The 226,452-nt window shown below is 71.9% G+C and carries 200 protein-coding genes and 6 pseudogenes (1 of these 206 running past the window's edge); 109 read left to right on the top strand and 97 right to left on the bottom strand.

The features are described 5' to 3' along the window. Positions 1–745: the 3' portion of a Cmx/CmrA family chloramphenicol efflux MFS transporter gene (locus HEK131_RS14875; RefSeq protein ID WP_244335629.1), read on the top strand. The gene continues 470 nt to the left of window position 1, outside the view; 745 of the gene's 1,215 nt are visible here — the last part of the coding sequence; the start codon falls outside the window, past its left edge; the stop codon is at positions 743–745. A 93-nt stretch (positions 746–838) separates the two neighbouring features. Here HEK131_RS14875 and HEK131_RS30140 read toward each other — a convergent pair whose 3' ends face one another. Next, positions 839–3,172 carry a hypothetical protein gene (locus HEK131_RS30140; protein ID WP_279614253.1) on the bottom strand — a complete coding sequence of 778 codons (2,334 nt, stop codon included), beginning with the start codon at positions 3,170–3,172 and terminating at the stop codon, positions 839–841. Between the two features lie 243 nt (positions 3,173–3,415). Here HEK131_RS30140 and HEK131_RS14865 point away from each other — a divergent pair, with 243 nt between their 5' ends. Next, entirely contained in the window at positions 3,416–4,363 is a 948-nt protein-coding gene (locus HEK131_RS14865) for a hypothetical protein (protein WP_244335627.1), read from the top strand. A 100-nt stretch (positions 4,364–4,463) separates the two neighbouring features. Here the strand turns inward: HEK131_RS14865 and HEK131_RS14860 are convergent, their stop codons facing one another. The 17 genes and pseudogenes from HEK131_RS14860 to HEK131_RS14780 all read right to left on the bottom strand — a co-directional run bounded on the left by HEK131_RS14860 (position 4,464) and on the right by HEK131_RS14780 (position 25,223). After that, on the bottom strand, positions 4,464–5,504 hold the full coding sequence (locus tag HEK131_RS14860) for a sugar phosphate isomerase/epimerase family protein (protein ID WP_244335625.1): 1,041 nt from the start codon (positions 5,502–5,504) through the stop codon (positions 4,464–4,466). A gap of 88 nt (positions 5,505–5,592) precedes the next feature. Then, positions 5,593–7,008 carry a nucleotide pyrophosphatase/phosphodiesterase family protein gene (locus tag HEK131_RS14855; RefSeq protein WP_244335623.1) on the bottom strand — a complete coding sequence of 472 codons (1,416 nt, stop codon included), beginning with the start codon at positions 7,006–7,008 and terminating at the stop codon, positions 5,593–5,595. Then, positions 7,005–8,174, bottom strand: coding sequence for a metabolite traffic protein EboE (gene eboE, locus HEK131_RS14850; protein ID WP_244335621.1), 1,170 nt, complete (start codon positions 8,172–8,174; stop codon positions 7,005–7,007). Before eboE ends, HEK131_RS14855 begins: the two co-directional genes overlap by 4 nt. A gap of 3 nt (positions 8,175–8,177) precedes the next feature. Next, positions 8,178–9,065, bottom strand: a complete 888-nt coding sequence (locus tag HEK131_RS14845) for a TatD family hydrolase (protein WP_244335618.1) — start codon at positions 9,063–9,065, stop codon at positions 8,178–8,180. Next, positions 9,065–9,754: an EboA domain-containing protein gene (locus tag HEK131_RS14840; protein WP_244335616.1), complete on the bottom strand. Its 690-nt coding sequence runs from the start codon at positions 9,752–9,754 to the stop codon at positions 9,065–9,067. Before HEK131_RS14840 ends, HEK131_RS14845 begins: the two co-directional genes overlap by 1 nt. Beyond that, positions 9,751–10,671 carry a sugar phosphate isomerase/epimerase family protein gene (locus HEK131_RS14835; protein ID WP_244335614.1) on the bottom strand — a complete coding sequence of 307 codons (921 nt, stop codon included), beginning with the start codon at positions 10,669–10,671 and terminating at the stop codon, positions 9,751–9,753. Before HEK131_RS14835 ends, HEK131_RS14840 begins: the two co-directional genes overlap by 4 nt. Continuing rightward, positions 10,668–11,681, bottom strand: a complete 1,014-nt coding sequence (locus HEK131_RS14830; protein ID WP_244452022.1) for an SCO3242 family prenyltransferase — start codon at positions 11,679–11,681, stop codon at positions 10,668–10,670. Before HEK131_RS14830 ends, HEK131_RS14835 begins: the two co-directional genes overlap by 4 nt. Further along, a pseudogene (locus tag HEK131_RS14825) lies at positions 11,661–12,821 on the bottom strand (inositol-3-phosphate synthase); the annotation flags it as partial. The pseudogene HEK131_RS14825 and the gene HEK131_RS14830, both read right to left, overlap by 21 nt. A 162-nt stretch (positions 12,822–12,983) precedes the next feature. After that, positions 12,984–14,318 carry a ThuA domain-containing protein gene (locus HEK131_RS14820; RefSeq protein ID WP_244335612.1) on the bottom strand — a complete coding sequence of 445 codons (1,335 nt, stop codon included), beginning with the start codon at positions 14,316–14,318 and terminating at the stop codon, positions 12,984–12,986. A gap of 14 nt (positions 14,319–14,332) precedes the next feature. Continuing rightward, positions 14,333–16,816, bottom strand: a complete 2,484-nt coding sequence (locus tag HEK131_RS14815) for a PQQ-dependent sugar dehydrogenase (protein WP_244335610.1) — start codon at positions 16,814–16,816, stop codon at positions 14,333–14,335. A 75-nt stretch (positions 16,817–16,891) separates the two neighbouring features. Continuing rightward, positions 16,892–17,890, bottom strand: coding sequence for a sugar phosphate isomerase/epimerase family protein (locus tag HEK131_RS14810; protein ID WP_244335606.1), 999 nt, complete (start codon positions 17,888–17,890; stop codon positions 16,892–16,894). A gap of 13 nt (positions 17,891–17,903) precedes the next feature. Continuing rightward, positions 17,904–19,109, bottom strand: a complete 1,206-nt coding sequence (locus HEK131_RS14805; protein ID WP_244335604.1) for a Gfo/Idh/MocA family protein — start codon at positions 19,107–19,109, stop codon at positions 17,904–17,906. 50 nt (positions 19,110–19,159) lie between these two features. Then, complete coding sequence (locus HEK131_RS14800; RefSeq protein WP_244335601.1) at positions 19,160–20,212, bottom strand: substrate-binding domain-containing protein; 1,053 nt, start codon at positions 20,210–20,212, stop codon at positions 19,160–19,162. Positions 20,213–20,229: 17 nt separating this feature from the next. Beyond that, positions 20,230–21,249 carry an ABC transporter permease gene (locus HEK131_RS14795; protein WP_244335599.1) on the bottom strand — a complete coding sequence of 340 codons (1,020 nt, stop codon included), beginning with the start codon at positions 21,247–21,249 and terminating at the stop codon, positions 20,230–20,232. Beyond that, the gene (locus tag HEK131_RS14790; RefSeq protein ID WP_244335597.1) at positions 21,246–22,763 is read right to left on the bottom strand and encodes a sugar ABC transporter ATP-binding protein; all 1,518 of its coding nucleotides are present in this window, start codon (positions 22,761–22,763) and stop codon (positions 21,246–21,248) included. The genes HEK131_RS14795 and HEK131_RS14790 overlap by 4 nt, the downstream gene beginning before the upstream one ends. Before the next feature lie 151 nt (positions 22,764–22,914). Then, on the bottom strand, positions 22,915–24,096 hold the full coding sequence (locus HEK131_RS14785; RefSeq protein WP_244335595.1) for an ROK family transcriptional regulator: 1,182 nt from the start codon (positions 24,094–24,096) through the stop codon (positions 22,915–22,917). Between the two features lie 155 nt (positions 24,097–24,251). Then, positions 24,252–25,223 (bottom strand): multicopper oxidase domain-containing protein, encoded by a 972-nt coding sequence (locus tag HEK131_RS14780; RefSeq protein WP_217464756.1) that lies wholly within the window; start codon positions 25,221–25,223, stop codon positions 24,252–24,254. A gap of 200 nt (positions 25,224–25,423) precedes the next feature. On the opposite strand from HEK131_RS14780, the gene HEK131_RS14775 reads away from it, so the two are divergent. From HEK131_RS14775 to HEK131_RS14760, 4 genes are all read left to right on the top strand, one after another. Beyond that, the gene (locus HEK131_RS14775; protein ID WP_244335593.1) at positions 25,424–27,901 is read left to right on the top strand and encodes a ThuA domain-containing protein; all 2,478 of its coding nucleotides are present in this window, start codon (positions 25,424–25,426) and stop codon (positions 27,899–27,901) included. Positions 27,902–27,951: 50 nt separating this feature from the next. After that, complete coding sequence (locus tag HEK131_RS14770) at positions 27,952–30,093, top strand: OmpL47-type beta-barrel domain-containing protein (protein WP_244452021.1); 2,142 nt, start codon at positions 27,952–27,954, stop codon at positions 30,091–30,093. Between the two features lie 254 nt (positions 30,094–30,347). Then, complete coding sequence (locus HEK131_RS14765) at positions 30,348–31,775, top strand: alkaline phosphatase family protein (protein ID WP_244335590.1); 1,428 nt, start codon at positions 30,348–30,350, stop codon at positions 31,773–31,775. 106 nt (positions 31,776–31,881) lie between these two features. After that, a complete protein-coding gene (locus HEK131_RS14760) occupies positions 31,882–33,264 on the top strand; it encodes an MATE family efflux transporter (protein WP_244335588.1) in 1,383 nt (460 codons plus the stop codon). Positions 33,265–33,272: 8 nt separating this feature from the next. Here the strand turns inward: HEK131_RS14760 and HEK131_RS14755 are convergent, their stop codons facing one another. Further along, positions 33,273–34,181: an aminoglycoside phosphotransferase family protein gene (locus HEK131_RS14755; RefSeq protein ID WP_244335586.1), complete on the bottom strand. Its 909-nt coding sequence runs from the start codon at positions 34,179–34,181 to the stop codon at positions 33,273–33,275. An 82-nt stretch (positions 34,182–34,263) separates the two neighbouring features. Here HEK131_RS14755 and HEK131_RS14750 point away from each other — a divergent pair, with 82 nt between their 5' ends. The 4 genes from HEK131_RS14750 to HEK131_RS14735 all read left to right on the top strand — a co-directional run bounded on the left by HEK131_RS14750 (position 34,264) and on the right by HEK131_RS14735 (position 38,629). Next, entirely contained in the window at positions 34,264–35,052 is a 789-nt protein-coding gene (locus HEK131_RS14750; protein WP_244335584.1) for a L,D-transpeptidase family protein, read from the top strand. A 368-nt stretch (positions 35,053–35,420) separates the two neighbouring features. Further along, positions 35,421–37,148, top strand: coding sequence for an ATP-binding cassette domain-containing protein (locus HEK131_RS14745; RefSeq protein WP_244452020.1), 1,728 nt, complete (start codon positions 35,421–35,423; stop codon positions 37,146–37,148). A gap of 130 nt (positions 37,149–37,278) precedes the next feature. Next, positions 37,279–38,295, top strand: a complete 1,017-nt coding sequence (locus HEK131_RS14740) for a glutathione S-transferase family protein (RefSeq protein WP_244335581.1) — start codon at positions 37,279–37,281, stop codon at positions 38,293–38,295. A gap of 28 nt (positions 38,296–38,323) precedes the next feature. Beyond that, positions 38,324–38,629: a DUF4235 domain-containing protein gene (locus tag HEK131_RS14735; RefSeq protein ID WP_244335579.1), complete on the top strand. Its 306-nt coding sequence runs from the start codon at positions 38,324–38,326 to the stop codon at positions 38,627–38,629. A 65-nt stretch (positions 38,630–38,694) separates the two neighbouring features. Here HEK131_RS14735 and HEK131_RS14730 read toward each other — a convergent pair whose 3' ends face one another. Both HEK131_RS14730 and HEK131_RS14725 read right to left on the bottom strand, forming a co-directional pair. Beyond that, positions 38,695–39,087, bottom strand: a complete 393-nt coding sequence (locus tag HEK131_RS14730) for a VOC family protein (RefSeq protein ID WP_244335574.1) — start codon at positions 39,085–39,087, stop codon at positions 38,695–38,697. Between the two features lie 73 nt (positions 39,088–39,160). Next, positions 39,161–40,120: a Dyp-type peroxidase gene (locus HEK131_RS14725; protein WP_161149305.1), complete on the bottom strand. Its 960-nt coding sequence runs from the start codon at positions 40,118–40,120 to the stop codon at positions 39,161–39,163. Between the two features lie 324 nt (positions 40,121–40,444). Here HEK131_RS14725 and HEK131_RS14720 point away from each other — a divergent pair, with 324 nt between their 5' ends. The 7 genes from HEK131_RS14720 to HEK131_RS14690 all read left to right on the top strand — a co-directional run bounded on the left by HEK131_RS14720 (position 40,445) and on the right by HEK131_RS14690 (position 50,379). Then, a complete protein-coding gene (locus tag HEK131_RS14720) occupies positions 40,445–43,039 on the top strand; it encodes a Pls/PosA family non-ribosomal peptide synthetase (protein WP_244335570.1) in 2,595 nt (864 codons plus the stop codon). A gap of 11 nt (positions 43,040–43,050) precedes the next feature. After that, positions 43,051–46,275, top strand: coding sequence for a non-ribosomal peptide synthetase (locus HEK131_RS14715; protein ID WP_244335568.1), 3,225 nt, complete (start codon positions 43,051–43,053; stop codon positions 46,273–46,275). A gap of 44 nt (positions 46,276–46,319) precedes the next feature. Continuing rightward, positions 46,320–47,324 (top strand): TauD/TfdA family dioxygenase, encoded by a 1,005-nt coding sequence (locus HEK131_RS14710; protein WP_244335565.1) that lies wholly within the window; start codon positions 46,320–46,322, stop codon positions 47,322–47,324. Next, positions 47,321–48,391 (top strand): 2,3-diaminopropionate biosynthesis protein SbnB, encoded by a 1,071-nt coding sequence (sbnB, locus tag HEK131_RS14705; RefSeq protein ID WP_244335563.1) that lies wholly within the window; start codon positions 47,321–47,323, stop codon positions 48,389–48,391. Before HEK131_RS14710 ends, sbnB begins: the two co-directional genes overlap by 4 nt. Before the next feature lie 35 nt (positions 48,392–48,426). After that, positions 48,427–49,452, top strand: a complete 1,026-nt coding sequence (sbnA, locus tag HEK131_RS14700) for a 2,3-diaminopropionate biosynthesis protein SbnA (protein WP_217464745.1) — start codon at positions 48,427–48,429, stop codon at positions 49,450–49,452. A 130-nt stretch (positions 49,453–49,582) separates the two neighbouring features. Continuing rightward, the gene (locus HEK131_RS14695) at positions 49,583–49,999 is read left to right on the top strand and encodes a phage holin family protein (protein ID WP_244335561.1); all 417 of its coding nucleotides are present in this window, start codon (positions 49,583–49,585) and stop codon (positions 49,997–49,999) included. Further along, on the top strand, positions 49,996–50,379 hold the full coding sequence (locus tag HEK131_RS14690) for a DUF3618 domain-containing protein (RefSeq protein WP_217464747.1): 384 nt from the start codon (positions 49,996–49,998) through the stop codon (positions 50,377–50,379). The genes HEK131_RS14695 and HEK131_RS14690 overlap by 4 nt, the downstream gene beginning before the upstream one ends. A 76-nt stretch (positions 50,380–50,455) precedes the next feature. Here the strand turns inward: HEK131_RS14690 and HEK131_RS14685 are convergent, their stop codons facing one another. Next, complete coding sequence (locus HEK131_RS14685; protein WP_244335559.1) at positions 50,456–51,157, bottom strand: SDR family oxidoreductase; 702 nt, start codon at positions 51,155–51,157, stop codon at positions 50,456–50,458. Positions 51,158–51,265: 108 nt separating this feature from the next. Here HEK131_RS14685 and HEK131_RS14680 point away from each other — a divergent pair, with 108 nt between their 5' ends. Further along, positions 51,266–51,691, top strand: a complete 426-nt coding sequence (locus HEK131_RS14680) for an ATP-binding protein (RefSeq protein ID WP_217464749.1) — start codon at positions 51,266–51,268, stop codon at positions 51,689–51,691. Positions 51,692–51,698: 7 nt separating this feature from the next. Here the strand turns inward: HEK131_RS14680 and HEK131_RS14675 are convergent, their stop codons facing one another. From HEK131_RS14675 to HEK131_RS14665, 3 genes are all read right to left on the bottom strand, one after another. Beyond that, complete coding sequence (locus HEK131_RS14675) at positions 51,699–53,111, bottom strand: sugar porter family MFS transporter (RefSeq protein ID WP_244335557.1); 1,413 nt, start codon at positions 53,109–53,111, stop codon at positions 51,699–51,701. 81 nt (positions 53,112–53,192) lie between these two features. After that, positions 53,193–54,128 (bottom strand): GlxA family transcriptional regulator, encoded by a 936-nt coding sequence (locus tag HEK131_RS14670; protein WP_244335555.1) that lies wholly within the window; start codon positions 54,126–54,128, stop codon positions 53,193–53,195. Continuing rightward, a complete protein-coding gene (locus tag HEK131_RS14665) occupies positions 54,125–54,664 on the bottom strand; it encodes an isochorismatase family protein (RefSeq protein ID WP_244335548.1) in 540 nt (179 codons plus the stop codon). Before HEK131_RS14665 ends, HEK131_RS14670 begins: the two co-directional genes overlap by 4 nt. Before the next feature lie 445 nt (positions 54,665–55,109). Here HEK131_RS14665 and HEK131_RS14660 point away from each other — a divergent pair, with 445 nt between their 5' ends. After that, complete coding sequence (locus HEK131_RS14660) at positions 55,110–55,562, top strand: hypothetical protein (protein WP_217460636.1); 453 nt, start codon at positions 55,110–55,112, stop codon at positions 55,560–55,562. 66 nt (positions 55,563–55,628) lie between these two features. On the opposite strand, the gene HEK131_RS14655 is transcribed toward HEK131_RS14660, so the two are convergent. Beyond that, positions 55,629–56,840 (bottom strand): beta-1,3-glucanase family protein, encoded by a 1,212-nt coding sequence (locus tag HEK131_RS14655; protein WP_217460637.1) that lies wholly within the window; start codon positions 56,838–56,840, stop codon positions 55,629–55,631. Between the two features lie 96 nt (positions 56,841–56,936). Then, positions 56,937–57,806 (bottom strand): annotated as a pseudogene (locus HEK131_RS14650) (glycoside hydrolase family 16 protein); the annotation flags it as partial. A gap of 339 nt (positions 57,807–58,145) precedes the next feature. Between HEK131_RS14650 and HEK131_RS14645 the strand changes: the two are divergent. Both HEK131_RS14645 and HEK131_RS30135 read left to right on the top strand, forming a co-directional pair. Next, a pseudogene (locus tag HEK131_RS14645) lies at positions 58,146–58,229 on the top strand (hypothetical protein); the annotation flags it as partial. A 35-nt stretch (positions 58,230–58,264) separates the two neighbouring features. Continuing rightward, on the top strand, positions 58,265–58,393 hold the full coding sequence (locus HEK131_RS30135; protein ID WP_279614293.1) for a hypothetical protein: 129 nt from the start codon (positions 58,265–58,267) through the stop codon (positions 58,391–58,393). Between the two features lie 276 nt (positions 58,394–58,669). Here HEK131_RS30135 and HEK131_RS14640 read toward each other — a convergent pair whose 3' ends face one another. Both HEK131_RS14640 and HEK131_RS14635 read right to left on the bottom strand, forming a co-directional pair. Further along, positions 58,670–59,221, bottom strand: a complete 552-nt coding sequence (locus HEK131_RS14640; RefSeq protein WP_244335545.1) for a DUF3885 domain-containing protein — start codon at positions 59,219–59,221, stop codon at positions 58,670–58,672. Positions 59,222–59,438: 217 nt separating this feature from the next. Beyond that, the gene (locus HEK131_RS14635) at positions 59,439–60,944 is read right to left on the bottom strand and encodes an MFS transporter (protein WP_244452019.1); all 1,506 of its coding nucleotides are present in this window, start codon (positions 60,942–60,944) and stop codon (positions 59,439–59,441) included. A gap of 309 nt (positions 60,945–61,253) precedes the next feature. Here HEK131_RS14635 and mgrA (HEK131_RS14630) point away from each other — a divergent pair, with 309 nt between their 5' ends. The 6 genes from mgrA (HEK131_RS14630) (at position 61,254) to HEK131_RS14605 (ending at position 65,836) form a co-directional block, all read left to right on the top strand. Further along, on the top strand, positions 61,254–62,300 hold the full coding sequence (gene mgrA / locus HEK131_RS14630; RefSeq protein ID WP_217460639.1) for an L-glyceraldehyde 3-phosphate reductase: 1,047 nt from the start codon (positions 61,254–61,256) through the stop codon (positions 62,298–62,300). Between the two features lie 179 nt (positions 62,301–62,479). Next, positions 62,480–62,965 carry a cation:proton antiporter regulatory subunit gene (locus HEK131_RS14625; RefSeq protein ID WP_161148815.1) on the top strand — a complete coding sequence of 162 codons (486 nt, stop codon included), beginning with the start codon at positions 62,480–62,482 and terminating at the stop codon, positions 62,963–62,965. A 5-nt stretch (positions 62,966–62,970) separates the two neighbouring features. After that, positions 62,971–64,215, top strand: coding sequence for a cation:proton antiporter (locus tag HEK131_RS14620; RefSeq protein WP_244335543.1), 1,245 nt, complete (start codon positions 62,971–62,973; stop codon positions 64,213–64,215). A gap of 60 nt (positions 64,216–64,275) precedes the next feature. After that, positions 64,276–64,914, top strand: coding sequence for a DedA family protein (locus HEK131_RS14615; protein ID WP_244335541.1), 639 nt, complete (start codon positions 64,276–64,278; stop codon positions 64,912–64,914). A gap of 85 nt (positions 64,915–64,999) precedes the next feature. Then, positions 65,000–65,173 (top strand): CsbD family protein, encoded by a 174-nt coding sequence (locus tag HEK131_RS14610; RefSeq protein ID WP_161150671.1) that lies wholly within the window; start codon positions 65,000–65,002, stop codon positions 65,171–65,173. 243 nt (positions 65,174–65,416) lie between these two features. Further along, on the top strand, positions 65,417–65,836 hold the full coding sequence (locus tag HEK131_RS14605) for an ATP-binding protein (RefSeq protein WP_244335539.1): 420 nt from the start codon (positions 65,417–65,419) through the stop codon (positions 65,834–65,836). Here the strand turns inward: HEK131_RS14605 and HEK131_RS14600 are convergent. The 4 genes from HEK131_RS14600 to HEK131_RS14585 all read right to left on the bottom strand — a co-directional run bounded on the left by HEK131_RS14600 (position 65,833) and on the right by HEK131_RS14585 (position 69,446). Further along, positions 65,833–66,855 (bottom strand): MASE1 domain-containing protein, encoded by a 1,023-nt coding sequence (locus tag HEK131_RS14600; RefSeq protein WP_217460643.1) that lies wholly within the window; start codon positions 66,853–66,855, stop codon positions 65,833–65,835. The genes HEK131_RS14605 and HEK131_RS14600 overlap by 4 nt on opposite strands. A gap of 48 nt (positions 66,856–66,903) precedes the next feature. Continuing rightward, on the bottom strand, positions 66,904–67,761 hold the full coding sequence (locus HEK131_RS14595) for a PP2C family protein-serine/threonine phosphatase (protein WP_244335537.1): 858 nt from the start codon (positions 67,759–67,761) through the stop codon (positions 66,904–66,906). A 96-nt stretch (positions 67,762–67,857) separates the two neighbouring features. Continuing rightward, entirely contained in the window at positions 67,858–68,178 is a 321-nt protein-coding gene (locus HEK131_RS14590) for a hypothetical protein (protein ID WP_217460645.1), read from the bottom strand. Between the two features lie 59 nt (positions 68,179–68,237). Beyond that, the gene (locus HEK131_RS14585; protein ID WP_244335535.1) at positions 68,238–69,446 is read right to left on the bottom strand and encodes a hypothetical protein; all 1,209 of its coding nucleotides are present in this window, start codon (positions 69,444–69,446) and stop codon (positions 68,238–68,240) included. A gap of 172 nt (positions 69,447–69,618) precedes the next feature. On the opposite strand from HEK131_RS14585, the gene HEK131_RS14580 reads away from it, so the two are divergent. After that, positions 69,619–71,073, top strand: coding sequence for a glyceraldehyde-3-phosphate dehydrogenase (locus tag HEK131_RS14580; RefSeq protein ID WP_244335533.1), 1,455 nt, complete (start codon positions 69,619–69,621; stop codon positions 71,071–71,073). 226 nt (positions 71,074–71,299) lie between these two features. On the opposite strand, the gene HEK131_RS14575 is transcribed toward HEK131_RS14580, so the two are convergent. Next, entirely contained in the window at positions 71,300–72,181 is an 882-nt protein-coding gene (locus HEK131_RS14575) for an aldo/keto reductase (protein WP_244335528.1), read from the bottom strand. 436 nt (positions 72,182–72,617) lie between these two features. On the opposite strand from HEK131_RS14575, the gene HEK131_RS14570 reads away from it, so the two are divergent. Continuing rightward, complete coding sequence (locus HEK131_RS14570; protein WP_217460652.1) at positions 72,618–73,202, top strand: TetR/AcrR family transcriptional regulator; 585 nt, start codon at positions 72,618–72,620, stop codon at positions 73,200–73,202. Between the two features lie 15 nt (positions 73,203–73,217). Continuing rightward, on the top strand, positions 73,218–74,396 hold the full coding sequence (locus tag HEK131_RS14565; RefSeq protein ID WP_244335526.1) for a GDSL-type esterase/lipase family protein: 1,179 nt from the start codon (positions 73,218–73,220) through the stop codon (positions 74,394–74,396). Between the two features lie 3 nt (positions 74,397–74,399). On the opposite strand, the gene HEK131_RS14560 is transcribed toward HEK131_RS14565, so the two are convergent. After that, positions 74,400–75,032, bottom strand: a complete 633-nt coding sequence (locus HEK131_RS14560; protein WP_244335523.1) for a class F sortase — start codon at positions 75,030–75,032, stop codon at positions 74,400–74,402. 111 nt (positions 75,033–75,143) lie between these two features. Next, positions 75,144–75,707 carry a hypothetical protein gene (locus tag HEK131_RS14555; RefSeq protein WP_244335520.1) on the bottom strand — a complete coding sequence of 188 codons (564 nt, stop codon included), beginning with the start codon at positions 75,705–75,707 and terminating at the stop codon, positions 75,144–75,146. Positions 75,708–76,045: 338 nt separating this feature from the next. Here HEK131_RS14555 and HEK131_RS14550 point away from each other — a divergent pair, with 338 nt between their 5' ends. The 4 genes from HEK131_RS14550 (at position 76,046) to HEK131_RS14535 (ending at position 79,242) form a co-directional block, all read left to right on the top strand. After that, entirely contained in the window at positions 76,046–76,912 is an 867-nt protein-coding gene (locus HEK131_RS14550) for a fructosamine kinase family protein (protein WP_244335518.1), read from the top strand. Positions 76,913–77,124: 212 nt separating this feature from the next. After that, complete coding sequence (tgmA, locus tag HEK131_RS14545; RefSeq protein ID WP_161146926.1) at positions 77,125–77,316, top strand: putative ATP-grasp-modified RiPP; 192 nt, start codon at positions 77,125–77,127, stop codon at positions 77,314–77,316. A gap of 16 nt (positions 77,317–77,332) precedes the next feature. After that, positions 77,333–78,316, top strand: coding sequence for an ATP-grasp ribosomal peptide maturase (tgmB, locus tag HEK131_RS14540; RefSeq protein WP_244335516.1), 984 nt, complete (start codon positions 77,333–77,335; stop codon positions 78,314–78,316). A 35-nt stretch (positions 78,317–78,351) separates the two neighbouring features. Further along, entirely contained in the window at positions 78,352–79,242 is an 891-nt protein-coding gene (locus tag HEK131_RS14535) for a Gfo/Idh/MocA family protein (protein WP_217460658.1), read from the top strand. Here the strand turns inward: HEK131_RS14535 and HEK131_RS14530 are convergent. Continuing rightward, the gene (locus HEK131_RS14530) at positions 79,239–80,147 is read right to left on the bottom strand and encodes a GNAT family N-acetyltransferase (RefSeq protein WP_217460659.1); all 909 of its coding nucleotides are present in this window, start codon (positions 80,145–80,147) and stop codon (positions 79,239–79,241) included. The genes HEK131_RS14535 and HEK131_RS14530 overlap by 4 nt on opposite strands. 234 nt (positions 80,148–80,381) lie before the next feature. Between HEK131_RS14530 and HEK131_RS14525 the strand changes: the two genes are divergently transcribed. Next, complete coding sequence (locus HEK131_RS14525) at positions 80,382–81,488, top strand: PP2C family protein-serine/threonine phosphatase (RefSeq protein WP_244335512.1); 1,107 nt, start codon at positions 80,382–80,384, stop codon at positions 81,486–81,488. A 120-nt stretch (positions 81,489–81,608) separates the two neighbouring features. Continuing rightward, positions 81,609–82,841: a serine hydrolase domain-containing protein gene (locus HEK131_RS14520; RefSeq protein ID WP_244335510.1), complete on the top strand. Its 1,233-nt coding sequence runs from the start codon at positions 81,609–81,611 to the stop codon at positions 82,839–82,841. Positions 82,842–83,009: 168 nt separating this feature from the next. On the opposite strand, the gene HEK131_RS14515 is transcribed toward HEK131_RS14520, so the two are convergent. Further along, on the bottom strand, positions 83,010–84,506 hold the full coding sequence (locus HEK131_RS14515; RefSeq protein WP_244335508.1) for a helix-turn-helix domain-containing protein: 1,497 nt from the start codon (positions 84,504–84,506) through the stop codon (positions 83,010–83,012). 264 nt (positions 84,507–84,770) lie between these two features. On the opposite strand from HEK131_RS14515, the gene HEK131_RS14510 reads away from it, so the two are divergent. The 3 genes from HEK131_RS14510 to HEK131_RS14500 all read left to right on the top strand — a co-directional run bounded on the left by HEK131_RS14510 (position 84,771) and on the right by HEK131_RS14500 (position 87,497). Further along, the gene (locus HEK131_RS14510; protein ID WP_217460663.1) at positions 84,771–85,391 is read left to right on the top strand and encodes an L-threonylcarbamoyladenylate synthase; all 621 of its coding nucleotides are present in this window, start codon (positions 84,771–84,773) and stop codon (positions 85,389–85,391) included. A gap of 19 nt (positions 85,392–85,410) precedes the next feature. After that, positions 85,411–86,166: a dienelactone hydrolase family protein gene (locus HEK131_RS14505; RefSeq protein ID WP_244335506.1), complete on the top strand. Its 756-nt coding sequence runs from the start codon at positions 85,411–85,413 to the stop codon at positions 86,164–86,166. Between the two features lie 134 nt (positions 86,167–86,300). After that, positions 86,301–87,497, top strand: coding sequence for a glycoside hydrolase family 64 protein (locus HEK131_RS14500; protein WP_244335504.1), 1,197 nt, complete (start codon positions 86,301–86,303; stop codon positions 87,495–87,497). 67 nt (positions 87,498–87,564) lie between these two features. Here the strand turns inward: HEK131_RS14500 and HEK131_RS14495 are convergent, their stop codons facing one another. After that, positions 87,565–89,970, bottom strand: a complete 2,406-nt coding sequence (locus HEK131_RS14495; RefSeq protein ID WP_244335502.1) for a M4 family metallopeptidase — start codon at positions 89,968–89,970, stop codon at positions 87,565–87,567. Positions 89,971–90,337: 367 nt separating this feature from the next. On the opposite strand from HEK131_RS14495, the gene HEK131_RS14490 reads away from it, so the two are divergent. Both HEK131_RS14490 and HEK131_RS14485 read left to right on the top strand, forming a co-directional pair. Continuing rightward, entirely contained in the window at positions 90,338–91,501 is a 1,164-nt protein-coding gene (locus tag HEK131_RS14490) for a low temperature requirement protein A (protein WP_244335496.1), read from the top strand. A gap of 61 nt (positions 91,502–91,562) precedes the next feature. Further along, positions 91,563–92,606 carry an LLM class flavin-dependent oxidoreductase gene (locus tag HEK131_RS14485; RefSeq protein ID WP_244335494.1) on the top strand — a complete coding sequence of 348 codons (1,044 nt, stop codon included), beginning with the start codon at positions 91,563–91,565 and terminating at the stop codon, positions 92,604–92,606. A 4-nt stretch (positions 92,607–92,610) separates the two neighbouring features. On the opposite strand, the gene HEK131_RS14480 is transcribed toward HEK131_RS14485, so the two are convergent. The 3 genes from HEK131_RS14480 to HEK131_RS14470 all read right to left on the bottom strand — a co-directional run bounded on the left by HEK131_RS14480 (position 92,611) and on the right by HEK131_RS14470 (position 94,524). Then, positions 92,611–93,585, bottom strand: coding sequence for a TauD/TfdA dioxygenase family protein (locus HEK131_RS14480; protein ID WP_244335492.1), 975 nt, complete (start codon positions 93,583–93,585; stop codon positions 92,611–92,613). 106 nt (positions 93,586–93,691) lie between these two features. Further along, positions 93,692–94,153, bottom strand: a complete 462-nt coding sequence (locus HEK131_RS14475) for a peroxiredoxin (protein WP_244335486.1) — start codon at positions 94,151–94,153, stop codon at positions 93,692–93,694. After that, complete coding sequence (locus HEK131_RS14470; protein WP_217460670.1) at positions 94,150–94,524, bottom strand: DoxX family protein; 375 nt, start codon at positions 94,522–94,524, stop codon at positions 94,150–94,152. The genes HEK131_RS14475 and HEK131_RS14470 overlap by 4 nt, the downstream gene beginning before the upstream one ends. A 161-nt stretch (positions 94,525–94,685) precedes the next feature. On the opposite strand from HEK131_RS14470, the gene HEK131_RS14465 reads away from it, so the two are divergent. Both HEK131_RS14465 and HEK131_RS14460 read left to right on the top strand, forming a co-directional pair. Beyond that, complete coding sequence (locus tag HEK131_RS14465) at positions 94,686–95,636, top strand: ATP-dependent DNA ligase (RefSeq protein ID WP_244452018.1); 951 nt, start codon at positions 94,686–94,688, stop codon at positions 95,634–95,636. Positions 95,637–95,755: 119 nt separating this feature from the next. Beyond that, positions 95,756–96,532 carry an NPP1 family protein gene (locus HEK131_RS14460; protein ID WP_244335484.1) on the top strand — a complete coding sequence of 259 codons (777 nt, stop codon included), beginning with the start codon at positions 95,756–95,758 and terminating at the stop codon, positions 96,530–96,532. Positions 96,533–96,560: 28 nt separating this feature from the next. Here HEK131_RS14460 and HEK131_RS14455 read toward each other — a convergent pair whose 3' ends face one another. Next, positions 96,561–97,085, bottom strand: a complete 525-nt coding sequence (locus HEK131_RS14455; RefSeq protein ID WP_217460672.1) for a hypothetical protein — start codon at positions 97,083–97,085, stop codon at positions 96,561–96,563. 360 nt (positions 97,086–97,445) lie between these two features. Here HEK131_RS14455 and HEK131_RS14450 point away from each other — a divergent pair, with 360 nt between their 5' ends. Continuing rightward, positions 97,446–98,237 carry an RNA polymerase sigma factor SigF gene (locus HEK131_RS14450; protein WP_217460673.1) on the top strand — a complete coding sequence of 264 codons (792 nt, stop codon included), beginning with the start codon at positions 97,446–97,448 and terminating at the stop codon, positions 98,235–98,237. Between the two features lie 205 nt (positions 98,238–98,442). Beyond that, entirely contained in the window at positions 98,443–99,255 is an 813-nt protein-coding gene (locus HEK131_RS14445) for a VOC family protein (RefSeq protein ID WP_217460674.1), read from the top strand. A 54-nt stretch (positions 99,256–99,309) separates the two neighbouring features. Here the strand turns inward: HEK131_RS14445 and glgX are convergent, their stop codons facing one another. Both glgX and HEK131_RS14435 read right to left on the bottom strand, forming a co-directional pair. Beyond that, positions 99,310–101,427 (bottom strand): glycogen debranching protein GlgX, encoded by a 2,118-nt coding sequence (gene glgX, locus HEK131_RS14440; protein ID WP_374201399.1) that lies wholly within the window; start codon positions 101,425–101,427, stop codon positions 99,310–99,312. 23 nt (positions 101,428–101,450) lie between these two features. Continuing rightward, a complete protein-coding gene (locus HEK131_RS14435; protein ID WP_217460676.1) occupies positions 101,451–101,957 on the bottom strand; it encodes a pep a2 in 507 nt (168 codons plus the stop codon). 302 nt (positions 101,958–102,259) lie between these two features. On the opposite strand from HEK131_RS14435, the gene HEK131_RS14430 reads away from it, so the two are divergent. The 9 genes from HEK131_RS14430 (at position 102,260) to HEK131_RS14390 (ending at position 116,802) form a co-directional block, all read left to right on the top strand. Next, positions 102,260–102,559, top strand: coding sequence for a DUF5133 domain-containing protein (locus tag HEK131_RS14430; RefSeq protein WP_161148061.1), 300 nt, complete (start codon positions 102,260–102,262; stop codon positions 102,557–102,559). A 112-nt stretch (positions 102,560–102,671) separates the two neighbouring features. After that, positions 102,672–104,663, top strand: a complete 1,992-nt coding sequence (locus HEK131_RS14425; RefSeq protein WP_244335482.1) for an alpha-1,4-glucan--maltose-1-phosphate maltosyltransferase — start codon at positions 102,672–102,674, stop codon at positions 104,661–104,663. After that, a complete protein-coding gene (gene treS / locus HEK131_RS14420) occupies positions 104,660–106,378 on the top strand; it encodes a maltose alpha-D-glucosyltransferase (protein ID WP_244335480.1) in 1,719 nt (572 codons plus the stop codon). The genes HEK131_RS14425 and treS overlap by 4 nt, the downstream gene beginning before the upstream one ends. 31 nt (positions 106,379–106,409) lie before the next feature. Beyond that, entirely contained in the window at positions 106,410–107,774 is a 1,365-nt protein-coding gene (locus HEK131_RS14415) for a maltokinase N-terminal cap-like domain-containing protein (RefSeq protein ID WP_244335472.1), read from the top strand. Positions 107,775–107,777: 3 nt separating this feature from the next. Then, complete coding sequence (gene glgB, locus HEK131_RS14410) at positions 107,778–109,985, top strand: 1,4-alpha-glucan branching enzyme (protein WP_217464434.1); 2,208 nt, start codon at positions 107,778–107,780, stop codon at positions 109,983–109,985. Between the two features lie 255 nt (positions 109,986–110,240). After that, positions 110,241–112,145 (top strand): AMP-dependent synthetase/ligase, encoded by a 1,905-nt coding sequence (locus HEK131_RS14405; protein ID WP_217464433.1) that lies wholly within the window; start codon positions 110,241–110,243, stop codon positions 112,143–112,145. 144 nt (positions 112,146–112,289) lie between these two features. Next, complete coding sequence (locus HEK131_RS14400; protein ID WP_217464432.1) at positions 112,290–112,727, top strand: ATP-binding protein; 438 nt, start codon at positions 112,290–112,292, stop codon at positions 112,725–112,727. Positions 112,728–112,946: 219 nt separating this feature from the next. Continuing rightward, positions 112,947–114,341: an NAD(P)/FAD-dependent oxidoreductase gene (locus tag HEK131_RS14395; protein WP_244335470.1), complete on the top strand. Its 1,395-nt coding sequence runs from the start codon at positions 112,947–112,949 to the stop codon at positions 114,339–114,341. 205 nt (positions 114,342–114,546) lie between these two features. Continuing rightward, the gene (locus HEK131_RS14390) at positions 114,547–116,802 is read left to right on the top strand and encodes an FUSC family protein (protein WP_374201499.1); all 2,256 of its coding nucleotides are present in this window, start codon (positions 114,547–114,549) and stop codon (positions 116,800–116,802) included. A gap of 36 nt (positions 116,803–116,838) precedes the next feature. On the opposite strand, the gene HEK131_RS14385 is transcribed toward HEK131_RS14390, so the two are convergent. Together HEK131_RS14385 and HEK131_RS14380 are read right to left on the bottom strand one after the other, a co-directional pair. Next, positions 116,839–117,663, bottom strand: coding sequence for a SigB/SigF/SigG family RNA polymerase sigma factor (locus HEK131_RS14385; protein ID WP_244335468.1), 825 nt, complete (start codon positions 117,661–117,663; stop codon positions 116,839–116,841). A 51-nt stretch (positions 117,664–117,714) separates the two neighbouring features. Then, positions 117,715–118,152, bottom strand: coding sequence for an ATP-binding protein (locus HEK131_RS14380; RefSeq protein WP_217464430.1), 438 nt, complete (start codon positions 118,150–118,152; stop codon positions 117,715–117,717). Positions 118,153–118,305: 153 nt separating this feature from the next. Between HEK131_RS14380 and HEK131_RS14375 the strand changes: the two genes are divergently transcribed. Together HEK131_RS14375 and HEK131_RS14370 are read left to right on the top strand one after the other, a co-directional pair. Next, on the top strand, positions 118,306–118,572 hold the full coding sequence (locus HEK131_RS14375; protein ID WP_244335465.1) for a hypothetical protein: 267 nt from the start codon (positions 118,306–118,308) through the stop codon (positions 118,570–118,572). Positions 118,573–118,832: 260 nt separating this feature from the next. Further along, entirely contained in the window at positions 118,833–119,288 is a 456-nt protein-coding gene (locus tag HEK131_RS14370; protein ID WP_217464428.1) for a cyclic nucleotide-binding domain-containing protein, read from the top strand. Positions 119,289–119,307: 19 nt separating this feature from the next. Here the strand turns inward: HEK131_RS14370 and HEK131_RS14365 are convergent, their stop codons facing one another. Both HEK131_RS14365 and HEK131_RS14360 read right to left on the bottom strand, forming a co-directional pair. Further along, positions 119,308–120,621 (bottom strand): MFS transporter, encoded by a 1,314-nt coding sequence (locus HEK131_RS14365; protein ID WP_244335463.1) that lies wholly within the window; start codon positions 120,619–120,621, stop codon positions 119,308–119,310. Between the two features lie 107 nt (positions 120,622–120,728). After that, positions 120,729–121,346 (bottom strand): LysE/ArgO family amino acid transporter, encoded by a 618-nt coding sequence (locus tag HEK131_RS14360; protein ID WP_217464426.1) that lies wholly within the window; start codon positions 121,344–121,346, stop codon positions 120,729–120,731. A 66-nt stretch (positions 121,347–121,412) separates the two neighbouring features. On the opposite strand from HEK131_RS14360, the gene HEK131_RS14355 reads away from it, so the two are divergent. Further along, complete coding sequence (locus tag HEK131_RS14355; protein ID WP_217464425.1) at positions 121,413–122,297, top strand: LysR family transcriptional regulator ArgP; 885 nt, start codon at positions 121,413–121,415, stop codon at positions 122,295–122,297. Here HEK131_RS14355 and HEK131_RS14350 read toward each other — a convergent pair. Next, entirely contained in the window at positions 122,263–122,985 is a 723-nt protein-coding gene (locus HEK131_RS14350; protein WP_244335461.1) for a TetR/AcrR family transcriptional regulator, read from the bottom strand. The genes HEK131_RS14355 and HEK131_RS14350 overlap by 35 nt on opposite strands. Positions 122,986–123,117: 132 nt before the next feature. Between HEK131_RS14350 and HEK131_RS14345 the strand changes: the two genes are divergently transcribed. Continuing rightward, a complete protein-coding gene (locus tag HEK131_RS14345; protein ID WP_244335459.1) occupies positions 123,118–124,338 on the top strand; it encodes a saccharopine dehydrogenase family protein in 1,221 nt (406 codons plus the stop codon). 3 nt (positions 124,339–124,341) lie between these two features. Here the strand turns inward: HEK131_RS14345 and HEK131_RS14340 are convergent, their stop codons facing one another. The 3 genes from HEK131_RS14340 to HEK131_RS14330 all read right to left on the bottom strand — a co-directional run bounded on the left by HEK131_RS14340 (position 124,342) and on the right by HEK131_RS14330 (position 128,258). Next, a complete protein-coding gene (locus tag HEK131_RS14340) occupies positions 124,342–125,754 on the bottom strand; it encodes a M1 family metallopeptidase (RefSeq protein WP_217464422.1) in 1,413 nt (470 codons plus the stop codon). A gap of 189 nt (positions 125,755–125,943) precedes the next feature. Then, positions 125,944–127,617 carry an FAD-binding dehydrogenase gene (locus HEK131_RS14335; RefSeq protein ID WP_244452017.1) on the bottom strand — a complete coding sequence of 558 codons (1,674 nt, stop codon included), beginning with the start codon at positions 127,615–127,617 and terminating at the stop codon, positions 125,944–125,946. A 5-nt stretch (positions 127,618–127,622) separates the two neighbouring features. Continuing rightward, entirely contained in the window at positions 127,623–128,258 is a 636-nt protein-coding gene (locus tag HEK131_RS14330; protein WP_244335457.1) for a TetR/AcrR family transcriptional regulator, read from the bottom strand. 135 nt (positions 128,259–128,393) lie between these two features. Between HEK131_RS14330 and HEK131_RS14325 the strand changes: the two genes are divergently transcribed. Next, a complete protein-coding gene (locus HEK131_RS14325; protein ID WP_244335456.1) occupies positions 128,394–129,023 on the top strand; it encodes an alpha-ketoglutarate-dependent dioxygenase AlkB in 630 nt (209 codons plus the stop codon). A gap of 66 nt (positions 129,024–129,089) precedes the next feature. Beyond that, positions 129,090–129,836: an MBL fold metallo-hydrolase gene (locus tag HEK131_RS14320; protein WP_244335455.1), complete on the top strand. Its 747-nt coding sequence runs from the start codon at positions 129,090–129,092 to the stop codon at positions 129,834–129,836. Between the two features lie 13 nt (positions 129,837–129,849). Here HEK131_RS14320 and HEK131_RS14315 read toward each other — a convergent pair whose 3' ends face one another. Beyond that, positions 129,850–130,713 (bottom strand): universal stress protein, encoded by an 864-nt coding sequence (locus HEK131_RS14315; protein ID WP_244335453.1) that lies wholly within the window; start codon positions 130,711–130,713, stop codon positions 129,850–129,852. A 204-nt stretch (positions 130,714–130,917) separates the two neighbouring features. On the opposite strand from HEK131_RS14315, the gene HEK131_RS14310 reads away from it, so the two are divergent. The 3 genes from HEK131_RS14310 to HEK131_RS14300 are packed head-to-tail and all read left to right on the top strand — an operon-like array spanning position 130,918 to position 134,407. Then, complete coding sequence (locus tag HEK131_RS14310; RefSeq protein ID WP_244335451.1) at positions 130,918–132,594, top strand: FAD-dependent oxidoreductase; 1,677 nt, start codon at positions 130,918–130,920, stop codon at positions 132,592–132,594. After that, a complete protein-coding gene (locus HEK131_RS14305) occupies positions 132,591–134,060 on the top strand; it encodes an ATP-binding protein (RefSeq protein WP_217464416.1) in 1,470 nt (489 codons plus the stop codon). Before HEK131_RS14310 ends, HEK131_RS14305 begins: the two co-directional genes overlap by 4 nt. Further along, positions 134,057–134,407 carry a UBP-type zinc finger domain-containing protein gene (locus tag HEK131_RS14300; protein ID WP_217464415.1) on the top strand — a complete coding sequence of 117 codons (351 nt, stop codon included), beginning with the start codon at positions 134,057–134,059 and terminating at the stop codon, positions 134,405–134,407. The genes HEK131_RS14305 and HEK131_RS14300 overlap by 4 nt, the downstream gene beginning before the upstream one ends. 7 nt (positions 134,408–134,414) lie before the next feature. On the opposite strand, the gene HEK131_RS14295 is transcribed toward HEK131_RS14300, so the two are convergent. After that, complete coding sequence (locus HEK131_RS14295) at positions 134,415–135,623, bottom strand: SGNH/GDSL hydrolase family protein (protein WP_244335447.1); 1,209 nt, start codon at positions 135,621–135,623, stop codon at positions 134,415–134,417. A 145-nt stretch (positions 135,624–135,768) separates the two neighbouring features. Further along, positions 135,769–137,565, bottom strand: coding sequence for a M4 family metallopeptidase (locus HEK131_RS14290; RefSeq protein WP_244335445.1), 1,797 nt, complete (start codon positions 137,563–137,565; stop codon positions 135,769–135,771). 314 nt (positions 137,566–137,879) lie between these two features. Here HEK131_RS14290 and HEK131_RS14285 point away from each other — a divergent pair, with 314 nt between their 5' ends. From HEK131_RS14285 to HEK131_RS14260, 6 genes are all read left to right on the top strand, one after another. Continuing rightward, positions 137,880–139,091 (top strand): serine hydrolase domain-containing protein, encoded by a 1,212-nt coding sequence (locus HEK131_RS14285; protein WP_244335443.1) that lies wholly within the window; start codon positions 137,880–137,882, stop codon positions 139,089–139,091. Positions 139,092–139,163: 72 nt separating this feature from the next. Continuing rightward, positions 139,164–139,841, top strand: a complete 678-nt coding sequence (locus HEK131_RS14280; RefSeq protein WP_217464411.1) for an AIM24 family protein — start codon at positions 139,164–139,166, stop codon at positions 139,839–139,841. A 176-nt stretch (positions 139,842–140,017) separates the two neighbouring features. Continuing rightward, positions 140,018–141,058, top strand: coding sequence for a tetratricopeptide repeat protein (locus tag HEK131_RS14275; protein WP_244335441.1), 1,041 nt, complete (start codon positions 140,018–140,020; stop codon positions 141,056–141,058). Next, positions 141,055–142,056: a polyprenyl synthetase family protein gene (locus HEK131_RS14270; protein WP_244335439.1), complete on the top strand. Its 1,002-nt coding sequence runs from the start codon at positions 141,055–141,057 to the stop codon at positions 142,054–142,056. Before HEK131_RS14275 ends, HEK131_RS14270 begins: the two co-directional genes overlap by 4 nt. Positions 142,057–142,183: 127 nt before the next feature. Continuing rightward, a complete protein-coding gene (locus HEK131_RS14265; protein ID WP_244335437.1) occupies positions 142,184–143,218 on the top strand; it encodes a hypothetical protein in 1,035 nt (344 codons plus the stop codon). Positions 143,219–143,315: 97 nt separating this feature from the next. Then, on the top strand, positions 143,316–143,969 hold the full coding sequence (locus HEK131_RS14260) for a DUF2238 domain-containing protein (protein ID WP_244335435.1): 654 nt from the start codon (positions 143,316–143,318) through the stop codon (positions 143,967–143,969). Here HEK131_RS14260 and HEK131_RS14255 read toward each other — a convergent pair. Both HEK131_RS14255 and HEK131_RS14250 read right to left on the bottom strand, forming a co-directional pair. Beyond that, positions 143,966–144,460 carry a DUF6328 family protein gene (locus tag HEK131_RS14255; RefSeq protein WP_217464407.1) on the bottom strand — a complete coding sequence of 165 codons (495 nt, stop codon included), beginning with the start codon at positions 144,458–144,460 and terminating at the stop codon, positions 143,966–143,968. The two genes, HEK131_RS14260 and HEK131_RS14255, sit on opposite strands and share 4 nt — an antisense overlap. A gap of 64 nt (positions 144,461–144,524) precedes the next feature. Then, positions 144,525–145,409, bottom strand: a complete 885-nt coding sequence (locus HEK131_RS14250) for an SDR family oxidoreductase (protein ID WP_217464406.1) — start codon at positions 145,407–145,409, stop codon at positions 144,525–144,527. Positions 145,410–145,575: 166 nt separating this feature from the next. Here HEK131_RS14250 and HEK131_RS14245 point away from each other — a divergent pair, with 166 nt between their 5' ends. Further along, positions 145,576–146,460, top strand: coding sequence for a LysR family transcriptional regulator (locus tag HEK131_RS14245; RefSeq protein ID WP_244335432.1), 885 nt, complete (start codon positions 145,576–145,578; stop codon positions 146,458–146,460). 1 nt (position 146,461) lies between these two features. Here HEK131_RS14245 and HEK131_RS14240 read toward each other — a convergent pair whose 3' ends face one another. The 5 genes from HEK131_RS14240 to HEK131_RS14220 all read right to left on the bottom strand — a co-directional run bounded on the left by HEK131_RS14240 (position 146,462) and on the right by HEK131_RS14220 (position 151,457). After that, on the bottom strand, positions 146,462–147,034 hold the full coding sequence (locus HEK131_RS14240; protein ID WP_244335430.1) for a TetR family transcriptional regulator: 573 nt from the start codon (positions 147,032–147,034) through the stop codon (positions 146,462–146,464). Further along, complete coding sequence (locus tag HEK131_RS14235; protein WP_244335428.1) at positions 147,031–148,518, bottom strand: MFS transporter; 1,488 nt, start codon at positions 148,516–148,518, stop codon at positions 147,031–147,033. The genes HEK131_RS14240 and HEK131_RS14235 overlap by 4 nt, the downstream gene beginning before the upstream one ends. 109 nt (positions 148,519–148,627) lie before the next feature. Continuing rightward, positions 148,628–149,842 (bottom strand): FAD-dependent monooxygenase, encoded by a 1,215-nt coding sequence (locus HEK131_RS14230; RefSeq protein WP_244452016.1) that lies wholly within the window; start codon positions 149,840–149,842, stop codon positions 148,628–148,630. Between the two features lie 91 nt (positions 149,843–149,933). Next, the gene (locus HEK131_RS14225) at positions 149,934–150,629 is read right to left on the bottom strand and encodes a ribonuclease H family protein (protein ID WP_217464402.1); all 696 of its coding nucleotides are present in this window, start codon (positions 150,627–150,629) and stop codon (positions 149,934–149,936) included. Positions 150,630–150,662: 33 nt separating this feature from the next. Continuing rightward, positions 150,663–151,457: a VOC family protein gene (locus HEK131_RS14220; RefSeq protein ID WP_244335426.1), complete on the bottom strand. Its 795-nt coding sequence runs from the start codon at positions 151,455–151,457 to the stop codon at positions 150,663–150,665. Positions 151,458–151,591: 134 nt separating this feature from the next. Between HEK131_RS14220 and HEK131_RS14215 the strand changes: the two genes are divergently transcribed. After that, complete coding sequence (locus HEK131_RS14215; RefSeq protein ID WP_244335424.1) at positions 151,592–152,494, top strand: aminoglycoside phosphotransferase family protein; 903 nt, start codon at positions 151,592–151,594, stop codon at positions 152,492–152,494. A 17-nt stretch (positions 152,495–152,511) separates the two neighbouring features. On the opposite strand, the gene HEK131_RS14210 is transcribed toward HEK131_RS14215, so the two are convergent. Continuing rightward, complete coding sequence (locus HEK131_RS14210; RefSeq protein ID WP_244335422.1) at positions 152,512–152,994, bottom strand: VOC family protein; 483 nt, start codon at positions 152,992–152,994, stop codon at positions 152,512–152,514. A 289-nt stretch (positions 152,995–153,283) separates the two neighbouring features. On the opposite strand from HEK131_RS14210, the gene HEK131_RS14205 reads away from it, so the two are divergent. Further along, the gene (locus HEK131_RS14205; RefSeq protein WP_217464495.1) at positions 153,284–154,174 is read left to right on the top strand and encodes an RNA polymerase sigma factor SigF; all 891 of its coding nucleotides are present in this window, start codon (positions 153,284–153,286) and stop codon (positions 154,172–154,174) included. Between the two features lie 204 nt (positions 154,175–154,378). On the opposite strand, the gene HEK131_RS14200 is transcribed toward HEK131_RS14205, so the two are convergent. The 3 genes from HEK131_RS14200 to mgrA (HEK131_RS14190) all read right to left on the bottom strand — a co-directional run bounded on the left by HEK131_RS14200 (position 154,379) and on the right by mgrA (HEK131_RS14190) (position 156,815). Further along, positions 154,379–154,837 (bottom strand): ATP-binding protein, encoded by a 459-nt coding sequence (locus tag HEK131_RS14200; protein ID WP_161149007.1) that lies wholly within the window; start codon positions 154,835–154,837, stop codon positions 154,379–154,381. A 152-nt stretch (positions 154,838–154,989) separates the two neighbouring features. Further along, positions 154,990–155,400 carry a hypothetical protein gene (locus HEK131_RS14195; RefSeq protein WP_217464399.1) on the bottom strand — a complete coding sequence of 137 codons (411 nt, stop codon included), beginning with the start codon at positions 155,398–155,400 and terminating at the stop codon, positions 154,990–154,992. 422 nt (positions 155,401–155,822) lie between these two features. After that, a complete protein-coding gene (mgrA, locus tag HEK131_RS14190; protein ID WP_244335420.1) occupies positions 155,823–156,815 on the bottom strand; it encodes an L-glyceraldehyde 3-phosphate reductase in 993 nt (330 codons plus the stop codon). Positions 156,816–156,957: 142 nt separating this feature from the next. On the opposite strand from mgrA (HEK131_RS14190), the gene HEK131_RS14185 reads away from it, so the two are divergent. Next, complete coding sequence (locus tag HEK131_RS14185; protein ID WP_244335419.1) at positions 156,958–157,851, top strand: LysR family transcriptional regulator; 894 nt, start codon at positions 156,958–156,960, stop codon at positions 157,849–157,851. A gap of 45 nt (positions 157,852–157,896) precedes the next feature. After that, the gene (locus HEK131_RS14180; RefSeq protein WP_217464396.1) at positions 157,897–158,412 is read left to right on the top strand and encodes a mycothiol transferase; all 516 of its coding nucleotides are present in this window, start codon (positions 157,897–157,899) and stop codon (positions 158,410–158,412) included. On the opposite strand, the gene HEK131_RS14175 is transcribed toward HEK131_RS14180, so the two are convergent. The 3 genes from HEK131_RS14175 to HEK131_RS14165 all read right to left on the bottom strand — a co-directional run bounded on the left by HEK131_RS14175 (position 158,394) and on the right by HEK131_RS14165 (position 160,887). Next, positions 158,394–159,464 (bottom strand): adenosine deaminase, encoded by a 1,071-nt coding sequence (locus tag HEK131_RS14175; RefSeq protein WP_244335416.1) that lies wholly within the window; start codon positions 159,462–159,464, stop codon positions 158,394–158,396. The genes HEK131_RS14180 and HEK131_RS14175 overlap by 19 nt on opposite strands. A 34-nt stretch (positions 159,465–159,498) precedes the next feature. Next, positions 159,499–159,894 carry a VOC family protein gene (locus HEK131_RS14170; protein WP_217464394.1) on the bottom strand — a complete coding sequence of 132 codons (396 nt, stop codon included), beginning with the start codon at positions 159,892–159,894 and terminating at the stop codon, positions 159,499–159,501. 84 nt (positions 159,895–159,978) lie between these two features. Further along, positions 159,979–160,887 (bottom strand): aldo/keto reductase, encoded by a 909-nt coding sequence (locus tag HEK131_RS14165; protein WP_244335414.1) that lies wholly within the window; start codon positions 160,885–160,887, stop codon positions 159,979–159,981. 53 nt (positions 160,888–160,940) lie between these two features. Between HEK131_RS14165 and HEK131_RS14160 the strand changes: the two genes are divergently transcribed. Continuing rightward, positions 160,941–161,972: an acyl-CoA dehydrogenase family protein gene (locus HEK131_RS14160; protein WP_244335411.1), complete on the top strand. Its 1,032-nt coding sequence runs from the start codon at positions 160,941–160,943 to the stop codon at positions 161,970–161,972. A 78-nt stretch (positions 161,973–162,050) separates the two neighbouring features. Here the strand turns inward: HEK131_RS14160 and HEK131_RS14155 are convergent, their stop codons facing one another. Then, positions 162,051–162,218 (bottom strand): hypothetical protein, encoded by a 168-nt coding sequence (locus tag HEK131_RS14155; protein ID WP_217464391.1) that lies wholly within the window; start codon positions 162,216–162,218, stop codon positions 162,051–162,053. Positions 162,219–162,415: 197 nt separating this feature from the next. Here HEK131_RS14155 and HEK131_RS14150 point away from each other — a divergent pair, with 197 nt between their 5' ends. Then, the gene (locus HEK131_RS14150; RefSeq protein ID WP_244335408.1) at positions 162,416–164,002 is read left to right on the top strand and encodes an SDR family oxidoreductase; all 1,587 of its coding nucleotides are present in this window, start codon (positions 162,416–162,418) and stop codon (positions 164,000–164,002) included. A gap of 70 nt (positions 164,003–164,072) precedes the next feature. Then, a complete protein-coding gene (locus tag HEK131_RS14145) occupies positions 164,073–165,449 on the top strand; it encodes a cryptochrome/photolyase family protein (protein WP_244335406.1) in 1,377 nt (458 codons plus the stop codon). On the opposite strand, the gene HEK131_RS14140 is transcribed toward HEK131_RS14145, so the two are convergent. Then, positions 165,424–166,431 carry a MerR family transcriptional regulator gene (locus HEK131_RS14140; RefSeq protein WP_244335402.1) on the bottom strand — a complete coding sequence of 336 codons (1,008 nt, stop codon included), beginning with the start codon at positions 166,429–166,431 and terminating at the stop codon, positions 165,424–165,426. The two genes, HEK131_RS14145 and HEK131_RS14140, sit on opposite strands and share 26 nt — an antisense overlap. A gap of 102 nt (positions 166,432–166,533) precedes the next feature. Here HEK131_RS14140 and HEK131_RS14135 point away from each other — a divergent pair, with 102 nt between their 5' ends. From HEK131_RS14135 to HEK131_RS14125, 3 genes are all read left to right on the top strand, one after another. Further along, positions 166,534–167,157 (top strand): RNA polymerase sigma factor, encoded by a 624-nt coding sequence (locus HEK131_RS14135; RefSeq protein ID WP_217464387.1) that lies wholly within the window; start codon positions 166,534–166,536, stop codon positions 167,155–167,157. Between the two features lie 325 nt (positions 167,158–167,482). Then, positions 167,483–170,206 (top strand): glycoside hydrolase family 2 protein, encoded by a 2,724-nt coding sequence (locus HEK131_RS14130; RefSeq protein ID WP_244452015.1) that lies wholly within the window; start codon positions 167,483–167,485, stop codon positions 170,204–170,206. Positions 170,207–170,349: 143 nt separating this feature from the next. After that, on the top strand, positions 170,350–170,616 hold the full coding sequence (locus HEK131_RS14125; protein WP_217464386.1) for a GlsB/YeaQ/YmgE family stress response membrane protein: 267 nt from the start codon (positions 170,350–170,352) through the stop codon (positions 170,614–170,616). An 8-nt stretch (positions 170,617–170,624) separates the two neighbouring features. Here HEK131_RS14125 and HEK131_RS14120 read toward each other — a convergent pair whose 3' ends face one another. The 3 genes from HEK131_RS14120 to HEK131_RS14110 all read right to left on the bottom strand — a co-directional run bounded on the left by HEK131_RS14120 (position 170,625) and on the right by HEK131_RS14110 (position 173,274). Continuing rightward, positions 170,625–171,401, bottom strand: coding sequence for a GNAT family N-acetyltransferase (locus HEK131_RS14120; protein WP_244335400.1), 777 nt, complete (start codon positions 171,399–171,401; stop codon positions 170,625–170,627). A gap of 65 nt (positions 171,402–171,466) precedes the next feature. After that, positions 171,467–172,321: a GNAT family N-acetyltransferase gene (locus tag HEK131_RS14115; protein WP_244335398.1), complete on the bottom strand. Its 855-nt coding sequence runs from the start codon at positions 172,319–172,321 to the stop codon at positions 171,467–171,469. Between the two features lie 212 nt (positions 172,322–172,533). Then, complete coding sequence (locus HEK131_RS14110; RefSeq protein WP_432215629.1) at positions 172,534–173,274, bottom strand: chaplin; 741 nt, start codon at positions 173,272–173,274, stop codon at positions 172,534–172,536. Positions 173,275–173,610: 336 nt separating this feature from the next. On the opposite strand from HEK131_RS14110, the gene HEK131_RS14105 reads away from it, so the two are divergent. The 3 genes from HEK131_RS14105 (at position 173,611) to HEK131_RS14095 (ending at position 177,464) form a co-directional block, all read left to right on the top strand. Continuing rightward, positions 173,611–175,263, top strand: a complete 1,653-nt coding sequence (locus HEK131_RS14105; RefSeq protein ID WP_217464382.1) for an alpha/beta hydrolase — start codon at positions 173,611–173,613, stop codon at positions 175,261–175,263. A gap of 109 nt (positions 175,264–175,372) precedes the next feature. Continuing rightward, positions 175,373–175,897 carry a DUF4232 domain-containing protein gene (locus tag HEK131_RS14100; RefSeq protein ID WP_244335394.1) on the top strand — a complete coding sequence of 175 codons (525 nt, stop codon included), beginning with the start codon at positions 175,373–175,375 and terminating at the stop codon, positions 175,895–175,897. A 268-nt stretch (positions 175,898–176,165) separates the two neighbouring features. Next, the gene (locus HEK131_RS14095) at positions 176,166–177,464 is read left to right on the top strand and encodes a PP2C family protein-serine/threonine phosphatase (RefSeq protein WP_244335392.1); all 1,299 of its coding nucleotides are present in this window, start codon (positions 176,166–176,168) and stop codon (positions 177,462–177,464) included. A gap of 12 nt (positions 177,465–177,476) precedes the next feature. Here HEK131_RS14095 and HEK131_RS14090 read toward each other — a convergent pair whose 3' ends face one another. After that, positions 177,477–178,973 carry a DNA-binding protein NsdB gene (locus HEK131_RS14090; protein ID WP_244335389.1) on the bottom strand — a complete coding sequence of 499 codons (1,497 nt, stop codon included), beginning with the start codon at positions 178,971–178,973 and terminating at the stop codon, positions 177,477–177,479. A 310-nt stretch (positions 178,974–179,283) separates the two neighbouring features. Between HEK131_RS14090 and HEK131_RS14085 the strand changes: the two genes are divergently transcribed. Next, complete coding sequence (locus tag HEK131_RS14085; RefSeq protein WP_244335387.1) at positions 179,284–180,420, top strand: aminoglycoside phosphotransferase family protein; 1,137 nt, start codon at positions 179,284–179,286, stop codon at positions 180,418–180,420. Positions 180,421–180,683: 263 nt separating this feature from the next. Beyond that, the gene (locus tag HEK131_RS14080; protein WP_244335385.1) at positions 180,684–182,651 is read left to right on the top strand and encodes an N-acetylmuramoyl-L-alanine amidase; all 1,968 of its coding nucleotides are present in this window, start codon (positions 180,684–180,686) and stop codon (positions 182,649–182,651) included. Between the two features lie 9 nt (positions 182,652–182,660). On the opposite strand, the gene HEK131_RS14075 is transcribed toward HEK131_RS14080, so the two are convergent. The 3 genes from HEK131_RS14075 to HEK131_RS14065 form a co-directional block, all read right to left on the bottom strand. Beyond that, positions 182,661–183,158: a hypothetical protein gene (locus HEK131_RS14075; RefSeq protein ID WP_217464376.1), complete on the bottom strand. Its 498-nt coding sequence runs from the start codon at positions 183,156–183,158 to the stop codon at positions 182,661–182,663. A 70-nt stretch (positions 183,159–183,228) separates the two neighbouring features. After that, positions 183,229–184,131 carry a universal stress protein gene (locus HEK131_RS14070; RefSeq protein ID WP_244335383.1) on the bottom strand — a complete coding sequence of 301 codons (903 nt, stop codon included), beginning with the start codon at positions 184,129–184,131 and terminating at the stop codon, positions 183,229–183,231. 159 nt (positions 184,132–184,290) lie between these two features. Beyond that, positions 184,291–184,533: a DUF397 domain-containing protein gene (locus tag HEK131_RS14065; RefSeq protein WP_161150257.1), complete on the bottom strand. Its 243-nt coding sequence runs from the start codon at positions 184,531–184,533 to the stop codon at positions 184,291–184,293. Between the two features lie 237 nt (positions 184,534–184,770). On the opposite strand from HEK131_RS14065, the gene paaK reads away from it, so the two are divergent. Next, positions 184,771–186,066 carry a phenylacetate--CoA ligase PaaK gene (gene paaK, locus HEK131_RS14060; protein WP_244335381.1) on the top strand — a complete coding sequence of 432 codons (1,296 nt, stop codon included), beginning with the start codon at positions 184,771–184,773 and terminating at the stop codon, positions 186,064–186,066. Here paaK and HEK131_RS14055 read toward each other — a convergent pair. Both HEK131_RS14055 and HEK131_RS14050 read right to left on the bottom strand, forming a co-directional pair. Next, positions 186,063–187,556 carry an acyl-CoA synthetase gene (locus tag HEK131_RS14055; protein WP_244335378.1) on the bottom strand — a complete coding sequence of 498 codons (1,494 nt, stop codon included), beginning with the start codon at positions 187,554–187,556 and terminating at the stop codon, positions 186,063–186,065. The two genes, paaK and HEK131_RS14055, sit on opposite strands and share 4 nt — an antisense overlap. Before the next feature lie 52 nt (positions 187,557–187,608). Then, positions 187,609–189,168 (bottom strand): phytoene desaturase family protein, encoded by a 1,560-nt coding sequence (locus tag HEK131_RS14050; protein ID WP_244335376.1) that lies wholly within the window; start codon positions 189,166–189,168, stop codon positions 187,609–187,611. A 168-nt stretch (positions 189,169–189,336) separates the two neighbouring features. Here HEK131_RS14050 and HEK131_RS14045 point away from each other — a divergent pair, with 168 nt between their 5' ends. After that, entirely contained in the window at positions 189,337–190,590 is a 1,254-nt protein-coding gene (locus HEK131_RS14045; RefSeq protein ID WP_244335374.1) for a HEAT repeat domain-containing protein, read from the top strand. 94 nt (positions 190,591–190,684) lie between these two features. Here HEK131_RS14045 and HEK131_RS14040 read toward each other — a convergent pair whose 3' ends face one another. Further along, positions 190,685–191,218 carry a hypothetical protein gene (locus HEK131_RS14040; RefSeq protein ID WP_217464371.1) on the bottom strand — a complete coding sequence of 178 codons (534 nt, stop codon included), beginning with the start codon at positions 191,216–191,218 and terminating at the stop codon, positions 190,685–190,687. 146 nt (positions 191,219–191,364) lie between these two features. Then, a complete protein-coding gene (locus HEK131_RS14035) occupies positions 191,365–191,754 on the bottom strand; it encodes a ferredoxin (RefSeq protein ID WP_161147521.1) in 390 nt (129 codons plus the stop codon). A gap of 175 nt (positions 191,755–191,929) precedes the next feature. On the opposite strand from HEK131_RS14035, the gene HEK131_RS14030 reads away from it, so the two are divergent. Beyond that, positions 191,930–192,283 carry a DUF6479 family protein gene (locus tag HEK131_RS14030; RefSeq protein WP_244335372.1) on the top strand — a complete coding sequence of 118 codons (354 nt, stop codon included), beginning with the start codon at positions 191,930–191,932 and terminating at the stop codon, positions 192,281–192,283. Positions 192,284–192,322: 39 nt separating this feature from the next. Here HEK131_RS14030 and HEK131_RS14025 read toward each other — a convergent pair whose 3' ends face one another. Next, positions 192,323–192,772, bottom strand: coding sequence for an RpiB/LacA/LacB family sugar-phosphate isomerase (locus tag HEK131_RS14025; protein ID WP_217464369.1), 450 nt, complete (start codon positions 192,770–192,772; stop codon positions 192,323–192,325). Positions 192,773–193,211: 439 nt separating this feature from the next. Between HEK131_RS14025 and HEK131_RS14020 the strand changes: the two genes are divergently transcribed. Beyond that, the gene (locus tag HEK131_RS14020) at positions 193,212–193,697 is read left to right on the top strand and encodes a phospholipase (RefSeq protein WP_217464368.1); all 486 of its coding nucleotides are present in this window, start codon (positions 193,212–193,214) and stop codon (positions 193,695–193,697) included. A gap of 48 nt (positions 193,698–193,745) precedes the next feature. Here the strand turns inward: HEK131_RS14020 and HEK131_RS14015 are convergent, their stop codons facing one another. Beyond that, the gene (locus HEK131_RS14015) at positions 193,746–195,815 is read right to left on the bottom strand and encodes a SpoIIE family protein phosphatase (protein WP_217464367.1); all 2,070 of its coding nucleotides are present in this window, start codon (positions 195,813–195,815) and stop codon (positions 193,746–193,748) included. Positions 195,816–196,075: 260 nt separating this feature from the next. On the opposite strand from HEK131_RS14015, the gene HEK131_RS14010 reads away from it, so the two are divergent. Further along, positions 196,076–197,443, top strand: coding sequence for a DEAD/DEAH box helicase (locus HEK131_RS14010; protein WP_244335370.1), 1,368 nt, complete (start codon positions 196,076–196,078; stop codon positions 197,441–197,443). A 2-nt stretch (positions 197,444–197,445) separates the two neighbouring features. On the opposite strand, the gene HEK131_RS14005 is transcribed toward HEK131_RS14010, so the two are convergent. After that, positions 197,446–197,829, bottom strand: a complete 384-nt coding sequence (locus HEK131_RS14005) for an SRPBCC family protein (protein WP_244335367.1) — start codon at positions 197,827–197,829, stop codon at positions 197,446–197,448. 105 nt (positions 197,830–197,934) lie between these two features. Further along, positions 197,935–198,369 carry a CBS domain-containing protein gene (locus tag HEK131_RS14000; RefSeq protein ID WP_244335365.1) on the bottom strand — a complete coding sequence of 145 codons (435 nt, stop codon included), beginning with the start codon at positions 198,367–198,369 and terminating at the stop codon, positions 197,935–197,937. A gap of 134 nt (positions 198,370–198,503) precedes the next feature. Between HEK131_RS14000 and HEK131_RS13995 the strand changes: the two genes are divergently transcribed. Continuing rightward, positions 198,504–198,731, top strand: coding sequence for a DUF2945 domain-containing protein (locus HEK131_RS13995; RefSeq protein WP_217464363.1), 228 nt, complete (start codon positions 198,504–198,506; stop codon positions 198,729–198,731). A gap of 95 nt (positions 198,732–198,826) precedes the next feature. Continuing rightward, positions 198,827–199,261: a VOC family protein gene (locus HEK131_RS13990; protein ID WP_217464362.1), complete on the top strand. Its 435-nt coding sequence runs from the start codon at positions 198,827–198,829 to the stop codon at positions 199,259–199,261. A 19-nt stretch (positions 199,262–199,280) separates the two neighbouring features. On the opposite strand, the gene HEK131_RS13985 is transcribed toward HEK131_RS13990, so the two are convergent. Further along, positions 199,281–200,732: an aromatic amino acid ammonia-lyase gene (locus HEK131_RS13985; protein WP_244335363.1), complete on the bottom strand. Its 1,452-nt coding sequence runs from the start codon at positions 200,730–200,732 to the stop codon at positions 199,281–199,283. Between the two features lie 52 nt (positions 200,733–200,784). Here HEK131_RS13985 and HEK131_RS13980 point away from each other — a divergent pair, with 52 nt between their 5' ends. Both HEK131_RS13980 and HEK131_RS13975 read left to right on the top strand, forming a co-directional pair. Further along, positions 200,785–201,672, top strand: coding sequence for a MurR/RpiR family transcriptional regulator (locus tag HEK131_RS13980; RefSeq protein ID WP_244335361.1), 888 nt, complete (start codon positions 200,785–200,787; stop codon positions 201,670–201,672). Continuing rightward, complete coding sequence (locus tag HEK131_RS13975; RefSeq protein WP_217464359.1) at positions 201,638–203,008, top strand: MFS transporter; 1,371 nt, start codon at positions 201,638–201,640, stop codon at positions 203,006–203,008. The genes HEK131_RS13980 and HEK131_RS13975 overlap by 35 nt, the downstream gene beginning before the upstream one ends. A gap of 52 nt (positions 203,009–203,060) precedes the next feature. Here the strand turns inward: HEK131_RS13975 and HEK131_RS13970 are convergent, their stop codons facing one another. After that, positions 203,061–203,588 carry a peptidylprolyl isomerase gene (locus tag HEK131_RS13970; protein ID WP_217464358.1) on the bottom strand — a complete coding sequence of 176 codons (528 nt, stop codon included), beginning with the start codon at positions 203,586–203,588 and terminating at the stop codon, positions 203,061–203,063. A gap of 233 nt (positions 203,589–203,821) precedes the next feature. Between HEK131_RS13970 and HEK131_RS13965 the strand changes: the two genes are divergently transcribed. The 4 genes from HEK131_RS13965 (at position 203,822) to HEK131_RS13950 (ending at position 206,382) form a co-directional block, all read left to right on the top strand. Continuing rightward, on the top strand, positions 203,822–204,220 hold the full coding sequence (locus HEK131_RS13965) for a copper chaperone PCu(A)C (RefSeq protein WP_217464357.1): 399 nt from the start codon (positions 203,822–203,824) through the stop codon (positions 204,218–204,220). A 29-nt stretch (positions 204,221–204,249) separates the two neighbouring features. Next, positions 204,250–204,627 carry a hypothetical protein gene (locus HEK131_RS13960; RefSeq protein WP_244335359.1) on the top strand — a complete coding sequence of 126 codons (378 nt, stop codon included), beginning with the start codon at positions 204,250–204,252 and terminating at the stop codon, positions 204,625–204,627. A gap of 167 nt (positions 204,628–204,794) precedes the next feature. Continuing rightward, positions 204,795–205,955: an FUSC family protein gene (locus HEK131_RS13955; protein WP_244335357.1), complete on the top strand. Its 1,161-nt coding sequence runs from the start codon at positions 204,795–204,797 to the stop codon at positions 205,953–205,955. 73 nt (positions 205,956–206,028) lie between these two features. Next, positions 206,029–206,382 carry a VOC family protein gene (locus HEK131_RS13950; RefSeq protein ID WP_244335355.1) on the top strand — a complete coding sequence of 118 codons (354 nt, stop codon included), beginning with the start codon at positions 206,029–206,031 and terminating at the stop codon, positions 206,380–206,382. A 79-nt stretch (positions 206,383–206,461) separates the two neighbouring features. Here the strand turns inward: HEK131_RS13950 and HEK131_RS13945 are convergent, their stop codons facing one another. Continuing rightward, positions 206,462–207,451: a CU044_5270 family protein gene (locus tag HEK131_RS13945; protein ID WP_244335353.1), complete on the bottom strand. Its 990-nt coding sequence runs from the start codon at positions 207,449–207,451 to the stop codon at positions 206,462–206,464. Next, on the bottom strand, positions 207,444–207,989 hold the full coding sequence (locus tag HEK131_RS13940) for an RNA polymerase sigma factor (protein WP_244335351.1): 546 nt from the start codon (positions 207,987–207,989) through the stop codon (positions 207,444–207,446). The genes HEK131_RS13945 and HEK131_RS13940 overlap by 8 nt, the downstream gene beginning before the upstream one ends. Positions 207,990–208,172: 183 nt before the next feature. Between HEK131_RS13940 and HEK131_RS13935 the strand changes: the two genes are divergently transcribed. Next, positions 208,173–209,258 (top strand): serine hydrolase domain-containing protein, encoded by a 1,086-nt coding sequence (locus HEK131_RS13935; RefSeq protein WP_244335349.1) that lies wholly within the window; start codon positions 208,173–208,175, stop codon positions 209,256–209,258. Positions 209,259–209,412: 154 nt separating this feature from the next. Here the strand turns inward: HEK131_RS13935 and HEK131_RS13930 are convergent, their stop codons facing one another. Together HEK131_RS13930 and HEK131_RS13925 are read right to left on the bottom strand one after the other, a co-directional pair. Continuing rightward, complete coding sequence (locus tag HEK131_RS13930; protein ID WP_244335347.1) at positions 209,413–210,489, bottom strand: methyltransferase domain-containing protein; 1,077 nt, start codon at positions 210,487–210,489, stop codon at positions 209,413–209,415. 140 nt (positions 210,490–210,629) lie between these two features. After that, entirely contained in the window at positions 210,630–211,133 is a 504-nt protein-coding gene (locus tag HEK131_RS13925; protein WP_244335345.1) for a polyketide cyclase, read from the bottom strand. Between the two features lie 121 nt (positions 211,134–211,254). On the opposite strand from HEK131_RS13925, the gene HEK131_RS13920 reads away from it, so the two are divergent. From HEK131_RS13920 to HEK131_RS13905, 4 genes are all read left to right on the top strand, one after another. Continuing rightward, positions 211,255–211,821 (top strand): hypothetical protein, encoded by a 567-nt coding sequence (locus HEK131_RS13920; RefSeq protein WP_244335343.1) that lies wholly within the window; start codon positions 211,255–211,257, stop codon positions 211,819–211,821. Between the two features lie 189 nt (positions 211,822–212,010). Beyond that, entirely contained in the window at positions 212,011–215,175 is a 3,165-nt protein-coding gene (locus tag HEK131_RS13915; RefSeq protein WP_244335342.1) for a CHAT domain-containing tetratricopeptide repeat protein, read from the top strand. A 39-nt stretch (positions 215,176–215,214) separates the two neighbouring features. Beyond that, positions 215,215–215,661 (top strand): hypothetical protein, encoded by a 447-nt coding sequence (locus HEK131_RS13910; RefSeq protein ID WP_244335341.1) that lies wholly within the window; start codon positions 215,215–215,217, stop codon positions 215,659–215,661. Continuing rightward, positions 215,658–216,617 (top strand): hypothetical protein, encoded by a 960-nt coding sequence (locus tag HEK131_RS13905; protein ID WP_244335340.1) that lies wholly within the window; start codon positions 215,658–215,660, stop codon positions 216,615–216,617. Before HEK131_RS13910 ends, HEK131_RS13905 begins: the two co-directional genes overlap by 4 nt. A 26-nt stretch (positions 216,618–216,643) precedes the next feature. Here HEK131_RS13905 and HEK131_RS13900 read toward each other — a convergent pair whose 3' ends face one another. Further along, positions 216,644–216,796, bottom strand: coding sequence for a hypothetical protein (locus HEK131_RS13900; protein ID WP_244335339.1), 153 nt, complete (start codon positions 216,794–216,796; stop codon positions 216,644–216,646). Positions 216,797–217,552: 756 nt separating this feature from the next. On the opposite strand from HEK131_RS13900, the gene HEK131_RS13895 reads away from it, so the two are divergent. After that, entirely contained in the window at positions 217,553–218,929 is a 1,377-nt protein-coding gene (locus HEK131_RS13895; protein ID WP_244335337.1) for a S41 family peptidase, read from the top strand. A 308-nt stretch (positions 218,930–219,237) separates the two neighbouring features. Further along, positions 219,238–220,037, top strand: a pseudogene (locus tag HEK131_RS13890) (IS5 family transposase). An 8-nt stretch (positions 220,038–220,045) separates the two neighbouring features. Here HEK131_RS13890 and HEK131_RS13885 read toward each other — a convergent pair. Next, positions 220,046–220,879 (bottom strand): serine hydrolase domain-containing protein, encoded by an 834-nt coding sequence (locus HEK131_RS13885; RefSeq protein ID WP_244335335.1) that lies wholly within the window; start codon positions 220,877–220,879, stop codon positions 220,046–220,048. 952 nt (positions 220,880–221,831) lie between these two features. Here HEK131_RS13885 and HEK131_RS13880 point away from each other — a divergent pair. Then, a pseudogene (locus tag HEK131_RS13880) lies at positions 221,832–222,364 on the top strand (IS5 family transposase); the annotation flags it as partial. A gap of 201 nt (positions 222,365–222,565) precedes the next feature. Here the strand turns inward: HEK131_RS13880 and HEK131_RS13875 are convergent. Further along, the gene (locus HEK131_RS13875) at positions 222,566–223,324 is read right to left on the bottom strand and encodes a MerR family transcriptional regulator (protein ID WP_244335334.1); all 759 of its coding nucleotides are present in this window, start codon (positions 223,322–223,324) and stop codon (positions 222,566–222,568) included. 186 nt (positions 223,325–223,510) lie between these two features. Further along, a pseudogene (locus HEK131_RS30130) lies at positions 223,511–224,209 on the bottom strand (ATP-binding SpoIIE family protein phosphatase); the annotation flags it as partial. A 51-nt stretch (positions 224,210–224,260) separates the two neighbouring features. On the opposite strand from HEK131_RS30130, the gene HEK131_RS13860 reads away from it, so the two are divergent. The 3 genes from HEK131_RS13860 to HEK131_RS13850 all read left to right on the top strand — a co-directional run bounded on the left by HEK131_RS13860 (position 224,261) and on the right by HEK131_RS13850 (position 226,417). Beyond that, entirely contained in the window at positions 224,261–224,674 is a 414-nt protein-coding gene (locus HEK131_RS13860; RefSeq protein ID WP_244335332.1) for a hypothetical protein, read from the top strand. Positions 224,675–224,889: 215 nt separating this feature from the next. Continuing rightward, the gene (locus HEK131_RS13855) at positions 224,890–225,435 is read left to right on the top strand and encodes a DUF4352 domain-containing protein (protein ID WP_244335330.1); all 546 of its coding nucleotides are present in this window, start codon (positions 224,890–224,892) and stop codon (positions 225,433–225,435) included. Between the two features lie 202 nt (positions 225,436–225,637). Beyond that, the gene (locus tag HEK131_RS13850) at positions 225,638–226,417 is read left to right on the top strand and encodes a PIG-L deacetylase family protein (RefSeq protein ID WP_244335328.1); all 780 of its coding nucleotides are present in this window, start codon (positions 225,638–225,640) and stop codon (positions 226,415–226,417) included. Positions 226,418–226,452 lie beyond the last annotated feature (35 nt).

The raw sequence follows: 226,452 nt of genomic DNA, 5'->3' as shown, positions 1-226,452 counted from the left end.
GGCCACCTTCTGGGCCGTCGCCGCCCTCTGCCTGCCCGCGGCGCTCGGCATCCTGAAGGCGATCCCGGCGGGACGTGATGCGGACGGAGCGACCGGCAGCCCGGCCTTGCGCGCCGAGCTGGCCAGGCTCGCGAAGCCGCGGTTGATCGTGGTGATGCTGGTCGGCGCGCTGGTCAACGCGGCGACGTTCGGCAGCTTCACCTTCCTCGCGCCCGTCGTGACCGGCACCGCCGGGCTGGGCGAGTTGTGGATCTCGGTCGCTCTGGTGCTCTTCGGTGCCGGTTCCTTCGTGGGCGTCACCGTCGCCGGCCGTCTGTCCGACCAGCGTCCTGGCCTCGTCATCGCGGCCGGCGGGCCGCTGCTGCTCTTCGGCTGGCCGGCCCTGGCGGTGCTGGCCGACGAACCGGTCGCCCTGCTCACCCTCGTCCTCGTCCAGGGCGCGCTGTCGTTCGCACTCGGCAGCACACTGATCACGCGGGTCCTCTACGAGGCCGCGGGAGCCCCCACCATGGCCGGCTCGTACGCGACGGCGGCGCTCAACGTCGGCGCCGCCATCGGCCCCCTCGTCGCCGCGACCACTCTCGGCACCACGGCCGGGAACCTCGGGCCGCTCTGGGCGAGCGGACTCCTCGTCGCGGTCGCGCTGCTCGTCGCGTTCCCCCTCCGCACCACGGCCCTCGGCCGGCCGGAGCACCGAGGTGTTCCGGTGGCGCAGGCCGACGGCCCGTTGCACGACTCCCGGTAGTCCGGTGCGGCACGCCCGTCGTGCCGCGTGGGTGTGTGCGACGGCCCCCGCACACCGGTGGACCGGTGCGCGGGGGCCGTTCGTCCGTAGGGGTCAGTTCCCGGTACGCCTGCGCTTGGCGCGGACCAGGATCGTGCCGACCGCGAGGAGGGCGGCGGTGATTCCGGCGAGGGTCAGTGCCTGGGTGCCGGTGTCGGCCATGCTGCCGCCCTGGTCACCTCCGGTGGTGGGGGGCGGGTTGTGGCCCCCGTTTCCGGACGGGGCCGGTGCCGGGCTCCGGGTGGGGGCCGGGGTGCTCGGCGCGGCGGTGGGCTTGCCGGTCGGGCTGTGCGTCGGCGTGGGGGTGGGCGAGGGACCGGGGGTGCCGCCGCGGCGGCCGCTGTTGTCGCCGCCCATCACCGTGGTGCCGGTGGCCTGGTAGCCGAGGGCCTCGTTGCGCGAACCCTTCGTCACCGAGGGCAGGTTGGGCTTCTCGGCCACGAAGCGGGCCTTGCTCACCTTCTCCTGCGGCTGCTTGGTGAGGTCCACTCCGCCGACGGTGTAGACCCAGACCTGTCCGTCGACCGGGATCTCGTACTTGAAGTCGCCCTCCGTGTAGGAGCGCTTCATCTCCTGCCAGACGGTCTTCTTGTCCCAGTCGGCGTTCTTCCCGCGCAGCGGCCAGCGGGTGACCCGGTTGCTGTCGATGATCTTGTTGAAGGAACCGCCGAACGCCTTGGGGTCGGCCGTGACGGTCTGGCGGACGTACTCGGCGGCGATGCGGGCCTTGTAGACCCGGCGCAGATCGGCGTACTTGGGTGCCTCGTTGACCTGCTTCTGCACCACCGGCAGCAGGGTCTGCCGGTAGACGTCCATGTTGTGGGCGGTCTGCTCCTTGGTCAGGGTGCACGGCATGCCGCCGCCCGGACCGGGGGTGCTGTACTCCTGGGCGACCGTCTTGACCTCGAGCGGGGCGTCGAGGATGTAGGCGCCGTCCTTCTCGATACGGACCTGGGCCTTCATCGGGACGATCCAGTTGCGGGTGGAGCCCATGCAGGGCTTGCCGTCGACCCGCGTGATCCCGTCCCAGAACCGCTTCCCGGCGTCCGTCTTGGGGTCCTCGGCGCGGCCGAAGTCGCGCTTCATCTCCATGTCGGCCTCGAGCAGCACCCGCCCGGCGTCGGTCTTGTCGAACGGCGCCTTCATGATGGTGTCCGGGTCGTCTGGGTTGAGGTTGACCCAGAAGTGATCCGGGGTGAGGGCGAGCCAGGTGAAGAAGGCGTCCGAGATGAGCTGGGCGCGGTCCTTGCCGCCGTAGCCGGGCGCGGCTTCCTCGTCGGCGTTCTTGGCGCTGAAGGCGTAGGACAGGTTCCCGGTGTCGGTCTGCCCGATGTAGGAGATGTCCAGGGTGGAGAAGTCGACACCGCCGGGTGCCCGCAGGCTGTTGCCGGGCTGGCTGATCAGCCCCCGGGCCCGCTCGATCTGACGCCGGGCGTCCTCGGGGGTGGCAGCGGACCTGCGCGCCATGTCGGCGCCGGAACCGAAGGAGGGCCGGTTGGGGTCCGGCGTCATGAGCTGGGTGTCGCGGGGCGTGTACGTGCCGACGGTGAACCGCGGATTCGGTGTGGCGGCGTGCCGGTAGTACTTCACCTTGGCGGCGTCGTACTTCTGCACCGTCTTCGCGTCGGGCTCCTGCCCGTTGATGTAGACGACCTTCCAGCCCCGGCGCACGAGTTCGGCGTCGATCTTGAGCTGGCGGGCGTCGTAGCCGACACCGGACTTGATCTCGTAGACGGTGCGGGTGCGCTGGTTGACCGCGTCGAAGACCCGGCCGTCCTTCATCACGTCCTTGCCCAGGGCCCGTTCGAGCTCCTTGTGCAGGGTGGGGTTCAGGTCGCGGAGGTTCTTCTGGCAGATCCAGTCGACGCCGCCGAGGTCCAGGTACTTCACGACCTCGGACTCGAAGGCGTTGCCCCGCCTGTTGTTGCCTTCGTTGCGGGAGTAGACGTTGTTCAGCCACTCGTTGAAGGAGCCCGCGTACGGCTTGCTGCCGGCCTGCTTCTCCTTCCAGGTCGCCACCGCGTTCTCCGCGCTCCCCCAGGGATAGCTCTTGGGGCTGTCGCCCTCGGGGAGATCGATCAGGCCGGGATCGGTGAGTGCTTCGAAGCCCTTGGCGAGGTTGTCGTAGGAGTAGAAGCGGTCCTCGGCGTTCGGTGACTTCCACTGGTTCGGCCCGGCCGGCTTGTACCCGGGCAGTCTGTACGCGGGCGGCGGTGTCGGGCTGGTGCCGTACTTGTCCATGCAGCGGCCCAGCATCGGCTTCGGCGGCGCCGCGTCGGCGTCGCCGTGCAGGCCGGGCACCGGGCCGGCTGCCAGCAGGGTCGCGCCGAGCACGACGGCCGCGGCACGCGGCCAGGACCGGCCGCGTACCCGTATCGCAGAATCCATGGTGTGTCCCTCGAAAGGGGGCGCGGATACGAGCCCCTCCACGCACGCGGACAGCGGGCGCGAAAGGGCGATGAGAGGTCGAGCGGGCGGTGGCAGGCCCCCGTCGACGCCACCGTCCCGCCCGGCACCCTAGCCCTGGCGCACTGTCACGCACAGCGGCAGCACAGGCGTGTCGCACAACAACCACACCATCTTCAAGGGGAGTTGGCACCTGAAGCACTGCGCGGCCTAGGCTTTTCGGCCATGACCCCGACTCCCGCCTCCCCCACCCACGAAGAGCTCCTCGACCGGTGGCTGGACGACATGCAGGTCCTGGCGGCACGGCTCGAACAGGTGCACCTGCCCGACGACTTCCCCTTCGACTACACCCCCGCCTCCCTGCCCGCGCTGGAGGCGGCACTGCTCGAAGCGGGGTCCGACGGCGACTTCCACCGCGCCGTCCTCCCCTACCTGGGCGAGGTGCTCATGGACGTGTGCGGCGGCCGGTGGGACATCGACCCCGGAACCGGCGGCGCCGACGGCGACCCCGTCGTCCGCCCCGACCCCGCCCTCGGCCTGCCCGCCCTGTCCCTGACCACCCTCGTCGATGTCGCCCTCGCCGAGGAGTCCGGCGAGGTCTTCGCCCGCGAGTGCGGTGAGCTCGCCGACACCGTGACCGGGCTGCGCCGTAGCCGTCCGGACTGGCGGCCGGCCAAGGAACACTCGCCCCTGGACCCGATCGGGCCCCAGCCGGCTCCTCCACGGCTCCGGCACTGGCTCGCCGAGCGGGAGGCCGCGCACCGGGAATGGGCGCGGGGGACGACCGGGGCCGAGCATGCGGGCGAGGGCGGCGGGTGGGACTTCTCCCCCGCCGGCCTGGACAGGCTGGAGCGAGAGGTCCGTACCCGTTATCGCACTCTGGCCGATTTCGACGGGGACCGAGAGGGGCCGTTCCTCCAGAACGCCGCGTGGTACCTGGGACAGGTCATCTGCCTGCACCGCGACAGCACCTGGGTGTACTGGGAGACCGATCCCCAGGCCCCGCGCGGCAGCCACCACCACCCCGACAACCCGTGGTCCGGCATTCCCTTCACCCACCAGCCCCACCGGCGGCAGGCGCGCCCCTGCGATCCGCTCGACACACTGCGCGGGCTCGTCCGGTACGGAACGGGCTACCACCTGAGCCGGATCGTCGACGGCATCCCGGTCTAGCGGAGGCGGCAGAGCGGGCCCGCAGGCCGGGCGCCGGTCGGCCGGACCCGGTGGACACCGGGTCCGGCCTGCCTGTCGAGCGGGGGTTCGCCGTGACCGGTCAGCACTTCTCGCGCAGGGAGTGCAGGTACGCGCTGGAGCGCCGGGCGAACGAGAAGGAGTCCGTGGGGTTGTCGTGCTCGGTCTGCCAGTGGTGCGCCTGGCGTTGGCCGCGCAGGTGGGTCACGGTGGAGATGAAGCGCTGGTAGTCGATGTCGCCGTCGCCGACGTCCGTCATGCGGTAGCCGAACTCGTTCGTGGGGTCGCTCACGCCGTCCTTGACGTGGAAGAGGGGGTAGCGGTGAGGCTGGGCGAGGACGTAGTCCAGCGGGTCGAAGGGGGCCGGGGTGCCGTCGGGACGCTTGGAGAAGCGGAACTGGCCGGCGTAGGCCCAGTAGATGTCCATCTCCAGGTGGACGAGGTCGGGGTCGGTTTCCGCCAGCAGGACGTCGTAGAGGCGGACCTTGGGATTGTCGGCGGCGAAGGCGAACTCGTCGGAGTGGTTGTGCTGGTAGAACTTCATGCCCCGCGCCCTGGCCGCGGCGCCGTAGGCGTTGAACTCGTCCGCGGCGCGTTTCCAGGCGTCGACGGTCGAGCCGTAGCGGAACGGTCCTGAGGCCGTGCCGATGTGCTTGAGTCCGAGGGCCTGGGCGTCGTCCAGGACCCGGTCGAGGTTCTGGGCGAAGGTGTAAGCGCCGGGGTCGTCGGAGTAGTAGCCGACGTGGCTGCCGATCGGCGTCAGGCCGTGGTCCCGGGCCAGGCGCTTGAGGGCGGCCAGAGTGATGGGGCCGGCCGAGCCCTGGGTGTAGCCGGCGAACTCGATCTCGTCGTAGCCGTACTTCTCCAGTTCGGCGAAGACGGGGGCGAAGCCGAGCGTGCCGACCTTGTCGCGCAGGCTGTAGAGCTGGATGCCCAGGCGGCCGGGGGGCAGGACGGGGCGGCCCCGGCCGGTGGTGGCGGCCACCGGAGAGGTCGTCGCGGCCGAGGCGGGGCCGGAGGCGCCCAGCAGCGCGGCGGCCGTGGCGCCCGCGGCGACGCCCAGCATGCCCCTCCTGGTCAGGCGGTGGACCAGTTCGGGGTCATTGTGCGAGATGCGGCTCATGGGGGAACTCCAGGATGTGGGAGGGCGTTGTCAGTGGTGAGTGCTTCACTGGGAACCAGCCGCACAGGACAGGTGTGGTGAGGATTCGTCAGGTGAGGCCGGCCAGTCGGAGCAGGAGTGCTTTCACATCGGTGGCCGCGACACGGTCACCGATCGCACGGGGGGTGGAGCAGATGAGGAGCGGACCGTCGTCGTCGCTCGCGGGAAGGCGGCCGTGGCTGCCCCGAATAGGTGACGGGTCCAGCGGCACGACCGCCATCCGGTAGCGCAGGCCGAGCTTCTTGCGGGCCAGTGCCGTCGCCGCCCTGACCTTGACGTAGGGGTCGAGGGGGTCCATGAACAGTTCGACCGGGTCGTAGCCGGGTTTGCGGTGGATCTCCACGAGCTGTGCGAAGTCGGGCGCTCGGGCGTCGTCCAGCCAGTAGTAGTACGTGAACCAGGAGTCCGGCTCCGCCAGGGCGACGAGTTCACCCGAGCGCGGGTGGTCGAGGTGGTGGGCCTTCTTGCCCTCGTCGTCCAGGAGTTGGGCGAGGCCGGGCAGGCCGGCGAGGGCGGTCCGGGTGGCTTCGAGGTCTTCGGGGCGCCGCACGTAGACATGGGCGATCTGGTGGTCGGCGACCGCGAAGGCCCGCGATGCCATCGGGTCCAGGTACTCCATGCCGTCCTGCTCGTGCACTTCGAGCAGCCCGGCGCGGCGCAGGACCCGGTTGATGTCGACGGGACGGTCGACCCGCGTGATGCCGTACTCGGAGAGCACGACGACGGTACGGCCCTCGGCGCGGGCATCGTCGAGGAGCGGGGCGACGGCTGCGTCCAGGTCGGCGGCCGCGGTCAGGGAGCGCGGGTCGTCGGGTCCGTAGCGCTGCAGGTCGTAGTCGAGGTGAGGGAGGTAGCAGAGGGTCAGGTCGGGTCGGCGGGTGCGCTGGATGTGGCGGGTCGCCTCGATGATCCAGCGGCTGGAGGCGAGGCCCGCGCCCGGGCCCCAGAACTGGAAGAGGGGGAAGGTGCCGAACTTCGCGGTAAGTTCGTCGTGCAGCTCGGGTGGGCGGGTGTAGCAGTCGGGTTCCTTGCGGCCGTCGGCGTAGTAGACGGGGCGGGGGGTGACGGTGAAGTCGGTGTCGGCGCCCATGGCGTACCACCAGCAGATGTTGGCCACGGTGTAGCCGGGGTAGGCGCGGCGTGCGGCGTCCCAGAGTCTGTCCCCGGACACGAGGCCGTTGTGCTGGCGCCAGAGCAGGACGTCGCCCAGTTCGCGGAAGTACCAGCCGTTGCCGACGATGCCGTGCTCGGAAGGCATCGTGCCGGTGAGGAACGTGGACTGGGCCGCGCACGTCACGGCAGGCAGGACGGTGCCGAGGTGGGCGCTCGATCCCTGGCCCGCCAGGGATCGCAGACGGGGCATGTGCTCCAGGATGCGCGGGGTGAGACCGACGACATCCATGACGAGCAACGGCACGGGGCGGCCCGGTGCTGACTCGGGCGGCTCCGCCGGTCGGCCGGTCATGGCAGCTCCTTCAGGCCGAGGTCGGTGAGCAGGTCGCGGGCCAGGGCGAGTTCGGCGGCGATGCCGTCGGTGAGCTGGGCGCGGGTGCGTGGCCTCAGCTCGGCGGGGAGGGCGTGCCAGGTGTAGGTCTCGACCTCCAGGTGGCGGGTGAGCGGGTGCGGGCCACCGACGAGCCGGGTCAGTGCGGTGGCGAGGACGGGAAGGGTGGAGGTGAGGGGCGCGGCCGGGGCCGCGTGCAGGGGGACGTGGACGTGCGTGCGCCAGGGTGCGGTGTCGGGCAGGGTGCCGTCCTGGAGGGCGTCGCCGAGGTCGTCGGTGCCGTGGCGGCCGGTGGCGGTCAGGGTGCGGGTCTGGTGCAGGAACCGGGGCTCGGCGAACGCGGTGAGGGCCTCGCGGACGTCCGGGCGGTGGGGGTGCTCGGCGTGCAGGGCGGCGGAGAGCTGGGACTTGACGACGGGGACACCGGCGTCGGCGAGGGCGTCCAGGGCGGTGTGCGGATCTTCGAAGGAGGTGGCGAGGTGGCAGGTGTCGACGCAGATGCCGATGCGGGGGTGGGCGATGTCGGTGAGGGGGGTGAGGGCGTCCGCGGTGGTCTCGATGACGCAGCCGGGTTCGGGTTCGAGGCCGATGCGCAGGGAGCGGCCGGTCAGGTCCGCGAGGGCGTCGAGGCGCTCGCCGAGGGTGCGCAGCGCGGTGCGGGCCGTCTCCATGCGATCGGGCGAGGCGGTGGTGCGCCAGGCGAGCGGCAGGGTGGAGATGCTGCCCTCATGGATGTCGTCGGGCAGGAGGCCGGCGAGGATGCGGGCGAGGGCGGTGGTGTGGCGCAGCCGTTCCGGGTCGGCCCAGTCGGGTGTGTAGACGCGGTACTTGACCTGCTGGGAGCCGAAGCCCTCGTAGGGGAAGCCGTTGAGGGTGACGACCTCCAGGCCGCGCCGGTCGAGCTCGGTGCGCAGGGCGGTGAGGGCGCAGGGGTCGTTCTCCAGGGCGAGGGCGGCGTCCTTGGCGAGCCAGAGTCCGATGCCGAGGCGGTCACGGCCCAGGCGGCGGCGGACGGGTTCGCAGTGGTCGCGCAGTTGGGCGACGACGGCGTCGAGGGTCTCGGCGGGGTGGACGTTGGTGCAGTAGGCGAGGTGGACGAGGGAGCCGTCGGGGTGGCGGAAGCGCACGGGTCACTCCTGTCCGGCCGGCACGGCGTCGGGGGCGGTGTCCTTGGGGGCGCCACGGAGGATGGAGTTGCCCTCGTGGGTGGCGTCGGTCGCGGCGACGTCCAGCTCCAGCCGTCCGCTGAGGCCGTAGAAGGCGACGGGGTTGCGCCACAGGACGCGGTCGACGTCGTCCTCGGTGAAGCCCTCGGCCAGCATCAGGTCGGCCACCTTGCGGGTCTTGAGCGGGTCGCTTCTGCCCCAGTCGGCGGCGGAGTTGACCAGGACCTGTTCGGGGCCGTAGGCGCGCAGGACGGCGACCATGCGTTCCTCGTCCATCTTGGTGTCGGGGTAGACGGAGAAGCCGAGCCAGCAGCCGCTGTCCTTGGCCTCCTTGACGGTGGTCTCGTTGAGGTGGTCGAGCAGGACGCGTTCCGGGGAGAGGGCGGACTCCCGCACTGCGTCGAGGGTGCGGCGCAGGCCGGCGGCCTTGTCCCGGTGGGGGGTGTGGACGAGGGCGGGCAGGCCGTGGTCGGCGGCGAGCTGGAGCTGCGCGGCGAGCGCGGTGTCCTCGGCCGGGGTCATCGAGTCGTAGCCGATCTCACCTACGGCCACGACGCCGTCCTTGACGAGATAGCGGGGCAGTTCGTCCAGGACGGGGGTGCAGCGGGGGTCGTTGGCCTCCTTGGGGTTGAGGGCGATCGTGCAGTGGTGGGCGATGCCGTACTGGGCGGCGCGGAAGGGCTCCCAGCCCAGGAGGGAGTCGAAGTAGTCGAGGAAGGAGGCGGTGGAGGTGCGGGGCTGGCCGAGCCAGAAGGCGGGTTCGACCACGGCGCGGACACCTGCGTCGCGCATGGCCTCGTAGTCGTCGGTGGTGCGCGAGGTCATGTGGATGTGGGGGTCGAACAGGCGCATCAGGACTCCTTGCCGTGGGGGACGCCCTCAGGGGTGGTGTGCTGCGGGGCGGCGGGGTCGGTCAGGGCCAGGACGTGGTGCAGGTCCTCGGGGACGGGACGGCCCGCGGCGGTGCGTTCGGCGGCGAAGTCGGCCAGCATGCGGGCGAGTTCGGCGTCGCCGTGGGCGCGGTCGGCGAGCTGGGCGACCCGGGCGACGGGCACACCGGTGAACAGGCACTTCAGGATCGCGTGCCGCCACAGGTGCGGTTCCAGGTGGCGGGCGGTGTAGGGGCCGACGGCTGCTGCGAGGAGCCGGGTGTCGTTGGCGCGCAGGGCGTCCTCGACGAGGGGGAGGGCATCGGGGCCTGGGACGAGGCCGGGCAGGGCGTGCAGGACGGCGCGGCGTTCGTCGGCGGTGCCCCGGTGGTAGAGGCGAGCGAGGTCGGCCGGTGTGGGGCGGGCCGCGTGGAGGATGAGGACGCGGGCGGTGTCGGCGTGGGTGGAGCCGCAGCGGCGTCCCGCCTCGGCCAGGCGTAACTCCCATGCGGAGGCGGTGCCGTGGGGGCCGGTACGGACGGCTTCGGTCAGGGCGCGGTCCAGCCAGTCCCGGGCGGGGGGTGTGAGGAGGGACCGCAGGTCGTCCGGTGCCGGCGGACGCTCGTCGTGGGAAGCGCTGTCGGGTGCCGGACAGGGGTGGGGGTGGGTCATGCGGTGCTCCCTTCCATGGGTGCGAAGGGGGCCGCCGCCTTGAGGAAGGGCAGGGAGGTTTCGGCGAAGTGGGGGCCGGCGTGGGAGTGGCGGGGCAGTTCGACCACGGTGAGGCCCTGGTAGCCGGTGGAGGCCAGGGCCGCCAGGACGGCCGGGAAGTCGATGTCGCCGTCTCCGAGGGGCAGGTGTTCGTGCCGCCCGCGGCGCATGTCCTCGATCTGGACGTGACGCAGCCAGGGTGCGGCGGCGCGGACGCAGTCGGCGGGCGGAAGGGGTTCGAGGCACTGGCAGTGCCCGATGTCGAGGGTGAGACCGAGGTGGGTGGGGTCACCGAGGGCGCGGCGGAGGCGGTGGAAGTCGGCGAGGGTGGCGAGGAGATGGCCTGGTTCGGGTTCGACGGCGAGGGGGATGCCGGCGGCGGTGGCGGCATCCAGGACCGGGGTGAGCGTCTCGGTCAGCCGGGCCCAGGCCGTCTCCGTGTCCGCGCCGGGCGGGAGGGTGCCGCTGAAGCAGTGGACGGCGTGGGCACCGAGTTCGGAGGCGACCCGCACGGCCCGGATCAGCAGATCGGCGCGGCGGGCCCGGTCGGCGGGATCGGGGTCCAGGAGGGAGGGGCCGTGTTTGCGGCGCGGGTCGAGGACGTAGCGGGCTCCCGTCTCCACGGTGACCTCGAGACCGAGTGCGGCCAGTCGGCGGGCCACCTGCCGGGTGCGGGCGGTGAGGTCCGGGGCCAGCGGGTCGAGGTGCATGTGGTCGAGCGTCAGTCCCACGCCGTCGTAGCCGAGGTCGGCGAGCAGGGCGAGGGCGTCGTCCAGGCGGAGGTCGGCCAGGCCGTTGGTGCCGTAGCCGAAGCGGAGGGTGCCGGGGGCGGTCGGCACCTCGGGCCCGGTGGTGAGGGGGGCCGTGCTGGGCGTCATGTCACGCTCACCTTCTTCGCGAACCGTGCGGCCAGAGGGGACAGTGCCGCGGTGATCAGCGCGCTGACCGGGGCGCCGGAGCGGGCGCAGAGCGCGGCCTGGAGCGGGATGGTGGCGCGGATGCCGCCGCCGACGGCTTTCTGGGTGAGCGGGGGTGAGGGGTTGAGGGCCGCGTGGAAGTAGGGGCGGGCGGCGGTGGCGGCGTAGGCGAGCGCCCCGGCCACGCGCAGGGCATGGCCGGCGGTCAGGGTGGGAACGGTGGCGTCCGGCCCGGTCGGACTCTTGGTCCGGGTCAGGAGGTGGGTCAGGGCGCCGGTGGTGAGGAGCGCGGTCAGGGGGGTGAGAGGGGAGCCGCCCTGCGTCTCGTGGCGGGAGACCGTGGTGAGGGCGAGGGTGTGGGTGCCGAGGAGGGCGGCGGAGGAGAGCGCGGGCCGGACGCGGCCCGAGCCGGCGGCGGCGCCGAGCAGGAGGTCGAGCGAGCGGGCAGCCGCCATCGCGACGGGCCCCGCCGGGGTGCGTTTGAGGCCGAGGTCATACGCCCACACGGTCGCGGCCAGGGGTGCTGCGACGGCGAGCGCGGGGCGGCCGGCCCGTGCGGCGAGCGCCAGGCCGGTGGCGGTCAGGGCGCAGGCGGCGGTGAACGCGGCGGCCGGGCGGACACGGCCCGAGGGCAGAGGGCGGTGGGGGCGTTCGGCGGCGTCCTCGGCGCGGTCGGCCCAGTCGTTGAGGGCCATACCGGCCTCGTACAGGCAGAGGGAGGAGCCGATGGCGCACAGCGTGCGGGCGCCGGGGCGGCCGGGGACCGTGGCGGCGCCGGCCAGGACGTCCCCCGGGACGGTGAACAGGGCCGGCAGGCGCAGGAGTTCGGCCCAGGCGAAGGCCCGGCTTCCCTTGCTCCGGCTGGGGAGGCGGCCCGGGTGCGGGGGTTCGGATACAGCCGGGCGCTCTCCGCCGGTACCCCCTGCGGTCGGATCGGTCGCCGTGGCTCCCCCGGCACCGGACCCCGTCACCGCGCCTCCCCCCGCGTGGGCGTCGGTCGCGCGAAGGCGGGTGGCCAGGTCGGTGAGGGCCGTGTACTGCTCGCTCAGGGACGACGGTCCGTCGCCCAGCGGGTCCTTGAAGTAGAAGCCCAGCTCGCCCAGCGGGCCGGACAGGCCCGCCTCGCGGGCGCGGAGCGTCAGCCGGGCCAGGTCGAGCACCAGCGGGGCGGCCAGGGCCGAGTCGCAGCCCTGCCAGATGGTCTGCAGGATCATGCGGGTGCCGAGGAAGCCGTCGAAGGCGATGTGGTCCCAGGCGGTCTTCCAGTCACCGAGGGCGGGCACGTCGTCGATGTGCACCTGCCCCTCGACCGGCGTGCCGAGGGTGTCGGCCAGGACCCGTTCCTTGCCCGCGTTCTTGGCGGCGGCCGCGGCCGGGTCGGCCAGTGCGGCGCCGTCTCCGCCGCCGAGCAGGTTGGTGCCCGACCAGGCCCGTACCGCGAGGGCGCGCTGCGCGAACATCGGGCCGAGCACGGAACGCAGCAGGGTCTGGCCCGTCTTGCCGTCCCGGCCCGCGTACGGCAGTCCGCTCCGCGCCGCGGCGGCGGCCAGGGACGGGTGGTGGAGTCCGGTGGACGGGGTGAAGTTGACGTAGGGGCAGCCGGCGCGCAGGGCGGCCGCCGCGTAGAGGGAGCTGGGCGGGAGGGTGCCGCCGTCGGCGGCGGGCTCGGTGGAGGCCACGTTGACGACCACCGTCCCGGCCGGGGCGCGGCGGGCGGTGAAGTCGCGGATGTCGGCCGCGAACGCCTCGATCAGTTCCCGCTCGTCACGCTCGTCGTGCCGGAGCGGGCCGCCGGGAACGATCTCGCTGTCGGCGGCGGTGAGTTCGGCCGCGACGGCCGCGGGAAGGCCCGGTGGCAGGACACCGCCGGCCGCGAGTTCCTCGGCCCGTTTCGGCAGGGGGCAGTCGAGCGTGTCGTGGCCCCCGAAGACCAGCGACGACAGGCTTGGCAGGCCGCAGCCCGTGAAGAGGGCGGTCTCCGTGAGCATGCCGGTGGGCGGATGCAGGCCGGCGGACATCGCGGCGCAGCCCGCGACGACGGTGGTCGCCACCGAGCCTCGGGCGCCGATGAGCCACACCCCGGCGGGGCCTGAGGAAGGGGACGTAGACATGATCGGCCTCCTTGTGGGCGTACGGGACGGGCACCGGACGGCGGGCGGACCGGCCGTTTCCGGGCTGCGGTCGGGCGCGGCGGGCACCTGCGGCGCCGGTGGACCGCACGACACCCCGGAAGACGGCGGGCGGGAGTACGGCGTCTCCCGCCCGCCGCCGGTTCAGCGCCCGCTCACCGGCAGTTCCTTGATCCGGATGTCGCGGAAGGACACACGGTCGTCGGCACCGTGGTTCTGGATGCCGATGTGGCCGTCGCGCAGGCTGCGGGCCGGGTCGGTGTTCGTGAAGTCGTTGACCGGGACGCCGTTGAGCCAGATGCGCAGGCGTTCGCCCTCGACGCGGATCTCGTAGGTGTTCCACTCCCCCGGCGGGTTCAGCGCGCGGTCCCGTGCGGCCAGGTCGGCGGACTGGAAGCCGTACACGGAGCCGGTGGTCTTCTCCGGGACGTCGGTGGCGTCGATCTGGACCTCGTAGCCGTTGTCCACGGCCGACCAGGGGTCGTCCGAGGGCGGGAAGCCCACGAACACGCCCGAGTTGCCGTCCCCGGTGATCTTCCAGTCGAGCTTCAGGGAGTACGAGGAGAGGCCGGAGGCGGTGTTCCAGAGCAGGCCCATGCCGCCCGACGAGGTCAGTGTGCCGTCGTCGGCCAGGGTGAAGGAGCCCGGCCCCGCCTGCCGCCAGCCCTCCAGGGAGGCGGCGCTGCCGTCGAAGAGGGGCCGGTAGCCGCTCTCCGGGCGGCAGTCGGCCTGGACGGCGCCGGTCGCCCAGCGGAGGCCGCCCAGCAGGTGGGCGCGGAAGGCGGGGTCGGCGAAGGACTCCCTGGTGTGACCACCGCCGGTGTAGAAGGCGCGGCCGCCCTGGTACTCCTGGCACCAGGCGATCGGGTGGTCGCCGTTCATCGTGCCGCCGGAGTACGTGGACTCGTCCAGCGACGCCAGCACGTGGGCGCGTTCGCGGGGGTCGGAGCGGTAGTTGTACCACTCGTCGGTGCGCTCCCACCGGCCCGGCAGGCCGGCGGTGGCCGGGTGGGCGTGGTCCTCGACCACGACCGTGGCGGGCTGGATCGCCGGGTGCGAGGCGAAGTAGGCCCCGGCGAGACCGCCGTAGAACGGCCAGTCGTACTCGGTGTCGGCGGCCGCGTGGACGCCGACGTAGCCGCCGCCCTGGCGGATGTAGCCCTCGAAGGCGCGCTGCTGGGCGGGGTTCAGGACGTCGCCGGTGGTGGAGAGGAAGACGACGGCGTCGTAGCGGCGCAGGTTGCGGGTGGTGAAGGCGCCCGCGTCCTCGGTGGCGTCGACCGTGAGGCCGTCGGTGCCGCCGAGCTGTCGGACGGCCGCTACGCCGTCCGGGATGGAGTCGTGGCGGAAGCCGGCGGTCTTGGAGAAGACCAGGACCCGGCCGCTCTGCGCGGGGCGGGCGGCGGCGGGGCCGGTGACGCAGCCGAGCAGGAGCGCGGCTCCGACGGCGACGGTGGTGAGCAGGTGCGTGGTGCGCATGGGGTGCCCTCCGCTCAGCCGGTGGTGAAGGTGAAGTCGTCCACGTCGTAGAGGGCGCGGGTGCCGCCGCCCCTGAAGACCAGGTAGAGCGTGGTCGTGGCCTTGGGTGCGCCGGACAGGTTCGCGCTCACGTCCTGGAAGGTCTCCCAGCCGCCGGTCACCGGCACGGTGGCCTTGCCGAGGAGGGTGCCCGTGGCCGATCCGGCGCGGATCTCCAGGGTTCCGCCGAGGCCGCCGGAGGAGACGCGCGCGGTGATCTTCTTGGCGTTGCCCAGCGCGTAGGGGCTGAACGAGATCCAGTCGCCGGTGTGGATGTCGCCGACGGTCTTGCCGCCGTGGGCGGTGTCCTTGGACTGGAGGGTGACGCCCGCGGAGGCGGTGAAGTGCTCGGCCTGGCGGTGCCGGGGCTGGGTGACGTTCTGGTCGTGGGAGGTGAGCGGGGCCTGCCCGCCGCCTCCGGTGTCGGTGTACTCGGCGTCGAACACGCCGAAGATGTCCTCGTTCTCGTCGTGTCCGCCGTCCGCGCTGGTCTGGATGGTGCCCGAGCAGCCCTTGGCGGAGGTCAGCGGGTGGCCGTGGGTGTCGTGGCCGAGGATGAAGTGGACGGTGACCTTGGAGCAGTCGATGTTCTGGCCGTCCTCGGGGTCGGTGACCTTCACCGTGAACGGGACGGCGTCACCGAAGCTGAACAACTGTCCGTCCTGTGGCAGTTGGAGCGTCACCGTGGGGGCGGTGTTGCCGACGACGATGCGCACGGCGGCGCTGCCGGTGCGGCCGGAGGGGTCCTTGGCGGTCAGGGTCGCGGTGTAGGTGCCGTTCTGGCGGTAGGTGTGGGAGGGGTTGGCGGCGGTGGAGCTGGTGCCGTCGCCGAAGTCCCAGCGGTGGGTGAGGGTGTCGCCGTCCTGGTCGGTGGTGCCGGCCGAGGAGAAGCGGACCTTCAGCGCGGCCTGCCCGGACGTCTTGTCGGCGGCGGCCATGGCGACCGGCGAGTGGCCGTCGGTGGCGTTCTCGATCCGGTACAGGGCGGAGTTCTCGTCGCCGCCGAACCAGGCGGTGCCGTAGTCCAGGACGTACAGCGCGCCGTCGGGGCCGAAGGCCATGTCCATCACCTGGGTGCCGGTCCAGGGGAAGGCGTTGATCGACCGCACCGCGCCGTCGGCACCGGTGTCGATGCGCTTGATCCAGCGGCGGCCGAACTCACCGGCGAAGAAGTTGCCGTCGTACGCCTCGGGGAACTTCACCGGGGAGTCCAGCGCGGGGTCGTAGTGGTAGACGGGACCGCCCATCGGGGACTCGGAGCCGTCGCCGAACTCCGGTACGGACGCGCCGTCGTAGGGCAGCCAGGCCGACTGCGCCGGGGGGAGTTCGGTCAGGCCCGTGTTGTGGGGCGAGTCGTTCTTCGGGGCGGCGCAGTCGAAGGCGGCGCCGGAGGTCTTGGTGGCGAAGTCGTAGTCGACGTAGGCGTCGTTCTTGCCGGTGCAGTAGGGCCAGCCGAAGTTGCCTGGGCCGGTCACCCGGGCGAACTCCACCTGGCCGCCGGGGCCGCGGGCCGGGTCGGCGGTGCCGGCGTCGGGGCCGTAGTCGCCGACGTAGAGGACGCCCGTCTCGCGGTCGACGCTGAAGCGGAACGGGTTGCGGAAGCCCATCGCGTAGATCTCGGGGCGGGTCCTGGCGGTGCCGGGCGCGAAGAGGTTGCCGTCGGGGACGGCGTAGGAGCCGTCGGCGTTCACCTTGATCCGCAGGATCTTGCCGCGCAGGTCGTTGGTGTTGCCGGCGGTGCGCTGGGCGTCGAAGGCCGGGTTGCGGTCGGCCCGTTCGTCGATGGGGGTGAAGCCGTCGGACTGGAAGGGGTTGGAGTCGTCGCCGGTCGACAGGTAGAGGTTGCCGTCCTTGTCGAAGTCGATGTCCCCGCCGACGTGGCAGCAGATGCCGCGCGAGGTCGGCACCTCCAGGATCTTCTTCTCGCTGGCGGTGTCCAGGGTGCCGTCGGTCTTCAGGACGAAGCGGGAGAGCCGGTTCACGCCGTCGAACGGGGCGAAGTCGGCGGCGGTGCCGGTCTCGGGGGCGTCACCGGGCGGGGTGTCCATCGGTGGCGCGTAGTAGAGGTAGACGAACCGGTTGTCGGTGAAGTGCGGGTCCACCCCGACGCCTTGGAGGCCCTCCTCGTCGTGGGAGTACACGGCGAGTCTGCCCGCACTCCGGGTGGTGCCGGTGGCGTCGGTGAGGCGGAGTTCGCCGTCGCGTGCGGTGTGCAGGACCGAGCGGTCGGGCAGGACGGCGAGGCTCATGGGCTCACCGACCTCCGCCTCGCCTCGGGCGAGGGTGACCTGCTGGAAGTCCTCGGCGGCCGCCGTGTCTCCGCGGCCCGCGGCGGCCGCGTCGGGGGCGGTGAGGGCGGGAGTGGCGCCGATGAGCAGCGCTCCGCAGAACAGGGCCAGGGCCGTGCGCAGCCGTGGCGGCCGGGTGGGGGTACCGGTGGGGCGGTCGTTCCCGTGCACGAATGCCTCCAGAAGAAGCCAGTTGTACGGGGCGGGTGGGGGTGCGCCGGGGTGCGCCGTCACCCCGGCGAGGGGTCAGTGGCCGAACGCCGCGTCGAACGAGGCCGACGGCGGGTCGAAGTCGTACGCCTTCAGGCGGGTCAGTGCCTCGGGGGCGCCCTGGAGCCGGTCCATGCCGGCGTCCTCCCACTCGACGGAGACGGGGCCCTGGTAGCCGATCGAGGCCAGCATCCGGAACACGTCCTCCCAGGGGACGTCACCGTGCCCGGCCGAGACGAAGTCCCAGCCACGGCGCGGGTCGCCCCAGGGCAGGTGGGAGCCGAGCCGGCCGTTGCGGCCGTCCAGGCGTTTGCGGGCCTCCTTGCAGTCCACGTGGTAGATCCGGTCCCGGAAGTCCCACAGGAAGCCGACCGGGTCCAGGTCCTGCCACACGAAGTGGGAGGGGTCGAAGTTCAGGCCGAACGCGGGCCGGTGCCCGACGGCTTCGAGGGCGCGCCGTGTCGTCCAGTAGTCGTAGGCGATCTCGCTGGGGTGGACCTCGTGCGCGAACCGCACGCCCTCGGCGTCGAAGACGTCCAGGATCGGGTTCCAGCGCTCGGCGAAGTCCTCGTAGCCCCGCTCGATCATCGCTTCCGGAGCGGGCGGGAACATGGCGACGAGGTGCCAGATGGCGGAGCCGGTGAAGCCGACGACCGTGTCCACGCCGAAGGCGGCGGCCGCCCGGGCGGTGTCCGCGATCTCGGCGGCGGCCCGCTGCCGTACGCCCTCGGCGTCGCCGTCGCCCCAGATCCGGGCGGGCAGGATCGCCTGGTGGCGTTCGTCGATGATGGCGTCGCACACCGCCTGGCCGACCAGGTGGTTGGAGATCGCCCAGCACTTCAGGCCGTACTTGTCGAGCAGGGCGTGCCGGGATGCCACGTAGCCGGGATCGGCGAGCGCCTTGTCGACCTCGAAGTGATCCCCCCAGCAGGCGAGTTCGAGTCCGTCGTAACCGAAGTCACGTGCCAGGCGGCAGACTTCCTCCAGCGGGAGGTCGGCCCACTGGCCGGTGAACAGGGTGAAGGTACGCGGCATCGCTCGGGCCTCCTCAGAACGCGATCGGGGTGTAGACGGAGTTCTTCGCCGCGCTCTCCTCGACCGCGGCCAGCACGCGCTGCACCTCGAGCCCGTCGGCGAACGAGGGGACCGGCCTGCGGCCCTCGGCGATGGCGTGCACGAGGTCGCGGGCCTGGTGGACGAAGGTGTGCTCGTAGCCGAGGCCGTGACCCGGCGGCCACCAGGCGTCCAGGTAGGGGTGATCGGGCTCGGTCACCAGGATGCGGCGGAACCCGGCGTGCGCACCGGGTTCGGTGCCGTCGTGGAAGGAGAGCTCGTTGAGCCGCTCCAGGTCGAAGGTGAGGGAGCCCCGTTCCCCGTTCAGCTCGATGCGCAGGGCGTTCTTGCGCCCGGTGGCGTACCGCGTCGCCTCGAAGGAGGCCAGCGCCCCGGAGGTGAACCGGCCCGTGAACACGGCCGCGTCGTCCACGGTGACCTGCCCGGGACCGCCCGCGGGCAGGGGCCGCTCGCGTACGAAGGTCTCGGTGAGCGCGGACACCCCGGCGAGCCTCTCCCCCGCCAGGTACTGGGCCACGTCGATGACATGCGCCCCCAGGTCCCCGAGCGCGCCGGAGCCGGCCGCCTCCTTGCGCAGCCGCCAGGTCAGCGGGAACTCCGGGTCCACCAGCCAGTCCTGGAGATAGCTCACCCGCACGTGCCGCAGGGTCCCGAGCCGCCCCTCGGTGATCATGCGCCGGGCGAGCGCGATGGCGGGCACACGGCGGTAGTTGAAGCCGACCATGGCCAACTGGCCGTGTCGGTAGGCCTCTTCCGCCGCAGCCGTCATCGCCTCCGCCTCCTCGACGGTGTTGGCCAGCGGCTTCTCGCACAGCACGTGCTTGCCGGCCGCGAGAGCGGCGAGCGCGATCTCGGCATGGCTGTCACCGGGCGTGCAGATGTCGACGAGGTCGACGTCGTCGCGGGCGATCAGCGCACGCCAGTCGGTCTCGGTGCCGGCCCAGCCGTGGCGCTCGGCGGCGGCGCGCACGGCCGCGCCGTCCCGGCCGCACAGCACGGACAGGACCGGTTCGCGGGGCAGGTCGAAGACGCGGCCCGCCGTGCGCCAGCCCTGGGAGTGGGCGGCACCCATGAAGGCGTACCCGACCATCCCGATGCGCAACGGCGGCTTGCCCTCCAGGCCCGGACGGGTGCCGTCCGCGCCGGTCCCCTCCCCTGCGGAACTCTGCGGCTGTGCCATGCGGTGGGTCCTCTCCTCGTCCTCGTACGGGTGGTGGGGCAGAGGGCCCGTCACCGGAAGCCGGTGGGCATGTACCGGTCGACGTTGTCCTTGTCGACGACGGCGGAGTAGAGCGTGACGGAGGCCGGGATCTCGTACTCGGCCATGCCGCCGACCCCCTTGCCCTGGCCGAGGGCGCGGGCGAGGTCGATGGCGGAGGCGGACATGGTGGGCGGGTAGAGGACGGTCGCCTTCAGCACGCCGTCGTCCCGCTTGATGGCCTGGAACGCGGAGAGCGCCCCGGCGCCGCCGACCATGAGGAAACCGTCCCGGCCCGCCTGCTCCACGGCACGCAGCGCGCCCACGCCCTGGTCGTCGTCGTGGTTCCACAGCGCGTCGAACTTCCGCTGCGCCTGCAGGAGTTGCGCCATCTTGGCCTGGCCCGACTCGACGGTGAAGTCGGCTGCCTGGCGGGCCACCTTGCGGATGTTGGGGTAGTTCTTCAGGGCGTCGTCGAAGCCCTTGGTGCGCTGCTTGGTCAGCTCCAGGTTGTCCAGGCCGGCCAGTTCCACGACCCGGGCGTCCGGGGTGTCCTTGAGCTTCTCGCCGATGTAGTGGCCGGCGTTGAGGCCCATGCCGTAGTTGTCGCCGCCGATCCAGCAGCGGTACGCCTGCGGGGTGTTGAAGACCCGGTCGAGGTTGACGACCGGGATGCCGGCGCGCATCGCCTTCAGGCCGACCTGGGTGAGGGCCTTGCCGTCGGCGGGCAGGACCACCAGGACGTCGACCTTCTTGTTGATGAGGGTCTCGATCTGCCCGATCTGCGCGGCGGTGTCGTTGGAGCCCTCGGTGATCTCCAGGGTGACGTCCGAGTAGGTGCCGGCGCGGCGCTTGGCGTTCTCGTTGATGGCGTTGAGCCAGCCGTGGTCGGCCTGCGGACCGGCGAAGCCGATGGTGACGTGCTTGCCGGGCCTGTCGTCGGCGGGCTTGTCCCCGGCGGCGGTCTTCTCGTCCTTCGGCTCGTTGCTCGTGCAGCCGGCGAGGAAGGCCCCGGCGCCGACGGCGGCGGTCCCGAAGAGCAGTCCTCTGCGGCTGGTGCGGGGTGTCGGTGCGGTCGGTCGCATGGCGGTGAACCCTTTCCTCAGGTCGTGCTCGCGGAACGGCGCTGGACCAGCACGGCGGCGACGATGATCGCTCCCTTGGCGATCTGCTGGACGTCGCTCTGCAGGTTGTTCAGGGCGAAGATGTCGGTGATCGTGGTGAAGATCAGCACGCCCAGCACCGAGCCGGTGATCGTGCCCCGGCCGCCGCTGAGCAGGGTGCCGCCGATGATCGCGGCGGCGATGGCGTCGAGTTCGTAGAGGTTGCCGTTGGTGTTCTGGCCCGATCCGGCCAGGACGATGAGCAGGAACGCCGCGATGCCGCAGCACAGACCGGACAGCAGGTACAGGTAGAGGCGCTGGCGGCGTACGTCGATGCCGGCGAGCCGGGCCGCTTCCGCGTTCCCGCCGACCGCGACCGTGCGGCGGCCGAAGGTGGTGCGGTTCAGCACGAGCCAGCCGATGACGGTGACGACGGCGAAGACCAGGACCAGCGGCGGGATGCCGAGGACGTAGGCGTCGCGTTCGCCGAGACCGAGGACCGGATCGACGGTGACGATCTGTGTGCTGCCGTCGGTGATCTGCAGGGCGAGTCCGCGCGCCGAGGCGAGCATGGCCAGTGTGGCGATGAACGGGACCACCCGGCCGTAGGCGACGAGCAGGCCGTTGACCAGGCCGCAGCCCACGCCGACGGCGACCGCGGCGAAGAGGATGCCCGCGAACCCGTACTCCTGGGTGGCCACCGTGGTCGCCCACACCGAGGCGAGGGCGACGATCGCGCCGACGGAGAGGTCGATGCCGCCCGAGGTGATGACGAAGGTCATGCCGACGGTGACGACGCCGATCACGGACGCCTGGGTGAGGACGAGTTGGAGGTTGCGGGTGTCCAGGAACTCGTCCGGCTTGGTGATCCCGCCGATCACGACGAGGACGGCGAGGACCCCGAGCAGGGAGAGGGTGCGGACGTCGGCCCGGCCCGCCAGCCTGCGCCAGGCGGGGTTCGGGGCGGTCGCGGTCGCCTTGCCGCTGTCGTACCGGGGCGGGGAGACGGGTTGCGTCATGACGCCGGGCTTCCTTCCATGACGAGGTCGAGTACGCGGTGCTCGTCGAGTTCGCGGGCGGGCGCCTCGTGCACGACGTGGCCCTCCCGGAGCACCAGGACACGGTCGGCGAGGCCGAGCACCTCGGGCACCTCGCTGGAGACGAGCAGCACGGCGAGGCCCTCGTCGGCGAGGCGGCGCACCACGGCGTACAGCTCGGCGCGGGCGCCGACGTCGACGCCTCGGGTCGGTTCGTCGAGCAGCAGCACCCGGCAGCCGCGCAGCAGCCAGCGGGCCAGGACGGCCTTCTGCTGGTTGCCGCCGGAGAGGGTGCGCACGGGTACGGACGGGTTGTCCGGGCGCAGCGACAGTTCACGGGTCGCGGCTCGCGCCGCGCCCAGCTCGGCGCCCCGGTCGATCCAGCCCGCGCGTGCGAAGCGGGACAGGGAGGACACCGAGACGTTGCGGGTGACGGACTCCAGCATGAGCAGCGCCTGCGCCTTGCGTTCCTCGGGGGCCAGGCCGATCCCGGCGCGCACGGCGGCCCGTACGCTGCCGGGGCGGACCGGGCGGCCGACGACGAGGACGTGGCCTGCGTCGGGCTTGCGGGCGCCGTAGATCGTCTCCAGGATCTCGGAGCGGCCGGAGCCGACGAGTCCGGCGATCCCGACGATCTCGCCGGGCCGCACCACGAGGTCGAACGGGTCGAACTCGCCGCTGCGGGCGAGTCCCCGGACTTCCAGCACCGGTTCGCCTGCCGGGGGCAGGGCGGGGCGTCCGGGAAAGACGTACTCGACGTCGCGGCCCGTCATCAGGGTGACGACCTCGCGGGTCGGGGTGGTCTTCGCGGGCAGGCCGCGTGCCACCGCGCGGCCGTCCTTCAGGACGGTCACACGGTCGCCGATGCGGCGGATCTCCTCCAGCCGGTGGGAGATGTAGACGACGGCGACGCCCTCGGCGGTGAGTCCGGCGACCACCCGGAAGAGGTTGTCGACCTCGTCGGGGTCGAGCGCGGCGGACGGCTCGTCCATCACGATGAGCCGTACGTCATGGGACAGCGCCCGTGCCATGGAGACGATCTGCTGCTGGGCGGCGGACAACTCCCCCACCAGGCGGTTCGGTTGGATCTCAGGATGCCCGAGCCGTCGGAGCAGCGCGGCCGCGGCCGTACGGGCGGTGCGGCCCCGGACGACGAATCCCGCCACCGTGGGCTCGTGGCCCAGGTGGATGTTCTCGGCGACCGACAGGTGCTCCACCAGGTCGAGTTCCTGGTAGATGGTGGCGATGCCGAGCCGCATCGCGGCCATGGGCGAGCGGAGGGTGACCGGTTCGCCGCGCCAGTGGACGGACCCGGTGTCGGGCTGGTGGACGCCGGCCAGGACCTTGATGAGGGTGGACTTGCCCGCGCCGTTCTGGCCGAGCAGACAGTGGACCTCGCCCTCCTGCACGTCGAGGTCGACACCGTCGAGTGCCCGGACGCCGGGGAACGCCTTGGTGATGCCGGTCATGCTGAGCAGTGGTGGTTCCGGTGCCATGTGAGTTCCCCTCGGCGGGCGTGCGGGCCTGTTTCAGGGCGGTACGCCGACGGGTCGGGCGGACCGGGGCAGAGCAGAGCGGTGCGGTCGGTGCTTTTCTCGTCGTGCTGTTTCCTGCGTGCCGTCCGGCTGGTGGTGCCGGACGGCGTGGTCACGCGGGGGAGAACAGGTGGTCGCTGATGAGGCGGGCGGCGCCGATGACTCCGGCGTTCTGGCCCAGCTCGCCCAGCACGATGGGGAGGTTGCCGGTGGCCAACGGGAGCGACTGACGGTAGACCTGGGTGCGGATCGCGGCGAGCAGGGTGTGGCCGAGGCCGGTCACCCCGCCGCCGATCACCACGAGACCGGGGTTGAAGAAGCTGACCAGGCCCGCGATGACCTGGCCGGTGCGGGTGCCGCCCTCACGGATGAGGTCGAGCGAGACGGTGTCGCCGGCGGCGGCCGCGGCCGCGATGTCGACGGCGCTCAGGGTGCCGTTCGTCGTAAGGCGGGAGGCGAGTTCGGCCGAGAGTCCCTGGGTGGCCGCCTCCAGGGCGTCGCGGGCAAGTGCCGCCCCGCTGAAGTGGGCCTCCAGGCAGCCCCGGTTGCCGCAGGCGCAGGCGCGGCCGTCGGGTACGGCCTGGATGTGCCCGATGTCGCCCGCGCTGCCCGTGGCCCCCCGGTACACGGCACCGCCGACGACGATGCCGCAGCCGATGCCGGTGCCGATCTTGACGCAGAGGAAGTCGCCGACGGACCGGGCGACCCCGGCGTGCTGCTCCCCCAGCGCCATCAGATTGACGTCGTTGTCGACCATGACGGGGCAGCCGAGTTCCTGGCTGAGCGCCTCCCGCACGGGGAAGCCGTCCCAGCCGGGCATGATCGGCGGCGCGACCGGCACGCCCTCCGGGAAGCGGACGGGGCCCGGAACGCCGATGCCGGCGCCGTCGAACCCTTCCGCGAGCCCGGAGGACCGGAGTTTGCCCGCCATGGCCAGGACGTGCTCGAAGACCGCGACCGGGCCCTCGCGTACGTCCAGGGGCTCATTGACGTGGCCCAGCACTTCCAGTTCGGCGTTGGTGACGGCGACGTCGACCGAGGTGGCGCCGATGTCGATGCCGAGGAAGCGCAGGTTCGGGGCGAGCCGCAGATTGTGGGAGCGGCGCCCGCCGCGCGAGGCGGCGAGTCCGTCGGCCACGATCAGCCCCGTCTGCAGGAGCCGGTCCACCTCCACGGCCAGTTTGGACCGGGAGAGGTCGACCTGATCGCCCAGTTGTGCACGGGAGTTGGGTCCCTCGTCGCGCAACAGGCGCAGCAGCCGGGCCTGGTGGGCGTTGGCGGGTCGTGCCGTCATGCGTCTCACGAGTCCCTCCCCGCCTCGGTACCGGCCGTCCGTCGCGTTCTTTCGGGGGGAACGTAGCAGCGGCTGCCGGGGCTGGGAAGAAGTAGCGCGGGAATTCGTACCCACTTTCCCCACTCACAGGACAAAGGTCGGGGCGGACACGGACATCAGTGGGCGTGGTGCGCGGCGGTGTGGTGGCCGGTGTGGCCCGGCACGGTGCCGTCGGGCTTGGCCACCAGGAACAGGCCGGCCATCCCCATGTCGGAGTGGCTCTGCACGTGGCAGTGGTACATCCAGGCGCCCGCGCCGACGTGTTCGCCCGCGATGACCTGGAAGCCGAAGGAGTCCGCCGGTCCGGTGATCTTGTTGTCGACCACGCGACTGGGGTCGTCGGGGCCGGTCAGCAGGCCCGTGCGGTTGTCGGCCCAGCGGTGACCGTGCATGTGGAAGGTGTGGTAGTACTCGCCGTGCGTGATCATGATGATCTCGACGCGATCTCCCACCGTGGCCTCGAAGTCGGGGGTCTCCCCCGCCGTCCTGTTGTTGATCGTCATGTCGTTGAAGACGATCGTGAACTGCTTGTCCGGCAGAAGGTCGCCCTTGCGGCGTACGACGACCGGGCCGTACAGCCCCTTGCGGATGCCGCCGGTCCCGTGGTCGGTGCCCACGACGTGGTCGTGGTAGTGCCAGTAACCGGCGCTGCCCGCCTGCCAGGTGCCGTCCTTGCGGCGCCCCGGTGCGTGGGTGCGCCAGGTGTAGGTGCGGGTGCCGCCGGGTTCGACGTGGCTGCCGGTCATCCGGGTGCCGTCGTTGGCGATGTCGTAGTCGACGCCGTGGACGTGGAGGCTGGCGTCGGCGTCGGTCGCGTTCTCGAACTCGATGTGCAGGGTGTCGCCCTCGACCAGTTCGATGAGCGGGCCCGGCACGGTCGCCTTGCCCTTCTCCAGGCCGTACCCGAGCTGACCTCCCGGCAGTTTCTCGGCGTAGAGCTTGAGGTGGCGGACCTGGCCCCCGGCCGGGGCGGTGGGCGGCGACGGTTCCGCGGCGGAGGGGGCGGAGGCCACCGACAACGTCGCCGTCCCGGTGGCGGCGACCACGCTCCCGGCCAGCAGCCGTCGCCCGAAGGTCCTTCTGTCCAGAGCCATACCGGTCTCTCCAGTGCTGTGAGGAGACGGTCGGGGAGCGAGAGCCCCCTGGGGACGGCCACGGTAGAGCCGCACATCCCGTTTATCCACACCCAGGACAAAGTTGGTGAGATTCCGTCCATAGCTATTGGCGGGTCATCGAAAGGCGTCTAGCTTCTGGCGCTGTTGCTGAGACCACGGAGGGTGGGTGACCCATGCAGCGCGCACCACATCACCGGTCGAGATCCCGGCGGGCAGCGGCGGCGGCCCTGGCGGCCGGAGCCCTGGCGGCATCCCTGCTGAGCGGCGGCACCGCCGCCACGGCCAGTCCGTTCCCGGAACCGGAGGCGTCGGCGCTGCCGTCGCCGCCGGGCGGCAGACACGTCAAAGTGCTCGTCTTCCACGCCTCGGCCACCGAGGAGTCGCCGACCGTCGACGCGGGCATCGAGGCCGTCGAGGCGATCGGCCTGTCCGGTCCCGCCGACCAGCGCTTCAAGACCGTGGCCACGGACGACGCCTCGGTCTTCACCGATGACAAGCGGCTGGGCACCTTCAACGCCGTCGTCTTCCTGACCGGGGGCGGCGACGTCCTCGATCCCGAGCAGGAGGCCGGCCTGGAGGCGTATCTGGCGGCCGGGGGCGGCTTCCTCGGCATCCATGACGCGGCCAGGACGGAGCCGTACTCCGACTGGTTCACCGGCCTGATCGGCGCCCGGCCCGCGACCACGAGCCCGGCCTCAGTGCAGCGGGCCACCGTCGAGATCCCCGACCGGAGCCATCCGGCCACCAAGGACCTGCCGCTGGAGTGGAAGCGGCCCGACAAGTGGTTCAACTGGGCGAGCAACCCGACCGGCAAGGTGCACACCGTCGCCAAGGTCAGGGAGGCCAGCTACCAGCCGGGGGCCGGCGCCAACGGCGTGGACCACCCGGTCTCCTGGTGCCGGGACTACGCCGGCGGCCGGTCCTTCTACACGGGGATGGGCGGCACGGTGGAGTCGTTCGCGGAGACCGACTTCCGCGACCATCTCCGGGGTGCGCTGCTGTGGACGACCCGGCTCTCGCGCGCCGACTGCAAGGCGACCATCGACGCCAACTACTCGGCCGTACGCGTCACCCAGCCGAACCAGCCCGGCCAGCAGGACCAGATCGGCGAGCCGCACGGCATGGTCGTGGCGCCGGACGGGCGGGTGCTGTACATCGGCCGGGGCGGCGGCGTGAACGGCGCTCCCGTCGTCACCGACTGGAACAATCCCGACATCGGCAAGGGCATCGGCCAGATCCACGTCTACGACCCCGCGACGAAGAAGGTCACGCTCGCGGGAGCGCTGACCGTCTTCGGCAACAAGGGCGGCGGAGACGAACTGATCAAGGTCGAGGAGGGGTTGCTGGGCATCGAGCTGGACCCCGGCTTCGAGTCCAACGGCTGGGTGTACCTCCACTACACCCCGCACTCCGGCCTCGACCGTGACAAGCAGATCGCCGAACGCCGCGTCTCCCGCTTCACGTTGGACCGCGCGACGGACAAGCTCGACCTGGCCTCGGAGAAGGTCCTGCTGAAGTGGCCCGTACAGGTGCACAGTTGCTGTCACGCGGGTGGCGGGATGGCCTGGGACTCCAAGGGCAACCTGTACATCGCCACCGGTGACAACAACTCGTCCGGCTTCAGCGACGGTTACTCGGGCAACAATCCGCAGCCCAACTACAAGGGCCTGTCCTTCGCCGACGCCCGCCGCACCGCTGGCAACACCCACAACCTCAACGGCAAGATCCTGCGCATCCACCCGGAGCCGGACGGCACGTACACGCTGCCCGAGGGGAACCTCTTCACCGGCGAGGAGCAGGACGAGGGCGGCGGCAAGACCCGCGGCGAGATCTACGTGATGGGCGTACGGAACCCGGCGCGCATCTCCGTCGACAAGAAGACCGACATCCTCTACGCGGGCTGGGTCGGCCCCGACGCGGGCGCGCCGAGCACCACCTGGGGACCGGCGAAGTACGACACGTTCGCGGCGATCACCAAGGCGGGCAATCACGGCTGGCCGTTCTGCATGGGCAACAAGCAGCCCTACCGCGACCGCAACCTGCCGGACCCGACGAAGCCGCTGGGCTGGTACGACTGCGCCGCGCCGAAGAACGAGTCCCCGAACAACGACGGCCTGGTGAACCTGCCGCCCGTCACCGGCAACACCATCTGGTACTCCCCGCAAGGCGGCGCCCCCGACTTCCCGCGCAACGCCGCGGGCGTGCCCAGCTACAGGAACGAGGAGGCCACCTACCTGCTGCCGTGGCTCAAGGGCGGCGGCCAGGCCACGATGGACGGCCCGGTCTACCGCTACGACGCGGCGACGGCCGGCGCGAACGCGTGGCCCAGGTACTGGGACGGCAAGTGGTTCGTCGGTGACTTCTACGACGCGGACAACCCGCGCCACGCGGTGCTCACCGACCCGAAGACGGTCGGCAAGGGCGGGCTGCCCGTCACGGCGGAGTCGCTGAAGAAGATCATCCCGGTCGGGCAGGGCGGCATCCGCAATCTCATGGACTGGAAGTTCGCGCCCGACGGTTCGCTCTACGTCCTCGACTACGGCCGCGGCTTCTTCACCTCCGACTCCCAGTCCGCGCTGTGGCGTGTGACGTACAAGGGCGGCGAGGCCACCCCCGCCGCGAAGGATCTGGCCAGGAAGGCGGCACAGTGAGACATCGACCTCTGCGCCTGTACACCGCGCTGCTGGGCGCGCTGCTGCTGATGCTGGGGCTCACCTCGACGGCCGCCTACGGACGTGACGGTGACCGTGCGGCGGCCCAGACGCTGACGTGGACCGCGAGTTCACGCACCGACCAGTACGCCAGTTTCCCGACGACGGCGGTGGCCGGCCCGACCACGCTCGTGTTCGAGAACAGCGCCGCCACCGGCAACGACATCGGCATGCCGCACACGTTGACCTTCGACGTGTCGGACCCCGAGTACAACCACGACGTCCCGGTGAACATCCTGGCCAACCCCGGCGACGACAGCGGCGGCAAGCACACCGTCGACGTGACGCTGACGCCCGGCCGCTACCGCTTCTTCTGCAGCATCCCCGGTCACGGGCAGATGCAGGGCATCCTGACGGTGACCGAGCCGGGCGGCGAGGACACCACCGCGCCGACGGCCTCGGCCAAGGTCGAGGGGCAGAAGAACGCCGACGGGGCCTACGTCGGCTCGGCCACGGTGACGGTGTCCGCCTCGGACGACGCGTCCGGCGTGAAGTCGATCGAGTACGCGGTCGGCGAGGACGGCCCGTGGCAGGCGTACACCGCGCCTGTCGTCGTCGACCAGGTCGGATCGCACACCCTGCGCTACCGCGCCACCGACCAGGCGGGCAACGTGGCGGCCGCGAAGTCCGTGACCTTCGGCGTGGTCGCCCCGCCGACGGACGACACCACCGCGCCGGAGACCTCCGCGACGGTGAGCGGCGAGAAGGACGCCGAGGGCGACTACCTCACGATGGCGACCGTCACCGTCACCGCCTCCGACACCGGGTCGGGGGTCAACACCATCGAGTACGCGCTCGGCGCGGACGCAGCCTGGCAGCCGTACACCGCGCCGGTCATGGTGCACCAGGTGGGCCGGCACACCGTCCGCTACCGGGCGACCGACAAGGCGGGGAACGCGGCGGCCGCGAAGTCCGTGACCTTCACCGTCGTGGAGCCGCCCGCCGAGGACACGGCCGCGCCGGAGACCTCGGCCGTGGTGAGCGGCACCAAGAACTCCAACGGCGCGTACGTGACGAGCGCCAAGGTCACGGTCACCGCCTCGGACTCCGCGTCCGGGGTGGCCCGTGTCGAGTACTCGCTCGACGGGGGCCCGTACCTGGAGTACTCGTCCGCCGTCGTCGTGGACCGGCTCGGCTTCCACACGGTGGCGTACCGGGCGACGGACAAGGCGGGGAACACCTCCGCGGCCAAGTCCGTCACCTTCACCGTCGCGCAGGGCGGTGGCGTCCCGGCGCCCTCATGCCCCGAGTACGACGAGCGGCTGACGGTCATCGTGGGCACCGTCGACACGGGCGTGCCGAACCGGCTGACCCGCAGCCGGTGCACGATCAACGAACTGATCGAGGACGAGAAGGACTGGTCGTCGCAGGCCCTGTTCCTCAAGCACGTCGACAAGGTGCTCGACGGGCTCCTGACGGACGGCGTCATCGACCAGCGCGAGTTCACCAAGATCACCAAGGCCGCCAAGCAGTCGAAGATCGGCAAGCCCGGCCAGACGCAGGGCTACCGTGACCTGTTCGACGGCACGGAGGCTTCCCTGTCCAAGTGGGAGCAGGTCGGCGGCGGCCGGTTCGCCCTGACCGGCGACGGTGCCATCACCAGCAGTACGACGGTGGCGGGCATGGGCATGCTGTGGTTCCCGGAGCGCAAGTACGGCGACTTCTCGCTCAAGCTCCGGTTCCGCGACGACGCGCCGGGCACGGGCAACGCCAACGGCGGTGTCTTCATCCGGTTCCCGAACGTCCACGACCACCCCGAGGAGTCCCGCCCCGAGTGGGTCGCCATCAACTACGGGCACGAGATCCAGATCCTCGACAGCCCCACCGGCGACATGTACAAGACGGGCTCGGTCTACGGCTTCGACCGCGTGGGCCTGGGCGGCGCGGGGGTCACCCCGAAGGGCACCTGGAACGACTACGAGATCCGCGCGGAGGGCCAGCACTTCACGATCCTGCGCAACGGTGCCGTGATCAACGAGTTCGACAACGTCGGCGGCCAGGTCTTCACCCCGCCCCGCGCGGGTGACCCCGGCACCGACGGCCGGCGCTACGCGACGGGGTACATCGGGCTCCAGGTGCACAGCACGACGGACGTGATCTCGTACCGCGACATCCGCATCAAGGAGTTGTAGGCGACGGGAGAGCGAGGGCCCTCACCGCACCGGCGGTGGGGGCCTCTTCTCTGAACACCCGGCAACTCCCGTGCGGCGTAACGGCATTCACGGTAATGACCTGGTCAAGCCGTTCCCGCGCGTTGGCCACATGTTCACCGCCTTCCCCTGACGCGTCCCGCCAGGATGGGCGGAGAGTGATCGGCGGCCCGGCCTCTCGGCCGGGTCGACCGACACTCCGCAGGAGCGCGTCTCGCGCTCGAGAAGGGACAGCAATGGGCGAGTTGACCCGTCGTAGAGTCCTGGGGTCGGCCGCGGGTGCGCTGGGTGGCGCCGCGGCCTTGTCCCTGCTTCCGCCGAGCGTCCAGAAGGCCGTCGCCGCGGGGCCGCCCGCGGGCGGTTCGCCGCGCGACATCGAGCACGTCGTCCTGCTGATGCAGGAGAACCGGTCGTTCGACCACTACTTCGGCACCCTCTCCGGTGTCCGCGGCTTCGCCGACCCCCAGGCCCTTGAGCTGGACAGCGGACGCAGCGTCTTCTACCAGCCCGACGCGCAGAACCCCAAGGGCTACCTGCTGCCCTTCCACCTCGACACCCACTCCTCCAGCGCCCAGGCCATCCCGTCCACCAGCCATGCCTGGTCCGTGCAGCACCAGGCATGGAACGGCGGCAAGATGGACCAGTGGCTGCCCGCCCATCGCGCCGCCGACGGTGTCAACGGCCCGTACGTGATGGGCTACTACACGCGCGAGGACATCCCGTTCCAGTTCGCGCTCGCCGAGACCTTCACCGTCTGCGACAACTACTTCTGCTCGGTGTTCGGGCCGACCTGGCCCAACCGGCTGATGTGGATGACCGGTTCGCTCGACCCCGGCGGCACGCAGGGCGGCCCGGTCATCAAGAACTCGGCGCCCAAGCCGTACCAGTGGACCACCTACGCCGAGCGGCTCCAGGCGGCCGGGGTGAGCTGGAAGGTGTACCAGCAGGACGACGACTACGGCTGCAACATGCTGGAGCAGTTCGCCACGTTCAAGAACGCCGTCCCTGGCTCGGAGCTGTACGAGCGCGGGGTGCGCCCGCAGCCCGAGGGCACCTTCGAGGACGACGCGCGCAACGACCGCCTCCCGGCGGTGTCCTGGATCATGCCGACCAGCTTCCAGTCGGAGCACCCGGACTATCTCCCGGCGGCCGGCGCGGACTTCGTCGCCTCGAAGATCGAGGCCATCGCGTCCAACCCGAAGGTGTGGCGCAAGACCGCGTTCATCCTCAACTACGACGAGAACGACGGCCTGTTCGACCATGTACCGCCGCCGGTGCCGCCCGCCGGGACGCCGGACGAGTTCGTGCAGGGGTTGCCCATCGGGGGCGGCTTCCGGGTGCCGGCGATCGTGATCTCGCCCTGGACGGTGGGCGGCTGGGTCGCCACGGAAGCCTTCGACCACACCTCGGCGCTGCAGTTCCTGGAGCACGTCACCGGGGTGGAGGAGCCCAACATCAGCGACTGGCGCCGCAGCACCTTCGGCGACCTCACCAGCGCCTTCCGCTTCCGCTCGGCCCGCCCACGCCCGCCGCGCCTGCCGGACGACACGGCGGAGCAGCTCGAGAAGGCGAAGGAGGAGGTGGCCACACTTCCCAAGCCGACGCTACCGGGGGCGGACCAGACCTTCCCACGCCAGGAACACGGGAGGCGGCCGCACCTGTGAGGTCCGGCCTGAGAGGCCGGTGCCGCTCGTGGCACCGGCCCTGACTTCCCCTGGGAGTTGGCCACTTCCGCTGATCCGCCCCCTCCCCCGGTGTGATGATCGATCCGTGACCAAAGGACCCGGACCGGCCGAAAGCGTCGGGTGGAGAGGGATAGCGGCAGCAGCTCTCCCCCTCTACCTGGCGATGCTCGCCGCCTCGGCGGGGGCCCTGGTCGACACCGCGCTGCTCGGCAACCACTCCACCGCGACGCTCGCGGCGTTCGCCGTCGCCATGGCCGTGTTCAGCCCTGCGACGGCCACGGTGGCGGGCGCGCTGCGTGGCGTGATGCCGTTCGTCACGGCGTGCAGAGAGCAGCCTGAGCGGCTGCTGTCCGTGGTGCGCGGCGGGACGTGGCTGGCGGTCGTGGTCGGTTCCCTCGCGGCAGCGGCGGTCGCGGCGGTTCCGCTGATCGGGGAAGCCACCGGAGTACCCCGTGCCGCCCTCGACGAGCTGGGGATCTTCCCCGTCCTGCTGGCCGGCAGCGTTCTCGCCGTCGCGGTCGGCTCGTCGGCCACGTCCGTCCTGGTCGCGCTGGGCCACTCGAAGCTGGTGATGCGGGCCGGGTTCCTCGGCACCGCCGCGTCCGTCACGCTGTCGGTCCTCCTCGTGGGTGGACCGGGACCACTGCCGAGTCACGGGCTCACAGGGGCGGGCGTCGCCATGCTCACCTCCAGCGTGATCAGCGCGGTGGCCGCCCAACTGGCCCTCCGCCACGCCACCGTGCTGACCGGCAGCTCCCTTCGCCCGGGCAGGCCGGATGTGAAGCGGGTCTGGAAGCTGGGCGCCGTGGGGATTCCGCTGGCCGTCACGGTACTCGTCAAGTTCGCCGTCCTGGGCGTACTGACCTTCGCCGCGGCCCGGACCGGGACGGACAGCGCGGCGGTGCACAGCGTGGGCATCACGCTGGTCAATCTCGTCTTCACGGCCGCGGTGGCGGTCGGCCAGGCCACCGTCCCGCTGGTCTCCGACCATGCGGAGAAGCGTGACAGCGCGAGTGTCCGCCGCGGCGTCCGGGCCGGGACCGGGCTGGCACTGGCCGTGACCGGGGCCGTCGCGGGGGCGTTAATCGTCCTCAGCCGATGGGTCGTTCCGCTGTTCACCGCGGACGCCGAGGTGCGGCCACGGATCACGGACCTTCTGCCGCTGGTGCTGGCTGTGGTCGTCACCGACGCGCTGCAGGCGGTCGTCGGGTTCGGCCTCATCGGGCTCAAGCGGACGGTGCCGAGTTTCGTGTCGACCTTCCTCTGCTACGGAGTCCTGGCCGCCGTCGCCGTACCGGTCGCCCGCGCCAGGGGTCTGGCCGCCCTGTGGACGGCTCTCGCTCTCGCCAACTTCCTCCAGGCTGCCGGCAAGGCGTACTCCTTCCGCAGGCACAGCGCGTTCACCGAGGACGGCACCGTGCCGGACGGCGCCGCGCTCCGCTCTCGGCGCCCAGCGCCTCCGGGCTGACAGAGCGGTCAGAGCGACGCCGTGAGCCGCCGCAACGCCGCCTGTCCCGGTGGGCCCCACGTCGGCTTGCCTCCCGGGCGGCCCTGATCGCCCGCGTGGCCGATGTGGATGCCGGCGAGGGCACGGAGGACCGCCCAGCCCCGGGCACGGCGCAGGGTCGAGGGGTCCGGGGTGGGGTGGTAGGCGGTGTGGAAGCGGTCGAGGGCTCCGTCGGGCAGGAGGAGCCAGGCGGAGGCGAGGTCGAAGGCCGGGTCACCGGCGAAGAGGTCGCCGAAGTCGATGACGCCGGAGAAGGTGCCGTCGGTGGTGAGGATGTTGGCGGGGTGCAGGTCGCCGTGGAGCCAGAGGCGGGGGCCTGTCCATTCGGGCGCGGCGGCGTCCTCCCAGACCGCGCGGACGGCGTCCGGGTCGTGGACGAGTCCCGGTCCGGCGGCCGAGGCGAGCGCGCGGTCCAAGCCTTCGGCGGTGTCGGCCAGTCGGCCGCCGCGGTCCCTTCCCGTGGGCGCCTCGTCGGGGGCGGGGCGGTGAAAGGCGGTCAGGAAGGCGGCGAGGGTGTCGGCCGCCTCGGCGGGGCGGGTCGCGGGGGCGCGGTCGGCGGGCTCGCCCGGTACCCAGGTGGTGACGAGCCAGGGCCGGGGGAAGCGCGCGGTGGGCTCACCCAGGCGCTGCGGGACGGGGATCGGGAGGGGGAGGCCGGTCGCGAGGAGCGGCAGCCAGGTGTGTTCCTTGCGCAGCAGCGCGTCCGCCGACTCCGTCGCCCAGGGCATGCGGACGGCGAGGTCGTCGCCGAGCCGCCACACCTGGTTGTCCCAGCCGAGCGCTCCGAGCTTCAGGGGGCGGTCCGCCAGGTCGGGGTGCTGCTCGCGCAGCAGATCCCGGATCAGGTCCGCCGTGATGTCCGTCCCGGTGACTGTCATGGGGAGACACGGTAGCGGCACGCTTAGGCCGGATGCCGGTCCGGGATGCGCGCCCCGCGGGTCGCGCCACAGGATTTGGATCATGCGGAACTCCACTGACACTCCGTCCTGTCCCCGGTATGCGCGGCGCGGTGGTGCCCGGCATGCCATATCCGCGGCGGCCGTCTGCGGTGTCCTGCTCGCGGTGGCCACGTCCTGCGGGGACACCGACGGGCGGGCGCGCTCCGGCGGCGCCGCGGGCAACGGCAACCCCGCCGTGTCCGGCTCCTCCAGTCCGGCGACCGGCACCGGCGTCCCCGGCGTCGGGGCGCGGATGGGCGAGCAGATACCGTCCGCCACCCGGCAGCTCGTGGTCGTCTACGGCGACGACCGGGACTCCGCCGAGGGCCTCGCGGTGCTGTACGAGAAGCAGGGCGCCCAGTGGAAGCAGTCCGCGAGCTGGCCGTCGCACAACGGCCGCCGGGGCTGGACGACGGACCATCAGCTCGACGACGAGCGCAGTCCCGTCGGCGTCTTCAGCCTCACCGACGCCGGAGGCACGCTGCGCAGCCCGGGCAGCAAGCTGCCGTACTGGTACGACGACAACGCCTACGCCGCTTCGGTGAACCAGGACGACGAGGCCCACGCCCACGACTTCGACTACGTCATTGCCATCAACTACAACCGGCTCAAGGGCACCCCGCCCTATGACTGGAGCCGTCCCGAGGGCGTGGAGAAGGGCGGCGGCATCTGGCTGCACCTGGACCACGGTGACGGCACGTCGGCCTGCGTGACCGTTCCGGAGGCAGGCATGAAGACCCTGCTGCGCACCCTCGACCCCGCCGACCACCCGGTCGTGATCATGGGCGACCGCGAGCGCCTCAAGAGCTGAGCGGAACCCGTCCGTCACACGCGTATCGGCCGCGGCGATTCGGCCAGTGCCACGCGAGGGCCCGACGCGGTGAGTCCTGCGGCGCGTTTCCCGGTCTCCCGGAATCACGCCTCGCGATACGGACTCCGCTGCGGCCGAAACACGTGTGTTCGATATCCGTCTCCCTGTCGTTGACCCCGGTGCCGCATCGTCCACCGGATTCCGTCACGCAGGGAGACGCGCAGTTGAGCACATCGTCCCGTACCGTCCCACCGCCCGCCCCGGCGGAGATCACCTACTCCGGGCACTACTCCGTCAACCCGCTCGGCGAGGCCAGCTTCCGCGGCCTGTGCGCCCAACTCCCGCGTGTGCTGGGCCGGATCACGGCCATGGCGTGGGCCATCGACCGCCGTGCCGTCCTGCTGCTGCTCGCCTGCCAGGTGGCGACCGGTGTGGCGGCCGCCGTACTGCTGACCGCCACGGCCAGGGCCATGACCCCGCTCCTCGGTGCGGGCGCGATGGCGGACCGGCTGCGGGCGGCCCTGCCCGCGCTGCTCGTCGTCGCCTGCGCGAGCGCCACGGCCCGGACCGCGCTGGCCGTCGCCCGCTATGCCGAACGCCGCATCACTCCCCGGCTGACGACCGCCACGGACACCGCTCTGGTCGAGGCCGTCTGCCGGGTGGAGGCGGCCGCCTGTGCGGTGGACGGCTTCTCCGACCGGCAGGAAGCCGCCGAGATGGGCGTGACGCGTACGCAGGTCATGGTGATGGACGCCCAGCGCTTCGTGTCGGCCCTGATCAGGATGGTCACCGCGGGCGCGGTCGTCACCGTGCTCAACCCGCTGGTGCTGCCGCTGCTCCTGCTGGCCGTCGCCCCGGCCGCCGTCGGGGCCGTCCTGACCGCGCGGGTGGACTACGACATCCACTACGCCAACATCGCGGACCGCAACGTCCGGGGCATGACCCGCTGGTGGGCGACCACCCCGAAGTACGGCGACGAGGTCCGCGCCAACGGCATGACCGACTACCTCCTGTACTGGTACCGGGCCCTGTCCGAACGGGTGGACCGGCGCACCCTCGCCGCGGCCCCGAGGACACTGCGGATCGCGCTCCTCTCCTCCTTCGCCGGCGGTGTCTTCCTCACCGCGACCTGGGGGATGCTCGCCTGGCTGGCCGTCACCGGCCGGGTCGCGCCGCCCGTCGCCGCCACCGCCGTCGTCGCGGTGCAGACCACGCTGTCCGCGCTGTCCCAGCTCGTCGTGGAGGGCGCGGCCGTCTTCCACACGAGCCTCTACCTCGGTGACATGCAGGCGTTCTTCGACCACGCCGCCGAGCGCGCGCCGAGGCGGGGCGGCGCGGTCGTCCAGGCGCCGGTGGAGGAGATCCGGCTGGACGAGGTCAGCTACCGGTATCCGGGCAAGGACCGCCCGGCCGTGGACGGGGTCTCCCTGACGCTGCGGCGCGGCGAGATCCTCGCGGTCGTCGGTGTCAACGGCTCCGGCAAGAGCACCCTGACCAGGCTGATCACCGGCATCTACCTGGCGGACAAGGGCCGGGTGGTCTGGAACGGCACGGATCTCGCCGGCGCAGATCCGGCGACCGTCTGGGACAGCACCGGTCTGGTGCCGCAGATCTTCGCGCAGTGGCCGCTGCGGGTCCGGGAGAACGTCACCCTCGGCCAGCCCCGCAGCCATGACGACGGCCCGGTCCGGGACGCGGTCGAGGCGGTCGGCATGCGCGAGACCGTGGAGGAGCTGCCCGCCGGTCTGGACACCCTCCTCGCCCGCGAGATCTTCGGCGGCACCGAACTCTCCGGGGGCCAGTGGCAGCGGCTCGCCTGCTCCCGGGCGCTGTACCGCCGCCCGCCCCTGCTGATCCTGGACGAGCCCACGTCCCAGATGGACCCGCACGGCGAACACGCCATCTTCGAGCACATCAAGGCCATCTCCGCCGACCGGATCACGATCGTCATCACCCACCGCCTGGAGAACACCAGGATCGCCGACCGCGTCGTCGTCATGGACCGGGGCCGGATCACCGAGCAGGGCACGTACGACGACCTCGTCCACGCCGGGGGCACCTTCGCCGGCCTGCTGCGCCTGTCCCAGGACAGGTGAGAGCCGTGGCACGGGTCTCCCGGCGAAAAGGGGGAACGCGTCAGGCGGAACGGAAAGGGCCGCTCGCGCGGGAGCGGGCGGGCCCGGCGGGGACATCGCGCGGGTGAGTGCCGTGCGGCGAGGAGGCGACATGGGTGGCGACGGCAACAGTGCCTACGGCCACAAGAAGTTCAACCGGTCCAGGAGCCACTTCACGGACCGGATCACCGCCGACGGGCGCGACGGGTGGCCGGTGGAGTCCGGCCGTTACCGGCTGGTGGTCTCGCGGGCCTGTCCGTGGGCGAGCCGGGCGGTGATCTCGCGCCGTCTGCTGGGGCTGGAGCGGGCGCTGCCCATGGCGGTGACCGACCCGGTCCAGGACGACCGGAGCTGGCGGTTCACCCTGGACCCCGGCGGCCGGGACCCGGTGCTCGGCATCCGGTACCTCGCCGAGGCGTACGAGAAGCGGGAGCCGGGCGCGCCCGGCGGGGTGAGCGTGCCGGCGATCGTGGACGTGCCCAGCGGTGAGCTGGTCACCAACGACTACCAGCAGCTCACCCTGGACCTGGCCACCGAGTGGACGGCCCTGCACCGCGAGGGTGCGCCGGACCTGTATCCGGAGGGGCTGCGGGACGAGATCGACGAGGTGATGGCCGAGGTCTACAGGGACGTCAACAACGGGGTGTACCGCGCCGGGTTCGCCTCGGACCAGGAGCAGTACGACAAGGCGTGCGCCGGGGTGTTCCAGCGGCTGGAGGCGCTGGCCGAGCGGCTGGCGGGGCAGCGCTATCTGGTCGGGGACACGATCACCGAGGCGGACATCCGGCTGTTCACCACGCTGGTCCGCTTCGACCCGGTCTACCACGGCCACTTCAAGTGCAATCTGTGGAAGCTCACGGAGAACCCGGTGCTGTGGGCGTACGCGCGGGACCTGTTCCAGACGCCGGGCTTCGGGGACACGGTCGACTTCGACCACATCAAGCGGCACTACTACCAGGTGCACTCCGGGATCAATCCGACCGGCATCGTGCCGCTCGGCCCGGATCTCTCGGGCTGGCTGAGCCCGCACCACCGCGAGGAGTTGGGCGGCCGGCCGTTCGGCGAGGGGACGCCTCCGGGCCCGGTGACACCGCACGAGCGGGTGGGGCCGCGAGGTCTGCCTGCATGAGGGCGGCAGGACGAGGAAGAAGCGTGACATGGCGAAGAACAAGACCAAGAGGAAACTCTCGCTCACCTACAAGCCGGTCGGCTTCGTGATGAGCTGGGCCGGCGGTGCGCTGGCCGGACTGGCCTTCCGCAAGGCGTGGATGGCGATACGGCACGAGGAGGACGCGCCCGACGCCCTGGACCGGGACCGCGGCTGGGGCGAGGTACTGTTCGCGGCCGCCGTGCAGGGCGCGATCTTCGCGGTGGTCCGCAGCGCCGTGGACCGTACCGGGGCCAAGGCCATCGAGCGGTCGACGGGTGTCTGGCCGGTGGCCGAGAAGGGCGGCCGGGACTGAGCGCACGAGGACCGGGGGTGGCGGGCGCCGTGTCGGGCCGGCCACCCCCGGTCCTCGTCTCCGGCTCAGCCCTGCTTGGGCGCGGTGGGCGGGACGAGCCGCACTGTGAAGGAGTGGCCCGCCGGATCGGAGTAACCGCGCTCCTCGTGCGGGCCGACCGCGTCCCGGGTCTCGATGGGCCTGCCCCCGAGCGAGACGATCCGCCGCTCGGCGGCGTCCAGGTCGTCCACCATGAACTCGACATGGGCCTGGAGGGAGTTCTCCGGGCGGGGCCAGCTCGGGGGCGTGGCGTTCACATCACGGCGGAAGGCGATACGGAAGCCGTCCGCACCCCGCATCTGCACCAGGTTGGCGGAGGCGACGGTCTGCTCGCCGTCCAGGAACTCCTCGTAGAACGAGGCCAGTTTCTCCGGCTCGGCACAGTCGAGTACCACCACGCCCGCTTTGACCAGCGTCATGCTTCCTCCCAGAAAGTCGCCTCCCCTGCGACTGTCCCGGGCCGCCCGATTCAGTCGGCGGTCTTCGCGGGGATCAGTCCGCGAGGTCGACCAGGAACTTCCGGGCGGGACAGAAGAAGGTGACCCCGGTGACCGCCCGCGAGTAGTCGAGGATGCGGTCGTGCAGGGGCGGCGGGTCGCCGATGAACATGCGCTCCAGCATCTTCTCGGTGACCCACAGGTGGCGGGAGTAGCCGATGAAGTAGGTGCCGTACTCGCCCTTGCCGGGCGTGGCGAACGGCATGTTGTCGCGGAGGATGTCGTGCTCGCCCTCGGCGTCCTGGATGGTGCACAGGGTCTTGTGCGACTTCTGCCCCTCGGTCGCGTCGGGCAGCTCGATGTTGTCGAACTTGGTGCGCCCGATGACCTGTTCCTGCGTCTCGGTGGTCTGGGCCCGCCAGTCCTTGAGGTCGTGCAGGTACTTCTGGATGACCACGTAGCTCCCGCCCTCGTACGCCGGGTCCTCCTCGCCGACCAGGGTGGAGGCCGGCAGGGAGAGGCCGATCGGGTTGGCGGTGCCGTCCACGAATTCCAGGAGATCGCGGCCGTTGTAGTACCGGAATCCGGTGACGTCGTCCACGGCGGTCACGGAATCACCGAACGCCTCGAGGAGGATCTTCTCGAACTCGACGACGAGATCGACCGAATCCGCACGAATGTGGTAGAGGAGGTCACCCTCCGTGGCGACCGCGGTGTGCTGGGCGCCGCGGATCTCCTGGAAGGGCTTGAGTTCCTTCGGCAGCGGTTTGCGCGTCAGCGGTTCCCAGGCGTGGTGCGAGATACCGAGATTGCAGGTGAACACGCCGGTGTTCACCTGGATCTTGATGTCCTTGACCAGGTCCTCGATGCTCGCCACCACGGACCGCGCCTTGTCCATGGCTTCCTCGCCGCTGTTGATGGTCAGCACCAGGAAGGCGGCCGCCGCGGTCATCGGCGCGTCGATGTACTGCGGCTCGGTCTTCAGGGCGTGCTTGGCGGCGGCGGTCTGATCCATGGCCTCTCCCGGTGAGCGGCCTGCGGGGAAACGCAGGCAGGGCGGTGCGTAGCGGGGCGAATCCGGCCAGTCCAGCATCGGACACCGTACGGCGGTCCGCCACCGGCGTCGGAGCCGGAAGGTCGGCCATTCAGGTGATCCCTGAGGTGCCGTACGGCTGCGGCTGCCCAGAAATCACGGGCCCGCCGGGCATTTTCCGGCTCGCGGGGTGATCGATTCGAAGTGGCAGCCTGACGAAGGCGGGCCGAAACTGAAGCGGCAGTTCGTGATTCAGAGAAGAGCACGTGGCCGAGCAAGCGATCCAGACGATCTCCAGGAGATCACATGGTGGAACAGTCCTCGGACGTCCATATAGAAGGAACGGACGCGAAAACCGTCGTCGGCCGGCCCGGTCCGGTCCAGGCGGTGGTGGATACCGGAACGCGGCTGGCGGATGCGCTGGCCGACGTCATGGGCGTGGACAGCGTTGCGGCCGATGCGCACTTCTTCGACGGCCTCGGTGCCAACTCCCTGGTCATGGCGCAGTTCTGCGCACGGGTCCGGAAGCGGGAGGATCTGCCCTCCCCGTCCATGAAGGACATCTACCGGTACCCCACGATCAGCGCCCTCGCGGCCGCTCTCGCCGAATCCGCCCCCGCTTCCGCCGGCTCCCCGGACGCCCTGGCGCCCGCCGCTCCGGTGTCGCCGCCGGAACCGGTCACTCGCGCGAGCACGCTCGCGCACACCCTTTGCGGCACGGCACAGTTGCTGATCTTCCTGGGATATTCGCTGGTGGCCGGTTTCGTCACCGCGAGCGGTTATGAATGGGTGGCAGGCGGCTCGGGCGAGCTCGACGTATATCTGCGGTCCCTGGTCTTCGGCGGTATCGGATTCGTGGCGCTGTGCGCCTTCCCGGTCGTCGCCAAATGGGTGCTGGTGGGGCGCTGGAAGGCCGGTGAATTCCCGGTCTGGGGCCTTGCCTACCTGCGCTTCTGGGTCGTCAAGGCCCTGCTGCACGCCAATCCGATGATCCTCTTCATCGGCAATCCCCTGTACGTGCTGTATCTGCGGGCACTGGGCGCGCGGATCGGCAAGGGGGTCACGATCCTCTCCCACTCCGTCCCCGTCTGCACCGACCTGCTGACGATCGGCTCGGGCACGGTGATCCGCAAGGACACGTTCTTCCTCGGCTACCGGGCGCACGCCGGGCGTATCCAGACCGGCCGGATCAGCATCGGCCGGGACGTGTACATCGGGGAGAAGACCATCCTGGACATCGACACGTCGATGGGTGACGGCGCCCAGCTCGGGCACTCCTCGTCGATGCACCGCGGCCAGGCCGTCCCGGACGGCGAGCACTGGCACGGGTCCCCCGCGCAGCCGACCGATGTCGACTACCTGCGGGTCGCGCCGGCCCGGTGCGGCACCGCCCGCCGGGCCTGGTTCGGGCTCGCCTCGCTGCTCCAGTTGTTCCTGCTGTACATCCCGCTGGGCGTGGGTGGTCTGTACATGCTGTTCAACGCGGTGCCCGCGGTCCGCAGACGGCTCGACCCCGAGACGGCTCTGCCACTGCGGGAGCTGTTGACCGACGCGGTGGTCCTCTCCCTGGTGCTGTTCGTCGGCTTCATCGTCCTGGGCCTGATCCTCCTGCGCACCCTGCCGCGCCTGCTGAGCCTCGTGGTCCCGGCGGACCGGGTGTTCCCGCTCTACGGGTTCCGGTACGCGGTGCACCGGGCGACGGCGCGGACGACGAACATCAAGTTCTTCGCCTGGCTCTTCGGGGACAGCTCGTACATCGTGAACTACCTGCGCGGCATCGGGTACGACCTCTCCCACGTCGAGCAGACCGGGTCCAACTTCGGCACCGAGCTGCAGCACGAGACTCCGCTGCTGGTCTCGGTGGGCAGCGGCACGATGGTGGCCGACGGGCTCTCGGTGATCAACGCGGACTACTCGGCCACGTCGTTCCGGGTGTCGCGGGCGACGATCGGGGCGCGCAACTTCCTGGGCAACAACATCGCCTATCCCATCGGCGGCCGGACGGGCGAGAACTGCCTGCTGGCGACGAAGGTGATGGTGCCGCTCGACGGGGAGATCCGTGAGGGGGTCGGGCTGCTCGGTTCACCGAGCTTCGAGATCCCGAGGTCGGTGGAGCGCGACGCCCGGTTCGACGGCCTGCGGACCGGGGACGCGCTGAACCGGAGCCTCTCCGCGAAGAATCGTTTCAACCTGCGCTCGATGGCCTTCATGCTGTTCGTGCGCTGGCTGCACGTCCTCGCGCTCACGATCCTGGCCCTGGCCACCGTGGAGCTGTACGGCGTGCTCGGTCACGTCGTGATCGCCACCTACATGGCGCTGACCCTGGCCCTGACCACCCTCTACTACGTGCTGCTGGAGCGCTGCCTCACCCGCTTCCGCCGGCTGCGCCCCATGCTGTGCTCCATCTACGACCCCGCCTTCTGGGCGCAGGAGCGTCTGTGGAAGGTGCCGGACCGGCACCTGAACATCTTCAACGGAACCCCCTTCAAGGCCCTGGTCTGGCGCCTGATGGGTGTCCGCATCGGCCGCAGGGTGTTCGACGACGGCTGCTACATGACGGACCGCACGCTCGCCACCATCGGCGACGACTGCACCCTGAACGCCGGCAGCAAGGTCCAGTGCCACTCGCAGGAGGACGGCACGTTCAAGTCCGACGACACCACGCTCGGCGCCGGCTGCACCCTGGGCGTCGGCTCGCACGTGCACTACGGCGTGACGATGGGCGAGGGCGCGCGGCTGGCGCCCGACTCCTTCCTCATGAAGGGCGAGGAGGTCCCCGCGCACGCGCGCTGGGGCGGCAACCCCGCCGTGGAGATGCCGGAGGCCGTGGTGCGGCCCGTCGGTACCGGCCGCAGGACCCCACCGTCCGTGGACAGCGCCCCTGCGGCGTCCGTGAGTTGAGGGAGCATTCGATGGGAACGCGTGTGCAGGCGGACCGGGAGTTCTGGAGCGGTGTGCTCACCGCCGGTGGACTCACCGCGGTACCGCGGTGGGCCGAGGTGCCGGCGCCCGGTACGGCGGAGCACGAGGTGCCGGTGCCCCGGGCCGTGGGCGAACTGGCGCGACGGCTGGAAGTACCGGCCGACGCCGTGCTCCTGGCGGCGCACGCCAAGGTGCTGTCCGCCCTCTGCGGTGAGCAGGACGTGGTGACGGGGTACGCCGCCGACGGGGACGGCGAGCCCCTGCCGTGCCGCCTCGCCGTCTCCCCCGGCACCTGGCGCGAGCTGGTGTCGACGGCTCACCGCGCGGCGGCCGAGGTGATGGCGCACCGGGACGTCCCGCTGGACGGGCTGCGACGCGAACTGGGTCTCACTGAGCCGCCGTTCGAGGTGGTCTTCGGTCCCTTGAGCCCGCTGACCGGTGACCGTGTCCTGCACGTGCACGGCTCCGAGGACGGACGGCTGGTCCTGCGGTACCGGACCGACGTCCTGGACACCGCGAGCGCGGCCCGGATCGCGGGCTACCACGTGCGGGCCCTGGAGCTGATGGCGGCCGACCCGGACGCCGGGCACACGGCGGCGCGCCTGCTGTCGGCCGAGGAGCGGCACGAGCAGTTGGAGGGGCTCGCCGGTCCCGCGCGGGAGCTGCCGGACTTGCGGGCGCACGAACTGTTCGAGCGGCGCGTACGCGAGCACCCGGACGCGGTGGCGGCGGTGCACGGCGGCCGGCAGTGGACGTACGGCGAACTCGACCGCCGGGCCAACCGGCTGGCGCGGGCCCTGCTGGCACGCGGGCTGGAGCGCGAGGGCGTGGTGGCCGTGGTCACCGAGCGCGATCTCGACTGGCTGGCCGCGACGCTGGCCGTGTTCAAGGCGGGCGGCGTCTACCTGCCGATCGAGCCGCACTTCCCGCCCGGCCGCATCGCGGCCACCCTCTCGCGGGCCGGGTGCCGGCTGGTGCTGACCGAGTCGGGCAGTACCGACACACTCGACCAGGCGCTGGCCGACGTTCCCGGGGCCGAGAGGCTGCTCGTCGAGGACGCGTACGCCGAAGGCCACGCGGACGACGACCTCGGTGTGGCGGTGGACCCCGGTCAGCTCGCCTACATCTACTTCACCTCCGGCTCCACCGGCGAGCCGAAGGGGGCGATGTGCGAGCACGCGGGGATGCTCAACCATCTCTTCGCCAAGATCGACGACCTGGGTGTCGGCGAGGGCGGTGTGGTGGCGCAGACGGCACCGCAGTGCTTCGACATCTCGCTGTGGCAGTTGATCTCCGCGCTGCTGGTGGGCGGACGGACGCTGCTGGTGGAGCAGGACGTGCTCATGGACGTGGAGCGGTTCGCCGACACGCTCGTGGGCGGCCGGGTCGGGGTGACCCAGCTCGTGCCCTCGTATCTGGAGGTCCTGGTCTCCTACCTGGAGCGGCACCCGCGCGACTTCCCGGACCTGCGCTTCGTGTCCGTGACCGGTGAGGCGCTCAAACCGGAGCTGGTCCAGCGCTGGTTCGCCGTCCAGCCCGGCATCAAGCTGGTCAACGCCTATGGCCTGACCGAGACTTCGGACGACACCAACCACGAGATCATCGACGGGGTGTGCGACCGCGTCCTGCTGGGACGTGCCGTGAACAACGTGCGCGTCCTGGTCGTGGACGAGCGGCTGGAGCTGGTGCCGCTGGGCGCGCCGGGGCTGATCGCCTTCTCCGGGGTCTGTGTGGGCCGGGGCTACGTCAACGACCCCGAGCGGACCCGTGAGGCGTACCTGGAGGACCCCTACCGGCCGGGCGAGCGGCTCTACCTGGGCGGTGACTGGGGGCGCTGGCACGCCGGCGGCAAGCTGGAGTTCCTGGGGCGCCGGGACAACCAGGTCAAGATCCGGGGCTTCCGCATCGAGATCGGCGAGATCGAGAACACGCTGCTGCGGGTTCCGGGGGTGCGGGACGGCGCGGTGGTCGTGGCCGAACGAAGCGGACAGGGGCCTCAGTTGGTCGCCTTCTACGCCGGGCGCGAGTTGCCGGTGGAGGAACTGCGCGACGCGCTGGGCGCGGCTCTCCCGGCGTACATGGTCCCGGCGGCCTTCCACTGGCACCAGGCGCTGCCGCTGACGGCCAACGGCAAGACCGACCGCAAGGCGCTCACCGTGCTGGCCGGGCGGAGCGCGCCCGCGACCCCGGCCGACGGCGGGGACCGGGAGCCGCGTACCCCGGCCGAGCGGCGGCTGGCGGCCGCCTGGGCGGTGCTGCTGGGGGTGCCCGAGGAGCGGATCGGCCGCAGGGACCACTTCTTCGACTCCGGCGGCACCTCCCTGACGGCGGTGAAGCTGACGATCGCGCTCGACCGCGCGGTGTCCCTCAAAGACATCACCCGCAACCCGGTACTCGCCGACCTGGCGGCCCTCCTGGAGGGTGCGGCCGAGCAGAGCGGGGAGCTGCTCCAGCCGCTGGCGGAGGCGGACGGGACGCCGGAGTGCGCGCTCGTGTGCTTCCCGTACGCGGGCGGCAACGCGGTCAACTTCCAGCCGATGGCGAGCGCGTTGGCGGGCGGCGGGATGTCGGTGCTCGCGGTCGAGCTGCCCGGTCATGACCTCGCCGGACGGCAGGAAGCGTTCGGCTCGATCGCCGAGGTGGCGGAGCGGGTCGCGGCCGAGATCACCGCGCGTGGTCTGACCCGGGTCATGCTGTGGGGCCACTCGTCGGGCGCGGCGCCGGCCGTGGAGACGGCCCGCAGGCTCGCCGAGCGCGGGGTCGAGGTGACGCGGCTGTTCGTCGGCGCCCAACTGCTCGGCACGGCCGCCGAGCGACGGGCCGCCGCGGAGGCGCTGTCGGTCCGCGACGACGCCGAGATCGCCGCGCGGCTGGCCGAGGAGGGCGGCTACGTCGAACTGGCGGAGCTGACCGCGCGGCACTCCGAGCGCGTGGGAGCCGCCTACCGGCACGACTGCCTGTCCGCCCACCGGTACTTCCGCGACGCGCTGGAGAACCCGCCGGCGGCGCGGCTGTCGGCCCCGGTGTCGGTGGTGGTGGCTGCCGACGACCCGTACACGGCCGGGTACACCGGCTCCCACGGGGACTGGCTGCTGCTGGCCGACCACGTGGACCTGCACGAACTCCCCGACGGCGGGCACTACTTCCCGCGCCTGCGCCCCACCGAGGCGGCGAAGGCCGTGCTGGCCGCCGCCGAGCCGCTGGCCTCCTCCTGACCCCTGCCCCAGCCCGATGACGGGCGACCGAAAGGAAAACCGAGATGTCGACCTCATCCCTGGCAGCCCCGCTCGACGTGGAGCTGCGGCCGGGCAGACCGCCGGTGGCCCGTATCGACGCCCCGGCCGATGTACCGGGCTGGGCGGCCCAGTACCGCGACGTGCTGCGCGCCCAGGTCACCGAGCACGGCTCCCTGCTGGTCCGGGGCCTGGGGCTGCGCGACCCGGAGCAGGTCGGTGCCGTCTTCTCCCGGCTGACCGGCGGCCTGATGACGGAGCGGGAGTCCTTCGCACCGCGCGAGACCTTCGGTGCGGGGCTGTACGTCTCCACGACCTGGCCGGCCAACCAGCCCATGTGCATGCACCACGAGCTGAGTTACACGCAGGACCCGCCCACGCTGATGCTGTTCGCCTGCCTGACGGCGCCCGAGGACGGCGGGGCGACGGCGGTGGCCGACGCGGCGGAGGTGCTCCGGGAGCTGCCCCCCGAGGTGCGGACGCGCTTCGAGAAGGAGGGCTGGATGCTCACCCGGTCCTACAACGACGAGATCGGGGCGTCCCTGGAGGAGTCGTTCGGGACCGCCGACCGCGCCGGGGTCGAGAGCTACTGCCGGGCGCACGGCATCGACTTCGCCTGGCAGCCGGACGGTTCCCTGCGGACCACCCAGCGCCGCCCGGCCGTGGTCCGGCACCCCGTCACGGGTGAGGCGTGCTGGTTCAACCAGATCGCCTTCCTCAACGAGTGGACGCTCGCCCCGGAGGTGCGCGAGTACCTCGTGGACATCTACGGCGCGGACGGTCTGCCGTTCAACACCCGCTTCGGTGACGGCACTCCGATCGGGGAGGACGTCGTCGAGCTGCTCAACGCGACGTACGAGAAGCACACCAGGCGCGAGCCGTGGCAGGCCGGTGACCTGCTGCTCGTCGACAACGTCCGGACCGCGCACAGCAGGGAGCCCTACACCGGGGACAGGCAGGTGCTGGTCGGCATGGCCGATCCGCGCCGCCTGGCCGCCGGGGAGACGAACTCGGAGGCGAGCGAGCGATGACCGATCTGTTGCCCACCCCCGCACAGCCGGCCGCACCCGAGGCGGCTCCGTCGCCGTCGTTCGCGGTGATCTCCGGTGAGCAGGTGCACAAGGCTCTCGCCGGGCGCGAGAAGGAGATCGTGGAACTGGTCGAGGCGACCTACCGGTTGCACGGCGCCGGTGACTCGGTCAACCCGCCGTCCTACTTCCTGCGGTTCCCCGACCGGCCCAGCTCGCGGATCATCGCGCTGCCGGCGTCGATCGGCGGCTCCATGGGGGTCGACGGCGTCAAGTGGATCTCCAGCTTCCCGGACAACGTGCGCTCCGGGCTCCCCCGCGCCTCGGCGGTCCTGATCCTCAACGACCCCGAGACCGGCTACCCGTTCGCCTGTCTGGAGAGCTCCATCATCAGCGCGACCAGGACGGCGGCGTCCGCCGCGCTGGCCGCCGACTGGTTCAGCCGCTCCCGGCCGCGCCCGACCCGCGTCGGGTTCTTCGGCACCGGGCTGATCGCCCGCTACATCCACACCTTCCTCGCGGGCACCGGCTGGGAGTTCGAGACGGTCGGCGTGCACGACACGGCCGCGGACAGCGCCGCCGGGTTCCGCGACTACCTGCGGCAGAGCGGGACGAGCGCCGAGGTCACGGTGCACGACACCGCCGCGGACCTCATCCGCTCCAGCGACCTGGTCGTCTTCGCCACCGTCGCGGGAGCTCCCCACGTCACCGACGCCTCCCTGTTCTCCCACAACCCCCTGGTCCTGCACGTCTCACTGCGCGACCTGGCCCCGGAAGTCCTCATGGCATCGGCGAACTTCGTCGACGACGTGGAGCACTGCCTCAAGGCCGACACCTCGCCGCACCTGGTCGAACAGCGCACCGGGAACCGGGACTTCCTCAACGGCACGCTCTACGACGTGATGCTCGGCCGCTCCGCTCCACCGCCCGACCGGCCGATCGTCTTCTCGCCCTTCGGGCTGGGCGTCCTCGACCTCGCCGTCGGCAAGTACGTCCACGACGAGACGGCCAGGGCGGGAAACCTCGGCGTCATCGACAACTTCTTCCACGACCTGCGCCGGTACGGCTGACAGCGCTGCCCTTCCCCGGCACCAGGAGGCCCATCGTGCCCGTCATATCCGCTCCCCATGACTTCAACGAAGGCCATCTCTTCGTCGACCTCAAGTCGATCCTCGGATGTCCCCTCTACCTGAAGTGCGAGGGCTTCAACTTCGCCGGCTCCATCAAGCTGAAGGCCGCGAACGAGATGGTGGAGGGCGCCGAGCGGGAGGGCATCCTCAAGCCGGACTCCGTCATCGTCGAGTCCTCGTCCGGGAATCTCGGCGTGGCGCTCAGCATGATCGCCGCGAGCAAGGGCTACCAGTTCCTGTGCGTGACGGACTCGCGCTGCAACCTGTCGACCCGGCTGCTGATGGAGGCCCTCGGCAGCCAGGTGCACATCGTGGCCGACCTGGACGAGAACGGCGGGTTCCTGGGCACGCGGATCGAGTACGTCCGCTCGCTGTGCGCCTCCGACGACCGGTACGTGTGGCTCAGTCAGTACACCAACCCCGGCAACTGGCAGGCCCACTACCGCACGACCGCGCAGCAGATCGCCCGTCAGTTCCCCAGCCTGGACGTGCTGTTCGTCGGCACGGGCACCGCGGGGACGCTCATGGGGTGCGCCCGCTACTTCCGCGAATGGCACCGGCCGGTGCGGATCGTCGCGGTGGACAGCGTGGGCTCGGTCGCGTTCGGCGGGGAACCGGGCCGCCGGATGATCCCCGGCCTCGGCATGAGCATGCGGCCGCCGCTGCTCGACGAGTCCTACGTCGACGAGGTCATCCGGGTGGAGGAGGCGGAGACCATCCGCGCCTGCCACCGGATGGCCCGGCGGGGTTTCCTGTTCGGCGGGTCGACGGGCACGGTGGTCAGCGGCGCGGCGAACTGGCTGGCCCGCCACGACACCCGCGACCTGACGGCGGTGGCCATCGCGCCGGACCTCGGCGAGCGCTACCTCGACACCGTCTACCAGACGAACTGGCTGCAGGACCTGTTCGGCGACGAGATCCTCGACCCCACCGGCCCGGCCACCGCCTTCGAGACGGACGAGCCGGCACCCCGCGAGGCGGACCGCTGGCCACAGCCGTGACTCCTGACGCCCCGGCCTCGTCCATGTCGGTGCCCTCCGTGTGAGGGCCCTGTGGAACAGGGCCGGGGCAGGCGTCCCTCCGCGTATGCGGGGCATCCGGACTGCCGGATACGCAGGAGGGGTGATGGTCATGTTCGAACCCGACCGTGAACCGGCACTGGGCCGTGAGGAGCCGGTCGGTGAACTGGTGCAACGCGCCTCGCAGCAGCTCACCGAGCTGGTGCGGGGCGAACTCCGTCTTGCCCAGGCGGAGATGAAGGAGAAGGGCAAGCGCTACGGCAAGGGCGGCTCGCTGTTCGGAGGAGCCGGGCTCACCGGTTTCCTCACGCTCCAGGCCCTGGTGGCCACGGCGATCGCCGGCCTGGCCGTACCGCTTCCGGTCTGGGCCGCCGCGCTCATCGTCACCGGCGTCCTCGGCGCGGTCACGGCGGTCCTCGCCCTGACCGGCAAGAAGGAGGTCGGCATGGCCGCCCCGCCCGCTCCGGAGCAGACCATCGACAGTGTGAAGGCCGATGTGGCCGAGATCAAGGAGAGTGCCAAGCGATGACACAGCAGCCCTTCGAGGAGTCCGCCTCCGCGAGCCCGCAGGAGCTGCGGGAACAGGTCGAGCGGACCCGCCACGAGCTCGGGGAGACCGTGGAGGCGCTGACCGACAAGGCCGACGTCAAGGCGCGTGCCCAGCAGAAGGCGGCCGAGCTCAAGGTGCAGACCGCCGAGACCGCGCAGAAGCTGCGGGAGAAGCTGCCCGACCCGGTCAAGGACAAGGCCGCCACGGCGGCGACGCAGGTGCGGGCCAAGGCCGGGCAGGCCGAGCAGCTCTGGCAGGACCGCGCTCCCGAGCAGGTCCGCGACAAGCGGGGGCTCCTGGTCGCCGGTGCGGTCGCGGTGCTCGCGCTGACGCTGCTGAGCCGCCGGAAGCGGCGCTGACGCGTCCGCGGTGTGAAGCGGGCCCCGGCCGGGCGGAACTCTCCCGGCCAGGGCCCGTTTCGTCGCCCGCGGCGGGTCAGTTGGGCTGCCCCAGCGGCCGTACGACGACGGTGTTGACGTCGACCCCGGCCGGCTGCCGGATCGCCCAGACCACCGAGTCGGCGATCTGGCCGGCGGTCAGCAGCGGCCCCGGCGGCAGGCTGCCGTAGCCGTCCCAGAACGGGGTCTCCACCCGGCCGGGGGCGACCAGGGTCACGCCGATGCCGTACTCGGTGACCTGGCGCCGGGTGTTCTCGGCGAGGCCGGTGACGGCCCACTTGGTCGCCCCGTAGAGGTTGCCCGGGGTGTTCACGAACCCGGCGACGCTGCCGATGAGGACGATCCGGCCGCGGGTCTCCTTGAGCGCGTCGACGGAGGCCCGGACGAGGAGGGCCGGACCGAGGACGTTCGTCAGGACCATCTCGCTCCAGCCCGACGGGTCACCCTCGGCGACGGAGTCGTGCGTGGCGACACCGGCGTTGGCGATGACCGTGTCCAGCCGGCCGTACGTCTCGAGCGTGCGGTCCACGGCGTCCCGGACGTCGTCGTAGGAGGACGCGCTGCCGGGTACGGTCAGCAGTTCCCCGGGCTCGCCCACACTCTCGGCGAACTCCCGGAGCCGGTCCTTGCCGCGTCCGGTGACGGTGACCCGGTGGCCCGCGTCCAGCAGTTGCCGGGCGACGGCCGCGCCGATGCCGCTGCCGCCGCCCGTGATGAGCGCGACCGGAGAGTCGTTCATGGTCATCTCCCTCGATGTTCGTGGACACCGGTGACCCCATCACTTGGAGTGCTCACGAAGTCAACCGCCCGGGCGGGTGCCGGGCCGATCGCGGGGAAGGCGGATGTCATGAACGTGGACGGAACTTCTCCGGGTGAATCCTCTTTGCGAGCCGTGGGATGGGCGCGGTCGTTGCCCGTCAGCAGCGGGGTGAAGGCGGCGCGGGACTGGACGCGCGGGCATGTGGAGACGCTGGGCTGGGCGCGGAGCGCGCCGGAGACCGTGGACGCGGTACTGCTGACCGTGTCCGAGCTGGTCACCAACGCGCATGTCCACGCCCGGGCCACCGCGCAGCTCGTACTGACCTGGGACAGCGAGTGTCTGCATGTCACCGTGCACGACGCCTCGCCGGAGCTGCCCGAGCAGCGCCGGCCGACCAGCGGCTCCACCGGCGGCCGGGGCATGATCCTGGTGGACGCTCTGGCCGACAGTTGGGGGGCCTACCCGTGCCCGCGCGGCAAGGAGGTCACCGCCTGCTTCCGGCCGTCGCGTTGAGGGCCGCTCAGGAGCGGGCGAAGTCCTCCGGCTCGAACTCGTGGTCCTTCAGATGCTGTTCGATGTCCTCGAGGCTGTGGCCGGTGAGTTCCGGCATCTTCCACCACACGAACAGCCAGGCGGCGACGTTGAAGAAGGCGTAGATCCAGAACACCTGGCCCACGCCGAAGGCGCTGATCATGGTGAGCAGGGTGAGGGTGATCAGCAGGTTGGTGCTCCACAGGGTGGCCGACTGCACGCTGGTGGCGGCGGCACGCACCGACAGGGGGTAGATCTCGGACCCGGTGAGCCAGCCCATGAGCTGGAGACCGCCGGCGTTGAAGAACATGAAGGCCAGCAGACAGGCCACGATGGCCGGGATGTAGGCACGGGTGCCGTGGCCGGTGATGTAGAAGCCGCCGAGGACGAACAGGCTGACGGCCGCGCCGGGCACCATCACGAGAGTGAGCCTGCGGCGGCCGACCTTGTCCACGATCCACAGGCCGACGATCATCATCACCAGGTAGACCACACCGAGGGCGACGCTGACCCGGAGCGCGTCGGACCGGGAGAAGCCGTTGTCGGTGAGGATGGTCGGGGCGTAGTAGATGATCATCTCGATGCCGGAGAGCTGCGTGAAGACGGCGATGCCGCAGCCGACGACCAGCGCCGGACGCACCCACGCCTGCCGCAGCCCGCGCCAGCCCTGATGACTCCGGTCGGTGCGCTGCTGACGGCGGGCCAGGGCCGTGATCTCGTCCAGCTCGGAGCGGATGTCGTACCCCTCGGGGCGTACCTCCTTCAGCACCTCCTCCGCCCCCTCCACGTCGCCCTTGCGCAGGATCAGCCACCGGGGGCTCTCGGGCAGCCGCAACTGGCCCAGCAGCATCACCAGCGCCGGTGCGGCGGCCGCGCCGATCGACACCCGCCAGGACACCGCCTCGCTCGCGCCGACGATCGTGGCGATGACGATGCCGACGCCGATGGCGAGCTGGAAGCAGAGCACCAGCCGCCCCCGGATCGACTTGGGAGCCAGCTCGGCCACGTACATCGGCACCGTCTGGGTGGCGCCGCCGACCGCGAACCCCAGCAGTACGCGGGCGAGGGCCAGGCCGACGGCGGAGGGGGCGACCGCGCAGGTCAGACTGCCCGCGATGAACACACAGCAGATCAGCAGAATGGTGCGGTGCCGGCCGAAGCGCTCGCACAGGAGGCTGCAGCTCAGGGAGCCGATGACGGCGCCCAGCAGGATTCCGGCGGCGATGGACTCCTTCATGGTGTTCCCGATGTGGAACTCCTCGGAGATCTGGAGCAGCGCGCCGGAGATGATGCCCGTGTCGTAGCCGTACAGCAGGCCGCTGATCGCGGACACCACGGCCGCCATCAGCATGTGACCGTTCAGGCCCTTGGTGCGGGGCGCCTGGCCCGCGGCTTGCGTCATGGTTCCTCCGAGGCGACGTCGACCGTTCCCGCCGGTCGAAACCGTACGTCGCAAGGGGTCCCGCAGCCCGGACGGCTCGCTTCAGCGGGGCGATTCGGCCGAGTGGCCGGCCGCCTCCCGTCTGAGACGGCGGAGCATACGGGCGTCCTCGAAGCCGACCTCCCGGGCCGCGGACTCGGCGGTCGCGCCATGGCTGACGAGGTGTTCGGCGCGTTCGAGCCGGAGCGCCTGCTGGTAGCGCAGCGGGGTGAGGCCGCCGGTGGCCCTGGTGAACAGCCGGGTCAGGGTACGGGCGCTGACGCCGGCGTGGGCGGCGAGGCGGGCCAGGGGCAGCGGCTCGGCGTAGCGGGTGTCGATGAGGTCCTGGACCCGGTGGGTCGTGTCGTCAAGGTGGCCGCGGTGCCGGAGCATGGCGCTGGCCTGGGGTTCGCCGCCGTTGCGGCGGGCGTAGATCACCATCTCGCGCGCCACCTGGGCGGCGAGGGCGGGGCCGTGTCGTACGGCGAGCAGGTGCAGGGCGAGGTCGATGCCGCTGGCGATGCCGGCCGAGGTGACGACCCGGTCGTCGGTGGTGAACAGGACGTCCTTGACGACGGTCGCCTCCGGGTGGCGGGCGGCCAGTTCGTCCTGGAGCTGGTGGTGGGTGGTGCAGCGGCGGCCGTCGAGCAGCCCGGCGCGGCCGAGGGCCTCGGCTCCGGCGCACACGCTGGCGACGGTGCCGCCGCTGGCGTGGTGGGCGCGCAGCCGGTCGAGGGTGCCGGGGGTGAGCGCGGGGCCGGTGCGCAGGGTGCGGGCGCGCCAGCCGGGTACCACGACGAGGTCGTCGGGGCCGAGGTCGGGCCAGTGGGTGCGGGCGGTCAGCGGGAGTCCCTGGGCACTGAGGACCTGCGGCTGTCCGGCGACGTAGTCGAGGGCGTACGGCTGCCCGAGGTCCGCCGCGGTGGAGAAGACCTGGGCCGGTCCGGCCAGGTCGAGCAGGTGGACCCCGGGCAGCAGGACGAAGACGACGCGGGTCATGCCCGCGCTGGCGCCAGTTCGGCGACGGTGGCGATGCGGGCGAAGCGGTCGCGCAGTACGGCCTGGGTGCGTTCGATGACCGCCTCGGCGCTGAGGTCGCCGATCGGGTCGGTGGCGGTGGCGTCGGCGACGAAGACGACGTCGTACCCGAGGTCGCTGCCGAGCCGGGCGGTGGTCTCCACGCACTGCTCGGTGCGGATGCCGCACACCCACAGCTCCCCCACGCCCGCCTCGGTCAGCAGTTGCTGGAGGTTGGTGGTGGTGAACGCGTTGTGCGAGGTCTTGCGCAGCACCGGCTCGCCGGGCAGCGGCTGCTCCAGCTCCGCCAGCAGGCGGACGTGCCCCAGTTCCGGGTCGAACACGTCACCGCTGCCGGGCTCGGTGTGCAGCACCCAGACCACGAGGTCCCCCTGGTCCCGCGCGGTACGCACCAGCCGGTTCACCGGCTCGGCGATCTCCGGGTTGCTGATCCGCTCCCACAGCGGCCGGGCACGGAAGGACTCCTGGACATCGATGACGATCAGCGCTCTCTTCATGTCCCCCAGTCTGACCTGGCCGGACACCCGCCCGACAGACACGATCGGGGCCACGCCCGGAACGATCCGGTCAGCGGCACACCGGCAATTCCGCTTCCCTTCCCGCCGGGTCCGCCCTCGGGTCCGTCACGTCTCCTCCCCCGCGCCGACGGCGTCAACCGGTCAGCCGGGGAGGCCGGTTGTGAGGCACGGGAGGTGACAGGGGGGCGGGAGTCGTTCACCCGGATTTGCGGAGCAACTTCCGGGTTCACACTGCCGAAACGGTTCGAGGTGCAAAGACCCGCTCGCTCCTGTACACGTACGCCCCTGGTGGAACCCCCGGCGCACCAAATGACCTGATTAACCCTTCAAGGGCGGCTCGCGCCCTCGGCACGATGGATCAAGCCTCCGGGACTGCCGTCGTCCATGGCGACAGCCGGAGTGCGGGACCAGGGGGAATTTCAGCATGAGCTTGCGCAAAGTCCTTGCCGTGACGGCCGCCGCTGTCGCGCTGGCGGGGAGCCAGTTGCTGGCCGGCAGCGCGTCGGCCGCGCCGGCGGCCGGAGTCCAGGGCCAGGTCGACAGCTACCTGGCCGCCCACCCCGGCGAGAAGCAGACCGCCGCAGACAAGGCGACCATGCCCGGTGGCACGGTGACGTTCGCCGCTCCCCGCTCGGCCGCGATCAGCTGCGGCTCCGGGCACCTGTGCATCCAGGACGGGAACGGCAAGCTCTACGACTACTACTACTGCGGCTACTACGACTTCTACGGCATCGGGGACGGCTACTTCAACAACAACCAGTCCAGCGGCACCGTGGCCCGCTTCTACAACGAGAACGGCACCGAGCGGTGGAGCAGCCGGGCGCCGCAGAGCGGGACGGCGTCCTGGACACCGGTCTGGCACATCCGGCCCTGCTGACCGACCGGCAGACGGCACTGCTCCCCGCCTCGGGCCGAGACGGGGAGCAGTGCCGTACGGGGTGGGTCAGAACGACGTCAGCGTCAGGGTGAAGCCCGAGGGGGCCGTGTCCTGGATGAAGGAGGCGAAGTCGGCGACGTCGTCGAAGGCGAAGCCGTACGCCTTGCCGTCCTTGGTGGCCGTGTGGATGGCCTTGGAGTAGTGGTTGGTCAGCTCGCCCTGGTAGAAGGCGGCCGGGTCGGTGCTCGGCTGGGCCGTGTCGGTGAGCAGCGTCGAGCGGTTGAAGCCCGCGCCGAGGACGGCCGCCACGGGGCCGGTGGTGCCGTCGTTCGGGGCGGCGAGGTTGCCGTCGCAGAAGAGGACGTCACGGGTGGAGGGCTTGGCGAAGGACACCGAGGCCGGGCCGTCGAAGGTGAAGCGGTCGCCGCGGACCCGGCCGGTGAACGTGCCGGCGTTCGTGGTGATCTTCAGGTCCTTGCCGGTGAAGGTGGACCACACCTCGTCGATGTACGGGGCGAAGTAGTCCTTGGCGAACAGGCCCGCGTCCAGGCCGTGGCCGGGCGCGATGATCCGCTTGTCGTCCACGACGAGCTTGGAGAACTCCGCGACCTCCTTGACCGCGGCGAACGCGGCCGCGCGGCCGCCGTCGCGGATGCTGCCGGTCGTCTGGTCCTTCTCACCGGTGAGGCGGATGCTCATCGGGACGCTGAACATGTCGACCATCGTGGTGTTGCAGAACATGCCGGAGGCGTTGTACGTGAACTCCGCGCAGTCGTGCAGCACACCGAAGTTCGGGTCGGACTCCACCCAGCCGGCCGGGAACTGCAGGGCCGCGTTGCCGTTGCCGTCGGTGACGGCCTTCATCTTCAGCTTGTCGCCGAGCGAGACGTAGATACGGCCCGACATGAACGGCAGGGACAGCTTGGTCTCGCCGCTGCCCGCCAGCGGTATCGCGTAGTCGGTGAAGCCGTCGGCGCCGTTGTCGGAGACCGCGATGGGCGCGAGGGTGCCGTCCTGCTTGAGGCGGACCTGCTTGCCGTCGACGTTGCCGACCACGTAGACGTTCACGGACCCGTTGTCGAACGAGCCGCTGTTGTTGACGACGGTCACCGGAAGCGAACCCGACGCCGCGCGGGTCTTGTTGCCGCCGCTGTCACCCGGCTGGTCGGCGAGCGCGAAGGGGGCGATGGCGGCCGCCGCGGGGATGGCCACGGCCGCGCCGCCCAGGGCGAACATCAGCTTACGGCGGGTCAGGTTGCGCTGGTGACGAGGCGACATGCGGTGAACTCCTTGCAGTGGGGGACGCACCCGGCCGGAGCCGGGACAACACGGGAAGATGCGGGGGCGGGGTCAGGTCCCGCCCCCTGGGCCTCAGTTCTGGGCGGAGACGTGGACGTAGTCCACGGTCATCGTCTGCGGGAAGGACGTACCGGCGTCGGGGCTGCCGGGCCAGTCACCGCCGACCGCCAGGTTGAGGATGACGAAGAAGGGGTGGTCGTAGACCCACTTGTTGCCGCCCACGTCGGCCGGGGTGCGGGTCTGGTAGTTCTGGCCGTCGACCGACCAGGTGATGCCGGACGGGCTCCAGTCGACCGCGAAGGTGTGGAAGTCGTCGGCGAACGGCCTGCCGTCGGGGAGGTTGTACGCGGCTCCGAGGCCGCCCGCGCCGGAGTAACCGGGACCGTGGATGGTGCCGTGGACGGTGGCGGGCTCCTTGCCGACGTTCTCCATGATGTCGATCTCGCCGCTGCCCGGCCAGCCCGTGCTGCCGAGGTCGTCGCCCAGCATCCAGAAGGCGGGCCAGATGCCCTGGCCGCGCGGGATCTTGATGCGGGCCTCGAAGCGGCCGTACTTCTGCGTGAAGGTCTTCGCGGTGTTCAGCCGTGCGGAGGTGAACTGACAGGGCCCGTTCCAGCAGTTCAGGTTGGGGTCGGTGTTCTTGCGGGCGGTGATGACCAGATTGCCGTTGCCGTCGAGGGCGGCGTTGTCGGTGCTGTTCGTGTAGTACTGCAGCTCGTGGTTGCCGTTGCCTCCGCCGCCCGTCTCCAGGGTCCAGCGGGAGCTGTCGGGCGCGCTGCCCGCGGCGCCGTCGAAGTCGTCGGACCAACTGAGCGCCGCCGGGGCGGCGTCGGCGCGGTGGACGCCGAGTCCGGTGGTGTTGATGAGCACGCCCGCGGCGAGCGCGGCGGCGCTCCCGCAGACGAGACCGCGGACGGACCAGCGACGTAAACGATGACCAGCCATGACCAGAACACACCCTGTTCTCTGTGGGGGGGGGGACGTACGGGGCACGCCCTCGACCGTGGGGGAAGGGACGAGCGCCGAAGGAGCACACCGCACACACCGGACCTTGGGTCTGAGAGCGCTCTCACACGAACGGCGAGCACCTCCGGCAAGCCCCGACCATACGCCGCGCCCCCAGCGGCTCCAACCACCCCGACAACCCGTCAAAACGCCCATGAGCAGCGGGTATCTGAACAAACAACAGCCTCGTCCAGCGATGTTTAATCCTCGATTAACCTCCCCTTAAGTCCCGGCCGAGGGTGCTGGGCCTCCGGTGAGCGAGGAAGGATCGCGTACGTGATGAGCGGTGCACAGCGGGTGTCCGAGCGGGTGGTCGTCGTCGGTGCCGGAGTGGTGGGTGCATCGGTCGCGTGCCCTCTGACCCGGCCGGGCCATGACGACGTGGTGGTGCTCGACGCGTGGAGCTACGCGGCTCGACGGGACCGGCCCCCGGCTTCGTGGGACAGCTCAGCGCCAGTGCGGAGTTGAGCGCGCCGGCCCAGGACAGCGTCGCCCGGTACGGCGCGCTGCCCCGGCAGGTCGGCTAGCTGGAGGTGGCCACCGGCCCGGAACGGCTGGAGCGGGCGTACCACGACGTGGAGCACGGGGCCCGACTCGGGCTGGCGGCGCGCGTGCTGGGTCCGGCCGAGGCCGCCGGGCGATCACCCACGCGAGCGGCGTCGGCCGCCGGCTCACCACATGCCGCTGGACACCGGCGACCTCCTCGTGGACCCCGCCCGCCTGGCCCCGACCGCTTCGCGTGGGCCTTGGTCGCGATGTCCGCGGCCGCCGTCGCGAACCGGTCGGCCTCGGCGTCTGCCCCGTCAGAGACCCGACGGGTGACCGGAGAGCCAGTCGGCATGCCGGTCGCGCGTTCGATCCCGTTCCGCAGGCGTGGCGAGGAAGACGTCCGCGCCGCCGTCATAGGGGTGGTAAATGCGCCGCGCCTGAGTGTCGGTGACGAGGACTCCTCCTACCTTGTCGTCGGCGATGTCACGAAGCAGCTCGTCGAGGCAGCCGTGCCGCCAGGGCCGGAGGGCGGCGAAGAGGTGGCAGTAGGTGCGGAAATCCGGGTCGGGGTCGTCCTCCACCAGCAGGCTCTGCCAGTGGTCGGCGTCTGGGCGGGACGGCGGGACCTCGGCCTCGGTCGCCCAGACCGGGGTGATCACATAGACGTCCTCGCCGGCGAACAGCTCATCGAGGACGGTGTTGTACCGCTCAAGGACGACCGCGTATTCGCTCTCGCCCTCCGCGTACCGCTTCGACCCAGGCAGGCTGTGGAAGCGCACCCAGCGATCCCGGTACGGGTCGCGGAGCTTGTGACCGACCGGAGGGCAGTCGGGCCAGTGCCGCTGCCACAACTCGGTCAAGACCATCTGTGCGCCCCCGGACATCCGCCGCACCCGTCCTCTCATGTCAGCCCCCGCCGAGGACCATCATGTCCGGAACTCGCCCACCAGCGGCAACAGCCCCTGGATGAGGGCGTCGGGCAGCGGGTCGCCACGCTCCCGGTGTGCCGGACGACCCCTCTCCGCACGCCAAGACCCCCCGCGGCCACAAAGGCCACGAGGGGTCTCCCGGTGTCTCGGGGGTCTAGCCCCGGTCCGCCGCAGGGCGGTCCTTCGCCAGGGCGTACAGCTCCTTGGAGGTGGTGATCAGCTCACGCCGCTCCTCCTGGGAGCCGACCATCGGCTGGGAGCCGCGCAGGGGAACCTGGGCGCTCTCGGGGAGGAACTTCACCGTGATCAGACCGATGACGCCGGCCAGCATCAGGTAGTAAGCGGGCATCAGGTCGTCCCCGGTGATGTCCACCAGCGCGGCGGTCACCAGCGGGGTCGTACCACCGAAGGCGGCGACCGCGAAGTTGAAGCCGATGCCCATGGCCGCGTAGCGGACGGCGGTCGGGAACAGGGCCGGCAGCGTGGCCGCGCTCGGCGCGGCGAAGAAGGCCAGCAGGGTGGACAGGATCAGCACGCCGAGGATCGGCGCCCAGGTGCCCTCCGCCTTGATCAGCAGGAACGCCGGGATCGCCAGCACGATCATCGCGGCGGCGGCCCAGCCGTACAGCGGGCGCCTGCCGACGCGGTCGCTGAGCCGGCCGAGGAAGGTGATCAGGATGACGATCCACACCATGCCGATGAGTACCAGCACATCGGCCGAACTGCTCGACCGGTGCAGGGTCTCGGTCTGGTAGGTCGGCAGATACCCCGTGACCATGTAGTTGGTGACGTTGTACAGCAGCACCAGGCCCATGCAGATGAGCAGCGCGGCCCAGTGGTTCTTGATGATGTCCTTGAACTCACTGCCCGCCGACTCCTGCGCCAGGCTCTTCTCGTGCTCGTCCAGTTGCTGCTGGAAGGCCGGGGACTCCTCGAGTTTCAGCCGCATGTAGAGGCCGATCACACCGAGCGGGCCCGCGACCAGGAACGGGATACGCCAGCCCCAGGAGAGCATCTCGGCGTCCGACAGCAGCAGGTTCAGCACGGTGACCAGGGCGGAGCCGAGCGCGTAGCCGACGAAGGTGCCGAAGTCGAGCCAACTGGAGAGGAAGCCGCGCCGCCGGTCGGGTGAGTACTCGGCGACGAAGGTGGTCGCGCCGCCGTACTCTCCGCCGGTGGAGAAGCCCTGCACCATACGGGCGACCAGCAGCAGGATGGGTGCCGCGATGCCGATGGTGGAGTAGCCGGGGATCACGCCGATGGCGAAGGTGCCGATGGCCATCATGATCATGGTGGTGGCCAGTACCTTCTGCCGGCCGAGCCGGTCGCCGAGCGGTCCGAAGACCAGTCCGCCCAGCGGGCGCACCACGAAGGCGGCGGCGAAGGTGGCGAAGGACGAGATCACCTGGGCGCCCGGCGACGCGCCGGGGAAGAACACCTTGCCCAGGGTGGCGGCCAGATAGCTGTAGACACCGAAGTCGAACCACTCCATGCAGTTGCCGAGCGCCGACGCGCCGACGGCCCGCTTGAGCAGCGGGGATTCGACCACCTGGACGTCGTCCTTGCGGAAGGCGCCCCGATTGCGCCTCAGTCTGCTGGTCAGTTCCTCGCGGACCTGGTGGGGCAGGTCCGTCACGGCCTTGGATGCCTTCGCCTTCATGCCGGAGGGCCGCTCTCCGTCGGACAGAGCATCGCTCACTGCCGCTCCTTTCGCCGTCGGTTCACCGGATGCGCTCATTTCCGGCCGCACCGGGCATCAGCCCCGTGTCCCATCCTGCTGCCCAACACCCCACACGTCACACCGGCCACGTGCACATGGGCGAATGCCGAGGTCAGCGGCGGGGTGATTCAGAAACACGACAGCTCAATGCCATGACGGACGACGGTTGGACTTCGCCGTGCCGAGGGCGCAGGGTGGATCAGCCCCGTTTCCGGGGGCACCCCTACGGCATCACCCGGAGATCACCCGATGAACCACGTCGCGGACCCCGCTCGTTACGACGGCACCATGCGCTACCGGCGCACCGGCCGCTCGGGGCTCGACCTGCCCCTGCTATCGCTGGGCTACTGGCACAACTTCGGCGACGACCGGCCCTTCGAGAACCAGCGCGAGATCGCGCTGCGCGCCTTCGACCTGGGGATCACGCACCACGACCTGGCGAACAACTACGGCCCGCCGTACGGCTCGGCGGAGATCAACTTCGGCCGGCTGATGAAGCAGGACCTCGCGCCCTACCGGGACGAGCTGGTGGTCTCCACCAAGGCGGGCTGGGACATGTGGCCCGGCCCCTACGGCCAGGGCGGCGGCTCGCGCAAGTATGTGCTCGCCTCCCTGGACCAGTCGCTGAAGCGTATGGGCCTGGACTATGTGGACATCTTCTACTCCCACCGGCTGGACGCGAGCACGCCGCTGGAGGAGACGATGGGCGCGCTCGACACCGCCGTACGCCAGGGCAAGGCGCTCTACGTCGGCATCTCCTCCTACGACGCCGAGCGCACCCGGCAGGCCGCAGCCATCCTGCGCGAGCTGGGCACTCCGATGCTGATCCACCAGCCGTCGTACAACATGCTCAACCGCTGGATCGAGACCGAGGGCCTGCTGGACGTGGCCGAGGAGGAGGGGTTCGGCGTCATCGGCTTCACGGCGCTGGCCCAGGGCCTGCTGACCGGTCGCTACCTGGACGGCGTGCCGCAGGACTCGCGCGCGGCCGCGGGCAAGTCGTTCGACCAGTCCTGGCTGACCGAGGACATGCGCGGCCGGCTGCGCGCCCTGAACGACATCGCGGCCCGGCGCGGCCAGAGCCTGGCCCAGATGGCGCTGGCCTGGGCGCTGCGCGACGAGCGGGTGACCTCGCTGGTGATCGGCGCCTCGCGCACCGAGCAACTGGAGCAGAACGTCGCGGCCCTGGAGAACCTGGAGTTCAGCGCCGAGGAGCTGGCCGAGATCGACAAGTACGCCACGGACGGTGGGGTCGACCTCTGGCGCGACGCCCGGCAGGGCAACCTCGGCGGCTGACCAAGCGGTGGCGAACGGGGCATGGATGACGCTCCGTGACATGTACTGCTGAAAACACCTTAATAAGTCCGGCATAACCTCCCTGACCAGACAAAATCTCCGTGTGGCCATGCACCGTCAAGCTAGGGTGTCGGTAATGGTTGCACCAAGAAACAGTCAAAAGAGTCAGGGGGGTTGCCATGGGCACCGCACGCACGAGTAGGACGCCGTTGCCGGGCATCGGCGTCCGGTACGACCTCACCACCCGCGAACACCGCCGGCTGTCGGTGGTGGCCCACCGCGACGGTTCACGGACGCTGAGCGCCTACCGCGAGGACGACCCCGACGCGTGCGCACTGTCGGTGCAGTTGACCGGCGGCGAGGCGGACGCGCTCGCGGGGGCGCTCAAGCCGACGCACCAGAGCCCCAGCCTGCTCTCCACGACCGAGCTGGGCCTGGTGGCCGAACGCGTCTCGCTGTCCTCCACCTCGCACTGGAACGGACGGCTCCTCGGGGACACCCGGATGCGCACCGAGACCGGCGTGTCGATCGTGGCCGTGCTCCGCCGTGCCGACGCCATCCCCTCCCCCGGTCCGGGCTTCCGGCTCGCGGGCGGTGACACGCTCATCGTGATCGGCACCCGCGAGGGCGTCGACGCGGCCGCCGCCATCCTCGGCAGGGAGTGATCCGGATGCATTCCTCCGCGGTCTTCCTCATCGAGTTCGGCGCCATCATCCTGGCCCTCGGCCTGCTCGGCCGGCTCGCCGCCCGGCTCAGCTTCTCCCCCATCCCGCTGTATCTGCTCGCCGGTCTGGCCTTCGGCGAGGGCGGGCTGCTGCCGCTGGGAGCCAGCGAGGAGTTCGTGGCGATCGGCGCCGAGATCGGCGTGATCCTGCTGCTGCTCATGCTGGGCCTGGAGTACACCGCCGGTGACCTCGTCTCCAACCTGAAGACGCAGTACCCGGCCGGCCTGGTGGACTTCGCGCTCAACGCGGTGCCGGGCGCGGTGATGGCGCTGCTGCTGGGCTGGGGCCCCATCGCCGCCGTGGTGCTCGCGGGCATCACCTGGATCTCCTCCTCCGGCGTCATCGCCAAGGTCCTCGGCGACCTGGGCCGGATCGGCAACCGGGAGACCCCGGTGATCCTCAGCATCCTGGTGCTGGAGGACCTGTCGATGGCGGTCTACCTTCCCCTGGTCACCGCCCTGCTGGCCGGTACGGGCTTCGTCGCGGGCGGCATCACGCTCGCCATCGCGCTCGGCGTGGCCGGTCTGGTGCTGCTGCTGGCGGTGCGCTTCGGGCGGGTCATCTCCCGCTTCGTCTCCAGCGACGACCCGGAGAAGCTGCTGCTGGTGGTGCTGGGGCTGACCCTGCTGGTGGCCGGGCTCGCCCAGCAGCTCCAGGTATCGGCGGCCGTCGGCGCCTTCCTGGTGGGCATCGCGCTGTCCGGCGAGGTCGCCGAGGGCGCGCACAATCTGCTGGCGCCGCTGCGGGACCTGTTCGCGGCCGTGTTCTTCGTGTTCTTCGGCCTGCACACCGACCCGGCGAGCATCCCGCCGGTGCTGCTGCCGGCGCTGGCCCTGGCGGTCGTCACCGCGCTCACCAAGATCGCCACCGGCTACTGGGCGGCGCGGCGCGCGGGTGTCTCGGTGCGGGGCCGCTGGCGGGCCGGCGGCACACTGGTGGCGCGCGGCGAGTTCTCGGTGGTCATCGCCGGTCTCGCGGTCACCTCGGGCATCGAGCCCCGGCTGGGCCCGCTGGCCACGGCGTACGTGCTGATTCTGGTGGTCGTCGGGCCGCTGACCGCCCGCTACACCGACCAGGTCGCCATGGGGATCACCAAGTGGCGCCGCGCCCGCACCACGCCGGCCCTGCCCGCCGAGGAGCCGGCCGCCCCGGCGACGGTGCGCGACCAGGACGCGGTCGGCCGCCCCTGAGGCCGTCCTTACCGCAGGTCACGACGGGGGCGGGGGTGCGGCGCGGCGTACGGTGATGCCATGCCGCCTCCCCTGCCCGGCCCGCTGGCGCCGCTCGCCCCGCTGCTCGGCCAGTACGGCTACTGGGCCGTCGGCGCGGTCGTCTTCCTGGAGGACTTCGGGGTGCCCGCGCCGGGCGAGACGATCCTGCTGGCCGCCGGGGTCTACGCCGGTGCGGGCGAGCTCGACATCGTCGCCGTGGCGGCCATCGCGTTCGCGGCGGCGGTGATCGGCGACAACGTGGGATACGTGATCGGCCGCACCGGCGGCCGGGCGTTCGTGGAGCGCTGGGGCAAGTACATCCTGCTGACCCCGAAGCGCTTCGAGGCGGCGGAGGCGTTCTTCCAGCGGCACGGCGGCAAGATCGTCACGGTGGCGCGCTTCGTGGAGGGGCTGCGCCAGGCGAACGGGATCATCGCGGGCACCACGGGCATGGCCTGGCACCGCTTCCTCGCCTTCAACGCGCTCGGCGCGGCCCTGTGGGTGGGTCTGTGGTCGGCCCTGGCCTATCTCGCGGGCAGTCACATCACGACGGTGTACGACGAGATCGTCCGCTATCAGCGTTACGCGCTCATCGCCGCCGGATTGCTGGTCGCGGCCTTGATCGTCCGGCATGTGGTGCGGCGCAGGCGGGCACGCGGGACCGAAGCCGGTTCATGAATTTCGGCTTTTCCGGTTTGGGCGGCGGTCAGGGGGATATCCGGATGTCGACCACGCACCGATAACGTTGGGATGTGAATACCCCATGGCTGGTGACCAGAAGGGCAAGGCCAAGGCGGAGCAGCTCAAGGGCAAGGTCAAGGAGACCATGGGCAAGGCCGTCGGCAACGAGCAGATGGAGGCCGAGGGGCGCGCCGGAGGAGCGAAGGGCGATGCCCGCGAGGCCAAGGAAAAGGCCAAGGACGTCTTCAAACACTGAGTCGGTGCGTTTCCGTACCGGGCGGGCCCGCAAATCCATTTCGTGGATTTCCGGGCCCGCCGCTTTGTGCCGGGGATTTTTCGCGTACGCCCTCACGCGTCCGGGGGATTCACGAACCGGCGCCCCTTGATCGGCGCACCAGTGGGTAGCCGGTGCAGAGAAGGGACGATCCTCCGCGATCGCACGAAAGGGCCTGAACCGGCCACCACGGGAGAAGGGCGATTCCGCATGGACCTCCCCCTCATGGCAGACGCACCGACGCGGACCACCTCGGTTCCATCGCCTTACAGCCGTGACTGGGACGCCGACACCGCGTCCCTCCCCGATGCCCGGACCGCGGTCGCCGACCTGCTCTCACGGGTCCGCCCCACACCGGCCTCGCACACGGTGCAGGACGCCCAGTTGGTCGCCAGCGAGCTGGTCACCAACGCGCTCAAGCACGCGCCCGGGCCGTTCACCCTGCTTCTGGAGGTGGTGCCGGACCCGGCGGGGCTGCGGATCAGCGTCACGGACGCCTCGCCCGAGCCGCCCCGGCACCGGCCGCCGGACCCCGAGCGGGTGGGCGGCCACGGACTGCGTCTGGTGAACCTGCTCTGCGGCGCCCTGGAGGTCACTCCCCTGGGCCGGGGCAAGCGGGTGACCGCGACCGTCGCACTGGACTAACGGCCGGGCGGGCGCGCGTCGTCGCCCGGTCTCAGCAGGGGGTCGGCGTCCTCGGGCGCGGGGCGGGGCGGCGGGGCCTCGCCCGCGGTGAGGTGTTCCAGCACCTCGACCAGTTCCTCGCACGCCTGCTCCACCGAGCGCCGGGTGTGCCGCTGCTCGGTGATCACCGCGGACAGCAGCAGCGCGGTCAGCGCCATGGTGCCGTTGAAACCCTGGAGCTTGGCCATGATCTCGACGCGGCTCAGCCCGCGGAAGGCGCCGGTCCCGTCGTTGGCCGCGAGCGCGGCCAACACGGAGGTGGCCAGCGCGCAGAGCATGCTGCCGACCAGCTCGAAGCGCAGGGCGCCCCAGATGATCAGCGGGTACACCAGGAACAGCAGGCTGAAGTCGCTGAACACGGCGGGCGGAATGACGCAGGCGGCGACCAGCGCCAGCGCCGCGGCCTCCCACCGGCGCGGCGTGGGCAGGAATCCGCGGGCGTGGCTCAGCAGCAGCAGGAGCGGGGTGACGAGCAGGACGCCCATGGCGTCGCCCACCCACCAGGCGAGCCACACCGTCCAGAAGGTGTGCGCCGGCATCCGGTCGGTGACGACGAGGAGGGCGACGCCCAGGGTCGAGCTGATCAGCATGGCCCCCAGTGCACCCGGGAACACCAGGGCGAGCCCGTCGCGCAGCCGCCCGAGGTCGGTGCGGAACCCGGCCCGGCGCATCAAGATCACCGCGACCACCGGGGCCAGGGTGTTGCCGACGAGGTAGCCGAGCGAGTAGAGCACCGGCGTGTCCAGCGACAGGACGATGAAGTACGCGCCGAGGGTGACGCCGGGCCAGTACCGCACCCCGAGGATGAGCAGCGCGGCGACGGCGACTCCGGTCGGCGGCCAGATGGGGGTGACGACCGCGCCGTCGACGGTGAGCTTGCACAGCAGGCCGAGCCGACCGGCCGCGAAGTAGCAGACCGCGACGGCCAGGACCAGGGCGGCATGGCCGCCCGGCCGACGCGCTTCTGGGAAGGCCACCACCCGGCAACTCTCACACCGGTCGGGCGGCCGCGGCGAGGCGAACGGCGCCTATGGCCTAACGCGGGGCTGGGCGGGCGGTGGCGGGGTGTGCGGGCCGTCGTGGCCGACGACGAGGACGGCCGCGTCGTCGTCGTGGCCCACGTTGTCGGCGCCCTTGATCACGGCCGCGGCGAGCGCGTGCACCTTCAGGCCGGCGACGGCGGCGATGCCCGCGAGGCGGACCACCTGGGCGAGGCCGTCCTCGACGTGCAGCGAGGGGCCTTCCACCACGCCGTCGGTGAGCAGCACGAAGACGCCGCCGGTGGAGAGCCGGTGGCGGGTGACGCGGTACTCCATGCCGGGCTGGATGCCCAGGGGCGGGCCGCCCATGTCGTGGACGACGCCGGACTTGCCGTCGGCCGTGGCCCAGACGAACGGGATGTGCCCGGCCCGCGCGCTCTCCAGCACGCCCGTGACGGGGTCGAGCCGGAGGAAGGTGCAGGTGGCGAAGAGATCGCTGCCGAGGGTGAGCAGCAGGTCGTTGGTGCGGGCGAGGAGTTCGCCGGGTTCGCTGGTGACGGAGGCCAGCGCGCGCAGCGCGGCCCGGACCTGGCCCATGAAGGCGGCGGCCTCGATGTTGTGCCCCTGGACGTCGCCGATGGTCAGGCCGATCTTGCCGTCCGGCATGGCGAAGGCGTCGTACCAGTCGCCGCCGACGTTCAGGCCCTGGTTGGCGGGGGCGTAGCGCACCGCGAGATGGAGGCCGGGCCTGCTGGGCAGGTCGCGCGGGAGCATGCCCCGCTGGAGGGCGATGGCCAGCTCGACCTGGCTGCGCTGCTGTTCCGCGCGCTCACGCGCCTGGGCGGTGAGCGAGCCGAGTCTGGCCAGCAGCTCGTCACCTTCGTCCGTGGAGCGCTTGCGGAACATCGTTCACTTCCGGTGGGCGGTGAACCTGGCGGGCCGTTGTCCGGATTTTACCTTTTCCGGCGCATCCGGCGTCCTGAGCCGGCCCGCCATGGCCCGTCAGCGCACCTGGGAGTCGATGCCGGTGATCACGGCGGGCCCGAGCGGCGCGGTGTTCTCGTCCAGTCCGGCCGTCCGCAGGGCGTCGTCGGCGAGACGGCGGGCCTCCTGCTCGGCGTGCTTGTTGCTGTCGGCCTCCACGGTGAGGTGCAGGGTGAAGGTGCCGTCGTCGTTGACGTTGAGGGTGTCGAGGTCCTCGGCGCTGCCCAGGTCGGTGCCGTGCGGGTCGGCGGGCCGCAGGGCGCGGCCGAGCCGTGCGCGGGTGTCGGCCTCGATGTCCGCGGTGAAGGTGCCCGGCACGGTGATCACGTAGGTCGTCATGGTCGTCCTTTCCTCGAAGCCCCCGCCTACCCGCTTTCCCGGTCTTCGCACCGGTGCCTTCACAGCGGCGAGTGGACGAGCACCGTCACGTAGGCGCCGTACAGCACGGAGACGAGGGCCAGGGCGCCGCCGACGAGGAGGGCCGCGGCGGGGCGGGTGCGCCAGGTGCGGGTGAGGGCGAGGGCGGCCGGGATGAGGAGCGGGAAGGCCGGCAGCAGGAAGCGCGGCTTGGAGGAGAAGGAGCCCGAGCCGAAGATCACCAGCAGGACCAGGACGCCGGTGAAGACCACGAGGGCCAGTGGGGGTCGCTCCAGGCAGAGCAGCGCGAACAGCAGCAGGCCGACCAGGACGATGGCGAGGGCGACGGGATAGATGACCTGGCCGCCGTGGGCGAGGAGCGCGCGGACGAAGCGGGCGGCTCCGGCACCGAAGTCGACGCGGGAGCCCCAGGCGCCCTGTACCGCGAAGTAGCCGCCCGTCAGGTCGCCGGTGCACCGGCCGACCCAGAGGACGTAGCCGAGCCAGCCGAGCGGGGCGATCGCGGCGCCCGCCCACACGCCGGGGGTGACCTGTCCGCGCCGTAGCCAGATCTGCTGTGCGGCGGCTGCGATGACGGCGACGGCCACGGCGAAGCCGGTGGGCCGGGCGAGCCCCGCCGCCAGGGCGAGGGAGCCGGCCCAGAGCCAGCGGCTTCTGAGCACGCTGTACAGGGACCAGGCGGCCAGGGCCGCGAAGAGGGACTCGGTGTAGGCGATGGTCAGTTCCACCGCGTGCGGCAGCACGGCCCACAGCGCGACCAGGGCGGTGGCGGTGGCGCGGCCGTACAGGCGGTGGCCGATCAGGTAGACGCCGTACGCGGCGACGGCGGCGGCCGTCCAGGCGATCAGCATGGCCGCCGCCGCGAGGCTGAGCGGGAGGACGAGGGTGGTGGCGCGGACGAGCGCGGGATAGAGCGGGAAGAACGCCCAGTCGCTCTGCACTCCCCCGGTGGGGGTGATCCAGATGAGGCGGCCGTAGCCGTGGGCGGCGATGTTCAGGTACCAGCGCGAGTCCCAGGAGTGGGCGAGGCTGCGCACCAGGGGGCGGTCGGCCAGTGCGTTGGTGGCGATCACGGCGGCGATGCCCGCCGCGCGGACCGCGGCGAACAGCGCGAGGGCGAGGAGGGCACCGTGCGGTGCGCGGTGGCGGACCATCCGGGGCAGCGCGCGACGGCGCGGGGGACGGGCGGGGGCGGCCGCTCCGGGCCGGGGGGCGGAAGACGTGATCACGCTCCGACCATGGTCACGGAGCGTGTGCGGTGCAATGCGGGCGCAGGGTGTCGCGCGCTCTTCCACCCTGATTCAGGAACGACGCTTCGACGGACCCCCTGACAGGGGGCTCTGGTGATCAAAGTAGGGTGTGCCTACCATATGAGCGCCGCCTAGCTCGAAAGATAGATCTGTGACTGTCAATGACGACTCGTTCACGAACTGGAAGCACCGCGAGGAGATCGCGGAGTCGATGATCCCGATCATCGGGAAGCTGCACCGCGAGCGGGACGTGACCGTCCTGCTGCACAGCCGCTCCCTGGTGAACAAGTCGGTGGTCAGCATCCTCAAGACCCACCGCTTCGCCCGGCAGATCGCGGGCGCGGAGCTGTCGGTCACCGAGACGATGCCGTTCCTGAAGGCGCTGACCGCCCTCGACCTCGGCCCTTCCCAGATCGATCTCGGCATGCTGGCCGCCACCTACAAGGCCGACGACCGGGGACTGAGCGTCGCGGAGTTCACCGCCGAGGCGGTCGCCGGGGCCACGGGCGACGAGAAGATCGAGCGCCGCGAGCCGCGTGACGTCGTGCTCTACGGCTTCGGCCGCATCGGCCGGCTGGTCGCCCGGCTGCTGATCGAGAAGGCCGGGTCGGGCAACGGCCTGCGGCTGCGTGCCGTCGTCGTCCGCGGCGGTGGCGCCAAGTCCGCCGGTGACCTGGTCAAGCGGGCCTCGCTGCTGCGCCGCGACTCGATCCACGGCCAGTTCCAGGGCACCATCACGGTGGACGAGGACAACAGCACGATCATCGCCAACGGCAACGAGATCAAGGTGATCTACGCCGCCGACCCGTCGTCCGTGGACTACACCGAGTACGGCATCCACAACGCCATCCTCATCGACAACACCGGCAACTGGCGTGACCGCGCGGGCCTGTCGCAGCATCTGCGGCCCGGCATCGACAAGGTCGTCCTGACCGCGCCCGGCAAGGGCGACGTGCCGAACATCGTGCACGGCGTCAACCACGACACGATCAAGCCGGACGAGCAGATCCTGTCCTGCGCGTCCTGCACCACCAACGCGATCGTCCCGCCGCTGAAGGCGATGGACGACGAGTACGGGGTGCTGCGCGGCCACGTGGAGACGGTCCACTCGTTCACCAACGACCAGAACCTGCTGGACAATTACCACAAGGCCGAGCGCCGGGGCCGGTCCGCGCCGCTCAACATGGTGATCACCGAGACCGGTGCCGCGTCCGCCGTGTCGAAGGCGCTGCCGGACCTGAAGGCGCCGATCACCGGCAGCTCCATCCGGGTGCCGGTGCCGGACGTCTCGATCGCCATCCTCAACCTCCGGCTCGGCCGCGAGACCACCCGCGAAGAGGTGCACGACTACCTGCGCGAGGTGTCGCTGACCTCCCCGCTCAAGCGCCAGATCGACTTCACCACGGCGCCCGACGCGGTCTCCAGCGACTTCATAGGCTCCCGCAACGCCTCGATCGTCGACGGCGGCGCCCTGAAGGTCGACGGCGACAACGCGATCCTCTACCTCTGGTACGACAACGAGTTCGGCTACTCCTGCCAGGTCGTCCGCGTCGTCCAGCACGTCTCGGGCGTGGAATACCCCACGTACCCGGCGCCGGAGGTCTGACAGACCCGCTCGCCGCATCAGCACGTTCACCGAGGGCCGCCACCCGACCAGGGGTGGCGGCCCTCGGTTCCGGTCGTCGTCCATGTGTGGATTGAGGGGCGAGCCCCGAACGCGATGCTTCGCTCGTTCGACGGGCTCGCCGGTCGCTGCCGTGTTCTCGGTGCGGCGCGGGGTCTGGGTCTTGCTCTTACGAGCCAGGGCTGGGCGGCCGCCTGCTGAGGTGAAGTCAGGCTTCGGGGATGAGGATGTGCCCGTAGGCGGCGAGGGTGACGTTCTCCGGTTCGGGGCCGCCTCGGCGTCCGGACTCCAGGGCGTCGAGGGACTTCACCTCGTCCGCGTCGAGCGTGAAGTCGAAGACGTCGATGTTCTCGGCGATGCGGTGAGGCCTGGTCGACTTGGGGATCACCGAGCGGCCCTGCTGGATGCCCCAGCGGAGCAGCACCTGGGCGGGGCTCTTGCCGTGCACCCCGGCGATCGCGGTGACCGCCGGGTCGTCCAGGACGCTCTGGCGGCCCTCGCCCGTGTAGAAGGTGATGCCGCCGATGGGGGACCACGCCTGGTTGACGATGCCGTGCCGGTCGTCGAAGTCGAGGACCGCGCGCTGCTGGAAGTAGGGGTGGATCTCGAGCTGGTTGACGGCGGGGACGACGGTGGTGGCGTCGAGCAGAGCGGTCAGGTGGTCGACCATGAAGTTGCTGACGCCGATGGCACGGACCTTGCCCTCGGCGAGGAGCTTCTCCAGGGCGCGGTAGGCGGCGAGGGTCTTGTCGAAGTCCGCCGGGAGGGCCTGGTGCAGGATGAGCAGGTCGATCTGGTCGAGGCCGAGCTTGGCGGCGCTCTTGTCGAAGCTGCGCAGGGTCTCGTCGTAGCCGTAGTCGCTGATCCAGGTCTTCGTCTCGACGAAGATCTCCTCGCGGGGGACCGCGGACTCGCGGATGGCCTGGCCGACTTCACGTTCGTTGCCGTACACGGCGGCCGTGTCGATGTGCCGGTAGCCGAGGTCGAGTGCGGCCGTGACGGCGCCCCGTGTCTCGTCCGGTGGCGTCTGGAAGACACCGAGCCCCAGGGCCGGCATCGGGACGCCGTTGTTGAGGGTGAGGGTCTGCATCACAGAGACCTTTCGGTGCGACGTGAGGACTTTCAGGACTTAATGAGGGTATGTGCCGCGATGTCGGTCGGGTAGATGGCATCAACGCGCCCTCCTTCAGCGGTATCTGTGTGAGCCCCGGCCACCCGCACAGGCCGGCACGGCGATGGCCTCCGGGTCACTCACGGCCGTACCAGCACCTTCAGTGCTCCAGGTCGAGCAGTGCCCTGCGCACCCTCGCGGCCCGCCGGTCGAATCGGGTGCCGCGGCGACCTGGACCGGTCTCGCTGTCTCGCTGTCTCGCTGTGCGACCGACTCGGTGAACAAGTGACCGACCGCGCTCCGGTCGGCGGCCGTCCGCGTGTCCGGACCACCGTCGCTGGCTACATCTGACCGTCATTTGCCTAAACCCTTTAGGCAAATACATAATCGGTCAGGTTCTTCGAGAGGTGGTCCCATGGTGCGCGCGGGTCTGAGTACGGAACGGCTGGTCCGGGCCGGGGCGGAGCTGGCCGACGAGGCCGGGTTCGAGCAGGTGACCGTGTCCGCGCTGGCCCGGCGGTTCGACGTCAAGACGGCGAGCCTGTACTCGCATCTGCGCAACTCCCACGACCTGCGCACCCGGATCGCGCTGCTCGCCCTGGAGGAGCTCGCCGACCGGGCAGCCGAGGCACTGGCGGGCCGGGCGGGCAAGGACGCCCTGGCGGCGTTCGCCAACGCCTACCGCGACTACGCCCGCGAGCACCCCGGCCGCTTCGAGGCGGCCCGTTACCGGCTGGACCCGGAGACCGCCGCCGCGAGCGCGGGCGTCCGGCACTCCCAGATGACCCGGGCGATCCTGCGCGGCTACGACCTCGCCGAGCCGGACCAGACCCATGCCGTACGACTGCTGGGCAGCGTCTTCAGCGGCTACGTCGGCCTGGAGTCTGCGGGCGGCTTCGACCACAGCGCCCCCGCCTCGCAGGAGTCCTGGGAGCGCGCGCTCGACGCGCTCGACGCCCTCCTGCGCAACTGGCCCACCACTCCCCCGCCCGCCCCCTGACCCGACAGGCCACCGATGACCACCGCCTGGATCACCACCCCCCTCACCGCCGAACTCGTCCGCGGCGCCCTGGAACTGGAGCCCACCGGGCGGGGCCTGCTCCCGCACCGGCTGCCCGCGCGGGCGCGCGCCCAGTGCGCGGACCCGCAACTGCACCTGGTGGAGTCCCAGCCCTCCGGCGTACGGCTGGTGTTCCGCACCCGTGCCACCGCGATCGAGCTGGACACGCTGCCGACCAAGCGGTCCTACACCGGCGCGCCGCCGCGCCCGGACGGTGTCTACGACCTGCTCGTGGACGGACGCCCGGCCGGCAGCACGTCGGTGACCGGCGGCGACACGCTGACGATCGACATGTCCACGGGTGCCGCCGAGCGCACCCCCGGCCCGGTGGGCACCGCACGCTTCACGGGACTGTCCGCCGAGGACAAGGCCGTGGAGATCTGGCTGCCGCACAACGAGACCACCGAGCTGGTCGCCCTGCGCACCGACGCGCCTGTGGAACCCTCGTCCGCGCCGGGGCGCCCGGTGTGGCTGCATCACGGCAGCTCCATCAGCCACGGCTCGGACGCCGCACGTCCGACCGGGATCTGGCCCGCCGTCGCCGCCTCGCTCGGCGGGGTCGAGCTGATCAACCTGGGGCTGGGCGGCAGCGCCCTGCTGGACCCGTTCACCGCCCGCGCGCTGCGCGACACCCCGGCCGACGTGATCAGCGTCAAGCTGGGCATCAACCTGGTCAACACCGACCTGATGCGGCTGCGCGCCTTCGGGCCCGCCGTGCACGGGTTCCTCGACACGGTCCGCGAGGGCCACCCCGACACGCCGCTGCTCGTGGTCTCGCCCATCCTGTGCCCGATGCACGAGGACACCCCCGGCCCCACGATGCCCGACTTCTCCGCGCTGAGCGAGGGCCGCCTCGCGTTCCTGGCGGCCGGGGACCCGGCGGAGCGCGCCCAGGGCAAACTGACCCTGAACGCCGTACGCGAGGAGCTGGCCAAGATCGTGGCGCAGCGCTCCCCCGAGGACCCGCACCTGCACCTGCTCGACGGGCGCGAGCTGTACGGCCGGGCCGACTTCGCGGAGCTGCCACTGCCCGACGGGCTCCACCCGGACGGCGCCGCGCACCGGCGCATCGGCGAGCGTTTCGCCGAGTTCGCCTTCGCCTCCGGCGGCCCGCTGGCACCCCGCGGCCGGTGAGCCTCAGACGAGGTGGCCGAAGACGACCAGGTTCTCCGTGTAGTCCTTGGCCGAGTGGTCGTAGTCCCCGGCGCAGGTGATGAGCCGGACCTCGGGGCGGGCGGCGTTCGCGTACACCCGCTTGCTGGGGAAGTCGTCCTTGGCGAAGGTGTCGGCGCTGTCCACGACGAAGTTCGCCGTGCTGCCGTCGGCGCGCTCCACCGAGAAGCGGTCGCCGGGCGCGAGTTCGTCGAGGTCGGCGAAGACCGCCGCCGAGGTGGTCGTGTCCACGTGCCCGGCGATGACCGAGGTGCCCTTCTCGCCGGGCGAGGCGCCCTTGCTGTACCAGCCGACGAGGTTGGTGTTGTTCGCGGGCGGCGGCTCCAGTTGGCCGTTGGAGGCGAGCACCAGGGCGGTGAAGGGCGCGTCCACGCCGATCTTCGCGATGCGCAGCCGGGTCGGCGCCGAGCGGGGCAACCCACCGCCCGCCTGGACCGCGCCCGCCGTCGCGCTCTTGGCGCGGGTGGCGTCGGTGCCGGTGCCCGTGCCGTGATGGCCGCCGAAGACGCTGAGCGCGAGGATGGCGATGGCCACCCCCCACAGCGTCAGCCGGCCTCCCCGGCCCGCGTTGTCACCGGCGGAAGGGTCTGCTGCCATCGGACACCACCTCGCTCGGGCACGGCAGCACAGGGATCGGGGTCGGGGGGCGCGGGCCGCCGACGCGACGCGGCGTCGACGGCGGCCACGGCCCCTGATGCGCGGGGACGGTCAGGACGCCGGCCCGGCGGCCTTCTTGCGGCGCAGCGCGTAGGCGCCCACGGCACCGGCGGCGAGGACGGCGACGCCACCCGTGGTCACGCCACCGGAGTCGGCGAGGCCGCCGCCGCCGGTGTGCATGCCGCCGCGCGGCCCGTCGCTGTCGGAGTCGGAGTCGTCCTTTCCGCCGCTGTCCTTGCCGCCGCCGCCACTGCCACCGCCGTCGCCCTTGTCCTTGTAGCTCTCGGGGTCGAAGCGGCTGTCGTCACCGGAGTCGGAGCTCCAGTCGTCGCTGCCGACGGCGGCGAGGGCGCCGCCGCCCGTGTGCACGCCACCGCGCGGCCCGTCGCTGTCGGAGTCGTAGGAGTCGCGGCCGGAGTCCTTGCCGCCGGAGTCCTTTCCACCGGACTCCTTGTCACCGGAACCCTTGTCCCGGTCGGAGTCGCTGTCGTGCTCCTTGTTGTAGGAGGAGTCGTCCCGGCCTCCGTCGTCCGCGGCGAGCGCGGTGCCGGGGGTGGCGATGGCGAGGGCGGCGGATGCGGCCGCCGTGGCGAGAAGAATGCGGGCAGAGCGCATATCGGTGTCCTTCCGCCGTGGCCGGGCAGCGGATTCCTCATCGGCTGACATGACCCGGCCTCGACATGATCCACCGTCGGACAGGCCGTCGCCGCGCACCATCCAGGCCGTCCAGCCGGGTCAGCTCTCCACCCGTCTGTCGCAGCGACACGCCGGTACGACCCCCGAACGGGTCAGCCGATTACCCGTCCGGCGGGCCCGCCCGGGCCTCGGGTCCGGCCTCCGGCAGTCGGCGGGGAGCATCGCCCGGCATTCCGGGCAAACTTGGCCGAAAACCGTCGTAGTAATGCTCGAAGTAACGGGCGTGGCCGGGCTTTTGCTGGTCGTACTCTGGGCCCGTGGTCGAGCGAGTCGAAGATCCAGGGCTGACGGCGTCCCGGCTCACCGGACGCCGGGTCACGGGCGGACCGGTGGCACAGGGTTCGCCCGCCGAGGTGACCCTCGAGGACGGCACGGCGGTGATGGTCAAGCGCGGGGACGGCCCCGGCGCGGTGCGCGCCGAGGCGGCCGGGCTGCGCTGGATCGGTGCCGCGCGTGCGGTCAGGGTGCCCGAGGTGCTCGGGCAGGACGAGTGGTCGCTGGTCAGCGAGCGGGTGCCGACCGGCAGCCCCGACCCCGGGGCGGCGGTGCGTTTCGGCCGTGCGCTCGCCGTCCTGCACGCGGCCGGCGCCCCCGCCTTCGGCGCCGCGCCACCGGACGGGCCCGAGGAGGCGTACATCGGCCGCGCGCCGATGCGCAACGTACGGGGCGACGACTGGGCTTCCTGGTACGCCGAGCACCGGGTGCTGCCGTACCTGCGCGCCGCGGTCGACGCGGGGACGGTCCGGCCGGGCGAGGCCGCGATGATCGAGGCGGCCTGCGAGCGGTTGCCCGCGCTCGCAGGCCCCGCCGAGCCGCCCGCGCGGCTGCACGGCGACCTGTGGCAGGGCAATGTCCTGTGGGGCGCCGACGGCGAGGTCCGCGTGATCGACCCGGCCGCGCACGGCGGCCACCGGGAGACCGACCTGGCGATGCTCCGGCTGTTCGGCTGTCCCCACCTGGAACGGGTACTGGCGGGGTACGAGGAGACGAACCCGCTCGCCGAGGGGTGGCGGGAGCGGGTCGGACTGCATCAGCTCTTCCCCCTGCTGGTGCACGCGGTGCTGTTCGGCCGGGGGTACGCCGAACAGGCCCTGGCCGCCGCCCGCGCCCTGCCGGCCGGGTGAACCGGGGCCGCGGAGGACGCTTCCGGGGCACGGCAGGCGGATCCGCCGGACGAATGTGCGGTGGAACGCAGCCACCGCGCCCCGCGCGGCGTCCTTCCTGCTGACCCACCGGCTCATGGTGCCTCCCTCCGGGCTCTGGTCACGGAGTGTGAGGAAACCAACCAATCGTTCGATTCGTATAAGGACGTGAAGGACGAAACAGGGGAGAGACCATGCAACCGTTCACGCTCAACTACGCGCGACCCGCTGGGCAGTTGGATGTCACCGCACCGTACGCGTACGACTCCGCACTGCAGTTGAACGTCCTGCCGGACGGGCGGATCGCCGCCACCGACCACGCGATCCTGCTCGCCCTGGGGACGACCACCTCCACGGCAGGCTCCAAGACGCACTTCGACGACTGATCGCGGGCCCCGGACGATGACCGTGCTCATCCTGACCAGTGACGAGGACGTCACGGCGGACATGGTGGTCCTGCGGCTGGGCGAGGCGGGCGTGCCCGTGGTCCGGTTCGACCCCGCCGATCTCACCAACGGGGTGGCGCTCACCGGCGAGTACACGGGGGACGCTCTGGGCGGCCAGTTGTCCGTCGGCGGGCGCCTGGTCCCGATGAGCGGTCTGCGCTCCGTCTGGGTGCGCAGACCGGGCGACGCGGCCGCCCGCGCCGCCCAGCCGTCGTCCTGGCTGACCCAGGAGTCGGCGCAGGCGCTGTACGGCATGCTGCGGTGCAGCGACGCCCGCTGGATGAACCATCCGGACGCGGCCCGCAGAGCCCGGCACAAGCCGTGGCAGCTGCGGCTCGCCCAGCGCAGCGGGCTGCCGGTCCCGGCCACCCTGATCACCACGTTCCCGGACGCCGCGCGGGAGTTCGCCGAGCGGCACCGGGACGTGGTGGTCAAGCCGGTCTCCGGCGCGCATCCGCAGGAGCCGCCGCGCGCGGTGCCGACCAGCCGGATCGCGCCGGGCACCGACTTCAGCGCCGTGGCCTTCGGGCCGACGCTGCTGCAGCGGCGCGTGCACAAGCGGGCCGACATCCGGCTCACGGCGGTCGGTGACCGGCTGCTGGCGGCGCGCAAACCGGCCGATCCGGACGCCCACCCCGACCACGTGGACGTCCGTTTCGCCCCGTCCGTCTCCCCCTGGCTCGCCACCGAGGTGCCCCCGCGCGTGGCGGCGTCGGTCCGCCGCTATCTGAGGGGCGCCGAACTGGCTTACGGCGCGTTCGACTTCGCGGAGGACGCGGAGGGGACCTGGTGGTTCCTGGAGTGCAACCAGTCGGGCCAGTTCGGTTTCGTCGAGCTGGAGACCGGTCAGCCGATCGCGGAGACGATCGCGCACTGGCTGGCCGGAGACGACGGGCCGGTGGAGCCGTATACCCATGACGAGAGGGGCAGGGTGCCCTGATGCCGTGGAGAGCGGCCGGGAGAAGGGAGCGCTCGATGCGCATCGGACTGCTGGGAACCGGCCCCTGGGCACGTACCGCACACGCGCCGGCGCTGGCCGGCCACGCGGGCGTGGACTTCGCCGGGGTGTGGGGGCGCCGGCCTGAGGCGGCGGCCGCGCTGGCCGGGGAGTACGGGGTGCGCGCCTATCCGGACGTGGACGCGCTGCTGGCCGATGTGGAGGCGGTGGCAATCGCGCTGCCGCCGTCCCTGCAGGCGGAACTGGCGGTGCGCGCGGCGCGGGCAGGCCGGCATCTGCTGCTGGACAAGCCCCTGGCGCTCGGTGTGGCCGAGGCGCGGGCGGTGGCCGAGGCTGCGGAGCGGGCCCAGGTGGCGTCGGTGGTGTTCTTCACCACCCGTTTCCAGAAGGAGCCGGAGGCGTGGATCGAGGAACAGGCCGCCGAGGCGGGCTGGTTCACGGCCAGGGCGCAGTGGCTGGGCTCGGTGTTCACCAGCGACAGCCCGTTCGCGGCCTCGGCGTGGCGGCGGGAGAAGGGCGCGCTGTGGGACGTGGGCCCGCACGCGCTGTCCGTCCTGCTGCCGGTGCTGGGTGACGTACGGCAGGTGCTGGCGGCGGCGCACGGGCCAGCGGACACCGTGCACCTGGTGCTCGACCATGCCACCGGCGCCTCCAGCACGCTGACGCTGAGTCTGTCGGCGCCGCCCTCGGCGGCCGGGGCCGATGTCGAGCTGCGGGGCGAGTCGGGGGTGGCGCTGCTGCCGAGGAGTTCGGAGGGCGCGGTGCCCGCGCTGGCCCGGGCGGCGGACGCGCTGGCGACCGCCGCCCGCACCGGCCGCCGGCACGCCTGCGACGCCGCGTTCGGTCTGCGGGTGACCGAGATCCTCGCGGCGGCGCAGGAGCGCCTCGGCGCCGAACCGGTCGACTAGCCGGCGGCTGGTTCCCCGTCGGCCCGGAAGTTGACGCGTTCGCGTACGACGGGGTAGCCGGCCCGGGTGAAGTTGGCGGCCATGGGGAAGTTGCCCTGGTCGGTGGCGGCCGCGACGAACTCGGCGCCCTCGGCGGCGAGGAAGCGGGTGCAGTCGGCCAGGAGGTCGTAGGCGTAGCCGTGCCCGCGCTGCTCGGGCACGACGCCGATGAAGCCGACGCAGGGTCCGGAGGGGTTGCGGGCCGGGATGTGGATGCCGACGGTCTCGCCCTCGGGGGTGCGGGCGAGGCGCCACCAGTTCCTGGGCGAGGGGAACCAGTGGAAGAAGTCCAGCTCCTCCTGGGCGGCCAGCTCGATCCCGCCCCGCTCGATGGCACGGAGGGCGTGGGCGTCCAGAGTGGCGGAGTGGATGCGGCGCAGGGCGTCGAGGAAGACGGTGTCGTCCGGTTCCGGGGCGAACTCCAGGCGGCCGGGCTGTCCGGGCAGGCCCAGGTCGGGGGTCCAGCGGTAGAGGAAGCGCTCCACGAGCGGCTCGTACCCGGCGAGGCGGGCGGCGGCGGTGCGGGTGGCCACGGCGGCGCTCAGGGCCGGGTCGTCCCGCCAGCCGGAGGGCAGGTCGAGTTCGAGTTCCGGGGTCGTCCAGGGCGCGGTGCGCAGCAGTTCGGCGCCCGCCTCCTCCTCGCCCTCGGCCACGTCGAACCAGTTGATCAGCAGCGGGCTGGGGTCCTCGGCGCGGGCCCACCAGGCGGCGCGGGCCACGGGGCGTCCGTCACGCAGGGCGACGCGCTGCCAGTCGGGGCGGTAGCGGGTGGTGCGGTGCCGCTCGCTCAGGCCGAGCGGGTCGGGCAGGGTGTCGAACAGATGGGCACTGCTCTGGTCGAGCGTGCGGATGACCGGTGCGGTCAAGGTGTCCTCCGGGAGATGAGCCTTCGGCTTTCGAGGCGCTCCCGGTCCGGTCAGGCGTGGCACACCCGGATGACGGAGGGGAGGGAGCGCGCGTTCGGTGCGGTGTGCATGACGCTCGCCTCCTTTCCGGTCCGTCTCGGGGCGTGCTGCGGCAACACTAGGGCGATCCCGAGGGGGCGTCCAGGGGTTTTCGCGGGGCGGGCGGCGGGGGCGGGCGCGGCGTAGCGTGGGCGTGTGAGATCGCTGCGTGGCTGGTCACCGGGCCGAACGCGGGAGCGGCGCGGCTGGCTCCGCGGTGCTCCGCCGCCCCGGTGGGTGCGCGTGCTCCCGATCCTGCTGCTGATCGCGGTCACCCTGGCCACGCTCGTCACCCCGCACGCGAGCGACCTAGGTTTCCTGCTCGGCGCGATCCCGCCGCTCGCGGTGCTGTCCTACGGGCCGCTGGCGACGGCGGCGCTGGGCGCGCTGGTGATCGTGTCGCTGCTCGTGCCGGTGACCCATCTCGACCGGCCGGGCGACACCGACCTGCTGACCATCGCGTTCGTGTCCCTGCTGAGCGTGTTCGTGTCCTTCGTGCGCAGCCGCCGCGATGCCCAGTTGGACACGGAACGGGCGATCGGCGAGGCGGTGCAGCGCGCGGTGATGCCGCCGCTGCCGGAGCGCGTCGGCGGCATCCGGTGCGTGGGGTTCAGCCGGGCCGCGCAGGACGGGACGCTGCTGGGCGGGGACTTCTTCGACGTACGGGACGGCCCCCACGGGGTGCGGGCGGTGATGGGGGACGTACAGGGGCACGGGCTGTCGGCGGTGCGGACGGTGGTGGCGCTGCTGGGCGCGTTCCGTGAGGCGGCGCTGGACCAGCGGGCGCTGGAGGCGGTGGCCGCCCGGATGGACCGCAGGCTGGTGGTGGACTCCTCCGGGGTCCGGCACGCGGAGCTGTTCGCCACGGCGGTGCTGCTGGAGTTCTCCGCGGACACCCGCACGGTGCGCGTGGTGGCCTGCGGGCATCCGCCGCCGGTCCTGCTGCGCGCCGGGCGGGCCCGGGAGCTGACGGTGTCCTCATGTCCGCCGCTGGGCATCGGGTTCCTCGGTGCCGATCCGCCGAAGGAGGTCACGGTGACTCTGGACCCGCGGGACCGGCTGCTGATCGCCTCGGACGGACTGTGGGAGGCGCGGGACGCGTCCGGCCGCTTCTATCCGCTGCCCGAGCGGCTGGCCGCGCTCGCGGACACGGGGACCGCCGGGCTGCCGGACGCGCTGTGGGAGGACGTACGGCGCCTGGGCCACCAGGTGGACGACGACGCCAGCGTGCTGGTCCTGGCCCCGGAGCAGCCGTCCCGCTGAGCCGGGCGCTCACCCGAACGGCCGACGGGCGGGGCGGAGGAAGCGCTCCTATGCTGAGAGCCCAGGGCTTCGACGTCAGGCCCGCCGCAGGTCCGGCTCTCATGTGCTTGGAGTCAGCCCATGCCCCGTTCCTCAGCACGCCTGCGCCGGGGGGTCGCCGTCGCCGCCGCGCTCGGCGCACTCGCCGTCCCGCTGGCCGCCGCCCCCTCCCTGTCGGCGCCGCTCACCGCGGGTTCGCCGAGCCCCTCCCCCTCGGGCCCCGATGTGCACGCCCTCACCCCCGAGATGACCCGTCAGATCGACGACGCAGTGCGGCGCGTGATGCGCGAGACCGGTGTCCCCGGTGTCACGGTCGGGATCTGGACCCCGGACAAGGGCGACTACGTCCGCTCCTTCGGCGTCGCCGACAAGAGCGACCGGCGCGCGATGTCCCCGGATCTGTACATGCGGATCGGCAGCGAGACCAAGACGTTCACGGTCACCGCGCTGCTGCAACTGGTCGACCAGGGCAAGGTGGGCCTGGACGACCCGATCGGCGAGTACATCGACGGCGTACCGAACGGTGACAGGATCACGCTGCGTCAGCTCGCCGACATGCGCAGCGGTCTCTTCAACTACTCCGAGGACCCGGACTTCTTCAAGGCGCTCACCTCGGACCCCGAACGCCCCTTCACCCCGCAGCAGTTGCTGGACTACTCCTTCAAGCATCCGGTGCAGTTCCAGCCGGGCGCGAAGTTCTCGTACTGCAACACCAACCTGATCCTGCTCGGCCTGCTCGTGGAGCAGCGCAGCGGGCAGAGCCTCGGGGACTACATCCAGGAGCATGTGCTGGACCCGGCCGGGATGACCCGTACGTCGTTCCCCGAGGGCGCGGAGTTCCCGAAGCCGCACGCGCAGGGGTACACCGACCAGACGGCGGACGGGAAGGTCGCCGAGACGGCCGGCTGGAACCCGTCCTGGGGCTGGGCGGCCGGTGCGATGATCTCCGACCTGGAGGATCTGCGGACGTGGTCCCGCACGGTGGCCACCGGCCGGTTCCCGGACGGGGAGCGGATGGTCTCCCCCGCCACCCAGCGGGAGCGCCTGACGACCCCGCCGACCGGGTACCCCGGCGCCGGCTACGGCCTGGGCATCTTCGACGTGCACGGCTGGATCGGCCACAACGGCTCGCTGCCGGGGTACGAGTCGCTGACGGTGTATCTGCCCTCGGCGCGGACCTCGCTGGTGATCCTGCTGAACACCGACATCGCGCACGACGGCGAGGAGCCGAGCACCCTGTTCGGGAAGGCCGTCACCGAGGTCGTCTCCCCGGACCACGTCTACGAGCTGCCCGCGCAGCACACCGGCCATTAGCCGCCGGGCCACACGTGAGGGGGTACGACCGGTCCCCCGCTCCGGTCGTACCCCCGTCGGACTTGTGAACTTAACGGTGGGACCGGGGCGTGGCCATCGCAGCGGTGCCCGGTCGGGGCCGGTGAGCACTCACCCGTGCACAGGTGCGTCCGCTTGGTCCCCGTTCGCTCAGGCCTCCGGCGCGGCGAGCGTGCCGTCCGCGAGATGGGCGAGGACCACCTCGTACAGGTCGCTGCCGCCCGCCAGGAGCTGGCGTTCCAGTACGGGTTCGGCGGCGCGGACGTGTTCGCGGACCGTCTGGGCGTGCACGCCCCGCTGTCTGGCGGCGCGTTCGGCGTTGGCGCCGGCCGAGATCCAGGCGCGCAGGGTGCCGCGCAGGTCGCGGCCGTCGCCGTCCAGCCTGCCCAGCAGATCCCCGGCCCAGTCGCGCAGCCCGGCCGAGTCGAGCAGGTCGGTGAAGCGGACCCCGGCGTGCGGGTGCGGGGCGGTGGCGGGGTCGTAGGGGCCGTGCGCGGCCTCGGTGAGCAGGGCGAGGCGGACGGCGGTGCGGGTGGTGAGGTCGGTCAGGTCGGTGTCCAGCAGGGTCTGGAGGCGGTCCATGCGGGCGCGGACGGTGTTGCGGCTGACGCCGAGCACCTTGGCGGCGCTGACGGCGGTGAACTCCAGCCCCAGCCGGGTGGTGGCCAGCAATTCGGCGCGGGTGTGGTGGGGCAGGGTGTCCAGCGGGCGAAGGGTCCGGGCGGCCCAGGTGCGCAGCGCGGCCGGGTCCAGCAGGCGTTCGGGGTGGGTGCGTTCGGCGTAGACGGCGCTGCGGCCGGGGCTGAACCGGGCGACGGCGAGCGCGCTGACGGCCTGTCCGTACGCGGTGGCCGTGCGGGCGAGGCGCTGGTGGAGGCTGCCGCCGAGGTAGATGCCCGGGCGGTCGGCGACGAGGGTGCGCAGGCGCTCCCCCGGCGCCGGGGCGGGGCTGACGACGATGACGTGGCCGTCCATGGCGGGGCAGCGCACGACGAGCGCGCGGCCCTCGGTGAGGTCGGCGCACTCCTCGGCGAGGGCGTCGCGTCCGGCGGGCGAGCCCTCGACGACGTAGACGCAGGCGGTGTCCTGTTCGAGCAGGCCGGGCCAGAGTCCGGCGGCGACCCGGCGGGCGGAGACCACGTCCTCGACCATGAGCAGTTGCAGGATGGCCAGGCGCAGATCGGCGGAGGCGCGGCGCAACCGCCTTGCTGAGCGGGCGAGTTCGCCCTCCCTGAGCAGCAGGCCGAGGACACCGGCCGTGCGGTGGACGATCTCGGCGGCGCGCCGGTCGAAGGGCTCGGACCGGGCCACGGTCAGCACGGCGCCCGCCGCGCGGCGGGGTTCGGGATGGCGGATGCCGACCAGGTGGACATGGCGTCCGTCGTCCTCCAGGGCGGCGGCGGAGATCCGGCCGGTGGCCACGTCGGCGTGGACGGCGGCGTCCACGGGGAGGTGCTCACCGGCCAGGAGCCGGCCGTCGGCGCCCTCCAGGCCGACGGCGGCGTGGACGGTACGGGCGAGCCAGGCGACGGCCCGGCGGGGATGCCGGACGGCGGGGCGCAGTTGGTCGAGGAGCTGTTCCGCCCAGTTGTCGGCGGTGTCGTGCGGCGGTGGGGCGTGGGTGCCCTCGTCGGATCGGGCGGCCACGTCGTGCTTCTCCTCGTCCCCGTCTCGGCCTCTGCGTTAGACGAGCGACGTTACCCGACGCCCCCTGCGCGCGTCGCCGGGTGAGCGCGGGCAGGGCTCCGCCGGTGGCCTGGGGGGCGTTGGCCACCGGCGGAGACGGCGGGGCCCGGAGCGGGGGGGGTGTGCTCCGGGTGCCTCGGTGTGCGGATGCCCCGCTCGCCGCGTCCTACGCCTGGCGGGGTGGGGGTACGCGGGCGGGGGACGGTGACGGCTTAAGCTCGGCGGATGGCCAAGTACTTCGACGTGCACCCCGACAACCCGCAGCCCCGCGCCGTGGCGCAGATCGCGGACGCCGTCCGGTCGGGATCGCTGATCGCCTACCCCACCGATTCCTGTTACGCCCTGGGCTGCCGGCTGGGCAGCAAGGAGGGCATGGAGCGCATCCGGTCCATCCGCCGGCTGGACGACCGGCACCACTTCACGCTGATGTGCCAGAACTTCGCGCAGCTCGGGCAGTTCGTACGCGTCGACAACGACGTGTTCCGGGCGGTGAAGGCGGCGACGCCCGGCAACTACACCTTCATCCTCCCGGCCACCCGTGAGGTCCCGCGCATGCTGCTGCACCCGAAGAAGCGGACGGTGGGCGTGCGCATCCCCGACCATGTGGCGACCCAGGCACTGCTCGCCGAGCTGGGCGAGCCGCTGGTGTCCAGCACGCTGCTGCTCCCCGACGAGGAGGAGCCGCTGACCCAGGGCTGGGAGATCAAGGACCGGCTGGACCACGTGGTGGACGCGGTCGTGGACTCCGGGGAGTGCGGCACCGAGCCGACGACGGTGGTGGACTTCTCCAGCGGCGAGGCGGAGATCGTGCGGGTGGGCGCCGGAGACCCCGCGCGGTTCGAGTAGGAAAGGGAGCTTGCCCGTCATGACCGACGTACAGGGAACGACCGTCACCATCCCCACGGGGGACGGTGACGCCGACGCGTACCTCACCCACCCCGCCGACGGGAAGCCGCATCCCGGTGTCCTCTTCTACCAGGACGCCTACGGGCTGCGGCCCTGGCTGAACGGGATGGCCGACCGGCTCGCCGCCGAGGGCTACACGGTGCTGGTGCCCAACGTGTTCTACCGGCGGGGCCCGGCCCCCGTGGTGGAGCTGCCCGAGTTCATCGACCCGCCGTCCGATCCGACGATCTGGGAGCGGCTCGGCCCGCTGGTGCACTCGATCACGCCGGAGCAGGCGGAGCGGGACGCGGACGCGTACCTGGGCTGGATGGCGCGGTCCCCGCTGGTCGCGGACGGTCCCGTCGCGGTGACCGGGTACTGCATGGGTGCCCGGCTCGCGCTGCGCACGGCGGCCACGCATCCCGGCCGGGTGGCGGCGGCCGCCGGGTTCCACGGCGGCAACTTGGCCACCGAGGAGCCGGACAGCCCGCACCTGGGCGCCGGCCACATCACGGCCGAGCTGTACTTCGGCCACGCCGACCAGGACCCCTCGCTGCCCGAGGAGCAGAGGCGCAGGCTGGAGGACGCGCTCACGGCCGCGGGGGTGCGCCACACCAGCGAGGTCTACGAGGGCGCGCCGCACGGCTACACCCAGAAGGACACCTCCTCCTACGACGCGGCGGCCGAGGAACGCCATTGGGAGGCGCTCAAGTCCCTTCTGAGGCGCACTTTCTGACGTCGGCTCACCTCACGGAACGTGTTCGGTTCAACTGATTGACACGTCCGCGACACACAAGCACGCTGAGAGCGCTCTCAAAAAGGTCCGGACCAGTATCCGTACCACCCCGAACCCCACACGGAGGTGGAGAGTTGACTCGAAGAATCGCTCGTTCCGCACTGTCGGCCACGGCCACGGCCGCCCTGGTCGGCTCGGTCCTCACCCTCGGCGCCGCCGGCCAGGCGGTCGCCGCGGTGCCGGACACGATCCCGCTCCAGATCACCAACAACTCGGGCCGCTCCGAGCCGGTGTACATCTACGACCTCGGCACCCAGTTGTCCTCCGGACGCCAGGGCTGGGCCGACGCGGGCGGCACCTTCCACGCCTGGCCCGCGGGCGGCAACCCGCCGACCCCGGCGCCGGACGCGGCTATCGCCGGGCCCGGTCCGGGCCAGTCGACGACGATCCGGATACCGAAGTTCTCCGGCCGGATCTACTTCTCCTACGGCCGCAAGCTGGACTTCCGCCTGACCACCGGCGGTCTGGTGCAGCCGGCCGTGCAGAACCCGTCGGACCCGAACCGGGACATCCTGTTCAGTTGGTCCGAGTACACGCTCAACGACGCCGGGCTCTGGCTCAACAGCACCCAGGTCGACATGTTCTCGGCGCCCTACGCGGTCGGCGTGAAGCGGGGCAACGGCCAGGTCGCCACCACCGGGCACCTCAAGTCCGGCGGCTACTCGGCCGTCCTCAACTCGCTGCGCGCCAAGTCGGGCTGGTCCGGCCTCGTCCAGACCCGCTCGGACGGCACCGTGCTGCGCGCCCTGTCCCCGCTGTACGGCGTGGAGACGGGGGCGCTGCCCGCGAACGTGATGGACGACTACGTCAACCGGGTCTGGTCGAAGTACTCCTCGCAGACCCTGACCGTGACGCCGTTCACCGACCAGCCGAACACCAAGTACTTCGGCCGGGTGTCGGGCAACGTCATGAACTTCACCAACTCCTCCGGCGCGGTCGTCACCAGCTTCCAGAAGCCGGACGCCTCCAGCATCTTCGGCTGCCACAAGCTGCTGGACGCGCCCAACGACCAGGTACGCGGCCCCATCTCCCGTACCCTGTGCGCCGGTTACAACCGCTCGACGCTGCTGAGCAACCCCAACCAGCCGGACAGCTCGGACGCCGGTTTCTACCAGGACGGGGTCACCAACCAGTACGCGAAGGCCATCCACGCGCAGATGGCCGACGGCAAGGCGTACGCCTTCGCCTTCGACGACGTCGGTGCCCACGAGTCGCTGGTCAACGACGGCAACCCGCAGCAGGCGTATCTCACGCTGGACCCGCTGAACTGACGGCGGACGCACGGACGGGACCCCGCACGCGAGAAGCGTGCGGGGTCCCGGTGTGTGCGGGGAGCGATCAGCCGGTCGTCAGGGCGGTGTCGTCCACGACGAAGCTGGTCTGGAGCGAGGAGTCCTCGACCCCGGTGAACTTCAGGGTGACCGTCGAGCCCGCCAGCGAGGACAGGTCGAAGGACTTCTGGGCGTACCCGGTGGCCTTGTTGAGGTTCGAGTAGGTCGCCAGGGTGGTCGAGCCGGCCGCCAGCGTCAGCTTGTCGTACTGGGTGCTGGTGGTGGTCTCGGCCGAGTCGACGTGCAGGTAGAAGGTCAGGGTCGCCTTGCAGCCCGCGGGGATCGTCACCGACTGGGACAGCGTGTCGGTGTGCGCGGAGCCGTAGCCGTCGAGCCACGCCTTGTACGATCCGCCGTGCGCGGCCTGCCCGCTGTCGCTGGTGATGACGCCGCTGCTCGCGGTCCAGCCGGTGTTGCCCGACTCGAAGCCGGGGTTGGCCAGCAACTGGGTCGCCGAGCAGCCGCCGCCGGTGGTGCTGACCGTCCAGGAGAAGGCGGCTGTGCCGGTCTTCCCCGTGGAGTCGGTGACGGTGACCGTGGTGCTGGAGGAGCCCGCGGTGGTGGGCGTGCCGGAGATCAGGCCGGTGGAGGCGTTGATCGAGAGCCCGGCCGGGAGCCCGGTGGCGCTGTAGCTCAGCGCGCCGCTGTTGGTGCTGGATGCCTGGATCTGGAGGCTGACCGCCTTGCCCACGGTGGCGGACTGGCTGCCGGGGTTGGTGACGGTCACGCCGTCGGCCGGCGGGTTGATGTGGCCGCCGACCGCGATCCCGGCGAAGGCGTTGCCGACGCCCGCGTACTGCGCCGAGTTGGTGCCGTAGAGCGCGGCGGCGGCGTTGAGGGCGGCGGTGCGGGCACCGGCGTAGTTGGTCGTCGACGTCATGTACGTCGTCAGCGCCTTGTACCAGATCTGCAGGGCCGCGGCCCGGCCGATGCCGGTGACGGCGACGCCGTCGGCGGTCGGGCTGTTGTAGGTGACGCCGTTGACGACCTTGGTGCCGCTGCCCTCGGAGAGCAGGTAGAACATGTGGTTCGCCGGGCCCGAGGAGTAGTGCACGTCGAGGTTGCCGATACCGGAGTACCAACTGTCCTTGGAGGCGCCGTCCTTGCTCGGCTTGTCCATGTAGCGCAGCGGGCTGCCGTCGCCGTTGATGTCAATCTTCTCGCCGATGAGGTAGTCACCGGGGTCGGTGGCGGTGTTGGAGTAGAACTCCACGCCGGTGCCGAAGATGTCGGAGGTCGCCTCGTTGAGGCCGCCCGACTCACCGGAGTAGTTGAGTCCGGCGGTGTTGGAGGTGACGCCGTGGCTCATCTCGTGGCCGGCGACGTCCAGCGAGGTGAGGGCGTGGGTGTTGCCGGAGCCGTCGCCGTAGGTCATGCAGAAGCAGGAGTCGTCCCAGAACGCGTTCACGTAGGCGTTGCTGTAGTGGACGCGGCTGTAGGCGGCTACACCGTCGTTGCGTATACCGCTGCGGCCGAAGGTGTTCTTGTAGAAGTCCCAGGTCTCCTGGGCGCCGTAGGCGGCGTCGGCGGCCGCGGTCTGCGGGTCGGAGCCCGCGCCGGTGCCCCACACGTCGTCGGCGTCGGTGAACAGGGTTCCGGTGCCGGAGGTCCCCTTGTTCAGGTTGTACGTCTTGTGGCCGCCGCGCGTGGTGTCGTAGAGCTGGTACGTCGAACCGGACAGCGTGGTGTTCAGCGTGACCGTGCCGTTGTACTGGGTCTTGCCGGTGCCGGTCTGCACCGCCTGGTAGCGGTGGAGCTCCTTGCCGGTGGTGGCGTCGGTGACGACGTGCAGCTTGCTGGGGGTGCCGTCGTCCTGGAAGCCGCCGACCACGGTCTCCCAGGCGAGGACCGGGGTGCCGTCGCCCGCCCAGATCACCTTGCGGGCGCTGTCGGTGGCGGGCTTGCCCGCGTCGAGCGCCTTGGCCGTCTTCAGCGCCTTGGACTCGGCGGCCGCCTTGGTCAGGGCCGGGGCGGTGGAGGCGACCTTGATGACGCGCTTGGTGGCGAAGGTGGTGCTGACCGTGCCCTTGGCCAGGGAGGCGGGCGGGGTGTGCACCACGAGGTCGCCGCCGAGGACCGGCAGGCCGGCGTAGGTGCGCTCGTACCGGGTGTGCACGGTCCCGTCGTTGTCCTTGACCACGTCCCGGACGACCAGCTTCTCCTTGGCGCCGAGGCCGAGGGAGCGGGCGGTGTCGGCGGTGCGCTGCTTGGCGTTCTTCAGCAGCGTCTCGCGCTGGGCGGGGCTGAGCTTGGCCTCCAGGCCGCCGGTGCGCAGCGTGGCGTGGGGGGCCGCGGGCCGGGCTGCCGCGGGGGTCGCCTGGACGGCCACGGCGAGGAGCGCCGCCGTGGAGAGCAGGGCGGCTCCGGCCGTGGCCGCCTTACGGGAAACGGGTCTGTGGGGAAGGCGTCTCACTCGTACTCCTCCTGTGAAGGGAGTGGGGAGGATGCGCGTACGGGGCCGAGAATGGCACTTTGACTAGGTCATGTCACCAAGCGGTGGGGCAAGCGAGGGTTTTCCCTAGAGGGCCACGCGGTTCCGGAGGATCAAATTGGACCTCAAACCTCGCTTTGTAAAAGCTTTTTGACAGCTCGACAAAAAATTCCCGCGCCCGTCCGCATTCCGGACCGCCGAATTCCCTGATTCCGGTTCGACGACGGAGTTCCGCGCCTGTGCCGGCGCCGGGCGCGTCCAAGGAGGCACCCGGCCTGGGTGGATGACCATGGAGCGACACCGGCGGGCCGGCAGGAGGGCCTGCCGCCGAGGCACAGGAGAGCCGGACATGAGCGTGGCCGAGTCACCCCGACTGCGGCGGGAGGTGTCGCCGCTGGAGCTCTTCTACGACCTCGTCTTCGTCTTCGCGGTGTCGCAGCTCTCCCACCATCTGCTGGAACACCTGAACGGGCGGGGCGCGGCGGAGACGGCGGTGCTGCTCGTCGCCGTCTTCGGCACCTGGGTGTTCATCAGTTTCGAGGCGACGTTCCTCGACATCGACCGGAGTGTCACCCGGTGGATGGTCGTCATCGCCATGGGTCTGGGGCTCTACATGAACGCGGCGCTCCCCGCCGCCTTCGCCGACCGGCAGTGGGCGTTCGTGGTGCCGCTGCTGGCGACCCTGTTCTTCGCGGCCGGGGTGACGGCGGCGGCCGGGCGCGGGGAGGCGCTGCGCGAGCACTTCCGGCGGACCCTGGTGTGGATGGCGATGGCGGCCCCGCTGTGGATCGTCGGGGCGTGTGCCGGGTCCGGGCCGCGGCTGTGGTGGTGGCTGGCGGCGGCGCTGGTCGACCTGACCGGGAACTGGCTGGCGCATCCGCTGCCGGGGCGGGTGCTGGGCAGCCGTCAGCTCGGCTTCGACGCGGACCACATGGTGGAGCGGCTGCGGCTGTTCTTCATCATCCTGCTGGGCGAGACGGTGCTGACCACCGGGCGCGCGCTGGCCGAGGCCCCGGTGGAGTGGTCCACGATCCTCGCGGCGGCGGGTGTCTTCACGGCGCTGGTGTGCCTGTGGGCGATGTACTTCGGCGGCGGCGAGGACGTGTTCGCCACGGCCGTCGCCACCACGACCGACCGACTGCGCTCGGTGCGGCTGGGCGTGAACAGCGCCTACGTGGTGCTGGCGGCGCTGGTCGCCATGGCGGTGGGCAGCGAGCTGGTCATCGGGCACCCGCTGGGCCACGGGTCGGTCACCCTCGCTCTGCTGCTCTTCGGCGGGCTCGCGCTCTACCTCGCTGCCACGGCGTGGTTCTTCCGGGCCACGGCCCACGGCGCCTGGACCGAACGCCTCCTCGCGGGTGCGGCCTGCGTCCCGGCCGCCGTCGCCGCGGTCCGGCTGCCCCCGCTGGCCTCCGTGGCCCTGCTCGACCTGATCCTCCTGGTGACGGTGACCGCCCTGACCCGGTCACACCGCCGCCTGGTGAGCAGCCTGCGGGAGGCCGCCGCGAGCTGAGGAGGCACCGTATCCGCCACACGGTTGTCACACCCGGCTGCGAGAATCGAACCCTGTCCGAATGACCGAGGAGGTCGTGGCGCCCATGTCCCGTCCGCTGCGCAAGCTGGGGTTCCTGACGATCGGTCTGTTCGACGAGGCCGATCCGGGCCGGGGGCACGCGACCACGCTGGAGCTGATCGAGCTGGGCGAGCGGCTCGGCTTCGACAGCGCCTGGGTCCGCCACCGGCACCTCCAGTACGGGATCTCCTCGCCGGTCGCCGTGCTGGCGGCGGCCTCGCAGCGCACCCGGCGCATCGAGCTGGGCACGGCGGTGATCCCGCTCGGCTGGGAGAACCCTCTGCGGCTCGCCGAAGACCTGGCCACGGTCGACGTGCTGTCCGGCGGCCGGCTGAACGCGGGCGTCAGCGTGGGCCCGCCGATGCACTACGACCAGGTCAAGGAGGCGCTGTACCCCGCCTCGGCCGACACCGAGGACTTCGGCTACGGCCGGGTCGAGCGGCTGCTCGGCTTCGTCCGGGGCGAGAAGGCGAGCGGCTTCAGCGGGACCGAGGGCATCGAGACCTTCGCCGAGCGGGTCCAGCCGCACTCCCCCGGCCTGGCGGGCCGCATGTGGTACGGGGGCGGCAGCCTCGGTTCGGCCCGCTGGGCGGGCGAGCAGGGCGTGAACCTGCTGACCAGCAGCGTCGTCAAGGCCGGGGACGCGGACGGCGTACCGGACTTCGCCGCGATCCAGCTCGCCCAGATCCGCGAGTTCCGCGCCCACCATCCGGACGGCGAGGCGGCGCGGGTCTCGCAGGGTCTGGTGGTGATCCCGACCGACTCCGCGACCGAGGAGCAGCGCGCCCGCTACACGGCATACGCGGCCGGGCGGCTGCCTCGTACGGCGGCCCCGCAGGGTCCGGCGCGGCTGCTGTTCGCACCGGACCTGGTCGGCACGTCCGAGGAGCTGGCCGGGCGGCTGCGCGCGCACGCCGCGTTCCGGGAGGTGGACGAGGTGGCGTTCGCGCTGCCGTTCTCCCTCGGGCACGAGGACTACGTCCAGATCCTCACCGACATGGCGACCCGGCTGGGCCCGGCTCTGGGCTGGCGGCCGGGAGGCTAGCGGGTCACCACCGTCCGGGCTCGGTGCCCGCCAGCGGCTTGGAGGCGATGCCGTCCACGCCCACGGGGACGTCGCCCGCGAGCATCACCCGGTGCATGATCCGGGGATGGTCGGGGTGGACGTTGTCGCTGGGCGCGAGGTGCACGGTGGCCCGGTTGTCCCAGAAGGCGACGCTGCCGGGCTCCCAGCGGAAGCGGACGGTGTACTCGGGCCGCACCACCTGCTCCAGCAGCATCTCCAGCAGGGCGGCGCTCTCCGGGCGGGAGACGCCGGAGATCTGCTCCAGGTAGTAGCCGTTGACGAACAGCACCCGCTCTCCCGTCTCCGGGTGCACCCGCACCAGGGGGTGTTCGGAGGCGACCTGCCGGTCCAGCAGATGGCGCATGTAGGCATCGTCGCCGGGCCGGGGCTGGTAGCCGACACCGAGCCGGTGCTCGGCCCGCAGCCCGTCGGCGAACGCCCGCACCGGCGCGGAGAGACCCGCGTAGGCGGCGGCCAGGTTGGCCCAGGTGGTGTCGCCGCCGTACGGAGGCACGCTCTCGGCGCGCAGGATGGTCGCGGCGGGCGGGTCGATCCGGGCGCCGTGGTCGCAGTGCCAGCCGCGCAGCAGGGTGTGCCGGCGCCGGCGCAGCCACTCCTCGTGCTCCATGCCGAACCGTCCGCCCAGCTCCAGCCGGTCGGCGGTGGTCTCCACCTCGGGGAACCCCTCCGGCGAGGCGCTGCCGCGCCTGCGCAGCACGACGGGTTCGCCGAAGCGGCGGGCGAAGGCGACGTGTCCGGCGTGGTCGAGCCGCTGGCCGCGGAAGAACACCACCTTCCAGCGCAGCATCGCGTCCCTGATCAGCGCCACGAGGGAGTCGTCGAGCGGTGCGGCGAGGTCGACGCCGGTGATCTCGGCGCCGATGTGCCCGGCGACCGGCTGCACCTCCACGCCCTGGATGCGTACGGGCCGCTCCGCCGAGGTGCTGTCGGTCGTCATGTGTGCGCTCCCGATGGTCGTCGTACGGGCCTCAGCGTGATCGTGTCAGCCGGACGGCGCCCTTGGCGAGCGCCGACGACCGACATCCGCCACGCGAAGACAGCGCTCAGCCCTTCGCGGTGCGCAGCGCCGCCAGCGCCCGGTCCGCGTGGGTGTTCATGCGCAGTTCGCTGCGGACGACCTCCAGGACCGTGCGGTCCTGCCCGATGACGAAGGTGACCCGCTTGGTGGGGGCGAGCGAGAAGCCTCGCCTGACGCCGAAGCGCTCGCGGATCGCCCCGTCGGCGTCGGAGAGCAGGGGCATGCCCAGGGTGTGGCGCCCGGAGAACTCCTGCTGCCGCTCCACGCTGTCGCCGCTGATCCCCACGGGCCGGCCCCCGGCCGCGGCGAACTCGGCCGCCAGGTCGCGGAAGTGGCACGCCTCCGCCGTGCAGCCGGCGGTGAGGGCGGCCGGGTAGAAGAACAGCACCACGGGGCCGTCGGCCAGCAGCTCCGTCAGCCGCCGTTCGGTTCCGGTCTCGTCCGGCAGCGTGAAGTCCTCGACGCTGTCGCCCACTTGGAGGCTCATGACTGTCCCTTCGGGTTACGGGCGACGCCTCGGGCCCACAGCACCAGCGGCACCTGGAGGGGCAGCCGGGCGAGGGAGGCGGCGCGTTGCGGGGCGGGCCGGTGCCGCCAGTCGACGGCCATCTTCACATTGGCGGGGAAGACCCCCACGAAGAAGGCGGCCGCGGCCTTCGCGGCCAGCGGGCGGGTGGCGGGCACGGCGACCCCGGCGGCGAGGGCGAGTTCCGCGACTCCGCTGGCGTAGGTCCAGGTGCGGGGCGAGCCGGGCAGGGCGCGGGGGACGAGCCCGTCGAACACCTTCGGGGCAGCGAAGTGGGCGATCCCGGCCGAGGCCAGCAGTCCGGCGAGCAGCAGGGGTGAGCGTGGGGGCACGGTTCTCCTTCGGTGGCCTGGCGCCGGATATTACTTGACGGTAGGGCACCGGCGGCGCCCGGCTCCGTTCAGGGGAACCGGCGGCCCCGGGCGCGTGGCGGTGCCCGGCGCGGTCGACATGTTCTGCCGTGACCGTCGCGCCGCTGCCGTTCGTCCGCCCCATGCTCGCCACCCCCGGCACCCTGCCGCCTCCTGCCCAGGACGCGCGCTGGGCGTACGAGACCAAGCAGGACGGGCAGCGGGTGATGGTGTACCTGCCCGGCGACGGAACCCTGCTGCTGCGCGCCCGCTCCGGGGAGGACATCACGGCCGCCTATCCCGAACTCGGGCCGTTGGCCGGTGCCCTGGGGACCACCCCCGCCGTCCTGGACGGCGAGGTGCTGGCGCTCGACGCGGAGGGCCGGGCCGACTTCCAGGCGCTGCAGAACCGGATGGGCCTCGCACACACTCCGACCCTGGCGGCGCACCGGGCCGCGCGGGCACCGGTCCACCTGGTGCTGTTCGACGTGCCCTATCTCGCCGGCCCGCAGTCGGCGACCCCGTACGCGCGGCGGCGGGCGCTACTGGAGGGGCTGGGTCTGGGCGGTCCGCGCTGGTCGGTGCCGGGCGCCGTGGTGGGGCACGGCGCGGAGGCGCTGCGGGTCACGCGGGAGCACGGCCTGGAGGGGGTCGTGTGCAAGCGGCTGGACTCGGTGTACGAGCCGGGGACGCGGTCCCGGAACTGGATCAAGATCCGGAACATCCGGAGCGCCGATGTGATCGTCGGCGGCTGGCTGCCCGGCAGGGGGCGCCTGTCCGGACTGCCCGGCGCGGTGCTGGTCGGGCAGCGGGCCGGGGGCCGGCTGGTGTACGCGGGCCGGGTGGGCACCGGCTGGAGCGAGGGCGAGCGCACCGAGCTGGCCGCGCTGCTGGCGGCCGCCGCGAGCGACCGGTGCCCCTTCGACCCCGTTCCCCGGATTCCGGGCGCGCGGTGGGTGCTGCCCCGGCTGGTCGGCGAGGTCGGATTCAGCACCCGGACGCGGGCGGGGCTGCTGCGCCAGCCGAGCTGGCTGCGGCTGCGCCCGGACCTCACCCCGGAGGAGTCGGCGGCGGACCTCCCCGACGGTCCCTGAGCACCCGTCGGGTCACGGCTGACAGGATTTCATTTGTGTGACAGGTGGGACGCCTTGGCAGCGAGCCGTCCGACCGGGATGCTGAACTCCCCTGTCCCCCAACGCAGTTGGAGATTGAAGTGGGTTCGTTCACGTCCCGCCGACGGCGTGGCAGATGGATCGCCACGCTCACCGGTGCCGCCACGCTCGTGATCGCCTTCCCGGCCGCGGCCTTCGCCGCTCCCCCGCTCGCCCTCCCGGTCAACGCCACGGCCGAGGAGCTGAAGTACCAGCCGGCGTTCGACTACGACACCGACGGCTGCTACTCGACGCCCGCGATAGGCACCGACGGCACGATCAACCCCGGCCTGAACCCGACCGGCGCGCTCAACGGCAACTGCCGTGACGCCTCGGACCTGGACAACACCAACGGCTACTCGCGCGCCAAGTGCAACAACGGCTGGTGCGGCTATCTGTACGGGCTGTACTTCGAGAAGGACCAGGCGCTGCCCGGCAGCAGCCTCGGCGGCCACCGCAACGACTGGGAGCACGTGGTGGTGTGGGTGCAGGACGGGCAGACACGGTACGTGTCGACGTCCAACCACGGCTCCTTCACCGTGCACCCGGTCTCCGAGGTCCGCTTCGAGGGCACGCACGCCAAGGTCGTCTACCACAAGGACGGCATCAGCACGCACTGCTTCCGGCTGGCCAGCAGCAACGACGAGCCGCCGGAGAACCACAAGCACACCTGGCAGTACCCGGCGCTGGTCGGCTGGGACGGCTACCCGCCCGGCCTGCGCGACAAGTTGACCACCTATGACTTCGGCAGCGCCAACTTCGGCCTGAAGGACGCCAGTTTCGCCTCGCACCTGGCGTCCGCGAAGCCGTCCGGCATCCCCTTCGACCCGAACGCCTGACCCTCGGGGCCGGTCCGGCCACCGCCCGTCAGGCGGTGCCGGGCTCGGTCCGCTCCTGGAGGAACGCGGTCAGCTCGTGCGCCAGGCTGTCCGGCCCGCTCGCGGCGGCGGTGGCCACCTGGGCGGTCTCGGTGAGACCGATGCCCCCGGCCCACAGCCTGCGGTCGGTCCACTCGTCGTCCACCCGCAGATGGACCTGGACGTCGACATGGGTGAGCGCGGCCTCGGCGGCGGCGGCGTGCACGACGGCCGTGGCCCGGCGCAGCGGATACACGTCGAAGCCCTCGATGAACTGAGAGTTGCGCCAGTCGATGAAGGCGCCCTCGCCGTCGGCACCGACCCGGACGTCGATCTGCCCGTCCTCGAGCTGCACGGCGCAGGGGCGGGTGCCCCGGTTCTCGATCGTCACCCGGACGCTGAAATACGTCAGCCCGGCAGCGGCGTCGTCGGGCCCTCTGGGCGGCTCGGCCGTCTCCAGACGATGGACGCGGACCCGCAGACCGGCGTGCTCGCCGTATTCCTGCCAGTCACCGACCACGTTCGGCTCGTACACAGTGCCCCTCTCGACCATCCGCGAGCTGCTGTCTATCCGTGTGCTCAGCACACTGTCAAATGAGCGGAATGCCACATGGCCGGGCGGTTCGCCCGCTTCGCTCGGTGATCAAGCCGTGCCCAGGAGAAACCGTCCGGGCGGGCGCGCGGGCGCCGCTCGCGCGCGTGCCGCACATCACTCCGGGCGACCGCCTCTCACGGCCCGCGTCCATGGAGCCACCCAGCCCAAAACCGGGTCAAGACCGACACGGGTTTCGCCCCTTATTGGCATGTTTGTTTGTTTTTGCCGCACACTGGGGATGAGGGACAGCAGTGCTCAACGGTGTGCCTGTCGCCCCAGCCCGCGAGAGAAGTGCACGCGATGTCTGTAACTGGCAGCACGAGAACCCACCCTCACGATGACGCCCCCGACACGGCCCATGCCTTCGAGCGGCTCGCCGGCCTGACCGAGGGTCCCGAGCGCACGGCGCTCAGGGACGAGCTGGTGCGGCTGTGGCTGCCCATGGCGGAGCGGATCGCCGTCCGGTTCCGCGGCCGCGGCGAGTCCCTGGAGGATCTGTACCAGGTCGCGGCCCTGGGCCTGGTGAAGGCCGTGGACCACTACGACCCGGAGCGCGGTCGCGCCTTCGAGGCGTACGCGGTGCCCACGATCACCGGGGAGATCAAACGTCACTTCAGGGACCACATGTGGACCCTGCACGTGCCGCGCCGGGTGCAGGACCTGCGCAACCGGGTCCGCAACGCCGGCAAGGAACTGGCCCAGACCATTCCGGGCCGTCCCCCCACCGTGGCCGAGCTGGCCGCGCACACCCGGCTCAGCGAGGACGAGGTGCGCACCGGCATGGAGGCCCTGGAGTGCTTCTCCGCGCTGTCCCTCGACGCAGACGTGGCGGGCACGGACGGGTACGCCCTCGGTGACTCCCTGGGCGAGCCCGACCCCGGCTTCGACCTCGTGGTGGACCGGGCCGCCGTCAAGCCGTGTCTCGCGGCGCTGCCCGAGCGTGAGCGCACCATCCTCTACCTGCGGTTCTTCCGCGGTATGACGCAGAGCGGGATCGCGGAGCAGCTCGGGATATCGCAGATGCACGTCTCCCGGCTGCTGAGCGGCTGCTTCGACCGGCTGCGCGAGGAACTGCTCACCGAGACCGGCTGAGACGCCCCGCACCCCGCTGAACCTTTCACTCTTTCGGGCGAGCCCCGCCCACGTTCGTGACGGCCCGGACGCGCAGCGTGGCCGCGGGATGTCCCCGCACATCAGGGCCCCTCTCGGGGGTAGTCGACAGGCAGCCGACCCCCTTCCGGCCGGACACTGGTCGAGACCGGTGGCCGCCGGGCCCCGAGAGCAGGACGCGACCGTCATGAATCACGACACATCCGTCAGCGGTGGACCGAGGAAGAAGAAGGACGCCGTCTCGACGCACTCCGTCTTCGGCGCCCCCTGCTGGGTGAGCCTGACCAGCCGCGACCTGGACACCACCGAGGGCTTCTACAGCGCGGTGCTGGGCTGGCGCTGGCGTGGCGCCAAGCTGGGCGACCACTTCCGGATCGCGCTCGCGGACGGCGTGCCGGTCGCGGGGATCGCCGCGGTCGCCGGCATGTGGCAGACGGCGGTGGCCTGGACGCCGTACTTCGCCGTCCCCGACGCCGATGTCGCGGTCTCACGCGTCCGGGAACGGGGCGGCACGGCGGCGGTGGGCCCGCTGTCCTTCCCGCCCGGCCGGGGCGCGCTGCTCGCCGACCGGGACGGGGCCACGTTCGGCATCTGGCAGGGCGAGCTGTTCTCCGACTGGGAGTCCTGGCAGCGCTCCGCCCCCGCGTTCATCCGCCTGCACACCCGCAACGCCTTCGACTCCGCGATCTTCTACGGCGAGGTGCTGGACTGGGCCACCGGGAAGCCCGGCTGCTGCGAGGTCGAGTACGAGGGCGGCGAGGTGGTGCTGCGCAGCCAGGGCAATGTGGTGGCACGGATCGACTCCGGCGCGGTGGAGGCGGCCCCGGACCCCTCGGTGCGGCCGCACTGGCAGATCCATTTCTCGGTCGAGGACGTGGCGCGCTGCGCCCGCAGCGCCGAGAAGCACGGCGGCAGCGTGCTGAGTGAGAGCGAGCGGGAGGCGGTCCTGCGGGACCCGGACGGGGCCCAGTTCACGGTGACCTCGCGCGACCCGCGCTGACACACGAAGAGGGCGCCCACCGCAGTCCGGTGGGCGCCCTCTTCGTGTGCGTCCTCAGCCGTCGCGGGAGGGTCTCGACAGCAGGATCAGGCTGCGCGACTCGACCGGGAGCCGGGTGCCCGCCTTGCGCTCGCGCTCGTCGGGGACGCCCTCGGGGTCCGCGGTGTCGATCAGGGTCGTCCAGCGGTCGCCGTAGGACGCGGCGGGCAGCCGGAAGTCGACGGGCTCCCAGTAGCCGTTGAGGAGCAGCAGGAAGGAGTCGTCGACGACCCGGCGGCCGTAGGCGTCGCGCTCGGCGATGGCGTCGCCGTTGAGGAAGACGCCCACCGAGTGCGCGTCGCCGCGCCGCCAGTCCTGGTCGGTCATCTCGCGCGCGTCGGGCCGCAGCCAGATCAGGTCGGGCAGCGGCTGCTTGCGCTTGGCCGCGCGCTCCTCCCCCCGGAAGAACCGGCGCCGGCGCAGCACGGGGTGCTCCGCGCGCAGGCCGATCAGGCGCCGGGTGAAGTCGGCCAGGGCGCGCTGCTCGGGGTCGAGGTCCCAGTCGACCCAGGAGACCTCGCTGTCCTGGCAGTAGGCGTTGTTGTTGCCGCCCTGGGTGCGGCCGAGTTCGTCGCCGTGGCCGAGCATCGGGATGCCCTGGCTGAGCAGCAGGGTGGCCAGCAGGTTGCGCTGCTGACGGGCCCGCAGTTCGAGCACGGCCGGGTCGTCGGTGTCGCCCTCGGCGCCGCAGTTCCAGGACCGGTTGTCGCTCTCGCCGTCCCGGTTGCCCTCGCCGTTGGCCTCGTTGTGCTTGTCGTTGTACGACACGAGGTCGCGCAGGGTGAAACCGTCGTGCGCGGTGACGAAGTTGACGCTGGCCCGGGGCCTGCGGTTGCTGGCCTGGTAGAGGTCGGAGGAGCCGGTGAGCCGGGAGGCGAACTCACCGAGCGAGCCGGGTTCGGCCCGCCAGAAGTCCCGTACGGCGTCCCGGTACTTGCCGTTCCACTCCGACCACAGCTGGGGGAAGTTGCCGACCTGGTAGCCGCCCTCCCCCAGGTCCCACGGCTCGGCGATGAGCTTGACGCGGCTGATCACCGGGTCCTGCTGGATCAGGTCGAAGAACGCCGAGAGCCGGTCCACCTCGTGGAACTGCCGGGCGAGGGTCGCCGCGAGGTCGAAGCGGAACCCGTCGACGTGCATCTCGGTCACCCAGTACCGCAGCGAGTCCATGATGAGCTGGAGCACGTAGGGGTGCCGCATCAGCAGGCTGTTGCCGGTGCCCGTGGTGTCGTAGTAGTGCGCCCAGTCGCCGTCGACCAGGCGGTAGTACGAGGCGTTGTCGATGCCCCGGAAGGAGAGGGTGGGGCCCATCTCGTTGCCCTCGGCGGTGTGGTTGTAGACCACGTCGAGGATGACTTCCAGGCCGGCCGCGTGCATCGCCTTGACCATGGCCTTGAACTCGTTGACCTGCTGGCCGCGCGAGCCGAGGGCGGCGTAGGCGTTGTGCGGGGCGAAGAAGCCGATGGTGTTGTAGCCCCAGTAGTTCGACAGGCCCCGGTCGCGCAGCACACCGTCCTGTGCGAACTGGTGGACCGGCATCAGCTCGACCGCGGTGACGCCGAGCGAGGTCAGATGCCCGGTGACCGCGGGGTGCGCCAGCCCCGCGTAGGTGCCGCGCAGCCGCTCCGGCACGTCGGGGTGGGTGCGGGTCAGGCCGCGCACATGGGTCTCGTAGATGACGGACTCGGAGTAGGGGCGGCCCGGCGGGCGGTCGTCGCCCCAGTCGAAGTAGGGGTCGGTGACGACGCCCAGCATCGAGTGCCCGGCGCTGTCGGCGGGTGCCGGGCCGTGCGGGTCGCGCTCGTAGAGCGAGGGGTCGTTGTCCGTCTGGCCGTCTATGGCCCGCGCGTACGGGTCGAGCAGCAGCTTGGCCGGGTTGCAGCGGTGGCCGAGGGAGGGCTGCCAGGGACCGTGCACCCGGTAGCCGTAGCGCTGGCCGGGACCGACGCCGGGCAGATGGCCGTGCCAGACGAAGCCGTCGACCTCGTTCAGGGGTACGGACGTCTCGGCGCCCGCGTCGTCGACGAGAACCAGCTCCACGCGCTCGGCGACCTCGCTGAACAGCGCGAAGTTGGTGCCCTGGCCGTCGTAGGAGGCGCCCAACGGATAGGGGTGCCCGCTCCACACGGGCACCCCTTTCCGGGACTTCCTGGCCGTCACCGGGCGCCCACCAGAGCGCCGGCGGGCACCTCGGCGACCTGTTCGGGCACCGGGGCCGCGCGGGGCACGCGGAGCATCCGGCGGATGTGCGGCGAGGGAGCGGTCGGGACCAGCGGGACCCGCTGGTCGGCACGGGCACGCTGGGAGAACCAGATGATCCTGGCTCCGGTCTCGGTGGCGCAGCAGCCCCATCCGTCGCTCATGGCGGCGATGTCCGCGAGGCAGGCGCGCAGACCCTCGTCCGGGCCGAGATCGCGGTCGCCGCCGCCGATGGCGGTGATGAGGTGCTGCCCGTTCCACCACATCTCGATGGAGGTGGTGGTGTCCGGGGCGTGCTGGTCGATGGCGCGCAGCAGAATCTCGGTGCCGCGGCGGACGGGGTCCACGAGATTGTCGAGGTCCCAGTGGCTGAGGTGGGCGGCCAGGATGCGGCTGACCTGTCCCACCCGTTCCGGGCTGACTTCCACGTCGAGGTGGTAGTAGCGGGGCACTGCGGTCTCCATTGTCGCTTGCTCCTCACCGGCGAAGCTCCTGCTCCACGGCCGTCCGGCGGGATCACCGAACACTCAGCGTGAACGCCAGTCGCTTCTGAGTCATCATCCACAGTGCGACTGCTACGCCATTCGTGCAACACGAGCATCACGAACGGCGGGATCGTTGAAGATCCAACAGGACGGAGTGTGTTTACCCGTGCACCATGAGTGAAAGCCTCGATCGCCGTAACGGTGCCGCGCCCTCCCGTGCGCGGCGCCACCCGACCGTCGGGAACGCGACCGGTCGAGAGCCGTGGAAGGTGAAGGGGACCATGCTGCTACCCGCCAAGGCCGAAGTGGCCCGGCAGTTGCGGCGTTACCGGGCGTGGGAGCGCGTGATGCTCGCCTCGCCCCACGACCGCACGGTCCGGAGCACCTTCGAGGACTCGGGCTACACGTTGTGCGTGTTGATGGGAAAACGCTGCGCCAGGGAGGCGGCGGACGCCGCCGAGCGGTATCTGCGCTCGACCCCGGCCGGTTATCTGAGCGAGCAGGACGGGCGGCCGCAGCCCGGCCGGATGGCGCGACGCGCGCAGTCACCGGAGCGGCGATCCACGGCGCCAAGCCCCTGACCTGGCACCGTACATGGCGTTCCCCTACGGGACGGCACCTGCCGGCCCCGTATCCAGGACCGCGAAGCCGGGCCCCGTGTGCCCGGCTTCGCGCACGGCGGAGGTGAGATCCATGCGCAGGACCCCGGCCATCGGCCGCGTACCGGTACGTGATGTCCGGCCGGCCGTGGAGTGCGGCAGGCGCCCGGCGAAGGCGGTGGCCGGGGAAACGTTCCGCGTGAGCGCGACCGTGTTCCGTGAGGGGCACGACGCGGTGGGCGCCAATGTGGTCCTGCGCGGCCCCAAGGGCCGACGCGGCCCGTGGACCCCGATGCGCGAGCTGTCCCCCGGCAGCGACGTGTGGGGCGCGGACATCACCCCGGACGCCACCGGCCGCTGGACCTACCGGGTGGAGGCGTGGTCCGACCCGATCGCCACCTGGCGGCACGCGGCCGGCATCAAGATCCCGGCCGGGATCGACACCGGGCTGGTGCTCGAGGAGGGCGCGGAGCTCTACGAGCGCGCGGCCGCCGGAGCGCCCAGGGGTCCGGAGCGCGACCTCGTCCTGGCCGCCGCCGAGGCGCTCGGCGACGACACCCTCTCGGTCAACGCCCGCCTGAAGGACGCGCTGGGACCCGAGGTCGAGGCGGTCCTCGCCCGGTACCCGCTGCGGGACCTCGTGACCGCCTCGGACCCGATGCCGCTACTGGTGGAGCGTGAGCGCGCCCTGTACGGGTCCTGGTACGAGTTCTTCCCCCGCTCGGAAGGCACGGCCGAGCAGCCGCACGGCACGTTCCGCACGGCGGCCGAGCGCCTCGACGCCATCGCGGAGATGGGCTTCGACGTCGTCTACCTCCCGCCGATCCACCCCATCGGGACGACGCACCGCAAGGGCCGCAACAACACCCTCACCGCCGGCCTCGACGACGTCGGGGTCCCGTGGGCGATCGGCTCTCCCGAGGGCGGCCACGACGCCATCCACCCCGACCTCGGCACCCTGGACGACTTCGACCACTTCATGGACCGGGCACGGACGTTGGGCCTGGAGGTCGCGCTCGACTTCGCCCTGCAGTGCTCCCCGGACCACCCCTGGGTGGAGAAGCACCCGCAGTGGTTCCACCACCGCCCGGACGGCACGATCGCCTACGCGGAGAACCCGCCGAAGAAGTACCAGGACATCTACCCGGTCGCCTTCGACGCGGACATGGACGGCATCGTCACGGAGACCGTGCGGGTGCTGCGGCACTGGATGGAGCACGGGGTGCGGATCTTCCGCGTCGACAACCCCCACACCAAGCCGGTGGTGTTCTGGGAGCGCGTCATCGGCGAGATCAACCGTGCCGACCCGGACGTCATCTTCCTGGCGGAGGCGTTCACCCGCCCGGCGATGATGCACACGCTGGCCCAGATCGGGTTCCAGCAGTCGTACACCTACTTCACCTGGCGCAACAGCAAGCAGGAGCTGACGGAGTACCTCACCGAACTCTCGGGGGACGCGGCCGCCTACATGCGGCCCAACTTCTTCGCCAACACCCCGGACATCCTGCCCGCCTACCTCCAGGACGGCGGCCGCGCCGCCTTCGAGGTGCGTGCCATCCTCGCGGCCACCCTCTCCCCCACCTGGGGCATCTACAGCGGCTACGAACTCTGCGAGAACCAGGCGCTGGGGCACGGCAGCGAGGAGTACCTCGACTCCGAGAAGTACCAGATCGAACGGCGTGACTGGGAGGCGGCCGCGCGCGAGGGCCGCACCATCGCCCCCCTCATCACGCGCCTGAACGACATCCGCCGCCGCCACCCCGCGCTGCAACGTCTGCGGAATCTCAGCTTCCACCGGACCGACAACGACTCCGTGCTCGCGTTCAGCAAGAGCACCGGCGACGACACGGTCATCGTGGTCGTCAATCTCGACCCGCACCACACCCAGGAGGCCACGGTCTCGTTGGACCTGCCACCACTCGGCCTGGACTGGAACGACGCCCTGTCCGTCCACGACGAACTGACGGGCGAGACCTACCACTGGGGCAGCGGGAACTACGTGTGCCTCAGCCCCGGCCGCGCCCCCGCGCATGTGCTGCGCGTCGAGCGGGCGACGTCTCAGATCGGAGGGCCTTCAGCGTCATGACCGTCAACGAACCCGTGCCGGACACTTTCGAGGACACTCCCGCCAAGGACCGGGACCCCGAGTGGTTCAAGCGTGCCGTCTTCTATGAAGTGCTGGTCCGCTCCTTCCACGACAGCGACGGCGACGGTGTCGGCGATCTGAAGGGTCTGACCGCCAAACTCGACTACCTGCAGTGGCTCGGCGTGGACTGCCTCTGGCTCCCGCCGTTCTTCAAGTCGCCCTTGCGTGACGGTGGTTACGACGTATCCGACTACACCTCCGTCCTTCCCGAGTTCGGGGACCTCGCGGACTTCGTGGAGTTCGTCGACGCGGCCCATCAGCGGGGCATGCGGGTCATCATCGACTTCGTCATGAACCACACCAGCGACCAGCACCCGTGGTTCCAGGAGTCCCGCAACAACCCCGACGGCCCCTACGGCGACTACTACATGTGGGCCGACGACGACAAGCAGTACCAGGACGCCCGCATCATCTTCGTCGACACCGAGGTCTCCAACTGGACCTTCGACCCGGTGCGCGGACAGTACTTCTTCCACCGCTTCTTCTCGCACCAGCCCGATCTGAACTACGAGAACCCGGCCGTGCAGGAGGAGATCCTGGCCGCCCTGCGGTTCTGGCTGGACCTGGGTATCGACGGGTTCCGGCTCGACGCGGTGCCGTACCTGTACGCGGCCGAGGGCACCAACTGCGAGAACCTGCCCGCCTCGCACGCCTTCCTCAAGCGCGTCCGGAGCGAGATCGACGCCCAGTACCCGGACACCGTGCTGCTGGCGGAGGCCAATCAGTGGCCCGAGGACGTGGTCGACTACTTCGGCGACTACTCCACCGGCGGCGACGAATGCCACATGGCATTCCACTTCCCCGTCATGCCCCGCATCTTCATGGCCGTCCGCCGCGAAAGCCGCTACCCGGTCTCGGAGATCCTCGCCAAGACCCCCGCCATCCCCACCAACTGCCAGTGGGGCATCTTCCTGCGCAACCACGACGAGCTCACCCTCGAAATGGTCACCGACGAGGAACGCGACTACATGTGGGCCGAATACGCGAAAGACCCGCGTATGCGCGCCAACATCGGCATCCGCCGCCGCCTCGCACCCCTCCTCGACAACGACCGCAACCAGATCGAGCTGTTCACCGCACTCCTGCTCTCCCTGCCCGGCTCGCCGATCCTCTACTACGGCGACGAGATCGGCATGGGCGACAACATCTGGCTCGGCGACCGCGACGCCGTCCGCACCCCCATGCAGTGGACCCCCGACCGCAACGCGGGCTTCTCCTCCTGCGACCCCGGCCGCCTCTTCCTGCCCACCATCATGGACCCGGTCCACGGCTACCAGGTCACCAACGTCGAAGCCTCCATGTCCTCCCCGTCCAGCCTCCTCCACTGGACCCGCCGCATGATCGAGATCCGCAAACAGAACCCCGCCTTCGGACTGGGTTCGTTCACGGAACTCCCCTCGTCCAACCCGGCGGTGCTGGCCTTCCTGCGCGAGTACGGCGACGACCTCGTGATGTGCGTGCACAACTTCTCCCGGTTCGCGCAGCCCACCGAGCTCGACCTGCGGGCCTTCGACGGGCGGCACCCGGTGGAGCTGATCGGCGGGGTGAAGTTCCCGGCGATCGGTGAGCTGCCGTATCTGCTGACCCTCGCGGGCCACGGTTTCTACTGGTTCAGGCTCACCCGACCCGCATCCCGCATCGGCCGCCGCCGCTGAGCGCTCGGCGCCGAGGAAAGGACGCGTCACCATGCCGAAGACCATCACCCTCAGCCCGCCGGCGGCGACCGGTACCGACGGACTCCTGGCCTCGCTCGGCGGCCTGCTGCGCGACTGGCTGCCCCGGCAGCGCTGGTTCGCGGGCAAGGACCGCCCGGCCGCCGATCTGTCGGTGCTGTCCGTCACCGAGCTGTTCCCGGGCTGCCTGCACCTGCTGGTGAACGCCTCGCACGCACCCGTGCCCACGCCCGGCGGCACTCCCCCGCCCGGCGACTGCTACCAACTGCTGCTCGGCCTGCGCGAGCGGCCGCAGCCGAGTCTCGACCGGGCGTACATCGGGCGCGCCGAGCACGGACCGCTGGCCGGGTTCGCCGTGTACGACGCGCTGCACGACCCGCGCTGCGCGCACCTGCTGCTGGAGCGGCTGCGGCAGCCCGGCACGGCGGGACCGCTGCGCTTCGAGGTGGACGAGGCCGCCCGGGTGCCCGGCGGTCTCACGCCCCGGCTGCTGACCAGCGAACAGTCCAACTCGTCGATCGTGTACGGCGACGCGTACATCCTGAAGCTGTTCCGCCGTATCCAGCCGGGCGTCAACCCGGACCTGGAGGTGCCGCAGGCGCTGGCCGCCCAGGGGTGCGCGCGGGTGCCCGCGCCGGTCGCGTGGTTCTGCACCACCGCGCCGCGCCCGGCCACGCTGGGCGTGCTCCAGCCGTTCCTGCCGGACGCGGTCGACGGCTGGGAACTGGCCCTCGGGGCGCTGGCCCTGGGGGACGACTTCACCGCCGAGGCGAGCGAGCTGGGCGGGGCCATGGCCGAGGTGCACCTCGCGCTGGCCGGGGCGTTCCCGGCGGCCGGCGGGGACGAGAACGCCGTCACGGCCGACGCGATGTGCGCACGGCTGGACGCGGCGGCGCGGGCGGTGCCGGGGCTGCGGCCCTATGTGCCGGGTCTCAGGGCCGCGTTCGGGGCACTGGCCGCCCGCGACTCGGGTCCGGCCGCCCAGCGCGTGCACGGTGATCTGCATCTGGGCCAGGTGCTGCGCGCCGGGTCCGACTGGTTCGTCATCGACTTCGAGGGCGAGCCCTCCCGTCCGCTCGCCGAGCGGCGGACAGCGCAGTCCCCGGTGCGTGACATCGCCGGGATGCTGCGCTCCTTCGACTACGCGGCGCGGCAGCGCCGCCCCTGGCGGCCCGAGTGGGCGAGCCGCTGCCGGGAGGCGTTCTGCGCGGGCTACGCGGCCCGTGCGGGCTGGGACCCGCGCGAGGAACACGCGCTTCTGCGCGCACACGAAACGGACAGGGCGGTGTACGAGGTCCTGTACGAGGCGAGACACCGGCCGGACTGGCTTCCGGTCCCGATGGCGGCCATCGAGCGGCTCGCCGAGTGGAGAGGCTGAACCATGGCACTGCGCGACACTTCGCTGCCCGAGACCTCGGGCCCCGTCCGCACGTCGGACATCGCCCTGAAGGGCGAGGAGCGCGACCGTCTGCTGGGCGGCGCGCATCACGACCCGCACGCCCTGCTGGGCGCCCACCCGGTACCGGGCGGCGTACTGTTCCGTGCCCTGCGCCCGAACGCGCTCGGCGTGAGCGTCCTGGCCGACGGGGTGCGCTCGCCGCTCGTCTCGGAGGGCGGCGGTCTCTTCTCGGCCGTGCTGCCCTACCGGGAGATCCCCGCCTACGAGTTGGTGGTCGGCTATGCGGACGGCGAGCAGACGGTGCACGACCCGTACCGTTTCGCGCCCGCGCTCGGTGAGCTGGACCTGCATCTGATCCGTGAGGGCCGGCACGAGGAGCTGTGGAAGGCGCTGGGCGCCGAGCCGATGACCCACGAGGGCGTCGCGGGCACCCGGTTCACCGTGTGGGCGCCGAACGCCCAGGGGGTGCGGCTGGCCGGGGACTTCACGTTCTGGGACGGCACGCAGTACCCGATGCGCTCGCTGGGCGCGGCCGGGGTGTGGGAGGTGTTCCTGCCGGGGATCGGCGAGGGCGCCAGGTACAAGTTCGAGATCACTTCGCGCTACGGCCACCGGTTCCTGAAGGCGGACCCGATGGCCCGGCTCACGGAGGTCCCGCCGGACACCGCCTCGGTCGTCACCTCCTCCCGCTACGCGTGGGACGACGCCGAGTGGATGGCGCACCGGGGCGACACCCCCGTGCACGAGGCGCCGATGTCGGTGTACGAGGTGCATCTGCCGTCCTGGCGTCCGGGGCTGACCTACCGCGAGCTGGCGGAGGAACTGCCCGCGTACGTACGGGACCTGGGCTTCACGCATGTCGAGCTGATGCCGGTGGCCGGGCACCCGTTCAGCGGGTCGTGGGGCTATCAGGTCACCTCGTACTACGCGCCGACGCCGCGGCTGGGTTCGCCGGACGACTTCAAGTACCTGGTGGACGCGCTGCACCGGGCGGGCATCGGCGTGATCATGGACTGGGTGCCGGCCCACTTCCCCAAGGACGACTGGGCGCTGGCCCGGTTCGACGGCGACCCGCTGTACGAGCCCGGGGACTCCCGGCGCGCGGAGCACCCGGACTGGGGGACGTACGAGTTCGACTTCGGCCGGACCGAGGTGCGCAACTTCCTGGTGGCCAACGCGGTGTACTGGTGCGAGGAGTTCCACATCGACGGGCTCCGCGTGGACGCGGTCGCCTCGATGCTCTACCTGGACTACTCGCGGGACTCCGGGCAGTGGGCGCCGAACGTCTTCGGCGGGCGCGAGGACCTGGACGCGGTGGCGTTCCTCCAGGAGATGAACGCGACCGTCTACCGGCGCTGCCCCGGCGTGGTGACCATCGCCGAGGAGTCCACGGCGTGGGAGGGCGTGACCCGGCCGACCGACAGCGGCGGCCTCGGGTTCGGCCTGAAGTGGAACATGGGCTGGATGCACGACTCCCTGGAGTACGTGCAGAAGGAGCCGGTGCACCGCAAGTACCACCACCACGACATGACGTTCTCGATGGTGTACGCGTACAGCGAGAACTACGTGCTGCCCATCTCGCACGACGAGGTGGTGCACGGCAAGCAGGCGCTGGTGTCGAAGATGCCTGGTGACTGGTGGCAGCGGCGCGCGAACCACCGGGCGTACCTCGGCTTCATGTGGGCCCACCCCGGCAAGCAGCTCCTCTTCATGGGGCAGGAGTTCGCGCAGGGCGCCGAGTGGTCGGAGAAGCACGGGCCCGAGTGGTGGCTGCTGGCCGACGACTATCACTCGGCGGCCGACCACCGGGGCATGCGGGATCTGGTGCGGGACCTGAACACGGTGTACCGGGACGCGCCGGCGCTGTGGCAGCGGGACACCGACCCGGGCGGCTTCCAGTGGTCCATGTGCGACGCGGCCGACGACAACGTCTTCGCGTTCGTCCGGTACGCCGAGGACGGCACGCCCCTGCTGGCGGTGTCGAACTTCTCGCCCGTCGTCCGCGAGGACTACCGGCTCTGGGCGCCCGAGCAGGTGCCCGCGTGGCAGGAGGCGCTCAACACCGACGCGGTCCGCTACGGCGGCAGCGGTGTCCCGGTCGGTGACCCGGGCAAGCTCTGCCCCGAGGACGGCAGACTGCGGCTGACGCTGCCGCCGCTCTCCACGGTCTGGCTCACGCCCGCCCGCTGAGCCCGCCGCACCGGCGCCCGAGAGGGGCGGCCGGAGGTCCGTGAGACCTCCGGCCGCCCCTCTCGGCGTCCCGGGGCCCCGCGCCGATACCCGCACGGAACGGCGGCACCCGGGACCCACCGGACATCCGCAGGTCATCAGGGGATCACGACTTTCGCCTTCCCCACACCGGAGCCGCTTCCCCGCGCTACATTCGTGCACCGCCGACACAGAGCCGATCGGCGGAGTCACCCTCCGTACTTCCAGGAGCAGCGCATGCGCGACGTCGCCTCCGCTCCGGCAGCGTTCCCGCCGCCCACCGGCGGGCTCGCCGACACCGTGTTCGAGAAAGCCGAGAACAACCCCCGGCTGCCGCTGCTCGCCCGGCGCGCGAAGTCCGGCACCGGCGAGTGGGAGCAGGTGACGGCCGCCGAACTGCGGGACGAGGTGGTCGGGCTGGCCAAGGGGCTGGTGGCCGCCGGGATCTCGCCGGGCCACCGGGTGGCCCTGATGGCCCGCAACCGCTACGAGTGGACGGTGCTGGCGCACGCGCTGTGGACCGTGGGCGCCGAACTCGTCCCGATCCATCCGACCTCCTCGCGGGACCAGGTCGAGTGGATCCTGCGGGACGCCGGCTGCGTGGCCGTGGCGGTCGAGGACGAGCTGGGCGTGATGACCGTCGGGACGGTGTGCGCGGCGCTGCCCCGGCTCAGGCACGTCTGGCAGTTGGACGCGGGCGCGCTGCCCGAACTCACCGAGCGGGGCGTGGACATCCCGCTGACCACCGTGGAGTCGCTGCGCCGGATCGTGTTGCCGGACTCCACGGCGGCGGTCACCTACACCTCGGGCGCCACCGGCCGCCCGATGGGCTGCGCGCTGAGCCACCGGGGGCTGGCGTACCCGTGCGACGTCCTGCTGTCGGGCTGGGGCCACACGGCCGCGCAGCCGGGCGAACAGCCCTCGGTGCTGGCCTTCCTGCCGTTCTCGCACGTGTACGGGATCATGATCCAGACGCTGTGTCTGCGCGGCGGCATCCTGATGGCGCACGAACCGGAGATGACCGAGGACGCCCTCGCCTCGGCGCTGAGCACCTTCAGGCCGACGTATCTCTACGGCGTCCCGTCGGTGTTCGAGAAGATGTACAAGACGTTCCTGAGGACGGCTCAGCAGGCGGGCCGGGGCGCTCTGTTCGAGCGGGCGGCGCAGACCGCGCGGGACTTCGCGGAGGCCGAGGAGCGCGGCCGCCTCGGCATCGGGACGGGCCCCGGCCTGGATCTGCGGCTCCAGCACGCCCTGTACGAGCGGACGGTGTACCGCAAGCTGCGCGCGGCGCTCGGCGGGCGTGCCCGGCGCGGCAGCTCGGGCGGGTCCTCGCTCAGCCGGGAACTGTCACTGTTCTACGAGGGCATCGGCCTGTACGTCCACGACGGCTACGGGCTGACGGAGACCTCCGGCGGGATCACCATGCAGCCGCTGGGCCGGGAGAAGTCGGGGACGGTGGGCGTGCCGCTGCCCGGAACCGAGGTCCGGGTGGCCGAGGACGGGGAGATCATGGTGCACGGCCCGTCGGTGTTCCAGGGCTACATCGGCGACGAGGCGCGCACCCGCAGCGTGCTGCGCGGGGGCTGGCTGGCGACGGGGGACATCGGGCGGCTGGACCGGGACGGCTATCTGACCATCACCGGCCGCAAGAAGGACCTCATCGTCACCTCCAGCGGAAAGAGCGTGGCGCCCGCGCCGCTGGAGCAGCGGCTGCGCATGCACCCGCTGATCCACCAGGCGGTGGTCGTCGGCGAGGACCGGCCCTGCATGGGCGCGCTGATCACCCTGGACCCGGAGTTCCTCGCGCACTGGCGGGCCGCGCTGGCGCTCCAGGGCGACTTCGAGGGGCGGGAGAGCCGGGAGGAGAACGCGCTGCGCGAGGAGCTGGCCCGCGCGGTCGCCTCGGCCAACAGCACGGTGTCCCGCGCCGAGTCCATCCGGGTCTACCGGGTCGTGCAGGAGCCGTTCGCCCCGGACAACGGTCTGCTGACACCGTCGCTGAAGCTGCGCCGGGACGTCATAGCGCGGCACTTCGCGGCCGAGATCGACGCGATGTACAAGGCGCGTTCGCGTGCGGCGCGGGGCGGACGGACCCCGGAACCGGCGGACTGGGACGAGCCGGACGACGTGTTCCGCTGAGCCCGTGCCGGTCAGGTGGCGCGCACGCGCGTAATCCGCGTGGCTGTGGGAACCCGCCCTGGTGAACTGACCAGCGAAGACGACCGCCCCGGAGCGCGGGGGCCCTGCCAGGCCCCCGAGGCGGGCGGGGCCGGGGAATGCGAGATGGCGACAGAGCGGCGTTGGGACGGCATACCGCCCCCCTCCGAGGAAGCGCACGAGCGTGCGTTCTCCTTTCCCGGCGAGCTGCCCAACGTGACGGGCGCCCGGCTGGCCGCGGAGGGGTTCCTGCGCTCGCTGGCCCGCGGCTCACCACCGACGGCACCGGAGTACTGGGACGACATCCTGCTGGTCGTCACCGAGCTGGCGGCCAACGCGATCCAGTTCGCGCCGGGGCCGTTCGGACTGCGGATGCGGCGCACCTTCGACGGCGTGCACGTGACCATGCATGACACCAGCACGGTCGTGCCCGAGCCGCGCCCCTTCAGGCCGAGTTCGGGCGGCGGGGGCATCGGCTGGCATCTGGTGCACACCCTGTGCGACCAGGTGAGCGTGGTGGTGGTGGAGGACGGCAAGGACATCCACGTCTTCCTGCCGTGGTGATGACTCCGCCCCGGTGGACGGCCCCCGACGTGTACCCGCGCCGGATCGGGTTACCCCGATGCGTGGAGGGGCAGGCTGCTGCCCACGCGTTCGCCTGCCGGCCGCGTCCGACTGGCGGAACGGCCCGGAGCGGGGTGGGATCGGGTGTGGTGGCAGTGGTCCAGGGCATGCGAACGGCGTCCATCCGGACCGACGGGAGCCGCAGAAGGGAAGAACACCGTGACACGACGACCCAGGATTCTGGTGATCGGCGCAGGCTTCGCCGGAGTCGAGTGCGTCCGCCGGCTGGAGCGCAAACTCGGCCCTGACGAGGCGGACGTCGCCCTGGTGACGCCGTTCTCCTACCAGCTCTACCTTCCGCTGCTGCCCCAGGTCGCCTCGGGCGTGCTGACGCCGCAGTCGATCGCCGTCTCGCTGCGCCGCAGCAAGAAGTACCGCACCCGGATCATTCCGGGCGGGGCGATCGGGGTGGACCTGGCGGCGAAGGTGTGCGTCATCCGCACCATCACCGACGAGATCGTCAACGAGCCCTACGACTACCTGGTGCTGGCGCCGGGCAGCGTGACCCGCACCTTCGACATCCCCGGCCTCGCCGAGCACGCCTACGGGATGAAGACCCTCGCCGAGGCCGCGTACGTCCGCGACCACGTCATCTCGCAGCTCGACCTCGCGGACGCCAGCGACGACCCGGAGGAGCGGGCGGCGCGGCTGCAGTTCGTGGTGGTCGGCGGCGGGTACGCGGGGACGGAGACGGCGGCCTGTCTGCAGCGCCTGACCCACGCGGCGGTCCGGCGTTATCCGCGGCTGGACCCGAGTCTGATCCGCTGGCATCTGATCGACATCGCGCCGAAGCTGATGCCGGAGCTGGGCGACCGGCTCGGCAAGCAGGCGCTGAAGATCCTGCGGGACCGGGGCATCGACGTCTCGCTGGGCGTGTCCGTCGCCAAGGTGACCGAGGACGAGGTCACCTTCACCGACGGCCGGGTGATCCCCACGCACACCCTGATCTGGACGGCCGGTGTCGTCGCCAGTCCGCTCATCGGCACGATGGACGCGGAGACGGCGCGCGGCCGGCTGGTGGTCACCCCGGAGATGACGGTGCCGGGGCACGACGGGGTGTTCGCGCTCGGTGACGCGGCGGCCGTGCCCGATCTGGCCAAGGGCGAGAAGGGCGCGATCTGCCCGCCGACCGCGCAGCACGCGATGCGCCAGGGCCCGAAGGTCGCGGACAACATCATCCATGCGCTGCGCGGGGAGCCGCTGGAGCCGTACGTCCACAAGGACCTGGGGCTCGTCGTCGACCTCGGCGGCAAGGACGCGGTGTCCCGGCCGCTCGGGATCGAGCTGCGCGGCATCCTGGCCCAGATCGTGGCGCGCGGCTACCACTGGTCGGCGCTGCGCACCGGGGTCGCCAAGGCGCGGGTCCTGGTGAACTGGGTGCTGAACGCCGTCGCCGGGGACGATTTCGTCCGTACCGGCTTCCAGGCCCGCAAGCCCGCCCAGCTCAAGGACTTCGAGTACACCGACTCCTATCTGACGCCGGAGCAGGTCCGCGAAGAGGTGCGGACGGCCGAGGCGGACGGCAAGGTGCGGGGGAAGGTGACCGGGGGCTGACCGAGGTGATCCGGACCGCCGGAGGCCGCCGTCCCGTCGCGGGGACGGCGGCCTTCGCTGGCTGCGGGCGCGGGGCTCCAGGGGCCGCGGGCGGCCCGCGCGTCCCGTCGGCCGTGTATCCGCAGGCCAGCGGCGAGTCGGGCGGGGCGTCGTGACATCCTGGGTCCTGGATCATCGTCCGGCACGGGAGAGAGAGCGCGGCGGCGTGAAGGCAAGGGGACGGGCGCTTCTGGTACGGCTGTGGGACCGGCTCGCCGCGTCCGATCCGGGACTGCTGCGGCTGATCGCGGGGCTGCGCACGGTGGCCGCGATCGCCCTCACCCTCATCCTGCTGGGTTCGCTGCGCTTCCCGGTGCCCCAACTGGTCGCGGGCGCCATGGCGGCGATGTCGTCGACGTTCGCCGTCCGGGAGACGGACCGCGCCAAGCAGGGTGTCACGCTGGCGCTGTGCCTGCCGGTGGCACTGGCCTCGGTGTCGCTGGGGGCGGTGCTGAACCGGTGGCCGTTGGTCAGCGACATCTCCTTCCTGCTCCTGATCTTCGGGGCCGTCTACGGACGCCGGTTCGGCGAGCGGGCCACGGGGCTCGGTCTGATCGGGTTCCAGGTCTACTTCCTGTCGCTGTTCGTGCGGGCGACGGTGCCGATGCTGCCCTCGCTGTACATCGTGATCGCGGTGGCGGTCGGGTGCAGCGCCTTCGCGCGGTTCGTGCTGATGCCGCAGACGGAGGCGGGCACGCTGGACCGGCTGCGGCGGGCCTTCCGGGCCCGTCTCGGACAGTTGCTGGGCACGCAGATCGAGCTGCTGGACGCGGGTCCCGAGGACATCGACAAGGTCGTGGACGACCTGCGCACCGGCACCGCGCGGCTGCACGAGACGGCGCTGATGATCCAGGGCCGGCTGGAGCGCGGCACCTCCGACGACGCGGTGGCCCGGCTGCTGCAGCGCCGCATCGCGGACGCCGAGATCGCCGCCGAGCGGCTCGGGCTGATGCTGCTCACCGCGCGCAGCGCCGAGCGGATGGACACCCTCACCCTGCATCTGCCGGGTGCTCCGCTGCCCTCGGGCGGGCTGCTGCCGGTGCGGGACGCGTCGACGGCGACGCTGCGCCGGGATCTGCAGGCGCTGCGGCTGCTGGTGCTGCGCCCGGTGGGCGAGACCTCGGGGACGGCGCTGGCGCAGGTCCGCAACCGGCTGCTCGGCTACCGCGAGGAGGACAACCTGCCCAAGGCGTCCCCCGCCATGCAGGACGTCTTCCGGGGCATCGGTGAGGCCGCGCGTGCGGTGCTGGGTCTACGCACCGCGCTGGACGGGCCGCAGGACGAGTCCGACGACAGCCCGGCGACGACCCGGTCCCGTGAGGAGCTGGACGCCGAGGACGCGGCGATCGAGGTCAACGAGGACACCGAGGCGGAGAAGGCCGAGCAGACGGGGCTCAGGCGGCCCACGACGCGCGCTGCCGTGCAGGTGGCCGTGGGGTCGACGCTGGCCATCGCGGGCGGTGAGCTGCTGTCCCACCAGCGCTGGTACTGGGCGGTGCTGACCTGCTGGATCGTGTTCATCAACACCACCTCCACCGGCGAGATCCTGGTGAAGGGCGGCCGCCGGCTGCTCGGCACCATCCTCGGTGTGGTGGCCGGTATCGGGCTGGCCGGTGCGGTGGGGCACCACACCTGGACGGCGTTCGCGCTGGTGCTGGTGTGTGTGTTCGCCATGTTCTACACCGCTCCGCTGTCGTACACGCTGATGTCGTTCTTCGTGACGGCGGCGCTGGGGCTGCTCTACACCCTGCTGAACACGTACAGCATGTCGGTGCTGCTGCTGCGGGTGGAGGAGACGGCGCTGGGCGCGGCGTGCGGGGTGCTCACGGCGGCGGTGGTGCTGCCGGTGCGCACCGACCGGCGTACCAACGACCTGCTGGTGGACGTGCTGGACAAGCTGGCGGAGCTGACGCAGGCGGCCGTGGACCAGCTCAGCGGGCGGCCGCACGCGGACCTGGTGGACCAGGCACGTGAGCTGGACCAGGCGCTGGCCGATCTGCACGCGGCGACCAAGCCGCTGACGCATCCGATCACCCCGCTGCGCTCCCGCCGGGACACCGCCCGGTACGTGGTGGCGCTGCTGGAGACGTGCGCGTACCACGGGCGGGCGCTGGCGGCCACGGCCGAGCTGCTGCCCAGCAACCCCTCGATCGCGGCCGACCCCCGGCTGCGCGGCGTGTGCAGCCGCATCGTCCACAACATCGAGGCCATCGCCGACCACGTCCGCGACCCGCACTCCCCCGCCGAGATGGAGACGGGGCCGAGCATCGCCTCCATGCTGGAGCCCGGCACCCTCGGCACCCCCCGTTACGGCCGGGTGACCGACCGGGTCCTGCGCCACCTCCAGCGCCTGGACGAAGCCGTCTCGGGTCTGGCGCGTCCGCTGGGCGTCCCGGTCGAGGTGGAAGCGGCCAAGAAGTAGCGGCGGGAGCCGAGCGGTAGCGGCGGGAGGGCGGCCTCAGCCTTCGGCGCGGTCCGCCTGCGGGTCCTGGGCTTCGGCCCGGACCCGGGTGAAGATGTGCTGCAGGAGGCGGGAGACGTGCATCTGCGAGATGCCCAGACGGGCGGCGATGCGGCTCTGGGAGAGGTCTTCGAAGAAGCGCATGTAGAGGATGGCCCGGTCGCGTTCGGGCAGGCGGCGCAGGCTGCGCCTGGCTGCCTCGCGGTCGATGACGACGGCATAGGCGGGGTCGGGGGCGCCGAGGGTCTCGGTGAGGTTTCCGCCGTCTCCTGGGGGTTCGGCGTCCAGGGAGAAGGTGCGGTAACTGTCCAGTGCCCCGAGGCCGGTGGTGACCTCTTCCTCGGTGAGTCCGGTGTGCCCCGCGATGCCCGCCACGGTGGGCGTGGCGCCGCCCGGCCGCTGGACGAGGTCGCGGCGGGCGGCACGGACCTGGTTGCGCAGCTCCTGCACCCGGCGCGGCACCCTCAGCGCCCACGTGCGGTCCCGGAAGTGCCGCTTGACCTCTCCGGTGACGGTCGGCACGGCGTAGCTCTCGAAGGCGCCGCGCGCCGGGTCGAAGCGGTCGATGGCCTTGACCAGGCCGAGCGCGGCCACCTGGCGCAGGTCCTCCGCGTTCTCACCCCGGTCGCGGAAGCGGCCGGCGATGCGGTGGGCCATGGGCAGCCAGGCGGTGGTGAGTTCGGCGCGTAAGGCGTCGCGTTCCGGGCCGTCCGCCAGAGCGGCGAGCCGGGCGAAGAGGGCGGTGGTGTCGGGGGCGTCGTCATGGCCCAGGTGCGGGCGCGGGGCCTCGGCGGGCTGGTCCGTCGGCGGATGGATCGGCATGGACGGGCGCTCCTGACGGGGGTGGGGGCGCGGCCGGTGAGGCGCCGGTGTTCAGCGCAGGGGCACGACGGCGGTGACGCACTTGCCGCCGAGCGGGAGCCCCGCCACGCGCACGTCACGGGCGAGCAGGCTGACGATGGGCCAGCCCCGGCCGCCGGTCCGGCTGCGGTCGGCCTCGGCGTCCGACCGGGCCGTGGTGTCGGGGAGTTCGTCGCTGCGGTCGCTCACCGAGAGGCGAACGCCGCGGGTGTCGACGTCGACCTCGAAGCAGGTGATGCCGCCGCCGTGCAGGATGGCGTTGGTGGTCAGCTCGGAGGCGACCAGCAGCGCGTCTTCAAGGGTCTCGTCGGCGCAGTCCAGCGACCGGTCGCGGCAGCGCTCCGTGACCACGCGGCGCACGGCTCTGCGGGCGTCGGCCGGTCGGTACGCCATGGTCCTGCGGCTCTGCCGAGGCACGGCCGGGATGCTGGTCGCGTGCTGCTCGCACATGGTGTCGTCCCTCCCTAGCGCGGTGCCCGGTCTTTCCTCGGGGCGGGGCCCGGACGGCCGGGGTCTCTTCCATGCGGCTGACCCCTCTCGGCGATGTCAAACACCGTGGGTGCGGGCGCCTTTTACCGGGCGCTGAGCGGGTAGGAGCCCGGCATGAGCGATGTCGTGGACGCGGATGAACTGTTGCGGCGTATCCGGCGGGGCCGGGATCTGGCCACCGAGGAGGAGCGGGTGTGGCTGGAGCGGGCGCAGAGCCTGACGGCCACCGACCCGGAACGGGCGCGGGAGGCGACCGAGCGCGCGCTGACGTACCAGGTGGTGGCCGGGGTGCTGGCGGAGATAGTCGCGCCGGGCAGCCATGTGGTGGACGCCGGGGGCGGTACGGGGGCGGACGCGGGTGGGGCGAGGCGCGTCACGTGAGGCGGAGACCGTTACGGGGTGACCGACCTGTGGTTTATCGTTCACCCAAATCGGGGTGCGCCCCGGACCGGTGTCCGCGTGTGTTTCGCGCTTCCGCACCGACCGCCCTGGCTGGTTTCCCCCGTCCGGCCAGGGCTTTTTCCTGCCCGTGGCACGGCGTGCCCGCATGCGCACGCTCCTTCGAGGTGCCCCCTGCGGCGGCAGCGGCTCAAATGGGCTTAGGGAACCACCCGAACGGCCGCCGGTGAGGAGCCCCGCGTATGACCAAAGCGATCAAACTGCTGACCGCCCTGCCCCAGGCCCAGCGGGAACGGCTGATGGAGCTGGCCGAGGAGGTCTCCTTCCCGGAGGACACCCGCGTGTTCGACGCGGGCGGCGTCGCCGACCGGTTCTGGGTGATCCGGTCGGGCGCGGTCTCCCTCGACCAGCAGGTGACCGCCCGGAGTTTCGTCACGGTGGCCACGCTCGGCGCCGGTGACCTGCTCGGCTGGTCCTGGCTTTTCCCGCCCTACGAGTGGGACTTCGGGGCGGTGGCGTTCAGCAACGTCCGCGCCTACGAGTTCGAGGGCCCCGCGGTGCTCGCGCTGTGCGTGGAGGACCCGCTGCTGGGGCTGTCCGTGGTGCGCACCGTGGCCGAGATCCTGGCCCACCGGCTGGAGACGACGCGCGGCAAGCTGATGGACCAGTACGCGATCCGGCGCAGCACGCCCCTGTAGCCCCCCGAGCCCCCGCCGGTCAGATCCGGTAGCGGCGCAGCGCGGGCGTCACGGCGGCCAGCGCCAGCATCACGACGACGACCAGCGCGCCGCCGCCCGCGATGGCGGCGCGGGGGCCGAAGAGGGACCCGGCGGTGCCGTGCAGCACGTCGGCGAGGCGGGGTCCGCCGGCGACGACCACGGTGAAGACGCCCTGCATCCGGCCGCGCATCTCGTCGGTCGCGGCGGACAGCAGGATCGCGCCCCGGAAGACCATGGAGACCATGTCGGCCACGCCCCCGGCCGCGAGGCAGGCGGCGGCCACCCAGAGGTTGCCGGTCAGGCCGAACCCGACGACGGCCAGCCCCCAGCCGACCACCGATCCGATGACCATCCAGCCGTGGCGGCGGGCCCGCGAGAACACGCCGGAGAACAGGCCGCCGAGCACCGCGCCGACCGGCATGGCCGCGAAGAGCAGGCCGAGCGCGAACCCCGCGTCCCAGGAGCCGTACGTCTGCGCGGCCAGTTCCGGGAAGAGGGCGCGGGGCATGCCGAGGACCATGGCGACGATGTCGGCGAGGAAGGACAGCAGCAGCACCTTGTGCCCGGCGATGTAGTGGAACCCGGCCGCGATCTCCCGGACCCCGGCGCGGCGGCCGGAGGGCTCGCCGAGCGGCGGCAGGGCGGGCAGCCGGAACACCGCCCACACGGTGAAGGTCAGCGCGATCGCGTCGATGAGGTACAGCTCGGGCAGACCGATGACGGGGATCAGCACACCGGCGAGCAGGGGCCCGGCGACCAGGCCGGTCTGCATGACGGTGGTGCCGAGCGCGTTGGCCGCGGGGAGTTGCTCGGCCGGGACCAGCCGGGCGACGGAGGCGCTGCGGGCGGGCTGATTGAGGCCGAAGAACGCCTGCTGGGCGGCGAGCAGCACCATCAGGACGGGCACCGAGTCCAGTCCGGTGACGGCCTGGGCCCAGAACAGCAGGGAGGTCACCGCGATGCCTGTGTTGGTGACCAGCAGCAGTTTGCGCCGGTCCACGGTGTCCGCGACGGCCCCGCCCCAGAGCGCGAAGACGACCAGGGGGACGAGCCCCGCGAGGCTGGCGTACCCGACCCAGGCCGAGGACCCGGTGATGTCGTAGATCTGCTTGGGTACGGCGACGGCGGTCAGCTGGCTGCCGACGGCGGTGACGATGGTCGACGACCACAGGCGGCGGTAGGCCGGAATCCTGAGGGGGCGGGTGTCCATCGCCCAGTGGCGCCAGCCGCGTGCGGGCGGGGCGGCTCCCGAGGCCCCCTTGTCCGCCTCGGTCCTGCCCGCGTCGGTGCTGCTGCTCTCGCTCGTGTCCACGGAGGTCCTGGTTGCTCGATACATCTTTCGATTTCGAGCCTCACTATCGCAGCAACTTCCGGCGAACACCGAACCCTTTGCCTCACGTCCCTTCGGCTCGGGTTCGCTCAGGCCCCGATGATCAGCATCGCACCGAGGCCGAGCATGGTGACGGCGACCAGCCCGTCCAGCACCCGCCAGGCGGCGGGCCGGACCAGTACGCGACCCAGCAGCCGGGCACCGAGGCCGAGGGCGGCGAACCAGCACAGGCTGGCCAGCGCGGCGCCCAGGCCGAAGGTCCAGCGCAGCGGGCCCCGGTCGGCGGCGAGGGAGCCGACCAGGAAGACGGTGTCCAGGTAGACGTGCGGGTTGAGCCAGGTCATCGCCAGGCAGGTCAGCACCGCGCGCCGCAGCGAGCCGGCTGCCTCGCCCTCCGTGCTCAGGCCCCCGGTACCGGGGCGCAGGACGCGGCGGACGGCGAGGGCGCCGTAGCAGAGCAGGAAGACGCCGCCGACGATGCCGACCGCCCGTACCGCGTCCGGCCAGGCCACCACGATCGCGCCGACCCCGGCGACACCGAGGGCGATGAGCACGGCGTCGGAGAGCGCGCAGATGCCCACCACGGCGAGGACGGCCTGCCGGCGCACCCCCTGGCGCAGCACGAAGGCGTTCTGGGCGCCGATGGCGACGATGAGGGAGAGGCCGGTGCCGAAGCCCGCGGCCGCGGCGGTGAGCGCGTGGTTCATGCTCCCGACGTTAGGGACTCGCTCACCACGCGTACAGCTAAAGATTCTTAACTACCATTAGCTCTCGTGATGAACGAGCTGCCCCTTGAGCAGGTGCGGACGCTGCTGGCCGTGGTGGACGAGGGCACCTTCGACGCGGCCGCCGCGGCGCTGCACGTGACGCCGTCGGCAGTGAGCCAGCGGATCAAGGCACTGGAACAGCGCACCGGCCGGGTGCTGCTCCAGCGCACCAAGCCGGTCCGGCCGACCGACTCCGGCGCGGTCCTGGTCCGCTACGCCCGGCAGCTCGCGCGACTCGAACGGGACGCGCGCGACGAGCTGGGGATGAGCGGTGCCGGGGAGCCCACGCGGGTGTCGGTGGCGGTGAACGCCGACTCGCTGGCGACCTGGTTCCTGGACGCGCTCACCGTGGTGCCGGGGCTCTGTTTCGAGCTGCGCCGGGAGGACGAGGAGCACACGGCGGCGCTGCTGCGCGAAGGGCTGGTGATGGCGGCCGTGACGGGGTCGGCGGAGCCGGTGCCCGGCTGCTCGGTACGGCCGCTGGGCAGGATGCGCTACCTGCCGGTGGCCGCGCCGGAGCTGGCCGCGCGGCTGCCGTCCGGGCCGCTCGCGGCGGCGCTGGCCGAGCTGCCCGTGATGGTCTTCGACGACAAGGACGCCCTGCAGGACGTCTTCGTACGCGGGCTCGGCGGGACGGGCGCGGGCCCGCTGCGGCACTACGTGCCGACCTCGGAGGGGTTCGCGCAGTCGGTGGCGCGCGGACTCGGCTGGGGCCTGGTCCCCGAGGCGCAGGCGGAACCGCTGCTGGCGGCGGGCCGGGTCGTGCCGCTGGCGCCGGGCCGGTGGCTGGACGTGGCGCTGTACTGGCAGCAGTGGAGGCTGGACTCCCCCGCGCTGGCGGCACTGGCCGAGGCGGTCAGCGCGACGGCAGCGCGGGCGCTGCGCCGCTGAGCCGGGCGGCGGCGCTGTCCAGCAGCATCTCCAGCGCGGTCGGGTAGGCGCTGTGCACCATCTGCCGGGCCAGCAGCGGGGCGGCCTCGGCGATGCGGGGGTGGGTGGAGCGGGGCAGCCGGGCGTAGGTGGAGTGCCACTGGTCCTCGTCGGCGCGCTGGGAGTCGCTGGGCAGGGCCAGGGTGGCGGCGTCCAGGGCGGCGAAGGCGAGGGTCTGGTCGATGAAGGCGTGGTAGACCCGCACCGCCTCGGGCAGCGGGAACCCGGCGCGGGCGAGGACGTCGAGGACGGCCTCGTCGACGGCGAGTTCATGGGCGCGACCGGTGACCCGGCCGGCCGTCAGCAGCGCCGCCTGGGGGTGGGCGAGGTAGGCGGCGTGGATGCGGGTGCCGATGGCGCGCAGGTCGGCCCGCCAGCGGCCGGTGCGCCGCCAGCCGTCGAGGGCCTGGCCGATGAGGGCGTCCCCGATGGCCAGGGTGAGGTCGTCCATGCCGCGGAAGTACCGGTAGAGGGTGCTGGGGTCGCAGTCCAGGGCCAGGCCGAGGCGGCGCGCGGAGAGCCCGGCGCTGCCGTGCTCCCGGAGCAGGCGCAGCGCGGTGGTGACGATCAGTTCCTCGGACAGCACGGTGCCGCTGCGGGTGGGGCGGCGTCTGCGGCGCTTGTCCTCGGGCACGACGGGTTTGGGCACGGCGGAGCCCTCCTCCTGTAGTCCTTATGCCAACGCCATTGACCTTAACGCGGCCCGGCGCGTTGGATGCGGGGCAAGGCGCGCCTGTCCCGTTCCCGTTTTCCCGTCCGTGTCAGGCAGGGAGTTTCCGTCATGCGTGTACTGCTCGTGGGCGCCGGTGGTGTGGGCACCGCCGTCACCCGGATCGCGGCCCGCCGTCCGTTCTTCGACCTGATGGTGGTGGCCGACCACGACCCCGGCCGGGCAGAGGCGGCGGTGGCGGCGCTCGGCGCGGACGGGGGCCGGTTCCGGGCGGAGTCGGTGGACGCGGCCGACGAGGCCGCGGTCACCGCGCTGCTCGCCCGGCACGGCTGCGACGTGCTGCTCAACGCGACCGACCCCAGATTCGTGATGCCGCTGTTCCGCGCCGCCCGCGCGGCCGGGGCCACCTATGTCGACATGGCCATGTCGCTGTCCCGGCCGCACCCCGAGCGGCCGTACGAGGAGTGCGGGGTGAAGCTCGGCGACGAGCAGTTCGCGCTGGCCGGCGACTGGGAGCGCGCGGGCGCGCTGGCGCTGGTGGGCATGGGCGTGGAACCGGGCCTGTCGGACGTCTTCGCCCGGTACGCGGCGGACGAACTCTTCGACTCCGTCGAGGAGATCGGCGTCCGCGACGGCGCGAACCTCACCGTGGACGGCTACGACTTCGCGCCCTCCTTCAGCATCTGGACCACGATCGAGGAGTGCCTGAACCCGCCGGTCGTCTACGAGGACGGACGCGGCTGGTTCACCACGGAGCCGTTCAGCGAGCCCGAGGTGTTCGACTTCCCCGAGGGCATCGGCCCGGTGGAGTGCGTGAACGTCGAGCACGAGGAGGTGCTGCTGATGCCGCGCTGGACGGACGCGCGGCGGGTCACCTTCAAGTACGGGCTGGGCCGGGAGTTCACCGAGACCCTGCGGACGCTGCACAAGCTGGGGCTGGACGGCACCGGTCCGGTGACCGTGCCCGGCGCCGGGGGCGCCGTGGCCGTCTCCCCGCGTGACGTGGTCGCCGCCTGCCTGCCCGACCCGGCGACGCTGGGCGACCGGATGCGCGGCAAGACCTGCGCGGGCACCTGGGTGCGGGGCAGCAAGGACGGGGCGCCGCGCGAGGTGTACCTGTACCACGTGGTCGACAACGAGTGGTCGATGGCCGAGTACGGCTGCCAGGCCGTGGTGTGGCAGACGGCCGTGAACCCGGTCGTCGCCCTCGAACTCCTCGCCACCGGCGCCTGGACCGGCACGGGCGTGCTGGGCCCGGAAGCCTTCCCCGCCCGTCCCTTCCTCGACCTGCTGACCGCGTACGGCTCCCCGTGGGGCCTGCGCGAGCAGTGACCGTCAGGCGGCCTTCGGCTTGCCCTTCGTGTACAGCCAGGTGTGCAGCACCGGGCCGACCTTCTTCCCGGACTCCTTCTCCGCCAGTCGGGTGAACTGCTCCGTCGTGCCGTGGCCGTCGCGGTGCTCGGACGCCCAGGCGCGCAGGATGCGGAGGAAGGCCCGGTCGCCGACGGTCCTGCGCAGCTCGTGCAGGGCCATCGCGCCCCGGTCGTAGACGGGCGTGCCGAAGAGCTTGCCGCCGTCGCCGGGGGCGCCGGGCGGGTAGGCCCACAGGCTGTCGTCGGCGGGGCGGGAGTAGAGGGCGTCGAAGGTCTTCTGGGCGCTGTCGCCGCCGTGCTGCTCCTCGTAGAGCCACTCGGTGTAGCTGGCGAAGCCCTCGTTCAGCCAGATGTCCTGCCACTTCGTCAGGGCGACCGAGTCGCCGAACCACTGGTGGGCGGTCTCGTGGACGAGGGTGTCCAGGTCAGGCGCCGAGTCGTAGACGGGCCGGGTCTGGGTCTCCAGGGCGTATCCGATGTCCGGGGCGTGGTCGACGATGGAGCCGGCGGCGCGGTACGGGTAGGGGCCGAACAGTCCGGCCTCCCACTCCAGCACCGAGGGCAGCTTCTTCATGACCGGGTCGGCGGCGCGGGCCTCCCTGGGGTCGACGGCGTCGTAGAGCTGGACGCCGCCGGGCAGGGTGGCGCGCCGGACCTGGAAGGTGCCGATGGTGGCCGTGGCGAGGTAGGCGGCCATCGGCTCGGCCTGGTGCCAGCGGAAGGTGGTGCGGCCGCCCTCGGTGCGCTGCTCGCGCAGGACACCGTTGGCGACGGCGGTACGGCCCTTCGGGACGGTGATCGTGAAGTCGTAGGACGCCTTGTCCAGCGGGTGGTTGTTCCCCGGGTACCAGGTCATGGCGCCCTGCGGCTGGCCCGCGACGAAGGCGCCGTCGTCGGTGGCGATCCAGCCGTCGGTCGAGCCGTCCTGGTCGGTGATCGGCTTGGGGGTGCCCCGGTAGCGGACGGTGACCTTGAACTCCTGGCCCTCGCGCAGGGCGTTCTTCGGGGTGACGACGAGTTCCTGGCCCTTGCGGGTGAAACGGGCGTCGGTGCGGTCCACGCGCACGGAGGTGACGGTGAGGCCGCTCAGGTCGAGGTCGAAGCGGCTGAGGCGCTGGGTGGCGCGGGCGGTGAGCACGGCGGTGCCGTCGAGATGCCTGGAGCCGGTGTCGTAGCCGAGCGTGAGGTCGTAGTGGCGTACGTCGTAGCCGCCGTTCCCGCTGAGCGGGAAGTACGGGTCGCCCGCTCCCGCGGCGCCGGTGGTGCCGGACCCGAGGGGCGCGGCAGCGCCCAGGAGGGCGGCGACCGCCAGGGGCACGGTGGCGAGGACGGCCTCACGGCCGAGCGGGAAGGTGCGGCGGCGGGGTGACGTCACGGGCGCTCCTCGGCGGGCCGGCGGTGATCGCTTCGCCCACAGGTTAGGGCGCCGGGACCCCGGCTGTCCTGCGCGCCGGGGCCGATGCGGCCACAGCGGGCGCGCTCCACCGGACCGCGGTAGGCTCGCCCGCCACCCGGAGCACGGTCACGCGCCGGTGCTCCAGGCCTCTTCGGACGCCGACCGGCGTCACCCCACCTCTCGCGCCGCCGCCCTGCCCGCCGCGCGGCCGGAGAACAGGCAGCCGCCGAGGAAGGTGCCCTCCAGCGCGTTGTACCCGTGCACGCCTCCCCCGCCGAAGCCGGCCACCTCACCGGCCGCGTACAGCCCGCCGACCGGTGTGCCGTCGAGGCCGAGGGCGCGGGAGTCCAGGTCGGTCTGGATGCCGCCGAGGGTCTTGCGGGTCAGCACGCGCAGCCGGACCCCGATCAGCGGGCCCGCCGCGGGGTCCAGGATGCGGTGCGGGGCGGCTACCCGGCCGAGCCGGTCGCCGATGTAGCGGCGGGCGTTGCGGATGCCCTGGACCTGCGAGTCCTTGCTGTAGGGGTTGGCCATCTGGAGGTCGCGGGCCTCGATCTGGCGGCGGACCCCGGCCGGGTCGAGCAGCGCCTCACCGGTGAGCTCGTTCATCCTGCCGACCAGTTCCTCCAGTGTGTCCGCGGTGACGAAGTCCTCGCCCTTGTCGAGGAACGCCTGCACGGGAGCCGGGGCTCCCTTGCCCAGCACCCGGTCCCGCAGCACCACCTTGCGGTCCTTGGCCGTGATGTCCGGGTTCTGCTCGGAGCCGGAGAGCGCGAACTCCTTCTCGATGATCTTCCGGGTGAGGACGAACCAGGAGTGGTCGAATTCCGCGATGTCCTCGGTGGTCCGCAGGTGGCGCAGGGTGCTGAGGGTGTCGTAGCCGGGCAGGCAGGGGTCGGGCAGGCGGCGGCCCCGGGCGTCGAGCCAGATGGAGGAGGGGCCGGGCAGGACGCGGATGCCGTGTCCGGGCCAGACGGGGTCCCAGTTGGCGAGGCCCTCGGTGTAGTGCCACATGCGGTCCCGGTTGACCAGGCGTACGCCTGCCTCCGCGCTGATGTCGAGCATGCGCCCGTCGACGTAGGCGGGGACGCCGGTGACCATGTCGGCCGGGGGCGTGCCGAGCCGCTCGGGCCAGTGGCGGCGGACGATGTCGTGGTCGGCGCCGATGCCCCCGGTGGTGAGGACCACGGCCTTAGCGGTCAGCTCGAACTCGCCCGCCGCGTCCCGGTTGGAGGCGACGCCGCGCGCCGAGTCGTCGGGGGCGAGGAGCGTGCCGCGCACCCCGCGGGCCGTGCCACCCTCGATGACCAGTTCGTCGACCCGGTGCCGGTGGTGGAAGGTGAGCAGCCCGTCCCGCGCGGCCTGCCGGGCGTAGCGCACGAAGGGCTCGACCACGCCGGTGCCGGTGCCCCAGGCGATGTGGAAGCGGGGTACGGAGTTGCCGTGGCCGTCGGCGCGCAGGTCGCCGCGCTCGGCCCAGCCGACGGTGGGCAGCAGCTCGATGCCGTGTCCGCGCAGCCAGGACCGCTTCTCCCCCGCCGCGAACTCGACGTAGGCGCGGGCCCAGCGCACCGCCCAGGAGTCCTCGTCCTCGGTCCGGTCGAACCCCGCGCTGCCCCGCCAGTCGTTCCAGGCGAGGTCGAGGGAGTCCTTGACGCCGAGGCGGCGCTGTTCGGGCGAGTCGACCAGGAAGAGGCCGCCGAGGGACCAGAACGCCTGGCCGCCGAGGTTGGCGGCGTTCTCCTGGTCCAGCAGGGCCACCTTCCGGCCCCGGCTGGTGAGTTCGTGCGCCGCGACCAAGCCGGCCAGGCCCGCTCCCACGACTATGACGTCCGCGTCCATGGTGTTCATGTCCTTCCGTCCGCGACTCGTTCGGGGGTGCCGCTGCCGGTCAGCAGGGCGGTGAGCAGTTGCTTGAGCCAGCTCCGGGCGGCGTCCACGTCCTTGTCCAGGAGCAGTTGGACGGTGACTCCGTCGTAGGCGGCGACGACCGCGCGGGCGGTGGCGTCGATCCCGCCGGGCGGCTCGGTGGTGCCGTGGGCCCGCAGGAGCCGGTCGGCGACGGCCTCGCGCAGCCGGGCCCGGTGGTCGAGCAGGGCCTCGGCGACGGCCGGGTCGCGGGCGGCGTGCACCAGGAAGTCGGTCTTCACCAGCAGCCAGTCCACGTCGAGCAGCAGCACCTCGGCGACCCGGTCGACGGAGGCGGCCACGTCGAGCGCGGGGCCCTCCTGGGCGAGGGCGTCGGCGACCTGGCCCGCGATGAGGTCGGCACGTTCCTGGTAGAGGGCGAAGAACAGCTCGTCCAGGGTGGCGAAGTTGGAGTAGAAGGCGCCGCGGCTGTATCCGGCAGCCTCGCAGATCTCCTCGATGGAGACCCGGCCGAACCCCTTGGCGGCGAACACCGCGAAGGCGGCGGCGAGCAGATCGGCCCGCGTCCTCGCCCGCCGCCTGGTGACCCGCGGCGCCCTGTCCTCGGCCGTCATCGCCCGCACCTCCGTTTCGGTACGGGAATGTATCCGATACATCGATGTATCGAAAGAGGCGCACGCGGATCGGAGGCGGATCGCACGCGCACTGATCAATAGAACTCATTTTCGATTAAGGAGTACGCTGGCCCCATGTCCACGCACCTCCAGAGCTCACTGTTCGACCAGGCCGACGAGCTGCGCCTCGGTCCTCTCGACGGGCTGAGCCGGACCGAACTGGGCTCCGGCGCCTGGATCGACGTGCTTCCGGGCTGGCTCGGCGGCGCGGACGCCCTGTTCGAGCAGCTCGCCGCCGAGGTCCCCTGGCGGGCCGAGCAGCGCAAGATGTACGACAACGTGGTGTCCGTGCCACGCCTGCTGGCCTTCTACCGCGAACGCGAACCACTCCCCCACCCCGTGCTGGACGAGGCCCGCGCACGGCTCTCGGCGCACTACGCCCCCGAGCTCGGCGAACCCTTCGTCACCGCCGGGCTGTGCCACTACCGCGACGGCCGGGACAGCGTCGCCTGGCACGGCGACCGGATCGGGCGGGGCAGCCGCGAGGACACCATGGTCGCCATCCTCTCGGTCGGTGCGCCGCGGGATCTGCTGCTGCGCCCGGCGGGCGGGGGCGCGGTGGCGGTCCGCAGGCCGCTCGGGCACGGCGATCTGATCGTGATGGGCGGCTCCTGCCAGCGCACCTGGGAGCACTGCGTCCCCAAGTCGGCGCGGGCGGCCGGCCCCCGGATCAGCGTCCAGTTCCGGCCGCGCGGGGTCCGCTGAACCGGCCGGCGGACCGCGTCTGATTGGGTGGTGCCGGTAGGTCATCGGCCGGAATCCGAGGGGAACATGCGGGCACAGGTACAGCAAGTCGCGGACGGCGTACACCTGGTGGGCGGGCACCACACCAACTGGGTGATCCTGAAGGACGGCGAGGACGTCACGCTCATCGACACCGGGTATCCGGGCGACCGGCAGGGCCTCCTCGACTCCCTTGCCGCCGTGGGCAGTTCACCGGAGGCGGTGACGGCCGTGCTGATCACCCACGCGCACAACGACCACCTCGGGTCGGCCGAGTACCTGCGCGCGGCCCACGGCACCCCGGTCCTGCTGCATCCGGCCGAGGTCCCCCACGCCCGGCGCGACTTCCTCCAGCAGTGCTCCATCGGCGACATCGTGCGCAACGCGTGGCGGCCCGGGGTGCTGCCGTGGGCGGCCCATGTGATCAAGGTGGGCGGCACCGAGCACAACCCGGTGGCCAAGCCCGAGCCGTTCACGGCCGGGGGCGCCCTCGATCTGCCGGGGCACCCGGTGCCCGTGCACACGCCGGGCCACACCGACGGCCACTGCGTCTACCACCTGCCCGAGGCGGGCGTGGTCGTCTCCGGTGACGCCCTGATCACCGGGCACGCGACCTCCCGCGTCCAGGGACCGCAGATGCTGCACGGCTTCTTCCACCACGAGACGGAGCGGGCCGTGACCTCGCTGGCGCTGATCGCCGCGCTGGAGGGCGACGTCCTGCTGCCCGGCCACGGCCCGCTGTACCGGGGCCCGGTCCGGGCCGCCGCCGAGCAGGCCCGCGACCGGGCGTCCTGACCCCGGCGCCGCGTCAGTCCTGGGGGACGACGGCGACCGGGCTGCCCGCGTGGTGCAGCACCCCGTGCGCGACCGAGCCGATCCGGGCGCCGACCGCGGTACGCCGCGCCCGGCGGCCCACCACGAGGAGCTGGGCCCGCGTGGCCTGGGAGACCAGCACCTCGCCGGCGCTGCCCATCTCGACATGCTCGGCCACGGGCACGCCGGGGAACCGCTCCCGCCAGGGCCGCAGCGCGTCGGCAAGCGCCCGCTTCTCGTACGGTTCGAGGCCGCCCGACTCGTCCAGCAGTTTCAGCGAGCCGGGGCTGTAGGCGAAGACGGGCGGCAGGGTCCAGGCGCGCACCGCGCGGACGGTGGCGCCGCGGGCGGCCGCCGTCTCGAAGGCGAAGCGCAGCGCGGCGGCGCTGTCCTCAGGGGTGCCGTGCTGGCCGACGACGATCTCCCGTCCGGCGGCCTCCGCCTCCGCCCGGTCCCCGGCGCGCACCAGGATCACCGGCCGGGTGGTCTCCGCGACGACCCGGAGGCCGACCGAGCCGAGCAGGAAGCCGACCACCGCTCCGTGCCCGCGGGTGCCGAGGACCAGCGACTCGGCACCGGCTGCGGCCGCGAGCAGCGCGTCCACGGCGTCGTCCTCGGTCAGCTCGACGCTCGCGTCCAGTCCGGGGTGCCGTCCGGTGAGCGCGCCGACGGCCCGGCCGATGCCCTCCTCCACCCATCCGCGCTGGGTGTCCCGGTCGGCGGGCAGCTCCCCGACCTGCTGCCAGGCGTGCACCACGCGCAGCGGCAGACCCCGGCGCACGGCCTCGCGGGCCGCCCAGTCCAGCGCGGCCAGGCTCTCCTCGGTACCGTCCACCCCTGCCGTGATCGGGCGTGTCATGCGTGGGCCTCCTCGTCGTCCGGCGCGTCCCGTCGTCACCGACGACGTCGCCATGACCTTGTCACAGCGCCCCGGTGTGCCCGCCACCCGGCGCCCGGCGCACACCGGGGCGAAGCCGCATAAACCCACATACGATGGGCGGGAACCGGCGCGAGGGACCAGCGACACCGTCCCGTGCACCCGACCCGGCCGGGGTGAGGACGCATGGCACAGTCCACCGACGCAGCGCGGACCGTCCTGATGACCGTGGACGACGATCCGGGCGTGTCCCGCGCGGTGGCGCGCGATCTGCGGCGCCGCTACGGCTCGTCGTACCGCGTGGTGCGCGCGGAGTCCGGGGATTCGGCGCTCGCGGCGCTGCGCGAGCTGAAGCTGCGCGGCGATCCGGTGGCGGTGATCCTCGCGGACTACCGGATGCCGGTGATGAACGGCATCGAGTTCCTGGAACGGGCGATGGACGTGTATCCGGGGGCGCGACGGGTGCTGCTGACGGCGTACGCGGACACCGGGGCCGCGATCGACGCGATCAACGTGGTGGATCTGGACCACTACCTGCTCAAGCCCTGGGACCCGCCGGAGGAGAAGCTCTACCCGGTGGTGGACGACCTGCTGGCGGTCTGGCGGGCCGGTGACCACCAGCCGGTGCCGTACACCAAGGTGGTGGGGCACCGCTGGTCGGCGCGGTCCTCGGACGTGCGTGAGTTCCTGGCCCGCAACCAGGTGCCCTACCGCTGGTACTCGGCGGAGGAGCCGGAGGGGCGGCGACTGCTGGCCGCGGCCGGGCAGGACGGGCTGCGGCTGCCGCTGGTGATCACCCCGGACGGCGGTGTCCTGGTCGAGCCGGAGGCACCGGAGCTGGCCGCACGGGTGGGGCTGGCGACGACGCCGACGGCCGACTTCTACGACCTGGTGGTGATCGGCGGCGGCCCGGCCGGGCTCGGCTCGGCGGTGTACGGGGCGTCGGAGGGGCTGCGCACGGTCCTGGTGGAACGCTCGGCGACGGGCGGCCAGGCCGGGCAGAGCTCACGGATCGAGAACTACCTCGGCTTCCCCGACGGCGTCTCCGGCGCCCAGCTCACCGACCGGGCGCGCCGGCAGGCGACGCGGTTCGGCGCGGAGATCCTCACCGCGCGCGAGGTGACGGGGCTGGAGGTCAGCGGGGCGGCGCGGATCGTACGGTTCGCGGACGGGTCGGCGATCGGCGCGCACAGCGTGATCCTGGCGACGGGGGTGCAGTACCGGCGGCTGGAGGCCGAGGGCTGCGCGGATCTGACCGGCTGCGGGGTGTTCTACGGCTCGGCGCTGACCGAGGCGCCGTCCGTCCAGGGGCACGACGTGTACATCGTGGGCGGCGCCAACTCGGCCGGGCAGGCGGCGATGTACCTGTCCCGGTTCGCCAAGTCGGTGACGCTACTGGTGCGCGGGCCGGACCTGTCGGCGTCGATGTCGCACTACCTGGTCCAGCAGATCACCGAGGCCCCGAACATCTCGGTGCGCGGACGCACGCAGGTGGAGGCGGCCCACGGTGCGGACCGGCTGGAACGGCTGACGCTGCGCCAGTTGGACACCGGTGAGCGTGAAGAGGCCGACGCGCAGTGGCTGTTCGTGTTCATCGGCGCCGCCCCGCTCACCGACTGGCTGGGCGGGACCGTGCGCCGGGACGGGCGCGGGTTCATCGTGGCCGGCCCGGACCTGACCGTGGACGGGGGTCTGCCGGAGGGCTGGGAGCTGGACCGGCCGCCGTACCACCTGGAGACCAGCGTGCCGGGCGTGTTCGTCGCGGGCGACGCACGCGCCGAGTCGGCCAAGCGGGTCGCGTCCGCCGTAGGAGAGGGAGCCATGGCCGTGATGCTCGTCCACCGGTATCTGGAGCAGTCGTGAGCGGGCGGCGGATGCCGTGCAGCCCCGGCGAGATCGGCAGCCTGTTCCTGTTCGAGCGCCTGGCGCCCGAGCAGTTGGGGCGGCTGTGCCGGGAGGGCCGGGTGGAGCTGTTCGAGCCGGGCCCGGTGTACACCGAGGGCGATCCGGCGACCTGCTTCTACGTGATGATCGAGGGCACCGTCGTGCTCTCCCGCCGCATCGGCGCCGAGGACGTGGAGGTCTCCCGTACCTCCCAGCGCGGGGTGTACGGCGGCGCGATGCAGGCGTATCTCGGGGACCGGGTGCGGCAGGCGTACAACAACTCGATGCGGGTGACGGTGCCGACGCGGTTCTTCGTGCTGCCCGCGCCGGTGTTCGCGGAGATCATGCGGGCCTGGTTCCCGATGGCGGTGCATCTGCTGGAGGGGCTGTTCTTCGGGTCCAAGAGCGCCCAGGCCGCCATCGGGCAGCGTGAACGGCTGCTGGCTCTGGGCTCGTTGTCCGCGGGGCTCACCCATGAGCTGAACAATCCGGCCGCGGCCGCCGTGCGGGCCACCTCCTCGCTGCGGGAGCGGGTGGCGCGGATGCGGCGCAAGCTGGCGCTGCTCGCGGAGGGGCCCTTCTCCCGCGACGCGCTGGCCAGTCTGATCGAGATCCAGGAGCGCACCGCCGAGCGGGTCGCCAAGGCCCCGGTGCTCGGCCCGCTGGAGGCCTCCGACCGGGAGGACGCGCTCGCCGACTGGCTGGAGGACCACGGCATCGAGCAGGGCTGGCGGCTCGCACCCGTCTTCGTGCAGGCCGGGCTGGACGCCGACTGGCTGGAGCGGGTCGCCTCGACGGTGGACCGGGAGATCCTGGGCGGGGCGGTGGGCTGGCTCAACTACACCATCGAGACCGAGCTGTTGATGAACGAGATCGAGGACGCCACCACCCGGGTCTCCCAGCTCGTCGACGCGGCCAAGCAGTACACGCAACTGGACCGGGCGCCCTTCCGGGTGGTGGACGTGCACCAACTCCTCGACAGCACGCTGCTGATGCTGTCCGGCAAGCTCGGCCCGCACATCGAGGTGGTGCGCCGCTACGACCGCACGCTGCCCTCGCTGCCGGGCTATCCGGCGGAGCTGAACCAGGTGTGGACCAACCTGATCGACAACGCGGTGGCGGCCATGACCGCAGAGGGCGGCGGGGGCACGCTGACCGTACGGACGGAACGGGACGGGGAGCTGGCGCTGGTGGAGTTCGGGGACACCGGGCCGGGGGTGCCGCCGGAGATCCGGGAGCGGATCTTCGACCCGTTCTTCACCACCAAGCCGGTCGGCTCGGGCACCGGTCTGGGACTGGACATCTCCCGCCGGATCGTCGTCGGCAAGCACCACGGCACCCTGCGGCTGGAGTCGGTGCCCGGTGACACCCGCTTCCAGGTCCGCCTTCCGCTGAGCGCGGACACGGAACCCGGGAACCCCCCGAGAACAGAGGAGAGCGCATGAGCGAGGACACCGCGATCGACCCGTCCGTGCCGCCGAGCGGTACGGGGTGCGTGGAGTGCGAGGAGTCGGGGAGCTGGTGGTTCCACCTGCGCCGCTGCGCGCGGTGCGGGCACATCGGATGCTGCGACGACTCCCTGGGCAAGCACGCCACCGCGCACTACCGGGCCACCGGCCATCCGGTGCTGCGCAGTTTCGAGCCGGGCGAGGGCTGGTTCTGGAACTACGCCTCGCAGGAGGTGTACGACTCCGGCCCCGAACTCGCTCCCCCGGAGAGCCACCCGGCCGACCAGCCGGTGCCGGGCCCGGCCGGGCGGGTCCCGGCGGACTGGACGCGGCTGCTGAGCTGAACCGGCGTCAGCGCCGGCAGTCGAGGGCGCGGAGGTCGACCGCCCCGGCGATGGCGCGCATGCCGGCGTCGTCGGGGTGGAGATGGTCGCCGCTGTCGAGGCCGGGCCGCAGCCGCTCGGGGTCGCGGGGGTCGCGCAGGGCGCGGTCGACGTCGGCGACGGCGTCGAGGTCGCGGTCGGTGCGCAGGCGGTGGTTGACATCGCGGCGCACCGCCTCGGCGTCCGGGTCCCACTGGAGCCAGCCCCTGAAGGGCGCGACGGTGGCGCCGATCACGCACAGGCCCGCCGCGTGGGCCCGCTTCGTGATCTCCCGGTAGCCCGCGACGATGTCGGCCGCGCCGGCCCCGTCGGGTGCCTTGAGGTCGTTGACGCCCTCGTAGAGGATCACCGCGCGTACGCCGGGCTGGGAGAGGACGTCCCGCTCCAGCCGTTGCCCGGCGCTCGGGGTGCCGCGGTTGCCGGTGAGGACCCGGTTGCCGGACATCCCCGCGTTGGCGACGCCGACACCGGCCGCGCGCAGCCGCCGGGCGAGGTCGTCGGGCCAGCGCCGGTCGCGGCCGGGGGTGGACCCCCAGCCGTCGGTGATGGAGTCGCCGAGCGCGACGACCGCGCCGCCGCGGGGGTGCGCGGGGCGCACGGAGACGGCGTCGAGGTACCACCAGGAACCGGTGGTCAGGGTCCAGCCGGTGGCGCCGTCACCGCCGGTGTCGGCGTTCCGGCCGATGTAGGAGGTGGTCAGGGCCATCTCGTGGCCGGTGGCGGGACCCCGGGCGTCCGGGGTGCGGAAGCTGACGGCGAGGCGGGCCCCGGCCGGGACGCGGCCGGGGATCGGGTCGCTCCAGACGGTGCCGCCCGCGGGAATGGTGACCGCCTGGGCGCCGCCGAAGGTGAGCGGCCGGTCGCTGCCCTTACGCAGGACGGCGCCCCGGTCCTGGAGGCCGGCGTGGGCGGCGTCGACGGTGAGCGGGCGGTCGCCGTAGGCGTTGGACAGCCGGACGCGCAGGTCGCTCCCTCCGGCGCTGACGCGCACGATCAGCCGGTAGGACCGGTCGGCGCCCGAGCCGACGCGCTGCGCGCTCGCCGCCCAGGTGACGATGCCGGAGCCGCGCACGGTGGCCCCGGCCGGCGGGGTGGCCGCCGGCGCGGGCACCGCCTGCCCGGCGAGGGCGAGCAGCAGGACGGCACCCGCCCGGCACGCTCTCCCCCAGCCGCTCACCCGGCCGGTTCCTTCGTTTGGCCCATGCCTGTGATGGTCCCGCCGACGCCCGCGCCGCGCACCTCGGTACGTTCCGTGTCCGGTCCCGTACGAAGGCCCCGCCCCGCGCTGAGGCGGGACGGGGCCTTCTCGGAGCCGGTGTGCGTCAGCGGGTCGCCGGGGTGTTGGCGGCCGTGACGTTGACCGCGGCCCAGGCCCGGTCGACGGTCCGGTACTCGGTGCTCGTCGCGCCGTACATGTCCCTGGCCGCGTTCAGCGTCGCCACGCGGGCGTCGTGGAAGTCGGTGGTGGAGACCATGTACCGGGTCAGGGCGCGGTAGAAGACGGCCGTGGCCTTGGCGCGGCCGATGCCCTTGACGGCGCCGCCGTCGTAGGTCGGGGAGTCGTAGGCGACACCGCCGATGGTCTTCTTGCCGCTGCCCTCCGCCAGGAGGTAGTAGGCGTGCGAGGAGACTCCGGAACCGGCGTGCACCTCGGTGTTGTAGGTGGCGTCGGACCAGTAGTCGACGGTGCCCTCCAGCTTGTCCAGGGAGGGGCGGTCGAGACGGCGCAGGAACTTCTGCCGCAGGCCCAGCTTCTCGCCCAGCAGGTAGTTCGGCGGGTTCTTCGCGTTGTCGGCGTAGAACTCCACGTTGGACCCGAAGACGTCGGCGAGGGACTCGTTGAGCGAGCCGGGTTCGCCGTACTGGTTGCCGTCGCGGTCGACGTAGGTCGGCTCCAGCTTGGCCGTGGCGTCGACCACGCCGTGGGTCAGCTCGTGACCGGTGACGTCGAGGACGACCAGCGGCTTCTTGATCATGTCGCCGTCGCCGTCGCCGTACAGCATGCAGGCGCAGGCCGGGTCCCAGAAGGCGTTGCCGACCCCGCGGCCCCAGTGGACCATCGCGCGGGCGGCGGTGCCCTTGTTGGTGATGCCCGCGCGGTCGAAGGTCCCCTTGTAGAAGTCCAGGGTCTTGGTGATGCCGTACTGGGCGTCGGCGGCGGCGCTGTTGCGGTCGCTGGTGCTGCCGTTGCCCCAGGTGTTGCTGGTGCCGGTGATCGCGCTGCCGCTGCCGAAGGACTCGGTGTACTGGCCCTTGGCGTCCCGCGTCTCGGTGTCCCATCGGGTGGGGTCCTGGAGCTGGAAGTGGCCGCGCGAGGTCTGCGTGGTGGTCAGCGGGACGCTGCCCACGAACAGGGTCTTGCCGGTGCCGGACGCGGTGGCCGGGTAGCCCGAGACGCCCTTGGTGACACGGGCGGTCCCCGCCGCGGAGGGTGCCCCGGTGGTCGGGGTGACCGTCTCGCCGTGCGCGCGCAGCGCCTTGAGGAGCTTCGGCGACAGGAACTCGTCGGCGTCCGGGGTGTTGCTGCGGACCTCGCCGGTGACGGCGTCCACGACGACCGTGCGGGAGCCGTTCGTCTCGCCCAGGGCGCTGTCGGTGACGGTGACCTGGTAGGCGAGGGCGGTGGAGCCGCCGCGCGCGTCGACGACGAGTTCGGCGGTTCCGGCGTCACCCTTCGCGGCGGCGGCCGCCTTGGCGGCCGCCTGCCGTGCGGTGATCCGGGCGTCGCCGGCGGCGGCCCGGACGGTCTGCCCGGCCGCGCGGGTGACTCCGGTGTAGGCGAGCTGCCCGTCGAGGTGGACGACGAGGTCGCCGCCGAGCACCGGCATGCCGTCGTGGGCGCGCTGGAAGCGGACGTGACGGCCGCCCTCGGGGTCGAACATGACGTCCCGCACGCGGAGTTCGTCACCGGTGCCGACCCCGGAGGCGTCGGCGTGGGCGAAGGCGGCCGCGCGGGCGGCGGTCACCACGGGGGCGTTGCGGGCGGTGGCCCTGAAAGCCTCGGCGGCCGCGCGGGCCGCCGAGGGGTTGGGGCGGGCGAAGGCCGTACCGGCCAGGCCCGTGGCAGCCGTCGCCACCGCGACGGCGACGGCCACACTGCGTATGTGCGGTCTGCGCACCAGGGGGAGTTCCTTCGTTCGACAGCGGCCGGACGCGCCGGACGCCGTGACACATGGCGCCGTTGGGCGGCCATCGGGGCAGGCGGGACGCGCCCCGAAGGGTCACCCTTTCGGATGAGTCATGGCCACGTAAAGAAGGAATGATCCATTTCGCTGCTCTCCAGGACAATCCTTTACCCAAAGGACACCTCGGAGTGATCGGCGCGTGGCCGACTGTGTGTCGACTGGGGAGACGCGGCGTCAATCCCCTAGGTTCCAGGCCGGAATGTGACGGAAGTCGCATCGACGACGGCGTGGACGGGAGTGGTGACCTGATGGTCTCGGCAACGGTGGGCAGGGGTGCGGTACTCGGGGCGGTGACACTGTCGCTGCTCGTGGTCCCGGCGCAGGCGGCGACCGGGGGGCGGAGTACGGCGACGGCACTCCCCGCGCCCGACACGGCGGGCGTGGACGGCGTGCTGCGCACGGTCCGCACGCAGGGCGCGCCGGCCGCGCTGGCCCGGATCGACGACCAGGGCCGCAGCCATCTGATCAGCCGTGGGACCGCCGACCGGGGTACGGGCCGCGCGGTCAGCACCACCGACCGGTTCCGTATCGGCAGCGTGACCAAGACGTTCTCCTCGGTCGTCCTGCTCCAGCTCGCCGACGAGGGCAAGCTGAACCTGGACGCCCCGGTCAACCGGTATCTGCCGAAGCTGCTGCCGAGCGACGCCATCACGGTGCGGCACGTACTGAGCCACCGCAGCGGTCTGTACGACTACACCAACGACATGTTCGCCCAGAGCGTCTCGGGCTTCGAGGCCGTGCGGAAGAAGGTGTTCACCTACCCCCAGCTCGTCGCGCTCTCCCTGAAGAAGCCCCGCGTCAACGCGCCCGGCGCGGCCTACTCGTACTCCAACACCAACTTCGTGGTCGCGGGCATGCTCATCGAGAAGCTCACCGGGCGCCCCGTCAAGGAGGCGTACCAGAAGCGGATCACGGGACCGCTGAAGCTGGCGGACACCTTCTACGTCCACCCGGACACGAAGATCCCCGGCCGGTTCGCGCGCGGCTATCTGACCCCGGACCGGGCCGGTGACGCGCTGGTCGACGCGACCGAGCAGACCGTGTCCTGGGCGCAGAGCGCGGGCGCCGTCATCTCCACCGCCAAGGACCTCAACACCTTCTACGCCGCCCTGCTCGGCGGCAGGCTGCTCTCCTCCGCGCGGCTCGCGGAGATGGAGCGCTTCACCAAGGTGGACGCGACCACCGCGTACGGCCTCGGTCTGCGGCGCCGCGACCTGTCCTGCGGGGTCTCGGTGTACGGGCACACGGGCGCGGTGCAGGGGTACTACACGTACGCGTTCGCCACGAAGGACGGCAAGCGGGCGCTGACCGCGGTCGCCACCACCTCCAACAACGGCAAGGTCCTCAACGCCCTCGCGGGCGCCCTGGAACCGGCGTTCTGCGGCAAGAGCGCCAAGCAGCGGCGCGGTCCCGCGCTGGTGGAGCGCAACGCGGACATCGCCCCGGCCCCCACCCGCTGAATCCCCCGTCCCGGACGGGCCGTCGGGTCCGTGATCTTGGCGGAACCGTCCCGTCCGGGACACCATGCGCTCATGAAGGGTGACCTGTTTTCCAGTGAGCACATGGTCCGTCCGGCCGTCGAGCCGGGGATGACGATCGAGAACGGCAAGTGCGTCAAGTACGCGGTGGACGGCGAGATGCTCGCCCGCCAGGGCGCGATGATCGCCCACCGGGGCAGCCTCCAGTTCGAGCGCAAGGGCCAGGGCGTGGGCGGCATGCTCAAGCGCGCGGTGACCGGCGAGGGGCTGCCGCTGATGTCGGTGCGCGGGCGCGGCGAGGCGTGGTTCGCGCACGAGGCGCAGAACTGTTTCATCGTCGAGGTGGAGCCCGGTGACCAGTTCACCGTCAACGGCCGCAACGTGCTGTGTTTCGACTCTTCGCTGTCCTACGAGATCAAGACCGTGAAGGGCTCCGGCATCGCCGGCGGCGGCCTGTTCAACAGCGTGTTCAGCGGGCACGGCAGACTGGGCCTGATCTGCGAGGGCAACCCGCTGGTGATCCCGGTCTCGGAGCAGACGCCGGTGTACGTCGACACGGACGCGGTGGTGGGCTGGACCGCGCAGCTCAGGACCTCGCTGCACCGCTCGCAGTCCATAGGGTCGATGCTGCGGGGCGGTTCGGGCGAGGCCGTGCAGCTCATGCTCCAGGGCGAGGGCGTCGTGGTGGTCCGGCCGAGCGAGGCCACGCCGCAGAAGCCCCAACAGCACTGATTCCGTACGGGGGTTTCCCGCGCCACTCGGAGTGATCCGCGTCGCACGGGCAACCCCCGTCGCCGTACCGACGTCTTGCCGGACGACCGACCACGCCCCGGCCCCGCGCTGGACCGGGACGATTCGCCCGCGCGCTATACGCGTCGCGTATACACGTGGTGTATAGAAGGGTTCACATGTACGGCAAGGCTTTCGCCCCGGAGTACCAGGGCGCCCTGACCACCCTGTCCGTCAATTCCTCGCTCACCGACGTGCTGGCCGAGGGCACCGAGCGGCTGCGTGAGGCAGAGCGGGCCGGACAGCCCGCCGAGGTGGCCCGCTGCGGTCTCGCGGTGGCTGAGGCGCACCGGCGGCTCGGCAGCACGGCGGAGGCCGACCGCGCGTGGAAGGCGAGTTACCGGGCGGCCCGCACCGCCGGGGACACCGCGGCGATGGCCTGGGCACTGTGGAGCGGGGGCACGCTGGCCCGGCAGCGCGGGGCGTTCCCGCTGGCCTGGCGGCTGCTGGGGCTGGCGGCCGAACTCGGCGAGCGCGGCGGCGACATCGTGGTCCGGGGCTACTCGCTGGCCGGACTCGCGGAGACCGGGCGCATCCAGGGCGACTACGCGGCGGTCGGCCGGCTGCACGAACAACTGCTGGCCGAGGCCCGCAGGCGCGGGGAGGCCCGGCACACGGTGTGGGCGCTGGAGGGCATCGCGCAGATGCACCGCAACACCGGCGACTTCGACCGGGCGTACGCGTTGTTCGAGGAGGCCGCGGAGATAGCCGGGCGGGCCGACGACCGGCGCGGCCACGCCTGGGCGCTGCGCGGCCTCGCGGACATCCTCTCGGCGCGCGACGGGGACACCGGCCGGGCGCTGGAGCTGCTGTCGCGGGCGGAGGAGACGTGCCGGTCGATGAACCTGTCCAGCGCGCTCGCCTACAACCACAAGATGCGGGGCAACGTCTTCTACCGGGCCGGACGCCACGAGGAGGCGCGGGACCTGTACGGCCTGGCGCTGTCGGAGTTCCGCACGATGGACGAACCCCGGGGCGAGGCGCTGTCCCGCCTCGGCCTGGCCAAGTCACTGGCCCGGCTGGGCCGTGACCCGAAGGAGACGGCCGCCGAACTGGCCGATCTGGCGGTCGTGCTGGAGCGGTCCGGGCTGCGGCACGCGCGGGAGATGGTGGCGCGGGCACAGGCCGAGTTCGCGCCGGAGACGGAGGAGGCCCGGTGACGGCGGTGTTCCGCGCGGAGCGGGTGACTGCGGCCCATGTCCTCGGCGAAGCCCGCGAGTTGGTGCGGCCGGCGCTCGGCGAGGCGGTCGCCGGGCTGCATCCCTGGCTGGCCGAGATGGCCGCGTACTCCTTCGGCTGGGGCGAGGGCGCCGAGGCGGGCGGCAAGGGGGTGCGGCAGGCGTTGGCGCTGCTGGGGGCGCGGGCGGTCGGCGCCGAGGCGTCGGCCGGGGTGCCGGGTGCCGTCGCGGTGGAGCTGGTGCACGCCTTCTCGCTGCTGCACGACGACATCATGGACGGTGACGAGACACGGCGCCGTCGCCCGGCGCTGTGGAAGGCGTACGGCACGGGTCCCGCCGTGCTGGCCGGGGACGCGCTGTTCGCGCTGGCCGTCGGTACCCTGGCCGAGGTGCCCGGCGGGGTGCGGCTGCTCTCCGGCGCGCTGGCCGACCTGATGCGGGGGCAGGCCGACGACCTGCTGTTCGCATCGCGTCCGTGGAGCGGCCCGGAAGCGGTGACGCCCGAGGAGTACCGGGTGATGGCGGAGGGCAAGACGGGGGCGCTGCTGGGCTGTGCGCTGGCCCTCGGCGCGCTGCTGGGCGGGGCGCCGCGCCCGGTGGCCGACGCGCTGGACCGGGCAGGACGGCACGCGGGGGTCGCCTTCCAGCTCGCCGACGACGTGCTGGGCATCTGGGGGCGCCCCGAGGTCACCGGCAAGCCGGTGGGCGGGGACCTGCGCGAGGGCAAGAGGACGTATCCGGTGCTGGCCGCGCTCGCCTCGCCCGACGGCGGCCGGCTGCGCGGCCTGCTCGCGGCGCCGGACCGTACGGCTCAGGCGGCGGCGCTCGTCGAGGCCGCGGGCGGCCGCGCGGCGGCCCTGTCCGAGGCCCGCGCGCACATGGCCGCCGCCCGGACACTGCTCGACGGGCTGCCGCTGGAGCCGGGCGCGGCGGGTGAGCTGCACACCCTGCTGGACTCCCTCGCCGACCGCGAACGATGAGCCGGCCTGTGCCCGGCGCTCCTGACGGGCCACGGCGAAACATCGCCTATCGGTCCATATAGGCTGCCCTCGGCGCCCGGCCGGCCGGGCGCCGCACCATCGAGCCCCGTACACAGGAGAGCCATCCGTGACCCTGGCCATCGACCCCTCCGAGACGACCGCCGACGCTCCTGCGCCCCTGTCCGACCTCGTGGCGCGTGACGCCCGCGAGTTCGGGGTGTACGCGCGCACCGGCGGCTGGGCCTTCGCGCTGATGGTGGCGCGCAGCGTGCGGCCGGGCGGGCAGGCGGCCGGGGAGACCCCGAAGGTGTCCGCGAAGGAGTTCGCGGAGCTGGCGGACTGCTCCCCGGAGCGGGTCATGCGCTACTACCGGGCCTGGGACCGGGCCGCCGACGACGGCCTGGTCCCGCAGTTCGAGACGCTTCAGCCGGGACAGCAGATCGAACTGCCGGACTCCGACGCGTGGTTGAGCTACTACAGCTCACGCAGCAGCGCGACCTCCGAGCGCGGCACCGCCATCGCGGAGGCCGCCGAGGCCGAGGGCATCCGGCCGACGAAGGCGCTGGAGGTGGCCGAGAACCCGACCGCGCTGCGCGCCGCCATCCTGGCCGACCCCTCCACCGCCCGCGCGGCCCGCTCCGCCCTGCTGGACCGGATCAAGGAGGACCCCGAGCTGCAGGCCGAGCTGGCACGGGACGTGGTGCGCACCGACGACCTGAAGAAGGCCGTCGCCACCGAGAGCCGCGCCGCCGACAAGATCGGCTACGTGCGGCAGATCGCGGAGTCCGGGCAGATCAGGACCCCGGCCGGGCAGACCGTCGAGGCCCCCGCCGAACTCCGCGAGGAGGCCGAGCGTCACCTGTCGCTGCTCGACGAGCTGGATGACGACGAGGACACCGGAGAGTGGGCCGTCGAGGCGTACGACACGCTGAAGACACTGGTCGCCGACACGGTCGAGGCCGATCCCGAACTGCGGGTCCAGGAGCGGCGCACGAAGTTCTACGGCAGCCTCCAGAAGGCGACGCGGGCCTTCGAGGAGCTGACCTTCGACGACGCCCAGGACTTCTACGAGGACGACATGGTCCGGCGCCTGGAGGAGTTGCAGCAGGCGATCGGCTCGTGCCTGACCGCGCTGCGCGGCGCCGTGGGCGACAAGCCCTAGGCGCGCCGGGCCGGGGCATGAGTACCAGTACTCATGCCCCGCGCTCCGGGTGGCCGGACGATGGGGCGGCCACGTCACCCGTCCTCTGGAGTCCGCCATGACCGCAGTCCACCCCGACCGGCCCTCCGTCCGCCGCGCGGTGCCGCCCGCCGTGTTCGCGGGCGTGGCCGCCGTGGGCCTGGCCGTGTCCGCGTGGGGCGCGCGGGACCGTACGACGTGGTTCCTGGAGACCTTCTGGGTGCTGCTCGGGCTGCCGCTGGTGGTGCTGCTGTGGCGCCGCTTCCCGCTCACCGGGCTGCTGTGCGGCCTGCTCACCGTGCACGCCCTGGTGCTGGCGGTCGGCGGCCACTACACGTACGCGCAGGTACCGGCGGGCGACTGGGTCCGGGACACCTTCCATCTGGCCCGCAACCCCTACGACCGGTTCGGGCACCTGATGCAGGGGTTCGTCCCGGCGATCCTGGTGCGCGAACTGCTCACCCGTACCTCGCCGCTGCGCGGCAGCCGCTGGCTGGCCCCGCTGACGGTGTGCGCCTGCCTGGCGTTCAGCGCCTGCTTCGAGCTGCTGGAGTGGGCGGCCGCTGTGATCGGCGGCCACGGCGCGGACGCCTTCCTCGCCACCCAGGGCGATGTCTGGGACACCCAGTGGGACATGTTCTGCGCCCTGATCGGCGCCGTGCTGTCACTGCTCCTGCTGAGCCGGGTCCACGACCGCTCGCTGGCGGCACTCGGGACCCGGGCCGGACGTTAGTCGGGATCGGGGTCCGTGTGCCGTAGCCGCGCCCACATGGGCAGGCCGTACCAGCAGACCAGGTACCAGCAGACGACGGCCCCGACCAGCCACGGCACATAGCCGTTGTGAGTCGCCACCCGGAGGATCAGCAGCAGCGAGCAGGCCATGGTGGCCAGGAGCAGCACCAGGCCGATGAAGGTGAGCGCCGAGGCGAGTCGCACCGCCTGCGGCTTCACCCGGTGCCCGGAGACCAGGCGGTGCAGCGATACCGGTCCGATGAGGGCGCCGGTCGCACAGGCGCCCAGGACGACGGTGACGATGTAGATGAGCTGGTCGGTGCTGGACAGTTGGGCGTACTTCGGCTGGAAGACCACGGTGAGCAGAAAGCCGAACAGGATCTGTACGCCGGTCTGGGCGACCCGTACCTCCTGGATCAACTCGCCCCACTTGCGGTCGGCCCGCTCTTCCGCTGTCTCGTCCCGCCCCCTGCGCGGTGCCTCCTCGGTCATGCGGTGCAATTAACCGCGCAAACGTTCCTTCAAACCGGTCACCTGTCCGGGCGGCCTGTGTTGCTCACACGAAGTAGTGGCCTTCGTCCAGGTCGGTGAGGAGCCCCGGCTCCTCGGGCCGCCAGCCGAGCCGCTCGCGCGTGAGGGCACTGGAGGTGGGGTTGTCCACCCCGGCGAACCGGCCGAGGAACCCGAAGTGCTCCCCCGCCCGCTCCGGCGGCACGCTCACCACCGGCACGTCCAGGTGACGGCCGATGACCTCCGCGATGTCCCGGAACGGCACGCCCTCGTCGGCCGCCGCGTGCCACCGGGTACCGGCCGGGGCCTGCTCCAGCACCAGCCGGAACAGCCGGGCCGCGTCGCGGCGGTGGACACCGGGCCAGCGGTTGGCGCCGTCCCCGACGTGACCGGCGACCCCCTTCTCGCGGGCGATCCGGATGAGGTGCGGTACGAAGCCGTGGTCGCCGCGCCCGTGCACGGAGGGCGCGAGCCGCACCACCGAGCCGCGCACGCCCTGTCCGGCGAGTGCGACGGCGGCCTCCTCGGACGGGGTGCGGTGGGTGCCGGGCGCCGGCGCGTCGGTCTCGACGGCGAGCCGGCCGGCCGGGGCGATCGCGGTGCCGGAGGTGACCACGAGCGGCCGGCCGGAGCCCGCCAGCGCGGCGCCCATCGCCTCGACGGCCCGCAGGTCGGTGGCGCCGGCCGCTTCGAAGTCGGCGAAGTCGTGGACGAAGGCGAGGTGGATCACCCCGTCGGAAGCGTCAGCGGCGCGGGCCAGACCCTCCGGATCGTCGAGACCGCCCCGGAACACCTCGGCGCCCGCCTCCTTCAGCGCGGCCGCGCCGTCGTCCGAGCGGGCGAGGCCGACGACCTCGTGCCCGGCACCGATCAGTTCGGGCACGACGGCGGAGCCGATGAACCCGGTGGCCCCGGTGACGAAAACACGCATGTGACGCTCTCCTCGGATGGTCGGTGGAAGTGCCTCCATCGTCGGCCGGGCGCAGCCCGAGCGTCCAAGGCTTCTTTCGCATCGGGCAATACGCTCCGGGCATCACCGCAGGTGAAGGCGTCGGTACGGCGGGACGCCCCGCGCCGGGGACCGTAGGCTGGAAGGCATGTCCGACTTCGCGGATCTCGATCTCCGGCTGGTCCGGTACTTCACGGTCGTCGCCGAGCACCGGCACTTCGGCCGCGCGGCGACCGCCCTGCACATCACGCAGCCCTCGCTCAGCCGTCAGGTGCGGCGTCTGGAGCGGGAGTTGGGTGTCGAGCTGCTGGACCGCACCCCGCAGGGCACCCGGCTCACCGAGGCGGGCGAGGTCTTCCTGCCGCGTGCCAGGGCGCTGCTGCGGGCCGCGCTGCAGGCGGCGACGGAGACGCGGGCCGCGGCCGAGCCCAGCCGGATCACCGTCGGCTACACCACGGGCGTACTGGTCACCCCGGCCGTGCGGGAGATGCGGCGCAAGTTCCCGGACGCGGACGTACGGTCCACGCACCTGCGCTGGCACGAGGCGCGGGACGCGCTGCTCGGCCACCGGGTGGACGCTCTGGTGGCGAGGCTGCCGTTCGCCACCGACGGGCTGCGGGTGACCGTGCTCTACGACGAGCCGCGCGTGGTGGTGGTCCCACTGGAGCACCGGCTGGCGGGCAAGGAGTCGGTCACGCTGGACGACATCGCCGACGAGCCCCTCCCCCGCGTCCCGGACCCGATGTGGGACGCGTTCTGGCGGATCGACCCGCGCCCGGACGGTCGGCCCGCGCCGGACGGGCCCTTCATCGGGGACATCGAGGACAAGTTCGAACTGGTCGCCTCGGGCCAGGCGTTGGCGATCGCGGCGGCCGCGCCGGGGATGCCGGCGCGGCCCGACCTGACCGCGATCCCGCTGCACGGGGTGGAGCCCTGCCATGTCGCGCTGGCCACCCGCGCGGGTGACGGCGGCCGCCTGCTCGCGGCGTTCCGGCGCTGTGCCGAGTCCCTGCTGACCGGCCCGGAGGGGTGAGTCAGGCGCCGGGCGTCAACTGGGCCTGGACGAGCGGCCCGTAGCGGTCGGCCACCTCGTCCGGGTCGCTCTCGCGCAGGCGGGGGCCCCGGGCGATGCCGTACATGACGCCGAGCCCGATGAGCGCGGCGACGGCCAGCTCGGCGCGCAGGCCCGCGTCGGGGCCGGTGAGCCGGGCGGCGAGGCGGTCGGTGACCTGGGCGCGGAAGTTGGCGCGCAGGATGTCGCCGCGGTCACCGTGCAGGGGTGCGAAGGCGATGCGCAGCAGCGGGTCGGCGCCCCGGTCCCGCTGGCTGGCCAGGACGTGCCGGACCATGTGGCGCCCGAGGCCGGCCAGGGGCGCGTCGAGGAGGTCGTCGGCGTCGGTGTCGAAGGACATGACCCGGGCGAACAGGGCGTCCTTGTTGCCGAAGTACTTCAGCACCAGCGGCGGGCTGACCCCGGCCCCCTCCGCGACGGCCTTGAGGGTGATGTCGGCGTGCGCGTGCCGGGCCAGGAGATGGCGGGCGGCCTTGAGGATGGCCGCCTTGGTGGCCTCGGCGTCCCGGCGTGCGGGGGCGGGTGCGGTGGTCATGCTTCCTCCAGCGTGCGGGCCCCCTGGGTGGCACCTCCGGCGCGGCGGGTGCCGCCGGGAGCGCTGTCGCCGGGGATGGTGAGCGCGGCCGCGCAGGCGGCGAGCGCGACGGCGCCGGCCATGGCGAAGGCCAGCAGATAGCCGTGCAGGGTGGGCACCGGCACCCCGGCGACGAGGCTGGTGTGGTGGACGAGTACGGCGGCGACGGCCGCGCTGGAGACGGCCTGGCCGATGGTCCGCATCAGGACGTTGACGCCGTTGGCGGAGGCGGTCTGGGCCGCCGGTACCGCGCGCAGGATCAGGGTGGGCAGCGCGGAGTAGGCGAGGGTGGTGCCCGTCGCCACCACGGTCGCCCCGAGGATGATCATCCACAGGTCGCGGCTGTCGGCGATGCGCAGCGCGTATCCGCAGGCGATGACGGCGGCGCCCAGGGCGAGGGTGATGCGGGGGCCGCGCCTGGCGGAGATCCGGGCGGACAGCGGCGAGAACAGCAGCATGGTGACGCCGCCGGGCAGCAGGCACAGTCCGGTGGCGACGATGGACAGCCCGAGGCCGTAGCCGCTGGCCTTCGGGGCCTGGACGAGCTGGGCGGTGACGAGCGAGTTGGCGTAGAAGGCGAAGCCGGTGAGCAGGGCCGCCACATGGGACAGGCCCACCCGGGGCCGGGTGACGAGCCGTAGGTCCACCAGGGGCCGGGCGGTCCGGAGCTGGTGGCGCCACCACAGGGCGAGCACGGCGGCGAAGGCGATGAACAGCCCGATGACGGCGGGGCTCCCCCAGCCCCACTGGCCGCCCTGGGACACGGCGAGCAGCAGGGACACCAGCGCGGCGGCCAGGCCCAGCGCGCCGACCACGTCGAACCGGCCTGGCTCCCGCACGGGCGACTCCCGCACGGCCCACCAGGTGGCCGCGACCCCGAGCGCGCCGAGGGCGCCGGTCAGCCAGAACATGGTGTGCCAGTCGGCGTACTGCACGACGAGCGCGGCCAGCGGCAGGCCGAGCGCGGCGCCGATGCCGACGGTGGAGCTCATCAGCGCCACCGCCGATCCCCGCCGGTGGGGCGGGAGTTCGTCGCGCAGGATGCTGATGGACAGCGGGACGACGGAGGCGGCGGCGCCCTGGAGGGCGCGGGCGGTGATGAGCACGGTGATGTCGGAGGACAGCGCGCACAGCACCGAGCCGACGGTCATCAGGGCGAGCGCGGAGGTCAGCACCCGGCGCTTGCCGTACATGTCACCGGCGCGGCCGAGGACCGGGGTGAGCACGGCGCCGGAGAGCAGGGTGGCGGTGACCATCCAGGAGACGGCGGCCGGGGAGGACCCGGTGAGCCGTGGCAGGTCGGGCAGGAGCGGGACGACCACGGTCTGCATGACGGCCATGAGGATGCCGCCCGACGCCAGCACGGGGATGGTGAGGCGCTCCCGCAGCCGGGGCGGCGCCGCGAGGGTGCCGGACGGCTCGGGTATGGGGGCGGAGGGGTCCATCGACGCTCCTGCGGGTGAATGTGCGTGACCGGTGAATAGCCATTCACTCTATCCAGTGAATGGCTATTCACCAAGATTTACCCGGCCCGTGAGCAGGAACGACGCGCCCTCAGTCCCGGTGGCCGGTACTGCGGGCGTGCAGGGCGCGCGCCGCGCGGGGGCCGAGCCAGCGCTTGAGCCGGCGCAGCGGTTCCAGTTGTCCGGCGGCCTTGTCGAGGCCGTAGTAGAGCTGGGGCGGGACGTAGGGCAGCAGCGGGGAGTGGCGCTGGCCGAGCAGGGCGAACATGCGGTGCGGGGGCAGGTCGATATAGCGGGGCAGGCTCTCGTACCAGCGGGCGCTGTAGCGGGCGGCGCTCTGCGCGGAGAGCAGCTCGGTGCGGCGGCGCCTCTCGTAGGCCAAGAGGGCGTCGGGCAGCGCGGGGTGTTCGCCGAGGGCGGTGGCGAGGCACATGGCGTCCTCCAGGGCGAGGGTGGTGCCGGCGCCGATGGAGTAGTGGGTGGTGTGGGCGGCGTCGCCGAGCAGGACGAGGCCGCCCGTGTGCCAGGTGCGGTTGGTGAGGGTACGGAAGTTCAGCCAGGGGACGCTCGCGCCGTCGTCGGTGCGGCCGATGAGGGGGTGACCGTCGAGCAGGCCGGCGAAGAGCCGCTCCAGCAGGGCGAGCCCCTCCCCCTCGTCCAGGCGGTGCAGTCCGAGGCCGGTGAGGGTCTCGGGCGAGCACTCGATGACGCAGGTGCTGTGTCCGGTGTCGTAGGGGTAGCCGTAGGCCCAGATCCAGCCGTGGGCGGTCTCGACGAAGGCGAAGGTGAAGGCGTCGAAGACCTTGGTGGTGCCGAGCCAGAGGAAGTGGTTGCGCCCGTGCGTGACCTGGGTGCCGAATTCGTCCGCACGGCCCGTTCGCAGGGCGCTGCCGATGCCGTCGGCGGCCACCACCAGGTCGGCCCCGGCCGGGGGTTCGGTGATCTCGCTCTCGAACTCCAGCCGTACGCCGAGGGACCGGGCCCGCTCCGAGAGCAGTTCGAGGAGGCGGTGGCGGCCGATGCCGAAGCCCTGGTCACCCGGCTGCCGGGTGCTCGCGTCCCGTACGTGGGCGACGCCTTCGTTCCAGTGGACCGAGTTCTCCGCGACGGCCCGCGCCGACTCCGGGTCGTGGGCGCGGAGCCGGTCCAGCAGTCCCTGCCAGTAGGTGACGCCCCAGCCGTACGTCGACCCCTCGGCGGCGCGTTCGTGGACGGTGATGTCGTGGGACGGGTTCTGCCGCTTGAGCAGGATGGCGAGGTACAGGCCCGCGGGCCCGCCTCCGACGCAGACGACCTTCACGCGCACACCCCTGGAAGTCACCGGACGTAGTCGATCGGCCTCGCAGGGTAGCAGCGATGGCGTACGGCCCGTTCCTTGAACCTCCGGCGGCGCGGGGTCAGTCGGTGGCGGTACGGCAGTCCGGGTGGCCCCAGCCCTGCGCGTTCTTGGCGATGGACTCGCCGGCCGCGTAGGAGCGGCCGCACAGGCAGCGGCCGGGGAACTTGGCCTTGATGGTGCGCGCCGGAGCGGACCCGCCACCGGTGCGGCGGGGTGCCTTGCGGCGGGCGGCCGGGGCCGGGGTGTCGGGCGACGGCGGCGGCTCGGGCGAGCCGTGGGCGCTGCCCGCGGCCTCCTGCACCACCGCGGCCTGGCTGGCGGCGCGGTCGGCGAAGTCGTTCAGCGGGTCGCCGTCGACCTGGTGGGCGGGGACGTAGCGGAACTCGACGGAGCGGCCGTCGAGCAGCGCGTCGATACGGACGACGAGTTCCTGGTTGGCGACCGGCTTGCCCGCGGACGTCTTCCAGCCGTTGCGCTTCCAGCCGGGCAGCCAGGTGGTGACGGCCTTCATCGCGTACTGGGAGTCCATCCGGACCTCCAGCGGCACATCCGGGTCGACGGCGGCCAGCAGCCGTTCCAGCGCGGTGAGTTCGGCGACGTTGTTGGTGGCCCGGCCGAGCGGACCGGACTCCCAGCGGGCCGGGGTCCGCTCGTCGTCGTCGGAGACCACCCACGCCCATCCGGCCGGTCCGGGGTTTCCCTTCGAAGCCCCGTCGCACGCGGCCACCACACGTTCACGCATGTGCACGATCATGCCATGGCCGCGAGGAGGGGCGGACCGGGCCGGTCAGACGTCCTTGAACCGAGGCGTCTCTCCCTCCGTGGTGGTGATGTCGATCACCGAGAAGTTGGCGCCCTGTGGGTCGGTGAGCGCGGCGAACCGGCCGAAGGGGCTGGTCATCGGGCCGAAGCGGAGCACGGCACCGCCCTCGGTGGCGCGGGCCACGGCCGCGTCACAGTCGTCCACGGTGAAGTAGACGCTGACGTACGAGGGGACCTCGGGCGGGAACTCCTCGCCCATCCGCATCCGGCCGAGGACCGCGTCGGCGCCGACGTCGAACAGCCGGAAGTCGATGTGCTCGTCCGCCATCTCCTTGACCCGGTAGGGGAAGACGCCGGAGAGGAAGGCGTCCGTCTTCTCCGGCTCGCGCGTCAGGACCTCGGCCCAGCAGTAGGCGCCCGGGGTGGCGGTCGCCTCGAAGCCCTCGTGGGCGTCGCCCTGCCACACCCCGAACACGGCGCCGCTGGGCTCGCGGGCGATCACCATCGTGCCGAAGTCACTGACCGGCATCGGCCCCATCAGCACCTCGCCGCCGTTATCCCGGATCTTCGCGGCGGTCGCGGCCGCGTCCGGTGAGGCGAAGTAGAGGCACCACTGCGACTGCCCCTCCTGGCCGGGCATGGGCGGGACGATGGCGGCGACGGCCTTGTCGTCGGCGTACGCCTGGGTGTAGTTGCCGTACTCGGACGACGACTCGCCGAAGGTCCAGCCGAGGACTTCGCCGTAGAACCGCTTGGCGCCCTCCAGGTCGGTGAACATCGCGTCGGCCCAGCAGGGCGTTCCTTCGGATTGCACGGCCATGGTCGGCCCTCTCGTCTCGACGGTTCGTCCCGGATCATCACGCTAGCCACCCGGCGGGCGGCGCGCTCGGGGACGGTGTGCCGTTCGGTGGTCTTCGGTATTTCGGTCGACAGCGGGGAGCCGGCGGCCCTTGGATGGTGCCGGTGAGTGTGCAGAAGATGCGTGCGGGTGAGATCGACATCGACGCGCCGCTGGTGCGCCGCCTGGTCGCGCGGCGGTTCCCGGCGTGGGCGAGGCTGCCGGTGACGCGGCTGAGGTCGTCCGGCACGGAGAACGCGATGTTCCGCCTCGGTCCGGGACTGGTGGTACGGCTCCCCCGGCATCCGGGCGCGGTCGCGGACGTGACGCACGAGCGGGACTGGCTGCCCCGGCTGGGCCCCGGCCTGCCGGTGGCCGCGCCCGAGCCGGTGGGGTCCGGGGAGCCGGACGACGGCTTCCCCTGGCCCTGGTCGGTCTACCGCTGGCTGGACGGCAGCAATCCGGTCGCGGGCGCCGTCGAGCAGCCGGAGCGCCTGGCCAGGGAGCTGGGGTCGTTCGTGGCCGCCCTGCGCCGGACCGCTACGGCGGACGCGCCGAAGGGCTACCGGGGCGGCCCGCTCGGCGGTCAGGACGCGCCGGCCCGCGAGGCGCTGGCCCGGCTCGCGGGCGAGATCGACACCGCCGGGGCGACCGCCCGGTGGGAGCGGGCGCTGGCCGCGCCCGCGCACACCGGGCCGCCGGTCTGGGCGCACGGCGACCTGTCCCCCGGCAATGTGCTGGTCACCGCCGAGGGGCGGCTGAGCGCCGTGATCGACTTCGGCTGTGCCGGGGTGGGCGATCCGGCCGTCGACCTGATCGTGGCCTGGAACCTGCTGCCCGCCTCGGTCCGGGGCGTCTTCCGGGACGCGGTGGGCGCGGACGACGCCGAGTGGGCGCGCGGGCGGGGCTGGGCACTGTCCGTCGCCCTGGTCCAGCTCCCCTACTACCGGCGCACCAACCCGGTGCTGGCAGAAAACGCCCGGCACACGATCGGCGAGGTGCTCGCCGAGAGCGTGTGAGCGGACGCCGGGCCCGGTCATGTGCCCGCGTACGCCTCCTCCAGGGCGGCGAGGTCGAGCTTGCCCATGGTCATCATGGCGGTGAAGGCGCGGGCGGCCTTCTGCGGGTCGGGGTCGCTGGTCATCTCGAGCAGCCGCTCGGGGCAGACCTGCCAGGAGACGCCGAACTTGTCCTTGAGCCAGCCGCAGGGGCCGCCCTCGCCGCCGTCCTCGGTGAGCCGGGTCCAGTAGTGGTCGATCTCCCGCTGGTCGGCGCAGAGGATCTGGAACGAGATCGCCTCGCTGAACTTGAACTCCGGGCCGCCGTTGAGGGCGACGAACTTCTGGCCGTTGGCGGTGAACTCGACGGTGAGCACCGTCCCCGGCTCACCGGGCCCCGCCTCGCTCCAGTGGGTGACGCGGCCGATACCGGAGTCCTTGAAGACGGATACGTAGTAGTGCGCCGCCTCCTCGGCCTGGCCGTCGAACCAGAGACATGTGGTGAATCCGTCGGTGCTCATGGGCATCTCCCGGTGTGTTCGCCGCGCCGGACGCGCGCTCACCTGTACCGACCGCCCCCCGCACCCGGACTCATCGGTCGGGCGACGATAAGATCAAGCCACTTCGTCGACTTTGAGCCACGTCGAAATTCGTCTGCATGCGTCGCGTGACCGGGGGTACCCGGCCCGTGAGAGAAGACGTGCATGGGGCGGGGTTTTCCGGGTAGCCGGGGACCACGCGGCAACCGTGGCCTCGGGCAACCGGGGCCACGGGAGCAGTCGTCGAACCGTGACTTACGTGGGAGAGGTAATGGACACCGCCGTCGGCATCCGGTCACAGGCAGAGGTCGCGGAGAAGGCCGCGCAGGACAGGACGGACGAGGAGATCCTTCCTGGCATCGCGGACCCCGCGTCCGTGGCCCCGCGGGACGCGCGGGCCCTGTCACGGCAGTTCTTCCGCCGTCTGGCAGAGCTCGAAGAGGGCACGCACGAATACCAGTACGCGCGCAACACCCTCATCGAGATGAACATGTCGCTGGTGCGCTTCGCCGCCGGGCGTTTCCGGGGCCGGGGCGACGACATGGAGGACATCGTCCAGACCGGCATGATCGGCCTGATCAAGGCGATCGACCGGTTCGAGGTGTCGCGTGAGGTGGAGTTCACCTCCTTCGCGCTGCCGTACATCGTGGGCGAGATCAAGCGGTTCTTCCGCGACACCACCTGGGCGGTGCACGTGCCGCGCCGGCTCCAGGAGCTGCGCGTGGAGCTGGCCAAGGCCCGCGAGGAGCTGTCGAGCCGGCTGGACCGCGACCCGACCGTGGCGGAACTAGCCACGCTGATGAACATCACCGAGGAGCAGGTCGTCGAGGGCCAGCTCGCCTCCAACGGCTACAACTCCAGCTCGCTGGACGCCGCCCTCACCGGCGACGGCCGCGAGGACGGCGAAGCGGTCCTCGCGGACTTCATCGGCGTCGAGGAGGAGGGCCTGCGGCTGGTGGAGGACTTCCACGCCCTCGCCCCGCTGATGGCCGAACTGAGCGACCGCGACCGGCAGATCATCCACATGCGGTTCGTGGAGGAGGCCACCCAGGCGGAGATCGGCGAGAAGCTCGGCTGCTCCCAGATGCACGTCTCCCGTCTGATCAAGCGCATCATCGCGCGGCTGCGCCAGGGCATGCTCGGCGAGCTGGGCTGCGCCTGAGCGTCCGACGCTCTGACGTCCTGATGTGAACAAGGGCGGTCCGGTCCGGCCGGGCCGCCCTTTGTCATGTCTGCTCATGTTCCAGCGATCTCACCGGATCTCAGGGGACCGCACCCTCAGGGCCGTCGCGCGGGCACACGAACACGCCGACCGCGAAGCCGGTCGGCGTTCTCTGGATACCGGAGCCCTGGTGGAGCCGGCCGCTCAGCCGTCGAAGCGGATCAGCGCGCGCACCCGCTTGCCCACCGGCACACGGTCCACGGTGATCTCCGAGGCCACCGCGCGCACGATCTCCAGGCCGTGGTGGCCGACGCGCTCGGGGTCCTTGGGGAAGAAGCGGGGAAGGGCCACGCTGCTGTCGTACACCGAGACGCTGACCGCGCTGTCCGTACCCTCGAGCTCCAGGATGTACGGGCCCCTGCTGTGCCGGTCGGCGTTGGTGACCAGCTCGCTGACGACCAGGAGCAGTTCCCCGCCCGTGCGGCTGTCGACGGTGGCACACCACTCGGTCCGCAACTGTTCCAGGAAGCGGGCGGCGAAGGCCCGCGCGTCGGCGATGCAGCCCGGTTCTCCGGTGTAGTGCGCCGCACGCCGAAGGGGTTCCACGGGTACGTCGAAACCAGTCGGTATCACTGCCACTGCCACGCCCAGGTGTTCGGTCATGGTGTCTCTCTCGAAAAGCCCGGTCCCGCCGGTCGCCTGTTACCTCTGATGCTGGTACCCCGACTCGGCCCGCGCATTCCCCCCTGATGCGTCCGCCGTGCGCGCACCGCGGCCGGGCCCGCCGGAACCGGGCCGCACCTGGGCTTTCACGCTCAGGCGACGGGGACGACGAAGGCCGGGACGGTGCGCTGCATGCGCAGGGCGTCGATCGACTCGGCGAGGAGCTCGTACTCGGTGGTGTCGTCGCTCGCCGCGATGCGCACCAGACGTCCGCCGGCCAGTTCGTCCGCGACCAGTTCCTGCCGGACGTCGTCCGAACACCAGGCGCGCAGCAGGGTGGGGACGTCGGCCACGGTGTCCGCGACGGGGACGAGGGCGCCCGCCGGGATCTTCTCGCCCTCGGGGCTCGGGTCCAGGCGTTCGGCGATCCAGGAGGCGCGGTCCCGCAGCCACCACAGGGCGAGCGCCAGGGTGGGCGCGCGGTAGGTGCCGAGCGGTACGCCTACCCGCTGACCGCCGCAGATCCCGTACGCGGTGACATGGCACAGGAATTCATCGTGCACGATCACTCCCCCGTTTGCCTCGCCGGTGTGCCGACCGGGCCCTCTCTATTCCGTGCGGCTCCTGTGCGGTGAAGTGCCCCTGGCAATTCGAGTATCGCCACAATGGAAACACTGTCACCATGTCTTTCCGGCCACTCTGCTGGCATATGCATTGCCCGGTTCTGGCCGGATCATGTCGAGGACCGGAGTGCCGCCCATTAGTTGGCGGATTATCGACCGTCGACGGCGCGCCAAGGCCCCTGCTTGCCCGCCCCACATGGAAAGAGCCCAGGGGGTGAGGCTCCCCCTGGGCTCTGCTCCGGGCTCCGCTTCTCGGGCTCGGCATGAATTCAGCGCCGCCCGCGCCGAAATACGCGAAGGAATTGTGAAGACGAAAAAAACATCCGCCTTCCGCTACGGCCACTACAACTGTTCGAGCGAGTTCACGTCTTCACGATGGCGTCGATACGGGCCAGGTCGTCCGCGTCGAATTCGAGATTCCGGATGGCCCCGACACTGTCCTCCAGTTGCCGGGTGCTGCTCGCGCCGACGAGGGCGGAGGTGACCCGGCCGCCGCGCAGCACCCAGGCGAGGGCCATCTGGGCCAGGGTCTGGCCGCGGGAGGCGGCGATCTCGTTCAGCGCGCGCAGCCGGCCGACCAGGTCCTCGGTGACGGCGTCGGACTTCAGGAACGGGCTGTCGCTCGCGGCGCGCGAGTCCTCGGGGATGCCGTCGAGGTAGCGCCCGGTGAGCAGACCCTGCTCCAGCGGGGAGTAGACGATGGAGCCGACCTGGAGCTCGTCCAGGGTGTCCAGCAGGCCCTGGTCCTCCGGGCGCCGGTCCAGGATGGAGTAGCGCGGCTGGTGGATCAGGAGCGGGGTGCCGAGTTCGCCGAGGATGCGGGCGGCCTCGCGGGTCTGCTCCGCCGAGTAGTTGGAGACCCCGACGTAGAGCGCCTTGCCCTGCTGGACCGCCGAGTGCAGCGCGCCCATGGTCTCTTCCAGCGGGGTCTCGGGGTCGAAGCGGTGCGAGTAGAAGATGTCGACGTGGTCCAGGCCCATCCGCGTGAGGCTCTGGTCGAGCGAGGACAGCACGGACTTGCGCGAGCCCCATTCCCCGTACGGGCCGGGCCACATCAGATAGCCGGCCTTGGTGGAGACGACGAGTTCGTCGCGGTACGGCGTGAAGTCGGCCTTCAATGCCTCGCCGAGCGCGGACTCGGCGGCGCCGGGCGGCGGCCCGTAGTTGTTGGCGAGGTCGAAGTGGGTGATCCCGAGGTCGAAGGCGCGGCGCAGGATCGCGCGCTGGGTCTCCACCGGCCGGTCGGGGCCGAAGTTGTGCCACAGGCCGAGCGAGAGTGCGGGGAGCTTCAGTCCGCTGCGTCCGGAGCGCCGGTAGGGCAGGTCGGCGTAGCGGTCGGGGTGGGCGGTGTACAACGCGACTCCATAAGGGGTTGGCACACGGTCTTCCCGGCGCCGGACACCTGGGCGCCCGGCAGCCTCCCCCACTCTTCACCGGAGCGCGGTCAGTGGTCCAACAGAAGAATCCGATGGATTTCAGCGGCTAGGCTTCTCAATCATGGAACTGCGTCATCTCCAGCATTTCGTCGCGGTCGCCGAGGACCAGCACTTCACCCGTGCCGCCGAGCGCCTGATGGTGTCCCAGTCGGGGCTGTCGGCGTCGATCCGGTCCCTGGAGCGGGAACTGCGGGCGCCCCTTTTCGTGCGCACCACCCGCCGGGTGACGCTGACGGAGGCCGGGCGGGCGCTGCTGGTGGAGGCCGAGCGCATCCTCGCGCAGGTGCGATCGGCGCACGAGGCGGTGGCGGCGGTGCAGGGCGTGCTGCGCGGCACGCTGACGCTGGGCACCGAGCAGTGCATCGCCGGGGTGCATGTGGCGGGGCTGCTGGCGGCGTTCCGGCGGGAGCACCCGGACGTGGAGATCCGGCTGCGGCAGAGCGGTACCGGCGCGCTGGCCGAGGGGGTGTCGGCGGGCCGTCTGGACCTCGCCTTCGCCTACCGCACCCCGGCCGACGGCGACCAGTTGCGCTCGGTGCCGCTGACCACCGAGGCGATGACCGTGCTGTGCCATCCGGAGCACCGGCTCGCCGTGCTGGGCGCCGTGCCGGACCCCGGCGCGCTGGCCGGTGAGGTGTTCGTGGACTTCCACCCGGACTGGGGGCCGCGCCGCGCCACGGACGCCGCGTTCGCCGCGGCCGGGGTGCGCCGCACGGTCGCCCTGGAGGTCAACGACGTGCACAGCCTGCTGGACCTGGTGGACGAGAACCTCGGCATCGCGGTGGTCCCCCGGCACTTCCGGCACAAGCGGACCTCGCTCACGGCGCTCCCGCTGAAGGGGGTGGACGAGGCCGCCTACGAGACGGTGGCCCTGCTGCCGCCGGAGCGGGCCACCAGCCCGGCCGCCCGCGCGCTGATCGGCCTGCTCGGCAGCCCGGACGCGGAGCCCGGCTGACGCCACGCCCTCGCGCCGGGCGCGGGGATGCGCGAGGGTGGGAACATGTACGCGAAGGAGATCCTCATCGAGGGCTACGACCGTATCCGGGAAGAAGTCCACACCGTTCTCGACGGCCTCGGCGCGGACGACCTGGACCACTCCCCCGCGCCCGGCGCGAACTCCATCGCCTGGCTGATGTGGCATCTCAGCCGGGTGCAGGACGACCACATCGCCGACGCCTTCGGACTGGACCAGGTGTGGCTGTCGCGGGACTGGGCCGAGCGCTTCGACCTGGACCTGCCGCACCACGACATCGGCTACGGCCACACCGCCGCGCAGGCCGCCAAGGTGCGGGTGCCCTCGACCGTCCTGCTGGCCGGGTACTACGACGCCGTGCACGACCAGACCCTCGGCGTGCTGCGCGCCCTGGCCGCCAAGGATCTGGAGCGCGTCGTGGACGAGCGCTGGGAGCCGCCGGTCACGCTGGGCGTGCGCCTGGTGAGCGTCCTGTCCGACGATCTACAGCACCTCGGACAGGCCGCCTACGTCAAGGGACTGATTCAGAGCGCTTCGGCGTAGCCCGGCAGGATCACGTCCTCGATGAGCGCCTTGCGCTCGTCGAAGGGGATGAACGCGCTCTTGACCGCGTTCACGGTGACCGTGCGCAGGTCCTCCACGGTCCAGCCCGCCTCCTCGACCAGCAGCGCCATCTCGCGGGTCATGGTGGTGCCGGAGACCAGGCGGTTGTCGGTGTTGAGGGTGACCCGGAAGCCGAGGTCCTTCAGCGCGGTGATGGGGTGCTCGGCGATGGAGGTCGCGCAGCCGGTCTGGAGGTTGGAGGTCGGGCACATCTCCAGCGCGATCCGGCGGTCGCGGACCCAGCCGGCCAGGCGGCCGAGCTTGCCGTCGACGATGTCCTCGGTGATGCGGACGCCGTGCCCGAGGCGCTGGGCGCCGCACACCTGGACGGCCTGGTGGATGCTGGGCAGGCCGTACGCCTCGCCCGCGTGGATGGTGAACGGCACGCTCTCGGCGCGCAGGCCCTCGAAGGCGGCCAGGTGGTCGGCGGGCGGGAAGCCGTCCTCGGCGCCGGCGATGTCGAAGCCGGCGACCCCGGCGTCGCGGTAGGTGACGGCCAGCGCGGCGGCCTCCCCGACCCGGTCGAACATCCGCATGCCGCACAGCAGGGTGCCGACGCGTACCGGCGTCCCGGCGGCGGCCGCCTTGGCCATACCGGCGGCCAGGCCCTCCTGCACGGTCTCCACGACCTCGCTCAGCGTCAGCCCGCCGCGCGTGTTCAGCTCGGGGGCGTAGCGCACCTCGGCGTAGACGACGCCGTCGGCGGCGAGGTCGAGGACGTACTCCTCGGCCACGCGCAGCAGGCCCTCGCGGGTCTGCATCACGGCGAGGGTGTGCTCGAAGGTGCCTATGTAGCGGACCAGGTCGCCGGAGCCCGCGGCCTCGACGTACCAGGCAGCCAGCTCGTCGGGGTCGGTGGTGGGCAGGGTGTGGCCGACCGCGGCCGCGAGCTCGATGACGGTGGCGGGGCGCAGGCCGCCGTCGAGGTGGTCGTGCAGGACGGCCTTGGGCAGCCGGCGGAGGGTCTCGGTGTCGATGCGGGGCGCGGTCATGGCGTGCTTCCTCGGCGGGTCGTGCGGATGGGGTTCAGGCGGCGGGCTGGAGGAGGTCCCAGCGGTTGCCGTACAGGTCCTGGAAGACGACGACCGTGCCGTACGGCTCGTGGCGCGGGTCTTCCAGGAAGGTCACCCCGTGGGCGGTCATACGGGCGTGGTCGCGGGCGAAGTCGTCGGTGTGCAGGAAGAAGCCGACGCGGCCGCCTGTCTGGTCGCCGATCCGGGCCCGCTGGCCGTCGTCCTTGGCGCGGGCGAGCAGCAGACCGGTGCCGGCGCCCGCCTCGGTGCCGGGCTCGACGACGACCCAGCGTGAGCCGTCCGGGCGGGGCTCGTCCTCGGCCAGCCGGAATCCGAGGGCCTCGGTGTAGAAGCGGATGGCGTCGTCGTAGTCGTCCACGACGAGGGTGACCAGGGCAACGCGGCGCATCGGAGCCTTCCGGTGGGGGTGGTTAGCGGGAGAGGTTATACGTAAAACTTCTGAGGCGCCAGTCATCCCCGCGGCGGTGGCCGGCTACGCGTGGAAGGCGTCGAGGCGGCCCAGTTCGTCGTCAGTGAGCTTCAGGGCGCCGGCCGCGATGTTCTCCGTCAGGTGGGCGGGATCGCCGGTGCCGGGAATGGCGAGGACGTGCGGGCCCTGGTGGAGGGTCCAGGCGATACGGACCTGGGTGGGGGTGGCGCCGTGCGCGCCGGCGATCTCCGCGACGACGGTGTCAGCGACGGCCGCCCGCCGCTCGTGCGCGCCGCGCTCGCCGGTCTCCCCGGAGACGGCGTAGTACGGCACGAAGGCGATGCCGCGTTCGCCGCACAGCTCGATCAGCTCGTCGGCCTCCGGGTCGGGGGTGTCGAGCCCGTACCGGTTCTGCACGGCGACCACCGGTGCGATGGCCAGGGCCTCGGTGAGGTGCCGGGGTTCGACGGCCGAGACACCCAGGTGCCGGATGAGGCCGGCCTGCCTCAACTCCGCGAGGGCGCCGAAGTGTTCGGCGACGGAGTCCTGGTGCATCCGGCGCAGGTACACGAGGTCGAGGTGGTCGCGGCCGAGCTGGCGGAGGTTCTCCTCGACGTGGCCGCGCAGTTGGTCGGGGCGGGCGGCGGTGCCCCAGGAGCCGTCCTGCTCGCGGAAGGGGCCGACCTTGGTGGCGATGACCAGGTCGTCCGGATAGGGGGCGAGGGCGGTGTTGACGAGTTCGTTGGCGGAGCGGAGGGAGGAGAAGTAGAAGGCGGCGGTGTCGATGTGGTTCACGCCGAGTTCCATGGCCCGGCGCAGGACGGCGAGCGAGCGGGCCCGGTCCGCGGGGGTGCCCAGGTGGAAGGCGGCGTTGCCGGTCAGCCGCATCGTGCCGAGGCCGACGCGGTGGACGGGGAGGTCGCCGAGTGTGAGGGTGCCGGAGTCTGCCGCGGTGATCGTCTCGGAGGTCATCGGCGGAGTGTGCCACAGGTGGCGGACGGGGCTGGAGGGGTAGGAATCCGCGCATGACGATCACCGATCACCCGCTCGTCGCCCGCGCCCGCCTGCTCGCCGCGGAGGTGCTGGAGCCCGAGGCGGCACGGGTGGACCAGGAGGGGGTGCCCGCGAGCCACATCGAGGCCGTGAAGCGGTCCGGGCTGCTGGGCCTGGCCGCCCCCGCCGAGTACGGCGGCTCGGCCGCGCCGGACGCCGTGGCAAGGGAGGTCGCGGAGATCCTGGCGGGCGCCTGCGGCTCGACCTGGTTCGTCCAGTCGCAGCACCACACACCGGTGCAGGTCCTCACACGCGGTGAACCGGCCGCCCGCGAGCGGCTGTTGGGCCCGCTGGCCCGTGGGGAACTGCTGTCCGGGGTGGCGTACGCCCAACTGCGGGCCCACCCGAGGGCCCCGGTCCGGGCCCGCCGCGACGGTACGGGCCTGCGCTTCGACGGAACGGTGCCCTGGTACACCGGCTGGGGCCTGAACGACGTACTCCTCCTCGCCGGCCTGACGGACGACGACGAGGTGGTGTTCGCCTTCGTGGACGCGCGGGAACAACCGGGGCTGCGCCCCTCCGCTCCCCTGCGCCTGGCCGCGCTGTCCGCCGCGAGCACGGTCTCGCTGGAGCTGGACGGGCTGCGCGTGCCCGAGGAGTCGGTGGCCCTGCGCGTCCCGTACGCGGACTGGGCGCCGACCGACCGGGCGAAGACCCTGAACACCAACCCGGCGGTCTTCGGCATCGCCGCGGCGGCCCTGTCCCTGCTGGACGACCGGACGGCGGCCCCTCTCCGGCCCCGCCTCGCGGACATCCGCACCCGCGCCTACGCCCTGGCCGACCACCCGGCCCCACTGGAGCGCACGGAGGAACGCCTGGCGGTACGGGCGGAGGCGTACGCGGCACTGGACACGGCCACGACCGCAGCGGTGGTGGCGGGCGGCGGCCGCTCGATGTCCCTCACGTCCCGGGCCCAACGCCTGGCCCGCGAGGCGATGTTCCTGCTGATCCAGGGTCAGACGGCTCAGACGCGGCAGGCACATCTGCGGGCGCTGACCGGGTGACCGTGGGTGGACCGTCCAGCGGTACGACCGTGGGAGTGAACACGTACGGACGCACGGACCCGCCGGGCCGACGGCGCGTCAGTCGTCCGCGAGGCCCTCGACCACGACCAGGAACGCGTCCGACTTCAGGTCCATGATCACCGTCGCGGGCTCGCCCTCGGCCCGGCGGGCGGCCGCGTACTCCTCCGCGGGCCAGGAGCCGCGGGGTGAGCCTGCGGGGAAACGCTCCAGCACCTTTGCACTCATGGCGGCGGACACCTCCGGCGGAAGCCTCGGACGGGACACAGAACCTGTACCTCATCGGGTGCCCGGCCAACACCCGGACATGCCGGTGTACGCCGTCCGGCACAACCCGCATCCGCATGTCGCGTGCGGCGGGAAGGGATCACCGGGAGCCGTGGCGGACCACGGGCGAACGACCGATGCCAAGGAGCCGGAAAACGATGAACGACGACGACTCCGCGGGCGGGCTGCGCTGTCTGGTGACCGGTGCCACCGGCTACATCGGGGGCAGGCTCGTACCGGAGCTGCTCGCCGCCGGGCACCAGGTGCGCTGCCTGGCGCGCACCCCGCACAAGCTGCGCGACCACCCGTGGGCCGGTGACGTGGAGGTGGTCAAGGGCGATGTCACGGACCCCGGATCGCTGGCGGAGGCGATGCGGGACGTCGACGTGGCGTACTACCTGGTGCACGCGCTGGCCAGCGGCGACAGCTTCGAGGAGACCGACCGCCGCGCGGCCCGTAACTTCGGCGAGCAGGCGAAGGCGGCCGGGGTGAGCCGGATCGTGTACCTCGGCGGGCTCACGCCGGCCGGTGTGCCGGAGCAGGAGCTCTCCCCGCATCTGCGCTCGCGCGCGGAGGTCGGGCACATCCTCATGGCGTCCGGTGTGCCGACGGCGGTGCTGCGCGCCGCGGTGATCATCGGCTCCGGCTCGGCCTCCTTCGAGATGCTGCGCTACCTCACCGAGCGGCTGCCGGTGATGGTGACCCCGAGCTGGGTGCACACCCGTATCCAGCCGATCGGCGTCAAGGACGTGCTGCGGCTGCTCGTGGGCTCCGCGCGGCTGCCCTCGGACGTGAACCGGACGTTCGACATCGGCGGCCCGGACATCCTGACGTACCGTCAGATGATGCTGCGCTACGCGCAGTTGGCACATCTTCCGCACCGGCTCATCCTGTCCGTGCCGATGCTGACTCCGGGACTGTCCAGCCACTGGGTGGGGCTGGTGACCCCGGTCCCCGCCTCCATCGCCCGGCCGCTGACCGAGTCGCTGCGCTACGAGGTGGTGTGCCGCGAGCACGACATCCGGCGGTATCTGTCGGACCCGCCGGGGCATCCGTACGGCTTCGACAAGGCGGTCCAGCTCGCCCTGCGCCGGGTGCGGGAGGCGAAGGTGGTCACCCGCTGGTCGTCCGCGTCGGTGCCCGGCGCGCCGAGCGACTCGCTGCCGACCGATCCGGACTGGGCGGGCGGCAGCCTGTACACCGACGAGCGCGAGACGCTGGTGGACGCGTCGGTGCCCCGGCTGTGGCGGGTCATCGAGGGCGTGGGCGGTGACAACGGCTGGTACTCCTTCCCGCTCGCCTGGAGCCTGCGCGGCTGGATGGACCGCGCGATGGGCGGGGTGGGCCTGCGCCGGGGCCGCCGGGACGCGGAGCGGCTGCGGGTCGGCGACTCGCTGGACTTCTGGCGGGTCGAGGAGATCGAGCCGGGCCATCTGCTGCGGCTGCGGGCCGAGATGCGGCTGCCGGGGCTGGCTTGGCTGGAGATGTACGCGGAGCCGGACGGGGAGGGCCGCAGCCGGTACCGGCAGCGGGCGGTGTTCCATCCGCACGGGCTGCTGGGCCAGGCGTACTGGTGGGCCGTGTCGCCGTTCCACGCGATCGTGTTCGGGGGGATGGCCCGCAACATCGCGCGGGCCGCGGTCCACGGCCCCGTCCCGACGATGAGGAGCCGGAGGCCGAGGAACCGGGGATTCAGCAGTCTGATGCTCAGGAACCGGAGGCTGAAAAAGCGGTCGCGGCGTTGACGGCCGCGTCCGTCCGGCGCACTCGTCCGGAAGAGTCCACCGTCCGCATTCCCTGCTCCGGAGCCGTTCGATGAACACCTCGGTCGTCCTGTTCACCTCCGATCTGCGTCTGCACGATCATCCGCCGCTGCGCGCGGCCCTCGACGGGGCCCGGCAGGTGGTGCCGCTGTTCGTGCGCGACGACGGCATCGAGACCGCCGGCTTCGCCGCGCCCAACCGGCGGGCGTTCCTCGCCGACTGCCTGCGGGACCTGGACGCCGGACTGCGCGAGCGCGGCGGCCGGCTGGTGGTGCGCTCCGGCGACCTGGTCGCCGAGGTGTGCAAGGTGGTCGCCGAGGCGGACGCCGACGAGGTGCACCTGGCCGCCGACGTCAGCGGTTACGCGCACCGCCGCGAGCACGCCCTGCGCCGCGCGCTGGAGGCGGACGGGCGCAGGCTGCACGTCCACGACACGGTGACCGGTGCCGTCGAGCCCGGCGTGGTGACCCCGGCCGGCTCGGACCACTTCGCCGTGTTCACCCCGTACTTCCGTCACTGGTCCGGGCAGGCTCTGCGGGACCCGCTGGGCGCGCCCCGGAAGGTGAGCGTGCCCGACGGCGTGGGCTCGGAGGAGCTCCCCTCGCGCGACGCGGTACCGGGCACCTCGCCGGGGCTCGCCGAGGGCGGGGAGGCACAGGGCCGCCGGATGGTGGCCGCCTGGCTGCGCTCGGGCATCGACGCGTACGAGGACCGGCACGACGACATGGCCGGGGACGCCACCTCCCGGCTCTCCCCGCATCTGCACTTCGGCACCGTCTCGCCGGTGGAACTCGTGCATCGGGCACGGCTGGAGGGCGGCGCGGGCGCGGAGGCGTTCGTACGGCAGGTCGCCTGGCGCGACTTCAACCGGCAGGTGCTGGCGGTGCGGCCGAAGGTGTCCCACACCGACTACCGGACCAAGCGGGACCGCTGGCGCACCGGATCGCGGGCCGAGGCGGACATCGAGGCGTGGAAGCAGGGCCGTACCGGCTATCCGGTGGTGGACGCGGCGATGCGCCAGTTGCGGCACGAGGGCTGGATGCACAACCGGGGCAGGCTGCTGACGGCGAGTTTCCTGGCCAAGACGCTGTACGTGGACTGGCGGGTGGGCGCCCGGCACTTCCTGGACCTACTGGTGGACGGGGACGTGGCCAACAACCAGCTCAACTGGCAGTGGATGGCTGGCACGGGCACCGACAGCCGCCCCAACCGCGTGCTCAACCCGACGACCCAGGCCAAGCGGTACGACCCGGACGGCGCCTATGTCCGGCACTGGGTCGCGGAGTTGGCGGACGTCGAGGGTCCGGCGGTGCACGAGCCGTGGAAGCTGCGCGGGCCGGACCGGGCCGCGATCGGGGACTACCCGGACCCGATCGTCGACCTCAAGGACGGGCTGGAGCGGTTCAAGCACGCACGCGGGCTGGAGTGAGGTCCCGGCCGGGTGCGGTGCCGTAGGCGGCGGTCAGGGTGTCGAGGGCGTCGGCCAGTCCGGTCGGGCGCAGCATGCCCTGGCAGGAGCGGCCGGCCCAGCCGGGGCCGCCGAGCATCATCAGGGTCTGCCGGCGGGCGCCGCGTACGCCCCACTCGATGCCCGCGACATGCCGGGCGAGCGGCAGACTGGCGGTCGCGCGGGACTGGGACCACAGCACCACCGCGGCCGGGCCCAGGCGTCGTACGGCGGCGGCGAGCGCGTCGGCGGGGACGGCACTGCCGAACATCCTGGTGGGGACGCCGTGTTGGGCCAGCGCGGCGTTGAGGGCCTCCAGGGGAAGGGTGTGCTGTTCGTCGGGGGCGCAGGCGAGCACGACGGGCCCGGCCACGGGGGTGCCGGCCGGGCCCAGCCGGGGGGTGTGGCGGCGCAGGGCGGTGGCGACGTGCCAGGACAGCAGGTGCTCGACCTCGATGTAACGGTCGCCCGAGGATGCCCACTTGCGGCCGACGGCGTGCAGGGCGGGCGCCATCACGTCCTGCCAGGCGACGGTGAGGCCGTACTCGGCGACGACACCGTCCAGTTGCTCCTCCACGGCCGGGGCGTCGAGGCGGACGGCAGCACGGGCCAGCCCCCGGCACTCCGCGCGCACGTCACCGAGCGGCAGCGCGCCGGGGGCGCGGGAGCGGGAGCCGGAAGAGGGGGCGGGGGCGGGCACGGTGGGCGGCCGCGTGGCGCCGCGGGCGGCGCGGGCCGCCTCGGCGGGCGGCACGCCCGAGGAGGTCAGGCGGCACATCGCCTCCAGCACGGCCACGTCGTCCGGGGTCCAGCGGCGGTGCCTGCCGTCGGCGCGGGCGGCGGGCCCGAGACCGTAGCGGCGGTCCCAGGAGCGCAGGGTGGTGGGCGAGACCCCGAGTCTGCGGGCCAGGGCGCCCGTGGTGAGCCCGGCGCCGGGGACCGGGACCTCGGCTGCGTCGTCCATACGACGACTGTACGCCGGGAACGACGCAGAAACGATGCGAGTTGTCGGTGCCCGGTGCCGCCTCACACGATGACCTGGACGTCCCACCCGAGGAGCCAGGTCATGACCTCGTACCCGACCCCGCCCACCGCCGCGCCGCCCGTGGCCCCGGCCGGGGACCTCTGCGGCGACGAGGAGCTGGCGCGGGGCCTGGTCGCGGGGGACGAGGACTGCCTCGCGGCCGTGTACCGGCGCTGGTCGTCCCTGGTGTACGCGCTCGCCCGGCGCGCGCTCGGGAACGCCGGGGAGGCGGAGGACGTGACCCAGCAGGTGTTCCTCGGGGTGTGGCGGGGCCGCGCGGGCTACCGTCCCGAGCGCGGGCCGCTGGGCGGTTGGATCGTCGGCATCACCCGGCGCAAGATCTTCGACGCGCTGGCGGCCCGGGCCCGGCGGGGCGAACTGGCCGCGGCGGCGGCCGCGACCCTCTCCCGCACCGCGCTCAGCGCCGAGACCGGCGCCGATCCGGAGACGGTCCTCGACCGGCTCCTGGTCCGGCGCGAGCTGGGGCGGCTCCCGGCGGCCCAGCGGCGGGTGCTGTACCTGGCCTTCTACGAGGACCTCACCCAGCCGCAGATCGCCGCCCGCACGGGCTGGCCGCTGGGCACGGTGAAGAGCCACGCGCGCCGGGGCCTGCACCGGCTGCGCCGCGGGATCGAGCGGCTGGAACCGGTGGAGGCGGCCGTCTGAGGCGGGATGCGAATCCCGTGCGAGGAATTCCCCGAACCCCCCTACACATACGGGAATAAAAGGCGCAGAATGGACGGATACGCGATACGCGGCACTCCACCGCTGGCCCACCGGACGCGGTCGAGTCCGCTCGGTGCGACGGAAGGAGGACCGTACGCAGCCCACAAACGACGACGAAGGACGCGAGGCCGGTCCGCCGGAGCGGACCGGCCTCCTCGTGCGCCGGGGCGGCGCGTCCAGGCCGGGGGTCTTTGACACGGTTCGTGGCGCTTTCTAGCTTGAGCCGGGCCAAGCGTTCCGTGACCTCTCGAGGCTGGAGTCCGCCCTGTCCGCTCGCCCCGCCCCCGGCCGCCGCATCGCCACGGCCGCCGCGCTCCTCGGCCTGATCGGCACCCTCACCACCACCGCCTGGGCGGGCCCGGAGGACCGTGCCCCGGCGCCGCGTCCGGCGCCCGGGGCGACCCGTGTCCCGGCCGAGGCGGGCTCGGCCACCGCGCTCGCCTCGTTCGCCCTCCAGTCCACGGCGAAGGTGCGCGAACCGGCGGCCGCCGTCTCCTCCCCCGGCTATCCGGCGCGCGGCTGGCACCACGCGGGCCCCCGCTCCACGGTCCTGGCCGCGCTCCTGGCCGAGGGCCGCTATCCGGACCCCTTCCGCTCGACCAACCTGAGCAAGATCCCGAAGGCCGACTTCCAGGTGCCCTGGTGGTACCGCTCCGACTTCACCGTGGACGACACCTCCCGCCGCACCCGCCTCGACTTCAGCGGGGTCGTCCCGGCGGCCGAGGTGTACGTGAACGGCCACCGGGTGGCGACGGACGCGCAGGTGAGCGGCGCCTACACGCGACACGAGCTGGACATCACGCCGCTGGTGCGGGCCGGCCGGAACACGGTCGCCTTCCGGGTGCGGCCCAACGACCCCGACCGGGACCTCAGCATGGGCTGGCTCGACTGGCTCCAGCCGCCCCCGGACCAGAACATGGGCCTGGTCCGTGACGTCCTGGTCCGGCGCGGCGGCCCGGTCACGCTGGCCGACGCGCGTGTGGTGACCGAGCTGGCCGTGCCGTCGCTGGCCGGCGCCGACCTCACGGTGCGGGCGCGGGTGCGCAACGACAGCGCCCGGCCGGTCACCGCCCTGGTGTCCGGCTCGGTCGCCGGGACCACCCTGACCCGCCGGGTGGCGCTCGCCGCGCACGAGTCGCGCACGGTCGCCTTCTCCCCCGCCGACGTGCCCGGCCTGCACCTCACGTCCCCGAGGGTGTGGTGGCCCGCCGGCATGGGCGGCCAGCCGCTCTACGACCTGCGGCTCACCGCCTCCGTGGCCGGCACCGTCTCCGACACCGCGCACCAGACCTTCGGCATCCGTGACGTCCGCGCACCCCTGGACAAGGACGGGGCCCGCCGGTACCGGATCAACGGACGGCCGCTGCAGATCAGGGGCGGCGGCTGGTCACCGGACCAGTTCCTGCGCTGGGACCGCCGGTACGTGGAGGACCGGCTGCGTTACGTCCTCGACCTCGGGCTGAACACCGTCCGGCTGGAGGGGCACATCGAGCCGGACGAGTTCTTCGACCTGGCCGATCGGCTCGGCGTGCTCACGCTGCCGGGCTGGGAGTGCTGCGACAAGTGGGAGGGCCCGTTCAACGAGGACGGGCACGGGGAGAAGTGGGACGCCGCCGACCGCACGGTGGCGAAGGCGTCCATGGCCGCAGAGGCGGCCCGGCTGCGCGGCCACCCGAGCGTCATCTCCTTCCTGATCGGCAGCGACACCGCCCCCGACGCCAGGACCGAGAAGGACTACCTGGACGCCCTCGCCGCGGCCGACTGGCCCAACCCGGTGATCCCGGCCGCCTCCGACGACTCCTCGCCGAAGCTGGGCAGTTCGGGCATGAAGATGTCCGGCCCCTACGACTGGGTCCCGCCCGCCTACTGGTACGCCAAGCGCGAGGGCGGCGCCACCGGCTTCAACTCCGAGACCAGCGCCGGCCCCAGCATCCCCACACTGGACACCCTGCGCCGGATGCTGACCCCCGCCGAGCTGGACACCCTGTGGAAGGAACCGGCGGCCAAGCAGTACCACCGCTCCCCCTCGGCCGTCTTCTCCACACTGAAGCTCTACGACGACGCCCTGACCGGCCGCTACGGCGCCCCGACCGGCCTCGCCGACTACGTGCGCAAGGCGCAGCTCGCCCAGTACGAGAACGTCCGCGCCGAGTTCGAGGCGTACCGCCGCAACGCCCACGACGCCGACAAGCCCGCGACCGGGATCGTGCACTGGATGCTCAACAGCGGCTGGACCTCACTGCACTGGCAACTGATGGACCGTCATCTCGACCAGAACGGCTCCTACTTCGGCGCCAAGAAGGCGGGCGAGCCGCTGCACGTCCAGTACTCCTACGACGACCGCACGGTGGTCGTCGTCAACGACCGGCACGCCCCCGCCACCGGCCTCACCGCACGGGCGACCCTGTCCGACCCGGACGGCACCCCGCGCTACGAGCGGACCCTGGCCGGGATGCGCGTCCCCGGCGACGGCGCCCACAGCACCGCGTTCACCCTGCCCCGGCAGGTCGGCGGCACCTCGGGCACCCACCTGCTGCGCCTGGTGCTGACCGGCCCGGACGGCAGGGAGGTGAGCCGGAACGTGTACTGGCTCTCCACCAGGCCCGACACCCTCGACTGGGCGAACTCCGACTGGTACCACACCCCGACCACCGGCTACGCCGATCTGAAGGGCCTCGCCTCCATGGCGCGGGTACCGGTGTCGGTGGCGGCGGCCACCTCGGCCTCCGGCGCCCTGTCCACCACGACGGTGACCCTGCGCCGCTCGGGCGGCGGCCGGACGCCCTCGCTGCTGACGGACGTGCATCTGGTCGACGGGCGGGGCAGGCCGGTGCTTCCGGTGCGCTGGTCGGACAACCAGGTCGGGCTCTGGCCCGGCGAGTCGGTGACGCTCACCGCCACCTATCGCACGGCGGACCTGCGCGGCTCGGCGCCGCGGGTGCGGATCTCCGGCTGGAACACCCCCGAGCGCACGGTTCCCGCCTCCTGAAACCGCACCGCTCCGCCGCGTCGGCGGCCGCCGCCCCGGGCACCCTTCCGATGGGGTTCCTGGGTGGCGGCGCCGGGTGGACTGGCTCCGTCAGCAGCGGGCACATGCCACTGCAGCAGGGGCCGAGACCACGAGGGGTGGACATGGAGATTTCAGGGATCATCAGCGCCGTCATCATCGGCATAGTCATCGGCGTGCTCGGGCGGCTGGTCGTACCCGGCCGCCAGCACATCGGCGTGCTGGTCACGATCCTCGTCGGCATCGTGGCCGCCCTGCTGGGCTCGGCCATCGCGGCGGGTCTGGGTGTCGCGGACACCGACGGGCCCGACTGGATCGAGTGGCTGATCCAGATCGCCCTGGCCGCGGTCGGCATCGCCGCGCTGGACCGCACGCGGGGCCGCCGCCACTGACCCTCACGTCACACCTCGTACAGGTACGGCGTCGTGGTGGTCAGGGCGTGCAGCCCCAGGCGTTCCAGGACGGGGCGGCTCATGGCGGAGGCGTCCACCTGGACATGACGGCAGCCGTGGGCGGCGGCGACGCGGGTGCGGTGGGCGACCAGGGCGCGGTACAGGCCCCGGCCGCGCCACTTCTCGACGGTGCCGCCGCCCCAGAGTCCGGCGAAGTCCCCGCCCGGCACCAGCTCCAGCCGGGCGGAGGCCACCGGCTCGTCCCCGGCCAGCGCGACCACGGCGAGGACCGTGCCGGGGTCGGTGGCGAGGCGGGCCAGCAGATGGGCGCGCAAGGCGGTGCCGTCGGTGCCGAAGACCTTCTCGTGCACCTCCACGACGAGGTCGACGCCCGCGGTGTCGGCGGCCCGGACCAGACGGACGCCGTCCGGGAGCCGTTCCTCCAGGGCGAGTTCCGCGATCTCGCCGACCATCAGCGTCTCCGGCTCCTCGGCCCGGAACCCCGCTGCGGTGAGCCGAGCCGCCAGGTCAGGCGGACCGTCGTGGCCGTAGAGCTTCCACTCGAAGTCCCGTCCCAGCCCGGTGAAGCGCGCGATCTGCTCCTCGATGGCGCGGTCGGCCCCGGCCGCGTCGAGGCCGGACCAGACGACGCCGTTCCAGCCCCGTTCGCCCGCGACCTGGCGCACCACGGCACCGGCCCGCTCGATCCGGGCGCCGGGCGCGTCGGGGCGGGCGTGCTGCCGCATCTCCAGGTCGTAACGGGCGAGTGCCGCGGAGTGGTCCATGAGGGGCACTCCAGCATCCGCGGCCAGGACCGGGCAACGGGATTTCCCCCGAACGGCCCGCGAGATCAGCCGAGTTCGAGCGTCCCGATGCCAAACACACGCTCGGCGGCGTGTTCACGGACCGGGCCGGTGTACATGCGGGCGGTCTCGAAGGAGGGCTCGAGTCCGGCGTCGAGGGCCATCGTGACCCCGGCCTTGTTCGGCTCGGGCACGTCGATGGCGATCTGCCGGCCGGTGTGGTCGGCGGTGAGCGCGGCGAACAGGGCGCGCGCGTCGTCGGCGGTGTCGGCGAAGAGCGGGCCGATGCGCAGGCAGTCCGCGCCGGGGCGGATCACCCCGTAGCCGGTGAGGCGGTCGCCGTCGTGGCGTACGTAGGTGTGGTGGCCGGGTGCGGTGAGCCACTCGGCGAGGAAGCGGGGGCGGTCGGCGGGGGTGCAGGCGCTGTCGTAGCGGGTGATGGCATCGAGGTCGCCGGGCTCGGCGTGGCGCACTCCGGTGGGCTGGTCGGCCGCCGGGGCCAGGCCGGTGTAGCGGGCGGTGCGGTGGGCGAGTTCGAAGCCGGAGCGGCGGTAGTTGGCCTGCTGGTCCACGACGCCGTCCAGGCCGACGACGCGCTCCCCGGCGTGGGCGAGCGCGGTCTTCCAGGTGGTGAGGCCGTACCCGTGGCCGCGCAGGTCGGGGCGGACGAGATAGCAGCCCAGGAAGGCGTAGTCCGTGCCGTAGTTGACGACGGAGATCGCGGACACCGGCTCGCCGTCGATGCGGCCGAGGAAGAAGCCCTCGGGGTCCTGGGCGAAGAAGGCGGGGCCGTCGGAGAGACCCGGATTCCAGCCCTCCGCCGCCGCCCAGCCGCTGATCACCGGCCAGTCGGCGAGGGTGGCCCGAGTGACGGTGAACTCCTGGGGGGCCGGTGACGTCATCGCTGCGCTCCGTTTCCGTGGGGTCGGGGACGCGGCCGGGCCGCCGTGCGCCGACGAGGGCGTACGGCACGGTCGCACGCGCCGCATCCTTCCCGATCGGACGGCTCCACGTCACGCCGGGACCGCTCAGGCCGCGCGCGTACCGGGCGCAGGCACGACAAAGGCCCCACCGAGTGGTGCTGGGTCCGGTGGGGCCGTGCGGTGGAACGGGATCAGACCAGGCTGCCCGGGCGGGAACGCCGGTACAGGGCCGCGCCCGCGACGATGAACGCCGCGCTGCCGGCCAGCGCCGGGGCGGCGTAGTCCGACCCGGTGTGCGCGAGGCTCGGCGGTGCCACGGGGGTGTGCGGGACCGTCTTCGGCGGGGCCGGCGGCTGGTGCTTCGGCGGCGCCGGGGGCTGGTGCTTGGGCGGCGCCACGGGCGGCGGGGTCGGCGTGTCGGCGTGGTTCTCGCAGTTGTTGCCGAAGGCCGGGTTGAGGGCGCCGACGACGTCCGCGCTGTTGCCGCAGGCGTTCACCGGGATGTCGACCGGCAACTGGAGGCCGTTGCCGGAGAGCACGCCGGGCGAGCCCTCGGTGACGCTGTGCGCCGTGGCGCCGCCACCGACATTGCCGACACCGGCGTTTCCGACACCGGCGTCCCGGCCGGAGCCACCGCTGTGCCCCGAGCCGCCGCCGTGCCCCGAGCCGCCCCTGGCGCCCGAACCGACGCCGGCGTCGGACCCGGTGTTCGCGCACGAGTTGCCGAAGGCCGGGTTCAGGAGGCCGACCACGTCGACGCTGTTGCCGCACGCGTTCACCGGCACGCTGACCGGGGCCTGGACGGTGTTGCCGGAGAGCACACCGGGCGAGCCGACCGCGGCGCCGTCGGCGCTGGCACCACCAGCCGCGAAAGCGGCGGACACCGGCATGGCCATGGCCATCGCACCGGTGGCGGCGGCGACGCCGATCACACCGTTTCGGGTAGCCCGTTTCATAGGTTCCCTGCCTTCCCAGGAGTCGTAGCGGGCAGTCACCCGCACCACATAGAACGCCGCCGGACCATTCGGGTTATGGCCTCCGCGGCTTTCACCCGATCGGGGGGCACGGTCGTTCGAACCGCACGTCAAGCCGTCGCAGTGCCGCCCACGCGGATAGGTGGACCGTTCACCCGGCCGGAGGGGGGTCGCCCCGGCCGGCCGGGGCGAGGGTCACCACCCGGACGGCCGGGAGGCGACCCGTACGGGGCCCGCTTATGGTGAGGACGGCGCCGCCCCTGTTCCGGGCGGTGGCGCCCTGGGAGGCGATCGATGCCGGCCGAGGTCAAGCAGTCCAGACGGTCCGCCGTACGGCGCGGCGCGGGTGCGGGAGTGCTCGCCCTGGCGCTGCTCGGCGCGAGCCTGCCCGCGGCGGTGGCCGCCGCGCCCCGGTCCGGCCGGGTGGACCCGGCCGACCGTCCCGGGATGGCCCGCTTCTACGAGCAGAAGATCACCTGGGGCACCTGCGCGGGCCCGGACATGCCCAAGGACCTCCAGTGCGGCAAGGTGACCGTGCCGCTGGACTACGCCCACCCCGGCACGGGGACGCTCGACCTGGCGCTGGCCCGCTACCGGACGACCGGTTCCTCCCACCGCGCGGTGCTGCTGAACTTCGGCGGCCCCGGCGCCTCCGGTGTCTCCCAGCTCGCGGCCGGCGGCAAGGAGTTCATGGACCTCACCAACGGCTCCGACGTGGTCGCCTTCGATCCGCGCGGGGTCGGCCGTTCCGCCCCGGTGAGCTGCGGCGCCGGTGAGGAACCCCCGTCGGACTCCGCCGGCTCGGACGTGAGCGTCGACATCGGCCGCCCGCAGCAACTGATGACCCTGCTGCGGCAGTCCGCGGAGCTGTGCGCCAAGTACTCCGGGCCGGTGCTCAAGCACATAGGCACCGTGAACGCGGCCCGCGACATGGACGTCATACGCCAGGCCCTCGGCCAGAAGAAGCTGGACTACCTGGGCTTCTCCTACGGCACCCGGCTCGGCGCGGTCTACGCGGCGCAGTTCCCGGGCAAGGTCGGCCGGATGGCCCTGGACGGCGTGGACACGCTGACCGAACCGCTGTCCGAGCAAGGGGTGGCGGGGGCCCAGGGGCAGCAGACGGCGCTGGAGGGCTTCCTCGACTGGTGCGTGACGGACGTGGGCTGCCCGTTCGGCCAGGACCGGCGGGCGGCGGACGAGCAGGTGCTGCAGCTCGTGCGCTCGCTGGACGAGAACCCGGTGCCCACGGACTTCGGCGGCACCTTCTCCGGCCAGGACCTGGTGGGCGCCATCGGGCAGGGTCTGTACAGCAAGGAGATGTGGCCGTCGCTGGAGCGGGCGCTCGCCGCGCTGGTGGAGGACGGGGACGCACGCCGGGTGCTCAGCTTCTCCACGGGCGGCTACGGACTGCCGATGCGGGCGGAGGGGTCCGGCGGGAAGGGCACCGGCCTGACCGATCCGCAGGCGGTGCCCATCGACAACCTCACGGCCGCGCTGATGGCGATCAACTGCGCGGACGACCCGGACCGGCCCAGCGCCGCCCGCGTGACCAGGGACCTCACCGACCTGCGCGCCGCCTACGAGGCCGCGTCCCCGGTCTTCGGCCGCTACCGGCTGACCCAGTTGCTGATGTGCTACGGCCGCCCGAAGGGCACCGACTACATCAGGGACGCGGTCAAGAACGTGCCGTCCGCCCGGATACTGCTGGTCGGCACGCGCGGCGACCCGGCGACCCCGTACCGCTGGACGGAGGAGACGGCCCGGCGGCTCGGTTCCTCGGCCGTGGTACTCGACAACAAGGGTGACGGGCACACCGGTTACACCTCGTCCAAGTGTGTGCACCGCAAGGTCGACGACTTCCTGATGTACGGCTCGCTGCCGCCCGACCGCAGCTCGTGCCCGGCCGACGGGAAGGCGTGGAGCTCCACCGTGTCGGGTGACTCCTGACCGGCGCGCCGCCGCGCGCCGCAACTTCCGGAGCCATGACCGGCGTCACACCGGGTAGGCGCGGCCCCAGCCCGCCGACCGAACCTGATCGTGACAGGGGGAATCCTCCATGCGTTTCCGTACCGTCCACACCGTTCCCGTCCTCGCCGCCTCCGCCGCACTGCTGCTGGCCGCGCAGCCGGGCCAGGCGGCCGAGCGGCACCAGGCCGCGCCCGCCCGCTGCGCCGCGAAGGCGCTCACCATCAAGGCGAAGGCCGTGCCGGGCGAGACCACCGTGGTCCGCTTCTCGGTGACCAACGGCGGCTCGCGCGCCTGTGTCGTGGACCGGGTGCCCACCGTCACCTTCGGTGACCTGGACGGGGCCGCGCTGCCGACGCCCGAGGGCGGCCGGGGCACCTACCGGCTGGACGCCGGGAAGACGGCCTACGGCGCGGTGCGCACCATCGGCGACCCGGCCGACCCGGAGGCGCGGCGCTCCAAGTCGCTCGGGGTGGGGGCCTCGGCGTCGCAGTGGGGCGCGACGTTCTCCGCCGCGAAGCTCGGCACCGGGCGGTACGTCCGGGTCTGGGAGCCGGTGACGACGTGGTGGCAGCCGACGCGCGCGAAGGCCGACAAGGCCATCGGCCTCGGCTGACGACGGGAACATCTGAGCGGCGAACGTACGGCCGGGCGTCGCGCCCGAGTCTGCATATATGGGCCAAGTCCCGTATCCCGAGTACGACTTGACCGGCGCGACGCTTAGCCATCGGGACCGCGTGGACCACTCCCGGAAGACTCTGGCATATGCCCGAAGCACCCCCGTATCGTGTGTTGCCAAATCCCTTACGGGGCATCGCGGGCTGTGCCACAGTCGTAGCGGTCCTCACGTTCCCCCTGGCCCTACCGTCCCCTCGGAGTGCGTCATGCCGCCCCCAGTCTCCGCGGACCGCCCAGCCGCCCAGCCGCCAGGACGCGGCCCGGTCGAGGCGCTGATCTCGCAGACGCGGCGGCTGAAGGGCGACGTGGACGCCGTACGGCGGGACGCGCGCGGGAACGGTTCGGACCAGGACCGCGAGGGACGCTGGCAGCGCGCCCTGTACGACCTCGCCCTGCACCAGCTGGACGACCTCGACGCCCACCTGGCCCAGCTGCGGGACGGCCCGGCGCCCGCCGAGAGCCACGAGGGGGTGCCGTTCGGCCAGGTGGGCCGGGCGGAGTGGGGCCTGCTCACGGACGAGGCCGAGTGGTCGGTGGAGCTGTACCGCATCCTCGGACTGGACCCCGCCGTGCCGGCGCTCACGCTGGACGAACTCCCGGCGCTGGTCCACGAGGAGGACAGGCCCCGGCTCACCGCTATGGTGACGGGCTGTCTGGTGGACGCGAGGCCGATCGACGGCGAGTTCCGCGTCCTGCGGCCCGACGACTCCGTGCGGACCGTGCACATGCTGGGCGAGCCGGTACTGGGAGCGGACGGCGGCGCCGTCTCCATGTGGGCCGTGGTCCACGACGTGAGCGAACTGCGCCTGCACGGACGGGCGGTGCGTGAAACTCCCGCCCGTCCGGACCCGCCCGCTCCCCGGCCGTTCCTCCCCCAGGGTCCGCCGACCCTCGACCTCGCGGCACACCATCTGCAGGGCGCACCGCCCGCGACTGCCGGGGGCGACTGGTGCGACGTGCTCGAACTGCCCGACGGGACAGCCCTGCTGAGCCTCGGCGACCTGACCGGCCGGGACGGGGTGGGTACGCCCGACCCCGCACCGCTGCTCGGCGCCGTGCACGGCATGGCGCTGGCGGGGACCCGTCCCGGCCGACTGCTCTCCATACTCGATCAGTTGACCGCCACCACCCGCTCCCCCGCCCTGCGCGGCGCGGTCTGCTGCCATTACGAGCCCGAGAACCGCACCCTCACCTGGGCGCGGTCCGGGCACCCCGTCCCGCTGCTGTTCCGCGGCGGGACGGGACGCCGGCTGACCGCACCGGACGACCGGCCACCGGGCGCGCACCCCTCCTATGCCCAGGCCGAACTCACCCTGCGGCCGGACGACTTGCTCCTGCTGCACACCGACCGGCTGGACGCGTCGGCCGTGGAGCGGCTGCTCGCCCTCGGGCCACGCCTGAGCACGGCCCGTACCGCGCGGGAGTGTATGCGGTCGCTGGCCGGGGAGTTGGAGGCGGGGCGGTACGGCGACGCCTGTGTGCTCGTCGTCAGGGTCACCGGATAGCGCGGGCTCCCGTCATGCGGGCGCCGCGCCGCCGTCCCGGCTGCTCCGGGGCCTGGGCAGGGCCTGCCTGATCTCCTCCCGTAGTTCGCCGACCTTCGGATAGCTCGCGTACTCCGCGGTGAGCCGGTACATCTCGCGCAGCCGGTCCCAGGTGCGGCGGGAGGAGTTCGCTCCCATCGCCATCAGCGCCAACCGGGCGTAACGGTCGGCCTGTTCGGGATCGTCGGCGATGAAGCAGGCCGAGGCCATGGAGAGATGGTCGAAGATCTTCGACCGCTCCCGCCCGTCGACCCTGAGGGCGAGCGCCTTCTGCGCGTAGTGCTGTGCGTGCACGGCCGCGCTCGGGTCGTGCTCGGCGAGCGTGCGGTAGGCGAGGGCCTGCATGCCGTACAGATCCTCGTCCTTGAAGGTCTGCATCCAGTCCGGCTGCCGGCCGTCCTGGCGATCGGAGACGAACAGGTCCTCGGCCTGGCCGAGGGTACGGCGCATGGCCTGGCCCTTGCCCATCGCCGCCTGCGCCCATGCCTCGATGGTGTGGAACATGGCCTTGGTTCTCGGCTGGAGCTCCTCCCCCGCGCCGGACTGGGCCAGCTTCATCAGGTCCATGGCGTCGTCGGGGCGGCCCAGATGCACCATCTGGCGGGCCGCCCGCGACAGCGCCTCCCCGGCGCGGGGGCGGTCGCCGCCCTCATGGGCCGCGTGCGTGGCGATGACGAAGTACTTCTGCGCCGTGGGTTCCAGGCCCACGTCGTGGGACATCCAGCCCGCGAGGACCGCCAGGTTGGCGGCGACGCCCCACAGGCGCCGCTGGAGCTGGGGTGGATGGTGGTAGGCGAGCATGCCGCCCACCTCGTTGAGCTGGCCCACGACCGCCTTGCGCTGGAGGCCGCCGCCACGGGCGGCGTCCCAGGCCCGGAACACCTCGACCGAGCGCTCCAGTTCCTCGACCTCCTGGGACCCGATGGGTGCGGCCTCGTAGCGGTCGAATCCGGCGGGTTCCGCGTGCAGGGGATCGTCGAGGACGGGGGCGTCGGCCCGGAGCGTGGGGTCGGTGTGCAACCAGTCGTGCATGGCGCTGCTGAGTGTGGCTCCCGCGGCGAGCGCGGCACCCGCGCCCACCAAGCCGCGTCGGTTGAGCATGAGGTCCATTCCCGTGAATTCGGTGAGGACCGCGGCGGTTCGTTCGGGCGCCCACAGCACGCCGTCGGGATCGTCACGCTTCCCGTCGCCCTGCCGTTTACCCGCACGCCCGTGCCGTACCAGACCGAGATCCTCCATGGTCACGACACGGCCGAGACGCTCGGTGAACAGAGCCGCCAGCACCCTCGGCACCGGATCGCGGGGGATCTCCCCCGTGTCGATCCAACGCCGTACCCGCGAGGTGTCCGTCGACAGTTGGGGGTGGCCCATGGCCGCCGCCTGCCGGTTGACCAGTCGCGCGAGTTCGCCCTTGGACCAGCCGGCCATGCCGAACAGGTCCGCAAAGCGGGAGTTGGGTTGTCCGCTCACGTCAAGCCCCCAGGTTCTCGGCTGAGTTGACAGTAGCCCCGTGCAAGTTGCCGGGCGACTATTCGCCAGGGTTCGCCAGGGTGCGCCAGATGGTGTGCCAGTGGACACCGGGTGTCAGGTAGGAAAGCGCCACCCCGGCCCGGCCGCCCAGGGACATTCCCCAGGGTGCGCCAGGGAGGACCGGGACGGGTGGGCGCGAAAAGCCCGTCAGAAGCCTCTTCGTACAGGTTCGTACAGGACTTCACGACAGCTTCAGCGCAAGCGACGCACAGGCAGGCACAGCAGGCACACGAAGGGATCTGTATCTCCCATGTACGCAGCATCGTCCTCCGTGTCCGCCCCGCCCCGGCCACCACGTCCCCGCCCCGTGGGCGGCGGACCGTATCTGGACCCGGCGGCGCGACCCGGAGCACCCCTCCTGGGAGTGGGCCGGGCACCACGAATTCCGGGGCAGCCCGGTTCCCAGCCGCTCAGCGGCAGGCTGGACCTGTCCGGCCCCCAGGGGGCCCAGCTCCGCACCGCCATCGCCTCCGTCCAGCGGATCTGCCCGGAGTTCGCCCCGGTGCAGGTGCTCCGCCGCGGCGGACGGACCGTCACCTTCGTCGGTACGACAGGACGCAGCACGGCGGTCGCCAAATGCCTGCTGGACCACACCCCCGCCTCGGCGGAACGCGTCCGGCACGAAATAGCTGCCTACCGCTCCTTCGTCCGGCACCGTCCGCCGGTGCGCGTGCCGCGGCTGATCGCGGCCGACCCGGACAACTGCGCGCTGGTGATCGAGCGGATGCCCGGCCGGGTCGCCTCTCACCGGCGGCACCCCTTGGAGGCTCCGCCGCGCGCGGACATCCGGGCCGCGCTCGGCGCGATCTGCCGGCTGAACGCCTGGCGGCCCCCGGCCGGCACCTTCGACGCCCCGCTGGACTACGCGGCCCACATCTCCCGCTACCACGAGCTGGGACTGCTCACCGACCGCGACCTGGGCGACCTCCAGAAGCTGCTGCACGGCATCGCCCACTCGTCGGGCCGCCAGGGCAGGGGCCAGTTCTGCCACGGCGACGCGCTGCTCTCCAACATCCTGATGTCGCCGACCGGTCCGGTGCTGGTCGACTGGGAGCACGCCGGCTGGTACCTGCCGGGGTACGACCTGGCCACCCTGTGGCTGGTCCTCGGGGACGCCCCGGACGCGCGCCGTCAGATCAGCCAGCTCGCCCAGTCGGGAGGCCCGGCCTCACGTGACGCCTTCCTGGTGAACCTGATGCTGGTGCTGACCCGCGAGATCCGGACCTACGAGACGGCCGTACAGCGCTCGATGCACGGCGCTCCCCCGGCCCCGGTCCCCTCGGGCGTGACGCCCTCCGGTGAGGAGCAGCGGCTGCTGCTGCGCAGGCTGCACGACGACTGCCACATGGCACGACGGGCCGTACGCGCGGCGGTCGGCACCCGCTGACTGCGCTCGCCACCAGAACACCGCGGTGCGCCCGAGCGGCGGCGCACCGCGGTTCCGGGCCTGCGGGGCGGGGGGTCACTGGTATACGCCACTGACGCCCCGCAGGCCCGCGCCCCATCAGCGCGAAACTCGCCCGAAACCCTTTGTGACGTGGGAAATCGCCTTCCCGAGGGCATCATTGACGGATCGTCGACAAGCCGGTACCACTGACCCAGCCCGGCGCCGCCCGTCCCGCCACGCCCCGCCCGTCACAGGAGGCCGCATTGCGAGGATTCGCCCCCGCCCCGTCGTCCGTACCCGGCGTCAGACGCCTGAAGCGGACCGCCGGAACGCTCGTCTCGGCCGCCCTGGTGCTGCCGCTGCTCGGCGCCGCACCGGCCGCGCCCACCGCTCCCCAGGCCGACCAGCTCCAGCGCGCCTTCGACAGCGCGGCGGCCCAGTACCACGTGCCCCGGAACGTGCTGCTGGCCGTCTCCTACCTCCAATCCCGCTGGGACGCACACGCCGGGGCGCCCAGCGTCAGTGGCGGCTACGGCCCGATGCACCTCACCGACGCCCGCACCGCGCTGACCGCGACCGAGCACCACGCGGAGGGGACCGAGGACGCCCGCGGCGACAGCGCCCGCGCCGCCCTGCACCCCGACGCCAAGGCGCCCGCCCCGGCGGAGCTGCCCGCCCGGCTGACCACGCTGCGCCGCGCGGCGGAGCTGACCGGCCTCCCGGCCACCCGGCTGCGCACCGATCCGGCCGCCAACATCGCCGGCGGCGCCGCGCTGCTGGCCTCCGCACAACGGGAGCTGGGCGAGCCGCTCAGCGCCGACCCGTCCGGCTGGTACGGCGCGGTGGCCGAGTTCTCCGCCGCCGACGACACGGCGACGGCCGCCGCGTACGCGGACGACGTGTACGAGGTGCTGCGCACCGGCGAGCGCCGCACCACCGACGCCGGCCAGCGGGTCGAGCTGGCGGCGAGCCCCCGACTGCGCGCCGACACGGCCCAGTTGAAGCGGACCGGGCTGCGCGCGCCACGGGCGGGCGACGTCGAGTGCCCGAGGTCGGTGTCGTGCGTGTCGGTCCCGGCGCCGTACGAGGAGTTCGGGGACAACGACTACGGCAACCACGACCTGGGCGTCCGCCCGGCGGCCGAGCGTGTCAGGTACATCGTCATCCATGACACCGAGGGCGGCTGGGACGGGGTGATGAACCTGATCCAGGACCCGACCTATGTGTCCTGGAACTACACGATCCGCTCGACCGACGGGTTGATCGCCCAGCATGTGAAGGCGAAGGACGTCGCCTGGCACGCGGGGAACTGGGATGTGAACGCCCGCTCCGTGGGCATCGAGCACGAGGGCTTCCTCACCGATCCGGACGCCTGGTACACGGAGGCGATGTACCGCTCCTCGGCCCGGCTGGTGAAGTACCTGTCCCGCGCCTACGGGGTGCCGCTGGACCGGCAGCACATCCTGGGCCATGAGAACGTGCCCGGTCCGACGGCATCCACCGTTCCCGGTATGCACACCGACCCCGGCCCGTACTGGGACTGGCGGCACTACTTCGAGCTGCTCGGCCGCCCCTTCGAGCGCACGGGCACCAGCCGTTCGTCACTGGTGACGATCCTGCCGGACTACGCCGCCAACCAGCCGGTGTACACGGGCTGCACGACGAAGGGCGAGCCCTGCCCCGCGCACGGTTCCGGTGAGGTGCGGCTGTACTCCGACCACGACGTGAACGCGCCGCTGATCAAGGACATCGGCCTGGGCACCGTGCCGACCGACGGGGTCAACGACCTGTCCTCGCGGGTCTCCACCGGTCAGCAGTACGCGGTCGCCGGACGCTGGGGCGACTGGACGGCGATCTGGTACCTGGGCCAGAAGGCGTGGTTCCGCAACCCGCACCGCGAGCCCACGGCGGTCTCCGCGTCCGGGGCCACGATCACCCCGAAGGCGGGCCTGGCGAGCGTCCCGGTGTACGGCCGCGCCTACCCGGAGAAGGAGGCGTACCCGGCGGGCGTACCGGCGCAGTCGGTGGTGCCGCTGCCGTACACGATCCCGGCCGGGCAGAAGTACGTGGTCGGCGACCGGATGCCGGGCGAGTACTACTACGCCGTCACCTTCACCGAGGACTCGCACCAGGTGATCGCCGGCAAGGACCTGTACTACGAGATCCAGTACGGCCACCGGGTCGGGTTCGTCCGCGCGGCGGACGTGGACCTGTCGGCCGTCCGCCGCTAGCGGCCCGCCTCAGCCCTGCTGGAAAAGCTCCGCCGGGAGCGGCTTCAGCAGGGCGTAGAGGTCGTCGGTGATGGGGCGGTCCCAGGCGGCGATGGTCACCAGGACGCCGTCGCTGCGGTCGAACTGCACGCAGGAGATCCGGCCCTCGGAGAGCTTGAGGCGACGCACGATCAGCAGGTTGTCGCCCTGGAGGACGGGGGTGTCCTCGGAGCCGACGACGGTGACCTCCTCGTCGTTGTCCAGCGCAAGCAGCAACTGGGCGACCTCGAAGGGGATCTCGCCCTCGGCGGTCTCGCGGGCCGGGGAGCCCTCGGGGAGGTTGCCGATGATCATGGCCGGGCCGCGGCCGCCGAACAGGTCGTAGCGCAGGAAGACGCCCTGGCACGTGCCGTCGGGGGCGGGCAGCAGGCCCGCGCCGAGGTTGCCGGGCCAGTCGCCGGGGTCCATGGCCAGCACGTCGAAGTCTGGTCCGGCGGGAGTGGCGCTGCGGCGGCGGAGGAACGACATGCGGCCAATGGTACGTGCCCGGACCGGCACGGCGGCGTGCGGGAGCCCCCTCGGCATGGCCCGCACGGGGTCATTCCTCGGCCGGGGCGGCGGGGATCACGGCGACGGGGCTCGCCGCGTGCAGCAGGACCGCCTGGGTGACCGAGCCCAGCATGCGCGCGGGCACGAGCAGCCGGCGCCGGTGGCGGCCGACGACGACGAGATCGGCGCCCGCCGAGAGGGCGACGAGATGCCCGGCGGCGTCGCCCGGCAGCGCCTCGGCCTCCGCCTCGACGTCGGGGAACTGGGCGCGCAGCGGGTCGAGGAAGCCTTCGGCGAGGACGCGGGTCTCGCTCTCGACGGCGATCTGGTCGATGGGCGGCGGGACGAGCTGGCCGGGGGCGGACCAGGTCTGGACGGGCCAGGGGTAGGCGGCGATCACCTGGAGGCGGGCGCCGAGCAGTGCCGCCTCGGCGAAGGCGAAGCCGAGGACGCCGTCGTCGGGGCTGTCGACGTGCAGCCCGACGACGACCCGGGGGCCGGGCCGCTCCGGTGGTTCGGCGTGCACCTCGCGGCCGGGCCGGGGGACGACGACCACCGGGCAGGAGGCGTCACGGGCGGCGGCGAGGGAGTTCGAGCCGAGGAGCAGGCTGGCGAAGCCGCCCCGGCCGCGTGATCCGAGGACCAGCAGTTGGGCGTCGGCGCCGAGTTCGGGCAGGACAGCGCCGGGTACGCCCTCGACGGCGACGTACTCCACGGTGGGCAGGTCGGTGCGCTCCGCGAGCCTGGCGCGCACCTCGTCGAGGACGGGGTCGCCGCTCTCGTCGGGCGGGTCGGCGACGATGATGTCGGCCTCGCCCCAGGCCGCGTACTGGCGCACATGCATGACGCGCAGCGGTGCGACACGGCGGCGGGCGGCCTGAAGGGCCCAGTCCAGGGCGCGCAGGCTGTCCTCGGAACCGTCGACCGCGGCGATGACCGGCGCAGCGCTCATCGTTCCTCACCTCCGGAAGATGCCCCCGTGCCGGGGCGGGCCTCTTGTCGGGGCCAGCCTCGCTCAGGCGGCCCTCCCGGCGAGGCGCCGCGGGGCGCGTGTCCGGCGATTGCGGCCGGAACACCCCCGGTCGGCTCCGGCCACAGGGCGCCGGGCGGATCAGGTGAGGTCGAACTCGCCCTCGCGGGCCCCGGAGACGAAGGCGCCCCATTCGGCGGGGGTGAAGATCAGGGAGGGGCTCTCGGGGCGGCGGCTGTTGCGCATGGCGATGAAGCCCTCGACGAAGGCGATCTGGACGTCGCCCAGACCCCTGCTGCTGGACTGCCACTGGGCCCCGCTGAGGTCCAGGTCCGGCTTGTCCCAGCCCGTGAGCGACTGCTGCTGGATGGTGCTCTCGGCCACGTCCGTGCTCCTCCCATTACGTCGTCCGCGGCTCAGCCTAGCGACCGGCCAGGACGGCGCACAGGCCACGTGAGGGGGACCTTGGGGCGGGTGGGTGTACGCGGGCGCCGGGCCGCGCGCGGAAAAATCCCGGCCTGCCTCTTGCCCGGGGCCCGATGGCCTGAATTACTGGCCTCGGCAAGATCGACCGAATGATCGGTCGTCCGTATTGCGTGTCGCGTGCGAGGGGAAGTCCCGATGGCGGATGAGACGGACCTGCTGGACGCGGGCGAGCGGCTCGGGCCCGAGGAACTGCGTGCGCTCCAGTTGGAGCGGCTGCGCGCCTCACTGGGGCACGCCTACGCCCATGTGCCGTTCTACCGGGAGTCCTTCGACAAGGCAGGGGTGCGCCCCGAGGACTGCCGGTCGCTCGCCGACCTCGCGCACTTCCCGTTCACCACCAAGGCGGACCTGCGGGCGAACTACCCGTACGGGATGTTCGCGGTGCCCAGGGAGCGGGTGCGGCGGCTGCACGCCTCCAGTGGGACGACGGGGCTGCCCACGGTGGTCGGCTACACCGACAACGACCTTTCGGTGTGGGCGGACATGGTGGCCCGCTCGATCCGTGCCGCGGGCGGGCGACCTGGTGACATCGTCCATGTGGCGTACGGCTATGGCCTGTTCACCGGAGGACTGGGCGCGCACTACGGTGCCGAGCGGCTGGGCTGCACGGTGGTGCCCGCCTCCGGCGGCATGACGTCCCGGCAGGTGCGGCTGATCCAGGATCTCGGGCCCGGCGTCATCATGGTCACGCCCTCGTACATGCTGACGCTGCTGGACGAGTTCGAGCGGCAGGGGGTGGACCCGCGCTCCACCTCGCTCCGGGTGGGGGTGTTCGGGGCCGAGCCGTGGACGGAGAGCATGCGGCGGGAGATCGAGGAGCGGTTCGCCATCGACGCCGTGGACATCTACGGGCTGTCGGAGGTGATCGGTCCGGGGGTGGCGCAGGAGTGCGTGGAGACCAAGGACGGTCTGCACGTGTGGGAGGACCACTTCTACCCGGAGGTGGTGGACCCGATCACCGGTGAGGTGCTGCCGGAGGGCGAGCGGGGCGAGTTGGTGTTCACCTCGCTCACCAAGGAGGCCATGCCGATCGTCCGCTACCGGACGCGGGACCTGACCCGGCTGCTGCCGGGGACGGCGCGGGTGTTCCGGCGGATGGAGAAGATCACCGGGCGCAGCGACGACATGGTGATCCTGCGCGGGGTCAACCTGTTCCCGACCCAGATCGAGGAGATCGTGCTGCGCACCCCCGGTGTGGCGCCGCACTTCCAGCTCCGGCTGACGCGGGAGGGGCGCATGGACGCGCTCACCGTGCGGGCGGAGGCGCGTCCCGGTGCCACGCCGGAGGTGCGGGAGACGGCGGCCCGGTCGATCGCGGCGGCGGCGAAGGACGGCATCGGGGTGTCGGTGTCCGTGGAGATCGTGGAGCCGGAGTCGCTGGAGCGCTCGGTGGGCAAGATCCGCCGCATCGTGGACCTGCGCCCGCGCTAGCCGAGCCGGTCGCGCAGCTCCCGCTTGAGGATCTTGCCGCTGGCGTTGCGCGGGAGTTCGGCGACGAAGTGGACGCGCTTGGGCGCCTTGAAGGCGGGCAGCTCCTCGCGGACATGGGCGATGAGGGCCTCCTCGGTGACGTCGCCCCGGGGGACGACGACCGCGGTGACGGCCTCGATCCAGCGCTCGTCGGGCAGCCCGATCACGGCGGCCTCGGCGACCGCCTCGTGGGTGTAGAGGGCGTCCTCGACCTGGCGGGAGGCGACCAGCACGCCGCCGGAGTTGATGACGTCCTTCACCCGGTCGACGATTCGGAAGTATCCGTCGGCGTCCCGGACCGCGAGGTCGCCGGAGCGGAACCAGCCGTCGCGGAAGGCGGCGGCGGTCTCGTCGGGCTTGTCCCAGTAGCCCTCGCACAACTGGGGCGAGCGGTAGACGATCTCGCCGGGGGTGCCGTCCGGCACGTCCCGCCCCTCCTCGTCGACCACGCGGGCGTCCACGAACAGCACGGTCCGGCCGCAGGAGTCGAGGCGGCCCTTGTGCTCGTTCGGGGCGAGGACGGTGGCGAGCGGGCCGATCTCGCTCTGTCCGAAGCAGTTGTAGAAGGCGAGCTTCGGCAGGCGTTCGCGCAGCCGCTCCAGCACGGGCACCGGCATGACCGACGCGCCGTAGTACGCCTTGCGCAGGCCGCTCAGGTCGCGGTCGGCGAAGTCGGGGCGGCCGGCGAGCGCGATCCACACGGTGGGCGGGGCGAACAGGCTGTCGCAGCGTCCCGTCTCGATCAGGTCCAGGAGGCGGTCGCCGTCGGGGGCGTCGAGGATCGTGCTGGTCGCGCCGACGGCGAGGTAGGGCAGCAGGAAGACGTGCATCTGCGCCGAGTGGTAGAGCGGCAGCGCGTGCACGGGCAGGTCGCCCGCGCTCAGGTCGAGGGCGGTGATCGCGCTGAGGTACTCGTGGACCAGCGCCCGGTGGGTCATCATCGCGCCCTTGGGCAGCGCGGTGGTGCCGGAGGTGTAGAGCAGTTGCACCAGGTCCTCGGTGCGCGGCTCCGGCCCGGTGTACGGCGGGGTGCCGGCCAGGCGGGCGAGCAGGGAGTCGTCCGCGTCGCGCAGCGGGAGGGTGCGGGTGCCGGCCGGGAGCCGGTCGGCGAGGGCGGGGTCGGTCAGGGTGAGGGCACTGCCGGACTGGTCGAGCAGGTAGCCGAGGTCGGCGCCGGTCAGGTTCTGGTTGACGGGGACGTGGACCAGGCCCGCGCGGGCACAGCCGAGGAAGGCGATGAGGTAGGCGTCGGAGTTGTGGCCGTAGGCGGCCACCCGGTCGCCCGGGTCGAGCCCTTGGGCCAGCAGCAGGGCGGCGGCACGGGAGACGGCGTCGTCCAGTTCCGCGTAGGTCCAGACGCGTTCGCCGTACTTCAGCGCCACGCGGGCCGGGGTGCGGCGGGCGCTGCGCCGCAGCACCCCGTCGACGGTGCTGCCGTGTCCCTGTGTCATGACAGCCGATCCTCGGGCCGGCGGACCCGCAGGTCAAGATCCTCGGCCGCTGTCACTCCCCCAGCACGGCCATCGCCGCGTTGTGCCCGGGAACCCCGCTCACCCCGCCGCCGCGCACCGCGCCCGCGCCACAGAGCAGGACGTTGGCGTGCCGGGTCTCCACGCCCCAGCGGCCGGTGCCGTCCTGGGCGTAGGGCCAGGTGAGGGCCCGGTGGAAGATGTTGCCGCCGGGCAGGCCGAGGTCGCGGTCGAGGTCGAGCGGGGTCTTGGCCTCGATGCAGGGGCGGCCGTCGGCGTCGGTGGCCAGGCAGTCCGCGAGGGGTTCGGCGAGGTGGGCGTCGAGCTGGGCGAGGGTGGACTTCAGCAGTTCCTCGCGTACGGCGTCGTTGTCCCGGGCGAAGAGGCGGGCGGGGGTGTGCAGGCCGAAGAGGGTGAGGGTCTGGTAGCCGCGTGCGGCGAGGTCGGGGCCGAGGATGGTGGGGTCGGTCAGGGAGTGGCAGTAGATCTCCGAGGGCGGGGCGGCGGGGAGTTCACCGGCGGCCGCCTGGGCGTGGGCGGTGGCGAGCTGCTGGTAGCCCTCGGCGATGTGGAAGGTCCCGGCGAACGCCTCACGGGGGTCGACGGAGCTGTCCTTGAGCCTGGGTAGCCGCTTGAGCAGCATGTTCACCTTGAGCTGGGCGCCCTCGGCGGGTTCGGGGGCGATGTCGCCGGTGAGGGCCGCCAGTTCGCGCGGGGAGGCGTTGACCAGGACGTGGCGGGCGGCGGCGACGCCTTCGCCGTCGGCGGTGCGGTAGGTGACCTCGGCGGAGCGGCCGTCGGTGTCGATACGGACCGCCTCGTGCCCGGTGGCGATCTCGGCGCCGGCCGCGCGGGCCGCCCCGGCGAGGGCGTCGGTGAGGGCGCCCATGCCGCCGACGGGTACGTCCCAGGCGCCGGTGCCGCCGCCGATGACGTGGTAGAGGAAGCAGCGGTTCTGGGCGAGGGAGGGGTCGTGGGCGTCGGCGAAGGTGCCGATGAGCGCGTCGGTGAGGACGACGCCGCGCACCAGGTCGTCGCGGAAGTTCTCCTCGACGGCGACTCCGATCGGTTCCTCGAACAGGGCCCGCCAGGCGTCCTCGTCGGCGACCCGGGCGCGCAGTTCGGCGCGGGTGGGCAGCGGTTCGGTGAGGGTGGGGAAGACCCGCCGGGCGACCTCGCCGGTCATGTCGTAGAAACGCTGCCAGGAGGCGAACTCGCTGTCACCGCCGGTCAGTTCGGCGAAGGCACGCCGGGTGCGCCCCTCGCCGCCCCCGACGAGCAGCCCGGTGGCCCGGCCGCCGCGCTCGACGGGGGTGTACGAGGAGATGGTGCGGCCCTGCACCCGGAAGTCCAGCCCGAGGTCGCGGACGATCTTGTCCGGCAGCAGGCTGACGAGGTAGGAGTAGCGCGACAGCCTGGCGTCGACCCCGGCGAACGGCCGGCTGGAGACGGCGGCCCCGCCGGTGCGACCGAGCCGCTCCAGCAGCAGGACCGAGCGGCCGGCGCGGGCCAGGTAGGCGGCCGCGACCAGGCCGTTGTGTCCCCCGCCGACGATGACGGCGTCGTACGTCCGGGTTCCCTCGTGTGCAGGCATGGTTCTTGGTAGCACGGTTGATCTTCGCCGGGTAGGGGTGCGCGGGGACTGACGCTCCAGGCCGGGAACGTTCGCCGGGCCGACGACTCCGAGCGCCTGCCCTCCGCCTGATCGACACTGCCGACTACCCTGTCCCACGGGGCTGATCAGGCAGCGGGGAGCGGGGCAATGCCGGGGGCGGAAGACCATCTGGTCGAGGCGGTGCGCGCGGGCCGTGCGCAGCGTGTGCGGGAGCTGCTGTGGGCGGGCGCCGACCCGGAGTCGGCGGACGACGAGGGCACTCCTGTGCTGTGCCTCGCCGTCGGCGCGTTCGACGGCTACGTCGCGCAAGCCCTGCTGGACGCGGACGCCGATCCGCTCCGGCCGCTGCCCGACGGGACCACACCGCTGCTGCGGGCCGTCGCCTCCGGCGACGCCGACCTCACCGGCGCCATGCTCGTGGGAGCGGCGGACCGGCTCACGCAGGAGGACCAGGAGGCCCTCCTGGCCTGTGCGCGTCGCTGGTCGGAGACCGGCGCGGAGGCGGGTCTCGGCCGCGTGACCGGCGCCACCGGCCCGGCCGGTCGCCGGCGGATCATGGACCGGTACCCCGCCAACGAGTACGACATGATCACACTCGGCGGGGAGAGCGTGTACGACGGTCACTCCGCCGTGCTCACCTGCCTGGAGGCGGAGTTCGGGGTGCGCCGGCCGTTCGAGGAGCTGCTCGCCCGGGCACTGGCCCGCGCCGACGGGACCCACGCCGACTGGTTGGAGACGACCGCCGTGCTCGGCCACCGGCTGGACGACGAGACGTGGGAAGCGGCCCTGTCCCTGCGTTCGGACCCCGACCCCCTGCGCCGACTGTTCGCCGCGGATCTCGTGTGGCATTTCGTCCTCCTCGACGGTCCGCCCAGGTGTGAGGAGTACCGGTTCGAGCGGCGGGCGCTGGATGTCCTCCTGCCGTGGGCCCTCGAGGAGACGGACCCGACGGTGCTCGCGTCGGTACTGAAGGGGCTGAGTGAACTCGACGACCCGAGGATCGAGGAAGTGGTGCTGGCCCACCGCACGCACCCCGACCCGCGGGTGCGCACGCAGGTGCCGGGGGCGCTGCGCAGGACGCGCTACGCCTTCACCCACCCCGAGGCGTGGGAGGTGCTCGCCGCGCTGGCCCGCGACGCCGACGCCCGTGTCCGCGCGATCGTGTGCGAGCACCTCTACGCGTTCGAAGGCCGCGGCCTCGCCTGCGCCGACATCCTGGCCGGGTTCCTCGACGAGGACGACCAGCTGGTCCGCATCAAGGCCGTCAGCGGCCTCGCCGACGCCGACGACCCCCGCTGCGTGGACGGTGCCCGTCTGATCGGTCCGGTCGATCGGACGGAGTGGCCGGACACCTGGCTGCTGGATGCGGTGTGGCGCTACGAGCATCGGCATGGCGGCTAGGGCCTGGCTTCCAGCGGCACGGTGCCGGTCGAGTGTGCGCCCAGGCTCCGGCGCGATACCGGCCGCTGTCCCGGCAACCTGTCCGGTCACCGTGCTAGTCGGCGCAGCCCGCGTCCTGCGCGCTGCCTTCGGCGTTGGCGCCGACGGTCACCTCGTAGGCGATGCCCTGACCGGGGTCCGGGGCGGGTGACCAGGCGCCGAGCTGGAAGTCGACGACGAGGACCAGGTGACGGCCGTCGGCGGTGCGGGTCCAGCAGGCGGCGTCGGCGCGGGCGGCGGGGTCGCTGCGCCAGCCCTGTGCGGCGGCGGTGCGGGCGTAGTGGTCGACGACCTCCTCGCGGGTGCCGGTGAAGGCGTAGACGCGGTCCGCGTGGAGCCAGGCCGTGCCGGGGCTGTCGTCGTCGCAGCCGGTGGAGACGCCCGCGCCGCGGTAGTTGGCGGGGGCGACGGCACCGGCGGGGTGCGAGGACAGCACCGGCTGGGCGGCGAGGTCCTTGCGCGCGGCCCCGGAATCCTCGCAGCTCCCGCCGCCGCGGACGAGGGAACACCCGCCGAGCAGGGCGGCGGGCAGCACGAGGGCCGCCACGAGCGCGGTGCGGCGGAGGCGGGACGGGAAGGTGGGGAACAACTCTGCTCCTGGAAAAGGGCGTCGGTGAGCGCACCGGTGCGTCGGAGTAGAGATACTGGAGCAGCGAGCCCCTGTTCAGCCAGTACCCGGCCCGCCTCGGGCCGAGGCCGCCGGACCCGAAGGTCCGCGCGGCACGGGGCGCGGGGTCAGGCGAGGGCCGCCATGAAGTCCACGCACGCCTGCGCGCAGGTACGGCAGGCCGTGGCGGCGTTCTCGGCACCGGGCTGGCCCTCGAACGCCTCGGCGGCCTCGACGCACAGCGAGCGGCACCACTCCAACTGGAGCCTGATCTCGTCCTCGGTGCCCTCGCCGTCCGCGCGGCCCTCTTCGGACAGCGCGCGGCAGGTCGAGTCGCAGACCTCGGCGCACATGATGCCGAGCCTGCGGGCGCGCTCCTGTCCGGCGGTGCCGTAGGAGCCGACGAGGCTGGCGCGCACGGCGCAGGCCCGCGCGCAGTCGGAGCATGCCTGGGCGCAGGCGAACCGGTCCTCCAGAAACTGGTAGAGCTGCTCTCGCGATGGGGGCGGAGGTGTCACACGGGGCGGGTAGCCGTGGCGCGGCGGCGTAAACGCGTGAGCAACGGCCCGGTGGACGTGGCGATTTCAAGGACACGGACGGTGCGCGAATGGGCACACAGGGCATCCATCCACACCCCCCTACTGTCCGGTTCATACCTTTTATGCGGGGTACTCCACTGTTATGAACACCGCAATGACTCAGTTGGCGGCACCGAGCGGGCTGATCAGCCTGGTGCTCTTCGTCGTGGCCGTGGCCGTGCTCGGGCTGCTCGCGGGCGGCTTCTGGATGTCTTGCCGGATCAAGGACCGTGAGCCGCCCCGCCCCAGCGCGGACGAACAGCCGCATCTGCCTCCGGAGGGTGCGACCCGGGAGGTGCAGGAGAACCGGGAACCCGACGAGATACCGCGCACCCCCAAGGGCGGACGCGCGCTCCTCCCCTACGAACTCAGCAACATGGGCACCAAGACCAGCGAGAACAAGGACCGACCGCGCTGGAGCAAGGGTTCCAGCGGCTCCTTCGGCGGGGGCGGCCTGGGCGCTCACTGACCCGAGGGGCACCGGCACCCGCCGGCACCGGGGACCGTCTCAGCGTGGCCGCGCGTCGAGCGCTTCGACGTGGGCCACGTTGCGGCGGTCCTCCTCGTCCTGACTCGGCGCGGCCGCGAACCAGGCGTCGAGGATCTCCTTCAGCAGCGGCGCCGAGGTGAGCCGCAGGCTGAGCGCGAGGACGTTGGCGTCGTTCCAGCGGCGGGCGCCGTCCGCCGTGGCGGCGTCCGCGCAGAGGGCGGCGCGCACCCCTGGCACCTTGTTCGCGGCGATCGAGGCGCCGGTGCCGGTCCAGCAGCAGACGACCGCCTGCTCGGCCGCACCCTCGGCCACGTCCCGCGCGGCGGCCTCCGAGCACACCGCCCACCGCGGGTCCGCCCCGGCCCGCAGTGCGCCGTACTCACGCACCTCATGCCCCCGGCCGCGCAATTCGGCCACGAGGAGACGGGCAACCGGTTCGTCCATGTCGGAGGAGACGGAGATACGCACGAGTCGCCCCTCACTGTGTCGCTCGCTGTGCCTGTACAGGACTCCACGCTACCCAACTCGGCTCACGATGCCGACAGATGGGATTGACGCCACCGCACTTCGTGCTGCTCGGCGCCCCGGTGCTGCTGTGGCTGGGACATCCCACGTCCGCTCGGTGGTCCGGGCGGAGGAGATCCACCGCTCCGTGGCGGCGGGCCGCGTCCCGGCCTGACCGGCCGAGCACTCACCGGAGCCCCGGCGGGACCGTCCGCCGGGGCTCCGGGCGTTCGAAGTCCGCCTCGAATTTGCCGGGTTGAGCCGGATTGCGGCTGACAGTTTGTTGAATTTCCTCGAAGAATTCTTTGACATGGACTGTTCATGTGACGGAGTTCTGGTCCAAGCTGACCCCGCCTCGCAAACCCCGCGAGGCTTGCTGGGCCCCACACTCCGGAGGTCTTTCATGCGCCGTCCCCACGCCGTCTCCCTCGCCGCCGCCGGTGCCGCACTGGCGCTGCCCGTGGTGCTGGTACTCGCGAGCGACGCCTCGGCGGCTCCCGCCGACAAGCCGCAGGTGCTGAGCTCCTGGACGCAGACCAGCGCGGCCAGCTACAACGCGTGGGTCTCCGCCAGGGCGAACCAGGGCGCCTGGGCGGCCTACGGCTTCGACTGGTCGACGGACTACTGCAGCTCCTCGCCCGACAACCCGTTCGGCTTCCCCTTCCAGACGGCGTGCGCCCGCCACGACTTCGGCTACCGCAACTACAAGGCCGCCGGCACCTTCTCCGCGAACAAGTCCCGTATCGACTCCGCCTTCTACGAGGACCTCAAGCGCGTCTGCAACAACTACTCCGGCGCCACCAAGACCTCCTGCAACTCGACGGCGTGGACCTACTACCACGCGGTCGACATCTTCGGCCTGAAGGGCGCGGACACCGCCCGCTCCTGACCCGCTCCGCCGGGCGCGCCACCACGGCGCGCCCGGCGCGCATGCGTCCTACGCCCCGCCGAACCGCGCCAGCAGCAACGCCACGTCGTCCCCCGAGGAGCGGTCGACCGTGTCGAGGAGCCGGTCGCAGGTCTGCTGAAGGGAACCGGTCGCGCCTTCCAGGCCGCGGCAGAGGGCGTGCAGCCCCACGTCGATGGCGTCGCCCCTGGTCTCGACCAGGCCGTCGGTGTACAGGGCCAGCAGAGAACCCTCGGGAAGCTTCACCTCCAGCGTGCCGAAGGGCACTCCCCCGACACCCAGGGGCGCGGCGGTGGGGATGTCGAGGAGCGTGGCCCCTTGGTCCGACTGGACCAGAATGGGCGGGAGATGACCCGCGCAGGAGAGGGTGCAGGTGCCGCGCCTGGGGTCGAAGACCGCGTAGACGCAGGTGGCGAAGGACTCGCTGAGGGTGGCGGCGGTCTCGTCCAGATGGCCGAGCAGTTCGGCCGGCGGCAGGTCGAGCCGGGCCAAGGCCCGTGTGGTGGTGCGCAGTTGCCCCATGATGGCGGCGGCCCGGACACCGCTGCCCATCACGTCGCCGACCACGAGACCCACCTTGCCGTCGCTGAGCGGCAGTACGTCGTACCAGTCACCGCCGACCTCGGTGCCACTGCCCGCGGGGCGGTAGCCGACGGCGATCTCCAGGCCCTCGGGCTGGTCGGGCGGGGTCTGCGGGAGCAGGCTGCGCTGGAGGGTGAGCGCGGTGTCCCGCTCGCGGCCGTACAGCAGGGCGTTGTCCACGCTGATGGCCGCCCGTCCGACGATCTCGCACACCATCTGCAGGTCACGGCTGTCGAAGGGGCGGGTGTTGCCCGTGCGGTACAGGCTGAGCACGCCCAGCACGGTGCCCCGCGCGACCAGCGGCGCCGCGAGGTAGCTGCGTACACCCGCCTTGCGGAGCGCCGCGACCGCCTGTTCGTCGCCGGAGATCCGCCGCAGCGCGGCCCCGTCCACGCGGGAGATCATGGTCGGCGTGGCCTCCCGGACGCTGCGGCGCATCATCGGGGCCGGCTCCTCGGTGCCGAGGTTCTCCCACAGCGCGGTGCCGCCCATGTCGTCGTCCGGGTGGGCGGGGGCCACGGCGACGGTGACGAACCGGGCCTGTTCGCCGGTGGTGGTCCGGCGCCCGGTGGCGACGGACTCCAGCAGGTCGACGGTGGCCAGGTCGGCGAACCGGGGCACGACGGCCTCGGCCAGCTCCCGCGCCGTCTGCCGCAGATCGAGCGTGCTGCCGATGTCGGCGCTGGCCTCGGAGAGGGTGGCCAGGTGCCTGTGCGCCGCCGCGATCTCGGCCGCGGCGAGATGGCGCGCGGTGACGTCCACGACCGAGACCGCAACGCCCAGCACCTTCCCGCGCCGGTCCTCGATCCGGTAGTACGACTCCGACCAGGCGTGTTCGTGGTCGGGGTCGGCCGGGACGCGGCCGATGGTGCGGTGGTCGAGGATCGGCTCGCCGGTACGCAGCACCTGCCGCATCGCCGCCTCGATGGCCCGCGAGTCCACCCCCGGCAGCGTGTCCTCCAGCCGCCGCCCGACCACGTCCTCCTCGGTCACCCCGTTGGCGGTGGTCAGGGCGGCGTTGATCCGCATCCAGCGCAGCTCGGTGTCGAAGACGGCGAGGCCGACCGGCGACTGGTTGATCAGCAGCTCGGACAGGGCCAGGTCGCTCTCCACCCGGCGCACGGTGTCCACGTCGGCGGCGAGCGCCAGCCCGAGCACGTTCCCCTCGGGGTCGTGCAGACGGCCCTTGCGGTATTCGACCGAACGGGTCGTGCCGTCCTTGCACCGGGCGAGGAAGACCCCCGCGAAACTGGTGCCGACCTGCGCCTGCGTGAACAGTTCGTGGATGCGTTGCGCGTCCTCCGGCAGCGCCAGCAGATCGATGAGGGACCTGCCGAGCGCCTCGGCGGCGTCGTAGCCGAACAGGTGCTCGGCCTCCGGGCTCCACAGGACGATCCGGCCCTCGGCGTCCAGGACCACGGCGGAGGCATGGAGCAGGTCGAGGAGCCCGCCGGGCACCCGGACGGCCCGGTCCGCGGCCGGGCCGGGCCCGTGGTCCCACAGGTCCTTGGCACCCATACCTGTCGCCTTCCCGTCGACCGGCCCGGTGCGCGCACACGGGCCGCGTCTTTTGCATCAGCTCATACCACTATGCCGTGCGCCCCCGAACCGCTCCTGCGCGAGCCGGGCGGCGCCCCCGGCCGGGGGCGCCCGTCACCACCCCTTGTGTTAGCGTGAAACTTTTGCACGGTAGTGACGGCCGGTGACCCGCCCGTCCGGTCACCGTCCCTCGTCCTACCGGGCCTTCCTCGGTACGTCCTCTCTACGGAAGGCTTGTCATGAACCACCCCGACCCCGGCGCGTCCCAGCCCTCGGTCCCCTCCTTCGCCGGCCTCGACCTGCCGCCCGCGGTGCAGCGCAAGCTCGTGGAGCTGGACGTGCGCGAGCCCTTCCCGATCCAGGCGGCCACGATCCCCGACGCCCTCGCCGGACGCGACGTCCTGGGACGCGCGCGCACCGGCTCGGGCAAGACCCTCGCCTTCGGCCTCCCCCTGCTCGCGCGTACGGCGGGCCGCCGGGCGGAGTCGAAGCAGCCGCTGGCCCTGATCCTGGTGCCCACCCGTGAACTGGCCCAGCAGGTCTGCGAGGCGCTCACCCCGTACGCCGACGCGCTGGGGCTGCGGATGGCCGCGGTCGTCGGCGGGATGTCGATCGGACGGCAGATCGCCGCGCTGCGCGACGGCGCCGAGGTCGTCGTCGCCACCCCCGGCCGGCTGCACGACCTCATCGAGCGCAAGGCGTGCCGGCTGGGCCGCGTACGCATCACCGTGCTCGACGAGGCCGACCAGATGTGCGACATGGGCTTCCTGCCGCAGGTCACCGAGGCGCTCGAGCAGGTGCGCCCCGACGGCCAGCGCCTGCTGTTCTCCGCGACCCTGGAGCGCGAGGTCGCCGACCTGGTCCGCGACCACCTCCAGGACCCGGCCGTGCACTCGGTCGACCCGTCCGCGGGCGCGGTCACGACGATGGACCACCACGTCCTGGTCGTGCACGGGCCCGACCGGTACGCCGTGACGACGGAGATCGCCGCCCGCGAGGGCCGTGTCCTGCTGTTCCTGGACACCAAGCACGGGGTCGACCAGCTCACCCGGCACCTGCGCGCCAGCGGGGTGCACGCGGCGGCGCTGCACAGCGGCAAGTCCCAGCCGCAGCGCACCCGGACCCTCGCGCAGTTCAAGGACGGGCAGATCACCGCACTGGTGGCGACCAACGTCGCGGCGCGCGGCCTGCACATCGACGACCTCGACCTCGTCGTCAACGTCGACCCGCCCGCCGAAGCCAAGGACTATCTGCACCGCGCCGGCCGCACCGCGCGCGGCGGCGGCTCAGGCAGCGTGGTCACGCTGGCGCTGTCGGGTCAGCGGCGCGAACTGGGCAAGGTGACGTCCGAGGCGGGCATCGAGCCGACCGTCACCAAGGTGCGCTCGGGCGAGGCCGCGCTGAGCAGGATCACCGGCGCCCGTAAGCCGTCCGGCACCCCGCTCGACGGAGGTCCCGCCGCGGCGCGTCCCAAGAACACGAACGCCCCCTTCCGCGGCATGGGCAGCAGCAAGGGCACCACGGCGGGCCGGCCGTCCCGCAAGACCGACGAGGCCCGCAAGCTGGCCGAGGCCCGGCGGGCGGCTCAGATCCGGCGCGGCCGCTGAGGTCAGACGCGGGTGAGCCGGTGCAGCGCCCAGTCGACCATGGGCGCGTAGGCCAGAGGCACCGGCAACGGCCCCGTCAGATCGACGGCGACCCGGGTGCCCGTGCCGTCCGGCGTCATCGTGTGCCCGACCTCCACGGGGATGCCCAGGAAGGCGACCTTCCAGGTCCAGGCGCCCTTCGGCCGGTCGACCTCGGTGACCACGAAGCGGCCGCGCAGGAAGCCCGCCAGTTGCACGACCCCCCGCGCGCCCGGCCGGATGACGTCACCCTCCGTCTCGACGGCCCGTAGATGCGGCGCCCAGTGCGCCCATGCGTCGTACCGCGCGTACCGCTCCCAGACCACATCGGGCGCTGCGGGGCCCGCGACCGTGACGGTGTGCCGCATGCCTGTCCTCCCAGCGGTGTCCGGCCCAATCTACGAGGGTGCGCCGAGGGCTGCGCGGTGAGCCGCCGCGCGGCCCAGGGCCGCCGCAGTCGCGGGGTCCAGGCCCTAGCTGTCGCTGCCGGACCTGCGGGCGTGCTCCGGGGTGGGCGAGTCGATGCGGCCCGAGCGGCCCTGGAGGCGGGGGTCGCTCGCGTCGACCACGCCCACCGGTGTCCCGCTCTCGATGACGGCGACCTGCCGGACCGAGTTCTCCTCCATCGTCCGGGCGACGACGTCGAGACCGTCGTCGATGTCCACGGTGACGAGACCTCCGTGCACCACCTCGGCCACGGTCATCCTCTCGGCGTCGGCCGCGTCCGCGAGCGCCCTCACGACCAGGTCGTGATCGCTGACCAGTCCGCGCACACTGCCGCCCTCCACCACGAGCACGACGTCGACGCCGTCGTCGCGCATCGTCCGCGCCACCGAAGTCACCGACTCCTGGCCGTCCACCGTCGTGGGGTTACCCGTCATGATCTCGCGCACGCTGTCCATCGCCATGTCCTCCTCGGTCCGGCCACGCTCCTACGCCCCACCGTGTACCCCGGGACGCGCCGCCGACCCCGCGCCCGGGTGCGAACGGGCGGACACCCGGTCAGGGTGGTGGGGAGTCCCCCGGCACCAGGGAGCACCCCATGAACGACTCCGGCAAGGACCGTCCGGCCAAGGGCGACGAGGTCGCGTGGAGCACGCACGGCACCGAGACCACCGGCAAGGTCGAGCGGAAGATCACCCACCGCACCGAGGCCGCCGGCCGCACGGTCGACGCCTCCCCGGACGACCCCCAGTACGAGGTCCGCAGCGACAAGTCCGGCCGTTCGGCCGTACACAAGCCTTCGGCGCTGAAGAAGAAGGGGAAGTGACGGCGGCCGAGCCGCTCGGCGCCGGGATCACACCTCACCAACAGGGGCGTTTTTATTGGGAGATGAGCGACGCCCTCCCCTGTTAGGGTGCGCCCGTGTCAGTGATCAGGAAGTTCCAAGTCACCTTCGACTGCGCCGATCCCGAGCGCGTCGCCCGCTTCTGGTGCGAGGTGCTGGGGTACGTCGTCCCGCCGCCCCCGGAGGGGTTCGCCACGTGGGACGAGTACACCGGCTCGCTGCCGCCCGAGGAGCAGGGATCGGGGTTCGTCTGCATGGACCCCACCGGGGTGGGCCCCCGCATGTACTTCCAGCGCGTGCCCGAGGGCAAGGTCGTCAAGAACCGGGTGCACCTCGACGTAAGGGTCGGCACCGGGCTCGTGGGCGAGGAGCGCCTCGCGGCCCTCGAGGCCGAGTGCGCGCGCCTGGTCCCGCTCGGCGCGGTGCGCGGCAAGTTGCTGCTCGCCGACGGTGTCAACGAGTCGTGCCTCCTGATGCAGGACGTCGAGGGCAACGAGTTCTGCCTCGACTGAAGCCGGTCCGGCGGCCCGTCTACAGGGCCGCCAGCCGGTCGAGGAGGCGTTCCGCCTGCTGGATCTCGGCGCTGAGCGGGTGGTCCTCGGCCACGTGCGGGAGTCCGGCCGTGGCCAGGGCGAAGGCCCCGCGCAGCGGGGTGTCGGGCAGTTCCGTGCCGGAGATGCGCAACGCGCGTACCGCGCCGAGCAGTTCACAGGCAAGCACCGTGCGGTACGCCGCCGTCGCCGCCACCGTGCTGCGTACGGCGTGGGTGGAGAAGCTGGCGTGGTCCTCCAGGCCGCGGGAGATCACCGCGGTGCCCAGGGTGACCGGGGAGGCGGCGTGGCGCAGCGTGCCGAGGGCGTCGTGGGCGACGTACTCGAGGATCATGACGCCCGAGCTGCCCGCGGGGCCCTCGGCCAGGAACGGCGGCAGCCCGCTGAGGTCCGGTTCGACGAGGTCGCTCAGGCGGGCGGCGGACAGTTCCGCGGTGTGGTGCAGCGCGGCGCGCAGGTAGTCGAAGGCGAGCGCGACCGGCGCGGTGGAGAACTGGCCGTGGTGGTATGCCTGTTGGCTCTCGGTGTCGATGAGCGGGTTCTCCGCCGCCGCGTTGAGGTCGACCTCCAGCACTCGTTCGACATGGGCGGCGGCCTCCAGCGCGGGTCCCTGCACCTGGGGGAAGGCCCGTAGCCCGAAGGGGTCCTGGAGGCGTCGGCCGGGCGGCAGGTCGCCGCCCGAGGTGAGCAGTCGGCGCAGCTCCGCGGCGCAGCGCACGGCGCCGGGATGCGGCCGCGAGGCGTGCACGCGTTCGTCGTACGCCTCGGCCGAGCCGCCCAGTGCGCAGAAGGTCAGCGCGGTCACCACATGGCTCGCCGCCAGCAGCCGGGACAGGTCGTGCCAGGCCAGTACGGCCTCGGCGAGCGTCGCGGCGTTGCTGGAGATGAAGGCGAGCGCGTCGCCGGGGCTGATCGCCACCGGGTCGATGCCGCCGGACTCCCAGGGCAGTTCACCGGCGAGGGTCAGCGCGATCTCGGCCAGCGCCGTCAGGTCGCCGGTGCCGATCGCGCCCCGGGTGTGCACGAGCGGCAGCGCTCCGACGCGCAGGGCCTGCTCCAGTGCCCGCAGCAGCCGGGGGTGCACCCCGCTGCCGCCGGCGGCGAGCTGGTTGAGGCGGACGGCCATGACGGCGCGCACCGCGTCGTCGGGCAGCGGGGCGCCGGTGCCTCCGGCGTGGCTGCGCAGCAGGCGCAGCCCATGCAGGTCGGCGCCGTCGGGATCCACGACGATGTGGCGGTTGGCGCCGACGCCGGTCGTCCTGCCGTAGACCGCGCCCTTCGCGCCCAGCTCCACGGCCAGTTCGTAGCTCTGTTCCGCCCTGGTCAGCGCGTCCGGAGCCAGCTTCGGCCACGCGCTGCGGCGGGCCACGCGGACCACGTCGGCACATCTGAGCCCGGTGCCGCTGATCAGGATGCGGCTCGTGTCGGTCATCGCCACCCCTCTTGACAGCAGTTCATTCATTCCTGCGAATAGCATGTAACTCTTGATTCACTCCGCTGGCAAGAACCGGGCCGACGACAACCGCGCCGGCCGGAAGGAGAACCTGGTGCCCCGGTCGCTGCACGAGCTGCTCACGGCGCACCGTCTCACGCCCGCACAGCGGCGCATCGCCAGCTACCTGGCCGAGCGTCCGCGCGACGCCGCCGCGCTGACCAGCGCCGAGCTGGCCGAGCACGCGCAGGTCAGCCAGCCGTCGGTGACCCGTTTCGTCGCGCTGCTCGGCTTCGACGGGTACGCGGAGTTCCGGCGCTATCTGCGCACGGCGACGACCGAGCCGGTGCTGGAGCGCGGCGGCAACAAGTTCCAGGCCGCCGTCGACGCCGACCTGCGCAACCTCGCCGCGCTGCGCGCCCAGCTCGCCGACGAGACACGGCTGCGGGCCGTCGCCGGGCGGCTGATGGCGTCCGTTCCGCTGCTCGTCGTGGGGTACCGCGTGTCGGCCGCGCAGGCCGCCTCGTTCGCCTACCTTGCCACCAAGATTCATCCGGACGTCCGGCTGCTGACCGACTCGGGCAGTGTGTTCGGCGACCATCTGCGGCACGCCCACCGGTGTGGCGCCCGAACACTGGTGATGGTCGCGCTCCCCCGCTACCCGCGGGAGAGCGCGGCCGCTCTCCGACAGGCTCGTTCCCTGGGCCTGCACACACTTCTGATCACGGACCGGCTCGTCTCGGCGCTCACCCCCCTCGCCGACGACGTGCTGAGCGCGGGGGTCGCCTCCGAGTCCGTGTTCGACTCGCACGCCGCGGTGGTCTCGCTGACCGCGGCGCTGGTGGAGGCGATGGCCGACGCGGCCGGTGCCTCGGCCCGGCAACGACTGGAAGGTTTCGAAGACTATGCCGCAGAGCAAGACCTCTTCCTCCGGGAGTGACAACCCCGGCCCCTCAGGGAGCGACGAGGCCGCCACGGCGTTCGACGACGCGCCCCTGAACCGCTTCCACCTGCGGATCACCGCGCTGACGTTCTGCGCCAACTACTCCGACGGCTATGAACTCGGCATCATCAGCATCGCCCTGCCGGTGATCGCCGGACAGCTGGGGTTCGGCTCCGTGTGGGAGGGGCTGCTCGGGGCGGCGGCGCTGATCGGCATCTTCCTCGGCAGCGTCGTCATCGGCTGGGCCGCCGACCACATCGGCCGTCAGCGCCTGTACACGTACAACTTCCTGCTCATCGCGGTCGCGTCGGCGGCCGAGTTCTTCGTGACCGGCCCCGCCCAGTTGTTCGTGCTGCGGCTGCTGATCGGCATCGGCATCGGCGCCGACTACGCGCTGGGCCCGACCCTCGTCGCCGAGTTCGTCCCGCGCCGCTACCGGGGCGGCCTGCTCGCCTCCCTGACCGTCATGTGGACGGTGGGCTACGTCGTGGCGTTCTTCCTCGGCAACTGGGTGGTCGGCATCGGCGGCGAGGCGTGGCGGTGGCTGCTCGCCTCCAGCAGCATCCCCGCCCTGGCCGTGGTACTGCTGCGGCTCGGCGTGCCCGAGTCGCCGCGCTGGCTCATGGCGCGCGGGCGTATCGACCAGGCGCGGGCCGTGGTGCGCCGCCTCGGCGGCGACGAGGACGCGGTCGCGTCACTGGCGCGGATCGCGCGCGCCGCGGCGAAGCGGCCGCAGGCGCGCTACCGCGACCTGTTCGGACGCGCGTACTGGCGGCGCACCGCTTTCGGGATCATCTTCTACAACGCCCAGGTGGTGCCGTACTTCGCCATCTACACCTTCCTGCCGCTGGTGCTGGCCAAGATGGGGGTCGGCGAGGAGGACACCACCAGCGACGGCGTGCTGAACCTGTTCCTGCTGGGCGGCAGCGTGGCGGGCCTGTGGTTCGTGGCGAAAATGAGCCGGCGCGGGCTGACGATCTGGTCCTTCGTCGTCCTCATCGCCTCGCTCGCCCCCATGGCGGCCTGGCCCGACGCGCCCACGGCCGTGCTCTTCCCGCTGTTCCTGCTGTTCACGTTCACCATGTCGGCCGCGGTCAACCTCGACCAGGTCTATCCGGCCGAGCTGTTCCCGACCGACCTGCGCAGTTCCGGCGTCGGCCTGCTCAACGGCATGAGCCGCATCGGCTCCGCCATCGGCACCTTCCTGCTGCCGCTCAGCCTCGAGCACGCCGGGTTCTCCCCCACGATGCTGGTGCTGACAGTCGTCCTGGCGGTGGGCCTGGTCGCGTCGGTGGCGTGGGCGCCGGAGACGAAGAACGTGGCCCTGGACTGACGCCCGCCCCGCGGACGGCGGTGCCGGTGACGACGCCTTGAGCCCGCCTGGATCAGCGGGTCTCGACGACGACCTTCTCGATGACCACGTCCTGGACCGGCCGGTCGTTGCGGGGGTTGGTCTCCGTCGTGCCGATGGAGTCGACGACCCGCATGCTCGCCTCGTCGGCCACCTCTCCGAAGATGGTGTGCTTGCCGGTGAGCCACGTGGTGGGCGCGAAGGTGATGAAGAACTGGGACCCGTTGGTGCCCGGCCCGGCATTGGCCATGGCCAGCAGGTAGGGCTTGGTGAACGCCAGGTCCGGGTGGAACTCGTCGGCGAACTTGTACCCGGGCCCGCCGGTCCCGTTGCCCAGGGGGTCGCCGCCCTGGATCATGAAGCCCTCGATGACGCGGTGGAACACCGTTCCGTCGTACAGCGGTTCACTACTGGGCTGACCGGTCGAGGGGTCGGTCCACTCGCGGTCGCCGTTGGCGAGCTCCACGAAGTTGCGCACGGTCTTGGGGGCGTGGTTCGGCAGCAGCCGGACCACGATGTCGCCCTTGTTGGTCTTCAGCGTCGCGTACAGCTCTTCCGCCATGCGAATCCTCCGGTGTGCGGCCTACTGGCCCGCCCAGTTTCCCGGCCGCACCGACCGGCCCACGACGAAGACACGGCACCTCACCCGCACGAGTGGCGGACCTCGGCTTCCGGACACACGCACGCACCACCGGATCGGATGATCTTCCAGTCGGGCACCCTCACCGCGACCGGGCGACTGCATAGAGTGACGGCGAGTGAGGTCGCGGGACCCCACGGAAGGAAGTCACATCGATGGCGAAGACGCCGGTCTCCACCGACATCACGTCCGCGAAGAACAGTGCCTGGGTCCGCTGGCTGCCCAACGCGCTGCCCGCCGCCGGCTACATCACGCTGCGGAGCTCCGCCGACAAGGACATCAAGATCACCAAGCTCAAGAGCCCCGACTACCAGCGCATCACGATCTACCGGAGCGTCGTCGACGGCGAGACGTCCAAGATGGTCAAGGTCGACGGCGTCACCGTCCCCGGCAAGGGCGAGTTCGCGCTCGTGCCGGGCAGCTACCACATCATGTTCGAGAAGCCGACCCACCTGATCACTCCGGGCGACAACGCCCGCGTCATCTTCTTCCTGGACAACGGCACGGTCTTCAAGGTCCGCATGCCCGTTCGCACGTCGCCCGAACTGTACTGACCCCGCCGACGCCACCAGGAGACCCGCTCATGACCACGTACCACCTCGCACTCGCCGGCGACCAGGCCGAACCACTCGCCTCCGTCACCAAGCTCACCCTTGCCGGGACCGAACTCGACATCGACACGTTCCTCGCCTCCGACGCCAAGGCCCCGGTGCCCCTCTCGGGTGACGTGATCCTCACCCGCGGCGACGTCCGTCACCCGGCCACCACCGCCTGGATCGAGGACGTCGAGAACACCGACACCCACCAGGACGTCGTCCTCATCGCGGGCGACCCCGCCGCCCCCACCGCCCGCCGGGTGCTTCTCACCGACGCATGGGCCAGTGCCAGCTACCACCTGGACGAGGACGAGGACCCCGACGCCTTCGTCATCAGCTTCACCGACATCAGGGTCGAGCACTAGCAGGCGGATGACTCTCAGGTCCGGAGGCGTCGCGCGATCTGCGGCGTACGCCCCCGCACCGATCCCCAGGTGGATGGCGTACTTGCCGTCTCTTCGCATACATGCGCCGCATCGGGTAACCGCCTAATTGGTACGGATGTGGCGAGCGGGAGCACGGGGCGAGACGCGTGGAGCGGTTGCGGAGTTGTCGGGCATGGCTGAGGCGGGCGTGGAACGCGCCGGGACACGAGCGCAACACGGTCCTCCTGGTCGGGAAGAGCGCGCTGGCGTCGACGCTGGCGTGGTGGGTCGCACATGATCTGCTGAACGCGAGTTCGCCGGCGTTCGCGCCCTTCTCCGCCGTACTGATCATGAACGCCACGATCTACAAGTCCGTCTGGCAGGCCCTGCGCTACACGGCCGCGGTCACCGTCGGTGTGGCCGTCCAGGCGGCCATCGGCTTCGTCGTCGGCCCGGACCTGTTCGCCTTCCTGCTGGTCGCCGTCGTCGCCTTGTGCATCGGGCGGTGGCCGGCCCTGGGAGAGCAGCGCTCGCAGGTCGCCACCGCGGCCTTCTTCGCCTTCTCCACCTACGCCGCCGCGACCACCACCGGCGACAAGGTGAACCAGCTCGGACAGATCATCGTCCTGGTGCTCATCGGATGCGGCCTGGGCCTGATCGTGAACCTCTGCATCGCGCCGCCGCTGCGGTACCGCAGCGCCGAGCACGGGCTGCAGGTACTGGCGTCGGAGATCGAGACGCTGCTGGACGACATGGCCGACGGCCTGTGCACCGGTGACGTGGACGCGGAGCGGGCCGGGAAGTGGCGCAGGGCGGGCGAGAGCGCGCAGCGCGCGGTCGGGCAGGCCCGGGCGGGGCTGAGCACGGCGGAGAACAGCCTCCCCTTCAACCCGCGCCGGCTGCTGCCCGCCCACCGCAGCTACCTGAGCTTCGACCGCTACCGGCAGAGCGTCGACGCTCTGGAACGCGCGGTCTACCAGCTCGGTTCACTGACCCGGAGCCTGGGTCGCTGGCGCGAGACGGAGAGCACGTACACCTACGCGCCCGCCCTCAAGGCGTACGCGGACTTCGCCGGCAGTCTGCGCGACATCGCCCACGTCATCGCCGAACTCGACAGCGACACCCTCACCGAACAGGCCGCGGAGATGTGCAGGCTCGCCACGATCGCCCAGGAGGCACTGCAGAAGGTGCTGGCCGCGGCCCAGGAGAACGAGTTGCCCCTGTCGGACGCCTCGCGCCCCTACGGCGTCCTCGTCGTCGAGGCCACGCGGCTGATGGAGGAGTTCCAGAACACCTGTGACTCCCTCAAGGACACCGCGGACGCGTGAACGGACGGGGTGGAGCGGGGACGGCGGGGTGATGCCGGCCCCTTCCCGATCACCGTCCTGGCAGGATGACGGCATGGAACGTGTACTTGGAATCGGTGGCTACTTCATGCGGGCCGACGACCCGACGGCCCTGAGCGCGTGGTACCGCGACTGCCTCGGCCTGGACGCCGACGAGCACGGCCTGTGGCGCCAGGGAGCCGGGCCGACGGTGTTCGCGGCCTTCGAGTCCGGCACCGACTACTTCGGGTCCCCCGCCCAGCGGACGATGCTCAACTTCCGGGTCCGCGACCTGGACGCGATGCTCGCGCAACTGCGCGCCAAGGGGGCAGCCGTGGCCGAGGAGACGCAGGACATGGAGGGCGTCGGCCGGTTCGGCTGGGTGACCGATCCCGAGGGCAACCGGGTCGAACTGTGGCAGCCGGCCTGACGTCGCTCTCCACCGGCATCGCCAGAGCCTCGGCTCGCCGGACGACGAGGCCGACTGCTTCTGGGCCCGGTCCGCCGCATCACGGAAGCCGCTCGGCCTTGAGGAAGGTGGAGTACCCGATGACGGAGTACGGCCGCACGCCCAGCTTGCCCGTGTCCTGCCGCAGCTGCTCCTCGTAGGCGAGAAGGTCTCCGGTGGCCGGGTCGAACACCAGGGTGCGCTTGTTGGGCAGTCCGCCGAACCGGCCGGTGAGGGAGAACGCCTCCCCGGTGCGGCCCGCCCGGTCCTTGACCGATCCGGCGTGGACGACGCCCGGGGTGGCAGCCAGGACGCGCAAAAGGGCGGCGCGCTGGGCAGGCGAGAACACGTGGTCCTGGAAGCGCTCCGGTATCACTTCGTACAGGAGTCCCGGTCCCATGTACTGGCCGTTCGCCAGCCACTTGCGCATGCCGTCGACCGTGGCGGGCGGCTCGACGAGGGGTTCCGGGCCGGCGTCACCACTCCACTGTCGCGACTCCTTGCCCACCGCCCCGGCCGACTCCCAGACCTTCCGCTGACGGGCGTTCTGGAACACCGGCGGCAGCGTCCTCGCCTTCCAGCGGGCCGATCCGTCGGGCTTCTGCCATGTCTCACGGTGCTCGGTGATGACGGCGGAGGTGACCTGGACGTCGTCGATACGGCTGGACAGGGCCCAGTCGTCGCCGATGAAATGCTCCGCCGTCCACGGCTTGATCCGAGTGTCGGGCTGATCGTCGATCCGGTCGGCGATCCTCTTCAGCACCTCGGCGGCCGGCTGGTCGGTGAGCTGAACCCGCAGGGGCGACGGAGTGACGGCGAGGGCGGGCTGGGTGGAGACCCCTAGGGGGTCCACCACCACGTAGGCGAACAGTCCGGCCGTGACCGCCATGGCGGCGACAGCCCACACCCATCGTGGCCGCACCCGCGGTCGGCCGACCGCACCGGTGGCAGCACGCGGGGTGCTCAGGATGGCGTCGAGCCGCGCGGGGTCGGCCGCTCGGCCCGTCCGGACCGGGTTGATCTCGCGCAGAGTCTGGTCGATGTCACGCATCCGCTCCCCCAAGAGTCGTCAAGGCTCGCTGTACGGTGTCCGCGCTGGTGGTGTCCATGTGCTTGCGCAGGCGGGCGCGGGCCCGGTGCAGGCGCACGTGGAAGGTGGCTGTCGTGCAGCCGAGCACCTTCGCCCCCTGTCCCGCCGTCAGCCCCTCCCACAAGGCCAGGCCGAGCACTTCCCTGTCCTGCTCACGCAGGGCATCGAAGGCCGCCGCGATCGCCGCCTGCCCCGCCACCGTGTCGGCGTGGTCCTCGACACGGTGACTGCCCTGCCGACCCACCGCGTCCACCAGGTTCACCCGGCGCTGATCCGACCGCCGCGTGTTCGCCATCAGGCGTCGGCCCGTCGCGTACAGCCACGGAAGAGCCGCGTCCCGGGGAACGTCCTCCCATCGCCGCCAGGCCGTCAGGAAGACTTCCGCCACCACATCGTCGACCGCGTGCGAACCGTCCAGACGGCGTCGGACGTACGCGTCGACGGCAGGGTGGTGTTCGCGGTACAGCTCCGTGAACCGTTGCTCATCTGATGTCTCCACATCCCCTCCAGTCGCGTATGTGTCCGGCAGTCGAAGATCCTTACAGCGCGATGCCGGGAATCCGGTCGCACTGCCTCACTCGCGCCGACTCGCTCCTGGCACGGCATGGGCGGAGTCGGTGCGTCGGGGGCTCGTGGGTAAGGAATATCCGGACGGTCCGTAGAGGCGTTGAGGGTGGGGCTGATGGAAAACGTAGGGCAGTGCCTGGACGAGGGCGGGTACGGCGGCGACCCGTGGGCGGGAGTGGATGCTGTCCGGCTGGCGCATGCCGCGAAGGAACAGGCCGAGCGCCCGGTACCGGGTGTCCAGGACATGGGCTCCTACTTGGCCGCCCAAGTCTCCGACGTCTCGCATCGGGAGGTGCTGGGCCCTCTGCTCGACGGGGGCGGGGCGAGCGGGGTCGTCGTGCGGCACGGCGTGGTCCTCGCCGCGTGGGGAGACCCGGAGCGGGCGGAGATGGCCTTCAGCGCCACGAAAAGCGTTCTGTCCCTGGTGGCCGGGCTGGCCTTCGACGACGGTCTGCTCCGGCTGGACGAGCCTGTGTGCCGATCGGTCGACCTGCCGCAGTTCGACGACGCAAACGCGCGGAGGATCACCTGGCGGCACCTGCTGGACCAGTCCAGCCAGTGGGAGGGCGAGCTGTGGTCCAAGCCCACCTGGGCCGACGCCCAAAGCACCCGTGAGGGAACGGAGTCAGCCGGTGGACCGCCCGGAGCGGGCTGGGCCTACAACGACGTCCGGGTGAACCTCACCGCCCTCGCGCTCACCGTCCTGCTCGGTCGGCCCCTGCCCGACGTGCTGCACGAGCGGATCATGGAACCGATCGGGGCCTCGTCCGATTGGTCCTGGCACGGCTACGCCGACTCCGCGGTCGAGGTCGACGGCCGGCGCATCGCCGTGGTGGCCGGGGGCGCCCACTGGGGCGGCGGACTGTGGATCAACGCTCTCGACCTCGCCCGGATCGGGCAACTGTGTCTGCGGAACGGGCGATGGGGCGGCCGCCGGCTGCTGTCCGCCAGGTGGTTCGAGGAGATGTGGCGGCCCTGCCCGGTCAAGCCCAACTACGGGCTCTCGTGGTGGCTGAACGACCACCGCACGGTGTGGCCCCAGGCCCCGTCCACCGGCCGCTGCGCGCGGGGAAACGGCGGCGGCCACCTGCTATGGGTCGATCCGGCAAGGGACTTGGTGGTGAGCTCGCGCTGGGGAGCGGAGGTCGAGTCGCTTCTTGCCGAGGTGTCCGCCGCGATCGAGCCGATGCCGCCGGCCTGAACACGGCACCTGGTAACTCCCGATGGCTGTGGCGCCTCGACCTGGTCGGAGGCGCCGTGGCGTCACACGCTCGGGCAGGCTCTAGCTCTGAACTCGCTGTGCAGACGGTGACGTGGATTCGTCACCGTCCATGGTGCGCCGCCGGCGTTCCCCGTCAGATGCCAACCTCGTAGACGATGTTGAACGGCGTCTGTGCCGCCCGGCGGAAACGGGTCAGGCCCGCCTCCGAGGCGACCTGGCGGGTGCGCTCCTCGCCGGCCTGGGCGCCCAGGGCGCGGCCGACCTCCTGGGACTGCGAGGCAGGCGTGCAGATCAGGGTCGAGGCGCTGTAGAAGGTGCGGCCGAGTGGGGTGAGGTTCTCCTCCAGCCGGTCGCCGGCCCACGGCTCCACGAGCATGATGCTGCCGCCCTCGGCCAGGTGCTCCTTGCTGTGCGCCAGGGCGCCGACCGGGTCACCCATGTCGTGCAGGCAGTCGAAGAACGCGATCAGGTCGTACGGCCCGCCGGTGAAGTCCTTGGCACCGGCCACCTCGAACGAGACCCGGCCCTCGACACCGGCTTCCTCCGCCAGCTCCCGGGCCGCCTCGACGGACGGCTCGTGACTGTCGAAGCCGGTCACCAGCGCGTCCGGGAACGCCTTGCCGATCATCAGGGTGGAGTGGCCCAGTCCGCATCCCACGTCGGCCGCCTTGCCGCCGGTGCGCAGCTTCTCCACCACACCGGTCAGCGCCGGGAGCCACTCGTCCACCAGGTGCGCGGCGTAGCCCGGACGGAAGAAGCGGCCGGTCCCCGCGAACAGGTCCGCGTGGTGTTCGTGCCAGCCGACACCGTGGCCGTCCCGGAAGGCGCGCGCCAGCCTTTCCTGTTCCTCGGCCGAGCCGCAGGACAGGAACGCCTGGTACCCGCCGAGCGCGAAGGCCGGGCTGTTCTCGTCGGCGAAGACGGCACCCTGTTCCGGTGTCATACGGAAGCGGTCTTCGCCGTCGTAGGTCAGGTATCCGCTGGCGGCCATCGCGGCAAGCCATTCGCGGACGTTGCGCTCGGCGGTCCGGGTGCGCTCCGCGAGCTGCCCCGGGGTGACGGCCTCGCCGTCCACGAGGGCCCGGAAGAGGCCCAGCCTCTCCCCCAGCAGGGCCAGGGGCGCCGCCGCGACCGCGCCCAGATCGGTCACGACCTTCCCGAGCAGTTCGTGCAGCTTCGCTTCGTCCACGGTGCTCATGTCGACCGACACGACCACACCTCCGATAGATCAGGCCGGACCCACAGTTCGTGGCGGAGGGAACCTCCTCTCGCCATTCGTGCGGCCGACGCTACCTCGGACCTATGGGAGATATCGGCGCAAAACACCGCACACAGCGGGCGGGCGACGCGTTATTCGCCGGCACCCGGTACCTGCGATCGCTGGCGCGCTCCCTGTGCGACCGTGCGCGCAAGGATTCCGAGCGTGGCACGCAGGCCGGCTTCCGGGATGACCGGAAAGATGCCCGTCTCACGGTACTTGTCGTCGATCTGGCTCCAGTCGTAGTACGAAGTGACCAGCGTGCCTGACTCGTTGGGCGCGAGGCGGTACCCGTACAGGTGGCGGATGGGCGGCTGGATGGTGCCCGAGATCGTCCATTCCAGGAGCGCGTCGGGTTCGTAGCGCGTGATGATCACGGTCACGTCGTAGCGGCCCATGGGGAGATCTCCGAGGGCTTCCCGGTCCATGTGGACGAGGAACTGGTCCCCTACGGCACTCACGAGGTCGCCCTCTGCGGACTGCAGCATGCCCGAGCTGTCGATGGCCACGTGGCCCTGAGGCGATCGCAGCACTTCGAAGATCGTGGACGGGGAGGCAGCCATCTGGCGCGTGACTTCAAATCGGTCCGTCGTCATGCCACACCCTTACATGCCTGCTCAGGTCAGCCTGCGGCGGGGAATCCGATACGCAGATCGACGTCCGCATCCCGATGGGGCCCCTGTCCGCACCGCCGAACCGCGCGTAGCCTGTCGCGGCATGACGCTGCTGCCGGACCTGCCTCAGAACGCGGCGCTGCTCACCCTGCTGCGGGAACAGGGCGTCGTACAGGAGCGGGGTGCCTACGCGTACGACGGGTGGGAGTTGCACACCCATCCCGATCTGGTCGAGAGGCTGGAGGACCTCGCTCCCGGATGGCCCGTCCTGGCGACGTACGGGATGCCGGTGCTGGCGGCCAAGGGCATCGCCGCGGCCGTCGCCTGGGGTACCGAGGTGCTGCTGCTTCGCCTTCCCGAAAGGCCGGCCGAGCCCCTGAAACCTGGAGCCCCCCGCCCACCCCTCACCGGTCCGGATGAGGGCTGGTACTCAGTCTGCCCCTGGCAGAGCGAGCTCCCTTCATCCGAGTCCCAGCGCCTGTTGTCGCTGCAGATCCAGCACGCGCTCACGTATGCGGCGAGCCTGTCGGACGACCACAGCACCGACTGGCGGGGGCACCCCGTGCAGGCTGCGGGCGGACGCACCGGCAACGCCAAGGCGAAGGCGAAGGGCAGACGCCCCAGCAGGAAGCAGAACCGACGGCACGGCGGACACGGACGCCAGCGCTGAGACAGCGGCTTCGTGGAGCGGAGGCACGTGGCCCGCGCCCGAAACCGGCTGCCAACACGGCTACTTCACGGCCGTGGTCAGGAAAGTCGCGGGAGCAGCCGCCTTCCCCGCCCCCTCGTGACCGTAGCCCGCTTTCTCCGCCTCTGAGATGATGCGCTCCCGAACAGGCCGCCAGGGGGGAAGTCTGGAATGGGTCAGCTCTTCGACAAAATCACCAAGCGCCTTCTGCTGACGGGGCTGGACTCGGCACTGACGAAGCACGCGGAGACCAATGACCGTGCTCTGGCCTTCCACATCGAGGTGGAGAAGGCGCTGCCGACCCTCGCGAGGATCATCGGCGAACCGTCCGACGACCTGGAAGCCTCCAGCATCCTCGGTCGCATGCACTGGCTGCGTTACTGCCTGTTGCCCGAAGGCGAGGACCGTCCCGAGTACGAAGCCGTCGTCTACTGGCTGTGGCCGGTGCGCCGGCAGCGACCCGAGAAGTTGTCGCCACACCTGCGGGAGGTCCTGGCGGAACCGGGGTACGGCCACTGCGCCACAGGGCGGCTGTCGCGGTTCGGAGTCACCGACGCCGTCGCGGATCTGGACCGGGCGATCTGGCTGCTGCGCGGTGCCGTTCGTGACCACGCGCCTCACGAGCTGTACCACCGCGACCTGCTCGCCGAAGCGCTCCGGCTCCGAGGTGAACGCACCGGTGGCCGCGACGACCTGGACGCGGCGGTGGTGTTCGCCACGGAAACACTGGCCCGCACTCCGGCGACCGGCGAGGACCGTCCCGTACACGCGTCCCGCCTCGGTCTGGCGCTGCTGACCCGATCCGCTCTCACCGGCAGCGCAGACGATCTGAAGGGGGCCGTGCTCCGCCTGCGTGAGGCGGCGAACGCTTCCTCGGAAAACGAAGACCTGGCGGCGCACACCAACAACCTGGCCATGGCAGTGCGGGCACGGGCGGAGTCGTCCGGCAGCCTCGACGACCTGGCGGAAGCGATCACGGAGGCCACCCGCTCGGTCCGAGCGTGCCGGCCGGAGAACCCTCGGTACGCGGTGGCACTGGGCAACCTGAGCAACGCACTGCGCATCCGGGGCGAGTCGACCGGTGACCGGACCGACCTGGACAACGCCGTCGACGCCGCCCGCACGGCCGTCGGACAGCCCGGACAGGCGCCCTCGGCCCAGGCCCGGCATCAGTCCGGTCTCAGCAGCGCGCTGACCGTGAAGGCCGAGATCGAGCGCGACGTGAACCTGGTCGACCAGGCCGTTCGAGCCGGCCGGGAGGCCGTGCGACTGTGCCCGGACGACCATCCCGACCTCGGACTGATCCAGACCAACGTGAGCAACACCATGCGGGTACGCGCCGAACTCGTCGGCACACCGGAGGCGATCGGTGACGCGGTGGAGGCCGCACGCGACTCCGTCTCGGCCACCCTGCCGGCCCACCAGCGGCCGTTCGCACTGACCAATCTGGCCAACGCCCTCCTGAGCCGGGCCATGTCCGCCCCGGAGCGGGCGCCGCAGGACAGCGACGCGGCGGTGGAGGCGCTCGTCCGGGCCGCCGGACTCCTGACTCCCGGGCACCCGTTCGCCACGACGGTCCAGCACAACCTGGGCAACGCCTACCGCGTGCGGTTCGGCCTCTCGGCCCGGAGCCAGGACATGGAGGCCGGGGTCGCCGCGTACCGGCTGGCCGCCGCGTCGCCGTCGCCCGGTCAGGCCGTCGTCGCCGCGACGGGATGGGGCTGGCTGGCCGGACTGGCCGGCCGGTGGGAGCTGTCGGCCGAGGGGTACCGGAGGGCGGGCGAACTGGTCGGCCTGACGGCGCCTCGGACGATCGCCCTGATCGACCGCGAGTTACGGCTCGCCAAGGTGGAGGGAGCTTCGTGGTCGGCGACGGCCGCCCTGCTGAATGCCGGGGACGTCGACACCGCCGTGGCGCTGTTCGAGCGGATGCGCGGTGTCCTGATCGGACAGGCTCTGGACGAGCGGCCTGATCTGACCGGGCTGCGACAGCATGACGCCGGCCTCGCCGACCGCTTCACCACCTGCCGCGCTGCACTGCGGCAACTCGACGCGAGCACCGCGAGCAGCCGTTCGACACTCGGTCCGGGCAGCGCCCGCTTCTCCGCCGCACGGCACCAGCGCATCGGAGAGGAGCTGGCGGCCGTCGTCGGGGAGATTCGCGCCATCCCCGAGTACGCCGACTTCCTGAAGCCGCCGCCTCTGCCGGAACTGCTGTCCTCGCTCCCGGACGGTCACACCGTACTGGTCAACTGCTCGGCGCTGCGCTGCGACGCGATCGTGGTGAGCCGCGACGGCATCCGGCCCCCGGTGCCCCTCCCGGACCTGACCGTCGCCTCCGCCGTCGAGCATGCGGCGTCCCTGTTCGATGCCGTCGAAGAGGTCGAACGGGCCGCCGGTCCCGCGCTCGCACCCGCTGCCCAGGCCAGAATCACCGAGACGCTCGAATGGCTGTGGGACACCATCGCAGAGCCCGTCCTGGAGTCGCTGGACACCCGGCCGGACGACGGCCCCGCACGCATCTGGTGGTGTCCGTCCGGGGCCGTGTCGTTCCTCCCCCTCCACGCGGCCGGGCATCACGACACGCGCTTCGACGCCCGGCCACGGACCGTCATCGACCGGGCGGTCTCGTCGTACACCCCCACCTTGCGGGCCTTGGCCCACGCGGCACGCCCGGCCGCTCCCGGCACCGCCGTGACGCCGGTGCGCGTCGCGGCGATCGGTGTCCCGCACATCGCCGGCGGGCCGCTCGCGGATGGCCGTGCGCTGCCCGATCTGGCGGGCGCCCAGGCCGAAGTGGAGTGGCTGAGCGCCTTGTTCGGGGAGCGTGCCGATGTCCTCTCCGGGCCGGACGTCACGTTCTCGGAGGTGGTGGCCCTGCTTCGCCGCGCCCCGTGGGTCCACTTCGCGTGTCACGGCATCAGCGACGTCGTCGAACCGTCGGCCAGCCGTCTGCTGCTCCCTGATCACCTGACCCGTCCGCTCGCGGTGCCGGAGATCGCCGCACTCCCCCTCGATCACGCCGAGTTCGCCTTCCTGTCCGCCTGCCGGACCGCCGCGGGTTCCTGGCGGCTCCCGGACGAGGCCCTGCACCTGGCGTCCGCCTTCCAGGTCTCGGGCTACCGGCAGGTCGTGGGAACCCTGTGGCCCGTGGACGACGAGCACATCAGCGGGCCGGTCCGGACCGTGTACGAGCGCCTGGCGGCCGACGGTGACCCGGACGGGGCGGCGACCGCTCTGCGCGAGGCGGTCCTGCGGCTTCGCGGCCTGTGGAGTAGGGCTCCCTCGGTGTGGGCAGGGTACGTCCACTCAGGTGCGCCCGCACGCCAGCGCTGACCGGTCGTCACGGGCCGGACCCCAGGAGGAGCGACCCGTATGGAATCGCCACACGGAGTGCTTGAGGCCGCCCGCTCGATCCGCCCCTACCTCGCCGAGTTGGTCGGTCCCGTCGCCGCGCCGCCGCTGGACGCCCGGCTGGCGGACGCGCTGGCCGGCATGCCGCGGGACCCGGTCGCCGCGTCCGAGGCCGTCGAGCGGCTGCGCGAGGCGCTGTTCGCCGACCCGGCGACGCGGTCGTTCACCGAAGCGCTGCTCGAGGACTCGCCGCGTTTCCGGCCTGTCTACGTACGCCCGAGCAAGGGGAGCAGGGGCGGCGACGGGCCGCCGCCCTCCGCCGCGGGCGACGTCGGGCCCATCGAGGCCGAGCGCTTCGACTGCCCCCAGGGGAACGACTACACCTGGTACCGCGAACAGGTCGGCTCACCGGTGCCGGAGTGCCCGACGCACAGCGTGCCGGTGGAACCGGAGGAAGGGCGGCGGTGACAGGTGCGTTCCACTCGGCGGTCGCCGGGCGGCTCGCCGCTTCCTGGGCCCAACTGTCCGTGCAGGCGCTGGCGTTCTGGCTGACGGCCGGGGCGACCTGGCTCGCCGGGCGGCACAGCCTGGCCCCTCTGCGGGACGCCGCCAAGGCGCTCGACCACCAGACGCCCGTCGCCCAGGGCGGAATCCTGCTGGCCGGACTGCTGACGGTGGGAGGATCCGCACTGCTCGTGCAGCAGGCGGCACGGCCGGTGCTGCGGGTTCTGGAAGGGTACTGGCCCCGCTGGGGATGGCCCGTGCGCAGGCTGTTGACGGCACGGCACGTGCGCCGGGCCGAGCGGGACAAGGCCCGTTGGCAGGACCTTCACCCCCGAGTGGTGACGGTCGGTTCCGCAGGCCCCGCCAGTCGCCCGACCCCGAGGGAGTTGGAGGAGTACGGGCGGTTGGAACGGCGCCGCCGGTCACGCCCCTCGGCCGCCGAGTGGTTCATGCCCACGAAGGCGGGCAACATCCTGCGGGCGGCCGAGCGGCGCGTGCGCGACAAGTACGGACTCGATGCCGTGGCCCTGTGGCCGCCGCTGTGGCAGGTACTGCCCGACCACGCTCGGCAGGACGTCGGCAGAGCCGGCGCCGAGCTGGAGCGGACCGTCACTGCGATGATCTGGGCCGTGCTGCTGTGCGTGCTGTCGCCATGGGCACCCTTGGCGGCTCCGATCGGCATCGTGGTCTGCGCGGCGGCACTCTTCGGCGGCCTTCCCGTGCGCGCGAGGTTCTTCGCCGAGATGATCGAGACGATGTTCGATCTGCACCGGCCAGCGCTGTACCGACAGTTGCGCTGGCCGTTGCCCCGCGACCCGCGCGACGAACAGACCGCGGGCCGTCAGCTCACCTCATATCTGTGGCGGGGTTCGGACCGTGCCGAACCCGTGTTCACCGATGCGGAGGCCGGGCCGTCCTGAGCGCGGGCGGACAGGACGGCCCCGCGTCAGCGCAGGCTCTGCACCGCCTTCTCCAACCGGCCCATGCCCTCCTTGATGCGCTGGTCGCCACGGGTTTTCAGGGACTGATCGACGAACGGTTTCTTCTGCGCCGCCATGTAGTCACCGAAACCGGCGGCGATATGGACCACACCGGCCACGGCGTGCCCCAACGCGGCAAACGGACGTGCCAACTTGACCCCCGACGAGCACGGTCTCGACACGAACGCGTCGCATCGACTGGGACGATCCCTGGTGAGGTTGTGGCCCACTGCGGACGCGCATAACCGACAGGACGCACGAATACGCACATCGTCGCATCATCGCCAGGTCGACTGTCGTACAGGGAGTGCGCTCACGCCGCCAGAGCACCGATGCGCCTACTCTAAACGTCGCCCGGTTTCCTACACCAGCTCCTGTTCACCGGCGGGGTCCGGCGCACGCTGGCGCTCTCCTACGAGCCGAAGCAACTGGACGCCGCCCTGCGGGACGTCCAGCGCAAGAAGGCCAGCGTCATCAGCACCACACGTCCGTGGTGCGCGCAGTGGCACGAGCACCCGGAGGCCGTCGCCCGGCTCCCGTCGTTGCGGACACTCTCGGCTACCACGACAAGACCACCACCCGCCTGCTCAACGAGACCGGAGGGACGTGGAGCCGATACGCCGCTGGAAATCACACACGGGCACCAGCAGGCTGGGTTCCACGGGGAACTGGTGGCAGCTGAACACGAGAGTCCACCAGCAGCGCGGCATGGTCCGCGCTGGTCGGTCCCTCAATGGGATGGCCCCCGAGTACTGCCGGTAGTGGGTGGGGGCTGGCCCCACCCCGGTCAACCGGACAGCCGGATGGCCGGGAGAACACCGTGTCAGCGAGCGTGGGGCTGTCCCGAGCAAGTCGCCTACAGAGAAGGCAAGATCGTGCGCATTGTCACTGTCACCGCCGTCGCACTGGCCTTCGCCGGCCAAGCCGCGCCGGCCGCCACCGCTCACCAGCCGACCACCGACGGAATCTGGCGCATGGACGGCTACGGCACAGTGCTGTTAATCCGGAACGGATCCTTCCAGGAGTACCAGACCACCGCCGTCAGCTGCCTCAAGGGCGACTCCGCGCAGCGGACCGGCCCCGGCACCTACACCACGCCCGACGGCACCGTCCTCACTGTGCGTGCCCAAGGAGGCCGCGACCGCGGGTCCATGCGGGTGGACGGCTCCGTCGGCGAGCGGAACCTGCGCCGGATCCCGGAGTTGCCCGACGCCTGCATGCGTCCGGCCCCCAAGGGGCAGCTCGCTGCCTTTGACGTCTTCTGGCGGTCCTTCGAGGAGAACTACCCCTTCTTTGCCGCCAAGGGCATCGACTGGCACGCCGTACGCGACCAATACCGGCCCAAGGTGCACGCGAAGACGACCAGGGACGAGCTCTACGCCGTGTTCAGCGAGATGGTCAAGCCGCTCTACGACTCCCACGTCGCCGTTCAGGACGGCGACCGCGTCTTCGCGCAGGTCCGCCCCGGCACCGTCGTGCCCACCCAGGAGTTGGACACCAAGGTCAAGAAGTTCATCGTGGCGCACGACCTCAAGGACGCCCGGAACCTGCAGGACTTCGCCAACGGGCGGATCACCTACGCCGACCTCCCCGGTGGACAGGGCTATCTGCGGATCTCCGGCTTCGGCGGATACGCGGGCGATGGCGCCCCCTACGCAGCCCAGTTGGCCGAGCTCGACAGGGCGCTGGATACGGTCCTCAGCCAGGAGCGCACCCAGCGCCTGAAGGGCCTGGTCATCGACCTGCGGATCAATGGCGGCGGCTCCGACTCCCTGGGAATCCATATCGCCGAGCGCCTCACCGACACCCCCTACGTCGCCTACTCCAAGCGGGCCCGCAACGACCCCGCCGACCCCACCCGGCACACCCGCCCCCAGCCCGCGTATGTCACGCCTGCCCAAGGCCCCCGTTACACCGGGCCGGTCGCCGTGCTGACCGGCGGCTCGACCGTCAGCGCGGGGGAGACCTTCACCCAAGCCCTCATGGACCGGCCCGGCAAGACGGTCCGGATCGGGCAGCCCACACAGGGCGTCTTCTCGGACGTCATGCAGCGCAAGCTCCCCAACGGCATGTCGGCCTGGCTGCCGAACGAGGAGTTCCTGACCCGCTCGGGCAGGACCTTCGACGGCACAGGCATTCCTCCGCACCTCACCGAGCCGGTCTTTACCAAGGACGAGTTCGACAAGAAGAGAGACTCGGCCTTCGACGGGGCTCTGAACGTCCTGCAGAACTACGGCGGCACCACAAGCTGACGCAGGAGCAGCGGGACTGGGGGACAACCCGCTGCTGATCACGGAAAGTCACCACCACGCTCAGCAGCACCGACAACTCGCGACAGTTGAATACGCGAGCCCACCAGTACTGGGGTCCCAGTCGAGATGACGACTGGGCCATCGCAGGTCTTCACCCGCCCAGAGCTCTCGAAGCCGTCGAAGCCGACGGCCTCCGCCTCTGCCGGACCGGGATCGGCCAGACCCCCTACCTCTCGGACGAGACGGGCCTGCGTCCTAAGAGGTCGTTTCTTATGGCGTGATCGTTCCTTGAACCGTGCGTGACGGACCTGATTGAGCGTTTGGTGCCGGACGAGTTGTGGGTGCTGTTCCGGCGGGTGGTACCGCCGACGGAGGTCATACGTCCGCAGGGTGGTGGCCGGCGTCGGGCGGGTGACCGCGAAGCATTGGCCGCGATCATTTTCGTGGCGACCTCGGGCTGCACCTGGCGGCAGCTGCCGCCGGTGTTCGGCCCGAGCTGGCAGACGGTCTACCGGCGCTTCGCTCAGTGGAGCCGGGCCCGGGTCTGGGCCCGGCTCCACCGCGTCGTCCTCGACGAACTCGGCGCTCGCGGGGAACTGGACTGGTCGCGCTGCGCGATCGACTCCGTCAGCATGCGGGCTGCAAAAGGGGGCCTCTGACGGGACCGAATCCGACCGACCGTGGCAAGCCTGGATCGAGAATCCACTTGATTACCGACCGGAACGGACTGCCGCTCTCGCTGGGCGTTTCCGGCGCGAACATGCACGACAGTCTCGGCCTTGAACCGCTCGTGCGGGGCATCCCACCGATCCGGTCCCGGCGAGGACCTCGCCGACGGCGCCCCGGCAAGCTCCACGGAGTCAAGGGCTAGGACTACGACCATCCGCGCCGCTGGCTTCGCAAACGCGGCATCCGCCACCGCATCGCACGCAAGGGCATCGAGTCCTCGCAGCGGCTAGGCCACCACAGGTGGGTCGTCGAGAGGACCGTGTCATGGCTCGCAGGCTGCCATCGGCTCCATCGCCGATACGAGCGCAAGGCTGAACACTTCCTCGCCTTCGTCGGCATAGCCGCAGCCCTCATCTGCCACCGCCGCCTCACCAAATGAAACGACCTCTAAGGACTTGGTGTGGCCTGCTGCAGGAGTTCGATGCCCAGTTCGTCGGTACGGTCGGCTTGTCCGGTGAGGCGGTGGACCAGTACCCATCTGCCGTCCGGCGTGGCACCGGCGAAAACGGAGGCGTCACCGGTGGCACCGTTGTGCCAGAGCACGGTGCCGGCTCTCTGCCAGGACAAGGCGGGCTCCCCCAGTTCCTGTTCTACGAGGAGCTTGGTCACCAAGTGAGCGGTGGCCCGCGGGGTGGCCCAGAGCCCGCCTGCGGGCAGGATAGCGCCTGTCATGGTCCAAGGACGACGTGGGCGGCCGAACAGCCTGCGGCTGTGGAGGCACCTGTCCGGCGGCGGAGCGCTCGTTATATCGGTGATGTCCAGAGGGGCAAGGACGTAAAGATCCAGAAGGTCTTGGTAGGACATTCCTGCGGCGGAAGTCAGCGCGGCTCCGAGGATGGCGTATCCGAGGTTGGAGTATTCCTCGGTTTGGCCCGGGGCAGCGGTGGTGAAAGCGTCCAGTCTCTGGAGCACGGCATGCAGGGCGGCATCGTCGAAGGCGGCGTACGGGTCGCGCCGTTTCACCTGCGGGGGGAGCCGTGGCAGGCCGGAAGTGTGCTGGGCAAGATGCCTCAAGGTGATGCCGGTTCCCCTCGGAACGGGCAGGAACTGCTCCAGTGGGGTATCCAGTTGGAGCACACCGCGCGCGGCCAGCTGGGCCAGCGCGGTTCCGGTGAGTGTCTTACTCAGAGACCCGATCTGGACGTATGCGTCAAGATCATGTCCATGCAGGGCTTGGGGGGCTTGGCTGCTGCTGAGGATGCAGGTGGCGATGGGGCGCATAGGAGGCTTTCAGCGGAGGGGACGGGGAAGCGAGCGAGAGCAACAGCACCGCCGCAGAACACTGTCCCTCCGTCGAGCAGGAGGACTTCCCTGTCCAAGCGCGGAAGGTGGGTCCGTATCAGAGGTTCGGGGAGAGACTGCCAGGGGGCGGCGGGCATCTGGGGTCGGGCGCGAACGTGGATTTGCTGAATCGCGGCCTGGCAGAAGCCGCAGTCTCCATCGAAGACCAGTAAGGGGCGCTGCGCGGGGGCACCGTCCAGGGCAGTGTCGTCCACGGGGAGGAGTTCCTCTCGTTCATGAGGAGCGGGGCGGCGGGGGGCGCGTTGTGGGGCGGCAGTCGCAAATGGCTGGGAAGGCAGCTCTCTCATCCGGCTCGTAGCCAGCTCCCGAGAAGGGGCTCCCGGTGCCTCGAGGGCGGTACCGCGGAGAGCTACCAGTCTCCGTTCCATCAATCTGACATGGCGGCGGGCGAGGAGGTGCGCGAACGAAGCGTGCGAGCAGCCCGTGCGAGATGTCGACCTCGGCTGTGTGTAGACGCTTGAGGCACCCAAAAAACTGACGCCTTGTATTCGTTGCCACCGGCGGCAATCACCACGGTCCTCTCGGCCAGGCTGCCGGGAACCGACGCGTTGAGGGCTGCCGCGGCGACACTCGCGGCACGGGCCTTCCATCGGGCGGCAGTTGAAGGAACCGGTGCCTCGGTCACCCGCAGATCCGTCACGTCGGACCAGGACCGTTGCAGCAGGTGGGGCCAGGACGACCTGCGGGGCCTGCGGGCGAGAGAAGTACGCCAAGTGCCGGCGAACGCGAGGGCGTACCCAGGTACGTCTCTCCCTGCGGGTGATGCTGGGGCGACATAGATTCCAATTCAGCTCTCTGCTCTTGGACGGCAGCCGGGAGGCGGCCGGTGCCGGAGCTCCCGAACTGGTCGGCAGTTTTGACTGGGCTGCAGGCCCGTGCGGATGCGGCCGGTTTGATCACTTGGGACGTGAACGTCGACTCCACCATCTGCCGGGCCCATCAGCACGCGGCCGGTGCCCGGCGGGACAGCCGAGCCCAGCAGGCGCCGCCTGGCGGCAAGCGGTCAGAACCCGACGACCATGGTCTGGGCCGGTCTCGCGGGGGCTGGACGACGAAGATTCACCTGGCCTGCGAGCAAGGGCAGAGGCCGTTATCGCTGCTGATCACAGCAGGGTGCGGGGCGACAAGGCGTATTCGTCGCGCGCGAACCGTGCATACCTACGTGGGCGCGGGATCCTCTGCACGATCCCGGAACCTGCCGATCAGGCCGGCCACCGCAAGCGCCGGGGAACGGCTGGCGGGCGGCCTCCGGCCTTCGACCGCGAGGACTACAAGGCCCGGCACGCGGTTGAGTGCGGCATCAACCGGCTGAAACGGAACCGGGCGGTGGCGACCCGGTTCGACAAACTTGCGGTCCGCTTCGAGGCGACGATCCTCATCGCAGCTATCAACGAATGGCTCTGACCTGGCGTGCGTTCTATCCCCTTTCGCGGGTGCCCGCAGCGATCACTTCGCTCGTTGGGAGGCACTCAATCGACCTGGGTTCGATGGTGACGATGACAGGCTCACCTCGCTCGACAACTGATAGGCCGGGCGAGGTGAGCCTGTTGGTGCGACGAACCAACGAATCTCCGGGCTGGTCTCGCGGGACAGCCCGGAGAGCAGTCAGCTGAGCCGGGTTGTGGCGTACGCCTCGATGGCGTCGCGCTGGTAGACGGCCAGGCCCGGTGCGATCGCCTCGTACGCGGCGCGCCAGGCGCTGTTGTCCACGCAGGAGCGTCCGATGGTGCGGTACTCCTCGGCGGATACGGGCCGCAGTTCGGTCATGGCCTGGTACTGGGCGTCGATCTGGGCCTGCACGGGCGCGGCGTCGGCCGGGTGGCCAGCGGCCATCAGGTCGGCCAGCAGGATCATCTGTGTCGTGCGCTCGCGCTGTCCGGCCTCGATGTCCTGCGGGGTCATTGCGGCGACCGAGCGGGCGACTTCCTGGGCGTGCTCGGGGAAGTCGCGCAGGCTCTCCTGGTACTGGGAGGGCTGGATGCCCTCGAACAGGTTCTCCGGTCGGTTGATGGTCATGGGATTGCCGTCCTTCCTGGACTGTTCCAGTTCGGCGATCGTGCGGGAGACGGTGCCGGCCAGGGCGTCGAGCCGGTCACGCTCGGCGAGCAGCCACCGGTGGTGGCCGCGCAGGGCGTCCACCTCGTCGACCTGCTCGGCCAGGATCCGGCCGACCTCGACAAGCCCCACGCCCAGTGCCCGCAGTACGAGAATCTGCTGCAGCCGCAGCAGCTGGTGCTCCCCGTAGTAGCGGTGGCCGTTCGCCCCGATCCGGGCGGGCGGCAGCAGGCCGACCTCGTCGTAGTGCCGCAAGGTCCGGGCGGTCACACCCGACATCCGAGCGACCTCCGCAATAGGCCAGTCCATCGCCCTCTCCCTCACGATCGCGTCACAGGGCCGACTTCTCCGGCCCTGTTAAGGACGGTAGAAGCTGCCGCAGCGGCAACCGCAAGCCCGCACCCTCACGATCTGGATGACGGCCCGTGACTTTCCCCGACGGCCCCACCCAGCACACCAGCAATTTTCAAAACACGGCCTAGCCGACACTGCCGCTTAGACACGCCGATCAACCTCGAACCAAGTTACTTTGCCGACGCTCAGCCGGGTCGCGCCCCAGCGCCGGGCCAGCTTGTTGACCAGGTACAGGCCGCGGCCGCCCTCGTCGGTGGCTCTCGCCTGGCACAGCCGGGGCAACTGCGGCACGTCGTCACCGACCTCGCAGCGCAGCACGTCCGTGCGCAGCAGCCGCAGCGTCACCGGACGCGTGGTGTAGCGCACCGCGTTGGTGACCACCTCGCTGACCAGCAGCTCCACCGAGTCCGTCAGCTCCTCCAGGCCCCAGTCGGCCAGCGCCGCACGGGCCAGCCGGCGTGCCTTGCCCGGCGCCGCGTCCTCCGCGTCCAGCGACCAGCACTTCACATCGCTGGACGCGATCCCCTCGAAGCGGGCCGCGAGCAGGGCGATGTCGTCGTCCCGGTCGCCCGGGCCGAGCATGTCCAGCACCTCGTCGCACAGGGCTTCCAGCGGCGGCGGGTGGTCGGGGCCGGTCAGTTGCGCGGTCGCGGTCAGCCGCTCCCGCAACTGCTCTATGCCCGTCCACACGTCCCGCAGCCGGGACTCCACCAGGCCGTCGGTGTACAGCAGCAGCGTGGCTCCGGCGGGCGCGTCCAGCTCGACCGCCTCGAAGTCCACCCCGCCCACGCCGATCGGCGCGCCCGGCGGCACCCGCAGCACCTCCGCGGTCCCGCCCAGAAGGGCTTCGCCGAACGCGTGGGCAGGGCCGTGCGGGCAGGATCGTGGACGGTGGAGGTACGCAACCGAGCGCATCACCAGGTCGCCTGCCATCTCGTCCACTTCAGCCGACACAAGGATGGTCTCTGGCTCTTCGGAGAGGCAGCAAGTCTGGCCCAGGTCGAATGGCGCCGGGCCTGCGTCCCGCCAGCCCGCAGCGACACGCTTATCGACACGTTCGAGGACGAGGAGCAGGAACGCAAGACGCAGTGGATCAAGAGGATCAAGAAGAACGTGGAAGATCTTCTTGGCCAGCACGACAGCTTCGTAGTCGATCACCATCAGGCCGAGGTGATGGCCGGTGTCCTCGGTCAAGCCCGAGCTCTTCACGTTCGAGCTGCCATCCAGGAGCTCTACAAGAGCGGCAAAAACGCCTGCAACGGCGTCGGAGACGTCCGTCAGCTCCGCGTCACACGAGCTCCCTGAGAGGTGTCCCGTAAGTGGGATTCAGCGGTCGGCGAGGTCAGAGGAAGCACAGCGGCACGTTCTTCTCGTGGCCCCATGAACGGCCGGACAGGTCCTAGGAAGTCACGGTATAGCGACGGCATTCGCGCAAGGTTCAGCAGTAGCGGATGATGCTCCCTCAGCACCAGAACGATCATGGGGGGACCATGAGAAGTCGTACAGCAGCGTGCGCAGTGTTGCTCATCGCAGCCACCGCAACCGCCTGTGGCAGCAGCGGGCAGCCCGCACCGCGGATCACCATCACCAGGACGGTGACCGCATCGCCGAACGCTGAGACCGCCGCCGGCCCGAACGACGGCGTCCTCAGGATGGGCGCGAAGAAGGCCATCGACGACGTCGAGAACAACGTCCACACCACCGTCCAGGCCGTGGAATACCAGCAGCCCTACAAGGGACCGCAGCCGCAGAAGCCCGAGGACTTCCAGGGCGGAGACACCTGGGCAACCGCGAGCGTCAAGGTGTGCAACGTCAGCGGCGCAGACATCACCGTCGATCAGACCGTCTGGTCCCTGGCCTACGAGGACGGCACCAGCGTCGAGATCACAGGCAGTACCGGCGGAGACATGCCCAAGCCGGAGTACCCGATGGGCAAAACCGTGAAGCCCGGACGCTGTGCCGCCGGCCTCGTTACGTTCCCCGTGTCCAGCAAGAAGCGGCCCGAGCGAGTCGTCTACGAGCCCGATGGCGCCGAACCCGTCGAGTGGTCTGTCCCCAAGGCATAGAAGGAAGGGGGGCGCCCGTGAGCGGCAATCCGCACCGCGGGCGCCCGCCTCACCGTCACACAGAGAGCTCTCGGCCTGCCCCGCGCTGGATCTGCGGCGGCAACATCCCACCAGCGTGGTCGAGCGTCGTCACGCTCTCTCCGAATCCCGTCCTGAACGTCAAACTGGGTCAAGCGTCGAGTTCGGAGCCGTGGAGGCCCTCATGAAACGAGCATCCGCCGTGCCTTGTCTGCTCGGAGTCTTCGCCCACCCGGACGACGAATCCCTTCTCGCGGGCGGCGTCCTAGCCCAGCACGCCGCAGCCGACGCACGCACCGCGGTCGTCACCGCCACCTGGACGGCGAACAGCCACCGAGCCACCGAACTCACCAACGCCCTCGCCATCCTGGGCGCCGGCACACCACGACTGCTCGGCTACGCCGACGCCCGCAACCCCACCTCGGCACCCGACGGAGCCGTACGCCTCATCGACGCGCCCCTGGACGAGGCCGTCGGCCGCCTGGTCGCGCACATCCGCGAGGTCCGGCCCGACATCGTGATCGGCCACGACGCCCTAGGCCAGCTCACCGGGCACCCGGACCACCGGCGCGCCCATCAGATCACCCTCCTCGCCGTCGAGGCCGCCGGCTTGCCGCACCTGTATCCCGCCGCCGGCGAGCCCTGGCAACCGGCCGCCCTGTACACGGCCACGCACGCCGAATCCGGCCTCGGACGTCTCGGCCCGCTCCTTCAGAGCGTGGGCAAGACGCTCCTCGCGGTACCGGACGCGTACGTGACCACAACCGTCGACGTCTCACCGTGGGCCACAGTGAAATGGTCCGCGATCCTCGCGCACCGCGGAGAAGTCGCCCGTGAGCGGTCCCTGCCCGGCCTGCTCGCCCGCCTGCCCGAAGCCGAACGCACCGAGATCATCCGCACCGAGTGCTTCACCCGGCTCTCCCCCGGCCCCTCGCCGGGCGATACGCGCCGACTCATGGCCTGACCGAGCCCCGCCCTTCTCTACAGCCCCCTGCAGAG

It is taken from the genome of Streptomyces seoulensis, from assembly GCF_022846655.1.
Taxonomy (GTDB): domain Bacteria; phylum Actinomycetota; class Actinomycetes; order Streptomycetales; family Streptomycetaceae; genus Streptomyces.
The sequence above is the reverse complement of the archived record's forward strand: the minus strand, read 5'-3'. Positions and strand labels throughout refer to the sequence as shown.

What these genes read in the sequence shown, in the direction of transcription:
- HEK131_RS30140 (WP_279614253.1), bottom strand. Translation starts at nt 3,172, where the DNA reads ATGGATTCTGCGATACGGGTACGCGGCCGGTCCTGGCCGCGTGCCGCG.
- HEK131_RS14865 (WP_244335627.1), top strand. Translation starts at nt 3,416, where the DNA reads ATGACCCCGACTCCCGCCTCCCCCACCCACGAAGAGCTCCTCGACCGG.
- HEK131_RS14860 (WP_244335625.1), bottom strand. Translation starts at nt 5,504, where the DNA reads ATGAGCCGCATCTCGCACAATGACCCCGAACTGGTCCACCGCCTGACC.
- HEK131_RS14855 (WP_244335623.1), bottom strand. Translation starts at nt 7,008, where the DNA reads ATGACCGGCCGACCGGCGGAGCCGCCCGAGTCAGCACCGGGCCGCCCC.
- HEK131_RS14845 (WP_244335618.1), bottom strand. Translation starts at nt 9,065, where the DNA reads ATGCGCCTGTTCGACCCCCACATCCACATGACCTCGCGCACCACCGAC.
- HEK131_RS14840 (WP_244335616.1), bottom strand. Translation starts at nt 9,754, where the DNA reads ATGACCCACCCCCACCCCTGTCCGGCACCCGACAGCGCTTCCCACGAC.
- HEK131_RS14835 (WP_244335614.1), bottom strand. Translation starts at nt 10,671, where the DNA reads ATGACGCCCAGCACGGCCCCCCTCACCACCGGGCCCGAGGTGCCGACC.
- HEK131_RS14820 (WP_244335612.1), bottom strand. Translation starts at nt 14,318, where the DNA reads ATGCGCACCACGCACCTGCTCACCACCGTCGCCGTCGGAGCCGCGCTC.
- HEK131_RS14810 (WP_244335606.1), bottom strand. Translation starts at nt 17,890, where the DNA reads ATGCCGCGTACCTTCACCCTGTTCACCGGCCAGTGGGCCGACCTCCCG.
- HEK131_RS14805 (WP_244335604.1), bottom strand. Translation starts at nt 19,109, where the DNA reads ATGGCACAGCCGCAGAGTTCCGCAGGGGAGGGGACCGGCGCGGACGGC.
- HEK131_RS14800 (WP_244335601.1), bottom strand. Translation starts at nt 20,212, where the DNA reads ATGCGACCGACCGCACCGACACCCCGCACCAGCCGCAGAGGACTGCTC.
- HEK131_RS14795 (WP_244335599.1), bottom strand. Translation starts at nt 21,249, where the DNA reads ATGACGCAACCCGTCTCCCCGCCCCGGTACGACAGCGGCAAGGCGACC.
- HEK131_RS14790 (WP_244335597.1), bottom strand. Translation starts at nt 22,763, where the DNA reads ATGGCACCGGAACCACCACTGCTCAGCATGACCGGCATCACCAAGGCG.
- HEK131_RS14785 (WP_244335595.1), bottom strand. Translation starts at nt 24,096, where the DNA reads ATGACGGCACGACCCGCCAACGCCCACCAGGCCCGGCTGCTGCGCCTG.
- HEK131_RS14775 (WP_244335593.1), top strand. Translation starts at nt 25,424, where the DNA reads ATGCAGCGCGCACCACATCACCGGTCGAGATCCCGGCGGGCAGCGGCG.
- HEK131_RS14770 (WP_244452021.1), top strand. Translation starts at nt 27,952, where the DNA reads ATGCTGGGGCTCACCTCGACGGCCGCCTACGGACGTGACGGTGACCGT.
- HEK131_RS14765 (WP_244335590.1), top strand. Translation starts at nt 30,348, where the DNA reads ATGGGCGAGTTGACCCGTCGTAGAGTCCTGGGGTCGGCCGCGGGTGCG.
- HEK131_RS14755 (WP_244335586.1), bottom strand. Translation starts at nt 34,181, where the DNA reads ATGACAGTCACCGGGACGGACATCACGGCGGACCTGATCCGGGATCTG.
- HEK131_RS14750 (WP_244335584.1), top strand. Translation starts at nt 34,264, where the DNA reads ATGCGGAACTCCACTGACACTCCGTCCTGTCCCCGGTATGCGCGGCGC.
- HEK131_RS14745 (WP_244452020.1), top strand. Translation starts at nt 35,421, where the DNA reads ATGGCGTGGGCCATCGACCGCCGTGCCGTCCTGCTGCTGCTCGCCTGC.
- HEK131_RS14740 (WP_244335581.1), top strand. Translation starts at nt 37,279, where the DNA reads ATGGGTGGCGACGGCAACAGTGCCTACGGCCACAAGAAGTTCAACCGG.
- HEK131_RS14735 (WP_244335579.1), top strand. Translation starts at nt 38,324, where the DNA reads ATGGCGAAGAACAAGACCAAGAGGAAACTCTCGCTCACCTACAAGCCG.
- HEK131_RS14730 (WP_244335574.1), bottom strand. Translation starts at nt 39,087, where the DNA reads ATGACGCTGGTCAAAGCGGGCGTGGTGGTACTCGACTGTGCCGAGCCG.
- HEK131_RS14725 (WP_161149305.1), bottom strand. Translation starts at nt 40,120, where the DNA reads ATGGATCAGACCGCCGCCGCCAAGCACGCCCTGAAGACCGAGCCGCAG.
- HEK131_RS14720 (WP_244335570.1), top strand. Translation starts at nt 40,445, where the DNA reads ATGGTGGAACAGTCCTCGGACGTCCATATAGAAGGAACGGACGCGAAA.
- HEK131_RS14715 (WP_244335568.1), top strand. Translation starts at nt 43,051, where the DNA reads ATGGGAACGCGTGTGCAGGCGGACCGGGAGTTCTGGAGCGGTGTGCTC.
- HEK131_RS14710 (WP_244335565.1), top strand. Translation starts at nt 46,320, where the DNA reads ATGTCGACCTCATCCCTGGCAGCCCCGCTCGACGTGGAGCTGCGGCCG.
- sbnB (WP_244335563.1), top strand. Translation starts at nt 47,321, where the DNA reads ATGACCGATCTGTTGCCCACCCCCGCACAGCCGGCCGCACCCGAGGCG.
- HEK131_RS14695 (WP_244335561.1), top strand. Translation starts at nt 49,583, where the DNA reads ATGTTCGAACCCGACCGTGAACCGGCACTGGGCCGTGAGGAGCCGGTC.
- HEK131_RS14690 (WP_217464747.1), top strand. Translation starts at nt 49,996, where the DNA reads ATGACACAGCAGCCCTTCGAGGAGTCCGCCTCCGCGAGCCCGCAGGAG.
- HEK131_RS14685 (WP_244335559.1), bottom strand. Translation starts at nt 51,157, where the DNA reads ATGAACGACTCTCCGGTCGCGCTCATCACGGGCGGCGGCAGCGGCATC.
- HEK131_RS14680 (WP_217464749.1), top strand. Translation starts at nt 51,266, where the DNA reads ATGAACGTGGACGGAACTTCTCCGGGTGAATCCTCTTTGCGAGCCGTG.
- HEK131_RS14675 (WP_244335557.1), bottom strand. Translation starts at nt 53,111, where the DNA reads ATGACGCAAGCCGCGGGCCAGGCGCCCCGCACCAAGGGCCTGAACGGT.
- HEK131_RS14670 (WP_244335555.1), bottom strand. Translation starts at nt 54,128, where the DNA reads ATGACCCGCGTCGTCTTCGTCCTGCTGCCCGGGGTCCACCTGCTCGAC.
- HEK131_RS14665 (WP_244335548.1), bottom strand. Translation starts at nt 54,664, where the DNA reads ATGAAGAGAGCGCTGATCGTCATCGATGTCCAGGAGTCCTTCCGTGCC.
- HEK131_RS14660 (WP_217460636.1), top strand. Translation starts at nt 55,110, where the DNA reads ATGAGCTTGCGCAAAGTCCTTGCCGTGACGGCCGCCGCTGTCGCGCTG.
- HEK131_RS14655 (WP_217460637.1), bottom strand. Translation starts at nt 56,840, where the DNA reads ATGTCGCCTCGTCACCAGCGCAACCTGACCCGCCGTAAGCTGATGTTC.
- HEK131_RS14640 (WP_244335545.1), bottom strand. Translation starts at nt 59,221, where the DNA reads ATGGTCTTGACCGAGTTGTGGCAGCGGCACTGGCCCGACTGCCCTCCG.
- HEK131_RS14635 (WP_244452019.1), bottom strand. Translation starts at nt 60,944, where the DNA reads ATGAAGGCGAAGGCATCCAAGGCCGTGACGGACCTGCCCCACCAGGTC.
- mgrA (WP_217460639.1), top strand. Translation starts at nt 61,254, where the DNA reads ATGAACCACGTCGCGGACCCCGCTCGTTACGACGGCACCATGCGCTAC.
- HEK131_RS14625 (WP_161148815.1), top strand. Translation starts at nt 62,480, where the DNA reads ATGGGCACCGCACGCACGAGTAGGACGCCGTTGCCGGGCATCGGCGTC.
- HEK131_RS14620 (WP_244335543.1), top strand. Translation starts at nt 62,971, where the DNA reads ATGCATTCCTCCGCGGTCTTCCTCATCGAGTTCGGCGCCATCATCCTG.
- HEK131_RS14615 (WP_244335541.1), top strand. Translation starts at nt 64,276, where the DNA reads ATGCCGCCTCCCCTGCCCGGCCCGCTGGCGCCGCTCGCCCCGCTGCTC.
- HEK131_RS14610 (WP_161150671.1), top strand. Translation starts at nt 65,000, where the DNA reads ATGGCTGGTGACCAGAAGGGCAAGGCCAAGGCGGAGCAGCTCAAGGGC.
- HEK131_RS14605 (WP_244335539.1), top strand. Translation starts at nt 65,417, where the DNA reads ATGGCAGACGCACCGACGCGGACCACCTCGGTTCCATCGCCTTACAGC.
- HEK131_RS14595 (WP_244335537.1), bottom strand. Translation starts at nt 67,761, where the DNA reads ATGTTCCGCAAGCGCTCCACGGACGAAGGTGACGAGCTGCTGGCCAGA.
- HEK131_RS14590 (WP_217460645.1), bottom strand. Translation starts at nt 68,178, where the DNA reads ATGACGACCTACGTGATCACCGTGCCGGGCACCTTCACCGCGGACATC.
- HEK131_RS14575 (WP_244335528.1), bottom strand. Translation starts at nt 72,181, where the DNA reads ATGCAGACCCTCACCCTCAACAACGGCGTCCCGATGCCGGCCCTGGGG.
- HEK131_RS14570 (WP_217460652.1), top strand. Translation starts at nt 72,618, where the DNA reads ATGGTGCGCGCGGGTCTGAGTACGGAACGGCTGGTCCGGGCCGGGGCG.
- HEK131_RS14565 (WP_244335526.1), top strand. Translation starts at nt 73,218, where the DNA reads ATGACCACCGCCTGGATCACCACCCCCCTCACCGCCGAACTCGTCCGC.
- HEK131_RS14560 (WP_244335523.1), bottom strand. Translation starts at nt 75,032, where the DNA reads ATGGCAGCAGACCCTTCCGCCGGTGACAACGCGGGCCGGGGAGGCCGG.
- HEK131_RS14555 (WP_244335520.1), bottom strand. Translation starts at nt 75,707, where the DNA reads ATGCGCTCTGCCCGCATTCTTCTCGCCACGGCGGCCGCATCCGCCGCC.
- tgmA (WP_161146926.1), top strand. Translation starts at nt 77,125, where the DNA reads ATGCAACCGTTCACGCTCAACTACGCGCGACCCGCTGGGCAGTTGGAT.
- tgmB (WP_244335516.1), top strand. Translation starts at nt 77,333, where the DNA reads ATGACCGTGCTCATCCTGACCAGTGACGAGGACGTCACGGCGGACATG.
- HEK131_RS14535 (WP_217460658.1), top strand. Translation starts at nt 78,352, where the DNA reads ATGCGCATCGGACTGCTGGGAACCGGCCCCTGGGCACGTACCGCACAC.
- HEK131_RS14520 (WP_244335510.1), top strand. Translation starts at nt 81,609, where the DNA reads ATGCCCCGTTCCTCAGCACGCCTGCGCCGGGGGGTCGCCGTCGCCGCC.
- HEK131_RS14510 (WP_217460663.1), top strand. Translation starts at nt 84,771, where the DNA reads ATGGCCAAGTACTTCGACGTGCACCCCGACAACCCGCAGCCCCGCGCC.
- HEK131_RS14505 (WP_244335506.1), top strand. Translation starts at nt 85,411, where the DNA reads ATGACCGACGTACAGGGAACGACCGTCACCATCCCCACGGGGGACGGT.
- HEK131_RS14490 (WP_244335496.1), top strand. Translation starts at nt 90,338, where the DNA reads ATGAGCGTGGCCGAGTCACCCCGACTGCGGCGGGAGGTGTCGCCGCTG.
- HEK131_RS14485 (WP_244335494.1), top strand. Translation starts at nt 91,563, where the DNA reads ATGACCGAGGAGGTCGTGGCGCCCATGTCCCGTCCGCTGCGCAAGCTG.
- HEK131_RS14480 (WP_244335492.1), bottom strand. Translation starts at nt 93,585, where the DNA reads ATGACGACCGACAGCACCTCGGCGGAGCGGCCCGTACGCATCCAGGGC.
- HEK131_RS14475 (WP_244335486.1), bottom strand. Translation starts at nt 94,153, where the DNA reads ATGAGCCTCCAAGTGGGCGACAGCGTCGAGGACTTCACGCTGCCGGAC.
- HEK131_RS14465 (WP_244452018.1), top strand. Translation starts at nt 94,686, where the DNA reads ATGCTCGCCACCCCCGGCACCCTGCCGCCTCCTGCCCAGGACGCGCGC.
- HEK131_RS14450 (WP_217460673.1), top strand. Translation starts at nt 97,446, where the DNA reads ATGTCTGTAACTGGCAGCACGAGAACCCACCCTCACGATGACGCCCCC.
- HEK131_RS14445 (WP_217460674.1), top strand. Translation starts at nt 98,443, where the DNA reads ATGAATCACGACACATCCGTCAGCGGTGGACCGAGGAAGAAGAAGGAC.
- HEK131_RS14435 (WP_217460676.1), bottom strand. Translation starts at nt 101,957, where the DNA reads ATGGAGACCGCAGTGCCCCGCTACTACCACCTCGACGTGGAAGTCAGC.
- HEK131_RS14430 (WP_161148061.1), top strand. Translation starts at nt 102,260, where the DNA reads ATGCTGCTACCCGCCAAGGCCGAAGTGGCCCGGCAGTTGCGGCGTTAC.
- HEK131_RS14425 (WP_244335482.1), top strand. Translation starts at nt 102,672, where the DNA reads ATGCGCAGGACCCCGGCCATCGGCCGCGTACCGGTACGTGATGTCCGG.
- treS (WP_244335480.1), top strand. Translation starts at nt 104,660, where the DNA reads ATGACCGTCAACGAACCCGTGCCGGACACTTTCGAGGACACTCCCGCC.
- HEK131_RS14415 (WP_244335472.1), top strand. Translation starts at nt 106,410, where the DNA reads ATGCCGAAGACCATCACCCTCAGCCCGCCGGCGGCGACCGGTACCGAC.
- glgB (WP_217464434.1), top strand. Translation starts at nt 107,778, where the DNA reads ATGGCACTGCGCGACACTTCGCTGCCCGAGACCTCGGGCCCCGTCCGC.
- HEK131_RS14405 (WP_217464433.1), top strand. Translation starts at nt 110,241, where the DNA reads ATGCGCGACGTCGCCTCCGCTCCGGCAGCGTTCCCGCCGCCCACCGGC.
- HEK131_RS14400 (WP_217464432.1), top strand. Translation starts at nt 112,290, where the DNA reads ATGGCGACAGAGCGGCGTTGGGACGGCATACCGCCCCCCTCCGAGGAA.
- HEK131_RS14385 (WP_244335468.1), bottom strand. Translation starts at nt 117,663, where the DNA reads ATGCCGATCCATCCGCCGACGGACCAGCCCGCCGAGGCCCCGCGCCCG.
- HEK131_RS14380 (WP_217464430.1), bottom strand. Translation starts at nt 118,152, where the DNA reads ATGTGCGAGCAGCACGCGACCAGCATCCCGGCCGTGCCTCGGCAGAGC.
- HEK131_RS14375 (WP_244335465.1), top strand. Translation starts at nt 118,306, where the DNA reads ATGAGCGATGTCGTGGACGCGGATGAACTGTTGCGGCGTATCCGGCGG.
- HEK131_RS14370 (WP_217464428.1), top strand. Translation starts at nt 118,833, where the DNA reads ATGACCAAAGCGATCAAACTGCTGACCGCCCTGCCCCAGGCCCAGCGG.
- HEK131_RS14360 (WP_217464426.1), bottom strand. Translation starts at nt 121,346, where the DNA reads ATGAACCACGCGCTCACCGCCGCGGCCGCGGGCTTCGGCACCGGCCTC.
- HEK131_RS14345 (WP_244335459.1), top strand. Translation starts at nt 123,118, where the DNA reads ATGCGTGTACTGCTCGTGGGCGCCGGTGGTGTGGGCACCGCCGTCACC.
- HEK131_RS14335 (WP_244452017.1), bottom strand. Translation starts at nt 127,617, where the DNA reads ATGGACGCGGACGTCATAGTCGTGGGAGCGGGCCTGGCCGGCTTGGTC.
- HEK131_RS14330 (WP_244335457.1), bottom strand. Translation starts at nt 128,258, where the DNA reads ATGACGGCCGAGGACAGGGCGCCGCGGGTCACCAGGCGGCGGGCGAGG.
- HEK131_RS14325 (WP_244335456.1), top strand. Translation starts at nt 128,394, where the DNA reads ATGTCCACGCACCTCCAGAGCTCACTGTTCGACCAGGCCGACGAGCTG.
- HEK131_RS14320 (WP_244335455.1), top strand. Translation starts at nt 129,090, where the DNA reads ATGCGGGCACAGGTACAGCAAGTCGCGGACGGCGTACACCTGGTGGGC.
- HEK131_RS14315 (WP_244335453.1), bottom strand. Translation starts at nt 130,713, where the DNA reads ATGACACGCCCGATCACGGCAGGGGTGGACGGTACCGAGGAGAGCCTG.
- HEK131_RS14310 (WP_244335451.1), top strand. Translation starts at nt 130,918, where the DNA reads ATGGCACAGTCCACCGACGCAGCGCGGACCGTCCTGATGACCGTGGAC.
- HEK131_RS14300 (WP_217464415.1), top strand. Translation starts at nt 134,057, where the DNA reads ATGAGCGAGGACACCGCGATCGACCCGTCCGTGCCGCCGAGCGGTACG.
- HEK131_RS14285 (WP_244335443.1), top strand. Translation starts at nt 137,880, where the DNA reads ATGGTCTCGGCAACGGTGGGCAGGGGTGCGGTACTCGGGGCGGTGACA.
- HEK131_RS14280 (WP_217464411.1), top strand. Translation starts at nt 139,164, where the DNA reads ATGAAGGGTGACCTGTTTTCCAGTGAGCACATGGTCCGTCCGGCCGTC.
- HEK131_RS14275 (WP_244335441.1), top strand. Translation starts at nt 140,018, where the DNA reads ATGTACGGCAAGGCTTTCGCCCCGGAGTACCAGGGCGCCCTGACCACC.
- HEK131_RS14260 (WP_244335435.1), top strand. Translation starts at nt 143,316, where the DNA reads ATGACCGCAGTCCACCCCGACCGGCCCTCCGTCCGCCGCGCGGTGCCG.
- HEK131_RS14255 (WP_217464407.1), bottom strand. Translation starts at nt 144,460, where the DNA reads ATGACCGAGGAGGCACCGCGCAGGGGGCGGGACGAGACAGCGGAAGAG.
- HEK131_RS14250 (WP_217464406.1), bottom strand. Translation starts at nt 145,409, where the DNA reads ATGCGTGTTTTCGTCACCGGGGCCACCGGGTTCATCGGCTCCGCCGTC.
- HEK131_RS14245 (WP_244335432.1), top strand. Translation starts at nt 145,576, where the DNA reads ATGTCCGACTTCGCGGATCTCGATCTCCGGCTGGTCCGGTACTTCACG.
- HEK131_RS14240 (WP_244335430.1), bottom strand. Translation starts at nt 147,034, where the DNA reads ATGACCACCGCACCCGCCCCCGCACGCCGGGACGCCGAGGCCACCAAG.
- HEK131_RS14235 (WP_244335428.1), bottom strand. Translation starts at nt 148,518, where the DNA reads ATGGACCCCTCCGCCCCCATACCCGAGCCGTCCGGCACCCTCGCGGCG.
- HEK131_RS14225 (WP_217464402.1), bottom strand. Translation starts at nt 150,629, where the DNA reads ATGATCGTGCACATGCGTGAACGTGTGGTGGCCGCGTGCGACGGGGCT.
- HEK131_RS14220 (WP_244335426.1), bottom strand. Translation starts at nt 151,457, where the DNA reads ATGGCCGTGCAATCCGAAGGAACGCCCTGCTGGGCCGACGCGATGTTC.
- HEK131_RS14215 (WP_244335424.1), top strand. Translation starts at nt 151,592, where the DNA reads ATGGTGCCGGTGAGTGTGCAGAAGATGCGTGCGGGTGAGATCGACATC.
- HEK131_RS14210 (WP_244335422.1), bottom strand. Translation starts at nt 152,994, where the DNA reads ATGAGCACCGACGGATTCACCACATGTCTCTGGTTCGACGGCCAGGCC.
- HEK131_RS14205 (WP_217464495.1), top strand. Translation starts at nt 153,284, where the DNA reads ATGGACACCGCCGTCGGCATCCGGTCACAGGCAGAGGTCGCGGAGAAG.
- HEK131_RS14200 (WP_161149007.1), bottom strand. Translation starts at nt 154,837, where the DNA reads ATGACCGAACACCTGGGCGTGGCAGTGGCAGTGATACCGACTGGTTTC.
- HEK131_RS14185 (WP_244335419.1), top strand. Translation starts at nt 156,958, where the DNA reads ATGGAACTGCGTCATCTCCAGCATTTCGTCGCGGTCGCCGAGGACCAG.
- HEK131_RS14180 (WP_217464396.1), top strand. Translation starts at nt 157,897, where the DNA reads ATGTACGCGAAGGAGATCCTCATCGAGGGCTACGACCGTATCCGGGAA.
- HEK131_RS14175 (WP_244335416.1), bottom strand. Translation starts at nt 159,464, where the DNA reads ATGACCGCGCCCCGCATCGACACCGAGACCCTCCGCCGGCTGCCCAAG.
- HEK131_RS14170 (WP_217464394.1), bottom strand. Translation starts at nt 159,894, where the DNA reads ATGCGCCGCGTTGCCCTGGTCACCCTCGTCGTGGACGACTACGACGAC.
- HEK131_RS14165 (WP_244335414.1), bottom strand. Translation starts at nt 160,887, where the DNA reads ATGACCTCCGAGACGATCACCGCGGCAGACTCCGGCACCCTCACACTC.
- HEK131_RS14160 (WP_244335411.1), top strand. Translation starts at nt 160,941, where the DNA reads ATGACGATCACCGATCACCCGCTCGTCGCCCGCGCCCGCCTGCTCGCC.
- HEK131_RS14155 (WP_217464391.1), bottom strand. Translation starts at nt 162,218, where the DNA reads ATGAGTGCAAAGGTGCTGGAGCGTTTCCCCGCAGGCTCACCCCGCGGC.
- HEK131_RS14150 (WP_244335408.1), top strand. Translation starts at nt 162,416, where the DNA reads ATGAACGACGACGACTCCGCGGGCGGGCTGCGCTGTCTGGTGACCGGT.
- HEK131_RS14145 (WP_244335406.1), top strand. Translation starts at nt 164,073, where the DNA reads ATGAACACCTCGGTCGTCCTGTTCACCTCCGATCTGCGTCTGCACGAT.
- HEK131_RS14140 (WP_244335402.1), bottom strand. Translation starts at nt 166,431, where the DNA reads ATGGACGACGCAGCCGAGGTCCCGGTCCCCGGCGCCGGGCTCACCACG.
- HEK131_RS14135 (WP_217464387.1), top strand. Translation starts at nt 166,534, where the DNA reads ATGACCTCGTACCCGACCCCGCCCACCGCCGCGCCGCCCGTGGCCCCG.
- HEK131_RS14125 (WP_217464386.1), top strand. Translation starts at nt 170,350, where the DNA reads ATGGAGATTTCAGGGATCATCAGCGCCGTCATCATCGGCATAGTCATC.
- HEK131_RS14120 (WP_244335400.1), bottom strand. Translation starts at nt 171,401, where the DNA reads ATGGACCACTCCGCGGCACTCGCCCGTTACGACCTGGAGATGCGGCAG.
- HEK131_RS14115 (WP_244335398.1), bottom strand. Translation starts at nt 172,321, where the DNA reads ATGACGTCACCGGCCCCCCAGGAGTTCACCGTCACTCGGGCCACCCTC.
- HEK131_RS14105 (WP_217464382.1), top strand. Translation starts at nt 173,611, where the DNA reads ATGCCGGCCGAGGTCAAGCAGTCCAGACGGTCCGCCGTACGGCGCGGC.
- HEK131_RS14100 (WP_244335394.1), top strand. Translation starts at nt 175,373, where the DNA reads ATGCGTTTCCGTACCGTCCACACCGTTCCCGTCCTCGCCGCCTCCGCC.
- HEK131_RS14095 (WP_244335392.1), top strand. Translation starts at nt 176,166, where the DNA reads ATGCCGCCCCCAGTCTCCGCGGACCGCCCAGCCGCCCAGCCGCCAGGA.
- HEK131_RS14085 (WP_244335387.1), top strand. Translation starts at nt 179,284, where the DNA reads ATGTACGCAGCATCGTCCTCCGTGTCCGCCCCGCCCCGGCCACCACGT.
- HEK131_RS14075 (WP_217464376.1), bottom strand. Translation starts at nt 183,158, where the DNA reads ATGTCGTTCCTCCGCCGCCGCAGCGCCACTCCCGCCGGACCAGACTTC.
- HEK131_RS14070 (WP_244335383.1), bottom strand. Translation starts at nt 184,131, where the DNA reads ATGAGCGCTGCGCCGGTCATCGCCGCGGTCGACGGTTCCGAGGACAGC.
- paaK (WP_244335381.1), top strand. Translation starts at nt 184,771, where the DNA reads ATGGCGGATGAGACGGACCTGCTGGACGCGGGCGAGCGGCTCGGGCCC.
- HEK131_RS14055 (WP_244335378.1), bottom strand. Translation starts at nt 187,556, where the DNA reads ATGACACAGGGACACGGCAGCACCGTCGACGGGGTGCTGCGGCGCAGC.
- HEK131_RS14050 (WP_244335376.1), bottom strand. Translation starts at nt 189,168, where the DNA reads ATGCCTGCACACGAGGGAACCCGGACGTACGACGCCGTCATCGTCGGC.
- HEK131_RS14045 (WP_244335374.1), top strand. Translation starts at nt 189,337, where the DNA reads ATGCCGGGGGCGGAAGACCATCTGGTCGAGGCGGTGCGCGCGGGCCGT.
- HEK131_RS14030 (WP_244335372.1), top strand. Translation starts at nt 191,930, where the DNA reads ATGACTCAGTTGGCGGCACCGAGCGGGCTGATCAGCCTGGTGCTCTTC.
- HEK131_RS14020 (WP_217464368.1), top strand. Translation starts at nt 193,212, where the DNA reads ATGCGCCGTCCCCACGCCGTCTCCCTCGCCGCCGCCGGTGCCGCACTG.
- HEK131_RS14015 (WP_217464367.1), bottom strand. Translation starts at nt 195,815, where the DNA reads ATGGGTGCCAAGGACCTGTGGGACCACGGGCCCGGCCCGGCCGCGGAC.
- HEK131_RS14010 (WP_244335370.1), top strand. Translation starts at nt 196,076, where the DNA reads ATGAACCACCCCGACCCCGGCGCGTCCCAGCCCTCGGTCCCCTCCTTC.
- HEK131_RS14005 (WP_244335367.1), bottom strand. Translation starts at nt 197,829, where the DNA reads ATGCGGCACACCGTCACGGTCGCGGGCCCCGCAGCGCCCGATGTGGTC.
- HEK131_RS14000 (WP_244335365.1), bottom strand. Translation starts at nt 198,369, where the DNA reads ATGGCGATGGACAGCGTGCGCGAGATCATGACGGGTAACCCCACGACG.
- HEK131_RS13995 (WP_217464363.1), top strand. Translation starts at nt 198,504, where the DNA reads ATGAACGACTCCGGCAAGGACCGTCCGGCCAAGGGCGACGAGGTCGCG.
- HEK131_RS13985 (WP_244335363.1), bottom strand. Translation starts at nt 200,732, where the DNA reads ATGACCGACACGAGCCGCATCCTGATCAGCGGCACCGGGCTCAGATGT.
- HEK131_RS13975 (WP_217464359.1), top strand. Translation starts at nt 201,638, where the DNA reads ATGCCGCAGAGCAAGACCTCTTCCTCCGGGAGTGACAACCCCGGCCCC.
- HEK131_RS13970 (WP_217464358.1), bottom strand. Translation starts at nt 203,588, where the DNA reads ATGGCGGAAGAGCTGTACGCGACGCTGAAGACCAACAAGGGCGACATC.
- HEK131_RS13965 (WP_217464357.1), top strand. Translation starts at nt 203,822, where the DNA reads ATGGCGAAGACGCCGGTCTCCACCGACATCACGTCCGCGAAGAACAGT.
- HEK131_RS13960 (WP_244335359.1), top strand. Translation starts at nt 204,250, where the DNA reads ATGACCACGTACCACCTCGCACTCGCCGGCGACCAGGCCGAACCACTC.
- HEK131_RS13950 (WP_244335355.1), top strand. Translation starts at nt 206,029, where the DNA reads ATGGAACGTGTACTTGGAATCGGTGGCTACTTCATGCGGGCCGACGAC.
- HEK131_RS13945 (WP_244335353.1), bottom strand. Translation starts at nt 207,451, where the DNA reads ATGCGTGACATCGACCAGACTCTGCGCGAGATCAACCCGGTCCGGACG.
- HEK131_RS13935 (WP_244335349.1), top strand. Translation starts at nt 208,173, where the DNA reads ATGGAAAACGTAGGGCAGTGCCTGGACGAGGGCGGGTACGGCGGCGAC.
- HEK131_RS13925 (WP_244335345.1), bottom strand. Translation starts at nt 211,133, where the DNA reads ATGACGACGGACCGATTTGAAGTCACGCGCCAGATGGCTGCCTCCCCG.
- HEK131_RS13920 (WP_244335343.1), top strand. Translation starts at nt 211,255, where the DNA reads ATGACGCTGCTGCCGGACCTGCCTCAGAACGCGGCGCTGCTCACCCTG.
- HEK131_RS13915 (WP_244335342.1), top strand. Translation starts at nt 212,011, where the DNA reads ATGGGTCAGCTCTTCGACAAAATCACCAAGCGCCTTCTGCTGACGGGG.
- HEK131_RS13910 (WP_244335341.1), top strand. Translation starts at nt 215,215, where the DNA reads ATGGAATCGCCACACGGAGTGCTTGAGGCCGCCCGCTCGATCCGCCCC.
- HEK131_RS13885 (WP_244335335.1), bottom strand. Translation starts at nt 220,879, where the DNA reads ATGCGCCCCATCGCCACCTGCATCCTCAGCAGCAGCCAAGCCCCCCAA.
- HEK131_RS13875 (WP_244335334.1), bottom strand. Translation starts at nt 223,324, where the DNA reads ATGGACTGGCCTATTGCGGAGGTCGCTCGGATGTCGGGTGTGACCGCC.
- HEK131_RS13850 (WP_244335328.1), top strand. Translation starts at nt 225,638, where the DNA reads ATGAAACGAGCATCCGCCGTGCCTTGTCTGCTCGGAGTCTTCGCCCAC.